The following is a 230,686-nucleotide window of genomic DNA, read 5'->3' as shown; positions in this document are numbered from 1 at the left end:
ACATCGTCTGAAACGATGGATTTCACAAAGAATAAATTGGTTTATTATGATATTTTTTACATATGTGTATAAATAAAAAGCAAAGTAAATCAGACCTTTGCTTTTTTTAGTTAGTCGCATGTTTAACTTTTCTCTATTCATTTACAATTATCTATATTTTCTAACAATTTATCCATAGGCTGATAGTTTCTTACTATTTTTGGAATTATGTAGACTGAACGCTCTAATAATATAGAAAATCTAGCAGTTAAGAAGTCGTTGGACTTACATGCACTTCTTAAAATTTCTACAAATATTCTTATTATTATATAAAAAGCAATTCTTTATGAAAATCAGCATATGTTTCCTAAAAACCAAAAATAAAACAGGACTTTTGATTCACCGTCCTGTTTGCAGCATGTTTTCGACTTTTTTAATATCCGCGTGAGTAGGATTGATTTCCCGGGCATAAGCGATTTGTTCTTTCGCTTTTTCCATTTCTTTTAATTGAATATAGGTTTTTGCGAGTTCGAGCGGCAGCATAACCCCTTCAAAACCAAGATCTTGGGCCCGCTGCAAGTAAGACAGCGATTTTTCGTAATTCCCTCCAAACATAAGCGGAGTTTCCCGGTATTTTATTCCTCGAACGAAATGCGCCAAGCTTGAAGATGGATTTAATGTTAATGCCTGATGAAGAGCTCTGTCCATTTCTAAATTTAATACCATTTTTTCAAAAATAATTGATTCTTCGATTTGCTTTGCTAAACAAACTGCTAAGTAACAGTACAAATCAGATGCTTGAGGTTTTTTCTTCATTTCTTGTTGAATTTCACGTTTGATCTCTTTCCACTTACCCTCTTCTAGCTGATTCATGACGTATTCTACATGTATTCCCACCACTTTGCCCTCCTTTTCCTCTTTATCATAAAGGATTTCTGCACAAATGAAAAAAGTAAGTGTTCTTCATTTTTCTCAAAAGATCGTTACCGTTAAAAAATAGGCAAATTTCTCAATCACTTAACCCAATTAGTACATAGGATATAGAGAATTTTATTAAAGGAGGTTACACATATGGGCGCAAAAGGCGGTTTTGGTTTTTCATTTATCGTTGTTTTATTTATTCTATTAGTAATCGTAGGATGTTCTTGCTACTACTAATTTTTAGAGGGGATGAACATCATTCATCCTCTTATTTCAAAAAAAACCATGCTTTCGCATGGCTACATACCGATTAGATGAATGAGTAGAGGAACTCATTGTTCGGCAATATTGAAGAAATTTTTGGTTTTTACTTCCGCCTAGTATGCCCTTTTTGACGGGGGTTATGCGCAAATAAAGTTAACGTTTAAAAGCGAAAGCCAGACGCACCTACAATAACAAGTAAAACAAATAACACAACGATTAACGCAAAATTTTGTTTTCCCACGTACCATCCCTCACTTCCTGTTATCTGCTTTTAGTGTATGCAACAGCTTGGCAAAATGTTTAGGACAGGGGTGCGGATTTTTTTAACGAGAAAAACCTTCAAATTTCGTCAAAAAAGTGAATCATATTTTTGTTTCTTTCGTTATATATAGTAAGAGATTTTTTTACTATAAAAAAGGGGGGCCTTTAATGCGCCGACATTCTAAATTGCCCATTGTTCTTGTCTTTGCCTTCTTTTTATTCATCGCAACTGTTTTGTGCGTAACCTCTTATATGTCTTGAACGTATAAATAATATAAAAAAATCGCCTCATCGAAGGCGATTTTTCTACCCCAGCATTATATCTTCATTTGGATAACGAACGGCTTCACGCTTTTGCTTAGATAATGAAAACGCAAGCGTTAATGGCCCCACTTTTCCTAAAAACATGATAAAGATAATAATCACGCGTCCAAAGTACGAAAGTTCAGGAGTTGCTCCCATCGATAAACCTACTGTTCCAAATGCAGAAACAACTTCAAACATAATTTTTACAAACGGCAGGTTTTCCGAAATATTTAACAGGAAAATGGCCCCAAATACAAACATAATTGAAATCATCGTGATGGCTAGTGCCTTAAACACGTGAAGAGGAAGAAGTCGTCTCTTTAATAGCACAATATCTTCCCGGCTTCGTAAAAATGCCCATACAGAAAAAATAATCACCACAAACGTCGTGAGTTTGATACCGCCTCCTGTTGAAGCACTTCCTGCACCAATAAACATTAACATAACCATTAAAAATATAGTGGAATCATGCAAACTTCCTATATCGATACTATTAAAACCTGCTGTACGTGTCGTTACAGCTTGAAAATAAGATGCCCACACTTTGTCTCCTAATGACAAACTTCCGAGCGTATGTGGATTGCTGTACTCCAAGAAAAAAATAAAAAGCATGGCAACCACGTTAATCGCAAACGTGCTGATGATCATAATTTTCGAATGCAGCGTTAGCTTTTTATAGGATTTTTTTACCCACATATCTGCAAGGACGGTAAACCCTAATCCACCGATAATGAACAAAAAAGAAATCGTTATGTTAATAATGGGATCTCCTACATACTGAACCAGGCTGTCAGATAATAGTCCGAACCCTGCGTTATTAAAAGCCGAAATCGAATGAAACAAGCTAAAGAACAGCCCCTTAGACCATCCGAACTCCGGAACCCAGCGTATCGCTAGAAAGATAAGTGCAACAAACTCAATTAAAAATGAAAAGATAAACAGTCTTTTAACTAGCAGGACAACTCCGCCGATGCTCGTTTGATTTAATGCCTGCTGAACGAGCATACGCTCTTTAAATCCAATTTTTTTACCTAGCATCATAAAAATCAACACGGCAAATGACATAATGCCAAGACCGCCTATTTGAATTAACAGCATAATAATCGTTTGACCAATGACGGTAAAACGCGTACCTGTATCTACGACAGCTAAGCCGGTTACTGTCATCGCGGAAGTAGACGTAAAAAGGGCGTCTACCCACCGGATGGGCTCAGTAGTAGAAACAGGCATCATCAATAGAAGAGCACCTATAATAATTCCTCCGCCAAAAATGGAGACAAGCAGCTGCGGAGGGGTGAGTTTAATGATTTGTTTTTTCATAAGTTAAACTCCTTCTTCTTCAAAACGGTTCAAATCGCGATTATGTCCGATAACAATTAGCATATCTCCTTGTTCAATTATTTCATGCGCGGTAGGCGAAATCACCATTTCCCCGTCTTTTCGCTGAAAGCCGATAATGTTGCAGCCGTACTTGGCACGAATGTTCAAATCAAACAGCGTTTTATTATGAAGTTTCTTAGAGGCCACAATTTCGACAATACTATAATCCTTTGACAGTTCAATGTAATCAATGATCTTTTCTGACACCACGTGATGAGCAATACGCTTAGCAATATCGCGCTCAGGATGAATGACTTTGTCCGCTCCTATTTTCTCCAGCACCTTTTGGTGATACATATTTACTGCTTTTACCCATACTTGCTTAACGCCCATATCTTTTAAAAGCATCGTTGCGAGCACGCTCGCTTCGATATCATCCCCAAACGAAATAAGAGCATGATCAACATTGCGAATACCTAGCCCCTTTAAGCTAGCTTCATCAATTGCATTCGCCTGCACAACATATGTAGCTGAGTTGCTAAATTTATTTACTACCTCCTGATTGCGGTCAATAGCGAGCACATCCACATCCAGATTAGCAAACTCTTCAACCAAACTGCCTCCAAAACGACCTAATCCCAATACAGCAAACTGTTTTTTCATAATGTATTTATTCCTTTCTTCAACTGCTGTGTGTTCTCTTAGCTTATACTTTTTCTAAAAAATTACATCTTTTTCTTAAAAAAAGCGCAAAAAAACACAGGAAGGCTCCTGTGTTTTTTCACACTCTTCCCCCTCAAAACGCTTGCGAAGTTAGCTGTCGGGTTCGGGTTTTAAGAGTAACCCTACCTTTTTAAGGATTCACCCCGGAGCACAATATGTGCGTAAATAATGGGTCCTCCGCTCCGTAATGGATTAAGCGATTTTTATTCAAATGTCTATGATCTATTTTTTAGAATAATCGATTCGATTCATGATACATTTCACTTCACGAAAGCTATCTTACTCCTGTGGATTTTGTCTGTCAAGATATTTTTAGGGAAGACCTCACTTGCCCTGCAAGCTGCAAAAATCGTATAAATCTAAACTGACAATCATTTTGTGAAATTGATCAAATAAATTAATAACAGCTAAAAGCTCTAACAGCTGCGTATCACTGTAAAATTTCTTTAATTGATTCATATCAGCATCCGTCAACTCCTTTGGACGCACCCGGTATACATCAATAAATCGAAACAGCAGGCGATCTTTTTCTTCCAGCTCTTTTTCTCTTAACACTTTTTGATTAAGCGTCTCATCGCCTACATATGACATGCTCATACACGTCTCACAGCCGTTAACACCTGCTAGATAAAGCCTTATTTTTTCCTTAGTCTCTTTTTCTACTATATCGCTGTTCCAAAGCGTGTCGTAAAGCTCATCATACAATCTTTTTACATGCGGAATTAAATTCAATGCTTTTTCAAAATTTGTTCCCTCTTCGTTTGCTAACAAAACTCTTGCCATTTTTCACTCACTCCTTTTTAATTATTATAGTAAGAAAAATGGAAATTTCAGATTACATATAAAACATCTTATCGACTATTACTAATCAAATGAAACGTTAATGAGAAAGAAGGTTTTCAATTGAAAATTGATGAAATTGATTTATCGATTTTGCAGGCGCTGCAGCAAAACAGCCGCCTTTCCTTACGAGAGCTAGGAAAACAAATTAATTTGTCTCCTCCTTCGGTGGCAGAGCGAGTAAGGCAGCTAGAGAGCTTTGGCGTTATAAAAGGGTATACGATTGATATTGATTATGAAAAGCTGCATTTGCCCGTGTCGTGTTTTATTGAAGTAACGATGAAAAACGGAGAGCACGAGCGTTTTAAACGATTTATTTCTCAGTATCCCTACGCTTTATTCTGTGAACGCATCGCCGGGCAAGCCTGCTTTATTACAAAGCTTCAGCTTCCTCACCTGCACATACTCGAACAATTTATTAACGAAATTACACCTTATGCCAAAACGATTTCACACATCGCCCTTTCTCACGTAGAGATGGCTCCTGCATTATTGAGTCATTTAAAAGATGAAAAGTGATTGAAACGTAACGAAAAAATCCGAACGAATCATCGTTCGGATCTTCTTTCCATTACACTACTTTTGTCCCAGCCTCTTTTATTCGTCCAACAGCATAAAAAATAACCCTCCAAAGCTGGAGGGTATAAATTTTCCGAATAATGAAAGTTTTACAACTTCATTTTATCAGGTGCCGGCATTTCTGTCTACTTAAAAATGTAAAAGAGCTCTCTATTAATAGAAAGCTCTTTTACCTGCTTGTTTTTTGAAAACAATCAATCTATATAAAAGGAAACTACCTAAGGCTGAACGTCACGTGAAACCTTGGCAGTTGATCCTGGATATACCGGTTGATATGATTCAAAACAAGTTCTTTCATCATTTCTTCTTTGACTTCTGATTCCGTTTTTTTATCTTTTTGTTTTAAAATAAGAATATAATAAACTTTACCCATTTTAATGGGCTCACTACTCTCTCCGATGTGCTGTTTTTTTAAAACATCTATAAAAGAAGGAGATAGACTTGAAAGCTTTAGATTATCAGCATTCTCTATTTTGCTCACTGTCTGGAATTCAGCATATTTTTTTTGAACGTCCTGAAGCGATGTTCCCTTTTGCAGTTCAGCCGCAGCGGCAGCGGCATCATGTAAAGTGGAAAAAGCCAGCTGCGTAAAAGATACGCGCGTTAGATCGTTTTCAATACGTTTATAGTAAGCAGTTAGTTCATCAGACGTAATTTGTTTGCGGAAATATTCTTCTAATTTAAACTGATTCGTTAGCTGGTTGGTTACATCACTGGAACGAATATTTAACACTTCATAACCTTGTTTTCTTGTATCCTCGTCATATGAGCGTTTAATTTGCTTCCACATATCCTCAACTTGTTTTTGTACTTTATCGCTTGTCTTTAGATGGGAAATTAAGATTTTTTGCATAACAAGCTGCCGCAATAACTCTTTGCGGTAGCTTGTATCATTTAGAGGAGCATCTGGATTTAAGAACCCTTCAACGGCTAAAAAACGGTTGAATTCAGCTCCTGTCACCTTGCCTCCCTCATACGCTTCCAGTTCTTTGGTAGAAGATAGCTGACTAATTTCTACAGAAGGAAACATCGTGTTTGAATGCTTCCCTCCGCAGCCGGTTAAAAATCCGAACGCTGTTAATACTGCTAGCAGCAGCTTTAACGGTGTTGAACTCATCCATTGTTATCCTGCTGTTCTGAAAGCTTCAGAGAAATAGTTTGTTTTTTTCCATTTCGATACACGTCTAATTTTACCGTGTCTCCTACTTTACGTTTTGTGTATAGATATTGACGTAAATCACTGGATGTTTTGACTTCGTTTCCATCGATGGCAACAATCACGTCTTTTGATTGTAAACCTGCATCAGAAGCAGAAGAGAATGGTTCAACCGTCGTTACGACAACTCCTTCAGACGTATCGCTTGTTAGGCCTAGCTGGTTTTGTTTTGTTGCAGCTGAAAGCTGACCTACATCTTGAAGACCTACCCCCATATATGGACGCGTTATTTTCCCATTTTTCATCAGCTGTTCAATCGTCGGCTGCACTTCATCACTTGGAAGAGCAAAGCCGATGCCTTCTACATTGTCTTCTGAAATTTTCATACTGTTGATGCCGACTACTTCACCGGAAGAATTGATAAGTGCACCGCCGCTGTTTCCTGGATTAATCGCCGCATCCGTTTGAATTGCATCTACGTTCCAATTTTCTGAAATAGGGACAGAGCGTTTTGCTGCGCTCACGATACCTTGTGTGACCGTACGAGAAAACTGTTCACCAAGAGGATTTCCGATTGCAAGCACCGTTTCACCCGCTACTAAATCCGATGATTTCCCGAACTTCGCCACTTGTTCAACATTTTTGTCAGACATCTCAAGCACCGCTAAATCCGTTAGCGCATCAGCTCCGACAATCTTAGCTTTTTCTTTTTGTCCGTTTGAAAGTGACACTTCTACTTCGCTTGCGCCGTCAATAACGTGGTTATTGGTCACAACGTATGCTTTTCCATTTTCTTTTTTGAAAATAACACCGGAACCCGTTCCTGCTTCTTGCGTTTGGGTATCTCCAGAAAATGGATTTGTTTGCTGTTGAATATTGTTCACGCCTACAACAGCAGCTGATACTTTATTTACAACTGAAACAAGATCTGACTGATTCACGGTTGTGCTTACTGTTCGAGGCGTTGTGCTCGTTGTTGTTGCCGTTTGAGTCTGCGTTGTTTGATTCGCTGTTTGCGTATCAGCTGAATCCATTAACCCCAGCTGCGGAGCACCGTATAGCACAATTCCTCCTCCAAGTACTGCTCCGGCGATAGAAGATGCAATCACTGGAAATAAGCGTCTTCTTGGAGGCTGTGATGATGACGCAGGCTGATACTGATCGTATCGCTGCTGGCGGTTTTCATATTCTTCTTTTCGTTCTTGCTCTCTTTCATAATCACGTGGATCCATGAAAAACACTCCTTTTAACGTAGCAAATTTTATGTTATCTATACTATAAAATAAAAGTTTGGGATAAGTATCAAAACAATGTGTGAAATTGTGAAAAATTTCTTTATAACAGTAAACACGTAGTATAATAGCGGGTACATAGACCTTTAAAGAAACGCGCACATATGGCGTAATATGCTTTATTTACCTTAATTTTCATATATTCAGAGGAAGGTGTCAAATTTGAGCTTTACACTATATTTAGTAGAGGATGAACAAAATTTAAACGAAGTTTTAACCCTTTACCTTCAAAAAGAAGGCTGGGACGTTCGCTCATTTTTTAACGGCACGGACGCCAAAGAAATGATTGCAACTCCTCCGCATCTGTGGATTTTAGATATTATGCTGCCTGACATTGACGGGTATCAGCTCATTCGCGAAATCAAGCAGCAAACGCCCCAAGTGCCTGTTATTTTCATTTCAGCCCGCGATGCCGATATTGACCGGGTTCTTGGGCTTGAGATGGGCAGCGACGACTATTTATCAAAGCCTTTTTTGCCTCGTGAACTAGTTATTCGAGCAAACAAACTGCTAGACCGCGTATATGGTTCCAATCAAAAGAAAACCGATACCATTACGCTGACTCCTTATGAAATCGATTTACATACCCGTACAGTCAGTGAAGATGGAAAGCCGATTGATTTAACGTCTAAAGAATTTGATTTTCTTGTCACTATCTCAAAAGACCTTGGACAGGCTTTTTCACGGGAGCAGCTGCTGAATCTCATTTGGGGAGAAGATTATTTTGGCACAGACCGAGTGGTGGATGATTTAGTAAGACGCGTGCGTAAAAAAATGCCGCAAGCACGAATTGAAACGATTTATGGATATGGATACCGGATGATGAAAGCATGAAAAACAAGTCGCTTGCATTTCAAATTTGGCTCGTCATCTCCGGTATTTTACTGCTTATTTCAATTTTGCTCGCTATTTTATTCCCAACGACGCTCAGGCAGTTCTTCACGAATGAAATTTATACCACTATTGAAAATGAACAGCATATTTTAAAAGAATACGGACTGCCAAGCCGCTCAGGTGAATACTACTTTAGCAACGAAGACAGTGAACCAACACTTGGAAATCGAACCGTGGATCATATTTTATTACCTGAACATGCGGATATCTCGTATTTTTCATCACGGGTGTTGCCTCAAGACTTTTTGAGAAAAGCACAGGAAGATGCAATCAGTCAGCGAAAAATCGTCGCTCGCTATGAAAAAGATCTTGGCAACCGGACGCTTTTTTATGTAATTCGAAAAGTAAGCGTAAACGGACAGCCTGCTTTTTTGCTTTCATTTTCGTGGGATACGTATCGCAACGCGCTCACTTCTACTCTGTTTAAACAGCTGCTTCTTGTAATTTCAATTGTATTTCTATTCAGCTGGCTTCCATCTATTTGGCTATCAAGATATTTAAGCAAGCCGCTTGTATCACTTGAAAAAGATGTAAAAAAAATTGCCGAACAAAATTGGCATGAGCCCGTTACAGTCAACCGTTCCGATGAAATTGGCAAGCTAGGCGCCTCCATCGAGCAAATGCGCAAAAGGCTCGTATCTAAAGATGAAGCACAGCAAACGCTGCTTCAAAATATTTCACACGATTTAAAAACACCGGTTATGGTGATTCAAAGCTACGCTCAGTCGATTCAAGACGGCATTTATCCAAAAGGTGATTTATCTCAAACGGTAAAAGTTATTGAAGATGAATCCAAAAATCTTGAGAAAAAAATCCGCGATTTGCTTTACTTAACCAAACTTGACTATATGTCCACTCATCAGCTTGCACAAGATGACTTTGATTTTACTGCACTTCTTCATGAAGTAGTGGATCGCTTGCGGTGGAGGCGCCCTGAAATACAGTGGGAATTTGACGACGCAAACGCAACGATTAAAGGAGATAAAGAACTGTGGACAAAAGTTCTTGAAAATGTACTCGACAATCAGCTGCGCTATGCCGAGACGAAGGTTTCACTTTCACTTGCTAAACACCAAACGAACGTTCAATGTACAATCAGCAACGATGGTCCGCCGATTGATCAAAGCGTGCTTCAACACTTGTTTGAACCGTTTAAAAAAGGAGCAAACGGTGAATTCGGTATCGGCTTAAGTATCGTAAAGCGTATTGTTACGATGCACGACGGAGCAATTACGGCTGAAAACACGAACACTGGAGTAACGTTTTCACTTACTATTCCTATATAAACTAAAAAAGCAAGGGATTCGAATCCCTTGCTTTTTTATGAAAAAATTGATGTATAGGCATAAAGAGCCGGTGAACCGCCTGAGTGGACAAACACCACATTTTCATCCTTATTAAAATAACCTTTTCGAATTAAATCAATTAGACCAGCCATCGCTTTTCCCGTATACACAGGATCCAATAAAATCCCTTCCGTACTGGCCACAAGTTTAACTGCTTCCACCATCTCTTCTGTCGGAACAGCATACCCTGGACCTACGTATTCATCCATACATACAATCTCTTCTTTTTTAAAAGGCGTTTTACTATGTAAATGATCATAAAGTTCACTCGTCAGTTTGGCAACTTTTACTTCTTGCTCTTCTTTAGCACGACTGACATTCATTCCAATAACAGATACGTCACTTTGAAGACCTTGAAATCCTGCCACTAATCCTGCATGCATGCCTCCGCTGCCGCTTGTGCAAACCACATGGCTAAGCTTTATTTGCTGCTCATAGCTTTGCATAAGCAGCTCTTGTGCACAGGCAGCGTATCCGGTTGCACCGATAACATTCGAACCTCCTACTGGAATTAAATACGGTTTATGACCTTTTTCAATTAGCTCTCGCTCTACTGTTTTCATTTCGGCTGTCAAATCAGAACCTTCAGCGACAAACCGCATGTCATGAGCGCCTAATAAATGATAAAGAAAATAGTTTCCTGTGGGCTGATCGCTTGCTTTATTTTCGCCTTCTTCCAATACGAGCACGCATTTCATTTGTTCTTTTACAGCCGCAGCGAGCGTCAAACGACAGTGATTGGATTGTATCGCACCGCACGTTACAAGCACGTCTGCTCCTTGCGCCTTTGCATCAGCTACTAAATATTCAAGCTTGCGTGTCTTATTTCCGCCACCTGTCAGTCCAAGCATATCATCTCGCTTCATATAAATTGAAGGTCCATTTAACTGCTGAGATAAAACCGATAGCTTTTCTAAAGGTGTAGGGGAATCTGTATATTTTCTTCTAGAAAATTGAGTTAAGTTCATGCTCTCATCCTCTCTTTCATATTTGTTCTATTTTACCATATAGAAGCTTTTGAAGAGCTTTTTACGAAAGGGCTCTCTATAACTTGTATACATAAGAACAAGTAGTCAACATACATTAAACCATATAAACAGTTTGAAGGAGTGTTTTCAATGAGTGAAAAAGCAGTACTTTGCAGCGTCTCACGAGTAGTCAAATCACAGCACATTTTTCCAAATGACCTAAACAATCACCACACCCTTTTTGGAGGAAAAATTGTCGCTGACATGGACATGACGGCTTCTCTTTCAGCAGCTAAACATTCACGAAAGACGTGTGTTACGGCTTCCATTGATCACGTTGATTTTATCGAACCCGTCACCGAAGAAGATTTTATTTCATATGAAGCATTCGTTGTTGTTACAGGAAAAAGCTCCATGATTATTTTTGTTAAAGTGATTGCCGAAAATTTATTAACGGGCATTAAGCGTATCGCAGCTACTTCTTTTCTCACCTTTGTTGCATTAGAAAACGGGAAACCTGCCTCCGTTCCTCAAGTTATTGCTCAAACTGAAGAAGAAAAAAGCCTTCAAAAAGTAGCTCTTGAACGAAAAGAATCCAAAAAAACGCAGGTTGAGCACAGCAAAGCGATTGCGAGCATTTTATCTAAATCTTTGCGCAGCAGTAATTAAGCTCTTCATCTAAAAAGCAGCTGTCTGCTTTTTAGACGAAGTTTTTTTAGTTTTCACATTGTTATTTAATGTAATATGCGATATATTGGTTTTATGAAAAATAACATTCAACCTCTCAAACGACTTTCTTTAAGGGAAGAAGTCTATCAAACACTTAAACACAATATTGTCATGCTTGAATTTCAGCCCGAACAAAAGCTTCAGGATAAAGAACTGGCTGAGCAGTTTGGAGTTAGCCGCACTCCTGTTCGAGAAGCATTAAAAAGGCTTGAAGATGAAGGCCTTGTCCAAACAACACCTGGCTCTTCTACAAAAGTGGCTCCATTAAACCTTGAGGAGGCAAAACAATCTTTTATTGTCGTCGCAGCTCTTCATGCACTTGCTGCTAAGCTGGCTTGTACTTCGTTACAAGAAGAAGATATGGGCGAACTAATCAAACACAATCAATCTCTAGAACATGCAATCAAAACAAGAAATGTCCTTAAAGCGATCGAAGCGGATGAAGCATTTCATTCCGTCTTTTTAAAACGGGCGAGCAATATAGAGCTAGAACGTGTTGTAAAACAAACAAGCGCCAAAATTCAGCGTCTGGAAATCGCTCGTTTTTCGTCTCTTGCTAGCCTTGCTTCGGTTGATCAGCACAAAGAAATCATAAACGCTTGCGGTCAAAAAGATGCCGCACTGACATCGCAGCTTGTCGAAACGAACTGGCTGACGCTAGGTGAAGCGCTGACAAGTGAGGAGGAATCCAAGTGAAGCCTCTTTTATTAGGCATTGCTGCCTCATTCTTTTTTGCTTTTACATTCGTTTTAAATCGAGCGATGGATTTATCAGGAGGCAGCTGGGCGTGGAGCGCGTCGCTGCGCTATTTTTTTATGGTACCTCTTTTACTTGTGCTCGTTTATTTTTGGGGTGGTATTAAACCTGTGGTGGCAGAAATAAAAGCCCAGCCTCAAAAATGGCTGCTTTGGAGCACGGTTGGATTTGGGTTATTTTACGCTCCTCTTTGTTTTGCTTCAGCCTACGGTCCCGGCTGGCTTATTGCAGGAACTTGGCAAATCACAATTTTATCGGGGTCTCTCCTAGCTCCTTTGTTTTACAAGGAAGGAAAGAAGCGAGGAGGCATTCCCTTCAAGCAGCTAGGTTTTTCGTTTATTATTTTAATAGGAGTTGTGCTCATGCAGCTTGAGCATGCGACTGAACTGTCAGCCGCTACTGCCTTGCTTTGTACCATTCCCATTTTAATTGCCTCTTTTGCGTACCCGCTTGGCAACCGTAAAATGATGGAAGTGTCGTCACTTAATACGTTTCAGCGCGTGCTTGGAATGACGCTTTCAAGCCTGCCGTTTTGGATTATTCTTTCTGTCTATGCCTGCGTGACCGATGGACTACCAAAAACAACTCAGATTTATCAAAGCAGTTTAGTTGCTTTACTTTCAGGAGTATGTGCAACAGTTTTATTTTTTGCAGCAACCGACCTTGTTAAAAAAGATTCTCAAAAGCTAGGTGCAGTTGAAGCTACACAATCGATGGAAGTTTTATTTGCCCTGCTAGGAGAGGTCTTCCTTCTATCAAGTCCTTTGCCATCGATTCTTTCTTGGGTTGGAATGGGAGTTATCATAGCAGGCATGGTCCTTCACAGCTACCAAACAAGTCATAAAAAAGCTATACCGCAAAAAGAATTGACCTACTAATTAATAACAAAAAAGAGCGTCTTAGTCGGCGCTCTTTTTGTTTATACAACAGATCTTCTTTCTAAATTGAAGACATTCACCTGCTCAGCATCAAAGCGGCTTAGCAACGAATCTACTCCGTACTCAAGTGCAAAAGCACGTTCATTTTCTGAAATCGGAACGGCCTGCAGGAACGTTACTTTTTTATCAGATAGTTCAATCGTTGAAAAATTATCCCATAAAAACGGCGGAATCAGCAAAATGTGCTGCATATGAAAGCTGTCATCAAGCACTGCAATAACGTCTTTATAAATAGCTCCTGGGAAGATGGACACATGAGATTTCATCATATGGAAAATACAGTTTGCTAAAATAGCAGAATAAATACCGAATTCCTCATGACAAGCCCCAACGATTTCAATTCGAAGCGGGATCCCTCCAACTGTATAGCCTGTCGGACATTGATGTCCACCGAGCGTTGCATACGCGGTTACGTCTTGACGCGGATGGTTTTCACACGCCACAACGTGAATACCATGCTTTTTTCTTTCATCTGAATAATCTTCAATTCGATCCTTTTGACCAAATACATCTATTGCTTTATGTATAATTAATTCTTCATCTTTTGTAAAATTACTCATAAAAAACCTCCTTGCTTGCGACCTTAAAAAGCTCCCTACTGTACAGCATATACTACTGCACTCGCTTACGATATAGTTTTTAGAAAATGTGATAGAAATGTTATCGTTTCGTAACATACTATGAAATTGTATCAAGAAGCAAACGAGAAACCTTAACCAATTTTTTCTTTTCCCATAAAAAATAGAGCCTGCACCATGGCAGCCTCTATTTTTCATGACATTATTATGAAATAATTTGTAATTCTTTTGGGTACTTCGTTAACGTTTCGTATCCATCTTTTGTAATGATTACATCATCTTCGATACGCACGCCTCCGAGTCCTGGAATATAGATACCCGGTTCAATTGTATATACCATGCCTTCTTGAAGCACATCGTCATTGTTGCGGCTCATTGAAGGAAACTCATGCACGCTGATGCCAAGACCATGACCAAGACGATGCAAGAAATACTCTCCATATCCTGCTTCTGTAATAATATTGCGTGCTACCATGTCCAAGTCGCCAATGCGAGTTCCGGGCTTGGAAGCTTCAAGTGCTGCCTGCTCAGCGCGCTGTACCGTTTCATAGATTTCTTTTTGCTTATCATTAATAGACTTGTAAGCGACTGTACGTGTAATATCTGAACAGTATCCGTCTAGCACTACACCTAAATCGAACAGAACCATATCTCCTGGCTTTAACGTGCGAAGACCTGGGTTCCCATGCGCTTCTCCCGTTTTTTCACCAAATAAAACCATCGTTGAAAACGACATCTCACGAATTCCTTTTCGCTTTAGCTCGTATTCAATTTTAGCCAGAACATCCATTTCCGTAACGCCTTCTTTTAAAGCAGCTACACCTACTTCTACACCAAAATCAGCTAAGGCAGCTGCCTTTTGAAGAATCTCAACTTCACGCTCATCTTTAATTAAACGCAGCTGATTTAACTTCTCTTCTGCTCCGACTAGCTCAGCGTTTGGATATAAGCTAAGCAGTTCTTCTGCTCTCGCATACAGCAGCTGCTCTTTCTCTACAGCAACCTTTTTCACATCTATTACGTTTCGTTTATGTAAAGCTTCTTTAATAAGTTTCCAAGGATTTTGATGATCTTCATATCCAATCACATCAAACTTCCAGCCCGCTTCTTTTGCTTGTCCCACTTCCATTGATGGGCAAACAAGCATCGGCTCCGCTTCGTTAAACACAAATAAGCCAAGCAAACGCTCATGCGGATCCGTGTGAAATCCAGTTAAATAAAATACGTTTTCGGTTGACGAAATAAAGGCTGCTTCTACATTCTTTTCATTTAGCCACGATACGACTTTTTGTAAACGTGCTTCCATTAAAAAAACCCCTTTCATTGTACAATATTACTATTATAACATAGTTATTTAGCAATATTGTACAATGAATAGAGGTTAAGACAAAGCCGCGTGAAGAGTAGTAAGCTGCTCTTTAATCGCTTTTCGCTGAATACTTACTTTCATCAGCCAGCCATTTTCTCCGTATCTATAAACAAATTCGTACGTACCTTTAGGAAAATATTCTTTCACCAGCATGTCCCGGTTTTCAACAAATCCCGGATCGCCAATAAAATAGGTACCTTCTTCAAGCGGAAGCTCATGAACTTTTTTTTCTAGCTGCTTCTCTTCGTCTTCGTCATCATCTATCACTATGTGCAGACCGCCTTCATCACGCACAACATCAAATTCACCGTTTTGTTCAAGCTCAAGCACTGGCACCACTTGTCCATTTACCGTTAGCAGCTGCTTCGTTCCTTCAAGGACCTGGGACCAGTGATCATCGTATAAAGTAGAAGAATAAAAAATATATCCCTGAGATTTATATAATAAAAGCAGCTGTTCAAAATGATTTTTCACTTGTTCTTTATCAAACAGAATAACAAAATGCTTTCGATAGAAAAAACTTGTAAAAGGCAGAATAGACGATTGATTAAGCTCTTTAATTATTTCAGCACTATCTTTACCTGAAATAATAGCTCCGGTCAATTCCCCCGCGCCATAAGGTTTCCAATGACTTAACGCCGCTTCTGGAATCAGCACAAGGTTCGAAGATGACACATATATACTCATTCGCTTCACTCCTTTTTTCTACATTTAGACCTATATTTGATTCTCCCCAAATAGAGACTTTCCTCTTATTCCATTCTTAAAAGACAGAACTTTTCCCCTAACTATGATAGATTATAACAAAGATCCTTGAAAAAAATAACCTTTATTTCCTCTTTCTTCTATTTGTACACTTCTCTTATTTTAGCTGTCTTCGCAGATTTACTAGTGAACGTACTTGCTAATCTAATTCCTTAGTGTTAATTTTATTATGTCGTTTTATAATTTTTTGCATAATTGGTTTCAAACAAAAAAGTATTAATATTTTTGAATGCGATGGTGAGACATTTGGAAGAACGTACAGAACGTAAACAACATAAAAGAAAAAAGCAAAGAAAAAAGAAACGCTTTAGAAAGCTACTTCTTTTCTTTCTCATTCTTGTAATCGCCGCTGGTGCGTATGTGTATTATCAATACCAACAAGGGTTAGCAGAAGCAGACGGAGCTTTTGGGAAAGATGGACAATTTGATTTTAATGGTGCAAGTGCCAATTTAGATAGCATGAATGTGCTGCTTCTTGGAATTGACTCTCGAGGTGAAGAACATTCGCGTGCCGATACAATCATGATTGCTCATTATGACAAAGACAGCAATCAGCCTAAAATTGTTTCTTTGATGCGTGATTCATATGTGGATATTCCTGGACATGGCAAAAACAAATTAAATTCAGCCTATGCATTTGGCGGGCCCGAATTAATGCGTAAGACAATTAAAGAAAATTTCGGCGTAGATGTAAACTATTATGCCGTTGTTGATTTTAAAGGTTTTTCTAAAGTTGCCGATACGATTGCCCCTGAGGGAATTACGGTTACCGTGCCGCACGAAATGTCATCAGGAATTGGCATGACGCTAAAACCTGGAAAGCAAACTCTTCACGGAGATAAATTACTAGGATACGTGCGATTCCGACATGATAGCCAAAGTGATTTCGGGCGCGTGAAGCGTCAACAAGAAGTGATCGGTAAATTAATGGATGAAGCTCTTCAAGTAAAGACGCTGGCAAAAGCTCCTAAGCTATGGGGCGTCATTGATCCATATGTGGATACAAATATTCCTCCAAAAACATTTATCGTGATAGGAAAAGATTTCTTAGTTGGGAATCAGCCAGATTTAAAATCTCTTCGTTTACCGGTCGAAGGTTCCTATTCAAATGAACGAGTATCCGGTATTGGTGCTGTTTTAAGCATCGACCTTGAAGAAAACAAACAAGCGTTACAGTCATTTTTAAATTAGGAAAAGGTGTCCATTAGCGGACACCTTTTTTTATACTATTCAAAAAAACTTCTGTTTTTCCTCCCTATCCTTCAAAAAAATTTGAGCTTCGACAAAAAATGAAGCTATTTTCCAGGAAACAGCTATTTCTTTGAAGTTCTATTTTTTCTACTACATGCGTATATGAAAGGAGAAGGACTTCTTTTTTATATTTTTGATTCAAGGAGATGAACGTATGAAATTATATGGTTTTCAATCTGAAGAAGAGCGTTCCTTTCTTCATTCTACCTATAAAGTGAATCCATTGCTTTCTCATACTGGAGATGTCAAAATTAGCTTTTTATCTTTTCAAGAAAATGATTATACTCCCCGTCAAGAAGCTACGATTCCACAGCTTCTATTAGTCGTTCACGGGGAAGGCTGGGTAGCTGGCGATAACGGACTGAAAATTTATATCAAACAAGGTGAATCCGCATTTTGGAGAGCCGGGGAATCATTTGAAGTCGGGAGTCTAACTGCTATGACAGGATTACTCATTGAAGGATTAGATATTGCTCCTCAAAAGCTGCTTACTTCTTTTTCACGAACAAATGTAAATTAAAAAGCCGCGTTAACGCAGCTTTTTTTTATTACCTTAGTAATTGAGCGTAGCTTTCAGCACTATCTTGAATGACTTTGTCGCTCAGCTCACCGCCTGCTCCTTGAAATAAAAATGGCGTTTGGAACTTCATGCCTGTTAAATTTGCCGTAGCTTGAAACGGAAGAAGCAGATGATTCATTGGATAACGGTTGTATCCCCCTTCTTGATAAGCTTCTGCAGGGCCTCCTGTTGAAGTAGCTACGACAAACTCTTTTCCCTGAAGTTTAGTACCTTTGCTTCCATAAGCCCATCCGTATGTTAAGACAACATCTTGCCACTCTTTTAAGAGTGCTGGTGAGCTGTACCAGTAAAATGGAAATTGAAAAACAATACGATCGAATTGAACAGCTAACTCCTGCTCTTTTTCTACATCAATTTTGAAATCGGGATAGTTTGCGTATAAATCATGAACGTACACATTCTCTTCTTTTTTTACTCGCTCTGCCCACGCTTTATTAATACGAGAAGATGCTAAGTTTGGGTGTGCTAAAATAACCAGTGTTTTCATTTTGATACTCTCCTTCTGATGTCTGTGCTTGCTTTTTTCTTTTCTATTTTTTACGCTTGCCTCTCACGGCTCGTTCAGTAATTCTTTCCTTTTCCTTCAAGAAATCCGAGTTAGTTTACACTTATAAACTACCAGTATTATCATTTTGCTTCAACAAAATTGACTTTGCTTTTATCACCTTTAATTTTTTTATGTACCCAAAACGGCAGATAAAGGACAAGAAAGCTAAGAATCATGATTCCTTCAATCCATACTAAATACCAAGGATGAGGTCCAAGAACATCCAGCAAGGAAGCGTGCTCTGGCTTTTTCATCATGTATAAATAATTCGCATGGAGTAAACGATTCATGACATAGATAACCCCCCCGTACAGATTAACAAATACTACGCTTACCCACAAAGAACGAAACGTCGGCTCATATCTGCAAACAGCAATTAGCATACAGCAAGCAAGTACCACACCGCCATGCGATACATAAAACTGCACATAGCGAAACTGGGCATACGCATAGCCGCCAAGGTCCGGGGTAATCATCGCTTGAACAGAGCTGCTGATTCCTGCGAAGTACACAAAATAAAAAAGAAACCTGTTTTTGGTTATCAGCATAACAGCAGCCAGCAGCACGACTATATCACTGAGCTGAAGAGGCAAGGAAGTTTCAGCAGACCACCGATGACATCCGATTTCCCAAGCCTGGTAGGCTGTTTCTGAAGCAATTAGAATGAGTGAAAGCAAAATGAACACAAACCTCTTTTTTCCCAGATGCTTTCGACACAAAAAAATAAATGCTCCTATGATCACGATAATAGCTAAAGTTACAAGATGTTCAACTGAAAAAAGCTGAAAGGAATGTTGTACAGGATGACACGTAAAAAATGAATTCATAAAAGCGCCTTCCTTCCATCAGAAAACAAATTTGGTACCTTTAGCTTGTTCATAAGACCTCATTTTCATTAATGCTTCTCTCGCATTAAAAAGAGATTGAGACATAACGAAATCACGCCAATCTAAAGATGGACGAATGGAGTAAATAATCGAGCATGAATCACTTCTTGCACCTCAGTTGATTTCCATGCAAGACTTCTCTTTCCGCGGGAGTCTTCGCGTTGCCCTCCAATCAACTGCTAGAAACAACTAAAATAAAAATATCCGAACGATTCATCATTCGGATCTTCTTTCAACTAACATACTGTTGTCCTAACTTTTTTCTTCGTTTTTACTCTTTAATTAATCCTTTTTTCACTAAGAATTGATGAGCAACTTCTTCAGCTGTTTTTCCTTTCGCATTTACTTGATAGTTCATTTCACGCATTTCGTCATCACTGATTTTACCGCCCAGTTGATTTAAGATTTTTTTCAGCTCAGGGTGCTCTTTTAGCGTATCTTCACGAAGCACAGGCGCTCCTTGATACGGAGGGAAGAACTGCTGATCGTCTTTTAAGACTTTTAAACCAAACTGTTTGATTTCAGGGTCCGTTGCGTAAGCATCAAGCATGTTAATATCGCCTTTTTCTACAGCGCGATAGCGAAGCTTCGGCTCCATCGTTTTAATATTCGGGAAGGTAAGACCATATTCTTTTTGAACGCCTACATAGCCGTCTTCACGATCTTTAAACTCAAGCGTAAACCCTGCTTTTACTTTATCTGTTGCATTTGCCAAATCTGAAATAGTTGTTAGATTATTTTCTTTGGCAAATTCCTTTGTTACGGTTAATGTGTACGTATTATTAAACTTCATTGGATCTAAATAGACAAGGCCGAATTTCTTTTGAAATCCTTCTTTTGCCTGCTTGTACACCTCTGTTTCATCTTTGCTGTCCGGCTGTTCCTTTAGATGCGTCACAATGGCTGTACCCGTATATTCAGGGTACAAATCAATTTCCTTGTTACGCAGAGCCTCAAATACAAATACCGTTTTCCCAAGCGACGAACGAAGATTTACTTTCATATCGGTTTGATCTTCAATTAATTCTTTGTACATATTAATTAAAATGTCTTGTTCTGCACCAATTTTCCCTCCGATAACAAGGTCTGGTTTTGTTGCGCTCATCGCTGCAAACGGAGAAACAAGAATAAGTATTAATACGATGATCATAATAAACGAGCGTTTTTTGGACCCTTTTTTAGCTGAGTGTTCAATCGTTCGCAGAATTCCATCAAAAATAAGCGCTAATAATGCTGCTGGAATGGCTCCTAATAAAATCAAACTATTATCGCTTCGGTCAATACCAAGCAAAATTAAGCTTCCGAGTCCGCCCGCTCCGATAAGAGCCACGATTGTCGCTGTGCCAATAATGAGTACCATCGCTGTGCGAATTCCGGCCATAATGACAGGAAGTGCTAGAGGAAGTTCTACTTTAATTAATCGTCTCCACGAGTTCATCCCCATGGCTTTGGATGCTTCAATTAAAGATGGGTCCACTTCTTTAATTCCGGTATATGTATTTCGTACAATAGGAAGAAGCGAATATAAAAACAGTGCAATAACCGCGGGAAAGGTTCCAATTCCGACAAGAGGAATCAGTAATCCTAATAAAGCGAGTGAAGGAATGGTTTGCAGTACGGCTGTTACGCCAATGATTGGTTCAGCAATACGGTCATGCCTCGTTAAGTACAGTCCGAGCGGCACTGAAATTAATACGGCGATAACAAGAGCCAGTACTGAAATTTGAATGTGTTCAAGAAGAGCTTGAAACAGTGCATCTCCTCGTTGATCTAATAATGTGCTTAGTGCATTCATTACAGCGTTCCTCCTTCTTTCGTTTTATCAGAAAGAAACGCTAATAGAGTTTTGCGCGTTACAACGCCAATACGTTTGCTCCCTTTTTTCACGGCTATTGCTTCATGGTCGTAAAGGGCGTCCATTGCCTGCTGAACAGTGGCGGTTGAAGCTAACTCTTCAGTAGGTTCTACGTCTGGCTGTTCACTTTCTTTGACAAACATATCCAATGTCTCAAATAAAGCATTGCCTTGATTTCCAATAAATGTTTTTACAAATTCATTTTTAGGCTTTTGGATGAATTCCTCCGGGGTTCCAACTTGAACAATTTCCCCATCTTTCATCAGGCAGATACGATCTCCAAGCGTCATCGCTTCGCTCATATCGTGCGTAACAAACACAAATGTTTTTTTGATTTTTTCTTTTAAGCTAATAACATCTTGCTGAAGCTGTTCGCGGCTTAACGGATCGAGGGCACTAAAGGGTTCGTCCATTAAAATAACGGGGGGATCAGCTGCGAGGGCACGTGCTACACCTACACGTTGCTGCTGGCCACCTGAGAGCTCAGACGGCTTTCGGTTTCGATACTGCTTTGGGTCTAGTCCTACCAAGGTAAGCAGTTCATCAATGCGCGTTTTGATTTTGTTTTTCTTCCAATGCTTCATCTCGGGTACAATGGCTATATTTTCAGCGATGGTCATATGAGGAAAAAGAGCAATCTGCTGCAGAACATAACCAATGTTCCAGCGTAGCTCATGGATGTTGTGGTCCGATACGAGCTTATCTTTTATGTATAGTTCTCCTTCGGTAATATCATGAAGACGGTTAATCATTTTTAAGGTGGTTGTTTTCCCACACCCACTCGGACCAATTAAAACGAAAAACTCTCCTTCTTTAATTTCTAGATTAATATTTTTCACGGCGGTCGTACCGTCTGGATATTGCTTTGACACATTCTTAAACGTAATCAAATTATCGTTCACACTCCCTGTTGAAATTTAACCCCTAGTTCCGTGTACCCAATATTTAGAGGCAATAAACATTCTTTTAAGAATATTTCTAAATATGATTCATAAGACACAGGGGAAAAGATACGCATATTTTCTCACAATCTCCTAATAAGGCTATCAAACTGTTAAAGTTTTCACAAGGAGGGAAAGAATAATTCGGAGAATAATTTTAAAGCCGACACAAATAAAAAAAACCTTCTTTCAACAAGAAAGAAGGTTTTTTAGTATGCTAGCGACAGGGATCGAACCTGCGACCTCTTGCTTACCATGCAAGTGCTCTACCTACTGAGCTACACCAGCGTCTTGGAAAATTATATCACGTTTAAATTTATTTAGGAAGCGCTTTTTTAAATTTTTTTATTGGTATATTCTCTAATTTACGTCTTCTGAAATTCGCACTTTCTACAAAGTTCCATATTTCATGTTAGAACTCCTTACATAAATTGTGTGAATTTTCTTTTTTTATATTACCCTTAGTAAAAGAGCTTACAAAAGAAGGGAAGAAAATAGATGGAACAACAACCAACCATGACCAAACCAAAAACAGCAACTCCCTACCCAAGAGACTGCACGTTCAGCCTGGAAGATTGGACGACGCTCGCTAAGTATTGGTACCCCGTCGCACGCTGCAGTGATGTAACAGAGAAACCAACGTCCGTAAAACTGCTAGATGTAAATCTAGTTCTATACCGTACCACACACAAAGTAGTGGCGGCTCGTGATTTATGCGTTCACCGAGGCACCCCTCTTAGCATGGGCTGGGTGGAAGATGATGAAATTGTCTGTCCTTACCACGGCTTCCGCTATGCAACGGACGGTGCATGCACGTCGATTCCAGCTCACCCTGATGCCAATATTTCTCCCCGCTTGTGTATGGCCGTCTATCCAGTTATTGAACGATTTGGATTAGTGTGGACTTCCCTGACAGGAGAACAAGATAACCTGCCTTACTTCGATGCGTGGGAGGACCCTGATTTTCAGCAAATTGTTTGTCCGAGCTTTGATATCATGGGTTCGGCCGGTCGTCAAATGGAAGGCTTTTTAGACGTAGCTCATTTTGCTTGGGTTCACACAGACACATTTGGTGATCGAAACAACGCCTTTGTGCCTAAATATAAAGTAAGCGATACAGAGTATGGGCTTCATGTAGAATATACGAGCACCGTGAGCAATTATTCCAAAGAACAGCAGCATTTAAATCCACCTGATTTTAAATGGCTTCGCGTCTTTGATGTTTATCCGCCGTTTACAGCTACGCTAAAAGTATACTTCCCAGAAGGCGCAGAACTGTGGATTATGAATGCAGTCTCTCCTATTTCAGCCCGCGAAACACGTTTATTCGCACCAATCGCTCGAAACTTTGACAAAGATTCTCCCGTTGAAGGTGTGTATGACTTTAACCTTCGCGTCTTTGACGAAGACCGTGAAATGGTTGAAAACCAAAAGCCTGAAGACTTGCCTTTAGACCTGCAGATGGAAGCGCATATTATGGCTGATCAAACGTCCATCGGCTACCGGAAATTATTAAAGAAAATGGGCTTAAGCTTTAGATATACAAGCTAAAGAAATCCCCGCTGTTTCAGCGGGGATTTCTTTTTTATTTAGCAAACTGCTCGCGTCCTGCTTTTTCCTTTATCACTTCATCTTCACTTGCCGGCGTGGCGCGTTTCATAAACAATGAAAGAATTAAAGCAACCACCACTAGTACTACTGAGACGGCAAACGCATCGTTAATTCCTTGTACCATTGCCTGCATCCCAATTTGTTCTTTCATTTGAGCTGCCCCGGCTGCCGTTGCATTCGCTGCTCCTGCTCCGCTCATTGCATCTTGAGCAAGCTCTTTTGCATGCGTAGCTGTACGATTTGACATCACCGTTACTAAAAGAGCCGAACCAATAGCTCCCGATACTTGTTGAAGCGTGTTATTCATCGCAGTACCATGCGGATTAAAGCGCTGCGGCAGCTGATTTAATCCGTTTGTCATAACCGGCATCATCACCATAGACATTCCGAACATGCGAAGCGTGTAAAGCGTAATGAGCGTTGTATATGTCGTATCAAGCTCTAAGTTACTGAAGAAATACGTCGTAACGGCTGTAATCGTTAGACCCGTTACAGCCAGTGCACGCGCTCCGAATTTATCAAATAATTTTCCGGTAATCGGAGACATCACACCCATGAGTAGCGCACCCGGAAGCATTAGTAATCCTGAGTGAAGCGGAGAAATGCCTCGTACCGTTTGAACATAAATTGGCATTAGCAGCATGGCTGAGAATAATGCCATTGTAATCACCATTGAAATCGTTGATGATAAAGCAAACATTGGATATTTAAAAATGCGGAATTCAAGCATAGGTGTTTTAAGCTTGAACTGACGCGTAATAAATAAAATCAGCGCAACGGCTCCTACGATAATGGTGCCGTATACTTCCACAGAATCCCAGCCTTTATCCCCTGCTGAGCTAAATCCGTATAGAAGTCCCCCAAATCCAATTGTAGATAACACAAGCGATAGGAAATCCAGATTGATTTCCACTTTTTCTTTTTTGTCTTTTAATAGGAAGAAAGCGCCTATTAATACAATTGCCGCGATTGGCGTAACAAGGTGGAACAGCATTCTCCACTCATAGTGTTCAATTAGCCATCCTGATAAGGTAGGGCCAATTGCCGGAGCAAAAATCATAACTAAACCGAAAATCCCCATCGCAGCTCCGCGTTTTTCTAATGGGAAACTTGTGAGCAATACGTTCATTAAAAGCGGCATCATAATGGCTGCGCCTGATGCTTGAATAATACGAGCGGTTAACAAGACCGAAAATACGGGCGAAGCACCCGCAAGTATTGTTCCCGCTGTAAATAAAGTCATAGCCGTTAAAAATAAGCCTCTGACAGAATAGCGCTGAATTAAAAAAGCGGTAGTTGGAATCATAATACCATTCACTAACATATAACCAGTAGAAAGCCACTGGACAGTTGACGTTGTCACATCTAAGTCTTTCATAATAGACGGAAGCGCCACATTTAATAACGTTTCATTCAACAATGAAATAAAAGCGCCAATTAACAAAATAGCAATTATGCCATAAGGGGGCTTTTCCATTTGATTTATCGATTGACTCATTATTGTACCTCCTTATACTTCAAGTTCATTTTTTTAGACACATGTTCTACATAGAGTATATTATACTGTGAGTTCAATTTATGCAAGTGAAAAATCTTGCGTTCATGTTCTTTATTTTACCGACTTTTTCAGTCCTATAATCCTTTTATATCAATACATTGTCGTGATATCGTCTATTTTTTTGAAAAGAACATTTGTGTAAACGCTTTAAATCATGTATCATAAAGTTGGACCATGAGTCTAATTTTATATTTAGGTGATAATAATGAATAACCGAAAACAGCAAGTTGTAAAAAATGCACACCATCTCTTCGTTGAAAAAGGATTTCAAGCTACATCTATTCAAGACATCATTGATTATAGCGGCATTTCAAAAGGAACATTCTACAACTATTTTTCTTCAAAAAATGAATTATTAATCGCTGTTTTTACCTGGCTTCATACAACAATTGAACAAGAGCGAAATCAGCTGCTGGTTGGTAAAAGCCTGACCGATGTAGATGTATTTGTTAAACAGATTGATGCACAGATGAAAAACCATCATAAACATAAATTTTTCACATTACTTGAAGAAGTATTTGTTTCCAATGATCCTGATTTAAAAGCATACATAAAAAAAACCCAGTTTGTTGAAGTAAACTGGGTTTACAAGCGGTTCATTGATTTATTTGGACAAGAAAAGAAACCGTACCTGCTAGATTGTGCAATTATGTTTCTTGGCATGCTTCATCGCAACTTTCACTATAATTTTATGGTTAACGGCACAAATACTGACCCCCATGAGATCATAAGCTACAGTGTCAAGCGCCTGCTTCCTCTTGTAGACGAAGTAGCAAATTCAGGAGACATTTTGCTCGATCCGCAAACGATTAAAGAATGGCTTCCATCTTGCCCAAATACTAAAAATCAAATAGAACAGGACATTTCTGCAGCACTTATCGATTTAAAAAAACAGGTTCATAAACAATTTACTGATGAATTCGAATGTCAAAAATGCACAGAGCTTATTAGTTTTATTGAAGAAGAGCTGTTTAAACAGTCCAATCCCCGGAAGTTTGTTGTAGATAGTGCCCTTCAATCGTTAAAGCAGCTGTCTGTTAACAACGGTAAAACGACCCTAGAGGAACTGCAAACGATGATTGATCAGTATGTGAGTGAACGTCATTAAAAAGAGAGTAAAACATAACTAAATCCATAAAATTCACAGACGAATAAATAGATGAAATCTACATTTACCCTGCCAATGAAAAAATCCGAATGCGTTTGATTCTCCCTCAAGAATCAAACGCATTCGGATTTTCCTTCAACTAAATAACTTTTGTCCCGACCTCTTTATTCACAAAGTGGAAATTGAAGTGAAAAACACGTTTCTTTTCCTTTTGTGCTAGACACACTCACTTTTCCCTTCATATAATGAATAATGCTGAAAGATACCATCGTTCCAAGCCCCGTACCTTTTTCTTTTGTTGTAAAATACGGTTCGCCTAACCGGTTGATTTGTTCTTGCGTCATACCGCAGCCTGTATCGATAATATCCACAATAACAACTTCGCCTTCTTTTGTTACTTTAACGGTTAACGTGCCTCCATTTTGCATGGCTTCAATACTATTTTTAAATAAATTGATTAGGCACTGCTGAAGCTTTCTTCTTTCTCCCATTACGCAGAACTTCACTTCTTCATCAAATGTAAAATCAATAGCGACTCCATTCATATTGGCAAGAGGCGTCATAATATGGGTGACATGATGAATCTCTTCTGAAATATTCATTTTTTCATTTCGTTCCGGAGCAGAATTGGCAAACAGCAAGTAATCATCAATGATTTCTTTTGCACGATCTAGTTCATTAATCGCAATGGAAATGTAGCGTTTTTTAGCAGGTTCTTTTTCATCTTCTTGCAGCATTTGCATAAATCCTCTGCTTGCCGTTAGAGGATTTCGCACCTCATGAGAGATGCTGGCAGCTAAATGACTGACAATTTCTAGTTTCTCTGCTTTCATCAGGCGCTGAAGCACTAGTAAATTTGCCCGTATCGCTTCCCACAGTATGGTAATTACAAACATGCCTGCTACATCTAAAATCGCGAATTGAACCCACACGCTAATAGGAATGCTTGTTACGTGCAAGACAAAAATAGATACAAGCATAGCTAATAAAGAACCGATCAGACTAAGACAGGTGCTCACGATAATTCTATTTTTTAATGAGAAATGCAAAAAGTATTTTGTTATGAAAAATAAAGGAATGGATAAAATCGGAAGAGAAATTAGTGTTGATAAAAAGCCTACATCGTACCCGCCAATTAGCAAGCGCAGCAGTAAAATAAAGACAAAAAGCAAGCTTCCTAGCGGCCAGCCTCCATATAACGTTCCTAAAATATAAGGAATTCTTCGTAGATCCATCCGATAGTCATCCGGGACATAAGCTCCGTTAACCGGAAACAAAAGGCAAAAGGTAATAGCTAAAATCGGAAATACCGCGATATAACGATCTTTCCACCAATGAATTTTTTTAGCATACTTGATTAAATAAAACATCTGCACTAAAAACAGCGCCAATAAAATAAATAAAAAATTAATTAACAAATCTTTCGTGACAAAACTCATGCATTCACCGGTCTTTCAAATGAGATAAAAATAAACTCTTTTATTGCATTTACATTTGTAACACAAATTAGAGCGTAATCATAGATAAATAAACGTATTCTATTTACTTTTTTATAACTTCCTATGACTTTATCGTCCGTTCCCTAAAATAGTGAAGGCTAAGAAAACCTTTTCAACTTCACTAAAAATATTCAGAATTTTATTTACATATGAGTTACAATGCTCTATAATCAGATCAATGTACTTGGTTTTGAGAGTAGGAGGACGAAATATGGAACTATCAATTACCTTAATGGGATTATTCGTTGGAACCCTTGTAGGCTTAACTGGGGTTGGAGGTGCCGCTTTATTAACACCTTTACTGATTGTACTCGGCATTAACCCTTCCATTGCCGTAGGAACAGATCTTGTCTACAATTCTATCACAAAATTATTCGGAGTCGCTCAGCACTACAAACAGCGAACCATTAACTTTAAATTAGCAAAATATTTAGCCTTCGGAAGTATTCCGAGCGCTGTGCTGGCTATTGTCACACTTCATGCATTTCCATCTTTTCACGAGCATCAAGAAACGATTATTAAGCACGCTCTTGGATATGTCATGACGCTGGTTGCCATTTCAATTATCTTTCGCGTCTTTTTTGATAAATTAATTCGTCCCAACCGATTTCAGGAAATGGACTTAAATCAGAAAAAAGGATTAACAATCGGAATTGGCGTAGTCTTTGGATTCATTGTCGGACTAACATCAATTGGCTCAGGCTCATTATTTGCGATTGCGATGCTGTACTTATTTAAGCTAAAAACATCTGAGCTGGTTGGAACTGATATTGCACATGCGTTTCTTCTCGTTACGGTGGCTGGTATTTTAAATGCAAGCTTTGGAAGCGTGGATTACATGTTGACTGCTAACCTATTAATTGGATCTATTCCAGGTGTGTTAATCGGAAGCCGTTTATCAACGAAAGTGCCTTCAAGACCGCTTCAAGCCATTATGGCAACCATCATTCTAATTAGCGGAATTAAATTAATTTAACAAATAAAAGCACATGCCTTTGCATGTGCTTTTTATTAGTTTTTTTAAAGATCTACATTAAAAATAATAATGTTTTAAACCACTTCCCTTCCCTTCTTATACACTTCAACTAATATTTTTATTGAATTTTAGTCAAAGAGACCAATGACACCTCAAACAACCTTACGTTAAAATGTAAAAAAACATAACATCTGTTGTGATATCCAGAAAATTGTACGACGAAGGGAGAACACATGACACAAACAGCAGCAAAAAGTAAGCAAAAACCTTTTTATAAAGGTCTTTTCTTTCAAATTATGATGGCAATTGTACTTGGCATAGCCGTAGGATATCTATGGCCAAGCTTTGGAAATGCTGTGAAACCGATTGGAGACGGTTTTATTAAGCTTATCAAAATGCTGATTGCTCCTCTTATTTTTGGAGTAGTCGTTGTTGGAATTGCCAAGGTCGGAAACATTAAAACAGTTGGGCGTATCGGCGGAAAAACCATTCTTTACTTCGAAATTGTCACAACATTCGCTCTATTAATCGGTCTATTAGTAGCAAACGTAATGAACCCCGGCACCGGTATAAATGTTGATCCTTCAAGCTTAAGCACAAGCGAAGTGGACGCGAAGACAAACGGCTCCGAACTTCCGAGTGAAGGTGATTTTTTTCTTAATATGATTCCAGACAGTGCAGTTGGTGCTTTTTCAAGCAACTCCATGCTTCAAGTGCTTTTAATTTCTTGTTTGTTTGGCATCGCGCTTGTTCATATAGGTGGAAAAACAGCAGAGACCCTTTTAAATGTATTGGAAAAAGTAAATGATGTGTTGTTTAAAATTATGGGATACATTATGAAATTAACGGCTCTTGCCACCTTTAGTGCCATGGCATTCGCAGTTAGTCAGTACGGCCTTGGAACACTTGCTGCATTCGGAAAGCTATTTATCGCTATGACAATTGCCTGTCTAGCATTTGTTCTTGTTTTAGCTGTTATTTTACGAATCTATTTAAAATTAAGTTTGTGGAAAGTCATTCTATATATACGAGAAGAAATTATGCTGGCATTTGCTACGGGTTCCACTGAAGCTGTTATGCCGCAGCTCATGGATAAATTCGAACAAGCAGGATGCAACAAAGCAGTCGTGGGCCTGGTTGTGCCTACGGGCTATTCGTTTAATCTAGACGGTGCTTCCATTTACTTGTCTCTTGCCCTCGTCTTTTTAGCACAAGCAACAGGCGTGGATTTGAGTCTCACTGATCAGCTTTTAATGCTTGGTGTTCTTCTTCTTACGTCTAAAGGAATGGCTGGTATTCCAGGATCAGCTTTTGTTGCTCTCTCTGCTACCGCAGCAGCAACCGGATCCATTCCAGTAGCAGCCGTTGCTCTGATGCTCGCTCCTGATCGCTTTATGGGTAATTACCGGACCACAGTTAATATTATTGGTTATGCGGTAGCTGCTTTTATTATCGCACGATGGGAAAATTTATTAGATTTACAAAAAGCAAATGATGTGCTGGACGGAAAAATTGCATATCAGCCCAAAAATGCTGAAATTTCTCTCCCAGACAGTATTCCAGCAGTCAATGAAAAAGCATTTTAACAAAAAAATTTCCTGGCCGAGACAAGTCTATTTTGCTTGTTTTTCGGGCAGGAATTTAATTGTTACATGAAAGGCCTTTTGCTGAAACTTATTTTCTTCGAGTATTTTATATACGATTTGTTTAATCGTTTCTTGTGTTTTGGCATCAGCTGAAACGGAAGGCTCCATATACACATCCATTTCTACTCTGTCTTTTGAGTAAAGGGAAGAATTCACGCCCTTTGATTCATAGCCCGCTTCAGTTAAACCGCTGCTGATTTTATGCCAAATATCCAGTTTGTCCATTTGTTTAATAACAGGCTTTGCTTCTTCGTACACTTGTGCTTGCTGAGTCTTGAAAACTTCTTCTTTTTTAGTAAAAACTGCATACCCTGAACCTACTACTAAAAACGTCATAATAGCAAATGCTCGCATCCTTTTCATTCTCTCACCTCATTTAGAGATATAGATTATAAATATGCGAATAATTGCTGCAGTATGACGGCTTGTATCTCTACTTCTTTTCCACTATACTCAGCAGTCGTTTAGAACCAGCTTCTGCTTCTTCTATCATACTGTCAAAAAGCTCTTGCACCGTTGGGATACTATCAATCAGTCCAACGACTTGGCCTGCCCATCCATAGCCTTCATCGATTTTATTTTCATAAATATACCGGCAGTTTGCCCCTCCGCTAATGACGTCTTTTAACTCTTCGTACCTCTCTCCTTGCTGCTCACGCTCGATAATGTCAAGAGTGTAGTGGGACTTCAATACGCGTCCAGGTGCTCCGAACGAACGTTTAATAACCACAGTATCGGTTTCTTTTGCTTCTACAATAGCTTGTTTATACGCATCGTGGGCATCTACACATTCTTTTGTCGCGATAAAACGTGTTCCCATTTCAATTCCTTCAGCGCCTAATGATAACGCCGCCAATAATCCTTGGCCGTTTCCAATCCCTCCGCTGGCCAGGACCGGAATTGACACAGCCGCAGCTACTCGAGGAATTAGTACCATTGTCCCGAGATCCTCACGTCCGATATGTCCTCCTGCTTCTTGCCCCACTGCCATGACAGCATCTGCTCCTAACTTCTCAGCTTTTTGAGCTTGACGCACGTTGGCTACCAGCACGAGCGTTTTAATTCCTGTTCCTTTTAATCTCTCAAAAATAGGTGCGGGATTTGCTCCTGTTATGGAAACAACCGGCACACCTTCTTCTACTGCTACGTCGAGAAGTTCTTTATAAGAACCTTCTGTTTGACCTCCAACAGCAAAATTAACGCCAAAAGGACGCTCAGTTAAAGAACGTACTTTCTTAATTTCAGCTCGAAGTTTCTCAGGTGTTCGGAGCGTCATAGCTGTAATTTGTCCAAGCCCTCCTGCATTTGAGACAGCAGCAGCAAGTTCTGCGTACGCTAAATAAGCCAGACCTCCTTGTACAATTGGATATTGAATTCCTAATAAATCTGTTACCCGTGTTTTCATCTATGTATCCCCTCTCCTTTTATTTTCTTATTTATGAATACTTATTCATAATCATAACAAGAAAATAACGGATTTCCTACGAAAAAATTCCAACATTTCTGTTTGCTTCAACTTTTGATAGGGTACACATTTTGTAATGATTATTAACTGAAGATCAAGGAGGAAGACAGGTATGACAAAAAAGCACTCTGTAAATGAAAAAAGCAAGCAAGAACAGCTCGAGCAGTTTAAAACAGATGATCGAAACCAAGCGCTCACAACCAATCAAGGGTTAAAGCTTTCCGAAGATGAATTTTCTTTAAAAGCAGGTGAACGTGGTCCAACTCTTATGGAAGACTTTCATTTCCGTGAAAAAATGACGCATTTTGACCACGAGCGCATTCCTGAACGCATCGTTCATGCACGAGGATTCGCTGCTCACGGAGAATTTGAACTGTATGACTCTCTCAGTGAATATACAAAAGCTAAATTTTTACAGAATCCATCTGTAAAAACACCTGTATTTGTCCGTTTTTCTACTGTAGCAGGTTCTAAAGGTTCAGCTGAAACGGTGCGCGACGCCCGTGGTTTTGCAACAAAATTTTATACAGAAGAAGGAAACTATGACTTAGTTGGAAATAACATTCCCGTGTTCTTTATCCAAGATGCGATTAAATTTCCGGATTTAATTCACGCTGTTAAGCCTGAGCCTCACAACGAAATGCCGCAGGCGGCTTCAGCACACGATACGTTTTGGGATTTTGTCGCCAATAACCAAGAGTCTGCTCACATGGTCATGTGGTCAATGTCAGACCGTGCAATTCCACGCAGTTTGCGTATGATGGAAGGCTTCGGCGTACATACTTTTCGCTTAGTTAATGCAGAAGGAAAAGCTCATTTTGTCAAATTTCACTGGAAGCCTGTGCTCGGAACGCATTCCCTTGTTTGGGACGAGGCTCAAACAATTTCTGGGAAAGACCCGGATTTTCATCGCCGCGATTTATGGGAATCGATTGAAAACGGAGACTATCCTGAATATGAGCTAGGTATTCAAATTATAGATGAGGAAGATGAATTTAAATTCGACTTTGACATTCTCGATCCAACTAAGCTTTGGCCTGAAGAAGACATTCCCGTCAAATTGGTTGGAAAAATGACCTTAAATCGAAATGTAGACAACGTATTTGCCGAAACGGAACAAGTCGCATTCCATCCGGGACATGTGGTACCGGGAATTGATTTTTCCAATGATCCTCTCTTACAAGGAAGATTGTTTTCATACACGGATACCCAGCTTATTCGTCTTGGCGGTCCGAATTTTCACGAACTTCCAATCAACCGTCCAGTATGCCCGTTTCATAACAATCAACGAGACGGTTACGGACGTCAAACGATTAACAAAGGGCCTGTCAGCTATCACAGAAACTCTCTTGCAGCCAATACCCCGGCTCCTGTACCAGAGTCAGAGGGCGGTTATGCTCACTATCAAGAAAAAGTGGAAGGAAGAAAAGTTCGAAGCCGAAGCGAAAGTTTTAAAGACCACTTTTCACAGGCAACGCTATTTTGGAATAGCATGAGCGACACTGAAAAAGAGCATATTATCAGTGCTTTCAGCTTTGAGCTTGGAAAAGTGAAAAGCAAGTCTGTTCAGCAGCAGGTCGTTGATATGTTTGCCAACGTCAGTACAGTGCTAGCTAGACAAGTAGCACAAGCGATTGGTGCAACGCCTCCATCAGGAGAAGACGCGCCAATGACCAAGTCATCTCCGGCTCTTAGTCAGGAACAGACGATTAAAAAGCCGAATACGCGTAAAGTAGCTGTCATTGCAGCTAATGACTTTAGCAGTGACCTACCACAGGTGTTAAACAATTTAAAACAACAGGGCATTCAGCCTGAAATTGTAAGCACAACCCTCAAAAACGTAAAAGGAACAGACGGGTCAGAACTTGAAGTACAGCACACGTTCTTAACAAGTGATTCTGTTTTATTCGATGCGGTTTATGTTGTCGGAAGCGCGTCGGCTGATGAGAAGTTTCGTAAAGAAGCACTGACATTTGCTCAAGAAGCATTCGAGCATTTTAAACCAATTGGCGCGACGGATGAAGGTGTTAAGTGGCTAAAAGCTGCTGGTTTAGATAGCAGTCCCGGTGTCGTAACTGGAGAAACTACACGCTTTACAGATGAATTTATTGAAGCTATTTCAGCTCACCGCCACTGGAATCGTCACGTTATATAACTTACAAAAAAGATAGGGACCTCCCCTATCTTTTTTGTATGAAATCACAGTAATTGAAGAAAAGTTTCTCTTTTGCTTATACTAGATAATGCACCTTAGATTTTCAGGAGGCAGAAAGAAGACATGCTCACAAATAAATCATCTTACTTTTTACAATTAACGAAACGATTCAAAAAAGCTGCAACGGCAAATTCAGTTATTCTTGGAATTTTGTTAGCTATTGTGGGAGGTTTTCTTGATGCTTATACGTATATAAGCAGAAACGGAGTATTCGCAAATGCACAAAGTGGAAATATCGTCTTATTAGGTGTAAAGGCAGCGCAAGGTCAATGGACAGAAGCTTTTCTTCATATCCCCCCTATTGTAGCCTTTATCCTAGGTGTTGCTGTAACCGAAACATTTAAGCAGCCGCGATTTGTATCTGTACTCCCTGATACTTCTCGTATCGTATTGCTTTTAGAAATTGTCGTACTCATTATCGTTGGTTTTTTACCGTCTAGTGTTCCTAATATGTTGGTTACAGTAACAATTTCATTTGTTGCTGCTCTTCAAGTTTCTTCATTTAGAACTTTGATAAAATGGTCATATAATACAACCATGACGACCGGAAACCTTCGTACTGCTTCTCAAGCAGCATACTATGCTATATTCAAACGCGATGAAAACGCTGCTTATCAGTGCCTTCGTTTTACCGCCATTATCCTCTCTTTTTTGAGCGGGGCATTGTTAGGTTCTATTTCTACTTTCACCCTGGGGACAAAAGCAGTTTGGCTAGCTTCTGCTATTCTTTTTCTCGCTTTTGTCATTTTAAATTCAGAATCTCAAAAAAGCCTTTGAAATCATTGATTTCAAAGGCTTTTTTATTAAACTGATTTTCTAAATGCCATAACATGCAAATCTTTTACCGGATAAAAATCGTTATCAGGAAAGCGAACGTAACCTCTTTTAGTGTACAGCTTAATGGCATGTTCCATTGAATGATCTGTATGTAAACCTAAATAAGAACACCCTAGCTCCCGAGATTTTTTTTCACACGCTTCAAGAAGCGCGTTGGCGACTCCTTTTCGGCGATGCGTCGGAGCAACTGCCAGCAGACGAATTTCGGCCCATGGAAATGGCTTTAACAACCCTCCGTATACATCCGTATTCGGCGGATAAAACAAAACGCTTCCTGCCATTTCTCCATCGATTTCAGCTACAATGCACTCAAATTTCTTTTCTTCACTCAGGGTATGTAAAATTCCCTTTCGATATCTTTTCCAGTGTGCTTCTGATTTTACAGCTGCATATTGCTCATAAGCAGCAAGCGTCACTGTTTCAATAGATGATGTTTCTTCTTCTCTAGCTTTTCGAACGATCAATTTTTTCTCCTCCATTTACCTTCTTCATTAGTTCTTATTGTCTATGGTGAAACATGTTTATGCAACACATTTGCATTTTAAAACAGCTTCCTTTGCATATATTTAATCCGTTCATTATGGTTTCTGAAGCGGTCTTTGTGCTGAAACTCTGCTTGTCTTCATATACATATAAAGAGATTCAAAGACAAGGATGAGACAGCATGTATAAAAAATTAATTGCAATTGGAATTGGCAGTGTGTTTGTTAGTATTGGAATTAACGTTTTTATTCTTCCGCTTCAGCTTGTAACAGGAGGCATTACGGGAATTAGCTTAATTCTTAATTATTTACTTGGCTATAAAGTAGGCGTGATGATTTTTTGCTTAAACTTCCCTATTTACCTTCTCGCTCTAGGTTTTAACCGCTCTTATTTTTTAAATGCTATCTATGGCATGGTTCTCTCAGCCGTGATGATTGATTTGCTGTTTCCGCTTCATGGGATTTTTCACCTTCCCATTATCTTAAGCGCTTGCCTTGGAGGTGTTTTTAACGGAATCGGAACCGGCATCATGCTCCGGCAGCACGCAAGTCAAGGCGGGGTCGACTTATTTTCTCTGATACTTGCGAAATGGTTATCTTTAAATCCTGGCATCATTATTTTAGTAATTGACGCATCTATTATTATTTCAGGTATTTTACTGCTTCAAAACGATACAGCTATTTATTCATTATTCATTGTTGTATGCTCCGGTATAGTGACCAGTTTAATTACATCTTTCAAACGCATCATCGTCTATGTATAGGGAAAAAGCCTCGAGACATTCATCTCGAGGCTTTTCTTTATTTGTCATTTAAAAATTCTTGCAGCGCTTCTTTATTTTTATCTAAATCAATAGCAAGCACCATACCAACACCGCTATACGTTTTGTTTTCAAACGATCCGTCTAACGGCAGTCGCAGGCTTTGAACATCTTTCATGTTTCCTGTTACCACATCTTTAGCGAGAAGCATCATACTTTTTGTATCTAAATTTGTATCGATATAAGGATCCATTACGCCGAGAAGCTTCGGTATTTTAAACACGCTGTTTAGGCTTGCTACTTCATCTTTAAGCTTTAAAACGACTTCTTGCTGGCGTTGAACGCGTCCAAAATCACTCATGTTATCATGACGAAAACGTACATAGCCAAGCAGTTGTTCACCGTGTAAAACTTGGGTACCTTTGTGAAGCGTCATACCAATTCCTGAAGACATGTCGTGAGGCACGGTTACTTTAATGCCATCAGGTGCAATCGTATCTACAATTTTTGAAAACCCTTCGAAGTCCACAACTGCATAATAGTTAATATCGATATCAAAATTTTGTTTGATCGTTTTACGCAGCAGCTCAGGACCTCCGAACGCGTAAGCAGCATTCAGCTTTTGCTTGCCGTGTCCTGGAATATCCACATACATATCCCTCATAAGGGAAACAATTTTCGGGTGTTTGCTTTTAGAATCGTAGTGAGCAATTAAAATAGAGTCTGTACGAGAATGCTTTTCCCCGCGCGAGTCACTTCCTAACAGCAGCATATTTACTTCTCCGTTATTTGGGAGACTGCCTTGAAACTGTTCAAATGTCGTGCCGTCATCCGCAAATTTACCATCGCTTGCCATCGATAGCCCTTGCTTATATTGGAAATAGCTGTATATGCCTCCAACGATAATAAAAAGAAACAACAAAGCAAAGAACACTCTGCCCCATCGAACTCTTCTTCTTCTTTTGCGTCTTGTTCGCTCCACGTTTCTGTCACCAGCTTTCTTTTTCAATGAAGTTCTCATAAAACAAGCAAGTAGCTAAGCTTTTAAAAAGCTCCTCTACTTGCTTGTTTGGATTGTATGGTGTGAAAGCTTACATTACTTTTCTGTTTCTTGGTCTTTTCCATACATGTATTTTGATGGATCGACCGGTTTAAAGTCATCTAATTTATTAAATCGTAATAAATCACCGTATAACACTTTATCAGAAAGTTCTAGCTCTCTTCCAACTTTCTTTTTATAAGCTTTCGCTTCGTCTGTTGCTGTGATTCTTTCTCCCGTGTTTGTATCGTAATACTTGCCGTCAATTGACGTGTATTTCGGAGAAACATAATCACCGTTTCTAAATGCTACTACCTGATCATGGTCTTTTGATAATAAATCTGTACCGAATTGAACATACTCTTTACTATCAATTCCCACTAAGTGAAGAAGCGTAGGTACTACGTCAATTTCACCGCCGTACGTATGGTTCACTCCACCTTTTACGCCTGGTACGTGAAGGAAGAACGGTACGCGTTGAAGCTGAGCGTTTTTATATGGCGTAATTTTCTCGCCAAGAACTTTTTCCATTGCTTTGTTATGATTTTCAGAAATACCGTAGTGGTCACCGTAAATCATAATAACTGAGTTGTCATATAAGCCTGAAGCTTTTAGCTCTGTAAAGAATTCTTGCAGTGATTCATCCAAATAACGAGCCGTTTGGAAATAACGGTCTACCGTTCCATCTCCTGTGTTTGCCGGCTCAATGCTAGCATCGCCTTTATCAAGGACAAATGGGAAATGGTTTGTTAATGTAATCATATGCGCATAGAAAGGCTGCTTCAATGACTGTAGCATTGGCATAGATTCTTTGAAGAATGGCTTATCTTTTAATCCATAGTTTACTTTGTTATCACCAGTCATATTGTAATAACTTGCGTCAAAGAATTTATCCACACCGAACTGTTTATAAATTTCATTACGGTTCCAGAACGTTTTATAGTCTCCGTGTAAAACGGCACTTGTATAGCCGCCCTTTTGATCTAAGATCGCTGGTGCTGCTTGGTACGTGTTGCGGCCTTTTAAGCTAAATGCTGATCCTTGAGGCAAGCCGTATAATGATGTATCCATCATAAGCTCTGCATCAGCTGTTTTACCTTGTCCTGTTTGATGGAAGAAGTTATCAAAATACATAAATTCATTTCCATTTGCTAATGAGTTTAAAAACGGCGTTACTTCTTGCCCGTTTAACTTGTAGTTAATCAGGAACGACTGAAATGATTCTAGATGAATTTTAATAATGTTTTTTCCTTTTGCTTTACCGGCATACTCAATATTTGGAGCTGCATAGTGACTTGTACTGAAGTTTTTCACTGTTGTTAAGTCATCACTGCTTGCGAATGCTCGCTGCTTTGAGTTTTTAAACGTTTGAACTGCATCATACACCGTGTAGTTGTATGCTCCTAAATATTTCACTAGGTAGTTGCGATCAAATGTTCTTGTTAGTAATTCAGGGCGATCTTTTTCAGCATAGTGCAAGTTAATTGCAAAAGCGATAGCTCCTGCCGCTAGTACCATGAACGTATAGCGGAATTTAAGGCGTGCTTTTGGCCATTCGATTTTTCTAACAAACAATAGCGCAATCAGTAAAACGATATCTACAAAGTAAAAAATATCGTGAGCTTTTACTAAATCAGCGATACTGCCTCCTAAATGACCCGCATTGCTTGTTTGCGTTAAAGTAGGCAATGTCACAAAGTCATTGAAGAATCGATAATATAAAATATTGCTGTACAAAATGACCGTCATGATTGTACTAAGGATAAGCGTCCAAACGATGGCTCTTTTCCCTTTTGCAAACAATGCTAACCCTAAAAAGATCAAAGTTGAACTAATTGGATTAATAAACAATAACGTTTTTTGCATTGAGTCACTTATATCTAAGTTGAACTCCACTTTGTAAGACATGTAAGACTTGATCCACATGAATAAAACCGCTATAAAAAAGTAAAACAACGGCTTTGAAAATAGTTTTTTCATTTTCAAATTCCTTTCACTAAAAAGTAGAGATTTCATGTTCAGCTAACCTCAGGAAAGTCCCCTACATTAAATCGTAACGGTTACGTCCTGCAAAAGATTACCTGAAAATGATTCAATTTGTCAAACAATATCATCTTCATCTCTTTTTTTAGTCATCTACAAAATTTACATTTCAACTTGTAATCTCTTATTTTTTATCGTGATGTTAATATTACACAATTGTTAATTTGTAAATTTTGTTCTCCCTATATTGCATACATATTAATTTACCACATTTCTGCTCTGCAATAAAAGTATTTTTATTTTATTAGGCATAATATTTCACATACTGAATGAAAAGGTACTATTGTACTGGACGTTATTCTTCGCTTGCTGTTAGGACTAGTAAAAATAGACTGATCTATGCTTAGTCTTTATCTTCATCAACAGCTATGCGGTCTCCGTGTGCAAAGGGCTGTGAAATAACTAGAAACTCAATCTCTTCGCTCGAACGATTCATCATTTGATGAAGAATGGACGGAAGCACTTCTATTCCTTCATGTGCTTTTACATCATAAATAATTCCGTCTACTTCTAGAGCAGCTGTTCCTTTTAGCACAAAGAAAAATTGCTGTGCTCTCGTGTGATAATGCCTTACCTCTTTCGTATGAGGAGGCATGCGCTCATGAATAATACTTACGTCTTTATTTTTCACCAGGTGCCACCCATCGCATTTTCCTCCCCACACGTAGTGTTCTGCGTTTTGCTTACTGACTTTCATGACTAGCTCCCCTTTTTCTAATAAATGAAGACCTGCAGATGAAATAGAAATTCTATGTGATCTTTTTAATCTTGCTATTGGAAATACTTTTTTTAGATGAAGGTTTTGGCTTCAAAGTAAAAAGCATTCCTAAAAAGATCAAAACAATGCCTGCCAGCTGAAAAAGCGTCGGGCGAAATCCCGTGAATGCTGTATCTAATAAAATAGCAACGGCTGGATCTAAAAACACTAGAACCGAAATCACCTGAGTTTTTAAGTAGCGCAGGCTGTCGAAAAACAAATAATACACTAAACCAGTATGTACAAAGCCCGTTACCAAAATAGCTGTCCAATTGGCCGCTGTTAAGAAATGAAAATCATTAAAATGAACAAACGGCAATAATAAAAAAATCCCTAAAAAAGTCTGAATAAATGTAACAGCGTAAGCACTCGTATGAATAATTCCTTTGCCAAGCAGCGTTGTGCATGCATAAAACAAAGCGGCTAAAAGCGCCCACAGTATTCCTGAAGACATGAAGCCAGCCATCGTAAGTTCCTTCACCCCAATAATCAGAAGTGTTCCCACAAAACAAGTGAAAATAGACATAACGCCAAGAACCGTTAATTTCTCCTTAAAGATAAAGCTTCCCAGAAGCAATACTAAGACGGGTGCAAGATGATAAATAGAAATAGCTACCGTAACGGACATCATTTCAAATGCTTTAAATAGAAACACCCAGTTAAACACAAGGAATATGCCGCACAGTAAAATCTGCTTTATTTCTTTGGCATTCCATTTCTCCCTTTTATATTCACCGGTTACAAACCAGCACATTCCGAGAAAAAGCGTTGCACAAATACAGCGAACAAATACTAAATCAAAAGAAGGCAGTCCAGTTTGCGTGGAGAAAAAGCCAATTGAACCAAAAATACTCATTGAAACCATCATTTTTACCATTGGGCCTGCTTTCATTTTTCCACCTCACTTTCAGAAAACTATTATTATTCAAACATAAAGAAGTCTATTTGTAAATTAATGGTTCATAAGCTCTGTTCCATGAAAAAGCAAAAAGCGCAAAGACACGGGGTCAGTCCCATCGTCTTTGCGCTTTTCTGTCTTTCTTTTAATCTTCAACCGGGAACCAGCCTGGTGTGTTAATAACGGCTTGCCACAGCGGGTCAGGAATCACAAGCTTTTCCTGATCTTTTTTGCTTAATGTTGTCACAATTTCATTTTCACGGCCTTCTTTGACTTTTTGAACCCAGTCTGGATCCATAATTAATTCACGGCCAATCGCAAGCAGTGGAATGCCGGTTTCAAGAGCTGCTGCTGCTTCGTCTGCTGTATGAATAGAACCTACGCCCATCACAGGTACGCGGCTTCCTACGCGCTCTTGAATAATCTCAATACGTGAACGAGTATCTTCCACGCCTCGGCGAGGTTTTGACCAGAATTCCATTAGCGATACGTGAAGGTAATCAAGGTCTTTTTCTGCTAGTGCATCAACTAACTTCAACGTATCAGCCATTGTAATTCCAGGCGTTTCAGGCTCTTCTGGCGAGAAGCGATAGCCTACTAAAAATGGCTCTTTTGCATGTTTAGAAACGGCTTGCTTTACTTCGTCTACAATTGCCAGCGGGAATGTTAAGCGTTTTTCTACGCTACCGCCCCATTTATCTTGGCGGCGATTAGAATGCGGAGAAAAGAACTGCTGAATTAAATAGTTATTTGCTCCGTGGATTTCAACTCCGTCAAATCCTGCTTCAATAGCACGGCGCGTCATCTCACCAAAATCATGAATAATGCCGTCGATTTCTTCATTTGTTAACTCTCGAGGCACCGGTGCTCCTTCTTGTTCTGCAGCAACAGCACTTGCGCTAACAACCTCTCCATTTGGAACAAGCTCAGGCGGACACATGCGGCCTCCGTGGAAAATTTGAAGAACTGCTTTTGCTCCTTGATCTTTAATGGACGTTGCTAAACGGCGCAGGCTAGGAATCATTTCATCGCTGTCTGCAGCAAACTCTCCGTGAAATCCTTTGCCGTTCGGCGTTCCGTATGTACATGCTGTAATGACCATGCTAACACCGTTTGAACGTCGTACATAGTAGTCTACTTCTGCATTTGATACTGTTCCATCTTCATTTGATGAAAAATTTGTCATAGGCGCAAGAATAACGCGGTTATCTAATTTGATGCCATTTGAAAAAGTAAACGGCTGTAAAAGCGGCTCATACTTTTTATTTGTCATTTTGTTTCCCTCCAAAAATGATACGGTCAAAAATATTGGCATATTATAGGTAGAAACTGTTTTTCCTTCCTATAATATGTGTCATTTAAAACTGTAACTTTAAAATATACTGTGATTTTAATCTGTACAGTTTCGCCTGTCAAAGAATAAGACTTTCTCATATAAAAAAGCACTCATATACTGAGTGCTTTTTTATCATTGCGAAAGAGGTCCCTGATTATACATGAATGCTTTTACTTTTACATATTGAGCTTCTAACTCTTGAAGTGTCAGTTCGTATAGGTGCCGATTTCCTTTTTTATAAATACCAAAATTCAATAGCGCATTAATAAACCAATTTCTCTTATGTTCCGTTTCAGGCTGTGTGTGTTGTTTCACCATTTCCACCACCTAAGTTTATCTCATTTTAATTTTGCAAAGCATTCGCTTTTACATAAAGGATTTTACTTCTGTACGATGAAAAAACAGTGAAATAGAGAGTTTTTTTATTTTAAATTTCCGCAGCCGGACCCGCCATTTTATTGCGTCTTTTTACTCCTGACAATATTTTTTCAATATAATAAATAACAATAATAAAAACCGACATAATAGCAAAATAAGTACCGATTACAACAAAAGGATTCGGACTTTCAAAACCGCCTTCTTTTCCTTTCATCCCTCTTTCCGGACCTCCGCCATCGTGATCAAAGTTCGGACGTTCGTGACCAGCAGATGCCGTCGCCGAAGATTTGTTCTCGCCAAATGAATGGCGATCAAAATCCGGCTTCCCACCGCCTTTTTGCGGCATATCTGAGGAACTTAAATTCAGTACTTTCGCTACTCCTCCAAGCTTTCCAAGAAAACTCGTCTCATTTATTTCGTATATACCAACGACTAACAATGCAACGGTTGCGATCTTAGCTGCTATGCTTAAACTTTTCTTTGACTTTTTGAATTTCGTCATGTTTTTACATACATTTATAACCCATTGCCAATGAAGACCTATGTGAGCGGCTACTAGAATTAACACTAAAAATGATACCGAAATATGCGAAACCTTAAACCATTGTTCATTGCCCACATTAATATTTGGAAATACTACTCTTGAAATAAAAATACCGCTAATCATAATAAATGACATCGTAATCAACAGCATGATATTTAAAAAGTAACCAAACTTTGTTCTGCGCGGCAGCTTGCGGTCAAATAATTTAACCGTAACTTTCTTTACCCACTGCCAGTTTAGCAGCACGTGGGTAAAAAAGGCGACGGCAATCGCTAGCCCCGCAATTTCATGAAACGTTAACCCTCCCAATACTTGTTTGTTAAAAAATAAAACAAACGTAACAGCCATTAAAAGATCCAGTCCAAATCGGACGTACATCATCTTTTTCACTCTATTCATTCTCCTCAGCTATGTATTTGTCAAAACAACCTCTTTTTCATATTTCTTAATGTAAGCAGAGTTGGTGAAAATTAGGTGAAACGACTGGTTTTTTTACCAAAATAACCAGTCCTGAGTTCTATAAAAAACAAAGTTCCATCATTTTATTTTTTAGAAAATAGCTGTTGACAAAGAAAAAAGAAGCACGTATAGTAATGGTTATTCATCAAGAACTTTCAGATTTTAATCAAAAACACAGCGATTGGGAGTAGTAGAAGCTTATTATTCGGTCAAGAGAGCTACGGGTTGGTGTAACGTAGTCCAATAATACTTTGAACTCGCCCAGGAGTGGTAATTCAGAAAGAATGCAGAAGTATTCTCTAAGTTTTAACGTCTAACCTTCGTTATCAGGTTTTAAGCAGGGTTCTTTAAGAGCCAACAAGAGTGGTACCGCGGTTAGCTAAAGCTTATCGTCTCTTCTCTCATTTGATAATGAGGTAGGAGACGATAAGCTTTTTTTATTTTATAAAAAAGTGGAGGGAAAAGTCATGAAGAAGGACAACCAAGGTTTGCAGCGAACAATGACTTCACGTCACATTATGATGATGGCGCTAGGTGGAGCAATTGGCGCTGGTTTATTTAAAGGAAGCAGCTCAGCTATTGATATGGCAGGACCATCAGTTATCATTGCTTATTTAATTGGCGGAATTATTTTACTATTCATTATGCAAGGTCTTGCTGAAATGGCGGTTCGAAACAGTGACGCACGAACGTTTCGTGATTTAGTTCAGTCGATTTTAGGAAGCTACCCCGCTTATTTTTTAGACTGGATTTACTGGAAAATGTGGGTGTTAAACATTGCAGCTGAAGCTGTTGTAGCAGCTATTTTTATTCAGTACTGGCTTCCTGATTATCCAATTTGGATGCTTGCTTTAGGCGTATCCGTTATTGTCACAGTTATTAACTTGCTTTCGGTCAAAGCATTTGCTGAAACGGAATACTGGTTAGCATTAATTAAAATTACGGTCATTGTAATCTTTATCATCGCTGGACTTCTGTTACTATTTGTATCATTTGGTCACCATACCGCAGCGGGCTTTTCGAACTTGAGCGATCACGGCGGTTTCTTTCCTAAAGGACCAACTGGGTTAATTACAGCGATGCTAGTTGTCATCTACTCTTACGGTGGAACTGAAATCATCGGGGTAACGCTAGCTGAAACAAAAAAACCTGAAAAAGTAGTACCAAAAGCCGTGCGCAGCACATTAACGCGCATCATTGCTTTTTATCTGTTCCCGTTTTTTATCATCGTGAGCTTGATTCCTTGGAATGAAGTGAACGGCGTTTCTCAAAGCCCTTTTGTAATGGTATTTAAAATGTTTGGAATTCCCGGAGCAGATCATATTATGAATGCCGTGATCTTGTTAGCCGTTATTTCTTCAATGAACTCAGGGCTTTACGGTTCATCACGTATTTTGTATACGCAAGCAGTAGACGGTCGAGTGCCGAAGATATTTTCGAAACTTTCTGTTAACAGAGTTCCTGTCTATGCAATCTTAATGTGTACATCATCTCTTTATGTGGGCGTGTTGATTTCCTTATTTGCAGGAAGTAAAACATTTGATTATTTGATGGGATCCTTAGGATATACCGTGTTGTTTATTTGGTTGATTATTGCGATCGCACACTTAAAGTCCCGCAAAGTTCAGCCAGAAGCATCGAGCAGCTACTCTGTTAAATGGTTTCCTTATACGACGTGGGCTGCCCTAATTGCACTAAGCGCTATTTTAATTGGTGTTATCTGCACAACCTCCGTTGTTATTACGGCTATTACACTAGCTATCTATTTATTTATTACAGCTACGTATATCTTTAAAGGCCGCTTTTATCGATCATCGGCAGTCAAGCACGCTAAATAAAAAAACGCCTCCTTTGAGTCATCAGAGGAGGCGTTTTTTTATTTAAAATGATAAGTACCAATAGCCAAGTGCAAAGCCGATATAGTTACCAATAATATAGCCAAGCGTTCCTACTACCAAGATAGGACCAACCAAACTTCCCCATCCTTTAGCAATTGCCATTGCACTTGCTGTCGTAGGTCCCCCTACCGTTGCATTGCTCGCCAGTAAAATATGTTCTAAATCAATTTTAAATACTTTTCCTAAAAGCAGCCCCACTATTAAATTACTTAGTCCCACAATGAGCACAAATAGAATCAAAAGAGGTGCTTTTTCAACAATTAACGGAATGGACGCCGGCACTCCAATGACAACAAAGAAAATATAAATGAAGTACGTGCCGATTTCTTGGCTTCCGCTAATGTTTTTAAAATAAGAAGGAAATAGATAAATGACAAGAAACGTAAGTGTGGAAAGCAATAAGTATTTTTCGCTCAAAATAGTATGTAATAATGTTTGAACTACCGAAACATTTGGACCGGTTGGAATGATTGTTCCAAACCATTCGGCTAATTTAAACGATGCAACCACTAGAAAAAATGATGTACCAATTGAAGCCGCCACGTCTTTTAACGAAATTTCTTTTTTTGCCCAATATTTTTCTGCAAGCGTATGGCGATCATTTTCTCCATATTGCCCAGCCTCTACTTCTTGAATATGAGGCGTCTTAAAATGTTTTCTAAAAAACTTCATAGAAGGAACAAACATATACACGGCAAACAGCAAAGCCATGACCATATTATCAGCAACCACCGTCGCGGAAACCATTTGACTTGATGGTTCAAATTTAGCCGTAACGGTAGCAAAATTAACCCCTCCGCCTACATAAGAAGCGCCGATAGCAGCTGCAATTTTTGCTAGTTCAGGAATATAATCTTTTAATAACAAGAAGCCTGCCGTGCTCCCTATAACCGTTCCTACTGCACAGATTAAGAAAATAAAAAGCAACTTCCGGCTTTCTTGAAATAATTCTTTCATGTTGACTTGAAATAACAATAATGGAATGGCAAGCGGTACTAGATACGCCCAAACCGCATCATAAACCGGAGACTCTGTTGGAATGATTTTTAAATTTGATAGGATAAGCGCTCCCGCTAGCGCAATAATAGCTCCTGACAGAAAAGAAGCCCACTTATACTTTTGTTCGAGAAAAATGCTAACAGAAGCCCAAATCGCTAGAATTCCCCATAGTGCCCACGTATCATCAGCTTGAATAATAGTAAAAATCACAAGCTACTCCTTTCTTTCTCTTTTTCAAGAAATAGAATTTTCAGAAAATACACTTTAAATTTTATCAATATATGCCAAATTCCGTCAATCTATAAAAAAGAGTCGAGGACAAAGTAGTCTAGTTAAAGTGAAACACGAACTATCTATCACAAAGGATGAATAGTTCGTGTTTTTTTATGATTATAGTGAACGTAGGTTTTATGTTGGTAGCTAATTCTAGCTGTTGATTGGAGGACAAGGCGAAGCCTTGCACGGAAATCAACTGCGGTGTCACAAGCAGTCCAGCTCATGTATTCCGATTGTTAGTCTTTAGATTAGATTCATTTCGTTATGTCCCAGCCTCACTTTTTATTTACGAACAAGAACTGGAATCTGCTGCTGAATCTGCTGTAAAGGAGCGCTTGTTTTCTCTGTTAACGAACGCAAGATCCCCCCTTCGATCATACAGTTAATCACAACTGCGAGCTCTCCTGCCTGCTTTTCTTGAAATCCGCTCTCTATCATTTTTTCTCTAAAAAGTTTTTCCCAATCTTGAAACGCTGCGTAGCAGACTTCGCGCAGCGGTTCATTAATAAGCGCTGTTTCTCCAGCCAGCAGTCCAACAGGCATACCAGCAATGCTTTCTTCGTGTTCAAACTGCTTGGACAATTCTTCAATAAAATACTGAATAGCCTGCGATGCGTCAGAAGATTTATTTAGACTTTCTTTAATTTGAACTTGGACGTATTTATTCGTATATTGAACAGCGTGAATCGCCAGTTCTTCTTTCCCTTTTGGAAAATAATAATAAAGAGACCCTTTTGGCGACCCGCTCTCTTTAATAATTTGATTTAATCCTGTTGCATGATAGCCTTGCAGCTGAAAAAGCCGCGATGCTGTTTCTAAAATCTTATCGCGTGCATTTGCTTTCTTCACAAAACGATGCCTCCCCTATATAATAAGTGGTTTCTATAACACTACTTATCATATAAGGAAATGAAATTTTTGTCAAAATAAAGTGAATATTTTACCATTCGTTTTTTCTTTCTTTCATTCCTTATGACCTAATAATTGTTTTTCTTACTTCTTCCGCTAACGGTTGAAGAGGCGTAATAATACGGTCGCTTACCTCCGCCGCCGCTTCTACCATCGAGAGCTGCGCCACTGAAACAACAGTGTTATGCTCTTTTATTAGCTCATGTAAGACATGTTTTACCTTCTGTTTATACTTCTCTAGGTTTCCAGTCATTACTAGTTCAAAAGCACCTTCTATCACAACAGGGCGAACCTTTATCTTTACATTTTGATAAAATGCAAATTCGTCTAGACGCTTCATTGTTCCTTCTATGGTCTCCGGATTTGTAAACACGATAAGCTGCGGTTCTTCTATTTCACATATTCGGCGAAAATAAGGCTCATCAATTTTAATAATTGGAATATCGCTTGTAAATGCTTCTGGTAAAAGAGCAATGTAGTTCGTGCACGTGAGTAAAATGGCATCCGCTGAACATTCTTTCATCCACTTTAACTGCTTTTCTACTTTTGCAGCTGCTGCCTCCGCTGCAAACTTAGGGTCGGTTGTTATCCGATGTACAAGGCCGGGGTCTACGAAATGCATACAGTTCGCAAACGGCAGCGTTTTTTCTATATAAGAGATGTTCGAATGATGAGCGTGCAGGCAAGCAATTTTCTTCATCGTTTTCCTCCTGTATGATGGTCTTTGAAATACTGAATTAAAAATTCCTGAAACTTTTTCGCAACAGGAGTTAAATATTTATCCTTGTTCCACGCAATCCCAATTACCCTTGAAGCTGAGTCTTCTTTGAGCTTTATTTTTTTAATGCCTCGCAAGTCCACTCCCTTTATTTCAGGAAGCAAGGCAACCCCTAAATGAGCCGCTACAAAACCAATCACCGTCAAAAATTCTTCTCCTTCAAACGTAATATTTGGGACAATCTCCGCTTCTTCAAACAGCTGATCAAAAATTGTTCGGCTTCCGTATCCTTTTTTTAACGCGATAAACGATTCATGAGCCAACTCTGAAATCGAAAGCACTTGTTTTGAGGCAAAAGAATGCGTATCAGGGACATACGCGTACAGCTCGTCTTTCCATAAATATTCCCACTGAATTCCTGCCCTGGATTCCGTTACGGAAGACATACAAAAATCAATTTCTCCTGTTTGAAGCTGATCGAGCATGATGTTCGTGGCGTTCTCAAAAATTTGAAATTGAACGTTCGGATACTCTTGTAAAAAAGCATGAACTAGTTTTGGGACGGATGAAGCGCCTAATGATTTTAAAAAAGCAAACGAAATACTGCCGCGGTGAGGATGAATCAAATCTGAAAGCTCACGTTTAGCTTCTTCCATTTCGTTTAATACTTTAGCCGTTCGTTCATAAAAAAGCCGTCCGTATCGATTTAAAATAACTTGCCTTCCTTTTCGTTCAAATAGCGGCACGCCAAGCTCTGATTCTAATTTAGAAATTGAGCGGCTGAGCGTAGGCTGGGCGATTGATAATTTTTCTGCGGCCTTTGTGAAATGTTCCGTTTGAGCTACAACATTAAAATATTCGAGCTGCTGCCATTCCATTTTTTCACATCCTTTACTTATTACATAATACTATCAATTTCATATAAATTATACATTGGACGTCATAAAAAATTCATGTTTAAATGAAGAACGTAGCACTTGCTAAAAATGTTATGTGTCTGCATAGAATAAGTGTTGAAAGAAGGAATTAGTTTATGGATGTTTCAATTGTTTTAACAATGTTAGCCGTCGGACTGATCTTAGGATTTGTCGGAGCAGGCGGATCAGGTTTTATTATTTCAATTTTAACGCTGCTGTACGGCGTATCTGTACACGTTGCTCTCGCAACGGCTCTTACCGCAATGATTTTCTCTTCTTTATCTGGCGCCGTCAGTCATTACCGCGAAGGTAACGTATCTTTAAAATCCGGTATCTCTGTTGGTATCCTCGGTGCATTAGGCGCTTGGATTGGGTCTAACCTTTCATCCTTTATCCCAGAAGGCGAGCTAAAGTGGCTAACAGCCGGTATGCTTTTATTATCTGGCGTTTTACTTTGGCTGCGTATGTTTTTATTTTCCCGTCAGCAAAAAGAACGTACGATTCCAACAGGAGCTAAATTTATCGTCTATTCTTTACTAATTGGCTTAATCACAGGCGCTCTGTCAGGAATGTTTGGAATTGGATCAACTCCATTTATCCAGCTTGGCCTTATGATGGTATTAGGCTTGTCTATTCGTCAGTCGGCCGGAACGACAATGCTCGTTATTATTCCGATTGCCATCGGCGGGGGAATGGGCTATTATCAGCAGGGCTTTTTAGATATTCCACTGTTGATCCAAGTAGTGGTCGGCACAATGGTCGGTTCCTATATTGGAGCAAAGTTTACAAATCGTGTACCTGCTCCCGTATTAAAAACGTCCCTTGTAGCGCTGCCTATTTTCTCTAGCTTCCTACTTGTTATATAAGAAAAAAGCTTGAACTCTTGTTCAAGCTTTTTTTATGTCCATCTGATAAACAAACTGCTTTCCTTGGTTTCCAAAAATATGCCGGTTTGTATCAACAAAGCCGCTTCGTTTATACAGATGCTGCGCCGCCGTGTTTTTATGGTTCACGCCTAGCACCACTTCATTTTTAGTCGGAAAGTGATGGTTGATAAAAGAAGGAAGAAGTTTCAATGACTTTTTGCCAACTCCCTTTCCTTGATAATCAGGATGAATGGAATACGACCGTATTAAAAGCGCGCCGGAGCTCTCGGTATATTCTTTAACAGCTTTCCCTGCGTCAAGCACGAAAAAGCCGGCTACTTTGTTTTCTGTCAAAATCAAAACGGGCGTTCTATCCTTTTCCTGCTTACACCTAGCTAAGGCTTCAGCGGGAAGTGCCGTATAAATGAGCTGCTCTTTAGGCAACGTATAGCTATGTATAGATGACTCGTAGGCTTCACTATAAAACGCTAGTGCTACATTTACTGTATTATCCATTCTATACCTTACCCCTTTTTCCATAGTATAACATGCACAAAAAAAGCCGCATAAAGCGGCTTTTCCTTTATCTAGCGTCGGATACAACGGTAAAGCGTTCGTTTATATGCTCTCCTCGCTCAATTTCATCAATGACTGCAATGGCGTAATCAGCATAGCTGACATGGCTGTTTCCTTCTGAGTTTAAAATAACATGATCTTTCCCTGTTTTATAAGCATCTGTTCGTTTTCCTGAAGTATTAAAAAATGCTGCTGGGCTAATAAACGTCCAATTAATATCGCTTGTACTTTCTAAGTCTTTTAAATTTTGAGCTTGATTGTCAGCTGTCGCTTTGTACTCTTTTGGAAAATCAGGCGTATCCGCTAGACGCGTCGTTTTCTCCTCATCAACAAACAAACTGCCTGCTCCTCCTACAACAAGAAGACGAACGTCCGGAGCTTGTTTAAATACATGGATTAACGATTGCCCCGCTTCTACATGCAGATGTTCTTTTCCTTCAGGAGCTCCAAACGCATTCACTACTGCGTCGAAACCTTCAATATCGTTTGCCGTAATATCAAAGATGTCCTTTTCCAATGTACGAACATCCCGTTCTTCTACTTTGCCCCCATCACGTACGATTGCCGTTACATCATGCCCGCGATTTAAAGCCTCTTTTACGATAAAACTTCCTGCTTTTCCTGTAGCACCTACGACTCCAATTTTCATTTTATAACCTCCAGTAAAATTCTCTATATTTAGGTAATAGCCTTTTTTTGCTATGCTAAAACACTGCGAAACGATTTAAGCAAGATAGAGAACGAATAAAGAGGCTGAAGCGAAAGTTTTTTAGTTGAAGGAAGATCCGAACGTAGGTTATATATATGTCGATACTTCTAGCGGTTGATTGAAGGGCAAGGCGAAGACTCCTGCGGGAAAAGCGGAGCAGGTGAGACCCCGCAGGAGCGCAAGCGACGAGGAGGCTCACCGGCCGCCCGCGGAAAGCGAAGCCTTGCACGGAAATCACCCGCGGTGTATAAACGATCCATACTGGTCCCTTTATCCGTTTGTTCGACTTTAGACTAATTTAGTTATGCCTTAATCTCTTTGACGAAAAATAAATAAGTGCTTATTCAATTTCAATAAATAACACGTGAGCCATAGAATGAATTGATTTAATCAATTCTACTTTATTCCCTTTCTTTTTTGCTTTTCCTTTTATTTCAACAAAATAAAACAGTTCACCTTGATGATGGTCTCGGTGAATTTCATAGGATGAAATCATAATATTTTCCCTTTCAATCTTATCAAGAAGCTCATAAATATCCTCTTGATTCGCTGCACGAAACTTAATTAAAAGGGAATGAGTAGAAAGAGATGTAAACATCACGTTCAATATTTCTAAGCCAATCAGCACCAATATAGTTGCACTAATGCCGACTGTATACATACCCGCCCCAATGGTTAAACCAATTCCCGACGTTGCCCATACGCCTGCGGCTGTTGTGAGCCCTCTAATATGCTGCTTCTGAATAATAATCATACCTGCTCCTAAAAAACCAATACCGCTTACTACTTGTGCTGCAACCCGGCTCGGATCAAGGGCCATATGATCTTGATGAAGCACATCTGAAAAGCCGTATTTCGAAATTAACATAATCAGCGTGCTACCGACAGCAACTAAAAAATGAGTGCGAAAGCCCGCTTCTTTTGCTCTAAATTCTCTTTCTAATCCAACCAAAGCTCCTAACAGACCGGATAGAGCTAGACGACTAATAAAAGCTGCGGTCATTTTCCCTCCCCCTTTCTCTTCCTCTTCATTTTTTCATAAACACACCTATTAACTATTTCTATTTTTGTTATAATTTACTATAACCATTTTTTGAAGTGGAGGCTAATCAAAGTGGGTAAAGTTATCGATTATTACAGCAGATTTGATGAGGGGGGAAGATTAGAACGCGAGCCTATTGAGTTTCAAGTAAAATTGCATTTTATAAACAGACGAAAACACTAATAATCACCTCTACCTATCATAGGATAAATAGAGGTGATTATTGATGAACCGTTTATTCACATGGAGTACGAGCACTTTGCTATGTTTGATGTACTTCTTTTTGATTCCCCTTCCCTCTTATGCAAGCGGTGACTCTTACTCTTCCTATGCGGAACTGCAGCAGCACGAGATTCTCCATCAAGACTATGATATTCGCTACGAACAGCGCTTTAGCTACCTATCCATTATGGCCATTCACGGCGGAGGAATTGAACCGGGCACATCAGAAGTTGCCAAAGAACTCGCCGATCGCTTTTCCGCTTCTTATTATTTATTCGAAGGCATCAAGTCCACTAACAACGGAGTTCTGCACATAACCTCAGAAAACTTTGACGAACCGATTGCTAGAGGAATGGCTCAGCAAAGTATGTCCGGCATGACGATTCACGGCTATAGCGGTAGTCAGCCTATCGTATATGTAGGCGGAAAAAATCTGCTTTATAAAGAGCTGGTAAAGCAATCGCTGCGCAAACACGGCTTTACAGTCCGTGACGCCCCTTCTGATATAACCGGAACAAGCGAGCAAAATATTGTGAACGATAATCTGTTAAAAGCTGGAGTACAGCTTGAACTGACGGCCGAACTAAGAAAATCATTTTTCGCAAACCACGACTGGTCGAGAAACAACCGCATGAATGTAACGCCGCTTTTCCATACATTTGTATCTTCCTTACAAGAAGCATCTTCTTCCTATCAAACTTTCCTTTACTTTCAAGTTCACTAACTTATCAACTCTTGCCTGTTCCTTGATTTCCAAACAAAAAAGCCAGCGCAGTCTGTATAATCAAACGCGCTGGTTCTTATCTATTTCTCTCGCTAAAATAGACCGTTTAAAGTCTTTTTGTTTAAAGAACTCTTTAATTTCACTTCTTATTGGACGAACCAAGCTTTAAACAGCGAATCTATGCCCGTTTTTATCTCTTCGTCAGATAGTCCGGCAAATCCAAGCAATACATAAGGCGTGTTGTTGTCACCGGCACTATGATAATAAATAGACGTTGGATAAATTGATACCCCTTGCTTGGCAGCTGCTTCAATTAGTTTCTGTTCATTCATTCCGTTTTTCACCTTAAGAAGAATATGCAACCCAGAATGTTCTCCAATAACATCTACACGTTCTCCCATAGTAGTAGTCAAGCAATCTAGCAGCAGGGCTTGTTTCTTGCGGTATGCTGTTCTCATTTTATTCAAGTGACGTTCCCAGTGCCCTTCTTTCATAAACAGAAAAAGCGTATGCTGATGAAGTCTTGAAACAGGCTGTTTAAAAAGTTCACAGTGCTTTACATAGCTTGGACGAAGCCGGTGTGGCAGCACGGCATAGCTTATTCGAAGAGAAGGCATCAAAGACTTTGAAAACGTTCCCGTATAAATAACGCGGTCGTCTTGATCTAATCCTTGAAGTGCGGGAATGGGTTTTCCTTTATAGCGAAATTCCCCGTCATAGTCATCTTCTATAATATAGCCATTCGTTTCTGCCGCCCACTCTAGTAGTTCAAGTCTTCTTGCTATCGGCATGACCATACCAATGGGAAATTGATGAGACGGCGTAATGTATACGGCATCCGCTCCGCTTTCTTTCAGTTCCTTCACTTTCAAGCCAGAATCATCAAGAGAAACAGGGATCACTGACATACCTTGCTTTTGAAAAACGTGCCTCGTCCGGTGAAAACCCGGATTTTCAAACCCAATTATTTTTTCTTTCCCCAACGTGACAGAAAGCAGCCACATAAGATACTGCGTACCTGCACCTATCACAATTTGCTCCGCTGTGCAGCGCACTCCTCTTGAGTGGTAAAGGTATGCTGCAATTTCTTGGCGAAGAAGCAGTTCTCCCTCTGGATGTCCGCTGTAAAAAAGCTGGCTTTCACCATGATAAATAGCTTGCACCGTTAGTTTTTTCCACGTATTATACGGAAATTTCTCCACATCTATCTTTCCGTGGCTAAAATCAATAGCAGTCGATTTCCGTTCTTCTTGCGGGAAAGAGACATAGGCGGGAGGCTGTTTTTGAAGCACGACTTCATTTTTTATCTCTTTTACAAATGCTCCTTTCCTGGCTAGTATCTCGATATAGCCTTCAGCTTCTAACTGTACATAAGCTGCTTCAACCGTATTTTGGCTAATGCTTAAATGAAGAGCTAGCTTTCGTTTGGAAGGCAGTTTTTCATGAGGCGGAATGGTACCTTTTTGAATTTGTTTTTTTATGTAGATATAAAGCTGCATGTACAAGGGATCTGTTTTTCTTTTATCAAGCAAAGGCATTAACTCTAACATGGTGTTCGTTCCTTTCTAACTGATACTATTAAAATTACCGTTTCTGACACTTACTCTCCATTCAGTTTCTTTATAAACTGGACTATATCTTATCCTTCAAGGAGATGACACAATGACCATTATTTATAAAACCAATGTCTCAATCCGTGCAGAACAAGCCGCTGAAGTGTTTGTACATTCAGGTATTAAACGTCCTGCACAAGACCTTGATCGAATTCAAAGAATGCTTGATCACGCTTCTCTTACTATTACCGCTTGGAACGGCAGCGAACTCATTGGCATAGCCAGAGCGTTAACAGATTTTAGCTACTGCTGCTATTTATCGGATTTAGCTGTTGTAAAAGACTATCAAAAGCAAGGAATCGGTACACAGCTCATCAAACACGTTCAATCAGAAATCGGCGAAGAAACCGCGCTGATTTTACTTTCCGCTCCTTCTGCTATGAACTACTATCCAAAAGCCGGCTTTCATCAAATTGATAATGGATTTAAAATTGATAGAATTCGGTAGACGCGAAGAAAGGAGCTTCTCCTTTCTTTTTATCCAAACGCCTGAGCTGCTATAGCAAAAAGATTGCCCTGTCTAGCAGGGAGAGGATTGACACCATACGCCATAACAGGAGGCTCATTTTGAAGCTGAAATCCGTGATTTTCCACAAGTTTCTTTAACGTTTCCTCATGAGAAGACAGGTCAATTCTCAGCTTTTCTTTGTAATTCTTCGCTAGTTCATCAATGACTAGCATCGCTGCTTCAGCGTTTGGAGCAACTACGGGACCAATCACGATATTGCTCGGCGTACGAACCGCTAAACCATAGCCCGTCATTTTATTTTGTTCGTTTTGTAAGACAACTGCTTTTTCAGCTTGCTGAATTCTACTTTTTAAAAATAGCTTTCTATTATCTCCAAATGCTGCTTCATCAAGCTTTACAATCCCTTTGAAGTCACTTCTCTTTAAGGGTCGTGTATAAAATCCTGAAACTTTAAATGCTCTTGGTGTGTATTCACTGATTATGTATTTACTTACATAGTCCACGGTTTTAAACCCTGTTGTTTGATATAAGTGCTCACCTTCTTTTGTCGCAATTAAGTAGGCATTCATCTCAGGGGAAAGAACTTGCAGACAGTGCTTCATGAGCTGCCCGGCTAACCCTTGTTTTCGGTAATCTTTTCTCACAATCACCATTCCTATAAAAGCTGACTGATTTTTGTACGAAATTACGGCCACACTTGATACGATGTCTCCGTTCTCATTTCTATGACCAAATACGTCTCCAGATGAAAAAATCGTATGTAAATCTGCTTCACTATAATCCCATTTTTCCAGCTGCGATAACAGCAGCAAACCTTTTATGTCTTTTTCACTAAATGTTTCAATCATTTCTGCATATGTCCTCCCAACTTTTCGATGCACTGTGTGGCGTTAAAAAGCATAAAACTAACATACTCATCCACTTTCAATTACCGTTTAATCATTAACGAATTCTCTAACTAAATAGTACAGAATAAATAGAATATTTTCTACATTATTTATCCGTACCAATGATCCCTTAAAATAAACTAATCATTCACACATAAACTAATGAAAAAAGACCTCTTTCCAAGAAAGAGGTCTTTTCTGTTATTTCACTAGCTTTTGCTCAGCTGCAGCTGAACTTTGACTTCGTTTATGAAATCCTTTTGCGTAGTACGCGATAATAAGACCGATAAACCATAATGGTCCGATGACAACTGCAATTCTTGTATCTGGATTATATGCCATGAGAACCACTACCAGCGCTAGGAACGCAAGTGACACATAAGATGTTAACGGAAATAAAGGCATTTTGTATTTCAGCTTTGCCTCTTCACCTGTTTTTAACGTTTTGCGATATTTAATTTGAGAAAGCAAAATAATTCCCCATGTCCAAATCGCACCGAATGTTGCAATACTTGTTACCCACGTAAATACTTTGGCAGGCACAATGTAGTTTAACGCTACTCCGACTAATAGCGCACCTGCTGATGCCAAAACAGCTTTTCCCGGTACGCCGCCCTTTGTAAGCTGACCGTATCCTTTTGGTGCTTCTCCGTGTTCTGCTAAGTTAAACAGCATACGGCCTGTACTAAAAATACCGCTGTTACAAGAAGAAAGAGCTGCTGTTAGTACAACAAAGTTAATGATACCAGCCGCCGCTGGAATGCCGATTTTTTCAAATGTTAATACAAACGGGCTTCCCTGTGAACCAATCTCTTGCCACGGATAAATCGACATAATGACAAATAACGCACCGACGTAGAAAATCAGAATACGCCAAAAGACAGAATCAATCGCTCTTGCTAGAGATTTTTCGGGATTTTTCACTTCTCCCGCGGTAACGCCGATCATTTCAATTCCTAAATACGCAAACATGACCATTTGCAGCGACAGCAAAATACCTTTGAATCCGTTCGGGAACAGTCCGCCGTTGTCCCACAAGTTTTTGATACCAGTCGCAACGCCGCCGTTGCCGATTCCGAACACGATCATTAATAATCCAACGGCAATCATTAATACAATCGCTAAAATTTTAATAAGTGCAAACCAAAATTCCAGTTCACCATATGCCTTAACAGCTAAGAAGTTAACCGTTGTCATGATGACAAGCGCCGATAACGCCCAAATCCAGTTTGGTACATCCGGATACCAATACCCCATATAAATACCAACGGCTGTAATTTCAGCCATACATGTTACAACCCATAAAAACCAGTAGTTCCAACCTGTTAAATAACCAGCAAGCGGCCCTAAGTAGTCGCGTGCGTACTTGCTGAATGAACCTGCAACAGGTTTTTGAATCGCCATTTCTCCAAGTGCTCTCATAATAAAAAACATAATCATTCCGCTAAATCCGTACGCCAATAATATTCCTGGCCCTGCTAATTTAATAGCAGATGCAGATCCAAGAAACAGTCCTACCCCTATGGCTGCTCCTAAGGACATCAGCGTCACATGTCTTTCTTCTAACCCGCGTTTCAATTCTTTCCCCTGAGTTTTCCCCTGCATAAACGTCTCCCCTTTTTCCAATCTGTCAAAACGAGATGAACACAGCCTTTTTTGTTAGCGCTTTCATATAAATTTGTGCTAAAAGACAGCTAGGCTGTATATTTGTATTCTATCACCTTTCCCTCACTTTTCTTTTGTCGAAAAACAAAAAAATTATCTTATCATTTTGTTTAAACGCACAATTAGACATAGGCACTACTTTTTTACTATGTATTTATTATTGCACTTAAGTAATAGTATTTTTTAAAAATAGAAAAACGCCGACTCAACTCCGTCAGCGCATCGTTCATTTTATGCTTTTTTATAAAAACTAGCATTTATCTCGCGGGTTCAAAAGTTTTACAGCCAGGTTCTTCCGTTTCAGAAACATGGTGACTACTTTCAGGACTCACAACGTAAATGGACTCTGCACTGCATTTATTTCCGGATTTCCAATACATGCACTCATTCACTTCACACAATACACCTTGAGCCACTGTTATCCCTCCTTTGCTTGTCTTATCTATTTACTACCCGAAATATAACGATTCTAACATTTTTACGCAAAAAAACCGCTTGTTTCTCAAGCGGATCTTTTTATTGCGTGTGTTCAACATACTGTTTTTTAGCTAAATATAACTCACGGCTCAGCGTGATCCGCCGTTCTCTCAAGTGCCTTAAGTTAGCCTGAAATTGTTCGTTAGTTGGCTCTTCTTGAATTAAGCGATACGTAAAAGAAATATCTTCATTTAACTGTTTAAAATCTTCCCATATCTCTTGAACTAGAGCGGATTGTTTTTCTTCAAATGAACGATTTTGATGCGTTTTTAGCGCCTCTAAAATTTCCTGCTGCCACGTTTCGTCTTTTATTTCTTTTGCTAATAAGTATAGATCTAAATAATCATTAATGCATAAATTCGTTTGTGTATTATTCAATGTCATCACCTTTTCTATACGAAATGTTTCTTCCTAAGAAGAGGATTTCATCATAGAAAAAGATTCCTCTTCTTATCTGTCAGAGCTAGGCTATGCTGGAATTAGCACCATTCAATAATTGTGGTTGCTGAGGTTTCAAAGGGCCAGTCCCTCCACCTCTCTAGATAAGAATATTTCGTTTTTAAATTATTTCTGACTATTCTAATATGTTTTATAGGTTACGTCAATAGCTTTTCAATAAAAAGAAAAAAGAAGTAAAATATGGTATGCTTTCATAAAGGATGGTGAGCACATGAAACGATATATGTTATCTGCTTTTTTGGGAAGCTTGCTGCTGCTTCTCAGCATTGCCTTTTCATCTACTTTCCATATTGCAATTGTCAAAACAACCGGAAGTATTGGAGGGATTATTTTAGCAGCAGCGGCTTTGATTATGAACGCGCTTGAAGCCCCCCCCTCCTCAGACAATACAGCTGGAGGAGCCGTTGAAGTACTAGATAAAGGCGCTGTTTGGGCTACTTATTTACTTTTACTTTCATTACCGAACCTCATCGCATGTATAACATCTTATGTTTTATGGACTCGCTGACATTCATCAACGTTACGGACGTTTTGCCACTTGGAAGCTCATTGATATTTGTTTATCTACAAAGCCAAGTTCACGATACACATGCTGTGCAAAATTCCCAGCATGAACGCTGAGTCTGATTTCAGGGTATCCTTTGATAGACAATTCATCAATTGCTTTTTGCATTAACGGCTTGGCTAAACCTTGCCCGCGGTATTCGGGTACAACATATAATTCGTAGATAAAGCCAATTTCTTCTTTTGAAAAGAAGTCGGTAGATGGGCCGATAAGAACCCAGCCTGCGAGTTTATTTTCTTGTCTTAAAACTAAATAATAACAGCCTTTTTCAAAGGCACTACCAACTAGTTCATTTACGCGTTCAGCTGACGGATGAAACTGCTTCATCGTTCCTTCAAACAGCGCATCAGCAGATTTCGTCCGAATTTCCTGTAATTCTTCTTCAGTAGCTTTTGCAATCATTATGGATCTCTCCTTTCGTGTTCGTTTTCCACATGCGAGGATAAATTCCTGCAAAAAAAGTCTTCGCCTAAGCGAAGACTTTTATTTAAATTCAAAATGTTCTTGATGATTGCCTCGTTCGTCCGTCCAGTTAATCATAATGTCTAAACTTGCCGCTTTTCCAGGAACAGCAAAATTCGCGTAGCGAAAACGCTGACCGCTTTTGCTTAAGTTAGACCTTTCAATAGGAGAAAACAAGCTGTATTTCGCCTTATTTTTTCCTTCGTGCCGAAAAGCTTGGACATGCACGCGCTCTACGTCTTTTCCAATGTTTTCAACGGTTAATCCATATGTATGATAGACGTTATTTTTCCACTTTAGCTGATTATCTCCCGTCATGCTCGCTTTTGTCAGTTCAACCGACCATTGTTCAGATGATTTCTTCATTGGAAGCTTCTCAATCGAAAGAGCGCTGACATGAATGGCTGCAAAAGCAAGCCAAACAAAACAAAAAGTGCTGACTGTATAAAATAGTCTTTTCATAGATTTTGATCTCCTTAGAAATTTTAGTAGTAGCATTTCCTGTTCACTCAAAAATTATGATAAACGCTTTAACAAAAAAAGCCTCTCCATTTAGGAGAAGCTTCTTAAATTAATGCATAAGCAAATCTTTTTGTTTGTCTAATGAGTGTTTTGTATATAAATCTCTTTCAATCGCATATTTAGGACGCTGTTTCACTTCGTTAAAAATCTTGCCAATGTATTCTCCGACAAGACCCATTCCCATTAGCTGCAAGCCGCCTACAAGCCAAATTGATAAAATAAGAGACGTCCAGCCGATTTGCGTATGATCTAAATATTTTTGAATCAGCGCATAAATACCAAACGCAATACTAAAGAGAAAAGAAGCTCCTCCAAGCAGCGTCAATAAGCGTATCGGCGCTACGCTAAAAGATGTAATTCCATCAAATGCAAAAGCAAGCATTTTCTTTAACGGATATTTTGATTCGCCCGCTGTCCGTTCTTTGCGGTCATATGTGACTTCCGTGGAGCGAAATCCTACTAATGGTACAAGGCCTCGTAAAAAGACGTTGCCTTCTTTATATTTCATAAGTTCACCAAGAGCACGTTTGCTCATGAGACGAAAATCGGCGTGATTTTGAACGAGCTGAATTCCTAGCTTATTCATAAAACGGTAAAACCCTACTGCCGTGGTTCGTTTAAAAAATGTATCAGTTTCTCTGCTGTCTCGAACACCATATACGACTTCATACCCGAGCCAATATTTCTCTATAAAAGTACGAATAACGCTGATATCATCTTGTAAATCTGCGTCAATGGAAATGACGCAGTCAGATTGCTTATGGGCTGCTTCTAGTCCTGCGAGCAAAGCATTTTGATGTCCTACATTCCGCGCTAGCTTCAACCCTTTTACAAACAAATTGCTGCAGCTTTCTTTTTCAATAAGCGACCACGTGCTGTCTTTGCTTCCATCGTCTACAAATAAAATGGTACTTTCACTTGATACAAGACGTTCATTTATCAGTTCTTTTACTACAGTAGTTAATTGAAAAGATGTTTCTGTGAATACTTCTTCTTCGTTGTAACATGGAACAACAATCGTTAAAATAGGTCTGTTCATGTTATTGCCCCCTTACTTTGCTTCATATACATACACTTTCCAAGCGGACTGTTTATCGTTAAACGCTTTTAAAAAGTGCAAACCGTCACTTTCAGCATTTTCGATTGGCACAGCTGAAAAGATATAGCGACCGCCCATTTTTTTAAATTGGCTGATATTAAGCTGCAAATGACGGATTTTTTTCGTTGAGTCTTTTCGGTAATCATATTTTTTCCCTAGCTCGCTAACAAACACATAGCAGCGGTTGCCCCAGTGATCATAGTAACTTTCTAACTTTTTATTTTTATCAAGCTCTTTGGCAATGATTTTGCGAAACTCATGTTTATACGTTAACGGATAGAAGTTGTTATACGTATCGAGCGTATAAAAGCCGTTATACTGAGCAATTGATGGATGAAGCCCAATGCTTGCTACCCGATAAGATGATTTAGGTTTCCCTATATATCTGCTGATTTCATCGAATTGATGGACAGCATAAAATTCTTTGACTGACGGCTCGTGATTGTAGCGATAATAAAGCTCAGGGTTCGCTATAAATAACACAAGCAGCTGTAAAATCAAACACACCCACACAAACTTTTTCCACGCCTTGCTCCGTTTCCATAAAACATAGCTGCCAACTGCAAACATCAAATAAATAATGAGCGGGCGTAAAAAATGAAATCTAGCAAAGTTAAACGTATTAAAAAGCTGATATTTTTCTTTTAACGGCTCCCATCCTTTATAAAACCAAAACGCATACCAAATCGACAGTAGTAGATTAAGGATAAATAACTGCAAAAACGTTTTTTCAAGCTTCCCCTTCTGATTCCGAGCAACGATCCAAAGTACGATAAAAGAAAGCGGTAAAATCACAAAGGTATGAAGCGTCATTACATGCGTATGCCCAAGCGTATAGTTCTTAAAAGCAAGGCGAACGGAATGTCCGAAACTTAGAGTAGAGCTTAAAAATTCATTTCGACTCGTCGGGGCCTCGGGAAATAAAAGAGAATCAACAAGACGGTATTCAATGAGCAGAAAGACAGCGGTCATCGCTGCAATACTGCTTAAAAAAGGAATATTCCAAACTCGTTTTTTAACTGCATCTCTTAGCCACAGCATTCCCATCGCCGTTAAAAAGAAGAAAAATCCTAGAACAAAGCTCGCGTAAAACGGAAGTAATAAAAGAGTAAGCCATTCCTTCCACGTTCCTTCGCGGTTTCGAATGGTTAAAAACGCCCACAGCGCCAGCGGCTGTCCTAATGTACTCAGCATGCCCGAAGGCCAAAATGGCGTAAGTGCAAAAGCAAGTGATACAAGCACTCGAATCGCATAAGCATCCTCACTTTTAATAAAATGCTTTTTTAATAATAAGTACATTCCAATTAAAGCAAATACGCGCGTGATCGTTTGGCTGAGACTGTACGCAAGCATGGTCGGAAATAAACCATACAGCCACTGAATACCGCTAAATTCTGTTCCAAACGTATTCCTCGGCAATCCATTAATAATTTGAGGTAATACGGCATGACTGGAGCCAAACAGCTCTCCGCTTCGATGCAGAACTTTATACCACGTAATATTTGAGTCTAAATTATCGTGCACGCGTATATGTGAATTTTCCCCGAGCAAAAACATAGGGGATACATACGCAAGCAGCAAAAGGAAAGCGATAATAAGCAATGTTTTTTCTTTATTCATAGCTGTTTCTTTCTTCATCTGTTAACACCTATTTCCATTTCATAATTGCTAGAAGCTAATCGTGTACGACGACTGCTTCTTTTTTTGTATTGAATACAAAGTATTTTTGACCCGTATAATTTAAAAGCGTATACAGACCTGTTCCGATTAATATACCGACGTCTTTTTTGAACGGACGCACAGCAGCAGGAAGTTGATGCAATAACCAGCTGGAGAACTGCAGTCCAATATAGTAAGACAAGCCGTAGCAAACGCCGATAACCAAAATAAAACGCAGTATGCTTGTAGATAAATGAACTCCGCTTTTAAACGTAAATATTCGATTTAACACGTAGCTGACGACTGCTCCTGCTGCGTTTCCGATAAACGTTGCTGCCCAGTAATGATGAAAAATATGAAGCAGCACATACATAATGGAAAGACCTACTGCTGTATTGACCAGTCCCACTACTAAAAAACGTACAAAAGATCCTTTCATACAAACTCCTTTTGATTTTTGATACTTTCATTAAAATTACATATTATGACTTTAAATACAGTTTCAGTGTAGCAACTCCACTTAAAAATCTAATGAAAATAACATTAAAAACAGATGAAAAAAAGCTAAAAGAATCAATAAAAATCAGGATTCTTTTAGCTATTTAGTAGAGCCTTCAATGATTAATTTTTGGTCGCTTTGATTGTCAAACGCATCCACTGCCGCTACTTCTATTTGATACGCAGTATGAGGCTGTAAACCTGATAACGGAAGACTTAGAACATCCGGAACGGGATCGCTGTAGTATTGAGAAAATGCATTATATGTTTTGACCACTTCTCCAGTTTGTTTATTTTTGACGGTAATGCGATAAGAATGAACCATCAGATTATCCACCGCTTGCGTAAACTGGATATACAGCTGATTCGATGAAGCTTTTTCTTGTATAACAGAAATAGTAGAGCTTGGGAGAAAAATCGGTTTTACTAAATCTCGTTCATTCGTGTAGTGAAACTTTTTTGCATCTGCAGGTATGTTAATTTCCCACGCTTCTCCTGTCCACTTATTTGCGTGAAAATCTCGCCTTTTAACGACTACTTTTCGATTATAAACCTCTACAAGAAGACCTTGACTCACATCTCGGTAGCCAGGAGGAAGTTCACCTTGTAAATATCCGGCACCAGGCCATATATACCGAACAGAAGACGTTGCAAGAGATGTAAAATCTCTTTGAAAAATAGTACGAGGATCGTCCAGCGGATGGTGGGTATGACCAGAAAATGTAATGACTTGCGGATAAGGTTTTAACGTATTGTAAAGAAGCTGTTCATTCACTTCTATCCCCCATCTGTTTTTCCCGTACAGTGTATTGTTAATAGGCTGATGAATAAAGACAAAAATCGGTTTTTTAGGATCGTCTCGCTTTGCTATCTTCAACTGTTCAGCAAGCCAGTTAATTTGTTTGACTGAATAATCACCCGCGGTCAGACGGCTTTCTGTTCCAAGCATGATAAAATGATATCCTTTTATCACTTGATGAAAATAAAGAGCTTTCATTTTAGTTTTAGATAAAAAACGCTGCTGCGCTTGCTGATTAGTTACGCTGTCCCTGTATTCATGATTACCAATCGTAAAAAGAGATACGGCCTGCGGCTGTTTATTTTGATTATAAATAGAAAAAAAGCGGTCGTATTCTTTTAACGCGCCGGTATCAGCCAAATCTCCTACTACTACAAATGCATCTTGTTTCGGTGCCTGTTCATTTAATTGCGTTAATGCATGTTGAAAAGTACGCAAATCAACCGTTCCTGTTTCCTTAATATGAACATCACTGATCACAGGAAAAACTAGCTTTGGTTCGATGTATCCGCTTCGTCCGCTCTTCTCTTCGGCTCGTACGTTTAAGGTAATACCGCATATAAGAACACTTATTAATACTAAAGCGAGCCAGTCTTTTTTCAGCGTTTCCATAAAACCGCCGAGCATGATGCTTCCTCCTTTCTTCACTGCTGCGTCTCAGTCATTTTCTCTACGTGTATGAGCTTTTATTTTATGTAATTTCAAAATATCTAATCGTATAGTTTCAATATTTCTTTTCGTGTTTGCACACACTATGTTCACAATCAATTCATTACACTTTTCCTAGTCATAGTGGTATGATTTTCGTATATTACAGACTAATTGTTGAAAATGTAGGAGTGAATATTTTGAAAACGGTCGCTGTTATTGGAGGAGGAATTACGGGCTTAACCACTCTGTACTATTTGCAGAAACTAAAACGAGAACGTAATCTCCCGGTTAAATTATTATTACTAGAGAAACATGCCCATTTAGGAGGGAAAATCAATACGCGTGAAGCTGGGGAATTTATCATGGAAACAGGGGCGGATTCTATTGTAGCTCGAAAAGAAAACGTTATGCCTCTGCTAGAAGAGCTGTACTTAACAAACGATTTAGTATATAACGAAACGGGCAAATCGTTTATTTACTCTGCTAATGAGCTGCTTCCAATTCCTGAAGATACCATGTTCGGTATTCCAACAAGCGTGGAATCTCTTTTTAAAAGCGAGCTGATTTCTTCAAAAGCTAAAATTACAGCTTTAAAAGACTTAATCACTAAAAATACAACGTTTACGAAAGACAGCTCAATCGGACTCTTTTTAAAACATTTTTTAGGAGAAGAGCTAGTAGAAAAGCAAATTGCACCTATTTTATCCGGCGTCTACTCTGGCGATTTAGACAAACTTACGATTTCTTCGACTCTCCCGTATCTGCTCGACTACAAAAACACGTACGGCAGCATCATCAAAGGAATGGGAGCCAATGAAAAAAAATTCAAAACGGCAGGAAATAAAAAATTCATTTCGTTTAAACAAGGTTTATCAACGATTATTCACCGCTTAGAGGAAGAGCTTTCTGATGTAACGATTTTAAAAGATACGCCAACTACCAGCATAAAACGGGACGGTGAACGCTACCAAATCAGTACGCCGGGGCAAGCCTATTCAGCAGATTATGTGGTGTTAGCTACACCGCACACGGCTGCTCAGCACCTGTTGAACGATCCCGAATTAAACGAAGACTTTGAGCAGTTAAAAGATTCTTCTCTCATTAGCGTATACATCGGCTATGACGTTCCAGACGAATACCTTCCCGCTGAAGGCACTGGATTTATTGCCTCTCAATCAAGCAACTTAATCGCCAATGCCTGCACGTGGACGAGCAAAAAATGGGCTCACACTTCTAAGCGAGGGAATTTGTTAGTTCGCCTGTTTTATAAAAGTACGAGTCACCACTTTGACAGCCTGCGGACGATGTCAAAAGAAGAGCTGCTAGCAGTGGCACAAAAGGACATTGAAAACAGCTTAGGAATCAAAGAGGAGCCTATTGAAAGCGACGTAACCAATTGGGATAAATTGATGCCTACCTATCACCTTAAACACGGTGAACTTGTACGCAGCTTGACTCAAAAATTCCATGACAAGCACCCCGCTATTACATTAGCTGGCTGTTCTTACTATGGAGTAGGCATTGCAGCGTGTATAACAAACGGCAAACAAACGGCTGAAGCTATCTCTCAACAGTTGACTTAAAAAAGGTTTGAAAACAATAAAAGGCCTGAAAATAAATATATTATTTTCAGGCCTTTTATTACCTTTTCGTTAGCATATAAAGCTACTTTCCTTACTATTAACAACTCTTTTATCGCTTTTCTTTTTGCAAAGCAGCAGTAGCAAACAATACAAGATAGCGCTCATCTGAAGTTAATCTAAGCCAATGTTTCACTTTATATCTCACAGGTTTCCGCTCCCTTCCTTCAAGGTTTTATATGAAAAGACTTTATATAAAAATTCAATAACGATAAGAAATGATGCTTGATATGTATTTTATTCCCACGCCCGCTTGTTTACAAACTTTTTTAAACGTAAGACTCTTCGTTTATTTCCCTGAAAATAACACCGTTTTCGCCATTATCATCTTACTATTTGAGAAAAAAGTGTACATTTCTTTCCTATTTTGACGAACATTGCGATAAATAAAAGCTGCCAATTGCGGCAGCTTTTATGTTAAAGGACTAATCTAATTATATTGCCTGATGGATCTTTTGTGATGAAATCTTGGTTTTCTTTAGACACAGCTGCTCCGATTTCACGAAGCTTATTTATTGCCTGCTCCCTTTCTTCTTCAGCTGAAAAAACAAGTGTAAATGAATCTAAACCAACGCTGCTTTCAAGAGGACTAGGCGCTCCAATTCCATTCCAAACGTTTAGTCCGATGTGATGATGATAGCGCCCAGTTGAAATAAACAATGCTTGATTATGGTAATTGCTCACAACCTCAAAACCTAATCCATTTCGATAAAAGTTTTCCGTTTGCTCTAATTCAGAAACGTGAAGATGAATATGTCCCATTAAGGTAGCAGAAGGTAATCCTGTCCATGGTTTACTGTTTCCTTCAGCTAATATCGCTTCTGCATCTAAAGGTTTTGTAGCCATTACTACTTCACTGTCATTCCATTCCCATGTACTTGACGGACGATCTCGATAAATCTCTATGCCGTTTCCATCTGGATCTGCCAAGTACAGCGCTTCGCTCACTAGATGATCAGACGCCCCTTGAAGCGGATAACCGCTATTTAACAAATGCTGCAGTATACTTCCTAAATCAGAACGAGTGGGCAACAATAGAGCAAAATGATATAAGCCTGTTGTACGAGGCTGTTTTGCTGTAACGTTTTCCGGCTGTTCAATCGATAACAGCGCCGTGCGTCCATCAGCTGTTAACAGAGCTTTGTTCTCTTTTCTCCCTAAAAGTTTAAACCCGATTATTTGCTGATAAAAAGCAAGTGAACGCTCTAAATTTTCTACTTTTAAATTTACTTTCCCAACAAATACATGAGGTGCACGGTGAAAGTTCATGATTATTTCTCCTTTTGAATATATCATTTTTTTATCAACTTACTTTATGTAACTTATTATATTTTTATAACTTTATTTCGTCAAGTTATTTATTTTACTATCATAACTTAAAACTTATATCACTGCACAACCAATTGAATAAGCCCGCCTGCTCATAACATAGTATGAACAGGCGGGCTTATTTATCATTAGGCATAAACTATCAAAACAGTTCTCTGCTTTTGCGTTTGACATTTCCATTAACAAAATACTGTATTCTCTCTTTTTGCTCATTTGTTGGTTTTTTATACGTTTCACATTCAAACTGAAAACATGCTTTTTCTAAATCGACTTCATTTCCTACAATTTCTCCAATCGCACTCAATTGGTTTAAATCTTGCCAAAGTTCCTCAGGAGTTTCAGGGTCAAAATGAGATGAGAGATAATACTGCGCATCATATTTTTTAAGCTCTCTCTGAATCCGCTCAAAGTCTTCTTTATCATAACTCCAGTCACCGCTATAAAAATCTGGACATAGACAATCACCTAAAAACAGGACTTTTTCTTGGGGTATGTAGACAATGGACGAGTCCTGCGCGTGTACTCCGCCAATATGCTGAATGCAACAAGTGATTCCACCTAGGTCAACTTCCATATGATGATGAAACGTTACGTCCGGCTCCTGTAAAATTAACGTCTCTCGACTCGGCATTTCTTTCTTGATCATATCCCGGCAAAACTCGATTTCCTCCCCCTCCTGGACGCGTTTATCCAAGGAATCATCGTCCCAGCGCAGTGTCTTTAAATAGGCCAGCTTTTTCTTTGTTAAATGATGGCTGATTGTATACTTATTCATTGCATGAATACCAAATGTATGATCCCAGTGCCAATGCGTAATAGCTACTCCTTTGATTGGAGGGACGCCCATTTTTTCCACTTCTTCTAAAAATGATGATGCATGCGCAGGAGAATTCCCGGCATCTACGATGAAACTATACTTCTCCCCGCAGATAAGCCCGAGCACCGGCCGATCCGTTTCTTCAGAATGAGGAAAGTAATAAACATGGTCCGTTAGTTTTTTCAGCATATTTACACCCGCTTTATGTAGTTTAATAAAAGCCTCTTTACCAAATGGTAAATAATGATAAATAAACTGTATCATACTCGGTGCTGCTTGCCTATCCAATTAGCTGATATTAGACTTTTCTTGAAGAGGCATGACTTTTTCCGGCTCTGCTGCTTTGTACTTTAAGAAGATCATCACACTAATCATCACAATCATTCCTCCCACTAGCTGAGAAACAGTTGTCATTTCTCCAAGCAAGAAATAAGCGAGAATGATGGCACCAATTGGCTCGCCTAAAATAGCCATTGAAATTGTTGTAGCACCTACGTACTTTAACAGCCAGTTAAATAAGGCATGACCAAAAATATTAGGAATAAGCGCTAAAAGCAAAAAGATCCACCAATCTTTTATGTCATATTGAGTCAGCGATACATTTGTACAAATATTGTAGACAAATAGAACCAGGCCACCGATAAAAAAAACGGCGAAGCTATAGATGATTGAAGGCATTTTCCTGCATAATTCTTGCCCCGCGAGCATATGAACAGAAACAGCTACTGTACCTAAAATAGAAAGTAAGTCTCCGTAAAGAGCCGTTTTGGTTACTCCGATATCTCCCGATGCAATAATTACCGAGCCGCTAACAGCAATTAAAATGCTGATGATTCCTACTTTGCTTGTTTTTTCTTTAAATAAAAAATAAGCTCCTATCACTACGAAGACCGGCTCAAGCGCAGTCAAAATCATAGCGCTAGCAACTGTTGTATGTGAAAAAGACTCCATCCAAAACAGAAAGTGAAGCCCTAAAAACACGCCTGATACAGCTAGCATTAGCCATTCTTTTACCGTGCTGTTTTTAAAAAGAATTTTCATTTGCCTCCATGGTAAAAACGGTAAAAATAAAAGGACCGTAAACAGCAGTCTATACATTCCTAAAATAGAAGCAGGCGCGTCCGACCATTTAATTAAAATAGAAGAAAAAGAAACGGCTAATACACCGATTAAAAGAAAGACAGGAGGCGGTAAAGGAAGAGTTGATTTATTCATGCCATTACTCCTTTTAGAATCTCTTTTTTCATATTTACTACGGGAATATCCACTCCGTCTCTATGTACGATTTCTTTTTGCTCTATGTAAAAGCCGATTGATTCATACAAAGCTATATTACGAAAAACACTCATTCTCACCTTGCATAATAAACTTTCCTTGCCACACTCTTTGGCGTATGTTTCTAACCATTGAATAAGCTGTTTAGCCATTCCTTTTCCTTGAAAAGCAGGAATAACAGACAGGCGATAAAAATATAAGCTTGTTTCTTCTAGCGTAAAACGCGCCATCGCTACCGGCTTATTTTCGACGTATAAAATGACAGCTTTTTTTCCGTGCTTTAACGATTGCATAATAGATTCTATTGTTTCATCAAGAGCACTGGATGGTGGGACAGAATCGCGATAGACGGAGAAGGCTTGCAGCATAAGATCATGAACTGTAGCAGCGTCCTCCGGCTGTGCTAAACAGTACTTCATAAATTTTCACCCTCTTTCTATAAAAATTAAGTATATCGAATTATTATACAACACCACCTATTTTTTTCCTACACTTTTATTGATTTTTATTAAGGAGAATAACCTCTTTTTACGCTTTTACACCTTCTTAACTTTACTCCATTAATCTATTAATTCATTAGCACACACTCTTGAGAACTTTTTGTCGAAATGGTTAAAATTCTGTTGGGAGGGAATCATCATGACATTTTCTTGGCTTATACCTTACATAGCCGTGTCACTTATCATTGTCTTAATACCAGGACAAGACATGATTTTCGTAATGACACAAAGTATTGCTTCAGGCGTCAAAGCAGGCATCAAAACCGTATTAGGATCTATTACGGGAACATTTGTACATACTCTTTTAGCCGCAGTGGGGCTATCTATTATCTTTCAAAAATCAATTATTGCCTTTACGATTCTAAAGGTTATAGGTGTTCTGTACCTGCTGTTTTTAGCCTACCAATCGTTTCGCGAGAAAAGCGGTCCGTTGGAATTAACAGAAAACGTTCAGCAGCACCATCACTTTAGAAAAGGATTTGTTAGCAACTTAACCAATCCAAAAGTAGCTATTTTCTTCATTACGTTCTTACCGCAGTTTGTTAATTCGTCTCTTGGACATGTAAGTTTGCAAATGATTTTGTTTGGTATCATCTTTATCGCCGAAACGCTCATCATCTTTTCACTTATTGCGCTATTTGCTTCTGGCCTTGGGAAAAAAGTCAAAAAAAGCCGTATCTTTCAGCACACATTAAAATATGTAAAAGGAACGGTTTTTGGCGTACTTGGCCTAAAACTTTTATTTTCTAGCAACAATTAAGTAAAACAAACTGAAATTTCTTTCACCCCTGCTGTTATCGCCTTTTCATACCCGCTTCATTTGTCATATCACCCTATTTTTCCATGTGAGGTTAGTTGACAAAAGACCAAAATTATTATTTTATATATATATAAGGTTCAGATTTAGCAACAAGATTCGACAAGGATAATGAAGAAAAACAGCGGGGAAATAGGGAGATCTATCTAAATAGAGGGAAAATTCTATAAATTCACGTTTTTTATTATTATTCTACTATAATTCATGAAGAGGTGAAACTATGCAAGAAGTAGTTCAAGGTTTTGTTAGTTCAATCAACGAATTTCTTTGGTCCTACTTACTGATTGCGATGCTGATTGCATTTGGTTTGTTTTTTACATTCAGGTCAAAGTTTTTACAAATTCGGTTATTAAAAGAAATGATTCGTGTATTAAAAGAAGGTGCGGATAGCTCTTCTAAAGACGGAATTTCGCCATTCCAAGCGTTTTGTATCAGTATGGCAGCCCGCGTTGGTACGGGGAACATTACAGGTATTGCGATTGCGATCGCTTTAGGGGGACCTGGTGCTGTATTTTGGATGTGGGTGCTTGCCGTTATTGGCTCAGCTTCAGCATTTATCGAAAGTACATTAGCACAAATATACAAAGTAAAAGACAAAGACGGCGGCTTCCGAGGCGGACCGGCTTACTATATGGAAAAAGGGTTAAAGAAGCGCTGGATGGGCGGACTGTTTGCTGTCTTAATCACTTTATCATTCGGCTTAATTTTTAATGCTGTACAATCGAACACGATTACTCTTGCGTTTGAAAATGCGTTCGGAACAAATCGTTTAGTGTTAGGAATTATTATGACAGTGGCTTTCGCTGCCATTATTTTTGGCGGAGTTAAGCGTATTGCAAAAATGTCAGAATACATTGTTGTGGTACTAGCTGTTGCCTATATTGCAGTAGCACTCTTCATTATTATTATGAACATTCAAGAGATGCCTTCTCTTATTGCGTTAATCGTTAAAAATGCATTTGGTTTCGATCAAATTGCCGGCGGTTCTCTTGGAGCAGCTCTTATGCAAGGAATTAAACGCGGATTATTCTCAAACGAAGCTGGTATGGGTAGTGCTCCAAATGCAGCCGCAGCTGCAACAACAAGCCACCCGGTAAAGCAAGGATTGATTCAAGCATTTGGTGTATTAACAGATACGCTTATTATTTGTAGTAGTACTGCCTTTATCATTTTGCTTTCAGGTACTTATACAAATAAAAATTTAAGCGGTATTGAGTTAACACAAGCTGCTTTAAGCACTCACATTGGCTCTTGGGCAACAGGTGCTCTTGCAATTATGATTTTCCTATTTGCTTTTAGTACATTAATCGGTAACTACTACTACGGAGAAACAAATATTGAGTTCTTGAACACAAATAAAGCTTGGCTAGTAACTTACCGTGTTGCTGTACTTGCAATGATTGTGTTCGGTTCTATTTCTCAAATTCAGCTTGTATGGGATTTAGCAGACCTGTTTATGGGCTTGATGGTAGTGGTCAACTTAATCGCGATTCTCTTGCTCTCGAAAATTTCTTTTGCAGCACTGAAAGATTATCTTGCTCAAAAGAAAGCTGGAAAAGACCCTGTCTTCTACCAAGACAGCATTTCTGGACTTGATAATATTGATGCATGGGATCATTCAAAAGATAAATCTAGCTCGAAAGAAGCGATCTAATAAAAAAAGCCGTGAATATTCACGGCTTTTTTTATTAGATCGCTTCTTTTTCTTTCTTCTAGTGAAGCAGTCTAAGACTAACCAAATACCTATAGTATAAATAAATCACGCCGTACGGAATCCAGTAGGAAAAAAATGTCCAGCCGAGATTCCATCCGTTTCCGTATGTAACTCTTTCCATATGCACATACGTTCCTTCTAAACATGTTGTAAACAGCGCAATAAGAAAAATAAAAAAATGAGGCTTTCCAATTCGCTGGATTAAAAAAATCATATAGCTAGCCAATACAGGATAGACGCCTAAATTAAAAGGCAGCGCTTCTAATGCTTCATTTTCTAAAGAAGTCCGGAGTTTCCAAAAACCATAATAGCTCCCTAATTCATTGATAACGATTGCTAAAATGCAAAAAGCAGTTCCTACTAAAGGCAGTAAACGACGATTTTTAGGATGTAAATAGAACGTGCCAAAAATCCAAGGTAAAACAAACGTCAGCGCTATATTGATAAGCAAAAATATCCGACCTTTTTCTTTCTAGTATGCCACACCGTTTCTTTTTCTAATCACCTCGTTATCTTGAACGCAGCAAGCGTAAAAGCACCTTATCCCTCGTCATTAAAACAGAGTGCTTACTTTATGATTACTATGGTTCCTCCCTTGCTTCTTCCATTTATTTTAATGAAACAAATTCAGCGTCTTTTTTCTCGTAATAGTTTTGAACTAAACGCCCTGATAAAGCAGCTAATACCTGCTGAAATAACATCCCCAGTACGACGGGTACAGCAACGGGAGCTGGAAAATAAGATACGGCTAACACGGCTCCGGCGCTAATATTTCTCATGCCTCCGCAAAACGTAAGCGTCACAACTTTTGCTCGGTCCCATCTTAGCCATTTGCCAATCATCCAGCTGAAGAAATAACCAGCTGAACTCATTAAAAAGACGATCACGATAATAAACAGCAGTTTTTTATCAATATGTTTTAAATAAGGTGCAATTACTCCCCCGTTTATCATAACCATCACACTTAGCCCTATTTTCGAAACAGGTGCCAACTTTGGTCCTAATGTCTGCTTAATTGTTCCTTTTGTATATTGATTTAAGCACATGCCTAACAAAGATGGAAGGACAATCATAAAACACAAATCTTTGACTAACTTTAGCGCTTCCAAATGCACGGTGTCTCCAACTACCAATAAAAGTGTATAAGGAACGATAAGCGGCGCCAAAAGAGTATCAATTAAAATAATGGATAGCGCAAGAGGAATGCTTCCTTTGTAAATCGAGACCCATATAAAACTAGTCACTCCTGTTGGAATGATCGCTGCTAGCAAAAGACCTGTGCTTGTAAATACATCATGTGGAAAAATCACTTGGCCAACGCTCCAAGCCCACGCTGGCATAAAAATATGTAAAACAAACAGGGCCATAATGATTGGAAATGGACGGTGTATCGTGGCATTTAACTGGTGAAAATTTGAATTCAAACTTCCGGCAAACGTCATTAATGCAAAAAGCCATGGAATTAAGAAGGCATACTGACTTAATGACGAACCGATAAGAACTCCTATGAGCAAGCTGACCGGCGTAATAAACGGCATCAATTTTTCTAGCATTCTATTCAATTGACTTAACAAAACTTCTCCCTCCAACGAACGTTTTCAATAAATAATAAGATACATTAACGTTTATAATATCACCTATTTATTATACAACTTATTTTCAGACTGTTGTCTGTCTCTTTTACTAAAAAGAGATATATTCATAATTATCACTTAAATAGATTTAAAGGTATTTTTGTGCTATTTTAATAGGGAAGAAGCTTTTAAAAAGCATGAATTTAGGGTAAAGAACACTCTACATAGAAATGCTTTCGATCGACGGATATAAATGGACTGTAGCACAGTTTTGGTAATTAGGAGGATTGTATGGATTTTTTGAAGTCTCTATCATCGTTAGATGATTGGAAAAAAATCGTGATTGCGATTGGGATCTTTTTGATCTTTTTAATTCTTCGCAAGCTTTTCACGACTTATTTGTTTAAGTTTATTATTGGTTTTGTCAAAAATAAAAAAATCAATTTAATTACGAGCGTTTTGGAAGCTTTTGAAAAGCCGCTGCGCTGGATTTTTGTAATTATTGGTTTCAAGCTTGCTCTTCCCTATCTTCCCTTTGATGTTTTAACAGCCGACACGGAAAGACATTTAGTTCGTTCAGCTTCTGTTGGCCTTGCAGGATGGGGCTTGTATAATTTAGCTGCTTCTACCAATTTATTTTTTGCAACGTTTGCCAAAAATTTCGATATCCAAGTGGATCGAATCATTATTCCTTTTATTGAAAAGTTCATCCGCATCGTTGTTGTTATGCTTTCTATCTCCATCATCGCAGAAGAGTGGGGTTTTAACGTAAACGGCTTTGTAGCGGGTCTTGGTTTAGGTGGTCTTGCTTTTGCCCTAGCCGCTAAAGACACCGTTAGTAATTTATTCGGCGGAATTGTGATTATTACCGAAAAGCCTTTTACCATTGGAGATTGGATTAAAACACCGAGTGTTGAAGGCGTTGTAGAAGATATTACGTTTCGAAGCACCAAAATTCGAACGTTCGCTCAAGCAGTCGTAACGGTTCCAAATGCTACTCTTTCTAATGAACCTATTATTAACTGGGCTAAGATGGGAAAACGTCAAATTGCCTTTCATTTAAACTTGAATTATAATACACCAAAAGAAAAGTTAGAAACCGTAGTGACAAGAATTAAAAAGATGCTGACGGAGCACGAAGAAATTCACAATGAAACGATTCTTGTAAATTTTGACGGCTTTTATGAATCCAGTCTAAATATCTATCTGTATTTCTTTACAAATACAACCGTTTTTGCTGATTATTTAGATGTAAAAGAAAATATAAACTTCGAAATTATGGACATTCTTGAAGAAGAAGGCGTAGAATTTGCTTTCCCTACGCGCACACTCATCGTTGAGCAGGACGGAAAGCTTTCTGGCAATCCAAAAGAATTTCTAGAAAGTGCTCGAAGCTAAAAAAAGCTGACTACTAAGTCAGCTTTTTTTCCTTTCTTTTTTAGTTTGAAATGAACATTTGAGTCCAGTAATGACCGTAGCTTCCACCTTTAGCGTAACCTACTCCAATTTCGGTAAATTGACTCGATAGTATGTTTTTACGGTGACCTTCGCTATTCATCCATGCGTTAACCACTTCTTTTGGAGTTGCTTGTCCAGCAGCGATATTTTCACCTGCTGTACTGTATGTAATACCAAAGTTTTTCATCATGTCGAACGGACTTCCATATGTAGGCGATGTATGACTGAAATAATTTTTATCAATCATATCCTGCGATTTATAGCGAGCAACGCGAGCTACTTCCCAATTAGACTTTAAAGGCTTAAGTCCTACTTTAGCACGTTCTTGATTCACTAGCTGAACTACTTGCTCTTCGTATGAACTTCCTGCTTTATCGGTTGGAATAGTAATTTTCTGTCCCGGATAGATCGAATTAGGATTTTTAATAGCAGAATTCGCTTCAATCAGCTCGGAAACGCCAACCTGATATTTTACTGCTATTTTCCACATCGTATCTCCCGATTGAACGGTATGTACGGTTGCTGCTTGCGCAGTGTTATTAAGACCAAAAGCTAGAGTGACAGACAACAGTGTTACTAATAAAAGTTTTGATAGAGTTTTCATACTTTTATTAAAGCAAATTGATTTTAAGATTCATAGCGGTAATATTATCCCTTAGTTCCATCATATTACTTTATCATCTTCCCAGCACGCTTTTTCCATAAGAAAGGCGCATTGCTCTTTTGCAATGCGCCTTTTTGTTACGAAGATAAAGCCTGTGACTGATTCATGTCTGAAACATTAACCGCTTCATCCGTGCTTTGATGCACCTGACGTTTTTTGATCACATCAATATATTGAATATGATGGCCTTCCATTTTCGTAACGGTAAAGTCATACTGATCAAAGCTAAGGCTTTCTCCTTGCTTGACGTCATATTTTTCCGTCAATACCCAGCCTCCAATTGTATCAACATCCGTATCATCAATTGTTGTGCCAAGCAACTCGTTAAGCTCACTTACTAATAATTTTCCATCTACAATATAATGATCGGGTTTGACTTTCTGAATTAATGGAAGTTCATCCGCATCAAATTCATCACGAATTTCACCGACAATTTCCTCTAAAATATCCTCTACTGTTACAATCCCTGCTGTTCCTCCGTATTCATCAATTAAAATAGCCATATGGATGCGTTCACGCTGCATCTTAAGCAATAAATCATGAATAGGAATCGATTCAATTACTTCAATAACAGGACGGATATACTGTTTTAAATTTATTTTTTCCTTGCTGTTGTTCATGACAATCTCGGTTAAAATCTCTTTCATATTGACCATTCCAATAATATGGTCTTTATCTCCATCGATGACCGGATAGCGGGTAAACCGCTCTTCTTGGACCATCTCAAGGATGTATTCGACCGTATCTTCCTGGTCAATCGAAACGACTTCCGTACGCGGCACCATAATCTCCTTGGCAACGCGATCATCAAAGTCAAAAATCTTACTTACATATTTAAACTCCGATTGATTGATTTCACCGCTTTTATAGCTTTCTGATAACAAGATGCGAAGCTCTTCTTCACTGTGTGCAAGCTCATTTTCTGAAGCAGGCTTTAGACCAAATAACCCTGTTATTAAACGAGAAGAACTGTTTAATAGCCAAATGAAAGGATAGGTTACTTTATAAAAGAGTATAAGCGGACGAACAAATAATAAAGTGACTTTCTCTGCTTTTTGAATTGCAAATGTTTTCGGAGCAAGCTCTCCGACCACAACGTTTATAAATGTAACAACCGCAAAAGAAATCGCAACAGATAGTACTTTTGTTAAAGCTCCGCTTATCCCTAGTTGATCAAGTAATGGGGACAGGAGATGCGAAAGTGTAGGCTCTCCTAACCAACCAATTCCCAGCGCAGTAATCGTAATACCAAGCTGACACGCAGATAAGTATTCATCTAAGTTTGAAATAACTTGCTTCGCAGCTTTTGCATTGCTGCTCCCTTCTGCTATAAGCTGATCCACTTTGGAACTCCTCACGCGAATAATCGCAAACTCGGTAGCAACGAAAAAAGCAGTTAATGCAATCAGTACCGCTAGTAAAATCAAGTTAAATATGTCCAATCAAGTTCCTTAGCTCGTTTAAAAACGAGTAAGGACTCACCTCCTAAAAAATAAAAAATTTGGATAAAGAACTCTATCCCTGTACTGATCACTTGGAAAAGTGCATATAAGGAGGAATCAAATGATAAATGTATAAACATTTTTATATGGAGCAAAACTGCCAGTCTTTCTTCCTTATCTCACGTTTCACTCGTTAATGTAGCAGGTCATTCTTTATTCAGCTGTTCTAGATGTGAAGCAATGGCTCACATCGCTTCATTTCATGATGTTGCTTCAGCGCTGATTCTCTCTTCCATTCATTTATAAAAAATTTAGTAGTTTACAATCTTTATAAAGTTAAAGTCTGTTAACGTCTTAAAAGAGCGATTATGTGATAAAGAGCGATATGCGTGAAGCAAATGTAGGTTTATATAATACTGTATTGTACGCTTTGACACTGGTGCATATAATGCTACTTCGCCAACGTGGTACACTGCCCCATCCAATCACCTCTATTTCCGTATATCTAAAAAGAATAAGGAATAATTATCCTATTTCTTTTTAAACTTATTGACTTTATTTTAAATGTTAAAAACTTTGCAGTCAAACGTTTTAGTTAGTCTCCTGCCCTTGCTATTTACTGGTACGGCGATTTTTAGCAGGTAAATAAAAGCTTGCTGCTACACAAAAAAAACCAAGGACAAAACAGATAATGGGGAGTTTCATACCTATTGCTTCAGCATAATAAGTGAGACTCCTTCCGTGAATAGGGACAAGATTCATTTCAAAAATCAAAGTCAAAACAGCTGTCACTTTGAGTGCAATACCAACAATGAAGAGACAAACTCTCAAGCCTCCACTCATATGCGCAAACATCCCTTCTATCCATTAGCGAATGGATGATGTACTACACCATATGATACATCCCTACACTTTATCACTAAATGCTAAAAAAGCGCTATGTCCATGCATAGACGCTTATAAATTTGCGACCACTTGTCCAATGGAATCATAGATAACCAAATCAAACAAATAATCGTAATGCGTAGGTTCTTTATTAATCATCACCATGTTTGTACGATTGTACCGGCTCACAAGCAGCGGAATCTGATTAATCGGTGCTACTTCAAGCGATGAACCAAGCACGATGAATAAATCAGATGACAGCGCTGCTGTAACTGCTTCATCGAACTGATGAATGGCATCTCCAAAAAGAACAACATTTGGCTTTAAAAGGCGCTCACACGCTGTACATTGTGGGAGAGCTGACTGATTTAAATACGCTAAGTCATACTCTTCTTTACAGCTTGGACAATGAGCTCTCTTAATGGACCCATGAATTTCAAAGACGTTCGTGCTTCCTGCATCTTGGTGCAAGCCATCAATATTTTGCGTAATTACATGCACGGTTTTGGCTTCTTCTAGTTCAGCAATAAAGCGATGGCCCGTATTTGCTTTATACTGATGCAGCATTTTAATATGAAAAATTTCTTTAAACAGCGGCCAAAATTCATGAGGATATTGCTCATAGAAGTCAGCAGCTACTATGTCCACAAAGCTTTTATTTTGGCGATATAAGCCATTTTGAGAGCGAAAGTCCGGTATGCCCGACTCTGTGCTCATTCCTGCTCCCGTAAAAAAACAAATGTGTTTAGCATCATCAATGAGCTGTTTTAATTCTTTGTACTGTTTTACCATTGCATTTCTCTCCTATTTAACAATTAGCACAGGAATCGTTACTTGCTGTGCAATCTTAGAACTCACGCTTCCAAGCAGCATGCCTTTTACAGGATTTAACCCTCTGCTTCCTATTACTACAAGGTCAAATGAATTTTGATTAGCAAATTGAATCACTGTTTTAGCCGCGTCTCCGTGCATAAACGTAATCTCATACTCCACGTTTCCTTGCTTTAAAATTTCATCTGTTGTATGTATCCGGCTTTCACGTTCCTCATCGCGGCTAAGTGATTTTAATCTTGAATCACCCTCTACTGCATAAATGACCTGAATAAAACTGTTTTCCGTCAGCTGAGCCAGCTGAACAGCTTTTTCTGTTGCTTTAGCTGCATGCTCTGAGCCATCTGAGGCAAGTAAAATTCGTTTAAACATCACGCTTCCTCTCCTCTTTTGTAAAATGGTCTTCTCTCTTTACTATATCACTCGCTGTTCAAATGTAATCATTTTTTTGATTATTTCTATAATTTTTAAAATTATTTGTCTACTTTTATGATAAACTGAAAGAAAACTTGTACAGAGGGGATGGAACGATGTTTGGTTTTGAATTAATTTGCACCTTTTGCAAAGGACTCGGAAAGCTAGCCGTTATTCCTGGTATCGGTTACATGAAAACATGCAAACACTGCGAAGGAACAGGGATGCAATCAAAAAAAGACGAAACTCCTTCCATATAAGAAGTTTCGCCTCAGCCATACTGTGATTAGATTGAAAGCTCTTTAGATAAACGGTACATATCAGCATTGATATGGTGAGGTTCACCTAAAATTTCCATAATATCATAATCTACAATTTCATTTTTACGGATACCGATTGCACGGCCGCCTTTACCTTCTAGCAGAAGCTCGACTGCACGACCGCCGAAACGGCTTCCTAGCACACGATCTTGAGCAGTTGGGGAACCACCGCGCTGAATGTGTCCTAATACTGTTACACGCGTTTCAATACCTGCAGCTTCATGCAGCTGCTTCGCTACTTCATTACCATTGGCTACGCCTTCAGCTACTACGATAATGCTGTGCTTTTTACCGCGCTCTTGTCCTTTTCTCAAACGGTCAACCATTTCTTGGAACTCATCTTTTGCTTCTGGAATAAGGATTGTTTCCGCACCGCCAGCAAGACCTGACCAAAGAGCAATGTCTCCTGCATTACGACCCATAACTTCAATAATAAACGTACGTTCATGAGAAGTCGCCGTATCACGGATTTTATCAATAGCATCGATAACCGTATGAAGAGCCGTATCAAACCCTAATGTAAAATCTGTTCCTGGAATGTCGTTATCAATTGTTCCTGGGATACCGATACAAGGGAAACCAAGCTCTGTTAGTTTTACAGCTCCCATATATGATCCGTCTCCACCAATAACTACTAAGCCTTCAATACCGTGCTTCTTAAGGTTTTCAATACCTTTTAAACGCCCTTCTTCTGTTTTGAATTCTGGGCATCTTGCAGAATAAAGCATAGTTCCGCCGCGTTGAATGATGTCACCGACATCTCCAACTTCTAGCTTTTTAATATTTCCTTCTATTAATCCTTGATACCCTTGATAGATACCGTAAACTTCCATACCTTCATGAATTGCTTTACGCACAACAGCACGAACCGCAGGATTCATACCTGGAGAATCTCCGCCGCTTGTTAATACACCTATTCTTTTCATTACTTTCACCTCATCAAAGTCACATACATGACTACTATATTATAGTTCTACATTTTACCCGAGTTCGAACTTTTTGTGTAGTAATTCACAACATATTTCTTTGTTAAATTTTAAATGTACATACTTTTTCATATCTTTTAGTTATTTACCGTCAAATATTCAAAGTTTTTCTAGCAATATTGCACATCTAAAGAACCCTTTTAGTTACAGCTTTTATAAGACTATATTCACCTTTATATTTCATTTTTTTCATATATGTAATGAAATTGTAACGTAGAACACTGTCGAAAGATGATATGATGAATTTACTCAAATCAGGAAAAATTTTCAGGGGGTACTAGTTTTATGAAAAAAGTAATAGCAGCTCTTACGCTTGCTGGCGTTATTGTTTCTACTAGCCCGATTGTCAGCCAAGCGGCTCTAGGCGACCAAACGCTTCGCCAAGGCATGAGTCACCAAGATGTTAAACAACTACAACAAACGTTGAAAAATAAAGGTTATTTTAAAGGGAATACGACTACATACTTTGGGACTGTTACAACTTCTGCTGTAAAATCATTTCAGCGCAAAAATGGACTAGCAGCAGATGGTATTGTCGGAAAGGGAACGTATGCTAAACTAGGCGTTTCAGCAAAGGGTAAATCGACTTCTAGCTCAGCGCGCTATAACCCTAACGCAGTGATTAACAAAGGAAAACAGTATATGGGCGTTCGATATCGCTGGGGCGGAACAACGCCAAGCGGCTTTGACTGCAGCGGTTTTATTGGCTATGCATTCAAACATGGAGGCGGGGTTCAGCTTCCTCGAACAGTAGCTCAAATTTATCAAAAAGGAACGCGCGTCTCAAGTCCAAAAGCTGGAGATATTGTGTTCTTCCAAACCTATACAAAAGGGCCTTCTCATGCAGGAATTTATTTAGGAAATAACCAGTTTCTTCACTGCTCTTCATCTAAAGGTGTGAGCATCTCTTCTCTAAAAGAGAGCTATTGGAGCAAACGCTATTTAGGTGCTAAAAGAATGTAGTTTCTATAAAAAGGGCAAGCTGTGCGATTTTGATGCGGCTTGCTCTTTTTCTGCATGTAAAAGATTTGGTATAGTAGAAGCAGCACATTACATTGCAAAACCAAGCGTGTAGATGAATACTGTAAAGGAAGTTGAATAAATGCACACCCTTTTAATTGACATGGATTCTGTCATTTGTGATCTTATGACGGATTGGCATAACCAATATAACAAAGATTATTGCGACAGCTTATCGGTTGAAAAGTTAAAATGCTGGGAATCAGAAAAGTATGTAAAGCCGGAATGCGGCACGAAAATTTATGACTACCTCGATCAGCCGGGGCTTTTTTTACATTTACAACCTCTCCCTCATGCTGTTGAGGTTCTTAAACGACTTTATGAAAGGTTTTCCATTTTAATTGTTACAAGCAGCCGTACCTATGCTTATACAGAAAAAGAGCAGTGGGTCGAGAAACACCTTCCGTTTATTGGAAAATACAATATCGTGTTTACACACCAAAAAGATAAAATATACGGAGACTTGCTATTTGATGATGCACCGCATAATTTGAAGGCTTTTCAAGCTACAGGTCGCCATGCTGTTGCCATGAGCTACCCGTATAACGAAGAAGTAAATGTCCCTCGCGTGGACGATTGGCTTCAGTTTGAACAGTACGTAAATACTTATTTTAACGAATGTTAAGCTAAAAAACACGTGGACTTTGTCATCAGAGAATGAATGCAGTGCGTTTGTTAGCACAGCTATAAGCATAAAAAAACCGCCTTTTGGGCGGTTTTTGACGGATAGCCCCTAAGGGTTATCCGCTTTTTATTAAAAAAAGATATCGTTTTTTAGTACTTATCAGCTGATGAGAAAAAGTCCATAATGGCATGGATAATTTCAACGGACTGAAAAGAAAACAATGATATGGCTGTTAATGAAAAGAAACCAATCATGGCCATACGTACAAGTAACATAGACTAATCGCCTCCCTGTTTTGAACTAAATGAACGCACCCAAAACAATTCGCTATCTGTCTTTGTTTGTACGACGTTTTCGCCAAGCAAAGGCAGCTCATTCACTGCGTGTAACAATGACAATGAATCTTCATCTTTCTCTTAAAGACTAAGCGTATAGTTAGTATATCAAATGAAACTTTTTCTTCAAGGCTATACTAGCGGTAAAAAAGGAAATAGTATGAAACGATGCGTTTTATCTTTATTTCATACAATTCAGTACCCTAATATTTATTATATTAAACCTTTTAGGAAAATTGCTACTATTATATCTTTTTTTATAAAAAAAGATATTAAGACATAACTAAATCAATCCAACCTAAAGACGAACAAGTGAGATAAATGATCTCGACTGCTTGTTGCATCGCTGTTGATTTCCGTGTAAGACTTCGTTTTCCGTCAGCGTCCGATGAGCCTCCCCGCCTACATATACGAAACCTACGTCCACCCTACCAATGAAAAAATCCGAACGCATTAAATTCTCAAGCAAGAATCAAACTCATTCGGATCTTCTTTCAATTAAAATAATTTTGTCTCTTCACTTTATTTATCGACACGTACTGTAATACTCATTGACAATGTCTAAAATGGTTGGGTATTCTTCCACCCATGTAAAATTTGTTTTTTCATTTTCTTTTTTTACTACTTCTTGTTCTGCACTTATCTTTTCCATTGTTCAATCTCTCCCTTTAACTGTTATATAACATTTATATTAAATTAACTTTGTTTTATAACAATTTTCAGAAAAAAGTTGGACAATGACGTATGAAAAAAAGTTATTGTGCCGATAAAATTTTTACATAATACGTACGAGTCCTTGGTCCATCAAACTCACAAAAATAAATTCCTTGCCACGTTCCTAGCAGCAGCTGCCCATCGTGAACGATTATATGCTGAGAGGAGCCGACCGTGCTCGCTTTGAGATGCGCCGCCGTATTTCCTTCCATATGAAGATCTAACTTATGTTCCCAAGGATATACTTCATCGAAGCGTCGGATCATATCGGTTTTTACATCCGGATCCGCATTTTCATTAATTGTTATACCAGCGGTTGTATGAGGACAGTAAACAACTACAGCCCCTTCTTTTAATCCTTCTGTTCTTATTAATGCTTGTACCTGACTCGTGACGTCAATCATTTCGTCACGCTTATTCGTTTTTAACGTAAATGAATGTAGCATACCATCACCTCTTTTCTTTACCATAACATATCTTTTCTATTCTTCCACATTTTTCGCATAACTCGTTTTTACATCGTAAACACTAAGCTCATTAACACAACAGGCGGTGAGTTTATTTATGCTCGATTCAAAATTTCAGCCCAATGCAGACTACACCGTTCAAACGTTTCTAGATTTGGTGGGTCAAAATACAGACGTTGGTTCCAAAAAATTATGGCTGTCTCCCACAAAATATATATGTATTATTTATCTCCAAGGATTAGTAGACGGAGAAAAACTTGATAATCTTACTCAGCATGTTGTTGAGACAAAAGCAAAAAGTGAAACGCAAACACTCGATGACATCGATTCGTTTATTTCTGTCATTAAAGACAAAGAAGTTTATACATACAAGCAAGCAATCTCGTGTTTTTTTAAAGGTCAGCCCTTGCTGTTCATTAGCGAAAGCACCACGGCATACTCGCTGAATATGTCTATGACCAAACAGCGCTCTTTAAGTGAACCTACAACAGAAAAAGTAGTGCGCGGCCCTAAAATTGCTCTTATCGAAAACTTAGATGAAAACCTTGGTCTTTTAAGGCAGCGTTCTACCGAAGAAGAAATGGTTATTGAAGACATTTATATTGGAAATACAAAGGAACATCGAACAAGTATCGTTTTTCATAATAAACACTGTCAAACTCACATCGTGAATCAAGTCCGAGAGAAATTATTAGACATTCCTTTAGATAACATTCAAGACTCAGGAATGATTGAAGAATTTTTAGAAGAGGCACCTTACTCACCGTTCCCTCAAGTACAAAATACAGAAAGACCGGATCGTGTTCTCGCTGCGGTGAATGAAGGGCGAGTAGCCATTTTAGTAGATGGCTCTCCTTTTGCTCTTTTAGTGCCTACAACTTTCGATATGATTATGAAATCACCCGACGATTATTACGAAAGATGGATAGCTGGTTCGTTGCTAAGATTACTAAGGTACTTGTCTATTTTTATTACCCTATTCTTTTCAGCTATTTATATTTCACTCGTTTCGTTTAACCAAGGTCTGCTTCCGACGGAGCTTGCTATTACTATTGCGGCCACACGAGAAAACGTTCCTTTTTCTCCTTTTATCGAAGCAGTGGTTATGGAAGTGACGCTTGAATTATTGCGCGAAGCCGGTCTGCGTCTCCCTACTCCTGTGGGACAAACAGTTGGACTTGTAGGCGGGGTTGTGATTGGTCAAGCAGCGGTGGAAGCCCATATCGTTAGCTCCGTTATGATTATTGTTGTATCTGTATCGGCAATTGCGTCCTTTACCGTTCCTCAGTACGGAATTGGCCTTTCGTTTCGAATTTTGCGTTTCGTATCTATGATGATTGCAGCAATATTTGGATTATACGGAGTTACCATGTTTTTTCTTGTTCTCGTCATTCATCTAACCAAGCTCGAAAGTTTTGGTATGGCTTACTTCAAACCGTTTTTTGCGTTAAATAAAAAAGCGTGGAAAGATTCTTATATTCGTCTGCCAAACAAAAGTCTAAAACAGTCTAAAAATAAAGCCAAATAAAACTGACAAAAGGAGGACCATATGGAACAATCACAGTCACAATCAAGCAAGCTTCTTTCAGACTTTTATGCCATTTCAATTATCTCTTCAACCATGCTGGGCGTCGGTTTATTAACACTGCCAAGCAGCATTACAAACCAGACAAACAACGCAGACGGATGGATTGTACTTATTATGGACGGCCTTTTGTTTATTGGAATTGTTCTTTTTTTAGTCTGGATGGTTAAATATTTTACGATTAGCTGTATGTTTGACTTCACGCAAGAAGTAACCGGCAAGTTGATTGGAAATATCTTCAACTTCGCTATAGTCGTTTATTTCACATCTGTAGCAAGTTTTGAAGTAAGAGCTATGGCAGAAATGATCCATTTCTATTTACTGGAAACGATGCCCATTGAATTAATTATCCTTTCGTTTATTTTGACAGGCGTCTATTTAATCACTGGGGGTATTAATTCTATTGGAAAAGTAATGGCCCTATGTTTTCCTGTAACGGTCATCATTCTTCTTATCTTATATCTTCTTAGTATCGGAATGGTCGATTTAAAAAACTTACAGCCCGTGTTAGCCGATGGATTCAGCCCGCTTCTTGCTGCTTTTACAACCGTCTCTGTTTCCTTTTTAGGGATTGAAACGATTGTATTTCTTCCAAAGCATATGAAAAACAAAAATCATTTACGAAAAGTTTCTATCATCGGATTTTCCATTCCTTTACTTTTATATATTATCACTTACGTATTAGTTGTCGGCGCGTTATCCGTTCCGGAGGTAAAAACGACCGTCTGGCCTACGATTGAATTTGTTCAGACGCATGAAGTAAAAGGAATTTTCTTTGAGAGGCTTGAATTATTTTTACTTATTGTCTGGCTTCTTCAGTTTTTTTTAACCTTTGTAATGTATTTCTTTTTAGCTGTTTCAGGATTTAAAAAAATTTTCAAAAACCGATCAACTACTAATATTATCTTTCTTGTACCCGCTTTATTTATGAGCTCTTTAGCCCCCAAAACAGCAAGCGACGTGTCGAATTATTCAACTGTTCTAGGCTGGGCATTTTTAGTGACATTTTTGGTTATCCCTCTTTTTTTCAGCATGTTAATGAAAATAAAAAAGGTTGTGTTCAAATGACGAAAAAATGTCTTCCTGTCATGATGACCATTTTTTTATTGTGCGGCTGTACAAATCATCGAAACATTGAACAACTTGCTCTTGTTATAGGCGTGGCAATGGATATCACATCGAAAATAGAACCAAAAACAGGAAAAAATCAGCTTGTGCTGACTCATCAAACGTTAACCGAGACAGAGTCCGGAAATATGTCTTCTTCCATTCCATACAAAAACATTACAACAGCTGGTCCTACAATTCATGAAATCACGCGAAATATTTCGCTGAAATCTGATCCTATATACAGCCAGCATCAGCGAGCACTTTTAATAGGAGAAAAAGCAAGCAAGACCATCCCTCTTGATGCGCTTATCAATCAGTTTGTACGTGATAATGAAATACGCCGCAGCAGCCTTGCGTTTGTTACAAAAGGCGATGCTAAAAACGTTTTAACGATTCAAGGAATGTCTGTACCGCCTGTAAACTTAATTTACGAGCTTGTTTATAATAAATTCAAAACGAACAAAATTCTAAATCCCCTAACCATGGGAGAGCTATCAGCTAAGTTAAAAACAGATCAAAGCTTTTTAATACAGCGGCTTTCTAAAATAAAAAATAGCGTTGAAATAGACGGCGCGGCAATCATAAAAGATAAAAAAGCAAAATTCACCTTAACTCAGCACCAAGTGGAGGCATTAACGTGGTTAACGGGGAATATTAAAGGCGGAATTATTTACGGCAAACACGGTCCATACCCCTTTTCCTATGAAATTGGAGATGTTCAGCAAGATGTGAAGGCCCGCATTGATTCAAATCACTCCGTTCATTTTGACATCAACGTTCAAACAAGCGGCAGGCTATCAGAAGATTGGGAGACTTCAAAACAGGCTCTTGCCGCCTCTAATGTAAAGAACACCGAAAAAAAAATAGAAAAAATCATTCGAAAAGATGCAGAAAAAACACTTCGCTTATTACAAAATAATTACAAAGCTGATGTGATTGACCTGCATGATTACGTACGAATTCATCATCCTCATTTTTGGAAAAAACATCAGCATGAATGGGATGAAATATTTAGCCAGTCGACCATCGACTATCATATTCATGTTCAAATTAAAGATTTTGGAACACAGGGCAGAGATTAGCTCTTATTACTCAACGCCAGCTTCAGTCAGCTCTTTTTTCTTTAGTTCCATAATCGTGAACTTATCGGTATAGTTTTTGCTGACGAACAGCTGGCGTTCATTGTCGTTATTAAAATAAAATTTTTTATCATCTTGATATTGAAAATTCACTTTTTTCTTTTTCATTTGTTTTATAAACGTTAAGTAGTCATTTGAATGAATGAGATACCTTTTAGGCTTATCGGATATTTGAACAACATCTTCACCCGAAGATTTTAATTTTACAATACTCCATGCAATAGGAAGAGGATTACCTTCTTGAAAGATCGTTTTGTGAAAAATGAGCACAAAGAAAGCAGCTGTAATAATTGAAATAAGAACAAGCTGTTTTTTCACCGTATATCATCCTTTCTTCACGTCGTTACTACGTTAAGTAATACGACAGGCGTATGAAAAAACCTGTTCATCCGCAAAGGTTGTGTAAAGAAATAATGCAAAATCAACAAAATATAACAGTTTGGTTACCTTTTGATTAAATAACATTACTTCTTTACAAATTTAGCTAATCACGTGATAGACTAAACTCAACATATTAAGTCAGGACTAAACTAAATGAGGTGTTGCGTATGACTACAATGCGGCTTCAATCATACTTAACAACAATGTTTCCAAATGTTCAAATGAAAAGACCTCTTTTTTATAACGCGCCCGCAGGTATCCGTTTTACGCTTACCAATCAAAAAGGCGTATGGGAACGAGAATACATGAAAAATGTGTACGCACGCGCTTACGAAATTTTTGAGACACTCCATGAAAAAAATGATGAGCTGTTACTTGTTTTCAAAGCGAATGCTGCACAGGATGATTTACTTTTAAAAAAGAAAAAAGAAACAGCTATTAAAAAATTCATTCGCTCTCGCCTGAAGAAACAAGAAGTTCAATCCGTAGCATTATTAAATAACGCTGAGTATATTATTGCCTGTAAAACAAATGATGTGAAAGAAAAGCTTCTTTTGCAATCAATTGCCAACCGCGATCTTCATATTCATCCGGCTATTGAAGAAGAGTGTTACATTGTGAATTTGAATAAAGAAACCATCTTCCACCTATACGACGAGCGCGGACTGGACATTGTATCGAACAATCAGTCTTCTCTTCAACTTCTTCAGCAAAAGTTTCACGACTGGATTCTAGATATTGATGCAGCTTGCTCTAAAAAAGTACAATAAAAAAAGCAATCATTCAGTAAAGGAATGATTGCTTTTTTTATTAGGCTTGATGGACAGGAGACGCTTTTTTTAAAAACAGCCAGTTGATAAGAAAGAATAAGAAGCTTACGATAACCATTGTTCCGAATGTAAGTAACAACGACCCGTTCGAAAAGCTTTTTATAAAATGAATAACCGGTTCTTTTGTCACTGGAATCGTAAACAGTAAAATTAAAACAGCACCGGTGATCATCCCTCCTGTTTGCCCGAATTTGTAAACGATGCTGCCGAGCAAACACGATGCTGCTGTAACAAAAAAAATAAATACAGCGTCCGTTAAAAAGTGAACAGTGACAGTAGGGTCATGAAAGATAAAATCGCTCGCATAATAAAGCTGAACATTCATTAAATTCAAACTATTAATCACCTTTATGGAAATGCTCATGATGACAACATTGATAAGGGACATTACAATTGCAAATAAAGCAAAAACACAGGTCATCGTTAAAAGATATGCTTTACGAGTAGCTCCTAACTTTAAGCAAAAGGAAAAACTTTTTCGAATGATAATAAAACTTACAATACCTGAAAAGATGTACTGCGGCATACTTGTTACTAATAGAAGATGCTCATTCACCTGACTGAAAACTAAAATATCTACTACAACAAAAGCTAACAGAATCGTCCAAAAGCGAATCATTAAATACTTTAGTTCAACGTAGAGCGAATAACTAATGGCGGCAAACTGTCCTTTCATTACGCTACACCTCCACGATTTGCTGTAAGATAAATCATAATATCCTGTATATGAACAGCTTCTATATGAAATGAACTGTCGACAAGCTCCTCAGCATAAATATCTTCATTAAAGAGGACTATTTTTTTCTCTCCTCCGAATACTTGTTCATGGATTACTTGCTTTCCTTTTTCATATTCTTCAATTTGACTTTTAGGTCCTTTCACACTTACACAGCGCTGCTGCAAATTTTCTGCCGTATCCTGAAGAATCAGCTTTCCTTTTTGCATAATGAGTACTTCTTCAAATAAATTACTTACCTCATCAATTAAATGTGTGGAAATAATGAACGTGCGTGGATATTCTTCATATTCATCCAATAGGAGCTCATAAAAACGCGCTCGCATCGCAGCATCAAGTCCAATATAAGGTTCATCAAAGATTGTGATGCTCGTTCGGGAAGATAGCCCAACAATAATTCCTAATGCTGATTCCATACCTTTAGATAATGCTTTCACTTTCATATTACAATCTAAATGGAACTCTTCCATAAGCCTCTCAGCAGCTTCTTCGCTCCAGTAAGGATAAAAAAGTGACGCAATTTTTAAGACGTCTTTGACTTTTAATGTTTTTTTGAAATTTCCGCTTTCGTTAATTAAGCAGATGTTTTGCAAGACAGAGCGGTTTTCAAATGGAGATTGATTGCCCACTTTTACCTCTCCTGTCGTAACTGGAATATGCCCGGCTACAATTTGCATCAGAGTCGTTTTGCCCGCTCCATTTCTACCTAGTAACCCGTATATTTTATTTTTTGCTAGCGTAAGTGAAATGTCTTTTAACACTTGTTTAGATCCATAGCATTTATTTAACAGCTGCGCTTCTATATTCATTTTATTTCCCCCTTGTCTAACAGCTCTTTTAACTCGTTTACCGTAATCCCCAAATGCTGTGCTTCTTTTTTCAGGGGAACAATAAAACGGTTATAAAATTCTTCTTTTCTTTGTGTAAGCAATACTTCTTTGGCGCCCGCACATACAAACATCCCTATCCCTCTCTTTTTATACAATATTCCGTGGTCAACTAGCTGATTAATTCCTTTAGCTGCTGTGGCAGGGTTAATGCGATACATTTTGGCAAATTCATTCGTAGACGGTACTCTTTCTTCTTCTGGAAAAGCATCATTCAAAATATTCTCTTCGATGGTTTCTTTAATTTGTTGAAAAATTGGTCGCTGATGATCTAATGATTGTTTCATTTTGACTACCTCACTTAAATGGTTCACTACTCATGTAACTAACTATATAACTAACTGGTTATTTTTTCAAGTGTTATTTCCAAAAAAAGAAAAAAAGTCCGTCAGTTAGTTACTGACGGACTTTTTTATTTGACTGTTTAACCACTTGACCGTTCTTTTTACCAGCTCATCCTGCTGCTCTTTAGGGGAAATACTGGCTTTGTTATCGCCTTTTTGTTTCCCGTACATTCCAAACTGTGCGTGATTAGCTCCTTTTACTTGGACCAGCTCCGTATTTTTTGAAAGTAAATGCTTGGTTTCTTTAATTTTTTCAGGCGTCGACAAACCATCTTTCTCACCGGTTAAAGACAAAATAGGATAAGTGGAAGTTGAAAAATTATTTTTATTCATCGGATACGATGCTAAAAGAACTAAGCCTTTTATTGAGTTTTGATGATCATACGCATAAGAGGCTGCACTCACTCCTCCAAGGGAATGCCCTCCGATAAACCATGCGGAAATCTTCGGATAGCTTTTCACAATATCCGTCGCTTTATTTTGACTAAAAAAACTCATATTAAACGGAGAATCTACAACAGCAACAAGATATCCTTCATTTGCAATTTGCTGAGCATAATAGCCATATGCTAACGGCTCTACTTTAGCACCTTGATAAATAATATAGCCGGCTTTTATCTCTTTGTTCGTTTGAGGCTTAAATACGTAATAATCGTCTTTCTTCACTACTTTTTTCTCATCTACTAGTGAGTGAAGCTCCTTTGAAGGTTCATAATCAAAACCTGACCATATGACAAAAAAAGCCACGGTCACTGCAACAAGAACCGCAAGACCGACTCCTACTATTTTTAACGTTTTTTTCATGTCACTCCCTCTTTCTGTTTTTTACTATGTACTCTTTTTATATCTTTTAGATATTTTACATGTTCGTTTTAAAGATATACAAGAAAAAAGAGAAGTTCGATATGCCCAAAGCAGGACGCAGCAGAAGCGACATAAACCATTCCACATACTCGAAACAAAGAGAGAAAATTAAAAAGGCTGCTGCATGTAATAACGGGACAGCCTCATTAGCAGACAACTTTCACTAATGAATATCTCGTTTCTTAAACCTCCCTCCTCTAACTTCAGCAATAGCTGCTACAGCAAAAAAAGCAGATGGATCTATCTCATCGATAATCGCTTTTAGCTTTGCTTCTTCAAGCCTGGTAATCACACAAAAAATGACTTTTTTATCATCTCCCGTATACGCCCCTTCCCCATTTAAATACGTGACGCCTCTCCCTAAACGAGCAAGAATTGCTTCGCCAATTTGTTCATATTGTTCGCTGATAATCCAAGCTGACTTAGACTCATCTAACCCTTGAATCACAATATCAATCGTTTTAAAAGCAATGAAGTAAGCCATTAAAGAATACATAGCGCGATCCCAGCCAAATACAAAACCGGCACTTCCCAAAATAAATAAATTAAAAAACATAATCGTCTCACCTACGGAGAAAGGCGTACGCTTATTAAATAAAATAGCTAATATCTCGGTGCCGTCTAGCGAACCTCCGTACCGAATAACAATTCCTACTCCCACACCGAGAACAATTCCGCCAAACACAGTGGCTAAAAGAGGGTCACCTGTTAAGACCGGCAAGTCGTGAAAAATAGAGGTAGCAATGGATAGAATGATAACACCTAAAAGCGTAGATAGCGCAAATGTTTTTCCAATTTGCTTATAGCCAATGAAAAAGAATGGAAGATTTAATACGAAGATATAAAAGCCGATTTGAACATCCGTTAAGTGGGATAAAATAATAGATATACCTACAATTCCACCGTCAATAACCTCATTAGGGACAAGAAAAAATTCTAGCCCGACGGCCATTAAAAGGGCTCCCACTAAAATAAACAGCATGCGCTTTACAATCATTTTAGCTGATAGCGAACGATGAACAACCTTTTTTATTTCATGATTCGTTTGCAGCACATAACTTCCCCTCCTTTTATGATAGAGACATCAGCTACTAACCAAACCCTTATTTTAATATTATCACAAAATTCAAACTATTTACCTGCTCTTTTACAAAAATTTCATCTAATGAAATAAATTATGCATATATTGGATAAAATTGTAGATGATAACAAGTGAATAAATGCCCGAGTACGTTCAAAAGTGAATGCATGCCCACCACTTTTCATACGGGACTAACAGGACAAACTTAGATTAAAAGGAGAGTAAAACGTTATGAACCGTGTAAAGATTATTGCTGCTTCTTTACTCGCAGTTTTATTGCTAGCTTTTTCAGATAATTTCACTTCTGCAGCTGTGCAGGAGGCAATGATACGAGTTGTGCATGCGTCACCTGATGCACCTGAAGTAGATATATATGTGGACAATCAAAGCATCGTAGTCGGCGCATCGTTTAAAGATGTGACAGATTATCTTAAGGTACCTGCGGGTTCTCATAAAGTAGAGGTATATGCCATAGGTACAAAAGGAAAAGAAAAACCTGTCATTTCCACTAATGTAACCGTAGAAGCAAACAAAGCCTATACCCTTGCTGCTATTAACCAAGTTGCACACTTGGAATTAAAAGTAGCTCAAGATGATATGAACGTAGCTAAAGGAAAGAGTAAAATCCGAATTGCTCACTTTTCTCCAGACGCTCCTGCTGTTGATGTAGGTATTAATCACGGCCCTACTTTGTTTAAAGACACTGCTTTTAAACAAATGACAAACTATTCTGAAGTAGATGCCGGAACCTATGATTTGACCATTACAACTAGTCAAGACAATAAAAAAGTACTGGACATCCCAAACCTTAATTTAGAAGCCAACACGGTTTACACAGTGCTCGCTATTAACAAAGCCGACAGTCTTGAAACGCTTTTATTAAAAGATAATACGGCTATGCCTTCCGAAATGCCAAAAACAGGTATGGGCGGTGCTTCACAGGATAATTATAATTCAATTGTGCCAGTTCTTACTTTATTAGGAATTGGAGCGGTCGCTATATTTGTTGTTCGTCGTCACAGAGGATACGAAAGCGAATGAAATGGATAGGAGGGGTTTTCACCTTTTCTTTTATACTATTCATGAGCAGCTGGTTTGCCCAATCAGCAATTGCAAACAGCTCGACGGATTTTGTTGTGAAGATGGCTGAAACAAAATCAGCTCAATCCTTGAAATCTTCAGGAAATGCTTCTACGCCTCTTCCATCTCAGCTTATTATTCCGAAACTTCATATCAAGGCTTTTATAAAAGGAATGGGCCTTACTAACCAAGGTGAAATGAGCGTTCCTGATAATGGTCATGATGTAGCTTGGTTTAAGCTCGGAGCAAGACCTGGAGAGGAAGGAAATGCGGTCATTGCAGGACATGTTGATGATCAAAAAGGACCCGCTATCTTCTATCATCTCGACAAGCTCACAAAAGGAGATGAAATTTTTGTAACCGATCAGCAAGGGGATCAGCTGACCTTTGTTGTTACCAATAAAGCTTCTTATCCCCGAGATTCCGCTCCTATCAGAGAGATTTTCGGTCCAACTTTTCAACACCAGCTTAATTTAATCACCTGTACGGGAACGTTTGATCATAAACAGAAAACTCATGAGCGCAGGCTCGTTATTTATACAAGCCTTCGCCCGGAAAAAACAGCCGATGTTTCTCACTAAACATCGGCGTTTATTACTTTTAATTACATACTCGTTCGTTTTATTTAAATATTTACACAGCCTTAATATGAACACAACATCTCACTAGTAAACTAATGCACGACCCCTCAATAAAAAGGAGTTTTGATATGAGACGAAAATGGTGGTTTGTAAGCTCACTCACTCTTTGTTTATGCGGTATTTTTATGTTTATACATACGCAGGCAGCTTCTACTCAAGCAGAAAAAGTAGCCATTATTGCTCATCGAGGCGCATCAGGTTATGAGCCAGAGCATACGATGCAATCTTATCTCGCAGCCGTTCAGCAAAAAGCGGATTACATTGAACTTGATCTTCATATGTCTAAAGATCAGCAGCTGGTAGCAATTCATGACTACAAAGTTGACCGAACGACAAATGGAACAGGATATGTAAAACAGTATACAGTGAAGCAGCTTCAGCGTTTGAACGCAGGAAAAGGTAATAAAAAAGCCGTCATTCCAACTTTAGAAGAAATATTCCGTACGTTTGGCAATCGAACAAACTATTATATTGAAACAAAATCTCCTCATGAATATCCAGGTATGGAAAAGGAATTGCTGACGCTGATGGCTAAGTACAACATTCATACCAATCACGTCATTGTACAATCATTTAGTCCTGAAAGCTTAAAAACCGTCCATCGATACCGACCTACTATGAAACTAATTCAACTGATTCGTTCTAAGCAAACCAATATGTTAACAGATCAGCAGTTCAGACAAATCAAAACGTACGCGGACGGCATCGGTCCGAACGCAAACACGCTGACAAAACCATATGTACAAAAAGCTCGCTCATATGATTTAGACGTTCATCCTTATACCGTAAATGATGAAAAGCAAATGAGAATGCTTATCGAGTGGGGCGTAACCGGCATGTTTACTAATTACCCGGATCGCCTTTATAACGTGCTTCATAAAGAATAAACACTTGCCGCGGCAAGTGTTTATTCTTTATACATCTCTTCTATTCGCTCTCCACAAGTACAGGCTAATTAATGCTATGGCATAAAGCAAAGCCCAGCCAAACACCAAAAATTTATTTAATCCTTCGTTAATAAATTGAATGATTGCAGATACGGGCGGCAAAACATACAGCAGCAGTCCCCCTCCTTGATACGGAAATGAAACGCCTGCCGCTGCAAGCGTAACGATTAAAATAAATAGAGGTCCAAACCACGATAAGCTGCCTTCTCTTACAACATCTCTTGTGAAAACAAGGCCTATGCTCATGCCAAGCAAACTAAACGTCCAGTGAATAATAAACCCAAACACCATTTGCTTAGTGGATATGTCCACTTCAAACATATCAAGGAGCACAGGATAAGCAATGGAAACCGCTGATAAAAATGTAAACAGCAGCATACAGCTAATAAGCTTGCTCATAAAGTACTTGTTCTTTTTCCCTACGTGAAGTTTTGTAATAACTTCTTGACTGGAATCTTCCGCGTGAAACAGCGACATCGTAAACCAAGTGGTTAGAAAAAAGAGGAAAAGTGCCGTATTAAAAAAGCTATCAAGCACCGGGTTCGGTCTATATGTATAGTTCATACACAACGAAATAATATAAAGTGCAAGCGGCGGAATATATCGATACGATTTAATGTATGTAATAAAATGATAGCGAATCAATGCACCCATCTTAAATTTCTTCCCTTTCCATATGATATAGCTTTACAACTTCAGCTTGAACAGCAAGCAATTCTGCAAGAAACTCGTTTACATATTTTTTATCTATATAAAAAATCCAGTAGTTTCCATGCTGTTCAATTTTCGTGCACTTTTCTTTTAATAAGCGAAGCGGCTTATTGAGAATGACATTTGCCTCAATAACCGTTAAATGCTCAATGAGTTGAACGCGCTCATTTTTTAAAATGCGCTGTGAGCCAATGGTGATAACACGATCAGCTACAGCATGAATGAGCCTTTCTTCATGACACGTAAATACAATGGTCATCCCTCGTTCTTTGAGCTTTGTAAAAATTCGTTCTACTTCTAGCTGAGCACGAGCATCTAATCCTGATAGAGGTTCATCAAGCAATAGCAGCTTAGAAGAACTCAGCAGCGCTTGCATCATGTTGACTTTTTGCTTCATTCCTTTTGAAAAAGAAATGATTTCTTCATGTCTAAACTCTACCATTTCGAAAGTTTCGAGCAGCTCTTCAATTCTAGAGCTGCGCTTTTTCTTAGACAATCCTTGAATTCGTCCCATGTGCTGCAAATAACCTGCTAGCGTAAAACGCAGCTCCTGAGGAAATTGTTCCACCACAAATCCAGGCGTACCGGTTTCTTTATGAAGGTGAACTGTCCCTTTAGTCGGTTTAGATAAGCCGCCAATTAGCTTTAAAAACGTACTTTTTCCCGCACCGTTTTTTCCAACAATCGCCACAGTCTCTCCTTTATAAAGGGTCGTGTGAATGTTTTCTAATACGGTATGTTTTTTGTATACTTTTGCAACATTTTTTAATTCAATCAGTTTTTCCATCTGCTGCCTCGCCTCTCCATAATCCTATATGTTAAATCATAGCATATTTATGGGGAATGTGCTTCCATCTCTATACGCTTCAGCTAAATTTTTCCGCACAAAAAAGCCTTTGATATGATCAAAGGCTTTTTATAGACAATACCATATGCTCTTCATCGATAAATTCACCATCTACTTGAAGAGCTCTTTTTTCATACGCATAAGAAGTAAAACCGAGGCTTTTGTATAGGGCTTTTGCTCCTTCATTTTTAGCAGCGACGGCCAGGTAGATTTGCAAAACATTTGTTTTTGAAAAAGCTTGTTCAACAGCGGTTTTTAACAGCTTCTTTCCAAGACCCTTCCCCCTTGCTTCAGGGGCTACGTACATCCCCCAAATATCTCCCTTATGCTGAACTTTTAAAGGCTTTTGCTGCTGAAACCCTACGATCCCCACAAGCTGTTTTTCCATAAAAGCTCCTACTACAAATTCTGATTGGCTGCTTGGAAAATAATTTCGGATGTCAGCAATTTCTTTTTCATATTCTTCTTCATAACTTAAAATAAAACTTTCGGGATGATCTTTTAAAGCACGAAGACGGAGTTCAAAGTACATGTCAGCGTCTTCTTTTACCAACAATCGTATATTCATTTTTTCACCTTAGTTTCTTATGTTTTAATTAGCTATTAAGGGTTGTACACGCTAAATACTTCATTCCACCGATACAGCTCATAATAATTTCCCGGCAGGTCTAAGCCTGAAATAAGTATCTTATCATTTTTCGTATCTTTTACGCGTGTTAAAAGATTTGCTTGTTTTCGATTTGTACGAATCCACATCGTTTGATTCGCTGCTTTATGATAAACAGGCGCATAATCTCCTAAGCCTTTTTGTGGAAATGTGAACTGACTTTGCTTATTGGTCTTTACGTCCATGCTATACAAAAAAGGCAGTGGCCTCTTTTTTTCATCATTCGACCACCCTGCTTCGGGCACACGTGAAATGATAATGTTATCTTTTTCTGTCCAAGTAAAATCCCAATCTGCGAAGCCTTTTGGAGTAAACACATGTTCTTTAAAAACCGGCATCTCTTTTAAAGTGAACTTTTTATTTTCAGTGGCAAACCTTCCTTCCCCATTAATAAATGCCAGTACTTGTTCTTCATTACTCCACTTAAACCAATTAGGTACATTAAGCATATCTCCCACTACTTGAAAAGCTTTCCCTTCTTTTGTAATGATGCACAGCTTATTTGCATCTGCAGACATCGAAGCCGTTGGAATAGCGATAAAACTAATCCATTGACCGTTAGGAGACCATTTGAAGCTGCTTGTTGTATACGCAAAAAACGAATCATTTTCTGCCGGGAGCGTCGTAAAAGCCTCCACTTTTTTTACATCTAACCCTGCATATTTGCTCACTGTATATAGCTTTACCGGCCCCCATCCCGTCGGCGCCAGCGCAGCAGCTGACGTAATTAAAAATCGATCTCCTTCTGGAAACCATGAAAACTGATCAACCCCTACGGCTACACGCTTCTTTTCATGCGTTTTAACGTTGTAATATACTAAGATTCCATTCGAAATATACGCAAGTTCCTCAGCAACCGGTGACCATTGATAATGAGTCACATCATGTTCAACAAGTAGCGGTTTTCCTTTTAACGGTGCAATCATTAAAGAATCATTTTCTGCATAAGCAACCATATCTCCATGTGATGACCATTGAGGCATAGAGGCATGACGGGCATAGGATAACTGCCTTTCGGTACCGTTATCATATACCCATAGGTTTCCTTGCCGTATAAAACTGACTTTCACTGTATTGGCAGCATTTATTTGCATAGGGAACAACATAAGAAAAAGCAGACATAACGCTATTTTTTTCACCATGTTCACTCCTGTCTTTTTTTATAGCGTTACACAAATCTCCTCATCTCATCACATTTTTGAAAAAATAAAAAAGCGCAGCGAATAGCTGCGCTTTTTGTATATTATGATTTTGACTTAGATTTTGGTGATGGTTTTGTTTTAGCTTGTGCTGTATTATTACCCGCATCTTTTTCTTTTAATAAGCTCATACGTTTTTTCAAGTAGTAACCTTGTCCAATTCCGAATAAGTTACCAATTACCCAATATAATGCAAGAGCAGATGGAAGTGAAATTCCCGCTACTAAGATGAAGATTGGCATAATGTTCATCATCATTTTCATTGGAGGTTGAATTTCATCCGTCATACTTACACGAATTTGTAAGAATGTCGTAATCGCTGCAACTACCGGTAAAATGAAGTAAGGATCTGGCTTTCCTAAACTTACCCATAAGAATGAATGCTGTGCAATTTCATGCGTTCGTGCAATGGCATTATAAAATGCGATAATAATAGGCATTTGAATAAAGATTGGCAAACATCCGCCAACCGGATTAATTTTATGCGTTTGGTAAAGCTGCATCATTTCTTTTTGCTGCTTTTGCTGTGTTTCAGGATCTTTTTTACCAGCATATTTCTTTTGAATCTTTTCCATCTCTGGACGAAGTGCTTGCATAGCCATCGTGCTCTTTTGCTGTTTTAAAATAAGCGGTAATAGAACTAAACGAATAATAAACGTCGCAATAATAATAGACAGACCATAGCTTCCGCCTGCCCACTCAGCAATTTTCGTTAATGCCATAGATAAAGGGTAAACAAAATAATGATCCCAGAATCCGCCGCTTGTAGCCGTGACCGGTGTTTTTGTACTGCTACAGCCGGCTAGAGCTAAAAGAAGCGCTCCCATTAAACCAAGCAATAATAATTTTTTATTTCTTTTCATATTCTTTCCTCCTAATAATGACTAAATGTATGAAGTGTTTTTCAGAAGGAAAGGATCTTCTTCATCATTATTCTTCTCTTTAACTGGTGTTTTTCTATACACATGTATAAATACATTTCGTCTTTTCCATATTGTTAATACTGAAGGATCAATCCCTGCATTCACATGGTCGGTGACAGGTTCCGCATGAAAAGCCGTAAACCTAGCTTCACGAAGCATATAATAACAAAGGATGTATAAAACGAAAGCAGATAAATACGGCGCATATAGAAAAAGATCGTGATAAAATTCCATGTGCCAGCTCTCTTTCTGACTATAATAGTACAATCCAATATATGTAGTGTAGCATTTACGTTCCTGTTACACAACATCAACTTATCTCTTTGACTGTTCTACGTATTACTTTTTAAAAAGTTTCATATTTACGACACAAAATTTGCTCACCATAAAATATGATGAGCAAATCTAATACCATTATTTATTCTCGTATGCTTACTGCTGCTTCTCAGTCTTCTTTTAGTTTCATGAACCAAGTAACGCCGAATGCTACACCTACAGAAATAATCATACCGATTATATAGTGAATTAAATTGCTCATACCAAGCGGCGCAGCAATGGCCATCATTGGAATACCTGTAAGTCCGTAGGCATTGGCTACTACGTGCATAAGTACCACGTAGCCGCCCCCGGCTGCTCCGCCTATAGCCGCAGCAATAAACGGCTTGCGAAGTCTTAAGTTGACGCCGAAAATAATCGGTTCTGTAATTCCTAAGAAGGAAGAAATAGCCGCTGGAATCGCAATTTTTTTCGTTTTGGCATTTTTCGTCTTAAAGTAAACAGCCAGCCCTGCTCCTCCTTGCGCCACATTCGCGCAGGCCCAAATAGGAAGTAAGAAGTTAACGCCAATCTTCGGATTAGCAAGCAGTCCTGCTTCAATAGCATGAAAACTATGCTGCAAACCTGTTAATACAATAGTTGAGTACAAGCCACCAAACAAAATTCCTGCAAACACTCCGGCTACATCGTATAGAGACTGAAGGCTGATCGAAATTAAATCTCCAATATAGCGACCGAAAGGGCCAATAAACACAAGTGACACAAAGCCTGTGATAATAACCGTTAAAAAAGGCGTAACAAGTAAATCAACCGAATTCGGCACAATTTTCCGGAGTCCCTTTTCAATTTTGCTCATGACGTAGATAGCCAATAAAATCGGAACGACCGTACCTTGATAGCCAATCAGCGGAATACTTAAGCCAAACAAATCCATATATTCTGGCTTAGCATCTGCTAATGTCCACGGATTTAATAACATCGGATGCGTTAAGATCCCCCCGATAACCGCTCCTAGATAAGGATTTGAACCAAATTCTTTTGCAGCTGAAAACCCGATTAAAATCGGTAAAATGATAAATGCTGCGCCTGAGAACATATCCAATAACACAAATAACGCGCTATCTTCTGAGACCCAGTGGAACGCTTTCATCATCCCGAGCAGCCCCATTAGTAAACCACTGGCTACAATGGCTGGAATAATCGGAACAAAAATATTGGAAAGCATGCGGGCAAAACGGGCAAATGGGTTCATTTTCTTTTTCATTTCTTCTTGATGATCCGCTGGGGCAGCAGCCTCGTCAGCACCTAATTCTTTCACAAAAGCAGCGTGGATTTTATTAACGAGACCGGTTCCAAAAATGATTTGAAACTGTCCTGAATTTGAAAAAGCCCCTTTTACATCTTCTATTTCATCTAAACCTTTTTGATCGATTTTGCTTTCATCTCGAATAACGAGGCGCAAACGCGTAGCACAGTGCTGCGCACTAGCAATATTTTCTTTTCCTCCTAAAAGCGGAACAAGCTTTTTAGCAATTTCTTTTACGTCCATCTTACTTCCTCCTTGTTGTATGTCATAAAAAAAGCAAGACCTAAAATACGCTTATAAAAGACATACTTGTCCTTCATGCGCATTCTAGGTCTTGCCTGCTTTACCAGTCACAATCCCGATTATTCAATTAATACGCTTTCATTGTACTCAAAGCAACAATATTCGTCAATGTTTTTTTCTATATTCTTTGCTCTATTCGGCAAATGTGAAGCGTGATATATCCTAGCTCCGCTTCTGGAAAATTAATTTCGTACTCATCTTTGACAAATCGCTTGATCGTTTCAGCACACTGATACGATTTTTTATATTTGACTTTTAATACGTCAAGCATCTCTTCATCCATCTCATGAAAAGGTTCATTTTGCGCTAAACGGTTTAACGCAAAGCGCAAGTGAGTCAGCAGCCGCTGATAGGACATGCTGTTTTCATCAATCTCCATATTCAGCTCTTTTTTTATAATCGTAACCATTTCATTAATAATCGTTGTATTCATCATGAGCTGCTGCATGCCCGGTGAATTCAGTTTCGCCGTATGAATATGAAGCGCAATATATCCCGCTTCGTCAATCGGCATCGTGATATCTAGTCTCTTTTTGATATGCTGAAGAGCCCATACTCCTATTGCATACTCAGGCTGATAGAGAGATTTAATTTCATTAAGCAATTTATTTTGTATGGAAATTCCGCGGGCTATCCTTTCGACAGCAAAGGATAAATGATCGCTCAAAGCAATATGCACATGATGACTTAATGTAGCAGAAAGCTGCTGCTCAGCATAAGAAATGATTTCTTCCGCCACTTGAATATGCTCTTCAGGAAGGTTTTTTAATAGTTCTTGAAACTTCTCCTGCTCTTCTTTCATGACAAAGACTTTCTCCACTTTTGCAGCATTAATAAGATCATTTTTACCTTTTTGAAAAGCAATACCGGGACCCATCGCAATTTTTTCAACTCCGCCTTCTTTAAAGACAACGGCGTTGTTATTTAACACTTTTAAAATCTTCAAATGCGCTCTCCTTTCTTAAAGGAAAAGGCTTTGCTAATTACTTCATCGTTACTTTTGCACAAGCCGTTTCGCCTTTTTGAACCGTCCCTTGAGCCAAAATTTCGAAACTTTCACTTGCATCACTGTTTGTAATAACGATTGGTGTGATAATGCTTTTCGCTTTTTCTTGAATAAGCGCTAAATCAAATGTGATAAGAGGTGTTCCTACACTTACTTTGTCACCTTGTGCCACGTGAGCTTCGAATCCTTCGCCTTCCATTGCCACTGTTTCAAGGCCGATATGTATTAATACTTCCGTACCGGCTTCTGTTTTTAAGCCTACCGCGTGTTTTGTATGGAAAAGCTGAACGACTTCCCCAGCAACAGGTGAAACAACTTGTCCTTCTGAAGGTTCGATTGCAAAACCGTCTCCCATCATCTTCTGTGCGAACACTGGATCTGGCACTTCGCTGATTGGCAGGATATTACCTGAAAGCGGAGCTAGAACGGTTGTTTCTTTTGATTTTGTCTTATTACCAAATAATTTTTTAAACATCTCAATCACCCTTTTTTAGATTGTACTTGTAGCATACCCCAATGATTCTGCAGAAAAACTTCCCCTATCCCGATGTTACGTTAACATGGTCATTATTTAACCATGCTTTTTTTGTCTTGTAAATAAAAATGTATAAGCGTTTTTATAAGAAGTGCGTTCTCTACGCTGCATTTTATGTAACCCTTTGCATATTTTCCGAAGGAGGGGTATTGAATTTTAAACCTAAAAAAAAGCCCTTTTAAAGGGCTTTTGACATTAGAACGTTGATGCAACTTCTTTTGCTCTTTCAGATGCTTTTGCTAGAATATTGTCTGCTTCTGCTGGTGTGTAAGCCATGCCTTCTGCAACAACCAGTTGGAAATCTTGAACCCCAATGAAGCCCATCACTGTACGTAAATAGCTTTGAGTAAATTCTAGCTCTGCCGCAGGGCCTTCTGAATACACGCCTCCGCGAGCTTCTAGTAATACTACTTTTTTATCTGAAGCTAATCCTACTGGACCATTTTCAGTATATTTAAACGTTTTTCCTGCAATTAAAATGTTATCAATATATGCTTTCATTAGTGGAGGGAAGCTTAAGTTCCACATTGGAGCTGAGAAAATAACTTTGTCAGCTTGTAAAAACTGCTCTACTAATTCACCCATACGCGTTACTTTTTCTAATTCAACAGCTGATAATTCTTCACCAGCTCCAGCTTTTCCCCATGCCGCTAAAACATCTCCATCAATGAATGGAACTGTTTCTTTATACAAATCAAGCGTTGTCACTGTATCAGTCGGGTTTGCTGTTTTATACTCATCTAAGAAAACCTGTGCTAAACGAGTTGAAAATGATGCTTCATCAACCTGCGGATTTACTTTTACATATAATACATTTGCCATAAATGTCATCTCCTAAAAAGTGTCTATTATCATTAATTCAAGATATTACTAAACAAATTATCTTTAATTCGAGATTTATTATATAACGCCATTTTTTATGCGTCAACCTTTTCGCACAAAAAAAACTCCACAAGCGGAGTTTTATACACATTGAAATTCTCGAATTTGATTTACATCTACCCCAGCATACACCCAGAAAGATCCTGTCCAGCGATATCCTGCAACTGAGCGTCTGCCTACAAAGGTTGGATAAAACCAGTAAGGTCGACCATTTCTCGGCCATATATAGGTGTATCGGTATAAGCACCCTGAAATAGCGCCTGGATCAACAGCATAAAGTGATGGACCTCCTGAACCTAGCTTTGGTGCAGGTGTAAAAGCTGGCGGCGGACTTGAAGGCGGCTGCGCTCCTCCCTGCGGCGGAAACCCTTGGCCCCCTCCTCCAGGTGGCTGTGGTGGAAATCCTTGACCTCCTCCTCCAGGTGGCTGTGGTGGAAACCCTTGGCCTCCTCCTCCAGGTGGCTGTGGTGGAAACCCTTGGCCTCCTCCTCCAGGTGGAAACGATGGAAACCCTTGACCTCCTCCAGGTGGAAACAAATTTTGAAAACGTGGATCGTATTGATATGGATACATACGCACTCCCCCTTTATAATGCTTGCTACGTTACAATATGCATCATAATGAAGATAGGTGAATGTCTACTTTTACCTTCTATAAACTAATTGAACGATGTTAAACTTGGTAAACTTAAAGGGGAGTCTTATCAGAGGAAATAATAAATCCAACACGGAAACTACTTGCGTGTTGGATCTGCTTGCGGAAAATATTTTTCAATAAAATTATACAGCCAAAATACGGTAATCAAAATAGGAGCTATCAGAAAAGGATGTTGAATCCACATTTTTACCAGTACCTTTTCAAATGACGGAATCGATTTTAACACTTGAAATAACGAGCTTCCGCCAAAAATAACGCTCGTTCCTATCAATAAAAAAGATAGCCAGTTAAATTGATCCATCCACATGCTCATAGAGATATAAAAACTAACACCGGTTCCTATCCCCCCCATTATTCCACTTAAAATACTTTTCACCGAAAAAGGAATCCCTACAAACCATCCGGCTCCTAGTCCTGCACACCCTGCTAAAATGCTAGAAAAAAGCAGCGGCTGCTCAAGCCAGAGACATGCATTCACTCCAACCACTAAGGTGACATGTATTCCTACGTGAAGGGAAATTCTTTTGCCAACAGGCTCTGAAACATAATGATAGTAGCGCCCGCTATAAAAAATTGTCCACCATAATAATAAAAATGCTGTCACACTTGCCCCTATAATCATAAACACACCTCTCTACATTATGATTCTATTAATCTCTATCTATTATTTTCCTCATATCCTATGTGTCTGATTCGGTAATCTATCCATATACCTTCCATACGTTCGTTCATCAGCAAGAAAGTCGAATATAACTATATTCTTGTCTCAACTGTTTACTTGTGGGAGTGCTAAGAAGTTGAATGTCTGCATGTAGAAAAAGATAGTGTAGAACACTTTCTCTTATCTTTACTATTATTCATATGTATAGCTTACTAGATTTAGTCCTCGCAGTTTAGAATTTTTCAGTTGTTCATATGAAACTATTTGCCCTTTCTTTCGTTATATATATACACGTTTCTTTATCTTTTCACGTGCAAAAAAAGATAAATTCCTATAATATGTTTTCATATTAACCTTTAAGGAGATAAAGAAGATGAATTGAATAAATCCCTACAAATAGAGTTTTTAGAAAAAAGAAATTGTTATCATTTCTCCTATTTATGTTATAGAATAATTCATGTATAATAAAAGGCTGTATGGTAACGCAGCTTGCGACATATCTTTTCTTACTTTTAGCAAGTCTATATTCAAAGCAAAAACTGCAAAGTGGGGTTAGTGCGACTCTTCATTAATCGACTTTGCATTAAAAACCAGCATTTTTCTTTTATCATAAAGAAAGAATGAGATTTAATAGTGACAGGTGAATAATATGGGTGAAAATCAAAGAAATGTTAGTAGATTTGACTGGAACTTGGCTTTCCTAATCTTCCTATTGTTTTGCGTAAGCGTTGTGGCAATCCATAGTGCTGAAAAAATTGGGCAGTATGATAAGAACTTCGTAGCGCAACAAGTTGTTTTTTATATAATCGGAATGGTGATTATAGGGTTTGTCATGCGTTTTGACTCCGATCAGCTTCAAAAGCTAACGTGGGTTTTTTATGGATTTGGGAACTTTTTATTGCTTCTTTTACTAGTGGCTCCGTCAAGCATTGCCAGAGAAATTAACGGGGCAAAAAGTTGGTTCACACTTCCCGGCTTTTCGTTACAGCCATCAGAGTTTATGAAAGTGTTTTTGATTATCACACTGAGTACGGTCATTGTGAAACACAATGAAAAATATCGTATTCGGACAGTAAGAGAAGACTTTTTACTGCTTGGTAAACTGGGTGCTGTACTTGCTTTACCTTTATTATTAATCATGCAGCAGCCTGACTTAGGTACCGCCCTTGTGTTCTTAGCAATCACGGTTGGACTTGTATTTGTTTCAGGCGTAAGCTGGAAAATCATCGCGCCTGCATTTTTAGGTATTACAGCGGTTGGTTCTGTCATTTTGGGACTTGTTGTTTATGCACCTAACCTATTAGAAAAGTATCTAGGGGTTAAGCAATACCAATTTGGACGTATCTATTCTTGGCTTGATCCTGAGTCATATAGTTCGGGAGAGGGCTATCATTTAAAGAAATCGTTAGATGCAATTGGATCAGGAATGGTAAACGGTAAAGGAATCGGAAATGGAGTTGTCTATTTGCCAGAGGGACAGACCGACTTTATTTTTGCAGTTATTGGAGAAGAGTTTGGCTTTATCGGCGCCAGCATTGTTATTAGTCTTTTCTTCGTACTCGTTTATTACTTGATCAAGCTAGGCCTTGAAACAAAAAATGAATTCAATTCTTACTTATGTGTAGGCGTTATTTCAATGCTTACGTTCCACGTATTTCAAAATATCGGTATGACCATTCAAGTCTTGCCTATTACCGGAATTCCACTTCCTTTTATTTCATATGGAGGTAGTTCACTGATGGGGAACATGTTTGCAATGGGTCTGATGTTTGGAATCTCATGGCATCACAAACGCTATATGTTTGGAAATGATTAAAGAGAGACGATGGTCTCTCTTTTTTCTTTTATCTCCCTATTAAGCATGCTACAATAAAGAAAACGCTTCCAAATCCTGTTTTAAAAGGAGTAGATATGCATGCTTGATTACCAATATCGGCGCAAAGCCTATGCTATTTTGTTAAAACAGACATCCGTACCTCCATCTACAACTTCTTTTTCCACCTGGCTCATACAGCTACTAAAACGAAACAAATAAAAGGTGTGCTACTGCACACCTTTTATTTGTTCGACAGCGACGTTATGCCAATTTGCCTTACGATTTTTTTACTATCTTCATTTAGTCCTTTTACAATAACCTTTTTATTCAATCGCTCGTACTTATCGATAATTTTTGAGATGCCGATCACGGCCGATTGATCCCATATATGAGAAGAACTAAAATCAATAATGATGGTATCCGGGTCTGTTTCATACTGAAATTCATCCATGAAGAAGCTGATCGTGGCAAAAAATAATTGCCCTGAAACCCTGTATTGCTTCATATTGCCTTCTGTTTGTGAAGTTGTTTTGATTTTAGCCATCTTCCAGCCAAATACAATGGTGCTTAAAACAATACCTACCATTACTCCTAATGCTAAGTTATGTGTAAACAATACGATAACCACCGTAACAACCATTACAATAGCATCCGATAGCGGATATTTCGTTAAGTCTTTAAGGGACTGCCAATCAAATGTACCAGCAGCTACCATAAACATAACGCCTACAAGAGCAGCCATTGGAATTTGTTTAACAACATCGCCAAGCACCATAATTAAGAACAATAAAAAGACTCCGGCGACTAAGGTAGATAACCTTCCACGTCCCCCTGATTTTACATTAATCATAGATTGTCCAATCATGGCACAGCCAGCCATTCCTCCGAAGAAACCTGTTACAATATTAGCGATGCCTTGACCGCGCGCTTCCTTATTTTTATTCGAAGGCGTATCTGTAATTTCGTCCAGTACCGTTGCCGTTAGCATAGATTCAAGTAGGCCTACAATCGCTAAAGGAAGCGAATAAGGTAAAATGATAAGCAGTGTCTCCACTGATAAATCAACCTTTGGAAAGTGAAGAACCGGCAGCGAACGCGTAATATTCCCCATATCTCCTACCGTTTTTAAATCTAAATGAAAGACAATCGCTACAATCGTCATCAAGACAATGGCAACAAGCGGAGATGGTATTGCTTTGGTCATGAGCGGAAACAAATAGACGATGAGCAGCGTTCCGGCTACCATTGCGTACATCATCCAATTTGCTCCTTGAAAATGCGGAAGCTGTGCTGTGAAAATTAAAATACCTAGCGCATTTACAAATCCAATCATAACTGTTTGAGGAAGAAATGATAAAAACCTTCCTACTTTCAAAACACCAAGTAAAATTTGAATAATTCCGGTTAAAACAGTAGCTGCAAATAAATACTCAATGCCGTGATCTTTGACTAAATTAATCATTAATAAAGACATTGCTCCTGTTGCAGCTGAAATCATAGCTGGTCTTCCGCCTGTAAAAGCAATCACAATTGCCATACAAAAAGATGCATACAGGCCAACCATGGGATCGACACCGGCGATAATGGAAAAAGCAAGGGCCTCTGGAATAAGCGCAAGAGCAACTGTCATCCCAGACAAAATATCTGCTCGAACGTTTGAAAACCACTGCTGTTTAATACTTGCCATCATGATGGTTTATCACCTCTTATGAATTTTTTATACGATTTTCGACTTCCACGAAAATCAAAGCCGTTTTTAACGTATCAAATCGTACCATACAATTTCCCGTTTGGAAACAATTAATTTTCACAAATAAAAAGACGAGAAGCCTGATTGCTTCTCGTCTTTTTATTTGTTACGCCGCAGCTTTTCGCTGCCATTCAGCAAATAAACGACTTTATGTTCATTCATTAATTGCTGCTTCAAGCGCAACAACAATCATATCGTTAAACGTCGTTTGACGCTCTTCTGACGTCGTTTCTTCACCAGTGAAAATGTGATCACTTACTGTTAAAACCGATAAAGCATTACGGCCGTATTTAGCAGCTAGCGTATACAAAGCCGTTGTTTCCATTTCAACTGCCAATACGCCGTGAGCTGCCAATTTTTCTAGCTGGCCGTCTTCATTGTAAAATTGATCAGATGTAAATACACTTCCTACTTTTAACTGAAGGCCTTTTTCAACACCTGCATCGTAAGCGCGCTTTAATAAATCAAAGTTAGCTGTCGGTGCATAGTCGATAGGACCAAATTTAACGCGGTTCATTTGTGAATCACTTGACGAAGACATGGCTAAAATAACGTCCCGTACTTTTACATCTTTTTGAATTGCTCCGCATGTACCAACCCGAATTAGGTTTTGAACACCATATTCATTCATTAGTTCATTTACATAAATAGCAATTGATGGTACACCCATTCCTGTTCCTTGAACAGAAACGCGCTTTCCTTTATATGTTCCTGTGAATCCAAGCATACCGCGCACTTCGTTATAGCAAGTTACATCTTCTAAAAACGTTTCTGCAATGTATTTTGCACGAAGTGGATCACCTGGAAGTAAAATCGTTTCTGCAATATCACCTTGTTTTGCCCCAATATGTACGCTCATTTCGTACCTCCTATATGTAAAAAATCTTACGCTTTCACTATACCATATTGTATCCCTTGCTTGTCTATTTACTTCTAACATTATGCGTCAAAAATAAAAAGACATACGGCCCAAAAAATGGCGTAGTATGTCTTTTTATATAAGGGTACGCTAATAGCGCAAGGGATTTACTAACGTTAGCTGAGGTGATATGTATGGGAAAAAAACATCGCAATCGAATTAATTCGCCTAAAAAGAATAATCATATTCCAAAAGAAGCAATTATAGCAGAACATGAAGCCCATGGAGATGAATATTCAGCAACAAACCGAAAAAATGGCCCTGGCCATCATACTCGTGATTACTAAGGGTCAACATATAAATAAAAAGCGGCCAGATAGGTCGCTTTCACCTTATGTTTAGCGTACGTGCAGGCGGTTCACTTTTTGCCAGCCGTCTGTCCATAGCTTGTAGTAATACTTTCCTCGAGTACCTTCATCAATTAACAAAATATCGCCTGTGCTGATAAACCTCGCATCACAATCTTTTGGCAAATTATCAGCAATATTAAACATCTGAAATACTTGTGTTGCTGCGTCTTGATGATCGAATGCTGTAATCGTTAGACGATGGACAGGCTTATATCCGCGCTTTTCGCCTTTTTCTTCTGTTTGCATAATGGTTACATCATATTCTGTGCTAATATTAAATTGTTTTTTTATTGTGGTCCACACACTCAACATTCTTCCCTCCACCCAAAAGCAAGTATTTACTCTTTTACGTCATGTATTCTTATATAATTAGTGATAAAATCCGAAAATCCTTTATCGAATCAAAACGTTTTTTGTCGAAATTACTAGTTTTTTCTTATTAAACATGTACATAAAATATTTGTTTCCCATTTTATCATTAGTTGTTTTTGAATGGATGAATCAATAGGCCTACTTAAACAAAATGAAATATTAACGAAAAAAATGTAACCATTGCTCCTATTTTTGGTTATATAGGCGCTTAGAAAGGAGGTAGACCCCTAAGGACCAAGCAAGTCCTAAACAATATCCTGCTAGTATATCCGTTAAAAAGTGTACGCCTAAATACAAACGGCTAAATCCAATTAATAAAATAACAATAGCAATTACGCATGCAGCTGCCGTTTTGATAGCCCTGCTTCTTGTATACATCCATATTAACAAAAGTACTCCGCTGTAAAACGCCATTGAGTTCATGGCATGTCCGCTCGGAAAACTATAGTGAGAGGCGGGAACGACTTGACTCCAATCAGGTCTTGGTCTTGCAAAAATCTCCTTCAATCCCCAATTTAAAGCGCGAACTCCCCAAAAAACGAGCGTGATATATAAAACGAGCAACCCTTTTCGTTTATAAAGAAGAAATACTATAATTGCAAACCATATTGGCGCAGTAACATACCAAGATCCTACGGTTGTTATAAATATGATGATGGGTGTTAACGTGTCCGTCCTCCATCCTTCAATGGTATGAAGCACATTAAAGTCAAGCTGTTTCACCCAAGGTGTATTAAATGTAAATAAAATCAGTAAAAAGAAAGCTAAAAGCGATACAATAAATAGAGAATATTTTGTAGTGCGGTTTACCATTTTTTATTTCCTCCAACCTATTAAAAGAAAAAGCATGTAGTGTTCTACATGCTTTACTTATTCATACGTTTTGGCTGAATATAGTCTTCTGGCTTAGGAGCTTGATGAACGACAAATTCAGCCGAAAACTCCTCTTTTGCATTTATTTTTTTCGTTTGCTTTGATTGCGGCATATACCTCTCTCCTTTCTTTTTACTGTCTTTAATATACGAAAAATAAAGGAGAGCTATGCACGTTAGCTATAGCGTGAAATAATACTGGTTAATATATTTTTTAACTGAGGAATTTCTTTTTCAGAAACATGAACATGAACGAGCGACTCATCTGCATCCAGCATTTCAGATAGAAAGCCGCCAAACCCTCTGGCACGTCGATCTACTTCTATAAATAAATCGTAGTCATGTAAGCCGCTCGGCTGTACGATGATTTCAATTTCATCTACTTTCCCAGCGTACACTCCACCACTTGGAACAAATTCAAATTCTTGAACAAAAGGAAGTCTTTTTCTCATCCGGCGAGGGGCTTCTTCGCACTCGACTTGGCGCAAGCGAAAGCCAAGCTGTTCCATAGCTTCAATTGTGCTTGTTACCATAAGGTTAGGAAGCACTTTTACATGATCAATATCTGACGGATCAACGGCGTCTTTAATATCAAGACTCGTCGCCACCCAAACCCGGGTTCTCCCTAATGTAACAGGCGTATCATCAGGCAGCTGAAAGGTAAAAGGAATAGACTTCGTTTCAGATGGTTGAATCGTGAACGGGTCGTTAATCTTAAACGTATTAAGCTCAATATCCTGCTTGTATTTTTTATCGTCTCTTTCTTTTACATAAGTTGTGAATAGACGCAGATAGATGCTGTCAATTTTCTGCTCAACATTGCCTCCGTACACTTCAACAATTCCTTCAATCTTTTCACCAGCACGAAATTCATCATTGACAAGCTTAGCGTCCACTCGCGCTGCACCAATTCCAATGCGGGCTAACGCTTTATTAAATAGCGCCATACTTTCCCCTCCCTGAGTTCTTACTATTTATATAGTCATAAATATCTTTTTGTAAACTTTTAATGCTTTCATACGATTCATCTGCTCTCAGCATTTTTTGAATGATTGTCTTAATAGGCGCCGATAAATGTAACTCTTGTTCCCAGCTTCTTTCTTGTTTTTCCGTCGGCTCATAACCAGAGTATAATAAAAATAAAAGAAAATGACCAAGTGCATAGATATCGCTTGCAGCAGATGTTTGTCTCATAAACTGCTGTTCTTCTATAAGGGTGCTTGTTTCTTCATGGTCTCCTAAAAATCTAGCAAGACCAAAGTCAATAACATAGATGGTTCCGTTAACATCAATAATATTTGGAATACGAAGATCACGGTGAACGATTCCTTGCTCATGAATAGCAGAAACTACGTCTAGAATATTAAGTAAAATGTTAAGCGCTTGTTCTTCCGTATACACGCACTTCTCTTCAAAAATTAAATCTTCAAACGTTTTCCCTTGAATCAACTCCATCACTAAGAAATAGCCTTCAGCTGTTTCGATAGCTTCATACAGTGAAGGAATTTGAGGGTGATTTAATTGAGACAGCAATTTTGCTTCATAATGATAAGACTTCAGCCCCTGGGACGTGCACTGCTTCGTTTTACGGAGCTGCTTTACGACTACCTTTTTTTGTTGCACAATGTCGTTAGCAACATATGTTATACCATAGCTTCCCATTCCCAGTACATCTATGATTTCATAGCGCCCGCAAATGACTTTTCCTTTTTTAAAAGGGAGGTCAACTAGCCAGCGATGAAGATATTTGAACATTCGATTTTTCATCATAAATCAACTTGAGAAAAAGCTTGAGAAGAAACTTCCGCTTTTACGCTTACGCTTATAGTGGTGGTGTCCATATTTTGAATGACTGTGGCTGTCATAATATTTGCTTCGCTTATAATCGCTACTGCTGCTATGGTGACGAGGACGTCTGTAATGATGATCACTGCTGCTGTAGTGACGAGGACGTCGATAGTGTCGATCGCTGCTGCTGTAGCGTCGATGTTTAGATCCAGTTAATGATTCAAAAATTTTTCTGAACATAAAGAAAACCTCTTTTCTTAACATTTGTTACCCTTTATACGTACGAAATGTTATAAAGGTTTCAAAAAGTCCCTTACCCTTTTTTTATATAGTTAAACGTTTCAAAGGAGGCTTAACATGACTTCTACTAACACAAATCCCCTCATTAGATTGGAGGATGTTCTTCGCCTGCAGCAGATGATGCAGCTCAAACCTCCTGCTACCCTCCCGCTGTCTTTTATCGGAGAAGACGTAAAATTGATTAAAGAGATTCGAAAAAAAGTAAAAAAAGCTAATCAAAACAATGTTACACGTACCCAAGCTTATTTAGACTATTATCAAAAACATCCCGAAATTCACTGGGCTTTTTTAGCACACTTGGTTTCACGGAACGGCGGCTATTACATGACAGATCTCTCCACTACCTTAATAAAATCCCTGCTTTCTCCAGAAAAACAGCACGCGTACTTCTTGTTTTTAGAACATTCCAATTCCGCCATTTTTCATGATGCTTACGCTCAGCTGTTACTCTATGAAAAAAGCAAAGAACAAAACAGCAATCTGTTTCATTTACTCTCCGCTTTTCACATATCTTCTTTTATGAAAACTGTTTGGAATGACTTTTGGCAACATAGAAACAAAACACTCTTATCAATAGCTCTGATTGTGAACGAACAGTATCATATCGAAAAAAATGTTTTCTTTAAAAAAGAGTTTCAGCGGGATGTTCTTCACTCTTGGCAGTTTCACACTCAAAACTTTCTCGGTATGACTCAAATCGTCTTTCCCTATTATTCAGGTAATAACATTGATTTAAGTGGCACAAAAGTGTATCATTTCGAGTCTGTCTTAAAACGGATTGAAGTGGGAAAAACTTTATACGTTCTTCTTTTTTATTCAAACTTGCATGATTCTATCTATACATTTAGCCTTAAACACCCCCACACAGGGTCTCGAAGCGATTATAATTCAGATATATTTACAAAAAATCGAACTCATTCCAAAAAGCTGTATAGCCCGACGTTAAATATGAGCTGGGGAGACCGCGTACACCTTTTTTTAAGAAAAGATGAGTGGTTTGAAGAAGAAAGCATATTTTCTCTCCTTGAGTCTATTCCCGCTTCTTCCGTTAAAAAAATTCCTCTTCAACATCATATAAAAGTGCAATCTGCTATTAAAGCTGCTAACCCTTTTTCATAGCCGCTGTCTCATAAACAAAACGACGAGTTTCCCCGTCGTTACAGATGTATCTATCTTTTTATTCTTCATCTTGCTCATCAATAATGCATTTATCAATGAGATAATCAAAAGTTATATCCGCTAATTCGCCTAGCTCTTCTTCAGCGGGAACATAGCCTCGCTTGACTAGTTCATTGTAAAAGAACTCCGCAATTTCTTCCGTATCAATGACCACTTCGATTTCTTTCACAATATCACTCCTTATCCCGTTTGAACGGATTAGCGTACCTTATTTTTCTTAAAAATAGGTTCACTCCATCTTCTGCTTGAAGTTTTACCTTATACACATTTATGAACAATTCGGCAATAGTATGTCTAAAATTTCAGCAGTTTAAATAGAAAGGTAATTATACCCATTCTTTTTTCATTACCATCGCCGTATACACAATAAAAGATAGCTAAGAGAGATGTAATGATCTATCTCGGCTATCTTTTATTTATTAGGCATCTACCTGCTATTTTCCTTGTTCGGATTTTGCTATCTTTTTTAAATGTTTCAGCACTAAGTTCATGACTTCAGCGTATTCTTCATCTTCAAAAAGCTCATACAAAAATTTATAATCATTGTACACATCTAAAAGACCGTTTATAATCTCATGCTTTTCTTTAGTTAACCTCACTTCTTCTTTTTCAGAACCGTTTTGTTTTTTCATCTTTGGTAGCAACTCCGTCTTTTTAATTTCTTTACCTAAATACAACATATCAACACTTTGAGCGTAATTTTCTGTTTCCTCATGAGGAGTTACGAGAATGAGTTCTTCTTCACTAGCCTCAAGCCATTCTCCATCTGTTACACGTGACAATTCATAGACAATATCTTCCCATGAATCCTCTTTATAACGCCATATTTCTGTTCGAATACCAATGATTTTAAATAACTCTTTTCCATAATTAAAAACCTGGACGATATCGCCGAAGAAAAATTTATATTCAAGCTCTACTCTTTCCTGTACTAATATTTGACCTTCATATTCTTCTAGAAGCTCAATTGTATCTTCTAAAAAAAGACCTTCACTATGGTTGATTTCGTATACAAAAATCCCATCCATCACTTTTATATCGGTAATAGTGCCAACGGTCCCGTATATTGTTACAACGACTGTTTCACCAATTCCGTATTTAGGTTTTTTCTTCCCTGCCATCGTCGCACCTCCTTAGTAAACATACACCTACTGAAAAGTTACAATATTATATGCAGTAACTAAAAAAGGGGAAGTATAACATCTTTAGAACCAAGCCTTTATTATCTATTGCCCTCTATCATTTTTACCCCTGCTTATTGCATGAACTAAAGAAAATAAAAAAGCAGGCTGATGGATATCCATCAGCCTGCTTTTTTATTCCTCACGCATTATTTTGATAAAGCTCCCATGCTTCATCAAATACGGTCATACTTGATAAATAATGTCCGTTGAGCTCTAAATAAGAACTCAGTTCGTCATAATCTGTTGAAGATTTCGGGAAGCTGTGATCATCATAAGCACTTCGCGCAAACTCTCCCATTCGATCATGTTTTTTATTTGATCGGAATTTCATTATATAGTGATAAAAGGATTTCATCGTACTCCCCCTCCAGCGGTATGTGTATCTTTTCTATCATTTTTTCAAGAAATCTACAACTTTCTTCTGTGATATGTAGATGTCGAACACTGCAATATAAGTGGTTTACTGGACAAAAAATATTAAATTCATGTTACAGTTGCAAAACAAATTTCACTATTAGCGTAACGAATAAATATTGTTATATCAATATTTTTCTTTTTTCAAAAAGACATTTGTAACAAAAACACATCGTTTTTATAACAAAAGCATTGATTCGACAGGTTTCTCAAACCTTTATGTAATTGCAAAAAAGAAGAATTCATGTTTTAATTCCGTAGTGAAAGGTTATTCTAACAATAATCGCCATTTAAATAAATCTTGTTGGTGGGAGGTTTACATCAGCATATGTTGAGGAAAAATAATACTATGAATACTCGAAATGCTTACTTTGATAATGCTAAATTTGTATTAATTTTTTTGGTTGTATTTGGACACATGATTTCTCCGTACCGAACAGATAGCAGCGGAATGCTGTCCATTTATCACTTTATCTTTATTTTCCATATGCCTGTCTTTATTTTACTAGCAGGTTATTTCTCAAAAAATTTTCATAAAAAAGGCTATTACAAAAAAATATTTACAAAGGTGGCTCTTCCTTACTTAGCTTTCCAAACTATCTATACCCTATATTATAGTGTGCTTTACACAGATGAAACGTACACGCTTCAATATTTGGTTCCTAGATGGGCAATGTGGTTTCTACTGAGCTTAATTTTTTGGAAATTAATGCTTCCTTTCTTTGCGAAATTCCCGATGTGGATTAGCTTAACTGTCTCTATTTCGCTTGGACTTGCAATGGGCTTCATTGATATTGACGGATTTGATAAAATTCTAAGCATTAGCCGAATGTTTGTCTTCTTCCCGTTTTTCCTTTTAGGCTACTATTTGTCACAGCGACAAGAGCCTTTTACAAATCTTTTGACAGCGCGAAATCGAATCATTGCATCCATCGTATTACTAGTGACATTAATCGGAAGCTATTCTTTCTTAGACGACACGGCTTACACAGATATGCTGTATGGAACGAACACGTACGACAATGTGGCCGAATTTTTAATGCGCGTTTCTCACTATGGAATTGCTTTTCTTGTATCTTTTGCCTTTATGGCTTTAATTCCAACGCGCGGTTTTGCTTTAACAAGCATTGGACAGCGATCCCTATACGTGTATTTATTGCACGGCTTCATTTTAAAATGGTTCTTTACAACTGACTTCTCAAAAAGTCTAGAGCCAACGTCATGGGGGATTATCGTCTTAATTGCCCTGTCCATTTTAGTAACGATGCTTCTCGGCAGCCGTATTGTCGATTGGTTCATCACAGGTACTAAGCTCATCGTTCAGTTTGTTACACCTAAAAAAGCCATTCAGAAATTTTCACTAGCATTCAAACGTACGTTTTCATAAAAGTCATACTCCTAAAGGAGTATGACTTTTTTCATTTTCTTCGAAGAAACCAAGTAAATAATTTCATTTTGCTGAATTTTATGTTAACGTTTTAATATCTGAAGGAAGGGAGTTTTTCAAGATGGAATTAGCATATTATGCTGGAGAGTTTAGAGATATTAATGAGGCTGTTATTCCAATTGATGAACGCGGTCACCAATTTGGAGACGGTGTTTATGAATTTATTCGCGTATACAAAGGAGTTCCGTTTTCAATTGAACGTCACTTAGACCGCTTAGAAAGAAGTGCAAAGGCAATCTTTATCGAGCTGCCGGTTTCAAGACAAGAGCTAAAGGACATCATTCATCAAGCAATGGAAAAATCAACGTTAAAAGACGCTGATATTTATATTCAAGTTACGCGCGGGATTGCTCCTCGAAATCATTTATTTCCCGATGTAGCTGCACAATTAGCACTCACAATACGTCACCCTCGCCAAACACCTGAAGAAGCCTATGAAAAAGGCATTTCCACGCTTCTTTTGGAAGACGAACGATGGGCTAATTGCTATATCAAATCATTGAACCTACTTCCTAACCTTCTGGCCAAACAAGCTGCGGCTTCTAAAGGATGTAAAGAAGCTATTTTAGTAAAAGACGGATACATAACCGAAGGGTCGAGCAGCAATGTATTTGCGATAAAAGACAACGTCTTGTTCACGACTCCTGCCACAAGAAAAATTCTATCTGGTATTACGCGCGCTAACGTGCTGGAATGTGCGCAGGAACAAGCCATTCAAATCCGCGAACAAAATATGACTCCTTCCTTTTTAAAAGACGCTGATGAAGTTTTTATTACGAGCACGTCTGTTGGCCTCTTGCCCGTTTCGAAAATAGACGAAGTCGAACTTCCAACTTTCCGTCCTGTTACAGTGGCTTTAAAACACGCCTACAGCCTGCGCACTGCTGGAACAAAGGCTTATCAATAAGCAAAGCCGCCCCTTACAAAATAAGGGGCGGCTTTTTAGAATTTAAAGTAGTTGCGCTTTAATAATCTTGGCACTTTTAATAGCTCATCATACCGAATGGATTCATCAAGTTTTTTTGTATCGACAAGAAGCAGCTGTGTTTCCACTTCTTCTATGATCTCTTCTTCTTGATATGACATCCCGCAACCTGAACAGCTGATACATGGCATATGAGTAATTTCAATACTTCTCGTTCCATCTGGCAATTCCCAGTATGCGGTATTGGTTGTTTCTACCGCTTTTTCTTCTTCGCACCATGCGCATTGAACAGTCATATTACAGGACCTCCTTAAGATGATGGAGCATCGTCGCTTTTAACGTCTTTTTTCAATTGAGCTTTAAACTTTTTATCTTTTAATTCATCTCTTTTTTCACGTTTATCTTTTAGACTTTCGTGAGCACTGTCACTTTCATATGTTTTACGTCTTTTTACTCTCCCTAACCCTTCCGGTACAAGGTTGAATTGAGCATCATTCATAAGACCCGAGATGCCGATGGAAGAATCTTTAGCATCCGATGCTGGATAAACAGCTCGAAAATAATCATCTGCACGCCCAGGCACATAGCTTTCTGGCTCCGGATACGTCGTAATCACTCCTTCAAAGTTTCGCAGAACAACTTTACTTGCGCTTTGACTAATAATATAGTTTGGCTGAACTGCAATCTTTCCTCCTCCTCCTGGCGCATCAATAACAAACGTTGGAACAGCATAGCCAGACGTATGACCTCGCAGCCCTTCCATAATTTCAAGCCCTTTGGAAACAGGTGCGCGGAAATGTCCAATTCCTTCTGACAAATCACATTGATAAATATAGTAAGGACGAACGCGTATTTTCACTAAATCGTGCATAAGCTTTTTCATGATAGCTACGCTGTCATTAATCCCAGCTAAAATAACCGCTTGATTGCCAACTGGAACGCCTGCATCGACAAGCATTTCACATGCTTTTTTTGTCTCTTCCGTAATTTCAATGGATGTATTAAAGTGAGTATTTAACCATACTGGATGATATTTCCTTAAAATGGTACATAAATTTTCTGTTATTCGCTGTGGAAACACAACGGGTGCTCTTGTTCCAATCCGAATAATTTCCACATGGGGAATAGCTCGTAAATTCTTCAAAATATATTCTAAAATGTTGTCATTAATCAGCAAGCCATCACCGCCTGAAATGAGTACATCTCGTACTTCAGGTGTTTTGGCGATATAAGCAATCGCAGCATCTAACTGCTTTTTTGGAACGCCCATTCCGATTTGTCCTGAAAACCTTCTTCGAGTACAGTACCTGCAGTACATGGAACATTGATTGGTGACTAAGAACAAAACGCGATCAGGATAGCGATGAGTCAACCCTGGCACTGGAGAATCTTCGTCTTCATCTAGGGGATCTTCTAGATCATATTTTGTTTTATGAAGTTCTTTGCCAACCGGAACAGACTGCATACGGACGGGGCAGCGAGGATCATCTGGATTCATCAAAGATGCATAGTAAGGCGTAATATTGAGCGGAATGGTTTTGGTTGAAATGCGTACTCCTTCTTCTTCTTCAGGAGTTAAGTTAATAACCTTTTTTAAATCATCTAACGTTCGAATTGTGTTTGTTAATTGCCAAATCCAGTCATTCCATTTTTCTTCAGGAACATCTTTCCATAACTCAATATCTTTCCAGTGTCGGGACGGCTTATATAAATCATATAACATACAATCGCTCCTTTATGAAGATTTACTATTGTTATATGTTACAGCCCATAAATTGGTTAATTATTTCTCACCCTTTACTTTTTGACAGATCCTTCACCCATACGTTCATATCTTCTAACGATTTATAAATGTAACAATTATTCGTTAACCTTCCCGTATAGGTATAGCCAAGCTGCTGAAAGGCGGCGTTCATCCCGAATGAAAGCGCTCTCGCTATTGTGTATGCACAAAAAATATGCCGCTGTTTTAGCTCCGCCTCTAGTGCGTTTAATAAATGCTTCATGAATCCATACTTTCGGTAAGCAGGGAGAGTCGCACAATCCGTTAGTTCAGCATTGTGATAGACATAGTCAATTTCAGCAGAAGCAGCGCTAACGATATCGTTCTTGTCAACTATGATATAAAACAAGCTATCTTCTTGAAGCAAATTAGAGAGATACTCTTCTTCGTAGAGGGGAGTAGGATACACTGTGAAGATTTGACGGTAGAGCTGAGAAAGTTGTTTAGCGTCAGATGAAATGGCTTGGCGCATGATCAGTTGATTCGATAAAGAAGAATAATCAGATGTCGGCAAATTCAACACATCTTGAAGCAGCTCTGTTTCTTTTAACGTCTCCCCGCTGTCTCGGCGGGATTGAGACGTATAGTAGCATAAAAGATACGCGTCGCTTCCGTTAAAATAGTAGGGAACAGTTGCTTCTAAAGAAAATCCCAAGCTTATCCAGACCAACAGATGTTCAGCACGTGCTTTTATAATCCACTTTTCGTACGTTTTCTTATCAATTTCTTTATATATATAGCTGTAAATATCGTTCACATTTCCCCGGTAATCATCTATTCTCAGACGCTTGTTATATTCATCTAAAAAAAGAGTCATAGCAAAGGTTGGCTGACAAATATTTTCTTGTTTCCCCATTTGTTTGTATCCTCTCCCTTTTTAGCTTAGTCTGCAATACTGCACCAGTCTGCTACAGTGAGAGCAATAATTTCCGCTGCGTCAAGCATCGTTTGAATACAAATATACTCATTCGGAAAGTGGGCCACTTCTGTTACTCCCGGTCCAAAAACAACTGTTGGAATATCCCCTACTTGTGACAGTATCCCTCCGTCCGTTCCCCAAGGAGATGCTTCAATGATCGGCTGATTCTGTTTCACTTGATAAAAAGAGGACGAAAGAGAAGTCATAAGCGGATGCTCCAATTCAATTTCACCGGGAAGCCAGTGGGCGCCAAACCATTCCAAGTCGACAGGGTGCTCAGCAAACCACTCATCACGCTGAGCCAAAAGTTCAAGCCAGGATTTCATTTCTGCTCTGACATTTTTCATTTTTTCATGCGGAGCAACTCCTATCCTGCCTTCTAATATTACTTGATCAGCGACTGAAGAAGGCCACGTTCCGCCTTGTATATTTCCGATATTAATCGGCACGGGAATGGGAATTTTATTATAGAGCGGATCGGTAATTCGGCTGTTTCTCTCTTTTTCAAGACCCTCAATATGTTTAAGCACCACAGCTGCTTTTTCAATCGCACTCACGCCTTCATACCGAGTCCCTCCATGTGCTGCTACTCCATGCACAGTGACTCGAAACCACATGGAGCCTTGCTGTTTAGGGAAGATCTTCATGTTGGTTGGTTCTGGAATGATGGCACCATCTGCTTTATACCCTCTAAGTACACAGGAAAGTGTTCCTGCCCCTCCGCTTTCCTCTTCTACTACGCTTTGAAAAACAACATCTCCTTTTAGTGAAATATCTAGCTCTTTCAACGCTTGAATAGCTAAGAGTAACGACACATTTCCTCCTTTCATATCCGTTGCTCCGCGTCCATATAAGTTTCCATCTTTTACAACAGCCGTATAAGGGTCTTCCGTCCACTGTGAAAGATCTCCGGGTGGCACTACATCAATGTGCCCATTCAAAATAATGGATTTCCCTCCGCCTTTCCCTTTTAACACGCCTACCACATTCGGACTGTCTCGAAAAGTAGAACGGTTGGAGGCAAAAGCTTCATGGCTGCGAAGTATTTTTTCGTCCGGTTCCCATATATCAATATCTAACTGCAGCTGTCGAAGGCGTTCAATAACAATTGCCTGCGCATGCTTTTCAGAACCTTGTACGCTTGCTTCTTCTACGAAACGCTTGAGTAAACGCACTGCACTTTGACGATGCTCTGTCATCCAGTTATGAATAGATTGCTGTATGTTCATGTAAGGGTCCTCCTTATGGTATCGTAATCAATTGATCACTCAGGCGAACTGTCGCTTCTGTTGAACTCAAAATATCCTCTACAGTATAAGGAGACATTAACTCTGTTAGAAGAAGCGCATCTTTTTCTACTTTAAAAACCGCCCGATCTGTAATAACTAATCCCACGCAGCCCGAAGCAGTCAGAGGTAAAGAGCACGTCTTAACCAGCTTCGGTTCTCCTGTCTTGCTCGTATGATTCATTAGCACAATGACTTTTTTCGCTTTTTGAGCTAATTCCATCGCTCCTCCCATCCCAGGAACTCGCTTACCTGGCACAATCCAATTAGCTAAATCCCCTTTTTCACTCACTTCCAACGCACCAAGAATGGTCATATCGACGTATCCTTTTCGAATCATCGCGAAGGCTGTAGCACTGTCACAGTATGAAGCCCCTTGAACGGTAGTTGTTGGATAGCCTGCTGCATTGCAAACATTCTCATCTTCTTCACCTAAAGGAGGGGAAGATCCTAACCCTAAAATTCCATTTTCAGCATGAAACATCACATGAACAGCGCTTGGCACATAATTAGGAATAAGAGAAGGAATGCCAATCCCTAAATTAACAATCATGCCGTTTTGAATTTCAGCCGCAGCACGTTTTGCAATACGATGACGAATATCTATTCCCAAACCCATTTCCAATTCACTCCTTTCGAAGGAACAATATAATCCACAAATACACCTGACGTCATCACGTTCTCTGGGTCAATGTCCCCAAGAGGAACAATTTCATCCACTTCAGCGATAGTTATACGACCTGCCATTGCCATTAACGGATTAGTGTTTCGAGCGCTTTTATCATAAAGCAAGTTGCCGAATGGATCTGCTTTTTTTGCATACACAAAAGCAACGTCGGCTGTGAGCGGCTTTTCCACTAAAAATGTCTTGCCGTCTACTTCCACTTTTTCTTTTCCAAATTGAATAATGTCATTTTCTATTCCTACATCAATCAGTACTCCTCCGAGTCCAACTCCTCCCGCTCGAATCCGTTCAGCAAGCGTTCCTTGAGGAGAAAACTCAACTTCCAGCTTTTCTTCTGTCATCAGCGTTCCAGCCACTGGGTTCGACCCAATATGAGAAGCAATCAGCTTTTGAATTCTTCCTTGGCTTACCAATTTTCCCGCACCAATATGAGGAAAGCCTGAATCATTACATATCAATGTAAAATTTGATTTTCCGCTTTCAATCAGACCATCAATGAGAGAAGGCGGGCTGCCTACTCCTCCAAATCCTCCTATCATCAACGTAGCCGCATGATCCACGTATTCAATCGCTTGTTCCACAGTTGTGATCTTTTGAAATGAGTTTTCGACCTTTGTCACTCATTTCACCTCATTTCTCTGTTTTTCATTTTGCACTTCATGCAATGTTTTCGAAAGCAGATCGACCGCTTCATCAAGCTGACGATGAGTAATCGTAAATGGTGGCGCAATAATAATACCGTCTCCTTCTACTCCGTCTGTTCCTGCTTGTGAAGGATAAAGGAGAAGACCATTTTTTTGGGCTTTACTTATTACGCGTGCCGTCATATTTTCCGAAGATGAAAAAGGCTCCTTCGTCTTTGGATTTTGCACAAGCTCAAGACCAACTAGTAAGCCTTTGCCACGTATATCACCAATGATAGGGTAAAGAAGTTGAAGCTTCTTCAATTCCCCTACTAAATAGTCTCCTTTCAGCGCTGCTTCTTGAACAAGATCATGCTTTTCAATATAGGTTAAAACAGCTATCCCTACAGCGGATGACAGCGGATTAGCGCTTAGCGTATGTCCGCTCATAATTAATTTGGATCCGTTCATGATAGGTTCAATCGTTTTGCTGCTAGCTAACGTAACGGCTATTGGTGTATATCCTGCTCCCACTCCTTTTCCAAGCGTCATGATGTCTGGTTTAACTCCCCAGTGCTCATACGCAAACATCACGCCTGTACGCCCAACTCCAGTCATGACTTCATCCGCAATCCATAACACATCATATTTATCGCAAATTTCTCTTATCACTTCATAATAACCGGGAGGAGGTGTAAGCGCTGCTCCGGCTGCTCCTACAATGGGCTCTGTAATAAAAGCAGCAATATGTTCAGGGCCGGTTCGTTTGATAACTGTTTCCAATTCGCGTGCACAAGCAAGATTACAAGATGGATAGGTTTGATGAAATGGACACCGATAGCAATAAGGAGGCGAAACCGAAGGATAATCTTCAAGCAAAGACGAGAAGCGTTTTCGTCTTCCAACGTGCCCTGACATAGACAGAGCTCCTATTGTAATACCGTGATAGCTCATCCAGCGTGACAAAACCTTTGTTTTGGTTGGCTTTCCTTGCTCTTGAAAATGCTGAATTGCCGTTTTCATAGCCGTTTCAGTCGCTTCTGTCCCGCTGTTAACAAAAAAGCTCCACTGGAAATGATTGCTGCTTAATTCACATAGTTTCTTAGCTAAGGCTTCTGTTGGATCACTTGTAAACTGCGACCGATATACAAACGCAACTTTCTGTGCCTGATCGGTCATCGCATCAATAATTTCTTTTACGCCGTGTCCAATACTTGCTGTAACTGCCCCCGACGAAGCATCTATGTACCTTTTTCCATCTTGGTCGTACAAATAAATTCCTTTTCCATATGAAATAACTGGGTAGTCGTCGTCGAGCAGCGGCTTTATTACATGAGTTTTATTCATTTCCGCACTCTCCTTTCAAACATACACTCTTATTAAACTGTATGCTGAAACGAAGAGTTTCTTGCCAATAAAAAAAGCCCTAGCATATAGCTAGAGCTTTTACGCTTATTAAGCTGATTGCGTTACAGATTTATCGATACGCTTTGCTTCTGACTCAGCCACAATAACGGCACACGCAGCGTCTCCCGTAATATTTACAGATGTACGAAGCATGTCAAGCAAGCGATCAATTCCAATAATCAATCCGATACCTGCTACAGGCAGACCAACCGAACTCAATACCATTGCTAGCATAATGAGACCAACTCCAGGCACACCTGCTGTACCAATACTAGCAAGCACCGCTGTCAATACAACCGTCACAAGAGCACCCAGCGACAGGTCAACGCCGTATACTTGTGCAATAAAAATAGTCGCTACACCTTGCATAATTGCCGTTCCATCCATGTTAATGGTAGCACCTAACGGCTGAACAAAACTGCTGATGGACTCCGGGACACGAAGATTTTTTTGAGCCACATTCATTGAAATCGGAAGCGTTGCATTACTGCTTGATGTACTGAATCCAACTGTCATCGCAGGAGCAAAACCTTTAAAGAATTCAATTGGGTTACGTCTGGCCATAAGAGCGACTGATCCCCCATATGTTACGATTGAATGGATAAACAGTGCGAGCACGACTACAATCATGTACAGCCCCATCGCTTTAATTGCCTGCCAGCCTTGACTTCCGACCGCTGTTGCAAGAAGCCCAAATGTTCCGTAAGGAGCAAACTTCATCACTAGATTCACAAGGTACATCATCAATTCATTGCCTTGCTCAAGTAAATTGTAAAGCCCTTTTGTTTTACTTCCAAGCATCGTTATACCAAAACCGATAAAGATAGAGAAAACGATAAGTTGAAGCATATTCCCTTCAGCCATCGCTTGAATTGGATTGACTGGAATCATATTTAAGAATGTTTCTCCAACCGGCGGTGCTTTTTCGGCTTCAAAAGAAGCGTTTTTTGTATCAAAAGATCCAAATGTTCCTGGTTTAATAACAAATGCTAATAATAAACCAATTACAATAGCAACGGTTGTTGTCACTAGGAAGTACGAAACTGTTTTAGCCCCGATTCTTCCTAGTTTTTTAGGATCTCCTAAACCTGCTACACCTAACGTGATAGAGAAAAACACAATTGGTACAACAAGCATTTTAATTAAGCTTAAGAAAATTTGGCCAAGCGGTGTAAACAAGTACTTGTCCAGCGGAGCAAAAGCACTTGGAGCAAAAGCGTTAATTAACACTCCTACAACAGCACCAGCAATTAGCGCGATAATGATCTTTGTCGATAGCTTCATAGATTTACCTCCCGTAAATAAATTATATTAGAATGATTCTAACTACTATACTTATTTTACCATGCATTGAGAACGATAACACTCAAAATATACAATATATTAAAAATTTTCAGATTAATAGTTTAGGAATATTTTTAGCTATACAAAAAACCATGAGAATATCATGGTGTCATAGACCTGTTATTCCCTCACTGAATGCTTACGGAGTTAGCTGTCGGATTCGGGTACGTGAGTTACCCTACTTGATTCATTCAAGATTCACCCCAAGTACATTACGCACAAATATGGGTCCCCCGTTCTCTTATAAAACAAAAGAGATTAAGCAAATAATTTTCTTTAATATTTTTGCATGATAATAATTGTTACTTTAATTAAAATTCATTTTATATGTTTCTGTCAAGTTTTTATTCAAGAATAATGCATGATTTTATCATAAAAAGTTGATAATTGTTATATTTTAAAATTTTTACATTATATTTCAATAAACCACAAATACTTATTTAACAAGACTTACAATCTAATGGATAAAAAATTAATTCAAAAAATAGTTTGCAAAGTGAACTTTCTTCTCATTAACTCCCATTCATAAATTTGCATAATTATTCTAATATCCGTGTACTTTATTGCTTTCATAAATATTTTACTCATCAAAAAATAACTCTTTTCAACTGTTGATTTTATCCTTGTATTGCTTGATATACCCTCCCTAAAATTTCACTGAATTTATTGATGCAAAGAAATGGACATTATCAATTCGCCTTATTGTATTTAATTCTGTTCACGATAGAAGGATGGATTCTGTCATACTTTTAAAAAAAGAGCGGGTAATTATCATATAAAACTATCGGAGTTGGAGCGGTACAAGTTCTTTACTTTTTACTTAGTCGCTCTCGTTATTTAACACATAAAAAAAAGAGGCCGTGACGGCCTCTTTTTTTATACAGTAACAGGTTCAGAACTTGCTTTGCGATTCTTTAATTTTTCAACAATGTCACGCGCTACCCACACACCGCACGCACTTGCCTGCGCGAGCCCTCGCGTAATACCAGCTCCGTCTCCTCCCACGTATAAACCAGAAATTTCAGTTTCAAACTTATCGTTTAACTTCGGACGGGCGGAGTAAAATTTCGCTTCCACACCGTAAAATAGCGTATGTTCAGATGCTAACCCAGGCGTTACATGATCCAGTGCTTCTGTCATTTCAATTAAGCTTTTCATCGTATTATAAGGAAGCACTAAGCCCAAGTCACCAGGTACAGCTTCTTTTAACGTTGGTTCTAAAAAGCCTTCTTTAATTCGAGTCGCTGTTGAACGACGGCCCTTTAAAATATCTCCATACTTTTGAACAACTAAGCCCCCGTTTGACAGCATATTAGCTAATCTTGATACTTCGTGCGCATATTCGTTCGGCTGATCAAATGGATCCGAAAATTTATGAGAAACAAGCAGCGCAAAGTTCGTATTTTGACTTCCAAGCTTCGGATCTTTGTATGCGTGTCCATTTGCTAACATAATACCTGAATGATTCTCTACTACCACATGTCCTGAAGGATTGCTGCAGAACGTTCTGACTCTTGTACCTACAGACGTATTGTAAATGAATTTCCCTTCGTACAAGTGCTTGTTGATTTCTTCCATAACAACGTTGGATGTTTCGACTCGAACGCCGATGTCCACTTGATTGTTAATCATTTTCAAACGACGTTTTTTTAGTAAGTCGCTCATCCACTTCGAGCCGTCTCGACCTGGTGAAACAACCACTTTATCAGCCGTAATTCTTTCACCATTCTTCAATTCGATACCGCGCACGATATGCTGACCGTCTTCTTTTTCTGTTATTAAATCGGCTACTTCCGTTTTATACTGCATATCAATTTTTTCTTTTAAGTATTCATAAATGCTTTTTAAAATTTCCAAATTTTGCTCTGTTCCTAAATGACGCACCTGGGCACGCAATAGCTTTAATCCTGCTGCGTATCCGCGTTTTTCAATTTCACGAACTTTATCAGTTAACGGATCCGTAATCGTATCGGTTGCTCCGTGTTTTAAATTAATTTCATCCACATATTTAATTAAATCTACCACCTGTGATTCAGATAGATAATCCGTCATCCAACCTCCAAATTCACTGGTGATATTAAATTTCCCGTCTGAATATGCGCCGGCTCCACCAAAACCATTTGTAATAGAACAAGCCGGCAAACAGCCAGCAAACTCTTTTTTGCCAACCGCAGGCGGACATTTTTCAATTTTTTTCTGAAGAATCGGACAATTACGTCGATAGATATCGTGTCCTTTATCGATTAATAAAATAGTTGCTTCCGGTAATTTTAACGTTAACTCATAGCAAGTAAAAATCCCAGCGGGTCCTGCCCCTACCACAATAACATCATAATTTGAGTTCATTGTACATTCTCCCATCATCTTTTTTCTTTGGGTAAAAGATAAAAGTTATTGACCGAATTTTCTTTTTTTATTATCATTCGGTTATTTTCTAGCCATTTGATAATATATCAAAAAAAAATCCTTTAGTCAACAATATACACGAACATTAAAATAAAATATTTAAAAAACATTCGCTTTTATTCCGAACAAATAAAAACCAGTGAACGAATAGCAAGCGCTATGAAATGTTCACTGGTTCTTTAATGTACGGAAGAGCAATTTCTACTTTTGTTCCTACTCCTACTTTACTCGCAAATGAAATATGCCCTTGATGCTGTTCGATTATTCGGTAGCTAATCATTAACCCTAGCCCCGTTCCTGTTTGTTTAGTGGAATAAAATGGCTCACCTAGCCGAGCTAAAGATTGCTCATCAATTCCACAGCCTTCATCCTCGATAATGACCATGCCGTATTCATTTCTTTTCTCAACGGTGACTTTAACTGTACCTTTGCTCATTGACTCAAGCGCATTTTGAATTAAATTAATAAAAACTTGTTTAAGCGCATTTTCTTCACAAAAGATTGTAATCTCATCACTAATCTCATTAATAATACGACAGTTTTTATAATTGGCGTGTGTATCTAATAGTAATGTCACATGACGTATGATTTGATTGAGACTTTTGGGGTGGTATGAATTTTCAATTTTAGGCTTGGCCAGCGTTAAAAATTCTTGAATAATGGATTCGACGCGATTCAATTCTTCAAGCATAATATCATTGTATTCTTCGTTGTACTGTTTCGATGCTTTTAACAGCTGAATAAACCCTTTAATCGCCGTCATTGGATTACGAATTTCATGTGCTACTCCTGCCGCTAACTTGCTCACCATTGTAAGCTTTTCAGATTTGCTTGCCATTTCATCATATTTTTTTCGATCCGTTACGTCGCGAATAATATACTGAATGGCATCCTGTCCTTCAAACTTAATTTTGGTTGCCGAAGATTCAATAATGACAACTCCTTTTTTAGTCAATAGTTTCACATCAACACGCGGCCTCACGGACATTCCATTCATCAGCTGAACCATTCGTTCTTTTACGATTTCTAAATGTTCGGGGTGAATAAAATGAAGCCAAGGACGCCCGATATACTCTTCTTTTTTCTCGCCGCCAAGAAGTTTAACACCAGCAGGATTCAAATATTGAATTCTGCCTTCTCTTGTTACAATAAATGCATCTTGACTTTGCTGGACAAACTGCTTATATTGCTTCATTTTTCGAATGACTTCCTCTTGTTTTTCAATACTTGAGGAAAACTCTTTCCACTGAACAACTAAGAGCGGAATATCCCCTTCCGTGCGCTGAATATGGATGTGCATCGGAAACTGCTGATCTACTTTTTTCTTAAGTAAAACAACTTCTTCCTCTTGCTTTCTTAACGGTTCCACTTCATGCTTTTCAATAAAAAAGCGATTTGGCTCTTCAAATACATTACAGGAAAGAAGTCGTTCTTCCGTCGTTTTAAAAAGGTGGCAGCACGCTTCATTTAAAATTTGAATATCTCCATCCATATTCATTACGAGCATTGGTGTAAATGACATTGAAAATAGCTGTTGAAATACTTTTTCCTTTTCCATATATTCACCTTCGCTTATTGAGTTACTAGCTATAGTATAATATGGTAAATGTTGATTTGGCAAAATTTTTTTATTATTTAAACAATTTATATGCAAGTTTGTCCTTTTCTATCTGTTATAAAAAGCTCGCACATGCGAGCAAATGAGGCCTAATCAGCAAAAACAGGTGCAGCCAATGATGATTAATAAAATAAATAGCACAACAATTAATGCAAATGACTGACCCGTTCCGCAATGATGATAACCGCCAATTGGATAGCTAATTGGATAGTGGCAAGTATCATATAGGTGGTGATAGCCTCCGTGATGGCATGGGTCGTAACAATCGTAGTTATACATAGCAATCTCTCCTCTTGTTTTTTTTATTCATTTCGTACACTGTACTTTATATGCATTAGTTGATTGTCCTGTATGTGCATTCGCCCATTTTTTACTTTCTCTTACGCCATATTCGCCTTTTGGGCTGCAGCGTATACGAAAACAACAAAAGTAAAATACTTCCCATTACCAGTAACGTAGTAAACTCTTTCATAAATCCAATAATGCCCCCTATATACGGGAGATGGTATGCGTAGCTTCCAATCACTTTAAAAGAAGCAGGCAAAGAATCTCTTTGAGCTGTAACCAGTACATCAAGCTCTTGATTATGGGCCAGTACAAGTTCATTCTTTGAAGAAGATGATTCGTCTCTAAAGACAACTATATCTCCGCGATGCAGATGGTGATAATCCGTTTCTTGAACGGTCACGGTGAAACCAAATAGACTTGGAAATGTACTAACAAATAAAAATGTAAAGCAGATAGCATAAAGAACAAGTACATATCGAAACGCAGAAAACATACATTTATTGATCATAGGTAATCAGCTCAATTCGCTCGGTTACTTTATTTAGCGCGGGGGTAATGTGAATAAATGAAGTAGAGCGCTCTGTAAATTGAATTAAAAGTAGCAGCAGTAAAAAACTTAACATAATTAACCGTAGCATCCGAGCATAAAAATCGCGCATGCTCTCACTCCTTTTTTCTATACTAATTTCGGTCGTACAATAAGCCTTCAGTCAATAATTTGATTCAGTATATGCACATAGAGGGCATTTGGCTCATTGTTTCTTCTTGGAGGTCTCGGGAGTGATCAGTGATCGGCATAAATTATGAGTTTTAGCATATGTTTGGTTACGTATGGAAATGTTTTTATACTCCGACAATAAGGGAGCTGAACATATGGCTAATTATTCCTTTGATCAATATATTAAAAAAGCAATGAAATACGATTTTCTAGCTAACTACTATAAGTATAGTGATCCATCTAAGCATATTCATTATTATCAAAAGCATTTGTACTATATCCAGCAGGCCATCTTAACTTCTTCTGAAAATACGAATCTGCGCGTAAATCCGCCGCAAATTCGTATACTTCACGCTTCTCCAGATTCTCCATCTGTAGATATTTATATTAACAACAAACGAGTGATTCGCAACTTAACTTATAAACAAGAAACAGATTATATTGAATTACAAGAACCTGGAAGATATACAATTTCTATTTATCCCGCTGGAGAAACGGGAAGACCTGTTTTAACGGAATCATTTACATTTGAAGGAAACCAAAATTACACGGTAGCGGCGGTAGATGAGCTAAACAAGCTTGATTTATTGTTTATCTATGACAATACGGATGTACCAAGTGGAGAAACAAAGCTTCGGTTTGTGCACCTTTCTCCGGATGCTCCTGCTGTGGATATTGCGGCTAGAGGCGGAGACGTCATTTTTTCTGGAGTGCAGTTTAAAGAAGTCACAAAATATTTGCCTTTATCCCCCATGCATGTTCAACTTAGTGTGCGCATAGCAGGAACCAAAAATGTAGTACTCGAAATCCCGGCACTGAACCTTCGCCCGAATCGAACATATACAGTATATGCCGTCGGATTTGCTAAGAACCGTCCTGTATTAGAAGCGCTGATTTCCCAAGATCGTTAACAAAAAAACCTTCCAAATTGGAAGGTTTTTTATTCACTGCGCGAAATTAAACGTACGCGAATATCATCATTTTTCAAATCAAACTTTTGTACTTTTACAGCAAAATCACTCTCTAACTTCATCTGCTGTAACGCTACGTATACTGATTCATTCTTTGGATCAATCGTTACCCATTCTGGTAGCGCAAAGTTATTATTTACGTATCGAAGCACTGTGCGGACAGGAAGCTGCAGCTTTCCAACAGAAAGTGACTGCTGTTCAAGCACAATATCTCCATTTTTTTGTACGATTGGATCAAATGTCATTCGAATATTAATGTCATCGCCGAATACTTGAATCGTACCGTCTACTCTTACTACATCGGTGAGAGTAATTTTGTAGTTAAGCGGCTGATTCTTAAATTCTTTCTTTAAATATTTATCAATCAGTACATTTAAGTCCGCTTTTTTAGCCAAAATAGTTAGTTCTGCGTCTCCTTCTACTTTTTCAGAGGGAGTTGGATTGGCCTTGTCAACCGGTTGAAAAATAAACGCAATAATAAGGATAGCCCCTAGAACATTAATCCCTAATAACGCGATAAATAGGGTTTTCCACTTCTTCATATAACAATCTCCTTACTCGTTCCCACTCTCTTTCGTGTTTTTCTCTTTTTCATCAGATGTAACTTCTTTTGCTGTTTCCTTTTTCTGATCTCCAACGAGAGGATCTTCTTCCTCCATTGATTTACTAATGCGTTCAGCCATTAGTTTGTACCCTTTTTTATTAGGGTGAAACTCGTCTTTCCCTAATAAATTTACGTCTGAATCATAAAAAATATCATCAATTTTTACATAACTTACATTATCATATTGAGAAGCAATTTTCTCGCTTGCCGCATTCCATTCATTAATAACGACATTAATTTCTTTCACATCACTTAACGATTTAAAGAATGGATTATAAAAACCAATTAAATAAATATGAGCATTAGGATTAAGCTTACGTATACGTGAAAACACGTCATTTAGACGTTTTTCATATTTTGACTGCTGTGATTCAAACGTCTTAATTGAGATATTGTAAAAGTAATCTCTTACCACTTTCATCACGTCATTGCCGCCAATCGTCAAGAAAACGATGTCTGCTCTTGATACTTCAGCTGCTACTCCCGGCTGATTTAACCTCGCTAATAGCTGATCCGTCCGGTTTCCTCTTTTGCCTAGATTCTCTGTTCGTACATTTTGCACTTCATTTTGTTTAGAAAGGTATTTAGTTAAGTATGGTACATAACCGCCTTTTTTAGACTCATCTCCTACTCCTTCTGTTAATGAGTCACCAATGGCTACAATATCTAAATCTACAGGAAAAAAGCCTTTCGGAATATGCTTTTTAGGTGTTAAATCCACTTCTTTCTGAACGGCTTCTTCTTTATTGTCCGTTGGCAAAAAAGTCGTCGTCGAACAGCTCGCTAACACCACCGCACTCATACTGCTTATCACTATACTTTTCCATTTTCTCATCATAACACCTACTAACTATGCTGTATTCTCGCTGTCACAAGCAATACTGCTTACCGCTCTGAATAACTATATCTTTATATCTTATCATACTATGTCAAGTTGATATTTTACTACGTTTCTTATATATAGTATATGTAAAAAAAAGGATAAGCATGTTTCTTTCATAAAAATATCCGCTAACACATCACTATAAAGATAGCTGTGTTTGGCGGATAGATTTGACGGATTTATAGCTCTTACTGAAGGGTTTTGATATCTTTTATCATATCTTCATAAGGAGGATCAGTCACTCCCTGATAAGATTTTTGAACGACTCCATCTTTGTCAATTAGAAAAAAATCCGTACCGTGAATAACCTGCGGATTTTCTTGCGGCTTTTTCACAATCGTTTTAAATTGGTCCAGCGCAAACTTTTCAATTTCCGCTTGTTTATAACCCGTTAAGAAATCCCAATTCGAAAAATCAGCGCCAAATTTAGTCGCATAGTCCTTCATTTTCGGTGGAGTGTCCACTTCAGGGTCTACGCTAAATGAAACAAAGCGAACGTCCAGCCCTTCATCCTTGGCCATTTTTTGTAATTTAGCCATATGAGCCGTCATTGGGGGACATACGGTTTCGCAGCTTGTGAAGATAAAGTTAGCTACCCAAACGTTCCCTTTCAGCTGACTTAGCCCTACTTTCTTTTGATCTTGGTTAACATAAGAAAAAGAGTCCATCTTCCAATTGAGAGGATTTTCTATTTTGGAACCACAGGCTGTTAACATCATACAACTAATGAGCAGTAAAAAAGACAATTTATAAGACCAGCTTTTCATATGTTCCTCCTGCACGGTTAAAGTTTAGTCATAGCTAGGGAAAATCAAGGTAAACGTTGAACCTTTTCCTGGTATGCTTTCCACTTCAATTCTTCCATTCATTTGTTCGACCAGTTGATAAGACACCATCAGACCAATCCCTGTTCCTTTTTCTTTTAAAGAATAAAATGCTGTTCCCAGCCGGTTCACTTGTTCACTGGTCATGCCTATACCAGTATCTTCAATTTGAATATGTACTTGCCCTTCTCGCTTGTAAAGCCCTACTCGAAGCGTTCCTCCAGCTCTCATGGCTTCAATTCCATTTTTCATAATATTAAGCAGAACTTGATTCAATTCGTTTCGGCTGCCGCGAACATACATCTCTTCTTTTGCGTCTAATTCTATGAGTATATTATTTGTTAACAAAGCATAAGAAGATAATAAGTCTACTAAGCTTGTAATACACTCCAAGCAGTTAATAAAACGATGCTGATGAACATCCGGCTTGGCTAAAGATAAATAGTCATGAATAATCGCTTCCGCTCTGTCCATTTCGTTAATCATAAGATGAATGTAACTTAATTCAGTGTTTGAAAGCTTTGTGTTATCTTGAAAAAGCTGTAAAAACCCTTTTACCACCGTCATAGGATTTCGAATTTCATGGGCTACAGAAGCAGCTAATTGACCAATTGCATTCATTTTCTCTGCTCGCTGCAATTCCTTTTGCATCCTCGTTTTTTCCATAATAACTTCTAATTCATCAATCGCTTTAGCAATTCCATCTTTTGAATGACTGAAATTCGTTTCTACGTTCAGCTGTTCTTTTGTTGCTGACACTTGTTGAAAAAGCTGCTGAAGCCGCTCTGCCATTTCATTAAATCTTGTGTGTACATTCCCTAACTCAGAATCATTTTCATGTGTCAGTTTCACATCAAACTTCCCTTGACTTACTGCTTGAATTCCTTCTACTAATTCTCCTAGGGGCGACATTAATCGCCTTAGTCCCCAGTCTTGAATAACAATAATGAAGGTAAACAAAATCGTAAATGCAACGATCAAAGCCACAATTAAACGTTTTTGATAGATATAGATAGCGCTTGCATCTATATCTACACCAAGAATAGCCACGACTTTTCCGGAGCTGTTTGTAATAGGCGATAAAACGGTTATCCACGTCCCGAATTCGTCTTTGTATGTAGATGTTACGATATTCTTCTTTTCTTGTTCTGCTTGCTTAAATGATTTGTAAAATTCTTCTCCTCCATAATAAATCATGGATGGCTCTAGTGATTGCTTAATTTTCTTATTCGCTGTTACGATAATCTTATTTCCATGCGACTTGAATTTTTCGGTCGTCATAATATATCCCTGCAAGTACGACGGATGCAATTGGTAAATCTTTCTGAACTGCTTTTCTAGCTCGTCTTTTTCAGGAATCGTCCCGTTCCTTGAATCCACTGCTGCTATTACGTCTTGTATAGATAAAGACTCCCTCCATAAATCGGCCATAATTAACGCGTGCTGCGTTAGTGTCTCTTTTGCCATCTTTTTTTGAACTTGATAGCTAATGGCTAAAGAAATGACTCCAAGGGCAACTACAATTAAAGTAGAAAATAAAACCGTTTTGTTAAACACACTCAAATTTCGAATATATTTTTTCATCGGTATACTCCGGATTCAAAAGAATAGTAACCAGCACAGCATTCGCTGGTAGAAAGTTGATTCTATTATATCACACGTTTGTCCACTTCTCTTTCCTCTTTTTCCAAAAAAGAGAAAGCCAAAAAAGTGACTTGCAAAAAGCAACCCACTTTATTCAGCAAAATACATAAAACCAATTGCACCGATACCTGTATGCGTTGAAATAATAGGCGTCGTATCTTCAATCGAAAATTGCGTATAGCCCCTTGCCTTCACAATTGATTCTTTTAACTTAGAGGCGAGTCCAAATCCATCTGCATGTACAAGCCCTACTCCTTTAATACTTTTTCCTTCTGTATGCTCTTCGAACTGTTTCGTTAAAAACTTAACAATTTGAGAATGGCTGCGCACTTTAGCAACAGGAGTATATACTCCGTCAGCTAGAGAAGCAATTGGCTTAATATTTAAAAGAGAACCGATCAATCCTTTTCCTCGTCCAATACGTCCACCTTTAACCAAATTTTCAAGCGTATCAACTACGACAAAAAGATTCGTATTTTGACGTACCTCTTCCAAGCGCGTGATAATTTCTTCTACTGTATGCCCATCTTCAATCATTTTCACCGCTTCAAAGACTTGAAACGAAAGAGCTTTTGTAATGTACATAGAATCAACAACGGTGATGTTTCCTTCTACCATTTGAGCCGCGCTTTCAGCTGCTCGAACAGTTCCGCTCATTCCCCCAGTCATATGAATCGAAATGACGTCATACCCTTCACTAACTAATCGTTCATATACTTCAACAAAAGAACCAATAGCTGGCTGAGAGCTTTTTGGTAATTCTTTTGAATTTTTCATTTTTTCAATAAAATCTGTCGGCGTTAATTCCACGCGATCTAAATACGTTTCATTATCAATGTTAATACATAAAGGTATCATCTCAATACCGTATTTTTCAGCTTCTTCCAACGTTAAATCAATTGTTGAATCCGTTACCACTTTAATTTTCGCCATGTGTTCACCCCTATAAGATGCATTGCAGACTAGTATAACATGAACACTTACAACAATATAGTTATAATAGAATGCAAGTTTTGCTAATTCGTAAAACGCATGTTCAACCTTTTATATCAACAAAAAAAAGTTGACTCTGCTGAAATATTCAGAAAAGTCAACTTTTACGTTTATGCATTATGTTTTAATACATGAGACTTAAAGAGCTGTTCGTAATCTTTCCATTTCAACACGCGTTTTAAATATTCTTGAAACGAGTAGGTTTGCTTCGGAACTGATTCGTTCGTGATTTGTCTAATAAATAAATCAAGTTTTGCAGATAACATGAACCGAAACGTGCTATTTTCCTCTAAAACTGGAATTTCAGTAATTTTTACTTTTTGACCACTGACATGTTTAAATTCAAGGCTTTTTAATAGCAAGGCGATCAACCCTCTTTTTACCCGTTTATTTTATTATAATGCTTCAGGCACTTTCTGTCTTGATAAAATAAAAAGAAAACACAAATATTTTTTAAAATAAAAATGCTTCATCAACTTATTCGACAGTTGATGAAGCATTCCTTTTTAAAATGAGCTTCTATTTAAATAAATAAGTGAAACAAGTTGCTTTCTTTATTAATTTCTGTGTAAGGGAATCCTTTTTTATCCATACGATTAATCAGTGGATAATAATCTTCTTTATGCTTGAGCTCAATTCCCACAAGTGCTGGTCCGCTGTCTTTGTTATTCTTTTTCGTATACTCAAAGCGCGAAATATCGTCTGTCGGTCCAAGCACTTCGTCTAGAAACTCACGAAGAGCTCCTGCGCGTTGAGGAAAATTAACGATAAAATAATGCTGTAATCCTTCATAAATCATTGAACGTTCTTTGATTTCTTGCATACGTCCAATGTCATTGTTTCCTCCGCTGATGACGCAAACAACCGTTTTTCCTTTAATTTGCTCACGGTATGAGTCAAGAGCAGCAATCGAAAGAGCTCCTGCTGGTTCTGCTACAATCGCATTTTCATTGTATAGAGATAAAATGGTTGTACAAACCTTGCCTTCAGGAACAACTACAATATCGTCCACAAGCTCTTTACTGATGTCGTATGGAAGCGTTCCAACTGTTTTAACAGCTGCTCCGTCTACAAATGGATCGATTGCCGGTAGCGTCACTACATTTCCATTTGCTAAAGATGTCTGCATGCCAGGCGCGCCTGCTGGTTCTACCCCAATCACAGCTGTTTGAGGCGAGATGCTTTTTACGTATGTGCCGACACCGGAAATTAATCCGCCCCCGCCGATACCCGCAAATACGTAGTCAATTTCATCTTCACAGTCGTTGAACATTTCAACGGCTACTGTACCCTGTCCTGCAATAACGTCTACATCATTAAATGGGTGGATAAATGTTCGATGTTCCTCTTCACTGCATGCAATAGCTTGTTCATAAGAATCATCAAACGTATCTCCGATTAGTACGACCTTTACGTTATCTTTGCCTAAAAATTTCACTTGATTAATTTTTTGGCGCGGCGTTGTGCTCGGCATAAAGATTTTACCATCGATATTTAAATGACGGCACGCATATGCTACACCTTGTGCGTGGTTTCCTGCACTTGCACAGGCAATTCCATTTTCTAATTCTTCTGGGGATAACTTTTTGATTCGATTGTACGCACCGCGAATTTTAAATGAGCGCACCACCTGTAAATCCTCACGTTTTAAATAGATATTACATTCATATCGTTCAGACAAAACGTCATTACGCTGTAGTGGTGTATGCACAACAACATCTTTAATCAATTGATTTGCAATCATGATGTCCTCTAAATGTACGTGTTTTGTTCGATTATCTACTTGTTGTTTCATAACCAACTTCCTTCCTCTTCTACCATTATTAATTTGTACATTATATCACAAAAAATTTAGAAAAATCATTATTTTTCATTAATAATAACTAAAAAAACTTTTCCAACTATTTTACTGTCCACATACTTTACATATGTTTAGCAAACGCTATATAGACTTACAAAATTGCCCATACTTTCTACATGCAGCTGATGCGATAACAGGTATAAATTAAGAAAGGTTGTGGAATAAATGGAGTTTTCGCTTCAAAGTCATGAAAGTGCCGTTCCGTGCGAAATAGTTGCAGATGAAGAAAACGGTAGATACATGCTTCGCAAAGCAGATACGAGCGGAGAAGTTTTTAATACACCAAGCGAGCTGATTCAATGGATTGAAGCTAACTGGAGCCCTGAACAGTTTGTGAGCCCAGCGGCTTTTCACGAAATGATAAAGCAATTAAAATCAATATAAAAAGAGATTGAAACATAACGAAATCAATCTAAAGACGAATAAATGGAGTATAGAAGCTAGCTAATAGGAGGTGCTTGTTACACCGCATTTGATTTCCATGCGAGACTTCGCTTTCCGCGGGCGGTGAGCCTCCAATCAACTGCTAAAAGCACCTACATACATGAAATCTACCTTCACCCTCATAATGAAAAGATCCGAACGATTCAACGTTCGGATCTTTCTTCGACTAACATACTTTGTACCAGACTCGCGTTTTTTATAAACAAAAGAGCTCAGCTTCGCTCGTATAAGGTAAAATAATACGTGTAGGGATTTTTTTCATCTTTAATTCCTTGCTGCTTCGAAATAACTTTCCATTCGCTCAAATCAATCGAAGGAAAATGTGTATCTCCTTCAAAGGATTCTTCAATATGCGTAATATAAAGTCGATTTGCAACGTCTAATGTTTGCTCATACAGAGTAGCTCCGCCAATCACGAAGAGCTCGTCTTCTTTTTCAGCATCTAATGCTTCTAGTTCCTCAACTGAATGAATAACGGTTGCTCCTTCTTGCTGATAATCTTTTTGACGCGTAAGAACCACATTTTCGCGATTAGGAAGCGGTCGTCCAATTGATTCAAATGTTTTTCTTCCCATTACAATCGTATGACTCGTTGTGATGCGCTTGAAATACTTCAAATCTTCCGGAAGGCGCCATGGCAAATCATTCTCTTTACCGATCAGCCTGTTTTGATCCATTGCGACAATGAGGGAAATCATACGCTCACAGCTCCTTTGATGTGAGGATGCGCATTATAGTCTACTAACTCAAAGTCTTCAAATTTAAAGTCAAAAATTGATTTTACGTCTGGATTGATTTTCATTTTTGGCAAAGCATGAGGCTCACGCGTTAACTGCAGGTTTACTTGTTCAATGTGATTGCTGTAAATATGCGCATCGCCAAACGTATGAACAAAATCACCTGGCTCTAAATCACACACTTGTGCCACCATCATTGTAAGCAGCGCATATGAAGCAATATTAAACGGTACGCCTAGGAAAATATCAGCTGAGCGCTGATACAATTGACAAGACAATTTGCCGTCCGCTACGTAAAACTGAAATAAGCAGTGACACGGCGGTAAAGCCATATTGTCTACATCAGACACATTCCAGGCGCTTACCATTAAGCGGCGAGAATCAGGGTTGTTTTTAATTTGATTGATAACATTGGTAATTTGATCAATTTTTTCTCCGTCCGGCGTTGGCCATGAACGCCACTGATGCCCATACACAGGGCCAAGCTCGCCGTTTTCATCCGCCCATTCATTCCAAATGCGCACGCCGTTATCTTGTAAATACTTAACGTTTGTATCTCCTTGTAAAAACCAAAGCAATTCATGAATAATTGATTTTAAATGAAGTTTTTTTGTCGTTAATACCGGGAAACCTTCTTGTAAATTAAAACGCATTTGATAGCCAAATGTGCTAATTGTACCTGTTCCTGTCCGATCTTCTTTTTTTGTTCCATTTGCTAACACATGCTCGCAAAGTTCAAGATATTGTTTCACTTCCGACACTTCCTTTATTAAAAAGTCCTTTTCTATTGTATAAGTGTTCACGAGCTAAGTAAACAACTAAATCTCAGCTCATGCAGAAAAGTTTTTTATCATTTAGATACACAATTCCCCTAGAAAAAACAAGAATGAGACCTAACAAAATCAATTAAATAATCGCGTATGAATCGCTTATGACACCGCGGTTGATCTCCGTGCAAGACTTGGCCGATGAGCCTCCTCGTCGCTTACACTTGCGGGGTCTCATCTGTTCCGCTTTTCCCGGAGGAGTCTTCGCCTTGCCTCCAATCAACCGCTAGAAGCAACTAAACAGATGAAATCTACGTTTACCATGACCATAAAAAAAATCCGAACGAATTTCATTCTCTTTCAAGAATCTCGATTCATCGTTCGGATCTTCCTTCGGCTAAACTACTTTTTCAACAGCTTAGTCTTTGTTAATTGAATACAATTGTGCGGTTTTCATGCACTAAAATGCGGTCTTCTAAGTGCCATTTCACAGCACGTGCGAGCACCGTACGTTCAATTAAGCGGCCTTTTTTCTTTAAGTCATCCGCATCATCACGGTGGTTCACGCGTTCAATATCTTGTTCAATAATTGGTCCTTCATCCAAGTCGTCTGTTACATAGTGAGACGTAGCACCAATTAATTTTACACCTCGTTGATATGCGCGTTCATATGGACGTGCTCCAATGAATGCCGGTAAGAATGAATGGTGAATATTAATGATACGATACGGATTTTCCGCCACAAAAGTCGGCGTTAAAATTTGCATATAACGCGCCAAAATAATCACGTCAATATTATAATCTTTTAATACCTGCAGTTGTTTGGCTTCTGCTTCTTGGCGAATGTCTTTTGTCGCCGGTATATGCTTAAACGGTATACCGAATGATTCAACCACTTCGCGCGCATCTTCGTGATTGCTCACAACGACAGCGATGTCTGTCATCAAATCTCCGCTTTCCCATGCCCACAGCAGCTCTAGTAGACAATGAGGCTCTTTTGACACAAAAATAGCTGTTTTTTTCAAATTATGAGCATATGTAAACTGCCAGTTCATTGAAAACGTATCGGCAATTTTTTTGAAGCTTTCTTCTAGTTTTGCTTCTTTAGCTAATAAATCCTCACATTCAAATTCGAAACGGATAAAAAACATACCCCCTTCATGGTTCGTTGAATGTTGACTTGATTCTACAATATTTGCACCGTGCTCATGTAAAAACGTAGACACAGCGGCTACAATACCCGGTTTGTCCGGACAGCTAATTAGCAGCCGACCGCGATTTTTATATTTCTCTTTATATGAAGTTAAATGTTTTTGAATATGCGATTTCATGTAATTCCCTCTCTTTTTTTAAATATACAGACAATTGTACCATTATCCTTGTAGCGATGCGACATTGAAATAAGACTTTGACAAAAGAAAGCCGAAACGTTTGCTTCAGCTGGTGTACTTGTTGTTCTAACATCTACTCCATCAAATCGTTCATTCACTCACCTTTACGTTCTACACATACCTAAAATGAGTGTTTCCTAAAGTGCTGCAGCTCATCCCCTTCGCTTCCTGCTTTTGAATTAACCATAAAAAAGCCGCTACACAACACCAGCGGCTTTTCCTTATTATTGAACAGCTTTTTCACTCACTTCATGCAAGGCATTCCGTACCTTTCCATATTCGCTTGCGTGAGGACGATCTCCGTCATCTTCGTATCCGTAATCAAACATTCGATTTCGATTTAACGTTAATTTCGTAATGGTTGGACGTAATAAATCAAACAATTCAAATCGTTTTTTCAAATGTGGAAATGATGCTTGATAATGTAAAATTTCTGCTCGTACACTTTTCCAAAAGTCCGCTTCTTCTACGCCTTCATGCTCTTCTAAAATAGTCGCTAAATAGCGGAAGTGACAAACAAATAACCCTGTTAAAATAAACTGCGTCAGTCCTTCCGGCTCTTCGCTGCGCAGCACTTCTTTTAATTCAAAAGATAGCTGCTGCAGTTCTTCAAACGGCTGATCGCTAATATTCACGTCATCTACAAAATCTTTCATAATAATTCGAACGGGCTTGTTGTTTTTAAGCACCAATACCGTATTTTGACCGTGCGGAGAAAATACAGTACCGTATTGATACAAATAATGAAGAAGCGGCGGCAACACAGCTCTGGTTAACGCATCAATCCACTCAGCAGGAGTTAAGCCCGACTTTTCTATATACGACGAAACTAAAGCTTTCCCTTTACTGTCAACATGTAAAAGCGCAGCTAGCGTAATCGCATGCTCTCCTTCTTCTAACTCTTGATAGATGCTTTCACGCCAAACGACTCCCAGCATTTCTAAATACTGATAAGGCGCGTTTTTAATAGAAGCAAACGTTGGCTGAGTTACGTTTAACGTAGCCACTTCACCTAAAAGTCCTACTTTACACGTATCTTTTAAAAACGCATCGCGATCTCGTATGCCTTTTATGTGCTGAGTTACTTGAGGAGCAATTACGGTCCGCTCACTTGGAAGGCCTCTGTACACAAGCGTATTTAATATACTCATGGGAAGCTTTACATGATATTTATCTCGATTTGTTGTATTCACAAATGTACGAATCGACTGCTGAGGCAAGTATTGATCTTCACCTTCTCCTAATGGAACAATTAAATCATTTGCAATGTATTCAGCGAATAAAGGAACAATCACGTTCATCCACTGCCATTCATGGACGGGAATATAGTAATAGTCCGCTGCTAAAAGGTCTTGGCTTGTTAATTCTTTTTCAAATTCAGCTAGCGTCTCACCGCTTAGCTCCTGTTTCATAACATCATCAAAGCCGAGGGTATCTAATGAATGAAAAGAAGCAATTTGCTTCGCTACAGCAATCCATGAAAGTTGAATTTTTTGTTTTTGCTCAGGTGCAAACCGCAGATAATCATCATAGCCAAATCCGATGCGGCCTTTGTTGTATGTAATCCAAGGGTGTCCCGTCATTTCACCTTCTAGCTCCGCATAATCCATATCTGCTAATTCATCAGCTGATTTTCGATTTTGCAAATGCATGTCTGCTATTAATGTATGAAAATATTCTTTTGCTAAGTGACCTGCGGTTGAGCTAGACATTCCTTTGTCTTCAGATAAGCTAACTAACAGCTGCAAGGCCTTCGAAAATGTAGGGATTGACGCTTTAGATGTCAGCTTAATACTTTCTGGCAGTACAGAAAAACTGTCAAACAATCGCTGTTTCGCTTGATATGTATACGTAACGCCTCGGTGGTCTTCCCATCGATACGTGGCAAGCGCCCCCTGCTTTTGCAACTGTTTTGGCTCAATAATATTTTCATACATGAATTCCTGCAGCATTTTAGCTAAAAGCTGGCGATTTGCTTTTTCCCATGATTGCTTATTAAATACGAAAAGATTCGTTTCTTTGATTTTCATCCTTCATTCTCCTTTACTTGTCTTAGAATAGGGATTGTTTTATTGCGCAGCGGCATTACAGCGCTAGCAGCTAGCAAAGCAGCGGCACCAACTGCTAAAGGAAGCGCTAAATTTACTTTGCTGATTTCTAGTGCTAAAAGCGGTGCAATCAGCAGGGCAATATTTTGAACAGCAATAAGCCAGCTGTAATAGTAAGCAGCTCCTTCTTTGCTTTTTTGAAATAAATAGATATCAAGTATAACCATGCTGAGATAAAACCCGGCTCCATATAAAATTCTACTTATAATAAACATGCTGAGATGATCGGCATATGCTTGCAAACATAGCAGTAAAGCACTAGCGCCCGTTACGCTATAAAAAAGCGGTATAACTTTTCCATTAAATAGCTTTGTAGGTATCGCAAGCTTTAAGACGATCGCCATAATGCTCGGCATCACATATAACAAAGCGCTGCCTTGACTGCTCATGCCATATGTGTCGCTTGTAAACAATGTAAAATAAGGGCGAATGACATTGTGTCCAAGGTGAAAAAAGAAAATAGCCAGCAAATAGAAAAAAATAGGCTCGTTTATACTTTGAGTGTACGCTGGTGTTTGTTCTTTTTTTAAAGATGAAGCTTTTCTTGTTACGAGCCATACGGCCAGTACCATATCAGCTAAAGCAAAGTATTGATATACTTTAAGCGGCATTTCCCATGCAATAATCGCACTTCCAAACAAGCTAGCGACAATAATAGCCGTATGAACAATAAATACATAGGTTGTTGCAGCACCTGCCTTTTTCTGTCCATTTTTCATGCCGCCTACTAAATATGGGTATAAAAGATATAAACTGCTTTGAAACACAAGTAATACTAACGAAGTGGCTAAAAACCCATAAAAAGTAGAAACTTCACTCAGAATGACTTTAACTAAGGCTGTCATTAGAAGTGACGCTACGATTATATGTTTTACTTTCCACTTCTTAAGCAGCATTCCCCATAAAGGAGTCATAACAATGACCACGATCCGGCAGCAAATAATAAAAAAAGACGTCATTGCAACTCCATCTACATGGAAAGCACTTGTAAAATACTGCGGATAAAATGGTGATAATAACACTTCCGACGTCATGGTCATAAATAAACAGATAAAAACAAAGCGCGGAGAAATCATCTCTTAAAACCCAAACTTTTGGAAAACAGTATTTTTATATATTTTATACACGTTTTTACCTGCAATTTGATTAATCAAGACAGCATTGCGATAAGCCCCTAAACCTAAGTCTGGTGCTCCAACCCCGTGTGTATGAAGTTCTCCGTTTTGAACAAATAGCGGGGCGCCTTTTTTCTTCATCTCAACTTGATAGAGTTCATTAATTTTCAGCTGTCCTTTTTCATCAAACAGCAAATGTTCTTTTAAACCTTCCATAAAAGAAGGCTCTTTTGCATGATAGCCCGTGGCCATAATGACAATTTCACTTTCTTCTTTTTCAAACGAGGCCTGCTCGTATTGGTGAAGAGTAAGAAGATGTGTATCGTTTGTCTTTTCAACGCCTGCAAGTTCCGTAAGCGCGCGCATCATTAGCGGCACTTCTTTTCCTCCAATTGTTCGTTCGTAAATCAAATCATAAATATCACCGATCGTTTCAAAGCTTATTCCTTTGTATAAAAGAGCTTGATTTCGTAAAACGCTCTCTTTTTTCTCTTGGGGCAATCTGTAAAAATAGCGGGTATAATCAGGCGAAAAATGTTCAAGGCCAAGCTTTGAATATTCCATCGGATAAAATCCCTTTGAGCGCGTATACCAATTCAGCTTATAGTCAAACTGAGGCTGCTGTTGAAGTAAATCATAGACAATTTCAGCTGCGCTTTGACCAGAGCCAATTACGGTAATACTTTTAGCCTTCAGCGTTTGTTCACGATTCATTTTGTACTGAGCGGAGTGATAGAACGTATCGCTGGCTACTGATTGAAAGTCTCTTGGCACTACGGGCTGTGTACCTACTCCGGTTACAAGATGATAGCTGTAAAAGGTATGAAGTCTCCCTTCTTTTTCAACTATTACTTCGTAGTAAGGTTTAGCATCTTCATGCATTTTCACTTCTTTTACTGTGCTGTTAAATTCAAGCCCGCTCAGCTGGCTTGCTACCCAGCGGCAATAATGATTGTATTCGTTTCTTGGGATATGAAACTTCTCAAAGAAATAAAACTGATACAAGCGCTCATGCTCATGCAAATAATTTAAGAACGTGTATGGACTCTTCGGATCCACCATCGTGACCACGTCTGCCATAAACGGAACTTGAAGAGTTGTCCCTTCTAAAAGCATTCCTGGATGCCAATTAAACTCCTTTTTTTGTTCAAAACATTTATATGTACAATCTGTTTTATCAATTAAAGCTGCTAATCCTAAATTAAATGGACCAACTCCTACTCCAATTACGTCTAAAATGTTCCGTTGTTCCATTCGCTCCACCTTCTTTCAAATACTGTTCTTTCACATTTCAGCAGTACGCCTGTTTTATCAGGCAGCGACACTTCTTTCATAAATTGAAACCCGCATTTTTTAAATACTGCAATCATCTTTTCATTTCGTATATCTGGTTCCGCTATTACTTTAGCAGTATCTGCTACCTCGAACTTGTGCTTTAGTAAACTAAGAAGGAGCGGATAAATATAGCCTTTTCCTAAAAAAGCAGGTTCTCCAATTAATAAATGAATCCCTTGATCTCCTTTTTCATAAGGGTAATAGTTACTGATAATATCGCCGTCGACCGTATAAGATTCCCAATAGCTCATAGGTACACCGTCAATTTCTCCAATTAGCAGTTTTTGATGGGAATCAGCGAGAAATGTTTTTAAATGCTGCTCATACGCCTGTTTTGAAATATTTAAATTCCAATACGGAATAACATGCGGTTCATGCATCCACTTGTACAGCCGTTCGAAATCTTTTGCAAAAGAAACAGAGCGAAAGGTGATGCTCTGCTCCTTTTGCTGCATCATAAATGGATACTGCGTTTGTAATGCTGATTTCATACCCGTACACCTGCAGATTCGTACAGAGGATTTTCAACATTTACATAAACAGACTGCGTTTCAAGAGAGCCTACCAGCTCATCCATATCATGAACGCGCGTTAAGAAATTGGCTTTGCAAGGAAGCACTTTCTCTTCTAACATCGATGAAACAAGCCCCGTATGATCTTTTTCTTTGTACCTCTCTATTTCTTGTCGCAGAATCAATAGCAGATCTGACTCTTGAACGAGGCCAGCTGCACCAAAAGCATTAACTAATCCTAAAATATGATTAAAAAATACGTAATAACGAAATCTTTCTTCTGCTACAGCATCATCACATACCGTATCGCTTTCTCCGTTTAAGGAAGGAAGCAGCTTGCGAAGCTCTTGTTCCTTTGATTTCATAAAGTAATAGCCTTGGTTGTCACGGTAGTAAAACATCGATGGATATCCGTTTTCATCAAGTTTAATAACGGAATTTTGCTGATGAGCTTCCAGCGCAATTCCTTTTTGAGTGTAAAGCCACATCATAGGATGAAAAGAGACATCTAAATAGCGTTTAAACCAGTGCTTGCTTATGTCTTCATTCGTGCTATTTTCACTTGAAACAATATGATTAATAATATTTTCAATTTGAGAAGCTTTCCCGAATACATGATCTTGACACAAACTTGCTAGGAGTGTTGTACGGTTCCCTTGCTCGCCTTGAAAAGGGTTGCTTCGAATCATGACTTCAAACCCAAGCTCCTTTTTTCCAAGCGTGATGTAAGCAGGATCTTCAATCACTTGAAAAGCCGGATGATTTTCTTGAAGCTCCGCCTGTAATCCTTCTTGCAATAAACGGCTTACTTCTACACCTCTGCTTAATTCTTTGCGTTTATTCACTCTCAGTGAATTCGTAATCTTCACCGGAATAGAAAATTTGTACATCACATCTGCATCTTCACTGTATACGGTTCGAACAGACGAAGTCGGATAAAACGGCTGACCGTGTGGCCCTAGATAAGCAAGCCGGCCTTTTTGAATCCATTCACACACTTCTTCTTTTCCTAAAAGATAACGAGCTTGCAGCGGATGCATAGGTATAAGTGAATAATCGTCCGCTTGGCAATACACCTGTATGAATTCTTCAGAAACCTTCTTATCTTTTTTCAGCTGCTCTTTAATAAGCTGTGAAGCGGTTTGACTCTCGGCGGACTGTTCTGTAACAAGCGATTTATGTGCTCTAAAATAATGAAGATGAAATTTGCCGTTCACTTCAGGCCCAAACACCTTTTCTTCTTCAGGTAATATCCCTTGACGGCTTTTAGGTGTCGGATGCAGCTGGTGGCCAATAAGCAATGACTGCTCAGATTCTAAGAACGTTTTGTCCCATTTATAGCACGTTTCTAACTCTTTCTGTCTTTTTCCAATGAACAATTTCATATTTTCGTAGCTTAATAGCACACGTACAATTAGCTCATTCACCTGTAGTAAATGATCTGTTACTTCTTTTAAAAGAAAGGCTAAAAGAGTGACGACATCTAACTCCTTGAGCTCCTCTTTCTGAATGCGATAATAAAAGATCGGAAAGAACAAGTGACGTCCGGTAGCTGAACGGTACTTTACTGGAAAGTAAAGAGTTACCGGCTGTTTTTCTAGCCTAAGAACGAGCGTTTCTTCGCTTTTCATTTCTGAAATGGACTGCCATACTCCCTTACCTGTTTCTCGAATATAGCAATTAATAATATTTTGCATTGTAATAAAATTAGCCGATAACTGAGCGTTCACGTAATCGCTCCTCCTTTTTCTCCAACTCTTTTCCTAAAGCCACGACTTCCTCTAACTGAGTGGCAACAGAATCAACTGTAATCATAGGATTTAACATCGTTAGCTTTAAATAAGCTTGCTCTTTATGCTTTGTTTTTGCCATGATAAAAGTGCCTTTTTCATATAAATGCTGCTGAATACGCTGATTTAACTTATTTTCATAATGCTGCTGTTTTTGACAATCACTATATAAAGTATCTGGCACATAGCGAAATACAACCGCGTTCATATAAGGATCATTTAACACCGTAATATTCCTTTGCTTTCGTAAATGTTCAGCTGTCTGCTTAGCCGTTTCAATCGTATGATCAACCATTTTCCCATACTCATTTGTACCTACTGCACGGAAAGTCAGCCATAGCTTCAAGGCGTCAAATCGTTTGGTCGTTTGAATACTGCGATCTACCAAATGTACATGCTCATCTTCTTCAGGATTTAAATAATCTGCATGAAGCTGAATGTGTTTGAACATAGCTGAATTCTTCACTAGAAATGCGCCGCAGCTTACCGGCTGATAAAACCACTTATGAAAATCCATCGTAATAGAATCTGCCCGTTCAAGAGCTTTTAAGCGTTCACGATATTTATGTGAAAATAGCAGCGCTCCTCCATAAGCGGCGTCAGCATGAAGCCAAAGCCCTTCTTTTTTAGCTAGCTTACTCATTTCAAAAAGAGGATCTACGCTTCCAAAATCCGTCGTGCCTGCCGTTGCTACAACAGCAAAAGGAAGGTTTCCCTGGGCTTTGACTTCCCGTATTGCTTCTTCTAAATTTTCTATATCCATCTCGTGCCTTTCATTGCACTTTACACTCACCACTGCATTCATGCCCAGTCCAAGCTGAGCTGCAGATTGCTGCACCGTAAAGTGGGCTTTTTCGGAGCAGAAAATCCGCAGTTTTTTAGCTTGGAGCGGTAAACCTTCTTCACTAACATCAATGGAAAATGCAGCATGACAATATTCATTACGAGCAAGCAGAAGGCCCATATAATTCGACTGAGTCCCTCCGCTTGTAAAAACGCCGGAAGAAGAGCTTGGATAACCAATTTGTTGTGTTAACTCATCAATCACTTGATCTTCTATATACGTAGCTGCCGGACTTTGATCCCACGAGTCCATAGATTGATTCAAAGCAGAAATCATCACTTCCGCAGCAAGGGCCGGTATAATCGGAGGACAATGCAAGTGCGCCATTGCCCCGGGATGCGAAATATGAAGCGAATGATCCAGCACTACGGCTTGTACGTCATCAAACAGATCTTCTAGCAGCTGTTCGTGTTCGCTAAAATAGACCGAACGATTGACTAAGTTCGATAGTTCGTCAACGTCTATGTGAGTATAAGGGGATTTTAGTTCCTGGTAGTGACGTTTAATCATCTCAGTCATTCCGCCTATCATCGCTTCATAATTCTCGAGGCTTTCTTTGGATGATGATAAAAACCACTTTTCAAACGGCGCCATTTTATTTATTCACCCACTTCTCTTCTGCTGCTTTTATCGCTTCTTCAAATCTTGTTAACACTTCATCGGTTTGTTGTTTCGTTAAAATTAATGGAGGAAGCAGACGAATAACAGCACCATGTCTTCCACCCACTTCTAAAATGACGCCTCTGTCGAAACATTCTTTTTGGATCAGCTTAGCTAACTCACCGTTTGCAGGATGACTGCCGATTTTATTAGCCGGCTTTGTTGCGTCTATGATTTCAATGCCCAGCATCAAACCTCTTCCGCGTACATCACCAATTGAGAATACTTGCTTTTGAATATGCTTTAGCTGACTCTGAATATAAGCTCCTAATTCATGAGCATGTGCAGGTAAGTTTTCTTGTTTTATAAATTGCAGAGTGGCTTGTCCTGTAGCCATCGCAAGCTGATTTCCTCTAAAGGTGCCGATATGTGCACCCGCTTCCCATTGATCCAGCTTTTTATCATATAGAACGACTGATAAAGGAAGGCTGCCTCCAATTGCTTTAGATAGCACTAATACATCCGGTTGAATATCAGCGTGCTCAAATGCATACAGCTTTCCTGTTCGTCCAATTCCAGTTTGAACTTCATCGACAATAAGCGGAATGTTTCGTTCTTTTGTGATTCTGCGAAGCTCTTTTAACCATGGAATCGGCGCCGGAACAGAGCCTCCTTCTCCTTGTACAATTTCTACTACAACACCCGCCGGAGTAACAATTCCGCTTTCAGGGTCATCCAGCATATTTTCAATGTACGTACTAATGTACGTGTGACCTTCAGCACCTACGCCAAACGGGCAGCGATATTCATATGGATAAGGTAGAAAATGGGTATCGGGCACTAGCGCATGAATATGCTTTTTGGGACTCGTTGTACCGCTGATGCTTAACGTTCCGTGCGTGGAGCCGTGATATCCCCCTTGAAAAGATAAAATCGTTCGGTTACCTGTTGCTGTTTTTACAAGCTTCAAAGCCGCTTCAATTGCGTCTCCTCCAGTTGGACCGCAAAACTGTATTTTCGCTTTGTTTGCAAATTGTTCTGGCAAACTAGCAAATACTTCATCGATAAAAGCTTCTTTCACAGGCGTTGTTAAATCTAATGTATGTAAAGGAATAGATTTTGCTAAAACGTCTTGTATTGCTTCATGGACTACGTAATGGTTATGACCCAGAGCAAGCGTGCCGGCTCCTGCTAAACAATCAATATATTCTTTTCCATCCATATCCGTGATTACGGCGCCTTTTGCTTGTTTAATTGCAATAGGAAGGCGTCTAGGATAAGACCTTGCATTGGATTCACGTTCATTTTGCATAGCAAGCAGCATTTCGTTTGATGTAAGTTGTTTCGTTGACGTTGACATATCATATCCTCCTGTTTATTCAATTGATAATGATTTTCATTAACAATTACAACAATAAATGATAATGATTATCACTGTCAATGATTATTCTGAAAATATGAAATTATTCCTATTTCACTCTAAAGTCGAAAAAACACAGCATTTCTCTTATGTATCAAGGATTCACAGGGTTTTATGATGTTTTCCATTTTGGGAAAACTATGTAATAAGTCCCTTTCTATTTCCAAATAAAAAAGTGCTACAATTTCTTGTAGCACTTCTGTTACTTTTGTTTATTCATCGTTTCTTTTGCAGCTTTTACACTCCTTGGGTCAAGCGGTTTCGTATATTGACAATTCACTCGAACCCCTGAACCAATACGAATTTCTTTCACGGGAGTAACGGATAAGAACGCTTGAAGATTTTCAGGTTTCAGCCCTTTTGTCCCGATTAAAATAATATCTTTATCTTTCATTCTTCTTAACAGTTTTTTAATATGAGGAATACCGTTTAGCGCACTTTTATCCGCTCCCGAAGTCATGACACGCTGAATTTGCTTATAGCTTAAAAGCGTTTCAAGCGCCTTTTCTTGATCACTGATTTCATCAAATGCTAAGTGGAACGTTACATTCATTTCTCCTGCCGCATCGAGCAGTCGCTTTAAAGCTTGCTCATCAATAATTTTGTCTTCTGTTAAACAGCCTATTTCAATTCCATCAATGCCAATTTCTCTTGCATATTTAATATCTTCAATCATTGTTTGCAAATCGTCTTCATCATATTGAAAAGATTGATTATGTGGACGAATCATCACAAATATTGGGATATGTATCGTTTCTTTCACTTTTTTCATCAAACCGTAGCTTGGGGTTAAGCCGCCTTCACCGATTCCAGTTACAAGGCTTATACGATCGGCACCATGTTCCTGGGCAACTTTAGCATCATGTAAGGTTGCAGCTGTGACTTCTAATATCATTCTAAAAACACCCTTTCCCCTTTAATATAGAGCTTTTGCCTTCTTTTCCCTGTATTTATACTTAAAAAACTCTACCAAACTCTCTTATGTAAGAAAACACCCAAAAGATGTGATTAATATTTTCAAAAAATTGAATGTCATGGAAAAAGAGTAAGAACTATTCTTTTTCTCATGACGTTTCAATTAATAAAATTCTATATTTATACTAAAGATTCAAAAATACATCCCTTTTATCTAGGGTAAAGGGTTTATTAAAAAGAACGTGGATTTGTTTGTTGCATGAACATCCAATCATTTAAAGAATGAGGCTGCTGATGCCCAACGGGTGCTGAGAAATCGCGGCATCCGCAATCGTGCATCGGCATTTGGCCCATTCCTCCGTGCATTGGCGGCATTCCACCTTGCATCGGCATTTGACCCATTCCTCCGTGCATTGGCGCCATTCCACCTTGCATCGGCATTTGACCCATTCCTCCGTGCATTGGCGGCATTCCACCTTGCATCGGCATTTGACCCATTCCTTGCATCGGCGCCATTCCACCTTGCATCGGCATTTGACCCATTCCTTGCATTGGCGGCATTCCACCTTGCATCGGCATTTGGCACATTCCTCCGTGCATTGGCGGCATCCCTCCTTGCATCGGCATTTGACCCATTCCTCCGTGCATCGGCATTCCGTCTTGCATCGGCATTTGACCCATTCCTTCATGCATTGGCGGTAGCTCTCCGTACATTGGCATTTGATTCATTTCTTTTTGCATCGGCGGCATTCCGCCTTGCATTGGCATTTGATTCATTCCTCCATGCATCGACGACATTGAATCTTTCATCTGCGGCATTTCTCCGTGGATTGGCATTTGATTTGCGCCTTCTTGAATCGGCATTGCCTGCATTTCTTTTGCAGAAGGCATAGGCGGCATTTTAGCAGGTTTAGGTGCTGCTTGCATATATGGATTGGATATCGGTTGTCCGGTTTGTTTCATTCCATACGAATTTCTCATTTTTAAGGGCTCCTTCCCATTCTCTTACTCTGTTTACGTTATTCTTTTTACCATCAATCTGAAATTCGTCCATAAGAAAATAGGCCTTCTACACATTCAAAATTGTAGAACGTATAAGAAAAAAGCTATAATCGAGGCAAAATGCAGATAGAAAGGTGGCACATGATGAATAAAACCATTATCGTATGGATTCGAAAAGATTTTCGGCTGGTTGATAACCCAGCTCTATTTCACGCAGCTAAAGAAGGAATGGTTGTACCTGTTTATATCCATGACGACTATGAAGAAAGCTCAATGGGAAGTGCAAGTAAATGGTGGCTTCACCATGCGCTGAATGACTTTAAAACCTCAATCGAAAAAATAAAAGGAACGCTGATTGTACAAAAAGGAAACCCTAAAGATGTGTTGCAAAAATTACTCCATGAAACGAATGCACAAGATATTTATTGGAATAGACGCTATGAACCACATGCGTTAAAAAGAGATAAAGAGCTTCAAGCTTTTTTTTCAAAGCAACAAATAAATATTCGCACATTTGAGGGGTTTCTCCTTCATGAACCTTGGAAAATCACAAAAGAAAATGGAGATCCTTATAAAGTGTTTACAGCTTACTATAAAGCTTCTCAAAAACATTCAGTATCTTCTGCTGTAAAAAAAGTTACTTCCATACAGGCCTTCTCTAAACCGGTTGAATCTCTTTCAGTCTCAGATCTTGATTTACTTCCAAGCATACCGTGGGATGAAACGATTAAGTCGACGTGGGAAGCTACGGAAAAAGGCGCTATTAATGTGCTCAAAACGTTTTCAAAGAATAAGCTGCTTCATTATGAAAAAGGACGAGATTTTCCTTCTGAAGCATTAAATTCATTTCTATCTCCTTATTTGGCTACAGGACAGCTCTCGGCTCGAGTTCTTTATCATTATTTGAGAACTAAAGCTGAAAAAGTAGGTTCTGATGCTTTTGAACAGCAAGCTGAAATGTTTATTCGTCAACTTATATGGAGAGATTTTGCTTATCAGCTGCTTTATCATTTCCCGCACACTACAACTGAACCGCTTAATGAAAAATTCAAGCAATTTCAGTGGGCTGACGGCAATGAAGAGCTTCAAGCTTGGAAAAATGGAAAAACCGGCTATCCCCTTGTCGATGCCGGAATGCGGGAGCTGTGGGAAACAGGTTTTATGCACAATCGAGTTCGAATGGTAGCTGCTTCCTTTTTAGTAAAGCACCTTTTAATTCATTGGAAACACGGAGCAAATTGGTTTTTTGATACCTTAGTAGACGCAGATTTAGCTAATAACACAATGGGCTGGCAGTGGGTTGCAGGCTCGGGTGCAGACGCCGCGCCATATTTTCGTATTTTTAATCCAATTACTCAATCAGAAAAATTTGATAAAGAAGGAGAATATATTAAAAAGTGGCTTCCAGAACTTAAAGATATTCCATCTTCTTATATTCATAAACCTTGGGAGGCCCCAGCAGACGTATTAGAAAAAGCAAACGTTACACTTAATAAAACATACCCGGCTCCAATTGTCGATCATAAAGCAGCTAGAGAGCGAGCTCTAGAGCATTATCAGCATATCAAATAAGAGGGGTGATTTACCTCTTATTTGATATGCTGAATTTTTTAAACGTGTAAAAAATTCCCTTTCTTATCTATTTGCAACTAAAAACATGTATTTGAAATCTTTTTATAGGGTTTTCAAGCCCAATTCTCCTCTCTATAGCACATTTGATTTTTCATATTTTTTCCTATAATTTGAATATATAATAATGATTATATATGCTGGGGAACTCTCTCATTGCATAGATCTGATTGGAGTGATTCGATGCCCGTTTGTCCTTCTTGTAACTATAAGGAAGATTATAATTTTTGCAGAATGTGCGGTACTCAAGTTCGGCACACCTTCATCAATCAAGAAGATCAGCTTTTTTATCCATTAAAAGATCGAATCATTACGGATAATAATGAACCAAAGCATCAAGCTATTTTATCTCATACCCATGATTTAGTATGTGCTCTTACTGAAGATGGCATTTATGAATACGCTTCTCCTTCTTACGCTAAAACGTTAGGCGTTTATCCTGATGAACTTATTGGACAACATGTGCTTATCAATGCGTATCCCGAAGACAAACACATAATCTCGACTATTTTAGCTAACATGAGCAAAACAAAAGACGCCTCTACATTTGAATACCGAAAGTTTCATGTGAACGGCACCATCGTTTTATTAGAATGTAAAGGCGCTCCAATTATCACATCCACTGGAGAAATCGAAGGGTTCGTATTTGTCTCACGAGACGTAACAGAAAAAAGACAAGCAGAGAAAAAGATCCGAAATTCAGAAAAACTTTCTGTCATTGGTCACCTTGCTGCAAGTATCGCACACGAGGTTAGAAATCCTTTGACAACCATTAAAGGATTTATACAACTGTTCAGTGAGACACAGCAGCCGAAGAAAACAATGATTTATCGAGATCTCATTCAGCATGAACTTTCACAAATTGAACATATCATCACAGAGTTTATGAGTTTAGCTAAACAAGAATACGTATATACAGACAACCTTGTTATTACCGACTTGTTAGATGAGGTATTAAAGCAATTTGAACCGGCTACTGTAGTTAAAAACATCCACATCTTCCGTCATTATCCAAAAGAACATCCTCTGCTCGTTAGTGGGCAAAAAACACAGCTAACCCAAGTATTTATTCATATTATACAAAATGCCATTGATTCGATGGAAAGCGGCGGCAAGCTGGCGGTATCGATTGAAAAATCAGCTAGAGAAACGCTGTGCATTGTGATAAAAGACAATGGATGTGGAATTGATTCAAAGCGTATTCCTCATATAGGAGAGCCTTTTTATACAACAAAAGAACGAGGAATAGGTCTGGGACTAACAATTTGCAACAAAATTATTAACGAACATAATGGTTTTTTTCATGTATCCAGTGAAAAAAATGATGGCACAAGTATTACCATTACCCTTCCTATGAAAACGACTGAACTTTACGTAGTGGAAGCCTAAAAGAGAGGCTGAGACATAACTAAATCACTTCCATTTAAAGACGAACGAATTAGATAAATGCTCTAGTATAAATGGCCTTTTACACCGCTGCTGATATCCGTACAAGGTTTCGCTTTCCGCGGGGCCTAGACAAGCCCCCTCGTCGCTAGACTCCTGCGGGGTCTCATCTAGGCCGCTTTTCCCGCAGGAGTCTTCGCCTTGCCCTCCAATCAACTGCTAGAAGCAACTAAACAGATAAGACCTACGTTCACCATTCCAATAAAAAACGAACCACCAATCAAATATTTTGATCAATAGTTCGTCATTTATCTTGGCTAACATACTTTTATCCCAGCCTCTTTTTCCTTTAAAACAGCTGGCTGTACAGCTGATACTTATAAAGCATATAGAAACTTCCTATCACTGCCAGGTAAAAGATAAGAGTCTCTGCTCCGCTGCCTGTTTCATATGTTAAAGGAGGCTTAAACTTCTTCTTGCTAAGAGGTGAGAAAAAAGGTACCCCTCGTTTAGAAAAGAAATCTCCAAGAATATGAAAAGCGTATCCATAGGCTATTCCTAATGTAAAGTCGTTGTCATACATCGTATGTAAATAAAAAATAAGTCCGCTTGCAAGAATAGAATGCGTAATACCTCGGTGTCCAAAAATAGATTTAATTATTTTTGCGAGACCAAGAGATCTTCTACCAATATATGAATTTGGTTCATCAATATCAGGAAGCAGTGCTCCAATCGCGATGCCTACAACATAAGGAAATGTAAACGAAGCGTCTCCTGTTATAGCCACGCCGGCACCGGCAGCAATCGATGTTGCAATATGTGTGTGATATCTCAAATATGCCACCTTCTTTCTTTTTCAACTTAAGGCAAGCACTGTGATCAAAATCACACATACGTTCGCCCAACGTTAACTATAAGTGAAGGTGGTAAAAATGTCAAAATAATCTATGATTACGTAAGCTGCAGACCGACTAACCCGATAAGCATCACAAGAAAACTAATAAGAGTACCCTTTCCATTTTTCTTTGCTCTTCCATCTTTTTTGACGATAGAATAAATCCACGTACTCGAATACACAGCGAATCCAAGAAAACCAAATAACGTGATATATGTAAACATACCGAAACTCCTTTGCTTGTCATTACTATTAACTATACGAGATTTTATAAAAAAAACAAAGTAGTATGACGGCTTGTTTAATATCTCTTTCTTTTTCTTATACTAGGAAGAGGAGGGATGGCTATGCAACAGAAGCAGCTGGAAGATATATTCGACTTCTATGGGTTAAGTGAGGTTTATCACGGCAATTTCGAGGATGTTGAACATCACTGGTTATTTAAAGACGTGGAGGCAGCTATACTTGAAGATTTTTTTAACTCTCACGATTGCGAAGATCTCGAATGCTGTACTCTAGAAGAATTTTGTTTTTTATTTATGAATTTCCAATCCATACATGCACAAATTCCCCACGTGTACTATTACTAAAAAAGTGATTTCGCAGGAAAGCGAAATCACTTTTTGTTAAAAGCCTAAAGAAATATATTTTACTTCTAAATATTCTTCAATTCCGTAATGTCCGCCTTCACGTCCAAGTCCACTTTCTTTAAAGCCGCCAAACGGCGCTTGTGGTGTAGAAGGTAGTCCATCATTTAGCCCTACAATACCATATTCTAAAGCTTCAGCAATACGAATAGCTTCTGAAATATTTTCAGTGAACACATAGGCTGCTAATCCGTAAGGCGAGTTATTTGCACGGCGAATAACTTCTTCTTCTGTTTGATACGTCGCAATTGGAGCAATTGGCCCGAATGTTTCCTCGTACATACAAAGCATATCGTCCGTTGCGCCATCTACAACCGTAGGTTCAACAAACAGTCCGCTTCCCTCTTCGCGTACAGCCCCTCCAGTTAAGACGTTTCCGCCTTTTGCTACAACATCATCTAAGTGGCGCTTTACTTTTGCTAACGCTTTTTCATCGATTAAAGGTCCGATATCCGTACCTTCTTCTAAGCCGTTTCCGACTTTCAGCTGACTAACAGCCGCTGCAAACTGCTCTGCGAACGGTTTAGCAACAGATTCGTGCACGTAGATGCGGTTTGTACATACGCATGTTTGACCAGCGTTGCGGAATTTAGAAGCAATTGCATTTGTTACTGCTTTATCTAAATCAGCATTTGCTGTTACGATAAACGGAGCGTGTCCGCCTAACTCTAAAGACACTTTTTTAACCGTATCAGCTGCTCCGCGCATTAACAGTTTACCTACTTCTGTAGAGCCCGTAAACGATAGTTTACGTACACGTCCATCTTGAAGCCACGCTTCTCCAATCGCTTTTGCATCTCCCGTAACTACATTAATTACGCCTTTTGGAATACCCGCTTCTTGTGCAAGCTCTGCTAGTCGAAGAGCCGTTAGTGGCGTTTGTTCTGCGGGTTTAATAACCGCTGTACATCCAGCTGCTAAAGCTGGCGCTACTTTACGCGTAATCATAGCTGCCGGGAAGTTCCAAGGCGTAATAGCTGCCATGACTCCCACAGGCTGCTTATGAGCAAATAATCGTTTATTAGGAGAAGAAGCTGGAATTGTTTCTCCGTAAATGCGCTTGCCTTCTTCTGCGTACCATGAAACAAATCCGTTGGCATAGCCAATTTCACCTTTTGCTTCTTTAAGAGGCTTACCTTGCTCAACTGTCATTATTTCAGCAAGTTCATCCGTGTGTTCTTCGATCAGCTGATGCCATTTAAATAATAATTTACCGCGCTCTTCTGCTGTTTTTTTAGACCATGTTTGAAACGCTTCATAGGCAGCATCTGCTGCTAGCTTCGCTTCTTTTTCTCCACCTTTTGCAACAGCAGCCACTACTTCATTTGTTGCTGGATTTACCACTTCATATGTATCATTTGCTGAAACAAATTCTCCGTTAATATATAAGTTTGCTTGCTTCATATTTCTTCACTCCCTGCTTAAATTTATCTACTCAATATTCTGTGCTGTCCGAAACGTACTTTCGAATTTTACGACTGGCTTGCGATTGGCTAATACCAAGCTGTTCTGCTACTTTGTAAGACGACCTATGCTGTTCAAACGCCTTTATGACCATCTCTTTTTCCACATGTTCAATCATTTCAGGAAGCGTATGCACAGGTGGATCGATAGCAAACTCTTTTGCAAAAGGCAAATCTTTAAGCGTAATCATTTCTTCCCCTGTAACAACCAGACGCTCAATGATATTTTCCACTTCACGAACGTTTCCTTTCCATTCTTGTCCTAAAAACGCATCTAACGCCTTTGGTGATAAACGTACATTACGTTCGTATACCGTATTAAAATGGTGAAGAAACTGATAGACAAGCGGCAGAATATCTTCTTTTCGCTCTCGTAAAGGAGGAATGGTAATCGGCACTACATTAAGTCGATAGTACAAATCACGTCTAAACTTTCCTTCTTCCACCATTTGTTCTAGATTTTGATTCGTAGCAGCAATAATTCGTACGTCTATTGATACTGCTCTTGTTGAGCCCACGGGACGAATTGTACGGTCTTGCAGCACGTGGAGCAACTTACTTTGTGCTGAAAGAGAAAGTTCACCAATCTCATCTAGAAAAAGCGTGCCTTCGTTTGAAAGCTCAATGATCCCTTTTTTCCCTTCTCGAAATGCTCCAGTGAACGTACCGCCTTCATAGCCAAATAGCTCTGATTCAATAAGCTGTTCAGGAAGCGCTGCACAATTCAGCTCATGATACGGCTGCTGTTTTCTTGTACTAAGCTGGTGAAGCAGTTTTGCCACTCTGCTTTTTCCTACCCCTGTTTCTCCAAGTAAAAGAACGGTTGTATTTACAGAAGCAACTCGTTGAATGGTTGAAAAAACTTTTTTCATCGCTTCACTTTTTGTCACGATGCCTTCTAAATCCACGGCTTCGTTTAACTCTTTTTTATAGTTTTCAAGCTGTTCTTCCATCTCTTCTACTTTTCGTTTTAATTCCATTAAGTCTGTGAGATCCCGAGAATAGCTAATAACGCTTTTTAAATGCCCGTCGTTTGTAAATACCGGCCTTGTCCGCACGTGAAGATACCGGCCGGAGTTTGTTTTTTGAACCAATTCAATTGCTTGATTAGATTCAATCACTTTTAGCGTGGCCGAAGGATAAAAAATACCCATTTCCTGCAGTTCTTTTACGTGCTTTCCAATAAAATCTTCCACTTTCAAAGCATAGTTTTTTTCACACTCTGAATTTACAACTAACACATATCCATTTGCATCAGTTACGAAGATTTCATCAAATGATGACTCAAATATATCGTAAAGTTCGTCGTTAATTTGCTGAATATGCTTTTTATGAATGGTCATTTGAATCACCTTTTCGTCAAAAAATAATTATTATTTTATTTTATCAGAAAATGAAAAATCTATAAATAGAGTGTCCAAACATACCCATTCTTTGTGATTCATGAAGAATGAGTGAAGAGTTCTCTCTTCACTCATGCCTCAATTCCACTTACACTTCAACCGTTTGCTGTACGCTTGCTTCTAGTGCTGCTTCAAAAATAGCTAAGCCTTCTTCCAGCTGCTCATCTGTAATAACAATCGGCATTAAGATACGAAGAACGTTTCCAAATACTCCTGCGCTAAGCAGTAATAATCCACGGTTGTTTGCTTCTTTCACGATGCGCTGTGTAAGCTCTTTGTCTGCTTCTTTTGTTTCACGGTCTTTCACAAGCTCAATCGCAGACATCGCTCCTAATCCGCGAATATCACCGATACAGTCATATTTTTCTGCTAGTTGTTCAAATCGTGATGTTACCACTTTTCCAAGGTACTCACCGCGTTCATTTAGCTTTTCTTCTTCAATGATATCAAGTACAGCTAAAGCTGCTTCACATCCAAGAGGACTTCCGCAATAAGTTCCGCCAAGCTCACCAGGATTAGATTCATCCATGATTTCAGCACGGCCAATGACACCGCTGATTGGTACGCCAGCTCCTAGTGATTTTGATACCGTAATTAAATCAGGCTCAACGTCAAAATGTTCAATACCGAAGTAGCGGCCTGTACGTGCAAATCCTGCTTGAATTTCATCTGATACAAATAAAATTCCGTGCTCTTTACATAATTGATACACTTCTTGCACAAAACGTTTACCTGGAACAATGAAACCACCTTCACCTTGAATCGGCTCCATTACAACAGCTGCAATCGTTTCCGGTGCTACTTCTGTATTTAAGAAGTTTTTGAATTCTGTAATCATAAAATCTTCGTATGCTTCAACTGATAACCCTTGTGGACGGCGATACTCATAAGGATATGGAGCTTTGTATACTTCAGGAGCAAACGGTCCAAATTCATATTTATATGGTTTTACTTTACTTGTCATTGTCATTGTCATTAATGTACGACCATGGAAACCGCGGTTAAAGGAAATAATTCCTTGGCGCTTTGTATATTTACGAGCAATTTTCACTGCGTTTTCTACAGCTTCTGCTCCGCTATTTAAAAGTAATACTTTCTTGTCAAATTCACCCGGTGCAATTGCTGCTAATCTTTCTGCAAGCTCTACGTATGACTCATACATCATTACGTTAAATCCCGTGTGAATAAAACGGTCTACTTGTTTGTGAAGCGCTTCTTTTACTTTTGGATGACTGTGTCCTACATTGATTGTGCCAATTGCGCCTACGAAATCAATAAACGTATTGCCATCGACATCTTTAACGATCGCCCCTTCAGCCGTATCAGCAAATGTCGGAATGCCATAACTTACACCTTTCGGAATGGCACGGTGTCTTCTATCTAATAATTGCTTTGCATTTTCTCCCGGTAAATTTGTTGCTACTTTGCTAAAAGTTTGACTCATTTTTTATCTTCCTCTCATATTAAATAATTCTTCAATTAGTTTATATGCAAAAAACGTGCCAACTTTTAAAAAGCTGAAAAATAAGCATTTTTAGATAATTCTAACGATATTTGACTCATCAATAAGTCTATATAAACTTATTGATGAGTCAAAAAAGACTTTCCTCTCGCATAAAGTACAGGAATTTTATATTGCCATAAAAGGAACAAGGCTTTTATAATAAATGTATAAATATAGTAATGTTAGGATTGACCTCTTTATAAAGGAGTGAAAAATATGCTAGAGGGCTGGTTTTTATGGGTTATTTTATTTTGGGTGGTCTTTTTAATGAGCATGTTTGCTATCGGCGGATTTTTTATGTTCAGGAAATTTTTAAAGCGCTTACCAAAAGAAGACGGCATGTCTGAGCTTGATTGGCAAGATCACTATCTTTCCAAAACCGTCCACCTTTGGTCAGCGGATCAAAAGCAGCTATTAAACGTTCTTGTTGAACCAGTACCTGAACTATTTCGCGATGTAGCCAAACAAAAAATCGCGGGAAAAATTGGGGAACTCGCAATTGAGGAACAAGCAGCCTCTATAACGGAAGACTTAATCGTACGCGGATACATTTTAGCTACGCCTAAACGTGATCATAAATTTTTATTAAAAACATTAAAAAAGCAAAAAATAGATGCCGTCCCTTATCAGCATTTATTTTAAACTAAAAAAGGTGGCTGCGCAGCCACCTTTTTTAGTTTAATATCGTTGTATTAGCAAGACGATCATTATGCAGCTTTCGTTCGAGCTTTTTGTACGATGTGTACATAGCAATGCGCCACGGTACAATCATACCAAATGCTAAAATCCAGAACATACCGCCAAGCTGGCCAACATCAATTGAAGAACTTAAATATATTTTCATTGCAATTCGAATAATAAGCAAACCAATAATAATGAATGCAAAAGCTTTTGAACGCTTCAAGTAAATATGATCGTCACGAATTTCAAATTTAGACGTTTTAATTAACAGGATTGAGAAAATCATGCCTGCTATTAACGCCTCAAGCAGTTCTGCACCCGTTACTCGAAACATTGGAAAGATAAACATTAACGCTCCCGTACTCATAAAAAAAGGCGGGAGTATAATTTTTTTTGCATTCGTTGGTTTATCAGCAGCTTTCATTCGAACAACTAATATGAAAGAAGCCATAAAAATTGCGACAAGTGTTGAAGCAATAACCAATGAAATCCTTCCTTTACTATAGTTTAGTGTTTACTTATATTATAATCCAAAAAACATCAGAAGTAAAAGTGCAACAAAAAAACAGAAGAGGATCTCTTCTGTTTTTATTTAGTAGAGGTGATATCTGCTTTTGCTTTTTGCTTTTGTTTTTGCTTTTTCATTGCTTTTAGTAAGAACCCGCCTTTAAATTTACGCGGCTCGTATGAAATAATGAAAGCACGAGGCTCATATTCTTCAATGAATGCTAATAGCTCTTCTTCTCTACTTCTTTTTGTTAAAATGTCTAATCTATAGCGTGCACTGTCTCTTCCTTCTCCTTGATAAACAGTAACACCAAAACCTTCTTGTCGAAGGCGGTTAATCAACTCTTCATTTTTGGTCATAAGGTTAACTAAGAATGTTGTATATCCGATAGCAAGTCTAGATTCGATATAACTTCCAAGAATAATTCCCACTCCAAACCCAACTGCATATACAACCATAGCAAGCGTGCTTTGATCTCCTGAAAATACAAGAGATAAGCCGAATACATAAATTAACGCTTCAACAAATCCAAAAACCGAGGCATACATACTCATACCTTTGACTAAAAAAATTGTGCGCAGCGTCAAGATCGGTACATAGATCAGTTGCAAAAGCAAGATTAACAAAATATCTTTCAATTTATACACCTCTTTTTAACAATTAAAAATATGACGATTTCATTGTATCACTCCGTATTTATAGAAGATATAGTAAAAATAAATTTTTTCTATATATTTTTTACATCATATTCTTGTATATTTCCTAAGAGCAAAAGTAACTATTTTATCTTTTGAAAAATAAAAAGAATCTGCCAATTATCAGATTCTTTTTTTATCATTTTCCCTTTTTAAAAGCCCGTAAACCCTCCAAATACGCTCGTTGTATAAATAATAATTTTTGTCATCCAGTCAAAATACAAAATAAATCCCATACCAATCATTGCATATCCGCCAACTTTCATCATGGAATTCATATGTTTTTTTAACCAGTTCATTTTCCCGATAAAAAACGTCATAATAAAAAATGGAATAGAAAACCCAAGTGAATAAGCTATCATATACAAAAGACCGGAGCCTGGGTTTGTCGCTGCAAGGGCCATAACCGATACTAAAATAGGGCCCGTACACGGAGTCCAGCCCGCAGCAAAAGCCATACCAATAAAAGAAGAACCTAAGAGTCCAGCCGGCTTATTTGCGAATTTAAGCTTGTGTTCCTGCATAAGAATTCGAGGCTTAAAAATTCCTAGTACAACTAGACCAAAGAAAATAATAAGAATAGCGCCAATCTGTCGAATTAAATCCTTATAGTTAAAAAACCACTGACCAATAAAAGAAGTAGCAAAGCCAATCATAATGAAAATAACAGAAAACCCCAATAGAAAAAATGCTGTGTGAATAAAAGCTTTGCGCTGATGTGACTTAGCGCCTTCCTTTAGCTCGCTAACTGACACTCCCGTTATGTACGATAAAAAAGCTGGGTACAAAGGCAAACAGCAGGGTGAAATAAACGATAAAAACCCCGCGCCGAATGCCAAAAACAAATTTAAATCTCCCACATTTCCCACTTCCCTTTTTTGTTCTTTTTCGTTACCATTTTGTAACCAAATTGTCTTATCTCACTTCTTTCAAATAGTACCATTATCTTGTATAATTAGGTAAACGACTTGTTAGAAGGGATACATAGCATTGGCCAAAAAAGATATTCTATTAGCGATTGAAAAGAAACGAGAAGAACTCATCCGCATAGTCCGAGTAAGTGGATTAAACTCTCCACCTGCTATTAAACATAGTCAAGAATTAGATCATTTATTAAACGTTTACAATGAATTCCCTGCTCAAACAACAGAAACAACCTCTTCATGAAGGTTGTTTCTGTTTTTACCTTCACTCTATCAATTCTGTATAAATCTCTTTTACTCCTGTTTCTTTGCTGAAATTCTCTTCTTTTTCACTGTGCTGAAGCTGATACATATTATAGTACAAACCGCCTTTGTTTAGCAGTTCAGTATGTGTGCCTTTTTCGACGATTTTTCCTTTATGCAGTACTAAAATACAGTCGGCGTGTTGAATAGTGGATAAACGATGGGCAATCGCAATTGTTGTACGGCCTTTTCCCATATCTCTTAACACTTCTTGAATCGCTTCTTCTGTTTCTGTATCAATGTGTGCTGTTGCTTCATCAAGAATAAGGATTTTAGGATTCCGGATGACCGTTCTTGCAAATGCTAAGAGCTGACGCTGGCCGCTTGATAAAGTGGAACCTCTTTCGACTAGCACTTCATTATACTTATTAGGAAGGGCTTCGATAAATGCATGAGCTTGCACAAATTCCGCCGCTGCTTTTACTTGTTCATCAGAAAAATGGTCTTCGTGCAGCGTAATATTTCGTTTTACCGTATCTGCAAATAAAAAGGCATCTTGAAGCACTAGCCCTACCTCATCTCGAAGCTGTTTATTTGAAAAAGACGATAGCGGTTTATTATCGATCAAAATGTCTCCTTTTTGCTGCTCATAAAAACGCATTAATAAATTAATGATGGAGCTTTTTCCGCTTCCCGTATGGCCTACTAAAGCCACTGTTTCTCCTTCGTTTACCGTAAACGATATATCAGAAAGTACATCTCGAACACCGTCATAGGAAAACGTTACGTTTCTGAATTCTACCGTTCCTTTTTGTACCCCCTGCTTTTGTTCTCCTGTCATGACTGGATTTTTTTCTTTTTCATCCATCAAGTTAAACACCCGAGAGGCTGATACCATCGCTTGCTGATACATAGAGAGACGCTGCATCATTTCATTAACAGGCTCAAAAAAACGATCCAAGTAGTTGATAAACGCGTAAAGAACACCAATTTTAACAGGACTGTCAGCTACGGAAACACCAAAATAACTGAGCACAAGAATAACGGCTAACATGTAAAGAATTTCGACTGCCGGTCTTAGCAGCAAACCATCTAACTTAATATTGCGCATCCCCGCTTTGTAATGCTCATCATTGATTTCTTCAAATTCCGAGCGCAGCCGCTTTTCTTGACGAAATAACTGAATAATAGACATGCCTTGCAAAGACTCATGAAGCTTGGCATTTAACTGGCTTAGCTTTTCTCGAAGCTGTCCGTAGTAAATAGCGCTGTAATGCTGATAAAGCTTCATAAGTCCCCAAATGAACGGGAGAAGAACTAAACAATAAAAAGCCAGCTTCACATCTAGCATAAACATGGCTATAAAAATACCGACCAAAAATACCCCATTTTGAATAAAAACCGCGATGACTTCCACAAACATTTCTTTCATGGCTTCCGTGTCATTTGTAATTCGAGATACCAGGCTTCCTGTTGGCGTGTTGTCAAAAAAGCGAAGAGCCAGGCGATGAACATGAGAAAAAACGTCAATTCGAATCTGCTGAATAATTTGAAGCGCAATTTTTTGGAACTGCAGAAGCTGAAAGTATTGAACGAAAATTTTTAAAAGCTGTAAAAGCAAATAACTGCTTGCAAGCCACACAAGAGGCTGAAGAGGCAAATACTTAGGAGTTAAATAATCGTCAATGAAAATTTTAATCAAAATGGGCCCTAATAAATCCGCAGCCGTAGCAATTAATAATAATGTGAACGCTAAAAAAAATGATTTTTTATGCGGAATTGTATAGCGAAACAGACGTTTATGTACCGAAGAATGCTCAATTTTCATTTTTCGTCTCTCCTTCTTCTACCGCACGTTCAAGCTGCTGTCTATCGTACATATCCTGGTACCAGCCGCTCACGCTAAGCAGTTCCTCATGAGTTCCTCGCTGAATAATTTTCCCTTTATCAAGTACAAGAATCAGGTCTGCATGAGTAACCGAGCTCAGCCGATGCGCTGTAATAATCGTTGTTCGATTTTGACGTTTCTGCTTCAGCGCTTGTAAAATACCCGCTTCCGTTTTTCCATCTACCGCTGATAGCGAGTCGTCTAAAATTAAAAGCTCAGGATCTAATAGAAGAGCTCTTGCAATCGAGATACGCTGTTTTTGTCCACCCGATAACGAAACGCCTTTTTCACCTACTATTGTTTGATAGCCATCCGTAAAATCGAGGATGTCTCTATGTACATTGGCAACTTTAGCCGCTTCTTTAACTTCTTGATTGCTTGCTTCTTTTTTTCCAAACGCGATATTATCAGCAACTGTTGTTGAAAACAAAAAGTGATCTTGAGGAACATACCCAATGCTTTGGTACAATGAATCAAAAGCATAGTCTTTAATGTCTTTTCCTCCCCATAAAACAGCTCCGTCGCTTACATCAAATTCACGAAGCAGCAGCTTTAAAAGCGTGGTTTTCCCAGCTCCCGTCTTTCCGACAATACCTAACGTTTGACCGCGAGAAAGTGTAAAATAAATTTCGTTTAACGTATATCCGTTTTCTTTACCATACGAAAACCTCTGAATAACAGCTTCAATATTTCCTGTTGGCATTTCAACACTGGGATGCGCTGCTTCTTCAATCGAATTTTCTTCTTTTAATAAAGAAAATACCCTGTCATATGATGCTCTTCCTCGTTCCACAATGTTAAATAGCCAGCCAAACGCGAGCATCGGCCAAATAAGAAGGCCCAAATAAGTTGTAAAGGTAACAAGCTGCCCCAGTGTCAACTCTTCACTAATAACCATCTTGCTGCCAAAAATAAGAGCAAGTAAAAAAGAAAGTGCTACAATAATCGAAATGGTCGGATCAAACAATGCATCTACTCGGGCTACTTTCATGTTCTTTTGCACAACATCTGCAGACTTGATGCGAAATTCTTCGACATCAGCTGCTTCTTCCCCAAACGTCTTAATGACTTTAATTCCGCTAATGCTTTCTTGAACCTTATCATTTAAAGTAGAAAATGCTGCTTGTGCGTGATGAAACCGCGCATGAAGCAATGTACCATAGTAACTCGTTAAAACGGCCATAAGCGGCATAGGAATAAGGCAAATAAGCGTTAATTTCCAGCTGATTGTGAGGGCCATTGTGCATAGAACAAGCCCTCCTGTGACAATGGAATCCACGAGTGTCAAAACGCCCGAACCTGCAGTTTGTTGAATAGCTTGAATATCGTTTGTTGCATGGGCCATCAAATCCCCAATTCGCCGCCGTTGATAAAAGGCCTGATTCATCTTGGTAAAATGAGTGTAGAGGGTATTTCTCAGCTGCTTGGCTAGTTTAACAGATGAACCAAATATCATAATACGCCATATGTATCTTGTGAAATAGGCCACAACAGCAGCTCCTAGCAAAATTCCAACCATCTGCATTAAGCGCTTTCCATTCAGCGTCCCTTCTTTAATGCCATCTACCGTTAAACCAATAATTTTAGGCGGGAGAAGTTCTAATGCTGCCACAATAATGAGCAACGCTATCCCCGTTATGTAAGACTTTTTTTCCTGTTTGAAAAACCACCATAACTCTCGAAAAATTTTCATCGTATCCCCCTAACCCCACAACCATTTTCTTATCTCTATCATAAAACAAAAGACACCCTTCTGAATAGAGAGTGTCTGTCCAATTAACCATTATTTAATTTGGCCGTTCATTGCTTTCATCATTTGGTTAATTTTTTTCTGCGATGGTTTCATGCCCATTTGCATCATCATCATTTTTAACATTTGTTCATTAATTGGTGGATTTTTCTTCAGATAGCTCATCATATACTTACGAGCAATGAAAAATCCTAGCGCTATCCCAACAATTAATGCTAGAACACCAACTAGAATATACATTCCCATGGTATTACTTCCTCCTTCGTGTTGTCTAACTTACAGTGTACTAGACCATACGCTATTATACAATATTTCCGTTCCAATTTCCTTAAATAATTACACAAATTTTCTTGTTTTCACAGGCCTCAGCCAGCCGTATTCATCCGTTCCATAATTCACTGCTAAAAAACAAGGATCTAGCTTGCGTAATACTTCAAAAAAAGCTGTCTCAGCATCAACATTGCCATCTCCTTCAATTGTTATACAGCGATTCGTTAATTTTATAGATGCTCGACTTTTTTTATGAGGATATTCCAGCACAAACGTCTCTTGATGAGTAAAAAAATGAGGATAATGAGAAAACGCCTGAAGCAATTCTCGTTGAATAAATGAAATGGGCAGTTGGCGAGTAATGTAATGAACTTGTTTTTGTAAGTGCGTTTCCTGCAAGTGACGTTTCATTCTATATTCAATCAGCAGCTGATAAATGAGCTTTTCTCTTCGAAAATAGGATGATGCAACTTCTTCCTCCATTAAATATACTTCATACGTTCTCACGATTCATCCTCCCTTTCGGCTCGTTCTTTTTTGTACCATTATACCGAATGGTGTACGCAATGCTTGTCTATCGATGAAAAAATTCCTTTGTTTTTTTGTCGAAAAAAAGAGCAGACCACAGGAGTCTGCTCTTTCTTATGAAAAAGAATTATGCATTAAGCAAGCTTTTCACTTTTGCTACTACATTTTCAACTGTAAAACCAAATTCTTTCATGATTGTTTCACCAGGAGCAGATGCACCGAAGTGATTAATACCAAGAACTTGTCCTTCGTCTCCAACATAGCGTTCCCAGCCAAGTGTAGAAGCCATTTCAATACCTAAACGCTTTTTCACTGATTTAGGGATAACACTTTCTTTGTACTCAGCAGATTGCTCTTCGAAACGATCCCACGCAGGCATACTTACTACAGATACATCAATGCCTTCTGCAGCTAATGCTTTTTGTGCTTCTACTGCTAGGCTTACTTCAGAGCCTGTTGCAAGTATTAACGCATCCGCTTGGTCTTTACCAGCTTTAGATACAACATATGCACCTTTAGACACGCCTTCGTATGCATTTTCTTTTGTACCTTCAAGCGTTGGCAAGTTTTGACGAGTCAATACAAGCGCCGTTGGGCGGTCAGTTGACTCTAATGCTAAGCGCCATGCAGCAGCTGTTTCATTTGCATCTGCAGGACGAACCACTGAAAGACCTGGCATTGCACGAAGTGATGGCAATTGTTCAATTGGCTCATGTGTTGGGCCGTCTTCTCCAACTGCGATACTGTCATGTGTGAATACATATGTTACAGGAAGCTTCATTAAAGCTGCTAAGCGAATTGCTGGGCGAAGATAATCAGAGAATACAAAGAATGTTCCTCCGAATACTTTTACACCGCCGTGTAGAGCCATACCGTTTAATGCAGCTCCCATTGCAAATTCACGTACACCGAACCAGATATTACGTCCGCTGTAATCAGCTGCAGTGAAGTCTTCTGAACCTTTAATCATTGTTTTATTTGAGCCAGCTAAGTCAGCTGAACCGCCGAAGAATTGAGGTACAGCTTGTGCTACTGCGTTTAATACTTCTCCAGAAGAAGCACGGCTAGCTAGGCTTGAACCCGTTTCGTATGCTGGAAGCGTTTCTTCCCAGCCTTCCGGTAACTTTCCTTCTACTGCCAGTTCAAATTGACGACCTAGTTCAGGGTATTTTTCTTTATACTGTGCAAATACATCGTTCCATTCGTTTTCTTTCTTTTGGCCATCTTCAGCAATTGTAGCTTTGAAGTGAGCATACACTTCTTCTGGCACATAGAAATCTTCTTCAAATGTCCATGCATAAGCTTCTTTTGTTAATTTTGTTTCATCGGAACCTAATGGAGAACCGTGCACGCCAGAAGTACCCGCGTGGTTTGGAGAACCAAATCCGATTGTTGTTTTTACTTCAATTAGCGTCGGGCGTGTTAAATCGCCTTTTGCTTCTTCAATTGCGTTTGCAATCGCTGTCAAGTCATTGCCGTCTTCAACGCGGATTACTTGCCATCCGTAAGCTTTGAAACGATCTTCTACGTTCTCAGAGAACGAGCGATCTAAATCTCCGTCTAAAGAAATATCATTTGAATCGTATAAAACAACTAAACGTCCTAATTTTAAGTGTGCTGCTAATGAAGCTGCTTCAGCAGATACACCTTCCATTAAGTCTCCGTCACCACAAATACCATACGTAAAGTGGTCTACAATTTCTAAACCTTCTTTGTTGTATGTTTCAGCTAAATGACGTTCTGCCATTGCTTTACCAACAGCCATTGCAATACCTTGTCCTAGTGGACCAGTTGTTGCATCAACACCTGCTGTATGACCGAACTCTGGATGACCTGGTGTTTTACTTCCCCATTGACGGAAGTTTTTAAGGTCTTCAATTGATAAGTCATATCCAGCTAAATGAAGCAAGCTGTATAATAGTGCCGATCCGTGTCCTGCTGATAATACAAAGCGGTCACGGTTGAACCAGTTTGGATTCTTTGGATTGATGTTCATAAATTTTGTCCACAATGTATATGCCATTGGAGCAGCTCCCATTGGCATACCTGGGTGACCTGAATTTGCTTTTTCAATCGCATCGATTGATAAAGTACGAATTGTTGCAATCGAAAGATCTTCAATACGTTGTGTCATACTCTTCATTCCTTTCAAAACTATGTACATATGTTATCATACTAATGATTTGCTTATTTGTACAATACTTGAACCAAAAAATTTTCCACTTTTACAGTTTTTGTGTGCCTTATTAAAAATATACAAAAAACTAGAAGGAACACTCCCTCTAGTTTTACTAGAACGTCTTAGTGAAGACGCTTCTTTTTACTCTCTTTTAACTTCTTAGGCGTAACATCTTTACCTTCTTCGTCCACAACTTTAATCGTATGAAGGTGATTTGTCATAGATTGTCGGAAAACTTTTAAATATTCCTGACGTAGCTCTTGCTGTTCTTTCGCTTCAGATTCTGTCAGACCTTCAGCCTTTGCCTTTTTTGAAAGAGCATTAATACGAGCAAGTTTATCTTTTGATAGCATATAAAACCTATCTCCTTATAATCAATAATTAAAATTACCGAACCGTTCCGGCAACATGTAGTCATCTTACTAAATCTCTTTCGTTTTATCAAGAGATTGAGCATTCTCTTGGTATTCTTGATAGCGGCGATGTACCGTCGCTTTTGAAATATTATAGCCAAAACCTTTTAGCGTAACTGAAATTTCAGCAAAGGTTAAGCCGTTATGACGAAGACGGACAATTTCTTCAATTGGCGCTTCTTTTTTTTCTCTTCCCGAGTTAACTCCTTGATTTTTTAAATTTTGCTGCGGACGATAACCGTTTTCTACAGCTCTTTTCATTCCTCTTTTAATTTTAGCATTATGTAATTTCCGCTGATGCTCTTCCACTAAGCTAATAATATCTAACACCATTGAATCAGATTCTGAAAGCTGAAGCTGGCCTTGATGACTAATCGTATAGATGGTAGCATTTTCTTTATGAAAAGCATGAAGCAGCGCAATTCGAGCATTTCCTCTGCCTAATCGTGTTTCATCTTGAATAAGCAACACAGATATTTTTTCTTCTTTCATTGTATGAAGAACATCCAAAATACCCTCTCTGTCTACTTCATATCCGCTTGCTTTTTCCATTACGACTTTTTTTACGTCTAGATGGTGAAGAGCAGCAAGCTTTTTTAATTCTTCTTGCTGGCGCTGTAAAGATGTTTCTTGGGTTTTTTTATCCGTACTGACACGGCAATAAATAATGGCATCCACTTTTATCACGACCTTTTCGGCTTCTAACAATATTCAGGAACGGCCGTTACACACTACTGTTCAATTGCCACTTGATTATGTAACTCTTTTTTTAAAACAGGAATATATAATTTATCTCCAGGAGATAAAGACTGGGCAGTGTCTGAGTTTAAATCATTGACGTCTTCAACCCATTTGACAAATTCATTGGTGGTCAAATGATGGTGATTATGATACTTGTTGGACAATTCCCAAAGCGTATCTCCTTTTGTAATAGTAACCGTTGAATATTTGTCTAAATCTACTTTATCCGCTCCTAAAACCAGCGTCAATACATATGTAAGTGCAGCGATAACTGCAAAAAAAATAGCGTAATGTTTCATAGAATGTAAGAATTGTTGCATATTATGATCCCCCTGTCAGAATATATGTTCTTATTTTATTGAGAACATTTGTTTCTGTCAATGGAATTCTTCGAACTTATGTTTGTATATTGACACATCACGTGGTATAATTCACCTAAAGAATAGCTAAAATCGAGGTGAAAAATATGAAGCTATCAAAACGTCAACAAGACATACTAGATTTTATTAAGCATGAAGTAAAATTAAAAGGTTATCCGCCTTCTGTTCGTGAGATTGGGGAAGCGGTAGGATTAGCCTCTAGCTCCACTGTACACGGGCATTTAGCTCGTTTAGAAAGCAAAGGGTTAATTCGCAGAGATCCGACAAAACCAAGAGCAATCGAAGTTCTTCAACTAGACGAAGTAAACATCCCTAAAAGCAATGTCATTAATGTTCCTGTTATCGGTAAAGTAACAGCGGGTCTGCCTATAACAGCCGTTGAAAATGTGGAAGAATATTTCCCTCTTCCAGATAAATTCGTTTCTCCAGATGATCATGTATTTATGCTTGAAATTATGGGAGAAAGTATGATTGAAGCAGGTATTCTAGATGGCGATATGGTAATCGTACGTCAGCAGCAAACAGCTAATAATGGAGATATTGTGGTCGCTATGACCGAAGACAACGAAGCAACGGTAAAACGTTTCTTTAAAGAAGAAAATTTCGTTCGTTTACAGCCTGAAAATTCAACGATGGCGCCTATTATTCTTCGCCACGTAACGATTTTAGGAAAAGTAACTGGTGTATATCGCACGATTCACTAATCAGACACTGTATATAAAACCAACTAATGATGATGTTAGTTGGTTTTTTTACGTTTGTTTTCTAAAAAAATTGGCATATTATAAATGATATGTTGAATCATTGCAGGCAGGTAGAACGGTTTTTATAAAGCTTGTTTTACCTTTTACTTTCTACCTGCATTTCCTCGACTCTTACAAGGAAATACAACCGACCATAAGAAGGATGTAGTTTATGACCAATACACCAAGGAAAACAGAACCATTTCAAACCATTGTACCTACCAAAGCAATGAACATGTTTCTATTTCCTTTTTCCTTTGACCGAAAAAATAAAGAGCAGCTTGTTCATGCGCTGAAAGCAAATTTGTTCGAGTTTTTCTCCATTCAAAACAAACATTTAGAAAAAGAATACTACGGAGAACAATATTACGTATCTCATGATAGCCTGGATCAATATTTTCTTCCTTACATTGAATGCATTCTATTCCCTGACTCGTGCGAAAAAGAAGGGTTGCTTCGATTTTCAAAAAAAATAGACCATGCCATTACGTTACACACTTCCTCCACCACCGTGTCTAGCAACGTGCTGTCTGTGGATGTTTTTTTATGTCCTTTTGAAATTGGCGTCATGACCATTCGTACTGAGATGAGCCATAATCATTACACCTATGATGATATTTTAGAGTTCATGAATCATTTTCGTGTATTAGAACCGAAGCTTGCTGAAGAGCATGGATCCACCATTACCTATGAACACCATCGCTATAGCAAAGTACAAGATTATATTTTTTCACAGCTCGCGCCATTTTTGAACGAACACATCAAGAAAGAAGCCACACGTGAACAGCATGTGGGGAGCCTTCCTTATTTTATCGATGAACGGATGTTTGTGTTAAGTTATGTAACGGTAAATCAAGAGCAAGAGATTAATTCCACAACTTTATTTCGTACTGGACAGCTAAATAGCTATATGCCTGACGGGAAAGCGTTTATTTCTGCACACAATCATGAGTATATTAAAACGTATAATACTAAACACGTGTATTCCAGATGGGCTCCTGAAACCTATTACGTCATAACAGACCATGTGTTTTCATGTATTTCTAAATCGACAGACTCTAAAACGGATCAGCTTTTGATGAATCATCTATTTGGCCAGCATTACTATAATTTATTTTTACATTTTTTCTATAAAATCGTGTTGTTAAAACTATCTTATGAGTATTCTCAGCTCACGTTTCATAAAAATTCAGAGGGCATTGAACGACTAATCCGCTCTATTACCGTGTTCTCAGGTAAATATTTATTTTTAGAAATTAGCTCTCGCACAGAAGGTCAAGAGTTTTCTGAGCTCTTTAAAAAAATCTTCCATATCAATTCTCTTTATCAAGAAGTCAAAGAAACTCTTGGTACTTTGTACCAAAATCAAGAGAAAATCGCAGCTAAGCGTCACAATTACTTATTATTAATTTTAACGATTTACACGGTTCTTTCCGGTATTTACGGAATGAATTTAGTTATTAGCAAACTAAAGGGAAATATCAATTGGGATAGTATGAAGCAGTTTTCTATCTTTGAATATATCGCTTTAATAGTAGCTCTATCAGGAATTCTGATCAGCATTAGTCTCGGAGTGAGTTCCCTATGGAATTTATTAAAAGATCGGTTTAAAACATAAAAGCTGTTCGCATCAGAAAACACATGATAAAAAAGAAGAGATTGAGACATAACTAAATCAAGCGAATCTATAGGGGAACAAATGGAATAAATAAGCTAGTAGGGATTGCTTGTTACACCGCAGTTGATTTCCGTGCAAGACTTCGCTTTCCGCGGGCGGCCGATGAGCCTCCTCGTCGCTTACGCTCCTGCGGGGTCTCACCTGTTCCGCTTTTCCCACAGGAGTCTTCGTCTTGCCCTCCAATCAACTGCTGGAAGGAAATAAACCAATGAAACCTACGTTCACCATAAAAAAACGAACCACTAATCAAACATGATGATCAATGGTTCGTTTTTCACTTCGACTAAAATCCTTTTTTCCCAACCTCTTTTATCTATTACTAAATCACTGCCTACTCCGCTTACCCTTTTATCAAATGTTATGCTGCTGTTGTAATTTCAGAACAATCTAATATTATACTCTATAAGAAAAATATATACAAAATAATAAAATATGGTATCATAGGGTAGGAATTTTGTACCTTATCTTTGAAATAATTTGCAGGAGGTAATATGCTTAACTCATTTTTATCCAAAAGCCTGATCTTTTTATGTGTCATTATTCTCACATGGTCTCTATGGGGCAGTTACAGTGCGATGACAAATTCATTGGAATTAAAAGGCTTGGCTTTAAGTAATTCATTTATTATTGAAGGAATATTTTTCACTTTCCTTGTCATTTTTCTAATAGCAATTGCAAGTAGATACATGAACAAAACTGTTTTTTTTATTTCACTGATTGTTTTGACGTTAGGTATTCGACTAGCATGGATGCTTTCTGTTCAAACGCCTGTAAAATCTGACTTTCTTGTCATGTTAGATGCCGCGCGTAATATTGCAAAAGGAAATTACGAATTTAACCAAAGCGTTTATTTTACTACATGGGTATATCAGCTAGGCTTTTCATTCTATGAATCTGTTATTATTCGCTGTTTTGGAGATAATATTTTTATATTAAAATTGTTAAATATTTTTTATTCCACTGGAACCGTTATTTTTATTTATTTAATTGGCGCAAAAGTATTTAACGAACTTGCTGGGAGAATGGCAGCTTTTCTATATGCGTTCTACATTCCGAACATTCTCTATAGCTCAGTGTTAACTAACCAGCATTTAGCTACTTTTTTATTTTATGCAGCTTTTTATCTTATTATAAAAAGATTTGCTCATAACAAGTTTAGCTGGCTTTATATTGGCCTTCTATTGTCGTTAGGAAATTTAATGCGCCCTCTAGGACCTATTATTATCGTTGCTGTTTTCATTTATTTCATCTTGCAAATTCTTCAACCTTACATTAAAACGAAGGATGCTGCTGAATTAAAAGCTCGTCGAAAGAAAATAGGAAAAAACCTCGTAGGCATACTGGCTACTTTTTTTATTGCAAATGCGCTAATCAACTATTCTTTTGTAGCCAGCGGTATTTCTAAATATCCTTTAAGTAACAGAGATCCTTTATGGAAATTCGTCATTGGCTTTAATTACGAAACAAGCGGTTCTTATTCTTCAGAGGATGCTAGTCGTTTTATGGGTATGCCAATTGGAGAAAAACGAGCTGAAGCAGAAAAAGAGGTAATTAAAGAGCGGGTAGCAGATAAAGAGCAGCTTTTAGATCTCTTTCACATTAAATTCCTAAATATGTGGGGAGGAACGGATGCATCTACATTTTGGAGCATTTCATTAACTCCTCAAGAAGATGTACCTTTTAATAAAGAGAAATTAATTAGTGCTGCTCAAAGTTATGAAAGAATTATTTATGTTTCAACTACTATTCTTTCCATTATTGGACTTATATGTTTATTCCTGAAGAAGCAGGATAAATATCCGTATACACTGTTTTTATTACTAATCATAGGATACGTTCTTATTCACTTGCTTATTGAAATTCAAACTCGCTATCGATTCTTTATTTTTCCAAGCTTTATGCTGCTCGAAGGGTTTGGTATTTCAGTGATTCTATCCTATTTAATAGTACGATTTACTAAAAATGAGCCCAAGACAAAATGTAAAGAGATAAATTAAATGGAAGGGATTATGCAACCGTGATAAAATTCCTGAAATTCGGATTTGTAGGTATAATGAATACCCTGCTCACTATTATCAGTTATTTAGCACTCATTCATTTTGATATGAATTATATATTGGCTAACGTACTATCTTATTTTATTGGCGTCATAAACAGCTACTATTGGAACAAATCGTGGGTGTTTCAAGCAACCGTACACAAATGGATGTTAGCTCAATTTTTTATCGTAAACCTTATTACTTTAGCAATTAATACAAGCTGCTTATTCCTTCTTGTACACTATACACCTGCTAATCCAATAATCGGACAACTGTTGTCTACTTGTATAGGAATGTTTATCAATTTTTTCCTTAATAAATTATGGACGTTTAAGCACACAAACAATCACTCGATAGGAGGTAAAGCATGAGAGAACTAATTTCAATCGTGGTACCTATGTATTTTGAAGAAGAAGTAGCTAATGAATGCTACAATCGCTTGCTTTCCGTCATGCATAAAAACCACATTAACTATGAATTCATTTTCGTCAATGACGGCAGCACCGACCGAACAATTGAAATCTTGAAAAACGTAGCGGCTATGGATTCTAACGTAAAAGTTATTGATTTCGCTCGTAATTTCGGGCACCAAACTGCCGTAACAGCAGGCATTGATTATGCTCAAGGTGATGCCATCGTTATTATTGATGCGGACTTACAAGATCCGCCAGAAATGATTCCCGAATTAATTGCTAAATGGCAGCAAGGCTATGAAATTGTATATGCAAAGCGCAAGAAACGAAGCGGAGAGACCTTTTTTAAATTAGCCACGGCTAAGTATTTTTATCGCTTTTTAAATTATATGTCCGATATCGAAATCCCTAAAGACACGGGAGATTTTCGTATTATCGACCGAAAAGTAGCGGATGTATTCAAAAAAATGACTGAACGTAATCGTTTTGTACGAGGAATGATGTCTTGGATTGGCTTCAGGCAAACATATGTAGAATATGAGCGCGATGAACGTTTTGCTGGTGAAACAAAATATCCTTTAAAAAAGATGATCAAGTTTGCTTCAGATGGAATTATTGGGTTTTCAACGAAGCCTTTGCGTTTAGTAATGGTTATTGGCTTATTATCGGTTTTTGTATCACTTTTAGTTTTAAGTTATTCGATTGTTGTTTGGCTAATAGGTAAAAACATTCAGCCTGGCTGGACTTCTATTATGGTAGCTATCACCTTCTTTAGCGGTATTCAGCTACTTGGTTTAGGTCTAGTCGGACAATACATCGCAAGAATTTACGATGAAAGTAAAAATAGACCTATTTACGTTGTACGTGAAACCATTAACTTCTCGAAAGCTTCAACAGATTCTCCAAACGTACGTGAAAAAGTATATAGCTAAAAAAACAAGGAAGAAAACAGTTGTTTTCTTCCTTGTTCTTATTCTTTTTGAAGCTGTAAATCACTTGGCGCCCAGTCCGGAATTCCATCATCTTCATCAAATTCAATAATGACATCCGTTACTCCTTTTTCCTGTAAAATACGATTTTCCAGACGATCTTTAATATCATCAGCTTCGGCCACTGTTAAAGAAGGATCAATTTCTACTTTTAATTCAACGTGAAGCTCTTCTCCTTCTTTCATCACCATTAATGTTCGAATATCACGCACTTGTACATCTTGCATGACAATCGCGCCAATTTTTATTTCCATTTCTTTATCTGCTTCACCAAGGGCTCCCGCAGCGTTGTCTAAAAATACTCGTCCTACTACAAAAAACATCATAAGCCCAATTAAAATAGAAGCAATTCCTTCAGCTTGGTGAAAGGGTGTAAACCGTGAAATGAAAACAGCTATTAATGCCAATACGCCTCCTCCAGTAGCTACAAGATCTTCCATAAAGACCAGCTTGGTTGCTGGCTTTGCTTTCTTTAAATGAACAAAGCTTTGCGTAAAAACATTGACCTCTGCGGTATTCATTCCGACATCGTGCAAAATTTCTTTCATTGCCTTAAATAAGACAAACATCTCAAGCAATACCGAGATGCCAAGTACTGCAATATTTAAAATAAAGCCTGAAGACTTCGTCGGATGAAGAATGTGGTGATATCCTTCTTTAATCGTTTCAAACGCCATAATCCCTACTACAAGAACCGCTCCTAATAGAACGAGATTAACCAATCGGCCGAAACCGTTTGGAAATCGTTTGGTCGGGGCTTTTTTACTTAATGCCGAACCTATAAAGACAAAAAACTGATTAGCTGCATCTCCTAAGCTGTGCATCGTTTCAGCAAACATCGCTACATTCCCTGTTAAAGCGAAAGCAATCCCTTTAATAATGGAAATAATGGTATTCACTATAGCGGCCATCATGGCCGATTTATTTCCCTTTCGCAACAATTTAATTAATTCACTCATACAATCCCTCCGTTTGCGCCTTTGATGAGATTCGATTACGGTTAGTGTATGTGAATTTAAAAATTAAAAACCTCCAACATACAAGTTGGAGGTTTTTAGTCATGTTTCATTATTTTTTAAAACGGTACGGTACAGTTGTAACAATTACATTTTTACGGTAAAGCAAATGTGCTTTTAACAGCAGACTGGACTGATTGTGAAGAATATTTTGCCAGCTTTTTTTCGTAATGAATTGCGGAATAACGACCGTAATGGCCATGTTATTTTCCCGGGCTTTTTCCTCAGCCATATCGATGAATCGAAACAGCGGCCGCACTAAGCTGCGGTATTGAGAATGAAACGTAACAATACGAATATCAGGCTGCCACTTCTCCCACTTCTCTTCCATTCTCTTTTCGCTTTCTCTATCAAAGGCCACATGCACTGCAATAACGGTATCGCCAATCGTTCTTGCATAATTTAATGAATTTTCTACTACCTTTGTCATTCCTGCTACAGGAACAATGACCACACTTCCTTCAAGCTTTCCAATCTTTTCTCCTTGCTTAATGCGAAGCTGCTCTCCTACCGCTTCATAATGCGTATGAATGCGATGAAAAATATAGACAATAACCGGTAAGAAAATGAGCACGGACCATACTTGTGAAAACTTCGTTGTAAACAAAATAATTAGCACAGTTAAGGTAATGAGGGCACCAATTAAGTTAATGGTTAGCTTCCCTTGCCAGCCGGCCGGCTTTTCTCTAAGCCATTTGACAATCATGCCTGTTTGAGAAAGCGTAAATGGAATAAACACCCCGACTGCATAAAGAGGAATTAATTGTTCAGTCGCTCCTTTAAAAGCTACAATTAAGACAATAGAAGCAATTCCAAGGGTCACAATTCCATTTGAATAGCCTAGTCGATCGCCACGAATTTGAAACATTCTTGGCATGTATTTATCAGACGATAAGTTGACAGCCAGCAAAGGGAAAGCTGAAAAGCCCGTATTCGCCGCTAGCACTAGAATTAGAGCTGTTGTGCCTTGAATAAAATAATAAAATCCATTTCGTCCAAACACACTCGATGCAATTTGTGATACAACCGTTTCATCTGCTTTTGGAGAAATGCCAAGCCAATAAGCTAAAAACGTGATGCCAGAAAATAAAACGGCTAAAATACCGCCCATCAGCATTAATGTATGAACAGCATTTTTTGCACCTGGCTCTTTAAAGTTAGGCACTGCATTTGAAATAGCTTCTACACCTGTTAATGCTGAACAGCCTGACGAAAAAGCTTTTAATAATAAAAACAAACTAATACCTGGCACTACTGTACCGAGAGAGGGATGCAGCTCAGGTGAAACTTGACCTGTCGCTATTTTAAACAAGCCTACCGCTATTAACAAAATAAGAGCAATAACAAATAAATAAACCGGATAAGCTAATACGGAAGCGGATTCTGTTACACCACGTAAATTTAAGACGGTAATAAAAATCACCAGCAAACACGCAATTACTACATTGTAATGATGCAGCGTTGGAAAAGCCGAAGTTAAGGCATCCGTTCCTGCTGAAACACTCACAGCAACTGTTAAAATATAATCCACCAACAGTGATCCTCCAGCGATAAGTCCAGGATTTTCTCCTAAATTGGTTTTCGAAACAATATAAGCTCCTCCGCCTTGCGGATACGCATAAATAATTTGGCGATATGAAAGAATTAAAGCCGTGAGCAGAACCAATACCCCAAGCGCAATTGGAATCGAATACCAATAGGCAAGGACGCCGACTGTTGCAAGTACAATCAAAATTTGTTCTGTTCCATAAGCCACTGAAGATAAGGCATCTGATGATAAAATAGCCAGCGCTTTAAGCTTACTAAGCTTTTGATCGCCTAACTCTTTTGTTTTAAGCGGCTTTCCAATCAATAATCGTTTGAGAACTGAATAGTTCACGTAATTTCCCTCCGATGATTGCTTAGCTACTATTTACTGTCGTTGCTAAGCTCCGTTACAAGTTCACGAATAAGTGATATTATCCCTTAAAAATACCTTTTTATGTTAAAAAAGCGCACAAAAAAAACACTAAGGGTTCTCAGCGTTTTTACACAGCTTAAACCTCCTCTCCAAAACGCTTATGGGGTTAGCTGTCGGATTCGGGCTATGAGAGTAGCCCTACCTTTAAAAAAGGATTCACCCCAAGTGACAATGCACAAATTTGGGTCCCCCACTTCTGACGAATTAAGCGATAACAGGTCAATATAATTTTCGGTTAAAGGGTATGATCGATAACATGTTTCTTTCATAACTATCCTTTGTTCTTAGATAATATACTCCCGTACAAATGGTTTGTAAAGCATTATTTTACGCAAACCATAAAATAGTGCTTAAGGCGCTTTTAACAGAAAAACAAAAGGTCTTCTGCCCGCTTACAGAAGACCTTTTTGCTTTAACTTTTTGCTTTTAAAACGGCTGCTAGCTTGTTTTTCGTTTGAGGACCATAAATGCCATCCACATCATAAGGAAGATACACAAGCTGAAAACGTCTGACTGCATCTTTCGTTTGAACTCCATATATTCCGTCTACTGAACCTACTTTAAAATTCACCGCGTTTAATGCTTTTTGAAGCTGCTTCACGGCTTCTCCAGAATCACCTTGTTTTAAAATTCCATTTGGAAGTGGATATTGTTCCGAAGGTGGAGTTGGGGACGGTGTTGGAGATGGGTTTGGTGAAGTCCCTGAAGGAATAACAATTGTTTTTCCAACCTGTAGTGTTAAAGGATCAGAAAGCCCTGTATTCGCTTCTTGAAGCGCTTGTACTGTTATGTTGTACTTCTGTGCAATACTGTAAAGCGTATCTCCTTGCTTGATCGTATACGTTTTTGTACCTGGTTCAGAAGGTGATGGATTCGGAGTTGGTGTTGGATTGGGGTTTGGAACTGCACGACGAGGTAAATTTAAATATACGGCAATTCCTTTTGCATACGATTCACCCATGCTTTTTAAAAAAGCTTCGTTTTGGAGAAGTGCTGCATCGGTGCGGTTATCAATAAAGGCTATTTCAGTTAGTACTGCGGGCATATTTGTTAAGCGAAGCACCGCATAATTGGCTGATTTTCGACCGCGATTCGGATGATTATACGACAGCAGCGTTGGCTGTACTTGGCCGTGGACAATTGATTGAAACGTTTTACTGGCATTGCTAGCGCTTCTATAAACATAATCTTCATATCCTGTTCCTCCACCGGCATTTACGTGAATAGACATAAATACATCTGCTCCCCACGAATTAGCTTGAGAAGCGCGCTGAGATAACGATAAAAAAGTATCTGTGGTACGAGTGGTTTTAATCGTAAAGTCACTGTAGGTGCTATTTAAATAGCTTATTAAATATTGTTGAATTTTTAAAACTAAGTTTTTTTCATACAGTCCGTTCGCTCCAACTGCTCCTGCATCTGCCCCACCATGTCCTGCATCTAGATAGATTTTTTTCATATTACTTGTCCCTCCTTATTGTTAACATATGTATAGGGGCAAAAAGTGCTACGTATACTAGCCTACTAAGTAGAAATTTACTAAAAAAAGAACCGCTACTCAAAGGCAGCGGTTTATTCTGCGTTGTAGACAGAATATTAAATAGGGATAGCTCTCAAGGAGTGACAGCTATATGCAGAGTGTTGATTCGTTGATTAAATGATAATAATTATCATTTTCATTTGAAGTATACACTAAAAGGAAAGTTTTGTCTATTCTATTATGAGAACGGGCCTATTTAAAAAGCAGAACGCCTATAACAATGAGAATAATCCAAATTGGAATGCTGATTAATATGCCTATTACTAAACCTTTAAAAAAATTTCCTTCTTGCATTTTCATTCCATTCCTCTCCAACAGTATTTTCTAATGATACTACGACTGGCTGAAAATTCTTTGAAGTTATACTGAAGTGCAGAGTGAACACATAAACAATCTCTCTATCTGTTATACACTACTTTTACATATAGATTCAATGAGACAAAAAGCTTATCCTTTTTAATTCTTATAACCAAATTCTTTCCTGTATCTAACAAAACCATAAAAAAGCCTCCTGTAAATTGTACGACAGGCAGCTATACTTGTTTTATGAACAGCTTAGTTCGATATTTAATATGCGCAATGTTATTCATTTTGAAAAACAAAAAAAGTCCGAGAGAACGTATAAACGATCTCTCGGACTTTTAGGAATTAATATTGGCTCATGTATTGGTCACGTTCCCAAGGATGAACTTGTGTACGGAACATATCCCATTCGATTTCTTTCGCTTCAACGAAGTGCTCTGCTAAGTGTTCACCTAATGCAGAAACCATAACTTCGTTTGATTGGAAGCTATCTAAAGCTTGAGCTAATGTTGCAGGTAAATCTACGATACCTTCTTCAATACGCTCTTCTTTTGTCATTACATAGATATTACGATCGATAGGTTTTGGAGCTTCAAGGTTGTTCTTGATTCCATCTAAACCAGCTTTTAATAGAACAGCCATTGCTAAATATGGGTTAGCAGCTGGGTCTACGCTACGTACCTCAACACGAGTTCCTACGCCGCGAGAAGCTGGGATACGGATTAATGGGCTACGGTTGCGAGCAGACCATGCAACGTAACAAGGAGCCTCATATCCAGGCACTAGACGCTTATAAGAGTTTACAGTAGGATTTGTTACTGCTGTAAAGCTGTGTGCGTGCTTGATGATACCTGCGATAAATTGACGAGCAGTATCACTTAGCTCTAGATTACCGTTTTCATCATAAAATGCGTTTTGACCATCTTTAAATAATGAAACGTTACAGTGCATACCTGAACCATTCACACCAAATAATGGTTTTGGCATAAATGTAGCATGTAAGCCATGTTTACGTGCAATTGTTTTTACAACAAGTTTGAACGTTTGGATATCATCACAAGCTTTTAATGCAGCAGCATATTTGAAGTCAATCTCGTGTTGTCCAGGAGCTACCTCATGGTGAGATGCTTCAATTTCAAAGCCCATTTCTTCAAGCTCTAATACGATGTCACGACGGCAGTTTTCACCAAGGTCAGTTGGCGCTAAGTCGAAGTAGCCACCTTTATCATTTAATTCTAATGTAGGTTCGCCTTTTTCGTCTAATTTGAATAAGAAGAACTCTGGCTCAGGTCCAAGGTTAAAATCAGTAAATCCTAACTCTTCCATCTCTTTTAACACACGTTTTAAGTTATTACGTGGATCGCCATCAAACGGAGTTCTATCTGCATTGTAGATGTCACAAATAAAACGTGCTACTTTACCTTTTTCAGATGTCCAAGGGAAAATAACAAATGTATCAATATCCGGGAATAGGTACATATCTGATTCTTCAATACGTACAAACCCTTCAATAGAAGAACCGTCAAACATCATTTTGTTGTCTAACGCTTTTTCTAATTGACTTACTGGAATTTCAACGTTTTTAATTGTTCCTAAAATGTCAGTGAACTGAAGACGAATATACTTTACATTCTCTTCTTGAACTTTGCGGAAAATATCTTCTTTTGTGTACTTTGCCATCGTGTGATCCTCCCCTAAATCTCTATATAATATTTATAATCTATACCCCTCATATACGAACGGCATAAATATTGATAACTTTATTAATGAAAGAACCTGGACATATCTCCTTGATTTAAAGTTGCTCGATTAAAACGGCCTGCTTGCATAAGTTCTGCACGAAGCATTTTTCGCAATTCATCGTCCGTTAATTCTGGCTTTGCTGTTGCTGCCACAACTTTTTCTTCTTGCTTATGCCCTTTTTGCTCCTTTTGAAGATGAAACAGCTGCTTTACACCTGCTAAGTTTACACCTTGTTCAATAAGATCACGGATTTCAAGCAGCTTATCAACATCGTTAAATGAGAATAATCGTCGATTTCCCTCTGTTCTTACTGGTGCAACTAATTCATGTTCTTCATAGTAGCGAATTTGGCGAGCCGACAACTCAGTTAACTGCATCACAATTCCAATTGGGAAAAGTGGCGTATTTCTTCGAATGTTGTCACTCATTTCAGTTCCTCCTTTGGATTAACTATTTACATTGTATGCTATGTTAGTTCACCTGTCAACTGAATGTTAGTAATTCTAACATAAATTTTTCTGAACATTTCTTCTATACAAATAAATAGCACTTCGTTTATTTTTATAAGCCTATCTTTTCTTTCTTAGCGGGGAGAAAATAGTCTTTCTATCTTATATTTTATAAAAGTTCTTTCGTCAGCATTTGATCTACTGCCATGCATATTGCTACTTTTACGTGAGCATACGTTAACCCGCCTTGCACGTAAGCGACATAAGGAGGCCTGATAGGTCCATCTGCCGTCAGCTCAAGGCTTGCTCCTTGTATAAACGTTCCAGCTGCCATAATCACATCATCTTCATACCCTGGCATATAAGCAGGATAGGCCGTTACGTGTGAATTAATTGGCGAAGCAAATTGAATAGCCTGACAAAAAGAAACCATTTTATCGCGGTCATCGAACTGCACGGATTGAATTAAATCCGTTCGTTCACTGTTCCACTTCGGTTCACTTTGCATCCCTAGCTCTTCGAACATAGCGGATGAGAAAACCGCTCCTTTTAATGCTTGACCGACTACGTGCGGAGCCAAAAAGAAACCTTGATACATTTCTTGCAAGCTATACAGCGTCGCTCCAGCTTCTGCACCGATTCCAGGAGTTGTCATTCGATATGAACAAGCTTCCACTAGGTCTTTTCGTCCTGCAATATAGCCGCCGATTTTAGCAAGACCTCCACCAGGGTTCTTAATGAGCGACCCCGCCATCAAATCTGCTCCTACATGCGTTGGCTCGATTGTTTCTACAAATTCACCGTAGCAGTTATCGACAAATACTATAACATCAGGCTTAATACTCTTTACAAAAGAAATCATTTCTTTTATTTGCGCGACTGTAAAAGAAGGGCGAATGCCGTAACCTTTTGAGCGCTGAATGCCTATCATCTTTGTGTGCTCATGAATAGACGCTTTCACTTCTTCAAAATCCACTTGACCTTGCGCTGTTAAATCTACTGATTTATAGCTAATATTATATTCTTTTAAAGAGCCTACGCCGCTTCCTCGTATACCAACAATTTCTTCAAGGGTGTCATAAGGCTTTCCAGTTATATATAATAGTTCATCTCCAGGACGCAGTACACCAAACAGCGATATGCCAATTGCGTGCGTACCTGAAATAATTTGCGGACGCACCAGACAAGCTTCTGTTCCAAAAACGTCCGCGTATACTTTCTCCAACGTATCGCGGCCTAGATCGTCATATCCATACCCCGTTGTCGGATTAAAATGTGAATCACTCACTCGATTTTGCTGAAAGCTTTGCAGCACCCGAAATTGATTTGCTTCAATACGCTCGTCAATTTTCTCATGTACAGGCTTAATTTGTTTTTCTACTTTTGCAGCAAGTTCCCGAATGCGTGCCCCGTTTTTTAACTGATCAAACATCATTTCTTTGTTCCTCAACTTTCTTCAAGCGTTTGTAGCTTTTTGTACAGGGGATGCTCTTTTGCAATATACCCTTTGCACTGATACTTCTCAGTTTCTTCATTGAATTTTAACGACTCAAGAATAGAGACCGTTTTGAGTTCAGCGAGCATTTTTCCTTCATAAGCCGGCAGCAGCACATGAAAAAACGCCATTTCTTTTTTCATTTCTTCTTGAATTCTTTCTCCAAGCTTCACTAAATCAGTAGCTTTAAAAGCGCTCATTGATAAAGATGTCGAAGCGGATGGGACAAATAGTTCATGCTGCATATCTTCTTTATTGTAAACTGTCAGCATCGGAATGTCCGTTACGTTCAGCTCTTCTAGTAAGCGATGCACTGTTTTTTCGTGGTTGTTGTAATCTGGATTAGATGAATCTACCACGTGCAGAACAAGGTCAGCTTCGGTTACTTCTTCAAGTGTTGAACGAAACGCGGCTACTAACGTTGTTGGAAGATCTTGAATAAATCCAACCGTATCCGTTAACAGAGCCGTTAGTCCTGACGGAAGCGTATACTGTCTTGTCGTTGGATCAAGAGTTGCAAACAGCTGATTTTCTTCAAAAATACCCGCCTCTGTTAAACGGTTAAAGATCGTCGATTTACCAGCGTTCGTATAGCCCACAATTGCAATTTGATAGACATGATTACGCTTACGTCTTTCTCGATAACGTTCGCGGTGACTTACCACTGTCTTTAACTGACGCTTAATTTCATCAATTTTACGGCGAATATGTCTGCGGTCACTTTCAAGTTTCGTTTCACCAGGACCTCTTGTTCCAATTCCGCCTCCAAGACGCGACAAAGCGGTACCTTGTCCTACTAACCTAGGTAGCAGATAATTTAATTGAGCAAGTTCCACCTGCATTTTTCCTTCTCGCGTTTGAGCACGCTGTGCGAAGATATCCAAAATCAGCTGCGTACGGTCAATAACACGCGCAGATAACCCTGCTGACAAATTGCGGATTTGACTCGGTGACAATTCATCATTAAATACAATTAAATCAGGCTCTAACTCTTCTTCAAGAGCCACAAGTTCTTCTACTTTCCCTTTTCCAATATAAGTAGCTGGATGAATGCGATCGCGCTTTTGCGTTAACCTTACCAGCACTTCGCCTTTTGCAGTCTCAGTTAAAGATGCTAGCTCATCCATTGAATATTCAAAACGTTCGTCATCGTCATGAAGCTGACATCCGACTAAAATTACGCGTTCAAGTTCAGTATTCATTTCTGCTGTCAAAGATTTTTCCTTCCCTTACTATTAAATTGACAAATCATTCATATCATATCAAAAAAATGTCCATTTCTCCATCTTTGCAAAAGAGACAGAATACATTGTCTTTTACTAGTTTAACACCCTTTTTAAAATCTATAAAACGATGATTAAAAAAACATTGAAATATCACGAAATTCTGTATACAATTTGAGTTGGTTTACTTATCGAAATTTGAATCAGGCTGCCTGATTTTAAAATAATAGTCGCTACTTGGTGAAAACAGAATAAAGGGGATAGCATCATGACTTGGGACGTACTTAGCATTATTGGAACGATTGCCTTTGCAATCAGCGGAGCTTTCATTGCCATGGAAGAGGAGTATGATATTTTAGGCGTTTACATACTGGGAATCGTAACGGCTTTTGGCGGAGGAGCCATTCGAAACCTGCTTATCGGTGTACCGGTGTCTGCCCTTTGGGAACAAGGACTCTTTTTTCAGATTGCTTTATTATCTATCACTGCCACTTTTTTATTTCCAAACAATATCTTAAAACATTGGAAGCGATGGGGAAACTTTTCGGACGCCATTGGCCTTGCAGCATTCGCGATTCAAGGAGCGCTTTATGCCACTCATATGAACCATCCGCTTAGCGCGGTTATTGTAGCTGCGGTCTTAACAGGAAGCGGCGGGGGAATTATCCGAGATTTATTAGCACGCCGAAAGCCTACTGTTCTTAAAGATGAAATTTATGCGGTATGGGCGATTATCGCAGGATTTAGCGTAGGGCTGCATATTACAAATACGCCTATAGAACTTTATACGTTATTTATCTTACTTGTAGGTCTTCGGATGTGTTCATATATTTACAAATGGCGCCTGCCGATCAAAACGATTCGACAACCAAACATGTAGAAAAAAAGCCTTTCGTAACGAAAGGCTTTTTTTTACAGCTGAATATCGCTTGACGTTAAAGTTAGAAGCTCGTTGCGCTCAAAGCTTTCTTCTTCTAAAAGCCTCATGGATTGAGTACGTATGGAACGTTCGATAATGTTTCGCACATATCGACCGTTACTAAAATCCCTAGGCGTCTGATTGTACTTCACGTCCATAAAATGATCTTTTAGCTTTTTATAGGCCTCTGTACTAAACTGATACTGCCTGTCATTCATCATGTGACCGGCAATGTCCATCAGTTCATTTACATCATAATCTGGAAAATCAAAAATAAACGGAAACCTAGAGCGTAGCCCTGGATTAAGACTTAAGAAATTTTCCATTTCTCTTGGATAACCAGCTAAAATCAATACAAACTTATCATTTGAATCTTCCATATGTTTGACCAATGTATCAATTGCTTCTTTTCCAAAATCTTTTTCTCCCCCTCTTGCAAGAGAATAAGCCTCATCAATAAATAAAATACCTCCAAGCGCTTTTTTTACAAGATCTCTCGTTTTCTGAGCGGTATGACCAATGTATTCTCCAACTAAATCTGCCCGCTCTGCTTCAATTAAATGTCCTTTAGACAAGATGTTCATATTCAAAAATAATTTACCTAGCAGGCGGGCTACCGTCGTTTTCCCTGTTCCTGGATTTCCTTTAAACATCATATGCAGCGCCTGCTTTCCCGCTTTTAAGCCCTGTTCCTCTCTTTTTTTGTTAATATATAACCACGCATATATTTCTTTTATCATTTTTTTCAATTCTTCCATTCCAACCAGTCCGCTCATTTCTCGTTCAATTTCCCGAAGCGGCTCATGATTTATGACAGCTTTTTTGGCAGGACGCGGAATTGATGTCGTATACGATTTTTCCTTTTTTGTTTCATTATTTAAAATGATATTAATTTGCCCATTATTTTTAAGAGTTATCGGCTGCTCCACCATGTTCACCTCTCGTTTCATCCCACTTCTCTGTATCGCATAGCTGAATGCGATGAACGATACGAAGACAATGATCTCTTATTACCGAAGAAATAATCGTCTATTATAAGGTTTATGTTCGATGAGTAAAAACAATGTTAAGAAACTTTTTTAAGCCTTCATTTGCATAAAAAAAGCATCCGAATATGCGGATGCTTCTCTTTAGTCTCTATTCAAGTTCTACTGTAATATTTTTATTTGGTACAAATGTCGAAATCGCATGTTTATAAATCAGCTGCTGTTTTCCTTCAGATTCAATTAACACAGTAAAGTTATCAAATCCTTTAATTAGTCCTCTTAATTGAAAACCATTTAAAAGAAATACCGTCACATAGATATTTTCTTTACGTAATTGATTTAAAAATTGGTCTTGAATATTAACTGATTGTTTCATTATTCGGCCTCCTCGTTTCTCTATCTGTTTACTTAATTCGCTTCTTTCTTCAGCTTTCCTGCAATATATGTAAAAATTTCAGCAAACTTTTCGGGAAATTTGTCAACTTCCATCTCTATCCATTTTACAGGCATTTTATTCCGAAACCACGTTAACTGACGCTTTGCATATCTGCGTGAATTTTGTTTCAACTGTTCAACGGCTTCTTCGAGCGTGCAGCGTCCTTCAAAATAAGCATAAAGCTCTTTGTAGCCGATAGCTTGAATTGATTGTACATCATGCAGACCACTTTCGTACAATGATTTGACTTCATCAAGCAGTCCAGCCTGCATCATCATATCGACTCGTTGATTAATTCTCTCATATAATACGTCTCTATCCATTGTAAGCCCAATAATGCTTACGTCATATAATAACTCTTGCGACTGTTCTTTTGTATAGTCACTGAATTTTTTGCCGGTTACTTCATAAACTTCAAGCGCTCTGATTACACGGCGATGGTTGTTTTTATGGATAGCAGCTGCACTGTCTGGATCAATCTCTTTTAGCTTTTCATACAGGGGATCAATGCCATGAGCTTTAATAAATACTTCCATTCGTTCACGAACTCTTTCATCACTAGGAGTTTCTGTGAACTGATAATCATAAATAACGGATTGAATATAAAGACCCGTCCCTCCAACAATCATCGGCATTTTTCCTCTAGCGTGAATATCATCGATTTGTTTTCTTACAATCTCTTGAAATTCTGCCACAGAAAACGATTCATCTGGCTCCTTAATATCGATCAGGTAATGGGGAATACCCTGCATCTCTTCTTCTGACACTTTGGCAGTTCCGATATCCATCCCTTTATAAATTTGCATGGAATCACCTGAAATAATCTCTCCGTCTAACTGTTTGGCAAGTTCAATGCTCAATTTTGTTTTACCAACCGCAGTTGGTCCAATAATGACAATAAGTTTTGGTTTCTCTCCCGTCATAACAACACTACTTTCATCTATAGGCATTCACATCATTCCATTTTATCCAAATGGCCATGATTTATTCAACAAAACGGCTAGCTGCAGCTAGCCGCATTGCCTACATCACTCGCTTAAACATTTTTTCCATTTCATACGTCGAATGATGAATAATAATTGGTCGTCCGTGCGGACACGTAAATGGATCCGTAGTTTTTCTCAACGTTTCAAGTAAAGCAAAAATCTCATCGTTTCGCAAATGATGATTCGCTTTAATCGATCCTTTGCAGCTCATCATAATAGCCGCTTCTTCTCGTAACTTTTCGATATTGACTCGTTTCATCGTAAAGATTTGCTGAATCATTTCTTCAATGGTTTCCTGTTCCTCTCCTTTTGGAAACCACTGCGGATGCGAACGAACTATATAGGAGTTTTGTCCAAACGATTCTAAGAAGACTCCCACTTCAGCAAGCATGTCTTTGTATTCTTCTAAAATCAAGGCTTCATTTCCCGAGAACTCTAGCGTAAGCGGCATAAGCAGTTCTTGAACTTCTGAATCTACTTCTCCAAGCTTTCGCTTAAAATATTCGTACTTAATTCTCTCCTGCGCCGCGTGCTGGTCAATAATAAATAATCCTTTTTCATTTTGTGCCAAAATATACGTTCCGTGCATTTGACCAATTGGGTACATCGCAGGAACACGCGGTTCTGGCTGCTCTTTGGCTGAATGGTTCGGTTCTGGAATTGGAGCGTTTTCTTCCACCGATTCTTCATAGCGTTCTATTTCTCGAAACGTTGGTTCAAGTTCTTCATCTTGACGTATGACCTCTGTTTTAACAGGCGGCATAATCTCGTCTACACGAGCAGGAGCCTCCTTAAAACTAGGCTCGCGAACCGTATTAGAGGGCTGATAGCCAGACGTTTTAGACTGATGATCAAATGTAAAGGTCTGCTGCTCAGTTGGCTGAACAGCAGATTTTGACTTAGTTGGTACTACAGCATCCGGAATTAACTGCTGCTTTTTAAAAGCAGCTTTCACTCCTTGTTCAATAAGCTCAAACAGCTCCGCTTCTTTACTTAAGCGCACTTCTAGTTTCGCTGGATGAACATTCACGTCCACTAACAAAGGGTCCATTGTAATGGTTAAAAACACGATTGGAAAACGGCCGATAGGTAAAAGGGTATGATAGCCCTGCTGTACCGCTTTTAACAGCCCGTAGTTTTTAACAAACCGACCGTTAATAATGGTGGACATATAGTTGCGAGAAGCTCTTGTAATTTCAGGAAGAGCGACGTAACCATTCACTTCATAATCAAGTGACTGAACGTTAATCGGAATCATCTTTTTGGCTACCGCCATTCCATAAATAGCGGCAAGCACTTGGCGCACATCTCCGCTTCCGTTCGTATACAGAAGCTGTCTTCCTTGATGCATCAGCCGAATTGAAACTTCAGGATGAGACATCGCAAGGCGATTGACGACATCCGTTACGTTACCAAGCTCCGTGTTTACCGTCTTCATATATTTCAAACGTGCAGGTGTGTTGAAAAATAAGTTTTCAATAACAAGTTCGGTACCTTTTCGGCTTGACGTTAATTCGTGATGAACGATTTCTCCGCCTCTAAGTTTAAGATGAGTGCCGGCTTCTTCTCCCGTACTCGTTTTGAGTTCAAGCATTGAAACTGAAGCAATACTTGGCAAAGCTTCACCACGAAATCCTAACGTTCGAATTCGAAATAAATCTTGTTCTGTTTTGATTTTACTTGTCGCATGTCTTTTAAAAGCGGTCAAGCAGTCTTCAGAAGCAATGCCGTCTCCATTATCCAATATACGAATTTTTGAAAGCCCAGCTTCTTCTAGCTCAATTTCAATAACTGTACTGTTTGCATCAATAGCATTTTCGACTAGTTCTTTCACCACCGAAGCAGGTCGTTCAACAACCTCTCCGGCAGCAATTTTATTTGAAAGTTCGTCTGAAAGCTGCACAATTTTACCCACAGACTCACTCCTCTCACTCTATTTCTTCTTTAATGATTTTTGCAGTTCATACATCGCATTCATTGCGTCTAAAGGCGTCATTTCTAAAATATCCAGCTCTTTTAAACGATCTATAATTGCTTTTTCCCGTTTCGAAAGCGCAGGCTTTTCTTTTTTTTCTTCTATTTCAAAGAACGAAAGCTGGTTGGCTTCATCTGCTTTTTTACTATCTGCACGTTCTTCTTGAACCAAAGAAGCACCTTCTTGTGGAACTTGTTGTGTCATCTCTTCTCTTTTTAGAGCCTGACGTACAGGCTCACGCTCAGAAGATTGTTCTAAATCTTGTAAGATGACGCGAGCTCGCTCTAGAAGCGGATCTGGAAGTTCTGCTAGTTCCGCTACGTGAATACCATAACTTTTGTCTGCAGCACCATCTTTGATTTTGTGTAAAAAGACCACCTTCCCATTTTTTTCAACCGCGCTTACATGAACATTTTTAAGCGCAGGAAGCGACTCATCGAGTACGGTTAATTCATGATAATGAGTAGAAAATAGGGTCTTACAGCCAATATGTTCATGAACGTATTCAATAATTGCTTGAGCAAGAGCCATTCCGTCATACGTAGACGTGCCGCGTCCAATTTCATCTAATAGAATTAGACTCGACTGAGTGGCATTTGTCACTGCATTTTTCGTTTCTAGCATCTCGACCATAAACGTACTTTGACCTGAAATTAAGTCATCGGCTGCTCCGATACGTGTAAATACTTGATCAAAAATCGGCAGAACCGCTTCGTCTGCTGGCACAAAACAGCCAATTTGAGCTAGTATCGCCGTTAAAGCGACCTGGCGCATGTACGTACTTTTACCAGACATATTGGGTCCTGTAATCAGTAAAATTGAACTATCATCCGTCATTTGACAGTCGTTTGGCACGTATTCCTGCGAATTCATTACTTTTTCTACCACTGGATGGCGTCCATTTTGAATCGAAATATCTTCACTTGAAAAAATAGGCTTCGTGTAATGGCGTTCTTCACTGATTTTTGCAAAGCACTGCAGTACGTCAAGCTCACTTACTTTTTTAGCGAGTTCTTGCAGCCTTGGAATATATGCTTTTACTTCTTCACGGATTTGTAAAAACAATTCATATTCCAGCTCTACAATTTTCTCTTCCGCTTCTAAGATCAGCGCTTCTTTTTCTTTCAGCTCAGGCGTAATAAAACGTTCTGCATTGGTTAACGTCTGTTTTCGTTCATACATTCCTTCAGGCAAAAGATGCAAATTTGCCCGAGTTACTTCTATATAATAGCCGAACACGCGATTATAACCAATTTTCAGTGAGCGAATCCCTGTTTTCTCACGCTCTTGCTGTTCAAGTGACGCAATCCACGTTTTTCCGTTTCGGCTTGCATCTCGGTATTGATCAAGCTGTGCATGATAGCCGTCATTAATAATGTCTCCTTCTTTAATTGACAAAGGAGGGTGCTCTTTTAATCCTCTTTCAAGAAGATTAGCTAATCGCTCACAAGGATCAATGTCTTCAACAAGCTTTGTCGCATAAGGATGATTCAAACGATTCACAACCTCTTGGATATGAGGCACATTTTGCAATGATTTTTTTAATTGAATTAAATCACGAGCATTTACATTACCAAAAGCGACTCGACCAGCTAAGCGTTCTAAATCATATACGTCTTTTAGCAACTCACGCAGTTCTTCTCGTTCAAAAAACTGTTTCATTAAGACATCTACCATATTCAAACGATTATCAATATCCGTTTGTTTTAAAAGCGGACGGTCAATCCAATTTTTTAATAAACGGCCGCCCATTGCCGTAACGGTCTGGTCTAATAACCATAGAAGCGAGCCTTTCTTTCCTTTTGAACGAATCGTTTCGGTTAACTCTAAGTTTCGCTTAGAGAACAAATCAATTTTCATATATTCATTGATTTGATAAAACTGCACGGGCTGTAAGTGTTCAAGCGAACGCTTCTGCGTGCGAGTTAAATACTGAAGAATACGCGCAAATGTTGTAATAAGCTTTTGCTGCTGAAGCGACTCGACTAAATAATCTAGTCCTTCTACTTGCTCTGTACTATTCTCATAAGAAATGGTAATCGTCATGCGCTCTTTTAGTGTTTGTAATAAGTCAGCAGGAAACTCAGAGCTTACAACGACTTCTTTTGCTTCTTTTGCATAAATCTCTGAGACTATATCGTGAAACGAACTAACAAGCGTTACGCTGTTTTCTCCTGTAGACAAATCAGAAAGAGCAAGACCAAACGTTTGATCCTCGAACGCAGTAACAGAACAAATATAGTTATTTTCCTTTTCATGCAGTCCGCGTTCGTTCATCAGTGTTCCGGGTGAAATCACCTGCACCACTTCCCGCTTTACAACACCTTTTGCATGCTTAGGGTCTTCTACTTGCTCACAAATAGCTACTTTAAATCCCTTTTCAATTAAACGCTCGATATACGTAGGAGCAGAGTGATACGGAACCCCGCACATCGGAATTCTCTCTTGTCCTCCTCCGTCTCGGCTTGTTAATGTTATTTCAAGTTCTTGAGAAGCTGTCGTAGCATCTTCAAAGAACATTTCATAAAAATCACCTAATCTAAAAAATAAAAAGGCATCTTGATACTCTGCCTTAATTCTCAAATATTGCTGTATCATTGGCGTATACGCTGCCATACTATTCCTCCATACCACATCTAGTTGTGCGTTTTTGCTACACGTATTATAACATAAGTCTTTCTTAAACTTAATTTATTCAAATAGAACAATCTTCAATTTCTTTTTATAAAACAAATAAAAAAGCTTCGGACGAAGGAAGAAGCTTGTCCGAAGCTTTTCATTATTTACTGCTGTTCAAATGACTATGCTTACGTCCGTATAAGAAGTAAACCACTAGCCCTAGTACAAGCCAAATTACGAAACTAATCCATGTTAACTTTGGAAGCTGAAGTGCTAAGTATAAACAGAATACAAAAGCTAAAATTGGAATCACCGGCACGAACGGTACGCGGAAACCAGTCGATTCTGAAGTTTGTTTTGATTTACGCAAATATAAAATTCCAATTGATACGGTCATGAAAGCAAAAAGAGTACCGATGTTTGTTAATTCTGCTAATCTTCCTAATGGTACTAAACCAGAGAAGATGGATACTAGTAAACATGTAATCCACGTATTTACTACCGGCGTTTGTTTTTTCTCACTGATTTTTGAAAAAGGCTTTGGCAATAGACCATCTCGACTGATCGCATAAAATAAACGAGTTTGTCCATACATCATAACGAGTAGTACCGTTGTAATACCAACAATTGCGCCTAATGAAATAAATCCTGCTACCCAGTCTTGGTTAATGTAGCTTAAAGCAAATGCTACAGGGTTTTTAACATTTAATTCTGTATAAGGTACGATTCCTGTTAAGATAAGCGATACGACGATATAAAGGACTGTACAAATCGCAAGAGATGCGATAATTCCAATTGGCATATCCCGCTGAGGCTTGCGTACTTCCTCGGCCGCTGTTGCTACAGCATCAAACCCAATGTAGGCGAAGAATACAGTTGCTGCTCCTGTCGCTACTCCCGAGAAACCAAACGGCATAAACGGCGTCCAGTTTTCTGGTTTAACATAGCTAACTCCTACCCCGATAAACAGAAGTACAACAGCCAGTTTAATAATAACCATGATAGCATTAAAACGTGAAGATTTTTTTACTCCTTGCGTTAAAAGTAATGTGATTAAAAATACGATCATAATTGCTGGAATATCAATATATGTGCCGTTTGCAGGATTATATGCACTCGTTAAAGCTTTTGGAAAATGTATGCCAAACCCTGCTAATAATCCTTGGAAATACCCGGACCATCCGCTGGCTACAGCAGAAGAAGCAAGACCGTATTCCAAGATAAGATCCCACCCTAAAATCCAAGCGATTAATTCACCAAATGTTGCATAACTGTAAGTGTATGCACTTCCTGAAACGGGAACTGTTGAGGCAAACTCTGCATAACAAAGAGCTGCAAACACACACGCAAGTCCTGACATAATGAAAGATATAACTAAAGCTGGACCGGCATGTTCAGCGGCGGCTACGCCCGTTAATACAAAAATTCCGGTTCCGATAATAGCTCCAATTCCTAACATTGTTAAATCGAAAGCGCCTAAATCCTTTTTTAATTTAACACCTTTAGAGTTGGTTTCACTAATTAACGTTTGAATTGATTTTTTACGAAATAAGCTCATAGTAAACCCCCAAGAAATACTTATCTGATATAACTAAATTTTCTGAAAATTAATGCATTATTTTCTTTAGATTTACTATACACTGCGGATTCGACAAAAAGCAATATATTTTTTTATTTTTATAAGAATTTTCTTAAAATAGTAAAAATAAAAAAACTAGGAAGAACTTCTTCCTAGTTACTCATCGTCCCCTAATATAAAATCAGGATCCAAATCTTCAAATTCATCGTCATCTACGTCTAAATCAAATTCGTCTTCATCATCGCAGCCTTTCGGATTTACTGCAACACAAACCTTGGTTTCGCCAATCACTTCCGCCAACAATTCTCTCTCTACTTGAACAATCGTTTTATTGCCATTTGGTGAAATTGTGCACTCTAGGCAATTTGGCTGCTGGAGCACGCGAACAATTACTTCGTAATCGTCTCCAATCGAATCTTCGTCTTTATAGCGCAGCTTAATATTATCTTTGTATGATACGGTTTCCGTCCAAACTTCGGTTTTTGTATTATTATTGTACGAATACCAGATGTTAATATCATATCTGCCGTCAACTTCTACATTGCTGCCGCTTTTCTTTGCTTTGTACTCATGGTTAATCACCCAGCACCCTAAGATGCTTGTTGGTCGATTTTTCGGTGCAAGCGTATGAGACGATTGTGTAAACTTGCGACCTTTACCTACGACTGCTTTTGTAATAATTTCTCTATAGTGTTGTGACATGTGAGCATACCCTCCTCAAACTATCTTCATTTCATCCTATGCAGGCTCATTCACTTGTTTGCACATTATTTTTAAGAAACTAGGTTTAAGGCATAAAAAACCTATGTTCCATTGTATGCAAGGATATAGAAAAACGTGACAATTATTAGAGAGAAAATCTGCCCAATTTTCATGCCACGGGATGCACAAAAAAATGCCTCAGCAAATTGCTGAGGCATTTTTTTTATGAGCAGCTAGATCCAGGGCTGTTTCGCACCTGTGAACCTGTTTCACCGCGCAGTAAATCACCATCTGTTGACACAATAATTTCGTCCGTTACTGTGTTTGAAATAGTGTTAGCAACAAGTTGAAGCAAATCATTCACGTTTATTTGAGACTCTTGAAACTGCTGAATAATCGGCAGTTCATCCAGCTCTTCCTGTAAACGATCGATTTTTGCCTCCACTTGTTTTAACGCTTCTGTTTTACCATAATGTTGGAAATTAACAGCTTGTTTTTGCAAACTTTTAATACTTGCAATGGTTTCACGCACTTTTTGATTTTCGTTAAGCTGAGCTTCGGCACGCTTGAAGAAATCTACTTCTTCTGTTTCAGCAATCATTTTTGCCAGCTCTTGAGCACGTTTAATTACGTCACTCTTGTTATACTGCGCCATATTACTTCACCTCTGCTGTTTCTTCTACCATTTCCCCGTTTAATGTCCATGTTTTGGCTTTTGTAACTTTTACTTTTACAAGTTGCCCAATTACTGACTTAGGTGCTTTGAAGTTTACAAGCTTACTTTTTTCCGTGTAGCCTGCTAATACTTCCGGATTATTTTTACTTTCACCTTCTACTAATACTTCGACAACTTTACCTTCATATTCCTTCAATTTCTTTGCAGAAATTTCATTTACAAGAGCATTTAAGCGTTGAAGACGCTCTTTTTTCACTTCCATTGGTACGTTGTCTTGCATCTTAGCAGCTGGCGTACCTTCACGAGGTGAATAAATAAATGTATAAGCACTATCGAATTCAACCTCACGGTATAGCGACATTGTTTCTTCAAACTGCTCATCCGTTTCATTTGGGAAACCAACAATAATATCAGTTGTTAATGATGCTGTTGGAATGGCTTCTTTAATTTTACGAACAAGCTCTAAATAATGTTCACGAGAATATTTTCGTGCCATAATTTTTAAGATATCACTGCTTCCTGATTGAACAGGCAAATGAATGTGGTCGACAAGATTTCCGCCTTTAGCAAGAACTTCAATTAAACGGTCATCAAAGTCGCGAGGATGACTTGTTGTAAAACGGATACGAGCAACGTCAATTTTACGGATTTCGTCCATTAAGTCGCCTAGGCCGTACGTTATGTCTTCAAAATCTTTTCCATATGCATTAACATTTTGACCTAAAAGCGTAATTTCTTTGTAGCCTTGAGCAGCTAAGTGACGTACTTCTTGGATAATGTCTTCTGGACGGCGGCTTCGTTCTTTTCCTCGCGTATACGGAACGATACAGTACGTACAGAACTTGTCACAGCCGTACATGATGTTAACCCATGCTTTGACGCTGCCTTTACGTGCTCTTGGAAGGTTTTCAATAACGTCCCCTTCTTTAGACCATACTTCAATCACCATTTCTTTTGCTAAGTATGCTTCGTTTAAAATGTGAGGCAAACGGTGAATGTTGTGTGTACCAAAAATCATATCCACGTGCTGATGTTTTTGTAAAATTTTATTTACAACTGACTCTTCTTGAGACATACATCCGCAGACGCCGATTAATAGCTCAGGGCGCTCGCGCTTTAAGGCCTTCAAGTGTCCTAATTCACCAAACACTTTATTTTCCGCATTTTCACGGATCGCACACGTATTCAATAAAATAACATGAGCATCTTCAACAGAGTCAGTTGGCTCGTAGCCAAGGCCTAGAAAAATACCAGCCATTACTTCTGTATCGTGCTCATTCATTTGACAGCCGTACGTACGGATATAAAATTTACGTCCCTGTCCCATTCCATGAAACTGTTCATCGATTGCAAAATCATTGTGATAGGAAACTTCTTCTTTTCCTCGTTTTTTCGCATCTTTTAAAGAAGGTGGCATGTATACTGTTTGAAAATATTTACTGTAATCCTTTTCGGATTTTTTGTCCGCTGGATTAACTTGGTTGCTTTCTAAACGTTGTTTTTCGTTCATAAAAAAATCTCCTTTCGCCATGACAATTGTCACGTTGCACCTGTAAATCGCAAAAAAATGTGACAGCCTTATGCTTATGCATAAAACTCATCACATTAACATAGTATATAACTTTCAAGTAGCGAACACAATCATATACCTATTTTCTATACCTGTTTCGTTAAAATTTCTTTCGGATTTCGAAACATTTATTAAATAACAAAAAGAGATTGATACATAACTAAATTAATCTATTTTAGAGACGAACAAATGGGATAAAAGAGCTCATAGAAACTCGCTTATTACACCGCTGTTGATTTCTGTGCAAAACTTCGCTTTCGGCGAGCGGCCGATGAGCCTTCTCCTAGCTCTCCAATTAACAGCTAGAAGCCACTCCCTACATGAAACCTACGTTCGCTATCACTATGAAAAAATCCGAACGAGTTGGATTCTCCATCAAGAATCTCAGTTCACCGTTCGGATTTCCCCTCTACTAAACTGCTTTTATTGCAGCCTCTTTTACATAAATTCAGCTACTAGCTCATCAAATTTTTCCTCAGTCATACCTAAGTCTGCTTTTGACAGCGGCTCTTCACTATAACCATGAACAAGCTGCTGATACGACGGCTGATGCGCATTTTGATAAATAAGCCCTGTTACTAAGCCGTTATGCTCCATTAACGTCTGCATAGCTTGCATACGATTGTTTGCATCATAACCTTCAATTGTGCTAAGACTAGTTAGGTTTTCTTTAAACCAATCATACGTGTTCACTTTGTTATACGTTACGCACGGGCTAAATACGTTAATTAAGGAAAAACCTTTATGCTGGATGCCTTGTTCAATTAAGCCTGTTAACTCTTTTAAATTCGTTGAAAAGCTTTGCGCCAAAAACGTTGCTCCAGAAGTTAACGCAAGCTCCATGACAGATAAAGACGACTCGATTGATCCTTCAGGCGTACTTTTTGTCTTGAATCCTACTTCACTGCGAGGAGATGTTTGTCCTTTTGTTAAACCATAGATTTGGTTATCCATTACGATATACGTTACATCGATGTTTCGGCGAATCGCATGTACCGTGTGTCCCATACCTATAGCAAACCCATCTCCATCACCGCCAGATGCGATAACGGTTAAGTCACGATTAGCCATTTTTACACCTTGAGCGATTGGAAGCGCACGTCCGTGAATACCATGAAAACCATATGAATTAATATAACCAGAGATACGTCCAGAACATCCAATACCTGAAATAACAGCAAGCTCATGAGGTTCTAAACCTACGTTAGCAGATGCGCGTTGAATGGCTGCCTGTACGGAGAAATCTCCACACCCCGGACACCAGTTAGGTTTTACACTGTTACGAAAATCTTTAAACGTTGCCATTTAACACAAACATCTCCTTACTTTTTGCGTATACTTCTTGCGGAAGAAATGGATTTCCATCATACTTCAATACACTTTGAATTTTATCATGACTTGCAATATTCATTTTTAAAATATTAGCAAGCTGTCCAGTAGCATTGTTTTCAACGACGACTACTTTTTTAGCTCCTTGCACGTAAGGAAGCAGTTCGTCAGCTGGGAACGGATGAATCAAACGAATGTGAGCATGATTTACTTTTATACCGTCCTGTTCCAAACGTCCCATTGCCTCTTCAATAACTCCACGCGTCGAATTAAATCCAACAAATAAAATATCAGACTCTTTTTCATGAGAGTGAACATGAATTGGCGTATTAAAACGAATTCCTTTTGTTTTACGAAGACGCTTATTCATTTGATCATCGCGGTTCACCGGAGATTCAGATGGCTTTCCTGTCTCATCATGTTCTACTCCCGTCACGTGATGAATGCCATGCTTCATTCCTGGAATGACGCGTGGTGATACGCCGTCTTCTGTTACGCGGTAGCGCTTGTAGTATTGTTTTTCTTCCAGCTCTTCTAGCTCTCCTTGCTGAAGCTTACCGCGGCGGATTTCAACGCGATTATAGTCAAGCGGTTCTACTGATTGCTTCCCAAGTGAAAGCTGTAAATCCGTTAGCATAATAACTGGGCACTGATATTCTTCTGCTAAGTTAAACGCTTCAATCGTATCGTAGAATGCTTCTTCAACCGTACTTGGCGCCATGACGATCTTCGGAATTTCACCGTGCGTACCGTAAATCATGGCCATTAAATCAGACTGTTCTTGCTTAGTTGGAAGACCTGTACTTGGCCCGCCGCGCTGAGTATCTATAATCACAACAGGCTGCTCAGTGATTCCTGCTAATCCAATCGACTCCATCATTAAGGATAAACCTGGTCCAGCTGATGCTGTCAGCGCACGTACGCCTGCATAGTTAGCTCCGATAGCCATCGTACATGCTGCGATTTCATCTTCTGTTTGAATAACGGTTCCACCAAATTGAGGAAGCTTTTTAATTAAGTATTCCATGATTTCTGAAGCAGGGGTAATTGGATATGCTGGCATAAAACGAGCCCCACCGGCTAAAGCACCCAGCGCAATCGCATCGTTTCCAATCATAAACATACGTTTTTTACCATCCGCTGGATCTAGTTTCATTGTTTCTAATTGTTCGCCTAGCTGTTCACGAATGTAATCTGCACCTTTTTTAATAGCTTCCATGTTTTTTTGTACAACTTTTTGGCCCTTTTTACCGAAGATTTCAAGTACTACTTCTTCAAATACTTCTGTGTCAATATGAAGCACAGCACTTGAAGCGCCTACAGCAACCATGTTCTTCATTAGCGACGTTCCTAATTCCGTTGCAATTTCCGTAAACGGAACAGCATATAGCGTAGCAGTTGTACATGTTTCGGGCAGACTTGGGTTGAATTTCGCATCTGCAATTACAACGCCTCCTGCGCGCAGCTCATGGACGTTTACATCGATTGTTTCCTGATCGAACGCGACTAAAATATCCAAATCATCTGACACAGATCGAACTTGAGTTGTACTCACTCGAATCTTATTATTTGTATGTCCACCTTTGATACGAGAAGAAAAATGACGATAGCCGTATAAGTAATAACCTAATCGATTTAAAGCGGTTGAAAAAATTTCTCCCGTACTTTCGATTCCCTCACCCTGCTGTCCGCCAACTTTCCATGAAAGTTGCTGTACCATAAATCAACGCCACTCCTTTAATTGCTTATAATATAGAAATCTATTTTATTGATAAAAACTGAAAAAAGTAAATTAGCAAACGATTTCATTTGCTTCTGCATTTCACCAACCAAAATCATCTGCAAAACTCCCACAGCACCTTGTGGCTGTGCAGGATACGTTTCTGCTTGAGCAGCTCCATAATCCGTTTTCAATTTTATTCCGATTGCCAGAAAAATGCAACCCTTTCCATTGAATTCTCAATCGTTTTAATTATATTTATATTTAATGAATAAGATGAAGTTTTTTAATGATCTTTTCTGTCTTTACATGAGGCATTAGTATATAAATAACTTCTATAAAAAAGAGCTTTTCCAAGAAGAAAAAGCTCTTTTTTTATTAGCTGCATACACGATCAGCAAAGTTTTGAAACAGAAAACGTTTTACCTGCTCCTCAGTGTAATGCTTAAGGAGTTCTTCGATTAAATTTGTATACTGTTCATATCTTCCGAGACGATGAACCGTTTTGTCAATGCCGTCAAAGTCAGAGCCAAAACCAACGGAGTATTCGCCTCCTCTTTCACACATGTAATCAAGATGACGGATCACATCCGCTATTTGCGCTTTGGCAGAACTCGTTAAAAATTCAGGCACAAACGTAATGCCAATCACGCCGTTTCGCTTTATTAAAGCATGAATTTGATCGTCTCTTAAATTCCGCGGATGAGAACACAATACGTGTGAATTAGAATGAGTAGCCACTACATATTGTGCTAGCTCAATCACATCCCAAAAACCTCTTACCGATAAATGAGATACATCCGTCCACACTTTATGTTCATTATTCAATTCAACAACTTTTCTTCCAAAAGAAGATAACCCCGCGCCTCGAGGTTCTAAAATACCGTCACACACGGCATTGCTATAATTCCATGTCAAACCTACTGAGCGTACACCCAGTGAAAACAGTGTCTTTAAGCGAACTAAACTGGTATCAATGGCATCGCAGCCTTCAAGCGTCAGCATTGCTCCTATTTCACCTTTTTTCAAGCTATCTATATCGCGTTTTGAACGAATCCATTTCACACCGGGAAGCGATAAAATATGACTTTGAAACAGCTGGATCATTTCTAACGCAACATCAAAGCGCTGAGCTGCCGGAACCGCTTCTGGAATATAAATAGCGAATAGCTGAACTTTCCCGTTTGCTTTTTTTATTCCTTCTAACGTCACATGCAACGCTGAATCATATGTAAAAGATAAACGTTTATTTAACCAGAGCTTCATCAATACATCACAATGAGCATCAAATATCACAACCCACACCCCTTTAATTCTATACAAAAAGGACCTGTTTGGCTTCTATGCTTTACAGGTCCGTGGTTTTTATAATTATCGCGGCTCTACAATTAATTTAATTGCTGTTCGCTCTTCTCCATCAATTTGAATATCTGTAAAAGCTGGGATGCAGATTAAATCAACCCCACTTGGTGCAACGAACCCTCTTGCGATTGCTACAGCTTTTACTGCTTGATTAAGCGCCCCGGCCCCAATGGCTTGAATTTCTGCTGCGCCGCGTTCGCGCAGCACGCCTGCTAAGGCACCAGCAACTGAATTTGGATTAGACTTTGCTGAAACTTTTAATATTTCCATATCTAGCTCCTCCTTATTCTTTACAATGTATGATGAGAGATCATTAGACCAATGACTTAATTGATTTCAATGTTACTATATTCACGATATGTCAAACGTATTCCTGCTTGTTTTTCCTAAATATTCAAAAACTTATATTTCTACACCTTTCTTTTTTCTTTTTACGTTTTTGACAAAATAAAAAAGCCAACGTATCGTCTTTCGACACATTGACTTTTTCCCTTTATTCAAAAAACGGATGGTCTTCGTTAATTAAAATTCGCTCTGTTTTTGTTGCTTTCCCCGTCTTTTGATCAATATCAATAACGATTCCACTAAGCTGCGTTCTTCCTTCTTTTGGCACTTCAAATCGAACAGGAAGAGACGTTAAAAAACGCTTAATAACAGCTTCGCGCTCCATCCCTAAAATGCCGTCATATGGTCCCGTCATTCCTACGTCAGAGATGTAGGCTGTTCCTTTTGGCAATATACGATTGTCAGCTGTTTGAACATGCGTATGAGTGCCGACAACAGCGCTGACACGACCGTCCACATACCAGCTAATCGCTTGCTTTTCACTTGTTGTTTCAGCATGAAAATCAATAAAAATGAGCGGAGTGCGCTGACGTGCTTCTTCAATCAGGTCATCTGCTTTTTGAAATGGACAATCAAGCGGAGCCATAAACGTGCGCCCTTGTAAATTAATCACGGCTACCTCAAGCTGATTGTACGTAAAATACGTAATTCCCTTGCCAGGTGTACCTTCAGGAAAATTAGCTGGACGAACAAGATTTTTTGCATCGTCAATAAAATCAAAAATTTCACGTTTGTCCCACGCGTGGTTACCAAGGGTAATAATATTAGCCCCTGCTTGCAAGAACTGACGATAAATCTTTTCAGTAATCCCTTTTCCTGAAGCTGCATTTTCTCCATTCACAATTGTAAGTCCCGGAGAGTATTTTCTTTTTAATCTTGGTAAATATTCTTCAACCATTTCACGGCCTGGAGAACCAACTACGTCTCCAATAAATAAAATTCTCATGTAAAAGCTCCTATACTTCATTCTTAATCTGCATCTTCATCTCTACGAAAAAAAATAAAGTGGCGAAACGCCACTTCATTTTTATTTTGCATACTCTACTGCTCTTGTTTCACGAATAACGGTTACTTTGATGTGGCCAGGATAATCCAGCTCATCTTCAATTCGTTTTCGGATATCTCGAGCAAGTCGATGCGCTTCTAGATCACCAATCGTATCTGGTTTCACCATAATACGAACTTCACGCCCTGCTTGAATCGCAAATGATTTTTCAACGCCTTCATAAGACTCTGAAATTTCTTCTAACTTTTCAAGACGACGAATATAGTTTTCTAACGTCTCACTGCGAGCACCTGGTCTTGCAGCAGATAATGCATCCGCTGCTGCAACTAGTACAGCAATGATTGATGTTGGTTCTGTATCTCCATGGTGAGAAGCAATCGCGTTAATAACAACCGGATGTTCTTTATACTTTGTAGCTAATTCAACACCGATTTCTACGTGACTTCCTTCTACCTCATGGTCAATTGCTTTACCAATATCATGTAACAATCCTGCTCGTTTGGCTAACGTTTCATCTTCACCTAATTCAGCAGCCATAAGTCCTGATAAATACGCTACTTCCATTGAATGTTTCAGCACATTTTGACCATAGCTTGTTCTGAATTTTAAGCGACCAAGAATTTTCATCAAGTCTGGGTGCAACCCGTGAACACCGACTTCAAACGTCGTTTGTTCACCAACTTCACGAATATATTCGTCCACTTCACGGCGAGATTTTTCAACCATTTCTTCAATACGCGCGGGATGGATACGACCATCTTGAACGAGTTTATCAAGTGCAATTCTTGCTGTCTCACGACGAATTGGGTCAAATCCTGATAAAATAACTGCTTCTGGCGTATCATCAATAATAAGATCAATTCCTGTCAAAGTTTCAAGCGTACGGATGTTTCGACCTTCTCGACCGATAATTCGGCCTTTCATTTCGTCATTTGGCAAGTTAACAACTGAGACAGTCGTTTCAGCAACATGATCTGCTGCGCAACGCTGAATAGCAAGTGAAAGAATTTCTTTCGCCTTTTTATCGGCGTCTTCTTTTGCACGGTTTTCTGTTTCTTTTACCATTATTGCAATATCGTGGGAAAGTTCATTTTCAACACGATCTAAAATAATCGCTCTTGCATCTTCTCTTGTTAAGCTTGAAATGCGCTCTAGCTCTGTTTGCTGTGCACGTACTACTTCTTCAACTTTGCTTTCCATCTCTTCAATATGCTGTTGTTTAACAGTAAGAGAATCATCTTTCTTTTCAAGTAACGCTTCACGTTTATCAAGTGATTCGTCTTTACGATCAAGATTTTCCTCTTTTTGCATTAATCGATTTTCTTGTTTTTGAAGTTCTGCTCGACGATCACGAATATCTTGTTCTGCCTCTGTACGAAGCTGATGGATTTCATCCTTCGCTTCTAGTAAAGCTTCTTTTTTCAAAGCTTCCGCCTCGCGGGTTCCTTCATCGATAATTTGTTCTGCACTAGACTTTGCTCCCGCAATTTTAGCTTCAGCAATCGATTTACAAACAAAAAAGCCAACAACTGCACCGACGATTAGGCCAAGCAAAGCGAAGATGATTGTATTAGTATCCATCATTTCACCTCCCCTTGCTATAAACTTGTAAGTTTTAAATTTCATGTCGGCATGTACATCGTATTCACCTTTCAATATACACACAAAGGCTTTTAAACGCTAAAATGTTTTAAAAAGGGAAAATATACATCTTAATTGTAAATCTGTGCATTTTTATTGTCAAGCCTGCCTCTACAGTATATATTGAAATTTCGTATGTTACTTTTCTATCATTAACAATTTTTACAAAAAAAAGACCCCTTCTTTGAAATAGAGGAGTCTTTTTTTATCTCGCAGCAAATTAAATATTTAAATCGCCTTGATCGTCATCCTCAGGAGCTGGCTCTCCATCTTGGTCTAAACCATGATGTTCACGCACTTGTCCCGCAATTTCCTGACGAATATCAGTATTTTCTTTTAAGAATTGTTTTGCATTTTCACGACCTTGACCTAGACGCTCGTCATTATATGAATACCAAGATCCACTTTTTTGAACAATATCTAGTTCAGAAGCGATATCCAAAATTTCACCCTCTTTTGAAATACCTTCTCCGTACATAATATCTACTTCAGCAGCACGGAAAGGCGGAGCTACTTTGTTTTTCACAACTTTAATTCTTGTTTTGTTACCTACAATATCGTTTCCTTGCTTTAACTGCTCTGCACGACGCACTTCTAGACGCACTGAAGAATAGAATTTAAGCGCACGTCCACCAGGAGTTGTTTCAGGATTACCAAACATAACGCCGACTTTTTCACGAATTTGGTTAATAAAGATAGCGATTGTTTTAGACTTGTTGATAGCTCCAGATAGTTTACGCAATGCTTGAGACATTAAACGAGCTTGTAGACCCACGTGAGAGTCTCCCATTTCTCCTTCAATTTCCGCTTTTGGCACTAATGCTGCTACTGAGTCAACAACGATAATATCTACTGCACCGCTTCGAACTAAAGCTTCAGCGATTTCTAAAGCTTGTTCTCCCGTATCAGGCTGAGATAATAATAGCTCATCAATATTCACACCTAATTTTTGAGCATATACAGGATCTAACGCGTGCTCCGCATCGATAAATGCAGCCTGTCCGCCCTGCTGTTGAACTTCTGCAATCGCATGAAGAGCAACTGTTGTTTTACCTGAGCTTTCTGGACCATATACTTCAACTACACGTCCACGTGGATATCCACCTACACCTAAAGCTATATCTAACGCTAATGAACCACTTGGAATTGTAGAAATTCTTTTTTCCGTTTGTTCACCTAATTTCATAATTGAACCTTTACCAAATTGCTTTTCAATTTGTTTTAAAGCCATATCAAGGGCTGCTTGACGATCGTTCACTCAATTTCCTCCTCTATCTCTTTGAAATCATCTATAAACTGCAAACTTACTACGATGTAGTAGCAATGTCGAATTAACAACTTTCTATAACTTACTATACTAGTTTTTGAGTCGTTTGACAAGCAAAAAGCGAATAAATGTTCGTTTATTATTTTATAAAAAAAAGGCTGTTTTGGAAAAACCAAACAGCCTTTTTTCTTTATTTCTTTATCATCTTTAATACGTAATGACAGCCATAATTAACCGTTCGTGAACGAATCCCCTGGCGGCTTCCAGATAGCTGCAGGCTGTAAACTTGAGGAGCTTGATCTTTATAGGCTACCCCTATATATACTGTTCCTACAGGATGTCCTTCTTGTTTGGAAGGTCCAGCTACACCTGTAAATCCGATGCCAATATCCGTTTTGCATAACTGTTGAATACGCTGAGCCATTTCAGCCGCGCACTGCTCGCTAACGGCTCCGTACTGATTCAGCGTGTGTTCGCTCACTCCGAGGATATTTTGCTTGATTTCATAATGATAGGCGACCAGGCTGCCTTTTACAGCTTCTCCAGCACCTGAAACAGTTGTTAAACGTTCGCTGAATAAACCGCCGGTTAAACTTTCGGCTGAAGCAATCGTCAAGCCTTGCGCCGTTAATTCTTTTACCAATTCATTATGTAAAGAAGTTGCTTCGTATCCATATAAATACTCGCCTACGCGCTCTGAAATGGTTTTTTCCACTTCGTCTAACATGCGCTGTGCTTCAGCGGCATCAGCGTGCTTAGCAGTTAAGCGAAGCGTCACTTCTCCATCTCCTGCTAGCGGCGCAATCGTCGGGTTGGTTTGCGCATCAAGCAAATCTTCAATTTCCGTCTCAAGCTGTGATTCTCCTATTCCGAAAAAGCGAAGAACGCGTGATTCAATACTTTCTTTTAATTCAAGCTTTTGAGCTAAAAATTCTTGACCATACGATTCATACATTGGATAAAGCTCTTTTGGAGGCCCGGGGAATAGCATATAGTGTTTTCCCTCTACCGTAAGCCCCATACCTGGAGCCATTCCGTAATCGTTAGGAAGCACTGCCGAACCTTCTAGCACAATTGCCTGTTTTTTATTGTTAGGTGTCATGATACGATTTGACTGTTTGAAATAGGCTTCAATGCTTTCAAGTGCTTCTGCATTTGTTGTCAGCTCTACTCCTAGCACACTCGCAATTGTTTCTTTTGTTAAATCATCTTTTGTAGGACCAAGCCCGCCTGTGAAAATAATTAACTCCGCACGCGTTTGAGCTGTAGCAATCACTTCTTTTAAGCGCTGTGCATTATCTCCTACTACCGTATGATAGTAAACATTAATTCCAAGTTCGGCTAATTTTTTCGATAAATACTGAGCGTTTGTATTGGCAATTTGTCCAAGCAGCAGCTCAGAGCCGACTCCAATAATTTCAGCGTTCATCATATCATCTCCATCTTACTTATTTTGAGTTAACAAAAGCCTGTTTGTTTTTAGCAAAGTAGTCCCAGCCTGAAATAACTGTAAAAATCACTGAGATCCAAAGCATTACGCTAGCAAATGGAATGGAAACCCATTCAAAAGGCAAGTTATACAACAGAATAGCTGAAATAGCTAAAATTTGAGTCCATGTTTTAATTTTACCTAACATATTTGCTGCTACAACTTCCCCTTCCCCTGCTAGTACAAGTCTTAAACCAGTGATAGCAAATTCCCGGCTAATAATGATGATAGCAGCCCATCCTGCACCTGCAATTAAATCTAAGTCAACAATAGCTACAAGCGCAGCTGAAACCAATAGCTTGTCTGCTAGTGGATCTAAAAATTTGCCCAAGTTCGTGACTAAATCGTACTTTCGAGCATAGTATCCGTCTATCCAGTCTGTTGTAGATGCAATAATAAATAATGCTGCCCCTAATAGGTGAGCGATCGGAATCTCTTTTCCTGCCGCCTCTACTGTGCCAAATGGTAGCGGCACCATCATAAAAATGAGGAATACGGGAATTAGAAAAATCCGCGAAATGGTAATCTTGTTTGGTAAATTCATTTCTTCTGCCTCCAATTACTGTTACAAAATGAAAGCGTGCAAACGAAGTTGTTTGCACGGCTTTGGTTTTATTATAGCGTGAATGAGTGATTAATTCACATATTATCTTTATTTACACCCTGATCACTTTTTAAAACAGGGTGTTTACTGTGCTTCTGCCGGCTGATATTGAATCGTTACAACTTGTCGAACTTGCTTGGATGAATCAAACGGCAAGTCAACCGCTTTTCCATTTACTTTTAACTCTACCCCAGGTGAATAACCGATGTTGACGCGAGCTTCAGTTTCTTTCGTCAAATCAAATTCTTTTGTTTCACCTTTTTTTAGAATGGAGCTAAAGAAAGCATTTCCTTTTCCATTTTTCACATCTAACCAAGTATCTGCTTGAGTGGATGTTACTTCTAGATTAAATGCATCTGCACCGGAAAGAGCATACGTAGCACTTCTGCCTGTTTTTTGAACTTCCTTGTATTCTTGTTTACCGCTGTCTTTCTTTTCTTTTTCAGCTTTTTCTTTCTCAGCTTTTTCTTTTGCGGCTTTTTCTTTTTCAGCTTTTTCTTTTTCTTGTTCTTTCTTATCAGCAGCACTTTGTTCATCTTCTGAGTTGCTATTGTCATTTTTTGCAGTAGTTTCATTCGTTTCTTCCTGCGTGTTAGACTGCTGAACTTCGCTGTTTGGAGCTTCTTGGTTAGCCTGCTCCTTGTTTTTATCCGAGACGATATTTTGAGCGATTACCCAAATAATAATCCCAACAACTACAACTCCCGCCACCACTAGAACAGTTGGAAGGTAGTCATATGCTTTTGAAACTCCTTTTGTATGCTGAGGAATTTCTTTGCGGCTGCGAACGCGCGAAAGCTGCTGCGGCATGTCTTCTGTTTGAGTTGAAGGAATGTCTGATTTGTATTCTTCAAAAATAGCATCTGTGTCCAACCCAATTGCTTCGCAGTATTGCTTAATAAACGCTCGTACGTAAAATTTCCCAGGCATAACCTCATAATTGCCTTCTTCAATGCCAAGTAAATAGCGTTTTTGAATTTTCGTTAGTTTTTGTAAATCTTCTAACGACAATCCTTTGCTTTCTCGTTCTTGTCTTAACCTTTGTCCTAACTCTGTCAATGCTAACACCTACCAATTATGCTAAAAATCAAACATCGATAATCCACCGTCTTGAAACATTTGAGGACCTTCCATTATTTCATATGTAATTTTCTCATTGGGGTCGTTTCTTATTTCAATAATGTAGGCAAAATCATCTAACGAATACTCGGTATTTTGTACAAATACATCCGGATGCTCCACAATTTTTGTCGCGGGTACATTCATTACTTCTCGTACAAGCTGCCAGTGCTTTTCATTCGCTCGTTTTGTCGATACAATCCCGTCAATAATAAAAATATTATCGGCGTTGTATTCGTCAGCAATAAGCTGACTGCGAATCGTTTGTTTTAAGAGTGTAGAAGACACAAAAAGCCACCTTTTGTTCGCACATACGCTAGCTGCTACAATGGATTCGGTTTTGCCTACTCGCGGCATACCTCGAATGCCGATAAGCTTATGACCGTCTTGTTTAAACAGTTCCGCCATAAAATCTACGAGCAAACCTAATTCATCTCTTACGAAACGGAACGTCTTTTTATCATCTGCGTCCCGCTGAATATAGCGGCCGTGACGCACTGCTAACTTATCACGCAATTTAGGCGGTCTCATTTTTGTCACAATGATATTATCCATTGTTTTCAAAATAGATTCAAGCCTGTCTATTTGCTCATGTGAATCACAGCGCAGCAATAATCCGCGGCGAATATCATCCACTCCATTAATTGTGACAATATTAATTGACAACATTCCAAGAAGCGATGAAATATCACCTAAAAGACCCGGACGATTTTTTTGTATTTGATATTCTAAATACCACTCAATTTTCTCCATCAAACCCCTCCCATTTCTTGGCTGGCCTTCGAGAGGTGCCCCCTTTTTTTCACCTAGTTTAACTATAAATGATTTCCATTATATTATAAACCCTAAAGACAAGTAGTTCTACATTTGTTATGTATGTAAGCGCTTGTTTATTTGTACTATTTATTTCTAAGAAAAAAGGAGCTCTCACACGCGGTGAATTAGCTCCTTTTTAGAAACGATAACTTATTTTACTGATCCGTTATTTTGAACTAATTTCACCATGCTGCTCGCAATCGCATGCTGCTCTTCTTTAGAAGCAACGCTCCAAAGGTCTGCTAAAATTCGCTCTTGATCATTTTTTGCATCAACTTGGTTTGCTAAATATCCACCAATTTGATAAGCAAGATCATGAATAACTTCTTCTTGCATTCCTTCGTTTTGCGCATGATGTAAACGGTCGCCTAAAAAATCTTTCCAGCTATCCCAGTTTTCTAATACTGACATGAGTAGCCCTCCTTAAGGTTTATTCATATCATAGTTTGTACCTTGTTTTTGATTTTATGCACACTTTATATGTACCAGCCGCCATTAACCGATAATATTTGTCCCGTTATGTAGGAAGCTCGTGAAGATATTAAATATGAAACCGCCTCTGCCACTTCTTTTGGATATCCTATTCTTCCTAAAGGGATCTCTTCAGCCAGCTCTTTGACCTCTTCTTTTGAATAGCTGGCCATCATATCCGTTTCAATCGCTCCGGGCGCAACTCCATTTACTCGAACCCCACTTAGTGCAACCTCTTTCGCCAAAGCTTTTACAAATGTATTTTGTGCACCTTTTACCATTGAATAAAGGACTTCAAATGAAGCTCCTGTAAGTCCCCAAATGGAAGAAATCATGATGATTTGTCCGCTTTTAGCACTAATCATTTTAGGTAATAAAGCTTTGGTAATAACAAAGGGAGCCGTGATGTGAAGATAGATCATTTCTTCAGTTTCTTTTGCCGGAGTATCTGTCATTAACCCGCTAACGCTTCGTCCGCTGTTATGAATAATAACTTCTACCGGAACAATAATTTCCTCTAAAAACTTCTCCACTCCCTCTTTACATGATAAATCCGCTTGTACCGTAAACACGGTTTTTACCTTTTCAGCAAGCTCATGTGCAAGCGCCTCTATTCTGTCTCTTCGTTGATGGTAATGCAAAATAAGGGAATATCCATCCTCAGCCAATTGCTTAGCAATCGCTGTGCCAATTCCTCCGCTTGCACCTGTCACAAGGGCAAATTTCTCCATAACCTTCTCTCCTTTACATGCAAAAAAGCTGATGAACATCAGCTTTTTTGGCAACAATCATCTTTATTTAGGTACTACTTCACAAACCGTAAAGTTCTTTTCATCAATAATCTCGTTTAGCACATCTTTTATTTCGTTCACCTTCAGTTTTTCCAGCGTTTCAACAATATCAAATAAATTCATATCATTAAATGCATAGCGTGTAAACTGATTAGCGATAAACTCAGGTGAGTTTAATGAACGTAAAAATCCGCCGATTTTCTTTTTACGGATACGCTCAAGCTCCTCTTCTGTTAGTGATTTTGTTTTCATTTCAAGTAAAATTTGTTTAACTCGATCATACAGCTGCTCCGGTTGGTCCGTATCTCCTCCGATAAGAGCAAAACCAAATCCTCTTTCCTCCGTATAATCATAAGCAAATGTTTCATCAATGAGCCCGTCTGCATATAATTCCTCATAGTACGAAGAGCTTTTTCCAAATGCGTAATCTAAAATAATATTCATTGCTAACTCATATTTAAGCATTTCTCCACCTGAACGCTGCGGATTTTTCGCTTTTAGACCCACCATACATTTAGAAGACTGCACCGGCATTTTTAGTACTTGTTTTTCTTGATCCACCGTTTCAGGCTCTTCGTCAAAATGACGCTGTATGTCAGAGATTTCTTTATAATCTTTTTTCTGCTGATTGTCTCGGACTTGCTTCATTACTTTTTCCGCATCAACAGGACCTACAATGAACAACAGCATGTTGCTTGGATGGTAGAACGTTTCATAGCATGTATACAGCAAATCTTTATTAATATGTGAAATCGATTCGATCGTGCCGGCAATATCAATTTTAACAGGGTGGTTTTTGTACATATTTTGAATGGTGCCAAAATACAAGCGCCAGTCCGGATTGTCGTCATACATTGTAATTTCTTGACCGATAATGCCTTTTTCTTTTTCGACCGTTTTTTCTGAGAAGTACGGCTCTTGTACAAAGTCCACTAATGTTTCAAGGTTTTCTTCAAAATTTGACGTACAGCTGAATAAGTAAGCTGTGCGGGTAAAAGAAGTAAATGCATTGGCCGAAGCGCCTTGTTTACTAAACTGCTGAAAGACATCCCCGTCTTCTTTTTCAAATAATTTATGCTCTAAAAAGTGTGCGATTCCGTCCGGAACTTTTGTCATTTCATTTTCATTTAGCGGTACGAATTGATTGTCAATCGATCCGTAGTTCGTTGTAAAGGTAGCAAACGTTTTGTTAAACTCCGGCTTTGGCAAAATATATACCTGTAGCCCGTTATCCATTTTTTCATGATACAGCTGTTCCTGAAGCTGCGAAAATTCAATTTTCTCCATTTTCTTCACCGCCCGTTCCTGTTAAGAAATAAATTGTATCCATTTCAATTTTCTCAGCCACTTTAATAATTTCCTGCTTAGATACCGCATCAATATGCTTTAAGTATTCGTCAATTGAAATGTCTTTGCCTGTTAATTCATTATGATACATAACCTCTACTAGTCCTCGTGGAGTATCCACCGTTTCAAGCAGCTGATTGTGAATGACGGCTTTTGTTTGAGCGATTTCGCCGTCTGTGAACGACCCTTGCTTCATCTCCTGCATTTGTTCTTTAATAATGGTCACGGCTTGGTCGTAATTTTTAGCATCAATACCCGACATGACCATCAGTAACCCCTTATGACTTTCTACCCTTGAAGCGGCATAATAGGCTAAGCTTGCTTTTTCACGCACATTGATAAATAGCTTAGAATGTGAGAAACCTCCGAATATACCGTTAAATACTTGCAGAGCAAAATACTGTCTATCTCCGTATACAACATTTGTGCGGTAGCCAATATTTAATTTCCCTTGTTTTACTTCTTGTTTTTCCACTACTTCATTTACTTTTGAGATATCTTTAGACGTAATAGAATCTTCAATGTCTTTTTGCTCGCGCTTTGGTAACGTAAATGTTTCTTTTACTGTTTGTAAAACCTCTTCGACTTGCAAATCTCCAATAGCATAAAGGTGAATGGCATCTTCTTTTAACACCTGCTGATAATAGGCGTACAAACTTTCACCTGTAATTTCTTCCACGTCGTCAATTTGACCGTTTACATGTAAAGAGTAAGGTTCTTCTTTACACATTTCTTCGACTAGTCTTAAATTAGCATAGCGCATTTTATCATCAAATACGGCTTGAATTCTCTGACGAAGCGAACGCTTTTCTTTTGTCATAATATCCTTTAAAAAAGAGTCCCCTTCAACTGCTGGCTTTAATAAAATATCGCCAAGAAGCGCTAACGCTTTTTGCAAAAGCGGAGTTGAATCTTTCAAATATTTTTCATTCGCTATATCAATGCGAATCGTAATATCGTGGTTATCACCTTTTTTTGTTAAGTCTACTTGTAAAGTAGCACCATAAAGCTCATCTAAATATGTACGAAGCTTTGTCGTAGACGGCAGCGACTCGGTAGCGCTTTGAAGCACATAAGGTAAAAGGGCACGCATTGTCACCGTTTTCTTATCTAAAGGGGCATTTAGTTTTAAAATGAACGTGTTTGTTTTGTACTTAGCTGTTTGAATGGTATGAACAGTCAATCCTTCTAGTTCATGTTTTTGTTCAGTCAATAATTTCATATATAAACCTCCTTTTAAATTTTGATGTATTAACTAGACAATACTTCTATTTTGAATCTTTAACGCTAATTTTAGTCTTATAACCACTATATCGAATTCAAGGAAACATTTTCAAGTAACTTGCCGCGCGCTTCCTCATTTCTTTTCATATTCTTTCTCTCAATGAAAAAAAGGCGGAGAAAAGAATATGATTTCTTTGTCTCCACCTTCTATATTTATCCAACTTTAGTCATTGTTAGACCTCGTATAGAGGATTTATTAGCGGCGGCCTTTTTCATAAGGAACGCCTAGCGCTTTAGGAGCCTCAGCACGTCCTACAAAACCAGTGAGTGCTAAAATTGTTAATACGTACGGTGCAATGGTTAAAAGGACGGATGGAATATCTTGAATAACCGGAATCTGAGCTCCCGTGATACTCAAGGACTGTGCTAATCCGAAAAACATGGCTGCACCTAAAGCACCAATAGGATGCCATTTTCCAAAAATCATAGCTGCAATAGCAAGGAACCCTTGTCCAGCAATCGTTCCCGCTGCAAAGTTTGTAGCGATAGACGTAGCATACACCGCTCCGCCGATTCCAGCGAACATGCCGGAAATCATAACGCCAACGTAACGCATTCTCACAACTTTGATCCCCATCGTGTCTGCTGCCATTGGATGTTCACCAACTGAACGAAGACGAAGACCAAACGGCGTTTTATAAATGATGTACCATACAGCAAAAGCTAGCGCAATTGCAATATAAGACGTAATAGGAACATTCGAAAACAGAATTTTGCCGATTACTGGAATGTCTGATAGACCTGGAATACTTACTTTATCGATACGGAATTGGATAAAATCTGTTTGTCCTTTTCCAAAAATCTTTTTGATTAAAAAGATTGAAAGACCCGCAGCTAGAAAATTCAGCGCTACCCCACTTACAGTTTGATCTGCTTTTAATGTAATACTTGCAACAGCATGAATCAGCGAAAACACAGCGCAAACAACAGCCGCAATTACTATCGCTACCCACGGGGCCCAAGCACCTAATGAATCCTGAAGTAAAAGGGTTGAAACAATACCTGTGAACGCGCCAAACATCATCAGCCCTTCTAACCCGATGTTCACGACCCCGGAACGTTCACTAAATATCCCTCCGAGCGCAGTAAAGATAAGCGGTGCAGCTGAATAAAGCGCCGCTGGAATAATAATGGCTAACACCTCTAAGAAGTTCATTTTGCTCCCCCCTTGCCTGCACGGCCAAGCACCCAGCGAATTAAATAACTAGATGCAACAAAAAAGATAATAAGCGCAATGACAATTTGAATTAATTCAGACGGTACCCCTGTCATAAAGTTCATTTGAGGAGCCGCCGTTTGCAATCCTCCGAAAAAGAATGAAGCTAATAAAATTCCAATTGCGCTGTTAGCTCCTAACAGGGCTACGGCGATACCGTCAAACCCCGTACCCGTAAATGCAGTGAATGTGCCCATATACTGAAATGTTCCAAGCCCTTCCATTGCCCCGGCAAGCCCGGCAAAAGCCCCTGAAATCGCCATGGATAACACAATGTTTCGGCCTACATTCATTCCTGCATACTGTGAAGCATGTTGATTAAAACCAACAGCTCTTAGCTCGAAGCCCTTAGCTGTTTTATTCAAAATAAACCACATTACGACGGCTGCAGCGATGGTAATAAGAATGCCGTAATGAAGGCGGGAGTTATTGGTTAACTGCGCTAAAAAGCTTGATGCTAAAGATGCCGATTCTTTAATATCATACGATTTTTCATTACCCGCATATAAATACGTACGGATTAAGCTGCTCGTTGTATAAAGGGCAATATAATTCATCATTATAGAAACAATTACTTCATGAACATGAAATTTCGCCTTTAAAAATCCTGGAATAAACGCCCAAACTGCTCCAGCTGCAGCTGCTGCTAATACAGCTAAAGGAATATGAATAACCGCTGGTAAATCAAACGCATACCCAACCCATACTGAAGCCAACCAGCCAACTAAAAGCTGTCCTTCTACTCCAATGTTAAAGAGACCGGTTTTATAAGCAAACGCAACCGCGATACCAGCCAGAGCAAGAGGAGTCATGGCACGAATCGTTTCTCCAATGGCTTTTGGCGTTCCAAACATCCCGTCAAAAAGAGATTGATAGCCAAGCATTGGATCATAGCCGCCTAGCAACATAATAACCGCTCCGGCAATGAGTCCTAATATGGCCGATACAACAGGGATCAAAATCATCATTACACGTTCATTTTTCACAAGTTTATTCATGCTGTTCCACCCGCTTTCTCACGCGTACCGCCTGCCATTAATAAGCCTAACTCTTGTTCATTCGTTTCTTTTGGATCTACAATGTCGACTATTTTCCCTTCATAAATAACCGCAATGCGATCACTTAAATTTATTACTTCATCGAGTTCTAGCGAAACGAGCAACACTGCTCGTCCTTTATCTCGTTCTTCAATCAGCTTTTTATGAATAAATTCAATGGCTCCTACGTCGAGCCCCCTCGTTGGCTGAGCTGCAATTAATAGTTCCGGACTGCGGTCTACTTCACGGGCAATAATGGCTTTTTGCTGATTCCCCCCCGATAGCGATCGCGCTTGTGTATATTCACTAGGCGTTCGCACATCATATTCTGCAATTAGTTCTTTTGCCTTTTTATACATCTCTTTATAATTTAAAATACCTGATTTAGACATCGGCTTTTGATAATACGTTTGAAGACCAATATTTTCACCTATTGTATAATCTAATACCAGTCCGTGCTTATGACGATCCTGCGGAATATGTCCTATTCCTGACTCCGTAATTTTACGAGTGGATAATGTAGACAATTCTTGATTTTTTAATGTGATCGAGCCCGACTTTATTTTTCTCAGACCCGTAATTGCCTCAATCAGCTCTGTTTGACCATTACCATCTACACCCGCGATGCCTACAATTTCGCCTGCCCGAACGCTTAGATTAAGTGAACTTACAGCCTCTACTCCTCGGCTGTCTTCTACTACTAATTCTTTTATTGTTAACACAGCTTCTTTTGGAGTCGCTGTTTTCTTTTCAGTTTTAAAATGCACTTCTCTTCCTACCATTAAAGCAGCAAGTTCATCAGGGTTGGTCTCTTGCACATTTACCGTGCCAACCCCGACGCCTTTTCGAATAATTGTACAGCGGTCACACACTGACATAATTTCTTTTAATTTATGCGTAATTAAAATAATCGACTTTCCTTCTTGAATTAACTTTTTCATAATTTGAATTAATTCCGTAATTTCCTGAGGTGTTAAGGCGGCAGTAGGTTCATCAAAAATAAGAATGTCAGCTCCTCTGTAAAGCGTCTTTAAAATTTCCACTCGCTGCTGCATGCCAACTGAGATATCTTGAATCTTCGCATATGGATCTACCGATAATCCATATTGATTTGAAAGCTCTTGAATATCTTGAGCTGCTTTTTTAATATTAATTTTGCCCGTTCGCGTCGGTTCGTTTCCAAGAATAATATTTTCTGTTACTGTAAAGTTTTGAACGAGCATAAAATGCTGATGAACCATCCCAATTCCTAAGTCATTCGCTACGTTAGGATCCGTGATTTTGACTTCTTGGCCGTTTACACGAATCTGCCCTTTTTCAGGCTGATAAAGTCCAAATAAAACGTTCATCAGCGTTGACTTACCCGCACCATTTTCTCCTAACAGAGCATGAATTTCTCCCTTTTTCACTTGGAGTGTAATATTGTCATTAGCGACAATACCAGGAAACTCTTTGCGAATATCTAGCATTTCAATAACATATTCCACTGCTTTCACTCCCTATTCCTGCCTGCTACAGGATTCTGTCTTCCGTTTTTTGGCTATAAAAAAGGCTAGTTTTCACTAGCCTTTTATACTCATATAATCATTGCTTAACAGACGTCAGCTTATTTTTTAAGCGTTTTTTCAAACTCTTTAAATTCTTTATCCGTTTGAGGCACTGTAATGTCACCGTCTAGAATTTTTTGCTTATACTCATCAACTGCTTTTAACGCATCTTTGCTTACATTATCTTGTGATGGAGCGATTCCTACTCCGTCTTCTTTTAAGCCAAACACAACTTCTTTACCACCTGGGAATTTGTCGTCCATTGCTTTTTTAGCAACATCTTCTACAGCCAAGTCAACGCGTTTAACCATCGAAGTTAACGTTACGTTTTCAGGCATACCTTCTTCATGCTGATCGCGGTCAACTCCAATTACCCAAACTTTTTTGTCTTTCCCGCCTTTTGAACGGTTTTTAGCTTCTGTAAATACGCCGTTTCCAGTACCGCCAGCCGCTTGATAAATAATATCAGCGCCTTTGCTGTAAATCGTAGAAGCAATAGCCGAACCTTTTTCTGGAGAGTTAAAACTTTCTGCGTATTGAGAGATAACTTCAGCATCTGGGTTTACAGATTTAACACCTGCTTTAAATCCGTTTTCAAACTTCTTGATTAATGGAGATTCAACGCCTCCGATAAAGCCGATTTTGTTCGTTTTTGTTTGTTTAGCCGCCACTACCCCTACTAAGAAGGAGCCTTGCTCTTCTTTAAATAGAATGCTTGCCACGTTATCTAAGTTCTCTGACTTTAGCGTATCGTCTACTAATGCAAAGTTAGCATCAGGATACTGCTTTGCTGCTTTTTTAATATCTTCTTTTAATAAAAAGCCAATTCCATACGTCAAGTTATAGCCACTCTCAGCAAATTTAGAAAGATTGCTCTCGTATTCAGATGCTTTTGTAGACTGCAAATACTTATATCCAGTTCCTTCATCAAGTCCGTTATCTTTCCCGAACTTTGTCAGACCTTCCCAAGCAGATTGGTTAAACGATTTATCATCTACCCCGCCCGTATCTGTTACCATTCCCACTTTAAAATCCGCCGCTTTTTTATCTCCACCGCTTTTACCTGCGTCGTCTGAGCCACACGCGCTTAAAAGTGTTCCTGCCGCTAATACTAGTGATAATGCAAGTCCCGTTTTACGTTTTAACATGTTTTAACCCCCTGAATAGTTTTAAAAGTATAAAGCCAATTTTCTATTTCGTCCTTGTGACCTACATTTGACACCTCCTTAAAAGGACAATGTTAAACAGTTGTAAATTTTCTGACATTTAAACACAAAAAAAACTAGACGCGTTTACGCAGTACTTGGAAACTGAATTGATCTGCTTTGAAATAATTGATGGAATATAAAATGGGTTCATCATACTGGTCATAATGCATTTGTTTCAGTACAAGCAAAGCGGTTTCTGGTTCGCATTGTAAAATAGGAGAAACTTTTTCATGATAGCCTAGAGGCTCAATGTTTGCCACGGCATACGAAATATGCTTTCCTGCTTGTTTTTCAAGAATTTCTAGCAAAGACTCTTGTCTATATTCAAAATTTTCAGGCAATATTTTTTGAGGAACCTTGTCCATGCAATATACCACCGGCTCTCCGTTTGCCGTTCTCACCCGTTCAACAAATAAAATCTGTTCGTCTTCCCCGCAAGCAAAACGTGTTAAATCATTTTCAGACAACTCTTGTATTTGAGAAGATAAGAAGATTGTTCCAGCCTTCATACCGGCTTGTTCAATCATATGTGTTATACTATTTAATTGCTCAATCCCTGACAAAAAAGTAGGCTTCGTGTTGACAAATGTTCCCACACCGTGTCTGCGAACAATAATATTCTCTTCTTCCAATATGCGAAGTGCCTCACGTAGCGTTGCGCGGCTAACCCCTAGCTGCTTTGATAAATCAAACTCTGAAGGGAGTCTTTCCTTTTCTTTAAAAATTCCTTTTTCTATATTTTGTTTAATTTTATCAATCACTTGTAAATACAAGTGCCGATTATCCGCACGTATAGACATCACTCTTCCTCCATATTAAAAAGTCATCAGACCTCTGATGTTCGACTACTTAATCGAAAATAATATATCATTTTTCGACAGATAAATAAATAGGTTATATTAATTTTTTATTAAAATTTTTATTGTTTTAAAAAAAAATGAATTTTTGTTATTTTTTAATGTCAGCATACCTAACAACCTGCTTTTCTTCTAATATTAGATAAAAACCAAACATTTTAGTCATTAAATTTTTAAATATTCGTTTTTATTTCATTTATTTAGCATGACATATTTTTGTATGATACTATTCTTCCTCTCTTTCGTTTCATAAAAAAGATGACTTGCACATATGCAAGTCATCTTTTTTATGAAACTTATTAAGATCCAACATCCTCATTTTGCTGAGAAATCAGCACGGAACGCGGCTTACTTCCTTCATAAGGCCCCACCACTCCACGCTCTTCCATTGCATCGATCAAGCGTGCAGCCCGGTTATAGCCAATTCGAAAGCGTCGCTGCAGCATAGAAACAGAAGCTGTTTGCATTTCTGCTACAAGCTGTACCGCTTCATCATATAACTCATCTGCAAAATCATCAACTTGTTCAGGAGCATCGGTTGGAATCATTTCTTCTTGATACTGCGCTTTTTGCTGTGCAATTACAAAATCAACAATTTCTTCTACTTCTTCATCTGATAAAAAGGCACCTTGCACACGCACAGGTTTTGAAGCTCCAACAGGCATGAACAGCATATCTCCTCTTCCTAGAAGCTTTTCAGCTCCTCCCATATCTAAGATCGTACGAGAGTCAGTTTGTGAAGATACACTAAAAGCGATTCGGGAAGGAATGTTAGCTTTAATAACTCCCGTAATAACATCTACTGATGGTCGCTGTGTAGCAATAATTAAATGAATGCCGGCAGCACGAGCCATTTGAGCAAGACGTGTGATCGAATCTTCGACGTCAGACGAAGCAACCATCATCAAGTCAGCCAACTCATCGACAATCACCACAATATAAGGAAGAGTCGGCTGTTTTGCATCGGCGTCTCCATCATCATTCATACGTTTTACTAAATCGTTATATCCTTCAATGTTTCTCGTTCCGCTGTGTGAAAACAGCTCATAACGTCGCTCCATTTCATTTACAACTTTCTTTAAGGCTTGAGAAGCTTTTTTCGGATCCGTTACAACAGGAGCCAATAAATGTGGAATACCATTGTACATATTGAGCTCAACCATTTTAGGGTCAATCATCATTAATTTTACTTCATGAGGCTTTGTCCTCATTAAAATACTAATAATAATACCGTTGATACACACACTTTTTCCGCTTCCTGTTGCCCCTGCTACAAGCATATGAGGCATTTTATTAAGCTCTGCTAGCACAGCTTCGCCTGAAATATCTCTTCCTAAACCAACTAATAGCTTTTTATCCGGTCGGTTATTTTCAGTTGCTTCAAGTACTTCTCTAAGTGAAACCATCGCTACTTCTTCGTTCGGCACTTCAATTCCTACCGCTGATTTCCCGGGAATTGGAGCTTCAATCCGAATATCTTTGGCAGCTAATGCAAGTGCTAGATCATCACTTAAATTGACAATCTTACTTACTTTTACTCCTACATCAGGATATACTTCATATTTTGTAACAGCTGGTCCAAGGTGAACTTTTGCCACTTTTGCTTTTACGCCGAAACTTTGAAACGTTTTTTCAAGTTTTTCGGCATTTTTATAAATGTTTTTATGCTCTTTTGCCTGGTTGCTTTTCTTTGGCATCGTTAATAGCTTGATAGGAGGAAGCTCATACTCTTTATTTTCCGTTTCAGTAAATGTAATCATAGGAGCTTTTTCTTCTTCCTTTTCCTTTTGTGGCCTTGGCTGTTGCGGTGCAGCAGCTACAGGCTTCGATTCCATAACCGGCGGCACCGGAGCTATAGGAGCAGCAGGAGGTTGACTAGACTCTTCCTCTCCGTAGTCAAAGTGTTCAATAATTGGAGGCGAAGGTGCTTCTACTTCTATGTCCATGCTTTCTTCAGGTTCTTGAACAGCTTTTTCTTGGCGTCTCTTTTTTGTTGTTTTAGGGGCTTTTTTCTTTTTATGTTTCCACGTCTGAATATCTTGCCAGCCTTCTTTTAACTCCGTTGTTAAAAAATTCACTAGAGGTGACAAAAGTTTTAATACCGTTTCGTGAAGCGAACGTCCGGTAATAAGCAGTACCCCAATCACAATAAGCAAGGCAGCGATAAGTTCTGTTCCTAAGCTATCAAATAGATAGTAGAACATGGCAAACATAATAGCTCCTATCATCCCTCCGCCTAAATCGCTGTGATTTGATTGACCCGTTGCTTCGAGCATATACAAATCCCACGTGTTCATAATGACAGACGGATCTGTAAACGTTCCATTTTTTGATAAATTTTCAAATAACGTAACATGACTAAACAGTAAAATAGATAAAATAATGAGATATGTACCGATAAGCTGCCGCGTCACTAAAGGAGGCATTTCCCTTTTCCAAATAATATAAACAGATAGAATAGCCATTCCGATTAAACACAGCATATACCATTCGCCAATAAATAAGCGGACCACTAGTACAAGGGCCTGTCCTACAGCACCAAGTCCTGCCATGGCAATTAACGTTAATGCTAATAAAAGTAAGCCAATAAGCTCAAAGCGCAATATGCGTTTCCATTCATCCTTTTTTATTTGACCTCTTCGTTTTTTCTTTGCCATTTTTCCACTCCAATCAACGTCCAACACTCTATGTTGATTTTGTTTCTTTTATCAGTTGAATAAAAAAGCAGCCAATACAGCGGCTGCCTTCTTCGTCATATTCATTATACCATATTCACCATAATTATACTGAAATCCTTACGACAAAATTTGACCAGGATAATAATTTTCATTCAAATAATCTTGAGGATTCGTGCTTAAAACCCTCACAATTTGCTGTTGCTTTTGTTCATTTTCTTCAACAATAACCGGGATTCCATTATGGTTAATAAGCTTTGGCTGAGATTGTTCTTGTTGATAAGACTGCTGAAAGATTAGTTCTTGCGGCATCATTGTATACAAAATCATTGCAGCAGCTGCTCCTCATTCTGACGTCCTTGCTCAATCAGTTCATTCAACTTTTTGATCGCTTGAGCAACTCCGCCTACTTCGTTAATTAACCCGTATGAAACAGCATCTCCACCAACTACATTTGTCCCGATATCACGCGTTAAATTCCCTTTTGAAAACATAAGTTCTTTAAACTTTTCTTCTGAAATATGAGAGTGTTCTCTCACAAAGTTAATCACGCGCTCTTGCATTTTATCTAAGTATTCAAATGTTTGCGGTACACCAATAACAAGACCTGTTAAGCGAATAGGGTGAATGGTCATGGTCGCTGTACCGGCAATATACGAATAATCAGTTGAAACCGCAATTGGAACACCGATTGAATGTCCGCCTCCTAACACAATCGACACAGAAGGCTTGGATAACGAAGCAATCATTTCAGCAATTGCAAGACCCGCTTCTACATCTCCACCTACAGTATTCAAAATAATAAGCAATCCTTCAATTTTTGGATTTTGTTCGATCGCCACAATTTGCGGGATGACATGCTCATATTTTGTCGTTTTGTTTTGAGGAGGCAGCTGCATGTGCCCTTCGATTTGTCCTACAATCGTTAAACAGTGAATATTAGAATCCTGAGGAAGCTGAGCCACGTTGGTCTGTCCTAGTTGTTGAATTTTATCTAATATTCCGCCCTTGCTTTCTTCATTTTTATTAGGCTGCTGAGGCGCTTCATCAGAATGTAATCTTTCGTTATTTTCAAACATATTCTAGCTCCTTTCACTTATTGATAGTAGTAGTATGAACTTCTCATAGTTATTACATCCGCATCAGCTGCAAATAAAAAGCCTTCCCAGCAGGAAGGCTTCACATTAGATTTCCATGATAATCGGTAAAATCATCGGTTTACGACGGGTTTTTTCATATAAAAATTGATTTAAACTTTCTCTCATTTTTAATTTTAATGAAGACCACTCGATCACTTTGTCTTCCATACACTTTTCTAAAATTTGCTGAACAATCTTCGTTGCTTCTTCTAAAAGCTTTTCTGATTCTCTTACATAGACGAATCCGCGCGAGATGATTTCTGGCCCCGCTACTACCGTTTTTTGGCGTTTATTAATCGTAACTACTACCGTTAAGATTCCGTCCTGTGACAGCA

General features: G+C 38.7%; 231 protein-coding genes, 1 tRNA gene, 1 pseudogene, 4 riboswitches and 1 other annotated feature. Of the genes and pseudogenes, 54 read left to right on the top strand and 179 right to left on the bottom strand.

Annotation, left to right across the window (positions count from 1 at the left end; translation table 11 throughout):
* Positions 1–378 precede the first annotated feature (378 nt).
* Positions 379–876: a tetratricopeptide repeat protein gene (locus ACFX4R_RS01165; RefSeq protein WP_230184466.1), complete on the bottom strand. Its 498-nt coding sequence runs from the start codon at positions 874–876 to the stop codon at positions 379–381.
* A 174-nt stretch (positions 877–1,050) separates the two neighbouring features.
* Here ACFX4R_RS01165 and ACFX4R_RS01160 point away from each other — a divergent pair, with 174 nt between their 5' ends.
* The gene (locus tag ACFX4R_RS01160) at positions 1,051–1,137 is read left to right on the top strand and encodes a YjcZ family sporulation protein (protein ID WP_016765201.1); all 87 of its coding nucleotides are present in this window, start codon (positions 1,051–1,053) and stop codon (positions 1,135–1,137) included.
* A 187-nt stretch (positions 1,138–1,324) separates the two neighbouring features.
* Here the strand turns inward: ACFX4R_RS01160 and ACFX4R_RS01155 are convergent, their stop codons facing one another.
* The 4 genes from ACFX4R_RS01155 to ACFX4R_RS01140 form a co-directional block, all read right to left on the bottom strand.
* Positions 1,325–1,405: a YjcZ family sporulation protein gene (locus tag ACFX4R_RS01155; protein WP_016765202.1), complete on the bottom strand. Its 81-nt coding sequence runs from the start codon at positions 1,403–1,405 to the stop codon at positions 1,325–1,327.
* A gap of 326 nt (positions 1,406–1,731) precedes the next feature.
* The gene (locus tag ACFX4R_RS01150; RefSeq protein ID WP_043978418.1) at positions 1,732–3,051 is read right to left on the bottom strand and encodes a TrkH family potassium uptake protein; all 1,320 of its coding nucleotides are present in this window, start codon (positions 3,049–3,051) and stop codon (positions 1,732–1,734) included.
* Positions 3,052–3,054: 3 nt separating this feature from the next.
* On the bottom strand, positions 3,055–3,714 hold the full coding sequence (locus ACFX4R_RS01145; protein ID WP_013058591.1) for a potassium channel family protein: 660 nt from the start codon (positions 3,712–3,714) through the stop codon (positions 3,055–3,057).
* Between the two features lie 124 nt (positions 3,715–3,838).
* Positions 3,839–3,983: riboswitch (cyclic di-AMP (ydaO/yuaA leader) on the bottom strand.
* Between the two features lie 115 nt (positions 3,984–4,098).
* Positions 4,099–4,557: a carboxymuconolactone decarboxylase family protein gene (locus ACFX4R_RS01140; RefSeq protein WP_043978417.1), complete on the bottom strand. Its 459-nt coding sequence runs from the start codon at positions 4,555–4,557 to the stop codon at positions 4,099–4,101.
* A 120-nt stretch (positions 4,558–4,677) separates the two neighbouring features.
* Between ACFX4R_RS01140 and ACFX4R_RS01135 the strand changes: the two genes are divergently transcribed.
* Complete coding sequence (locus ACFX4R_RS01135) at positions 4,678–5,133, top strand: Lrp/AsnC family transcriptional regulator (RefSeq protein ID WP_043978416.1); 456 nt, start codon at positions 4,678–4,680, stop codon at positions 5,131–5,133.
* A 274-nt stretch (positions 5,134–5,407) separates the two neighbouring features.
* Here ACFX4R_RS01135 and ACFX4R_RS01130 read toward each other — a convergent pair whose 3' ends face one another.
* Positions 5,408–6,310 carry a peptidyl-prolyl cis-trans isomerase gene (locus ACFX4R_RS01130; protein ID WP_377568353.1) on the bottom strand — a complete coding sequence of 301 codons (903 nt, stop codon included), beginning with the start codon at positions 6,308–6,310 and terminating at the stop codon, positions 5,408–5,410.
* Positions 6,307–7,581 carry a S1C family serine protease gene (locus ACFX4R_RS01125; protein WP_013084577.1) on the bottom strand — a complete coding sequence of 425 codons (1,275 nt, stop codon included), beginning with the start codon at positions 7,579–7,581 and terminating at the stop codon, positions 6,307–6,309. Before ACFX4R_RS01125 ends, ACFX4R_RS01130 begins: the two co-directional genes overlap by 4 nt.
* 222 nt (positions 7,582–7,803) lie before the next feature.
* Here ACFX4R_RS01125 and ACFX4R_RS01120 point away from each other — a divergent pair, with 222 nt between their 5' ends.
* Positions 7,804–8,475 carry a response regulator transcription factor gene (locus ACFX4R_RS01120; protein WP_043978411.1) on the top strand — a complete coding sequence of 224 codons (672 nt, stop codon included), beginning with the start codon at positions 7,804–7,806 and terminating at the stop codon, positions 8,473–8,475.
* Positions 8,472–9,821, top strand: coding sequence for a sensor histidine kinase (locus ACFX4R_RS01115; RefSeq protein WP_043978408.1), 1,350 nt, complete (start codon positions 8,472–8,474; stop codon positions 9,819–9,821). Before ACFX4R_RS01120 ends, ACFX4R_RS01115 begins: the two co-directional genes overlap by 4 nt.
* Positions 9,822–9,856: 35 nt before the next feature.
* On the opposite strand, the gene cuyA is transcribed toward ACFX4R_RS01115, so the two are convergent.
* A complete protein-coding gene (gene cuyA / locus ACFX4R_RS01110) occupies positions 9,857–10,849 on the bottom strand; it encodes a D-cysteate sulfo-lyase (protein ID WP_097824394.1) in 993 nt (330 codons plus the stop codon).
* Between the two features lie 150 nt (positions 10,850–10,999).
* Between cuyA and ACFX4R_RS01105 the strand changes: the two genes are divergently transcribed.
* From ACFX4R_RS01105 to ACFX4R_RS01095, 3 genes are all read left to right on the top strand, one after another.
* Positions 11,000–11,518 (top strand): acyl-CoA thioesterase, encoded by a 519-nt coding sequence (locus ACFX4R_RS01105; protein ID WP_034649541.1) that lies wholly within the window; start codon positions 11,000–11,002, stop codon positions 11,516–11,518.
* 75 nt (positions 11,519–11,593) lie between these two features.
* Positions 11,594–12,274: a GntR family transcriptional regulator gene (locus ACFX4R_RS01100; RefSeq protein ID WP_377568348.1), complete on the top strand. Its 681-nt coding sequence runs from the start codon at positions 11,594–11,596 to the stop codon at positions 12,272–12,274.
* Positions 12,271–13,212: a DMT family transporter gene (locus ACFX4R_RS01095; protein WP_013084583.1), complete on the top strand. Its 942-nt coding sequence runs from the start codon at positions 12,271–12,273 to the stop codon at positions 13,210–13,212. Before ACFX4R_RS01100 ends, ACFX4R_RS01095 begins: the two co-directional genes overlap by 4 nt.
* Positions 13,213–13,253: 41 nt before the next feature.
* Here the strand turns inward: ACFX4R_RS01095 and ACFX4R_RS01090 are convergent, their stop codons facing one another.
* From ACFX4R_RS01090 to ACFX4R_RS01080, 3 genes are all read right to left on the bottom strand, one after another.
* Entirely contained in the window at positions 13,254–13,832 is a 579-nt protein-coding gene (locus tag ACFX4R_RS01090; protein ID WP_013084584.1) for a suppressor of fused domain protein, read from the bottom strand.
* Between the two features lie 223 nt (positions 13,833–14,055).
* Complete coding sequence (locus ACFX4R_RS01085; RefSeq protein WP_377568345.1) at positions 14,056–15,156, bottom strand: M24 family metallopeptidase; 1,101 nt, start codon at positions 15,154–15,156, stop codon at positions 14,056–14,058.
* A 75-nt stretch (positions 15,157–15,231) separates the two neighbouring features.
* A complete protein-coding gene (locus tag ACFX4R_RS01080; RefSeq protein WP_162214849.1) occupies positions 15,232–15,906 on the bottom strand; it encodes a hypothetical protein in 675 nt (224 codons plus the stop codon).
* A gap of 312 nt (positions 15,907–16,218) precedes the next feature.
* Between ACFX4R_RS01080 and ACFX4R_RS01075 the strand changes: the two genes are divergently transcribed.
* Positions 16,219–17,175 carry an LCP family protein gene (locus ACFX4R_RS01075; RefSeq protein ID WP_372482311.1) on the top strand — a complete coding sequence of 319 codons (957 nt, stop codon included), beginning with the start codon at positions 16,219–16,221 and terminating at the stop codon, positions 17,173–17,175.
* 214 nt (positions 17,176–17,389) lie between these two features.
* Complete coding sequence (locus ACFX4R_RS01070) at positions 17,390–17,755, top strand: hypothetical protein (RefSeq protein ID WP_014458652.1); 366 nt, start codon at positions 17,390–17,392, stop codon at positions 17,753–17,755.
* Positions 17,756–17,783: 28 nt separating this feature from the next.
* Here the strand turns inward: ACFX4R_RS01070 and ACFX4R_RS01065 are convergent, their stop codons facing one another.
* The 5 genes from ACFX4R_RS01065 to ACFX4R_RS01045 all read right to left on the bottom strand — a co-directional run bounded on the left by ACFX4R_RS01065 (position 17,784) and on the right by ACFX4R_RS01045 (position 22,333).
* Positions 17,784–18,302 (bottom strand): NAD(P)H-dependent oxidoreductase, encoded by a 519-nt coding sequence (locus ACFX4R_RS01065; RefSeq protein WP_028410982.1) that lies wholly within the window; start codon positions 18,300–18,302, stop codon positions 17,784–17,786.
* A gap of 140 nt (positions 18,303–18,442) precedes the next feature.
* Entirely contained in the window at positions 18,443–19,189 is a 747-nt protein-coding gene (locus ACFX4R_RS01060) for a YwaF family protein (protein ID WP_162214851.1), read from the bottom strand.
* A gap of 331 nt (positions 19,190–19,520) precedes the next feature.
* On the bottom strand, positions 19,521–21,044 hold the full coding sequence (locus ACFX4R_RS01055) for an ABC transporter permease/substrate-binding protein (protein WP_043978380.1): 1,524 nt from the start codon (positions 21,042–21,044) through the stop codon (positions 19,521–19,523).
* A complete protein-coding gene (locus tag ACFX4R_RS01050) occupies positions 21,044–21,994 on the bottom strand; it encodes an ABC transporter ATP-binding protein (RefSeq protein WP_014458647.1) in 951 nt (316 codons plus the stop codon). Before ACFX4R_RS01050 ends, ACFX4R_RS01055 begins: the two co-directional genes overlap by 1 nt.
* A 266-nt stretch (positions 21,995–22,260) precedes the next feature.
* Positions 22,261–22,333, bottom strand: a tRNA-Thr gene (locus ACFX4R_RS01045).
* A gap of 210 nt (positions 22,334–22,543) precedes the next feature.
* Between ACFX4R_RS01045 and ACFX4R_RS01040 the strand changes: the two genes are divergently transcribed.
* A complete protein-coding gene (locus ACFX4R_RS01040) occupies positions 22,544–23,596 on the top strand; it encodes an aromatic ring-hydroxylating oxygenase subunit alpha (protein WP_043978378.1) in 1,053 nt (350 codons plus the stop codon).
* 34 nt (positions 23,597–23,630) lie between these two features.
* On the opposite strand, the gene ACFX4R_RS01035 is transcribed toward ACFX4R_RS01040, so the two are convergent.
* Positions 23,631–25,154 (bottom strand): DHA2 family efflux MFS transporter permease subunit, encoded by a 1,524-nt coding sequence (locus tag ACFX4R_RS01035; protein ID WP_153255271.1) that lies wholly within the window; start codon positions 25,152–25,154, stop codon positions 23,631–23,633.
* 265 nt (positions 25,155–25,419) lie between these two features.
* On the opposite strand from ACFX4R_RS01035, the gene ACFX4R_RS01030 reads away from it, so the two are divergent.
* Complete coding sequence (locus ACFX4R_RS01030; protein ID WP_377568341.1) at positions 25,420–26,322, top strand: TetR/AcrR family transcriptional regulator; 903 nt, start codon at positions 25,420–25,422, stop codon at positions 26,320–26,322.
* 164 nt (positions 26,323–26,486) lie between these two features.
* Here ACFX4R_RS01030 and ACFX4R_RS01025 read toward each other — a convergent pair whose 3' ends face one another.
* Positions 26,487–27,761 carry an ATP-binding protein gene (locus ACFX4R_RS01025; RefSeq protein ID WP_377568339.1) on the bottom strand — a complete coding sequence of 425 codons (1,275 nt, stop codon included), beginning with the start codon at positions 27,759–27,761 and terminating at the stop codon, positions 26,487–26,489.
* A 271-nt stretch (positions 27,762–28,032) separates the two neighbouring features.
* Here ACFX4R_RS01025 and ACFX4R_RS01020 point away from each other — a divergent pair, with 271 nt between their 5' ends.
* Both ACFX4R_RS01020 and ACFX4R_RS01015 read left to right on the top strand, forming a co-directional pair.
* Positions 28,033–28,797 (top strand): sulfite exporter TauE/SafE family protein, encoded by a 765-nt coding sequence (locus tag ACFX4R_RS01020; protein ID WP_043978369.1) that lies wholly within the window; start codon positions 28,033–28,035, stop codon positions 28,795–28,797.
* A gap of 233 nt (positions 28,798–29,030) precedes the next feature.
* Positions 29,031–30,383, top strand: coding sequence for a cation:dicarboxylate symporter family transporter (locus ACFX4R_RS01015; protein ID WP_237074192.1), 1,353 nt, complete (start codon positions 29,031–29,033; stop codon positions 30,381–30,383).
* Between the two features lie 27 nt (positions 30,384–30,410).
* On the opposite strand, the gene ACFX4R_RS01010 is transcribed toward ACFX4R_RS01015, so the two are convergent.
* Both ACFX4R_RS01010 and ACFX4R_RS01005 read right to left on the bottom strand, forming a co-directional pair.
* On the bottom strand, positions 30,411–30,806 hold the full coding sequence (locus tag ACFX4R_RS01010) for a hypothetical protein (RefSeq protein ID WP_043978365.1): 396 nt from the start codon (positions 30,804–30,806) through the stop codon (positions 30,411–30,413).
* Between the two features lie 70 nt (positions 30,807–30,876).
* Positions 30,877–31,848, bottom strand: a complete 972-nt coding sequence (locus ACFX4R_RS01005) for an NAD(P)H-dependent flavin oxidoreductase (protein WP_043978362.1) — start codon at positions 31,846–31,848, stop codon at positions 30,877–30,879.
* A 172-nt stretch (positions 31,849–32,020) separates the two neighbouring features.
* On the opposite strand from ACFX4R_RS01005, the gene ACFX4R_RS01000 reads away from it, so the two are divergent.
* Complete coding sequence (locus tag ACFX4R_RS01000; protein ID WP_043978360.1) at positions 32,021–34,063, top strand: catalase; 2,043 nt, start codon at positions 32,021–32,023, stop codon at positions 34,061–34,063.
* Positions 34,064–34,186: 123 nt separating this feature from the next.
* A complete protein-coding gene (locus ACFX4R_RS00995; protein ID WP_013058628.1) occupies positions 34,187–34,900 on the top strand; it encodes a YoaK family protein in 714 nt (237 codons plus the stop codon).
* A gap of 26 nt (positions 34,901–34,926) precedes the next feature.
* Here the strand turns inward: ACFX4R_RS00995 and ACFX4R_RS00990 are convergent, their stop codons facing one another.
* Complete coding sequence (locus tag ACFX4R_RS00990; RefSeq protein ID WP_043978356.1) at positions 34,927–35,424, bottom strand: GNAT family N-acetyltransferase; 498 nt, start codon at positions 35,422–35,424, stop codon at positions 34,927–34,929.
* A gap of 200 nt (positions 35,425–35,624) precedes the next feature.
* Here ACFX4R_RS00990 and ACFX4R_RS00985 point away from each other — a divergent pair, with 200 nt between their 5' ends.
* Entirely contained in the window at positions 35,625–36,206 is a 582-nt protein-coding gene (locus tag ACFX4R_RS00985; RefSeq protein ID WP_043978354.1) for a YitT family protein, read from the top strand.
* A gap of 37 nt (positions 36,207–36,243) precedes the next feature.
* Here the strand turns inward: ACFX4R_RS00985 and ACFX4R_RS00980 are convergent, their stop codons facing one another.
* The 7 genes from ACFX4R_RS00980 to ACFX4R_RS00950 form a co-directional block, all read right to left on the bottom strand.
* Positions 36,244–36,975 (bottom strand): LCP family protein, encoded by a 732-nt coding sequence (locus ACFX4R_RS00980; RefSeq protein WP_425262922.1) that lies wholly within the window; start codon positions 36,973–36,975, stop codon positions 36,244–36,246.
* Between the two features lie 324 nt (positions 36,976–37,299).
* On the bottom strand, positions 37,300–39,222 hold the full coding sequence (gene ltaS / locus ACFX4R_RS00975) for a lipoteichoic acid synthase (RefSeq protein ID WP_043978351.1): 1,923 nt from the start codon (positions 39,220–39,222) through the stop codon (positions 37,300–37,302).
* Positions 39,223–39,628: 406 nt separating this feature from the next.
* Positions 39,629–39,982 carry a cupin domain-containing protein gene (locus ACFX4R_RS00970; RefSeq protein ID WP_028410967.1) on the bottom strand — a complete coding sequence of 118 codons (354 nt, stop codon included), beginning with the start codon at positions 39,980–39,982 and terminating at the stop codon, positions 39,629–39,631.
* A 52-nt stretch (positions 39,983–40,034) separates the two neighbouring features.
* Positions 40,035–40,934 carry a DMT family transporter gene (locus ACFX4R_RS00965; protein WP_377568335.1) on the bottom strand — a complete coding sequence of 300 codons (900 nt, stop codon included), beginning with the start codon at positions 40,932–40,934 and terminating at the stop codon, positions 40,035–40,037.
* 151 nt (positions 40,935–41,085) lie between these two features.
* Positions 41,086–42,213 carry an NADH-dependent flavin oxidoreductase gene (locus ACFX4R_RS00960; protein ID WP_323617859.1) on the bottom strand — a complete coding sequence of 376 codons (1,128 nt, stop codon included), beginning with the start codon at positions 42,211–42,213 and terminating at the stop codon, positions 41,086–41,088.
* A gap of 195 nt (positions 42,214–42,408) precedes the next feature.
* A complete protein-coding gene (locus tag ACFX4R_RS00955) occupies positions 42,409–42,594 on the bottom strand; it encodes a Fur-regulated basic protein FbpA (protein WP_034649488.1) in 186 nt (61 codons plus the stop codon).
* Between the two features lie 109 nt (positions 42,595–42,703).
* Positions 42,704–43,588 (bottom strand): DUF4405 domain-containing protein, encoded by an 885-nt coding sequence (locus ACFX4R_RS00950; protein ID WP_377568331.1) that lies wholly within the window; start codon positions 43,586–43,588, stop codon positions 42,704–42,706.
* A gap of 237 nt (positions 43,589–43,825) precedes the next feature.
* Positions 43,826–44,057 (top strand) — a binding site (T-box leader).
* A gap of 67 nt (positions 44,058–44,124) precedes the next feature.
* On the opposite strand from ACFX4R_RS00950, the gene ACFX4R_RS00945 reads away from it, so the two are divergent.
* Entirely contained in the window at positions 44,125–45,495 is a 1,371-nt protein-coding gene (locus ACFX4R_RS00945) for an amino acid permease (protein WP_377568328.1), read from the top strand.
* 42 nt (positions 45,496–45,537) lie between these two features.
* On the opposite strand, the gene ACFX4R_RS00940 is transcribed toward ACFX4R_RS00945, so the two are convergent.
* The 4 genes from ACFX4R_RS00940 to ACFX4R_RS00925 form a co-directional block, all read right to left on the bottom strand.
* Positions 45,538–46,764 carry a DUF819 family protein gene (locus tag ACFX4R_RS00940; RefSeq protein WP_043978340.1) on the bottom strand — a complete coding sequence of 409 codons (1,227 nt, stop codon included), beginning with the start codon at positions 46,762–46,764 and terminating at the stop codon, positions 45,538–45,540.
* Positions 46,765–47,112: 348 nt separating this feature from the next.
* Positions 47,113–47,679: a TetR/AcrR family transcriptional regulator gene (locus ACFX4R_RS00935; protein WP_043978336.1), complete on the bottom strand. Its 567-nt coding sequence runs from the start codon at positions 47,677–47,679 to the stop codon at positions 47,113–47,115.
* Between the two features lie 121 nt (positions 47,680–47,800).
* Positions 47,801–48,439 (bottom strand): hypothetical protein, encoded by a 639-nt coding sequence (locus ACFX4R_RS00930; protein WP_162214859.1) that lies wholly within the window; start codon positions 48,437–48,439, stop codon positions 47,801–47,803.
* A complete protein-coding gene (locus ACFX4R_RS00925; protein WP_043978330.1) occupies positions 48,436–49,335 on the bottom strand; it encodes a LysR family transcriptional regulator in 900 nt (299 codons plus the stop codon). Before ACFX4R_RS00925 ends, ACFX4R_RS00930 begins: the two co-directional genes overlap by 4 nt.
* Before the next feature lie 155 nt (positions 49,336–49,490).
* Between ACFX4R_RS00925 and ACFX4R_RS00920 the strand changes: the two genes are divergently transcribed.
* Positions 49,491–50,240: a sulfite exporter TauE/SafE family protein gene (locus ACFX4R_RS00920; RefSeq protein WP_043978328.1), complete on the top strand. Its 750-nt coding sequence runs from the start codon at positions 49,491–49,493 to the stop codon at positions 50,238–50,240.
* Between the two features lie 21 nt (positions 50,241–50,261).
* Here ACFX4R_RS00920 and ACFX4R_RS00915 read toward each other — a convergent pair whose 3' ends face one another.
* Both ACFX4R_RS00915 and ACFX4R_RS00910 read right to left on the bottom strand, forming a co-directional pair.
* A complete protein-coding gene (locus ACFX4R_RS00915) occupies positions 50,262–50,756 on the bottom strand; it encodes a GNAT family N-acetyltransferase (protein ID WP_043978326.1) in 495 nt (164 codons plus the stop codon).
* Between the two features lie 67 nt (positions 50,757–50,823).
* Positions 50,824–51,465 (bottom strand): NAD(P)-dependent oxidoreductase, encoded by a 642-nt coding sequence (locus ACFX4R_RS00910; RefSeq protein WP_377568325.1) that lies wholly within the window; start codon positions 51,463–51,465, stop codon positions 50,824–50,826.
* A 174-nt stretch (positions 51,466–51,639) separates the two neighbouring features.
* On the opposite strand from ACFX4R_RS00910, the gene ACFX4R_RS00905 reads away from it, so the two are divergent.
* Positions 51,640–51,822 carry a hypothetical protein gene (locus tag ACFX4R_RS00905; RefSeq protein WP_340446821.1) on the top strand — a complete coding sequence of 61 codons (183 nt, stop codon included), beginning with the start codon at positions 51,640–51,642 and terminating at the stop codon, positions 51,820–51,822.
* Positions 51,823–51,865: 43 nt separating this feature from the next.
* Here the strand turns inward: ACFX4R_RS00905 and ACFX4R_RS00900 are convergent, their stop codons facing one another.
* Entirely contained in the window at positions 51,866–52,528 is a 663-nt protein-coding gene (locus ACFX4R_RS00900) for an MgtC/SapB family protein (protein ID WP_162214861.1), read from the bottom strand.
* 265 nt (positions 52,529–52,793) lie between these two features.
* Here ACFX4R_RS00900 and ACFX4R_RS00895 point away from each other — a divergent pair, with 265 nt between their 5' ends.
* Positions 52,794–53,513, top strand: a complete 720-nt coding sequence (locus ACFX4R_RS00895; RefSeq protein WP_162214862.1) for a poly-gamma-glutamate hydrolase family protein — start codon at positions 52,794–52,796, stop codon at positions 53,511–53,513.
* Positions 53,514–53,659: 146 nt separating this feature from the next.
* Here ACFX4R_RS00895 and pdxR read toward each other — a convergent pair whose 3' ends face one another.
* Positions 53,660–55,063, bottom strand: a complete 1,404-nt coding sequence (gene pdxR / locus ACFX4R_RS00890) for a MocR-like pyridoxine biosynthesis transcription factor PdxR (protein WP_043978318.1) — start codon at positions 55,061–55,063, stop codon at positions 53,660–53,662.
* 112 nt (positions 55,064–55,175) lie between these two features.
* Here pdxR and ACFX4R_RS00885 point away from each other — a divergent pair, with 112 nt between their 5' ends.
* Entirely contained in the window at positions 55,176–55,574 is a 399-nt protein-coding gene (locus ACFX4R_RS00885) for a GNAT family N-acetyltransferase (protein ID WP_043978316.1), read from the top strand.
* A 29-nt stretch (positions 55,575–55,603) separates the two neighbouring features.
* Here the strand turns inward: ACFX4R_RS00885 and ACFX4R_RS00880 are convergent, their stop codons facing one another.
* The 4 genes from ACFX4R_RS00880 to ACFX4R_RS00865 all read right to left on the bottom strand — a co-directional run bounded on the left by ACFX4R_RS00880 (position 55,604) and on the right by ACFX4R_RS00865 (position 59,008).
* Positions 55,604–56,443, bottom strand: coding sequence for a GNAT family N-acetyltransferase (locus ACFX4R_RS00880; protein ID WP_043978314.1), 840 nt, complete (start codon positions 56,441–56,443; stop codon positions 55,604–55,606).
* 240 nt (positions 56,444–56,683) lie between these two features.
* Positions 56,684–58,087, bottom strand: a complete 1,404-nt coding sequence (gene alaP, locus ACFX4R_RS00875) for an alanine permease AlaP (RefSeq protein WP_028410948.1) — start codon at positions 58,085–58,087, stop codon at positions 56,684–56,686.
* 317 nt (positions 58,088–58,404) lie between these two features.
* Entirely contained in the window at positions 58,405–58,563 is a 159-nt protein-coding gene (locus ACFX4R_RS00870) for a DUF1540 domain-containing protein (protein ID WP_016765258.1), read from the bottom strand.
* A 100-nt stretch (positions 58,564–58,663) separates the two neighbouring features.
* Positions 58,664–59,008 (bottom strand): hypothetical protein, encoded by a 345-nt coding sequence (locus tag ACFX4R_RS00865; protein WP_377568320.1) that lies wholly within the window; start codon positions 59,006–59,008, stop codon positions 58,664–58,666.
* Positions 59,009–59,071: 63 nt separating this feature from the next.
* Positions 59,072–59,173: riboswitch (SAM riboswitch) on the bottom strand.
* 121 nt (positions 59,174–59,294) lie between these two features.
* Here ACFX4R_RS00865 and ACFX4R_RS00860 point away from each other — a divergent pair.
* Positions 59,295–59,591 carry a hypothetical protein gene (locus ACFX4R_RS00860; protein WP_043978310.1) on the top strand — a complete coding sequence of 99 codons (297 nt, stop codon included), beginning with the start codon at positions 59,295–59,297 and terminating at the stop codon, positions 59,589–59,591.
* Between the two features lie 12 nt (positions 59,592–59,603).
* Here ACFX4R_RS00860 and ACFX4R_RS00855 read toward each other — a convergent pair whose 3' ends face one another.
* The 6 genes from ACFX4R_RS00855 to ACFX4R_RS00830 all read right to left on the bottom strand — a co-directional run bounded on the left by ACFX4R_RS00855 (position 59,604) and on the right by ACFX4R_RS00830 (position 65,314).
* Positions 59,604–60,050 carry a GNAT family N-acetyltransferase gene (locus ACFX4R_RS00855; protein ID WP_043978308.1) on the bottom strand — a complete coding sequence of 149 codons (447 nt, stop codon included), beginning with the start codon at positions 60,048–60,050 and terminating at the stop codon, positions 59,604–59,606.
* An 81-nt stretch (positions 60,051–60,131) separates the two neighbouring features.
* Positions 60,132–60,572 (bottom strand): hypothetical protein, encoded by a 441-nt coding sequence (locus ACFX4R_RS00850; protein ID WP_043978306.1) that lies wholly within the window; start codon positions 60,570–60,572, stop codon positions 60,132–60,134.
* A gap of 109 nt (positions 60,573–60,681) precedes the next feature.
* Complete coding sequence (locus ACFX4R_RS00845) at positions 60,682–61,671, bottom strand: glycosyltransferase family 2 protein (protein WP_043978303.1); 990 nt, start codon at positions 61,669–61,671, stop codon at positions 60,682–60,684.
* A gap of 12 nt (positions 61,672–61,683) precedes the next feature.
* Complete coding sequence (locus ACFX4R_RS00840) at positions 61,684–63,369, bottom strand: DUF6044 family protein (protein WP_097824431.1); 1,686 nt, start codon at positions 63,367–63,369, stop codon at positions 61,684–61,686.
* A 37-nt stretch (positions 63,370–63,406) separates the two neighbouring features.
* A complete protein-coding gene (locus ACFX4R_RS00835; RefSeq protein WP_013084632.1) occupies positions 63,407–63,829 on the bottom strand; it encodes a GtrA family protein in 423 nt (140 codons plus the stop codon).
* Between the two features lie 159 nt (positions 63,830–63,988).
* The gene (locus ACFX4R_RS00830) at positions 63,989–65,314 is read right to left on the bottom strand and encodes a metallophosphoesterase (RefSeq protein WP_377568317.1); all 1,326 of its coding nucleotides are present in this window, start codon (positions 65,312–65,314) and stop codon (positions 63,989–63,991) included.
* Positions 65,315–65,535: 221 nt separating this feature from the next.
* Between ACFX4R_RS00830 and ACFX4R_RS00825 the strand changes: the two genes are divergently transcribed.
* The gene (locus ACFX4R_RS00825; protein WP_162214867.1) at positions 65,536–66,921 is read left to right on the top strand and encodes a protoporphyrinogen oxidase; all 1,386 of its coding nucleotides are present in this window, start codon (positions 65,536–65,538) and stop codon (positions 66,919–66,921) included.
* 474 nt (positions 66,922–67,395) lie between these two features.
* Here ACFX4R_RS00825 and ACFX4R_RS00820 read toward each other — a convergent pair whose 3' ends face one another.
* The 4 genes from ACFX4R_RS00820 to ACFX4R_RS00805 all read right to left on the bottom strand — a co-directional run bounded on the left by ACFX4R_RS00820 (position 67,396) and on the right by ACFX4R_RS00805 (position 70,818).
* A complete protein-coding gene (locus ACFX4R_RS00820) occupies positions 67,396–68,247 on the bottom strand; it encodes a VOC family protein (protein WP_377568313.1) in 852 nt (283 codons plus the stop codon).
* Between the two features lie 202 nt (positions 68,248–68,449).
* A complete protein-coding gene (locus ACFX4R_RS00815; RefSeq protein ID WP_043978291.1) occupies positions 68,450–69,388 on the bottom strand; it encodes an MBL fold metallo-hydrolase in 939 nt (312 codons plus the stop codon).
* 24 nt (positions 69,389–69,412) lie between these two features.
* Positions 69,413–70,339, bottom strand: coding sequence for a DMT family transporter (locus ACFX4R_RS00810; protein ID WP_043978289.1), 927 nt, complete (start codon positions 70,337–70,339; stop codon positions 69,413–69,415).
* Complete coding sequence (locus ACFX4R_RS00805; protein WP_097824436.1) at positions 70,336–70,818, bottom strand: GNAT family N-acetyltransferase; 483 nt, start codon at positions 70,816–70,818, stop codon at positions 70,336–70,338. The genes ACFX4R_RS00810 and ACFX4R_RS00805 overlap by 4 nt, the downstream gene beginning before the upstream one ends.
* Before the next feature lie 220 nt (positions 70,819–71,038).
* Between ACFX4R_RS00805 and ACFX4R_RS00800 the strand changes: the two genes are divergently transcribed.
* Positions 71,039–71,659, top strand: coding sequence for a LysE family translocator (locus tag ACFX4R_RS00800; protein WP_043978286.1), 621 nt, complete (start codon positions 71,039–71,041; stop codon positions 71,657–71,659).
* A gap of 277 nt (positions 71,660–71,936) precedes the next feature.
* The gene (locus ACFX4R_RS00795) at positions 71,937–73,370 is read left to right on the top strand and encodes an alanine/glycine:cation symporter family protein (RefSeq protein WP_043978284.1); all 1,434 of its coding nucleotides are present in this window, start codon (positions 71,937–71,939) and stop codon (positions 73,368–73,370) included.
* Between the two features lie 58 nt (positions 73,371–73,428).
* On the opposite strand, the gene ACFX4R_RS00790 is transcribed toward ACFX4R_RS00795, so the two are convergent.
* Positions 73,429–73,881, bottom strand: coding sequence for a CBO0543 family protein (locus tag ACFX4R_RS00790; RefSeq protein WP_043978282.1), 453 nt, complete (start codon positions 73,879–73,881; stop codon positions 73,429–73,431).
* A gap of 157 nt (positions 73,882–74,038) precedes the next feature.
* Entirely contained in the window at positions 74,039–75,004 is a 966-nt protein-coding gene (locus tag ACFX4R_RS00785) for a bile acid:sodium symporter family protein (protein ID WP_043978279.1), read from the bottom strand.
* 291 nt (positions 75,005–75,295) lie between these two features.
* On the opposite strand from ACFX4R_RS00785, the gene ACFX4R_RS00780 reads away from it, so the two are divergent.
* A complete protein-coding gene (locus ACFX4R_RS00780; protein ID WP_043976672.1) occupies positions 75,296–76,402 on the top strand; it encodes a mechanosensitive ion channel family protein in 1,107 nt (368 codons plus the stop codon).
* 40 nt (positions 76,403–76,442) lie between these two features.
* On the opposite strand, the gene safA is transcribed toward ACFX4R_RS00780, so the two are convergent.
* The 5 genes from safA to ACFX4R_RS00755 all read right to left on the bottom strand — a co-directional run bounded on the left by safA (position 76,443) and on the right by ACFX4R_RS00755 (position 80,656).
* Positions 76,443–77,066 carry a SafA/ExsA family spore coat assembly protein gene (safA, locus tag ACFX4R_RS00775; RefSeq protein ID WP_078082276.1) on the bottom strand — a complete coding sequence of 208 codons (624 nt, stop codon included), beginning with the start codon at positions 77,064–77,066 and terminating at the stop codon, positions 76,443–76,445.
* Between the two features lie 137 nt (positions 77,067–77,203).
* Positions 77,204–78,568, bottom strand: a complete 1,365-nt coding sequence (locus ACFX4R_RS00770) for a hemolysin family protein (RefSeq protein ID WP_025750170.1) — start codon at positions 78,566–78,568, stop codon at positions 77,204–77,206.
* Between the two features lie 612 nt (positions 78,569–79,180).
* Positions 79,181–79,411 carry a YuzI family membrane protein gene (locus ACFX4R_RS00765; RefSeq protein WP_016765278.1) on the bottom strand — a complete coding sequence of 77 codons (231 nt, stop codon included), beginning with the start codon at positions 79,409–79,411 and terminating at the stop codon, positions 79,181–79,183.
* 114 nt (positions 79,412–79,525) lie between these two features.
* On the bottom strand, positions 79,526–80,245 hold the full coding sequence (locus ACFX4R_RS00760; protein WP_025750171.1) for an NAD-dependent protein deacylase: 720 nt from the start codon (positions 80,243–80,245) through the stop codon (positions 79,526–79,528).
* Positions 80,246–80,257: 12 nt separating this feature from the next.
* Entirely contained in the window at positions 80,258–80,656 is a 399-nt protein-coding gene (locus tag ACFX4R_RS00755; RefSeq protein WP_013058676.1) for a universal stress protein, read from the bottom strand.
* Positions 80,657–80,814: 158 nt separating this feature from the next.
* Here ACFX4R_RS00755 and ACFX4R_RS00750 point away from each other — a divergent pair, with 158 nt between their 5' ends.
* Positions 80,815–80,958, top strand: a complete 144-nt coding sequence (locus ACFX4R_RS00750) for a hypothetical protein (protein WP_013058677.1) — start codon at positions 80,815–80,817, stop codon at positions 80,956–80,958.
* 26 nt (positions 80,959–80,984) lie between these two features.
* On the opposite strand, the gene pfkA is transcribed toward ACFX4R_RS00750, so the two are convergent.
* Positions 80,985–81,944 carry a 6-phosphofructokinase gene (gene pfkA / locus ACFX4R_RS00745; RefSeq protein ID WP_013058678.1) on the bottom strand — a complete coding sequence of 320 codons (960 nt, stop codon included), beginning with the start codon at positions 81,942–81,944 and terminating at the stop codon, positions 80,985–80,987.
* Between the two features lie 345 nt (positions 81,945–82,289).
* Between pfkA and ACFX4R_RS00740 the strand changes: the two genes are divergently transcribed.
* Together ACFX4R_RS00740 and ACFX4R_RS00735 are read left to right on the top strand one after the other, a co-directional pair.
* On the top strand, positions 82,290–82,967 hold the full coding sequence (locus tag ACFX4R_RS00740; RefSeq protein WP_377568310.1) for a C40 family peptidase: 678 nt from the start codon (positions 82,290–82,292) through the stop codon (positions 82,965–82,967).
* A gap of 139 nt (positions 82,968–83,106) precedes the next feature.
* Complete coding sequence (locus tag ACFX4R_RS00735) at positions 83,107–83,649, top strand: 5' nucleotidase, NT5C type (RefSeq protein ID WP_028415087.1); 543 nt, start codon at positions 83,107–83,109, stop codon at positions 83,647–83,649.
* 149 nt (positions 83,650–83,798) lie between these two features.
* On the opposite strand, the gene ACFX4R_RS00730 is transcribed toward ACFX4R_RS00735, so the two are convergent.
* From ACFX4R_RS00730 to ACFX4R_RS00720, 3 genes are all read right to left on the bottom strand, one after another.
* Positions 83,799–83,924: a hypothetical protein gene (locus ACFX4R_RS00730; protein WP_013058681.1), complete on the bottom strand. Its 126-nt coding sequence runs from the start codon at positions 83,922–83,924 to the stop codon at positions 83,799–83,801.
* 586 nt (positions 83,925–84,510) lie between these two features.
* Positions 84,511–84,636, bottom strand: coding sequence for a hypothetical protein (locus tag ACFX4R_RS00725; protein ID WP_322552374.1), 126 nt, complete (start codon positions 84,634–84,636; stop codon positions 84,511–84,513).
* A 103-nt stretch (positions 84,637–84,739) separates the two neighbouring features.
* Positions 84,740–85,144: a secondary thiamine-phosphate synthase enzyme YjbQ gene (locus tag ACFX4R_RS00720; protein ID WP_043976663.1), complete on the bottom strand. Its 405-nt coding sequence runs from the start codon at positions 85,142–85,144 to the stop codon at positions 84,740–84,742.
* Positions 85,145–85,262: 118 nt separating this feature from the next.
* Between ACFX4R_RS00720 and ACFX4R_RS00715 the strand changes: the two genes are divergently transcribed.
* From ACFX4R_RS00715 to ACFX4R_RS00705, 3 genes are read left to right on the top strand one after another with little or no spacing between them, the layout of a single operon-like run.
* Positions 85,263–86,693, top strand: coding sequence for a spore germination protein (locus ACFX4R_RS00715; RefSeq protein WP_016765285.1), 1,431 nt, complete (start codon positions 85,263–85,265; stop codon positions 86,691–86,693).
* A 21-nt stretch (positions 86,694–86,714) separates the two neighbouring features.
* Positions 86,715–87,818, top strand: coding sequence for a GerAB/ArcD/ProY family transporter (locus ACFX4R_RS00710; RefSeq protein ID WP_162214869.1), 1,104 nt, complete (start codon positions 86,715–86,717; stop codon positions 87,816–87,818).
* On the top strand, positions 87,815–88,942 hold the full coding sequence (locus ACFX4R_RS00705) for a Ger(x)C family spore germination protein (protein ID WP_043976661.1): 1,128 nt from the start codon (positions 87,815–87,817) through the stop codon (positions 88,940–88,942). The genes ACFX4R_RS00710 and ACFX4R_RS00705 overlap by 4 nt, the downstream gene beginning before the upstream one ends.
* 6 nt (positions 88,943–88,948) lie before the next feature.
* On the opposite strand, the gene ACFX4R_RS00700 is transcribed toward ACFX4R_RS00705, so the two are convergent.
* Entirely contained in the window at positions 88,949–89,317 is a 369-nt protein-coding gene (locus ACFX4R_RS00700) for a hypothetical protein (RefSeq protein WP_028410925.1), read from the bottom strand.
* Positions 89,318–89,547: 230 nt separating this feature from the next.
* On the opposite strand from ACFX4R_RS00700, the gene ACFX4R_RS00695 reads away from it, so the two are divergent.
* A complete protein-coding gene (locus ACFX4R_RS00695; protein ID WP_013058688.1) occupies positions 89,548–90,150 on the top strand; it encodes a DUF3885 domain-containing protein in 603 nt (200 codons plus the stop codon).
* Between the two features lie 40 nt (positions 90,151–90,190).
* Here ACFX4R_RS00695 and ACFX4R_RS00690 read toward each other — a convergent pair whose 3' ends face one another.
* The 5 genes from ACFX4R_RS00690 to ACFX4R_RS00670 all read right to left on the bottom strand — a co-directional run bounded on the left by ACFX4R_RS00690 (position 90,191) and on the right by ACFX4R_RS00670 (position 94,095).
* Positions 90,191–90,886, bottom strand: a complete 696-nt coding sequence (locus ACFX4R_RS00690) for a hypothetical protein (protein ID WP_043976658.1) — start codon at positions 90,884–90,886, stop codon at positions 90,191–90,193.
* Positions 90,886–91,755, bottom strand: coding sequence for an ABC transporter ATP-binding protein (locus ACFX4R_RS00685; RefSeq protein WP_377568305.1), 870 nt, complete (start codon positions 91,753–91,755; stop codon positions 90,886–90,888). Before ACFX4R_RS00685 ends, ACFX4R_RS00690 begins: the two co-directional genes overlap by 1 nt.
* Entirely contained in the window at positions 91,752–92,120 is a 369-nt protein-coding gene (locus tag ACFX4R_RS00680) for a GntR family transcriptional regulator (protein ID WP_013058691.1), read from the bottom strand. Before ACFX4R_RS00680 ends, ACFX4R_RS00685 begins: the two co-directional genes overlap by 4 nt.
* 105 nt (positions 92,121–92,225) lie before the next feature.
* Positions 92,226–92,981 carry an alpha/beta family hydrolase gene (locus ACFX4R_RS00675; RefSeq protein ID WP_322552377.1) on the bottom strand — a complete coding sequence of 252 codons (756 nt, stop codon included), beginning with the start codon at positions 92,979–92,981 and terminating at the stop codon, positions 92,226–92,228.
* A 223-nt stretch (positions 92,982–93,204) separates the two neighbouring features.
* Positions 93,205–94,095: a YitT family protein gene (locus tag ACFX4R_RS00670; protein WP_013058693.1), complete on the bottom strand. Its 891-nt coding sequence runs from the start codon at positions 94,093–94,095 to the stop codon at positions 93,205–93,207.
* Between the two features lie 258 nt (positions 94,096–94,353).
* Here ACFX4R_RS00670 and ACFX4R_RS00665 point away from each other — a divergent pair, with 258 nt between their 5' ends.
* The 3 genes from ACFX4R_RS00665 to ACFX4R_RS00655 all read left to right on the top strand — a co-directional run bounded on the left by ACFX4R_RS00665 (position 94,354) and on the right by ACFX4R_RS00655 (position 96,730).
* Entirely contained in the window at positions 94,354–95,163 is an 810-nt protein-coding gene (locus ACFX4R_RS00665) for a DUF4397 domain-containing protein (RefSeq protein ID WP_043976651.1), read from the top strand.
* On the top strand, positions 95,160–95,783 hold the full coding sequence (locus ACFX4R_RS00660; protein WP_162214872.1) for a class F sortase: 624 nt from the start codon (positions 95,160–95,162) through the stop codon (positions 95,781–95,783). The genes ACFX4R_RS00665 and ACFX4R_RS00660 overlap by 4 nt, the downstream gene beginning before the upstream one ends.
* Positions 95,784–95,911: 128 nt before the next feature.
* Positions 95,912–96,730, top strand: coding sequence for a glycerophosphodiester phosphodiesterase family protein (locus ACFX4R_RS00655; protein WP_162214873.1), 819 nt, complete (start codon positions 95,912–95,914; stop codon positions 96,728–96,730).
* A gap of 27 nt (positions 96,731–96,757) precedes the next feature.
* Here the strand turns inward: ACFX4R_RS00655 and ACFX4R_RS00650 are convergent, their stop codons facing one another.
* The 11 genes from ACFX4R_RS00650 to ACFX4R_RS00600 form a co-directional block, all read right to left on the bottom strand.
* The gene (locus ACFX4R_RS00650; protein ID WP_043976646.1) at positions 96,758–97,444 is read right to left on the bottom strand and encodes a hypothetical protein; all 687 of its coding nucleotides are present in this window, start codon (positions 97,442–97,444) and stop codon (positions 96,758–96,760) included.
* Between the two features lies 1 nt (position 97,445).
* Positions 97,446–98,288: an ATP-binding cassette domain-containing protein gene (locus ACFX4R_RS00645; protein ID WP_043976644.1), complete on the bottom strand. Its 843-nt coding sequence runs from the start codon at positions 98,286–98,288 to the stop codon at positions 97,446–97,448.
* A gap of 118 nt (positions 98,289–98,406) precedes the next feature.
* Positions 98,407–98,916: a GNAT family N-acetyltransferase gene (locus ACFX4R_RS00640; RefSeq protein ID WP_016765298.1), complete on the bottom strand. Its 510-nt coding sequence runs from the start codon at positions 98,914–98,916 to the stop codon at positions 98,407–98,409.
* Positions 98,917–98,951: 35 nt separating this feature from the next.
* Positions 98,952–100,157, bottom strand: coding sequence for a TolB family protein (locus tag ACFX4R_RS00635; RefSeq protein WP_043976642.1), 1,206 nt, complete (start codon positions 100,155–100,157; stop codon positions 98,952–98,954).
* 101 nt (positions 100,158–100,258) lie between these two features.
* On the bottom strand, positions 100,259–101,077 hold the full coding sequence (yidC, locus tag ACFX4R_RS00630; protein ID WP_043976640.1) for a membrane protein insertase YidC: 819 nt from the start codon (positions 101,075–101,077) through the stop codon (positions 100,259–100,261).
* Between the two features lie 505 nt (positions 101,078–101,582).
* Positions 101,583–102,962, bottom strand: coding sequence for a sucrose-specific PTS transporter subunit IIBC (locus ACFX4R_RS00625; RefSeq protein WP_116514644.1), 1,380 nt, complete (start codon positions 102,960–102,962; stop codon positions 101,583–101,585).
* A gap of 178 nt (positions 102,963–103,140) precedes the next feature.
* The gene (locus ACFX4R_RS00620) at positions 103,141–103,968 is read right to left on the bottom strand and encodes a PRD domain-containing protein (RefSeq protein ID WP_043976636.1); all 828 of its coding nucleotides are present in this window, start codon (positions 103,966–103,968) and stop codon (positions 103,141–103,143) included.
* 37 nt (positions 103,969–104,005) lie between these two features.
* Positions 104,006–104,503 carry a PTS sugar transporter subunit IIA gene (locus ACFX4R_RS00615; protein ID WP_013084668.1) on the bottom strand — a complete coding sequence of 166 codons (498 nt, stop codon included), beginning with the start codon at positions 104,501–104,503 and terminating at the stop codon, positions 104,006–104,008.
* 255 nt (positions 104,504–104,758) lie between these two features.
* Complete coding sequence (locus ACFX4R_RS00610) at positions 104,759–105,385, bottom strand: FMN-dependent NADH-azoreductase (RefSeq protein WP_043976635.1); 627 nt, start codon at positions 105,383–105,385, stop codon at positions 104,759–104,761.
* A 141-nt stretch (positions 105,386–105,526) separates the two neighbouring features.
* Complete coding sequence (locus ACFX4R_RS00605; protein ID WP_162214876.1) at positions 105,527–106,018, bottom strand: transporter; 492 nt, start codon at positions 106,016–106,018, stop codon at positions 105,527–105,529.
* Positions 106,019–106,178: 160 nt separating this feature from the next.
* Positions 106,179–106,724, bottom strand: a complete 546-nt coding sequence (locus ACFX4R_RS00600; RefSeq protein WP_230184519.1) for a hypothetical protein — start codon at positions 106,722–106,724, stop codon at positions 106,179–106,181.
* 688 nt (positions 106,725–107,412) lie between these two features.
* Between ACFX4R_RS00600 and ACFX4R_RS00595 the strand changes: the two genes are divergently transcribed.
* Entirely contained in the window at positions 107,413–108,579 is a 1,167-nt protein-coding gene (locus ACFX4R_RS00595; RefSeq protein WP_014458560.1) for an FtsW/RodA/SpoVE family cell cycle protein, read from the top strand.
* 241 nt (positions 108,580–108,820) lie between these two features.
* Here the strand turns inward: ACFX4R_RS00595 and ACFX4R_RS00590 are convergent, their stop codons facing one another.
* Both ACFX4R_RS00590 and deoD read right to left on the bottom strand, forming a co-directional pair.
* Positions 108,821–110,269, bottom strand: a complete 1,449-nt coding sequence (locus tag ACFX4R_RS00590; RefSeq protein ID WP_028410908.1) for a SulP family inorganic anion transporter — start codon at positions 110,267–110,269, stop codon at positions 108,821–108,823.
* Between the two features lie 214 nt (positions 110,270–110,483).
* A complete protein-coding gene (deoD, locus tag ACFX4R_RS00585; protein ID WP_013058711.1) occupies positions 110,484–111,188 on the bottom strand; it encodes a purine-nucleoside phosphorylase in 705 nt (234 codons plus the stop codon).
* Between the two features lie 194 nt (positions 111,189–111,382).
* Between deoD and ACFX4R_RS00580 the strand changes: the two genes are divergently transcribed.
* Positions 111,383–111,535 carry a hypothetical protein gene (locus ACFX4R_RS00580; protein WP_013058712.1) on the top strand — a complete coding sequence of 51 codons (153 nt, stop codon included), beginning with the start codon at positions 111,383–111,385 and terminating at the stop codon, positions 111,533–111,535.
* A gap of 51 nt (positions 111,536–111,586) precedes the next feature.
* Here ACFX4R_RS00580 and ACFX4R_RS00575 read toward each other — a convergent pair whose 3' ends face one another.
* From ACFX4R_RS00575 to ACFX4R_RS00555, 5 genes are all read right to left on the bottom strand, one after another.
* A complete protein-coding gene (locus ACFX4R_RS00575; protein ID WP_013058713.1) occupies positions 111,587–111,910 on the bottom strand; it encodes a hypothetical protein in 324 nt (107 codons plus the stop codon).
* A 246-nt stretch (positions 111,911–112,156) separates the two neighbouring features.
* Positions 112,157–112,783, bottom strand: a complete 627-nt coding sequence (locus tag ACFX4R_RS00570; RefSeq protein ID WP_025750197.1) for a phosphatase PAP2 family protein — start codon at positions 112,781–112,783, stop codon at positions 112,157–112,159.
* 235 nt (positions 112,784–113,018) lie between these two features.
* Positions 113,019–113,789 (bottom strand): sporulation protein, encoded by a 771-nt coding sequence (locus ACFX4R_RS00565; protein WP_043976625.1) that lies wholly within the window; start codon positions 113,787–113,789, stop codon positions 113,019–113,021.
* Positions 113,776–114,612: a serine/threonine protein kinase gene (locus ACFX4R_RS00560; RefSeq protein WP_043976623.1), complete on the bottom strand. Its 837-nt coding sequence runs from the start codon at positions 114,610–114,612 to the stop codon at positions 113,776–113,778. The genes ACFX4R_RS00565 and ACFX4R_RS00560 overlap by 14 nt, the downstream gene beginning before the upstream one ends.
* 3 nt (positions 114,613–114,615) lie before the next feature.
* Complete coding sequence (locus ACFX4R_RS00555) at positions 114,616–114,870, bottom strand: hypothetical protein (RefSeq protein ID WP_114324454.1); 255 nt, start codon at positions 114,868–114,870, stop codon at positions 114,616–114,618.
* Between the two features lie 117 nt (positions 114,871–114,987).
* On the opposite strand from ACFX4R_RS00555, the gene ACFX4R_RS00550 reads away from it, so the two are divergent.
* Positions 114,988–116,049 (top strand): DUF2515 family protein, encoded by a 1,062-nt coding sequence (locus tag ACFX4R_RS00550; protein WP_043976621.1) that lies wholly within the window; start codon positions 114,988–114,990, stop codon positions 116,047–116,049.
* A gap of 58 nt (positions 116,050–116,107) precedes the next feature.
* On the opposite strand, the gene ACFX4R_RS00545 is transcribed toward ACFX4R_RS00550, so the two are convergent.
* The 3 genes from ACFX4R_RS00545 to ACFX4R_RS00535 form a co-directional block, all read right to left on the bottom strand.
* Positions 116,108–116,278: a YozD family protein gene (locus ACFX4R_RS00545; RefSeq protein WP_013058720.1), complete on the bottom strand. Its 171-nt coding sequence runs from the start codon at positions 116,276–116,278 to the stop codon at positions 116,108–116,110.
* 265 nt (positions 116,279–116,543) lie between these two features.
* Positions 116,544–117,230 (bottom strand): hypothetical protein, encoded by a 687-nt coding sequence (locus tag ACFX4R_RS00540; protein WP_013058721.1) that lies wholly within the window; start codon positions 117,228–117,230, stop codon positions 116,544–116,546.
* Positions 117,231–117,432: 202 nt separating this feature from the next.
* Positions 117,433–117,648, bottom strand: coding sequence for a YozE family protein (locus ACFX4R_RS00535; RefSeq protein WP_013058722.1), 216 nt, complete (start codon positions 117,646–117,648; stop codon positions 117,433–117,435).
* A 408-nt stretch (positions 117,649–118,056) separates the two neighbouring features.
* On the opposite strand from ACFX4R_RS00535, the gene ACFX4R_RS00530 reads away from it, so the two are divergent.
* The gene (locus ACFX4R_RS00530) at positions 118,057–119,094 is read left to right on the top strand and encodes an acyltransferase family protein (protein ID WP_013058723.1); all 1,038 of its coding nucleotides are present in this window, start codon (positions 118,057–118,059) and stop codon (positions 119,092–119,094) included.
* A 121-nt stretch (positions 119,095–119,215) separates the two neighbouring features.
* The gene (dat, locus tag ACFX4R_RS00525; RefSeq protein ID WP_165575861.1) at positions 119,216–120,061 is read left to right on the top strand and encodes a D-amino-acid transaminase; all 846 of its coding nucleotides are present in this window, start codon (positions 119,216–119,218) and stop codon (positions 120,059–120,061) included.
* A 35-nt stretch (positions 120,062–120,096) separates the two neighbouring features.
* Here dat and ACFX4R_RS00520 read toward each other — a convergent pair whose 3' ends face one another.
* The 13 genes from ACFX4R_RS00520 to ACFX4R_RS00460 form a co-directional block, all read right to left on the bottom strand.
* Positions 120,097–120,375 carry a YokU family protein gene (locus ACFX4R_RS00520; RefSeq protein WP_013058725.1) on the bottom strand — a complete coding sequence of 93 codons (279 nt, stop codon included), beginning with the start codon at positions 120,373–120,375 and terminating at the stop codon, positions 120,097–120,099.
* Between the two features lie 14 nt (positions 120,376–120,389).
* Positions 120,390–121,802, bottom strand: coding sequence for a lysine 2,3-aminomutase (gene kamA, locus ACFX4R_RS00515; protein ID WP_028410902.1), 1,413 nt, complete (start codon positions 121,800–121,802; stop codon positions 120,390–120,392).
* 67 nt (positions 121,803–121,869) lie between these two features.
* Positions 121,870–122,718: a putative beta-lysine N-acetyltransferase gene (ablB, locus tag ACFX4R_RS00510; RefSeq protein ID WP_280560130.1), complete on the bottom strand. Its 849-nt coding sequence runs from the start codon at positions 122,716–122,718 to the stop codon at positions 121,870–121,872.
* A gap of 26 nt (positions 122,719–122,744) precedes the next feature.
* Entirely contained in the window at positions 122,745–124,010 is a 1,266-nt protein-coding gene (locus ACFX4R_RS00505) for a peptidase (protein ID WP_340446868.1), read from the bottom strand.
* Positions 124,011–124,023: 13 nt separating this feature from the next.
* Positions 124,024–124,686 carry a 3-oxoacid CoA-transferase subunit B gene (locus ACFX4R_RS00500; RefSeq protein ID WP_043976615.1) on the bottom strand — a complete coding sequence of 221 codons (663 nt, stop codon included), beginning with the start codon at positions 124,684–124,686 and terminating at the stop codon, positions 124,024–124,026.
* On the bottom strand, positions 124,671–125,372 hold the full coding sequence (locus ACFX4R_RS00495; protein ID WP_043976614.1) for a CoA transferase subunit A: 702 nt from the start codon (positions 125,370–125,372) through the stop codon (positions 124,671–124,673). Before ACFX4R_RS00495 ends, ACFX4R_RS00500 begins: the two co-directional genes overlap by 16 nt.
* Positions 125,373–126,722 (bottom strand): aspartate aminotransferase family protein, encoded by a 1,350-nt coding sequence (locus ACFX4R_RS00490; RefSeq protein ID WP_043976613.1) that lies wholly within the window; start codon positions 126,720–126,722, stop codon positions 125,373–125,375.
* A gap of 108 nt (positions 126,723–126,830) precedes the next feature.
* The gene (locus ACFX4R_RS00485; protein ID WP_043976612.1) at positions 126,831–128,066 is read right to left on the bottom strand and encodes a dicarboxylate/amino acid:cation symporter; all 1,236 of its coding nucleotides are present in this window, start codon (positions 128,064–128,066) and stop codon (positions 126,831–126,833) included.
* A gap of 180 nt (positions 128,067–128,246) precedes the next feature.
* A riboswitch (cyclic di-AMP (ydaO/yuaA leader) is annotated at positions 128,247–128,401 on the bottom strand.
* A 601-nt stretch (positions 128,402–129,002) separates the two neighbouring features.
* The gene (locus ACFX4R_RS00480; protein ID WP_013084690.1) at positions 129,003–130,472 is read right to left on the bottom strand and encodes an NAD(P)/FAD-dependent oxidoreductase; all 1,470 of its coding nucleotides are present in this window, start codon (positions 130,470–130,472) and stop codon (positions 129,003–129,005) included.
* 217 nt (positions 130,473–130,689) lie between these two features.
* Positions 130,690–132,090: an ATP-binding protein gene (locus ACFX4R_RS00475; protein ID WP_013058734.1), complete on the bottom strand. Its 1,401-nt coding sequence runs from the start codon at positions 132,088–132,090 to the stop codon at positions 130,690–130,692.
* Between the two features lie 153 nt (positions 132,091–132,243).
* Positions 132,244–132,429, bottom strand: a complete 186-nt coding sequence (locus tag ACFX4R_RS00470) for a YjcZ family sporulation protein (RefSeq protein ID WP_075419415.1) — start codon at positions 132,427–132,429, stop codon at positions 132,244–132,246.
* Positions 132,430–132,520: 91 nt separating this feature from the next.
* The gene (locus ACFX4R_RS00465) at positions 132,521–132,946 is read right to left on the bottom strand and encodes a hypothetical protein (RefSeq protein ID WP_230183214.1); all 426 of its coding nucleotides are present in this window, start codon (positions 132,944–132,946) and stop codon (positions 132,521–132,523) included.
* A complete protein-coding gene (locus tag ACFX4R_RS00460) occupies positions 132,936–133,097 on the bottom strand; it encodes a hypothetical protein (RefSeq protein WP_164796341.1) in 162 nt (53 codons plus the stop codon). The genes ACFX4R_RS00465 and ACFX4R_RS00460 overlap by 11 nt, the downstream gene beginning before the upstream one ends.
* A 214-nt stretch (positions 133,098–133,311) precedes the next feature.
* Between ACFX4R_RS00460 and ACFX4R_RS00455 the strand changes: the two genes are divergently transcribed.
* The gene (locus tag ACFX4R_RS00455) at positions 133,312–134,067 is read left to right on the top strand and encodes a DUF4397 domain-containing protein (protein WP_013084693.1); all 756 of its coding nucleotides are present in this window, start codon (positions 133,312–133,314) and stop codon (positions 134,065–134,067) included.
* Positions 134,068–134,096: 29 nt separating this feature from the next.
* On the opposite strand, the gene ACFX4R_RS00450 is transcribed toward ACFX4R_RS00455, so the two are convergent.
* The 7 genes from ACFX4R_RS00450 to ilvA all read right to left on the bottom strand — a co-directional run bounded on the left by ACFX4R_RS00450 (position 134,097) and on the right by ilvA (position 140,870).
* Complete coding sequence (locus ACFX4R_RS00450; RefSeq protein WP_013058738.1) at positions 134,097–134,669, bottom strand: YpmS family protein; 573 nt, start codon at positions 134,667–134,669, stop codon at positions 134,097–134,099.
* A 12-nt stretch (positions 134,670–134,681) separates the two neighbouring features.
* A complete protein-coding gene (locus tag ACFX4R_RS00445) occupies positions 134,682–135,566 on the bottom strand; it encodes an SGNH/GDSL hydrolase family protein (RefSeq protein WP_043976611.1) in 885 nt (294 codons plus the stop codon).
* Between the two features lie 236 nt (positions 135,567–135,802).
* Entirely contained in the window at positions 135,803–136,381 is a 579-nt protein-coding gene (locus tag ACFX4R_RS00440; RefSeq protein WP_043976610.1) for an SCO family protein, read from the bottom strand.
* A 24-nt stretch (positions 136,382–136,405) separates the two neighbouring features.
* On the bottom strand, positions 136,406–138,022 hold the full coding sequence (locus ACFX4R_RS00435) for an ATP-binding protein (protein WP_323617813.1): 1,617 nt from the start codon (positions 138,020–138,022) through the stop codon (positions 136,406–136,408).
* 150 nt (positions 138,023–138,172) lie between these two features.
* Positions 138,173–139,015 carry a DegV family protein gene (locus tag ACFX4R_RS00430; RefSeq protein WP_013058742.1) on the bottom strand — a complete coding sequence of 281 codons (843 nt, stop codon included), beginning with the start codon at positions 139,013–139,015 and terminating at the stop codon, positions 138,173–138,175.
* 170 nt (positions 139,016–139,185) lie between these two features.
* A complete protein-coding gene (locus tag ACFX4R_RS00425) occupies positions 139,186–139,437 on the bottom strand; it encodes a YpmP family protein (RefSeq protein ID WP_013058743.1) in 252 nt (83 codons plus the stop codon).
* Between the two features lie 161 nt (positions 139,438–139,598).
* Complete coding sequence (gene ilvA, locus ACFX4R_RS00420) at positions 139,599–140,870, bottom strand: threonine ammonia-lyase IlvA (RefSeq protein ID WP_013084697.1); 1,272 nt, start codon at positions 140,868–140,870, stop codon at positions 139,599–139,601.
* A gap of 231 nt (positions 140,871–141,101) precedes the next feature.
* Here ilvA and ACFX4R_RS00415 point away from each other — a divergent pair, with 231 nt between their 5' ends.
* Positions 141,102–141,320 (top strand): hypothetical protein, encoded by a 219-nt coding sequence (locus ACFX4R_RS00415; protein WP_043976608.1) that lies wholly within the window; start codon positions 141,102–141,104, stop codon positions 141,318–141,320.
* A 272-nt stretch (positions 141,321–141,592) separates the two neighbouring features.
* Here ACFX4R_RS00415 and ACFX4R_RS00410 read toward each other — a convergent pair whose 3' ends face one another.
* From ACFX4R_RS00410 to ACFX4R_RS00355, 12 genes are all read right to left on the bottom strand, one after another.
* Positions 141,593–142,078 (bottom strand): dihydrofolate reductase, encoded by a 486-nt coding sequence (locus ACFX4R_RS00410; RefSeq protein ID WP_043976607.1) that lies wholly within the window; start codon positions 142,076–142,078, stop codon positions 141,593–141,595.
* Entirely contained in the window at positions 142,075–142,869 is a 795-nt protein-coding gene (locus ACFX4R_RS00405; protein ID WP_013058746.1) for a thymidylate synthase, read from the bottom strand. Before ACFX4R_RS00405 ends, ACFX4R_RS00410 begins: the two co-directional genes overlap by 4 nt.
* Before the next feature lie 443 nt (positions 142,870–143,312).
* Complete coding sequence (gene purU, locus ACFX4R_RS00400; protein WP_042991947.1) at positions 143,313–144,215, bottom strand: formyltetrahydrofolate deformylase; 903 nt, start codon at positions 144,213–144,215, stop codon at positions 143,313–143,315.
* A gap of 284 nt (positions 144,216–144,499) precedes the next feature.
* Positions 144,500–146,305, bottom strand: coding sequence for an IucA/IucC family protein (locus ACFX4R_RS00395; RefSeq protein ID WP_377568295.1), 1,806 nt, complete (start codon positions 146,303–146,305; stop codon positions 144,500–144,502).
* The gene (locus ACFX4R_RS00390; protein WP_043976602.1) at positions 146,302–147,459 is read right to left on the bottom strand and encodes an MFS transporter; all 1,158 of its coding nucleotides are present in this window, start codon (positions 147,457–147,459) and stop codon (positions 146,302–146,304) included. The genes ACFX4R_RS00395 and ACFX4R_RS00390 overlap by 4 nt, the downstream gene beginning before the upstream one ends.
* Positions 147,460–147,462: 3 nt before the next feature.
* Positions 147,463–148,752 (bottom strand): lysine N(6)-hydroxylase/L-ornithine N(5)-oxygenase family protein, encoded by a 1,290-nt coding sequence (locus ACFX4R_RS00385; protein ID WP_377568292.1) that lies wholly within the window; start codon positions 148,750–148,752, stop codon positions 147,463–147,465.
* A complete protein-coding gene (locus ACFX4R_RS00380; protein WP_043976599.1) occupies positions 148,731–149,324 on the bottom strand; it encodes a GNAT family N-acetyltransferase in 594 nt (197 codons plus the stop codon). Before ACFX4R_RS00380 ends, ACFX4R_RS00385 begins: the two co-directional genes overlap by 22 nt.
* Positions 149,321–151,075, bottom strand: a complete 1,755-nt coding sequence (locus ACFX4R_RS00375; RefSeq protein WP_052500273.1) for an IucA/IucC family protein — start codon at positions 151,073–151,075, stop codon at positions 149,321–149,323. Before ACFX4R_RS00375 ends, ACFX4R_RS00380 begins: the two co-directional genes overlap by 4 nt.
* Positions 151,053–152,573 (bottom strand): pyridoxal phosphate-dependent decarboxylase family protein, encoded by a 1,521-nt coding sequence (locus ACFX4R_RS00370; protein ID WP_043976596.1) that lies wholly within the window; start codon positions 152,571–152,573, stop codon positions 151,053–151,055. Before ACFX4R_RS00370 ends, ACFX4R_RS00375 begins: the two co-directional genes overlap by 23 nt.
* A gap of 1 nt (position 152,574) precedes the next feature.
* Positions 152,575–153,939 carry an aspartate aminotransferase family protein gene (locus ACFX4R_RS00365; RefSeq protein ID WP_016765332.1) on the bottom strand — a complete coding sequence of 455 codons (1,365 nt, stop codon included), beginning with the start codon at positions 153,937–153,939 and terminating at the stop codon, positions 152,575–152,577.
* A 262-nt stretch (positions 153,940–154,201) separates the two neighbouring features.
* Positions 154,202–154,894, bottom strand: coding sequence for a copper homeostasis protein CutC (locus ACFX4R_RS00360; RefSeq protein WP_043976593.1), 693 nt, complete (start codon positions 154,892–154,894; stop codon positions 154,202–154,204).
* 251 nt (positions 154,895–155,145) lie between these two features.
* Positions 155,146–155,895 (bottom strand): hypothetical protein, encoded by a 750-nt coding sequence (locus ACFX4R_RS00355; RefSeq protein WP_377568288.1) that lies wholly within the window; start codon positions 155,893–155,895, stop codon positions 155,146–155,148.
* A gap of 165 nt (positions 155,896–156,060) precedes the next feature.
* On the opposite strand from ACFX4R_RS00355, the gene ACFX4R_RS00350 reads away from it, so the two are divergent.
* Together ACFX4R_RS00350 and ACFX4R_RS00345 are read left to right on the top strand one after the other, a co-directional pair.
* Positions 156,061–157,488 (top strand): cryptochrome/photolyase family protein, encoded by a 1,428-nt coding sequence (locus tag ACFX4R_RS00350; protein ID WP_080781560.1) that lies wholly within the window; start codon positions 156,061–156,063, stop codon positions 157,486–157,488.
* A gap of 213 nt (positions 157,489–157,701) precedes the next feature.
* The gene (locus tag ACFX4R_RS00345; RefSeq protein WP_377568285.1) at positions 157,702–158,934 is read left to right on the top strand and encodes an ATP-binding protein; all 1,233 of its coding nucleotides are present in this window, start codon (positions 157,702–157,704) and stop codon (positions 158,932–158,934) included.
* 24 nt (positions 158,935–158,958) lie between these two features.
* Here the strand turns inward: ACFX4R_RS00345 and ACFX4R_RS00340 are convergent, their stop codons facing one another.
* The 3 genes from ACFX4R_RS00340 to ACFX4R_RS00330 form a co-directional block, all read right to left on the bottom strand.
* Positions 158,959–159,147, bottom strand: coding sequence for a hypothetical protein (locus ACFX4R_RS00340; RefSeq protein WP_237074175.1), 189 nt, complete (start codon positions 159,145–159,147; stop codon positions 158,959–158,961).
* A 133-nt stretch (positions 159,148–159,280) separates the two neighbouring features.
* Positions 159,281–159,775: a metal-dependent hydrolase gene (locus tag ACFX4R_RS00335; protein WP_230183202.1), complete on the bottom strand. Its 495-nt coding sequence runs from the start codon at positions 159,773–159,775 to the stop codon at positions 159,281–159,283.
* A gap of 107 nt (positions 159,776–159,882) precedes the next feature.
* Positions 159,883–160,050, bottom strand: coding sequence for a hypothetical protein (locus tag ACFX4R_RS00330; RefSeq protein ID WP_014458527.1), 168 nt, complete (start codon positions 160,048–160,050; stop codon positions 159,883–159,885).
* 123 nt (positions 160,051–160,173) lie between these two features.
* Between ACFX4R_RS00330 and ACFX4R_RS00325 the strand changes: the two genes are divergently transcribed.
* Positions 160,174–160,416: a hypothetical protein gene (locus ACFX4R_RS00325; RefSeq protein WP_043976583.1), complete on the top strand. Its 243-nt coding sequence runs from the start codon at positions 160,174–160,176 to the stop codon at positions 160,414–160,416.
* Between the two features lie 36 nt (positions 160,417–160,452).
* Here the strand turns inward: ACFX4R_RS00325 and ACFX4R_RS00320 are convergent, their stop codons facing one another.
* From ACFX4R_RS00320 to gabT, 3 genes are all read right to left on the bottom strand, one after another.
* Entirely contained in the window at positions 160,453–161,877 is a 1,425-nt protein-coding gene (locus ACFX4R_RS00320) for an NAD-dependent succinate-semialdehyde dehydrogenase (RefSeq protein ID WP_043976581.1), read from the bottom strand.
* Between the two features lie 31 nt (positions 161,878–161,908).
* Positions 161,909–163,279 (bottom strand): sigma-54 interaction domain-containing protein, encoded by a 1,371-nt coding sequence (locus ACFX4R_RS00315; protein ID WP_034649314.1) that lies wholly within the window; start codon positions 163,277–163,279, stop codon positions 161,909–161,911.
* A gap of 148 nt (positions 163,280–163,427) precedes the next feature.
* Positions 163,428–164,783, bottom strand: a complete 1,356-nt coding sequence (gene gabT / locus ACFX4R_RS00310; RefSeq protein WP_377568280.1) for a 4-aminobutyrate--2-oxoglutarate transaminase — start codon at positions 164,781–164,783, stop codon at positions 163,428–163,430.
* A 276-nt stretch (positions 164,784–165,059) separates the two neighbouring features.
* Between gabT and ACFX4R_RS00305 the strand changes: the two genes are divergently transcribed.
* Positions 165,060–165,485: a DUF2621 domain-containing protein gene (locus ACFX4R_RS00305; protein ID WP_013058765.1), complete on the top strand. Its 426-nt coding sequence runs from the start codon at positions 165,060–165,062 to the stop codon at positions 165,483–165,485.
* Positions 165,486–165,516: 31 nt separating this feature from the next.
* On the opposite strand, the gene ACFX4R_RS00300 is transcribed toward ACFX4R_RS00305, so the two are convergent.
* The 3 genes from ACFX4R_RS00300 to ACFX4R_RS00290 form a co-directional block, all read right to left on the bottom strand.
* A complete protein-coding gene (locus tag ACFX4R_RS00300; RefSeq protein WP_013058766.1) occupies positions 165,517–166,008 on the bottom strand; it encodes a CcdC family protein in 492 nt (163 codons plus the stop codon).
* A gap of 104 nt (positions 166,009–166,112) precedes the next feature.
* Complete coding sequence (locus ACFX4R_RS00295; RefSeq protein ID WP_013058767.1) at positions 166,113–166,670, bottom strand: DUF2179 domain-containing protein; 558 nt, start codon at positions 166,668–166,670, stop codon at positions 166,113–166,115.
* Between the two features lie 209 nt (positions 166,671–166,879).
* A complete protein-coding gene (locus ACFX4R_RS00290) occupies positions 166,880–167,587 on the bottom strand; it encodes a cytochrome c biogenesis CcdA family protein (protein WP_034649306.1) in 708 nt (235 codons plus the stop codon).
* A 130-nt stretch (positions 167,588–167,717) separates the two neighbouring features.
* Between ACFX4R_RS00290 and ACFX4R_RS00285 the strand changes: the two genes are divergently transcribed.
* A complete protein-coding gene (locus ACFX4R_RS00285; RefSeq protein ID WP_013084718.1) occupies positions 167,718–167,894 on the top strand; it encodes an aspartyl-phosphate phosphatase Spo0E family protein in 177 nt (58 codons plus the stop codon).
* Between the two features lie 21 nt (positions 167,895–167,915).
* On the opposite strand, the gene ACFX4R_RS00280 is transcribed toward ACFX4R_RS00285, so the two are convergent.
* The 8 genes from ACFX4R_RS00280 to yneA all read right to left on the bottom strand — a co-directional run bounded on the left by ACFX4R_RS00280 (position 167,916) and on the right by yneA (position 175,982).
* Positions 167,916–169,721, bottom strand: coding sequence for an ABC transporter ATP-binding protein (locus ACFX4R_RS00280; RefSeq protein WP_322552385.1), 1,806 nt, complete (start codon positions 169,719–169,721; stop codon positions 167,916–167,918).
* The gene (locus ACFX4R_RS00275; RefSeq protein ID WP_377568276.1) at positions 169,711–171,474 is read right to left on the bottom strand and encodes an ABC transporter transmembrane domain-containing protein; all 1,764 of its coding nucleotides are present in this window, start codon (positions 171,472–171,474) and stop codon (positions 169,711–169,713) included. Before ACFX4R_RS00275 ends, ACFX4R_RS00280 begins: the two co-directional genes overlap by 11 nt.
* A gap of 90 nt (positions 171,475–171,564) precedes the next feature.
* Positions 171,565–171,777 (bottom strand): YneF family protein, encoded by a 213-nt coding sequence (locus tag ACFX4R_RS00270; protein WP_013058772.1) that lies wholly within the window; start codon positions 171,775–171,777, stop codon positions 171,565–171,567.
* A 90-nt stretch (positions 171,778–171,867) separates the two neighbouring features.
* Positions 171,868–172,308 (bottom strand): sporulation inhibitor of replication protein SirA, encoded by a 441-nt coding sequence (gene sirA, locus ACFX4R_RS00265; protein ID WP_013084721.1) that lies wholly within the window; start codon positions 172,306–172,308, stop codon positions 171,868–171,870.
* 148 nt (positions 172,309–172,456) lie between these two features.
* Positions 172,457–174,463: a transketolase gene (gene tkt / locus ACFX4R_RS00260; RefSeq protein WP_013058774.1), complete on the bottom strand. Its 2,007-nt coding sequence runs from the start codon at positions 174,461–174,463 to the stop codon at positions 172,457–172,459.
* A 167-nt stretch (positions 174,464–174,630) separates the two neighbouring features.
* Positions 174,631–174,861 carry a DUF896 domain-containing protein gene (locus tag ACFX4R_RS00255; protein WP_013058775.1) on the bottom strand — a complete coding sequence of 77 codons (231 nt, stop codon included), beginning with the start codon at positions 174,859–174,861 and terminating at the stop codon, positions 174,631–174,633.
* 69 nt (positions 174,862–174,930) lie between these two features.
* Positions 174,931–175,599 (bottom strand): YneB family resolvase-like protein, encoded by a 669-nt coding sequence (locus ACFX4R_RS00250; protein WP_043976570.1) that lies wholly within the window; start codon positions 175,597–175,599, stop codon positions 174,931–174,933.
* 53 nt (positions 175,600–175,652) lie between these two features.
* A complete protein-coding gene (gene yneA / locus ACFX4R_RS00245; protein WP_013084723.1) occupies positions 175,653–175,982 on the bottom strand; it encodes a cell division suppressor protein YneA in 330 nt (109 codons plus the stop codon).
* Between the two features lie 146 nt (positions 175,983–176,128).
* On the opposite strand from yneA, the gene lexA reads away from it, so the two are divergent.
* Positions 176,129–176,746 carry a transcriptional repressor LexA gene (lexA, locus tag ACFX4R_RS00240; RefSeq protein WP_013058778.1) on the top strand — a complete coding sequence of 206 codons (618 nt, stop codon included), beginning with the start codon at positions 176,129–176,131 and terminating at the stop codon, positions 176,744–176,746.
* A gap of 211 nt (positions 176,747–176,957) precedes the next feature.
* A complete protein-coding gene (locus ACFX4R_RS00235) occupies positions 176,958–178,403 on the top strand; it encodes a magnesium transporter CorA family protein (protein ID WP_097824479.1) in 1,446 nt (481 codons plus the stop codon).
* 112 nt (positions 178,404–178,515) lie between these two features.
* Here ACFX4R_RS00235 and ACFX4R_RS00230 read toward each other — a convergent pair whose 3' ends face one another.
* Complete coding sequence (locus ACFX4R_RS00230) at positions 178,516–178,713, bottom strand: hypothetical protein (RefSeq protein WP_377568273.1); 198 nt, start codon at positions 178,711–178,713, stop codon at positions 178,516–178,518.
* Between the two features lie 241 nt (positions 178,714–178,954).
* Between ACFX4R_RS00230 and ACFX4R_RS00225 the strand changes: the two genes are divergently transcribed.
* Genes ACFX4R_RS00225 through ACFX4R_RS00215 form a run of 3 tightly spaced genes read left to right on the top strand, consistent with a single transcriptional unit; the run spans position 178,955 to position 181,847 of the window.
* Positions 178,955–180,460: a glycosyltransferase family 39 protein gene (locus ACFX4R_RS00225; RefSeq protein WP_340446904.1), complete on the top strand. Its 1,506-nt coding sequence runs from the start codon at positions 178,955–178,957 to the stop codon at positions 180,458–180,460.
* Positions 180,461–180,480: 20 nt separating this feature from the next.
* Positions 180,481–180,873, top strand: a complete 393-nt coding sequence (locus tag ACFX4R_RS00220; protein ID WP_097824481.1) for a GtrA family protein — start codon at positions 180,481–180,483, stop codon at positions 180,871–180,873.
* Positions 180,870–181,847, top strand: a complete 978-nt coding sequence (locus ACFX4R_RS00215; protein WP_377568269.1) for a glycosyltransferase family 2 protein — start codon at positions 180,870–180,872, stop codon at positions 181,845–181,847. Before ACFX4R_RS00220 ends, ACFX4R_RS00215 begins: the two co-directional genes overlap by 4 nt.
* 38 nt (positions 181,848–181,885) lie before the next feature.
* Here the strand turns inward: ACFX4R_RS00215 and ACFX4R_RS00210 are convergent, their stop codons facing one another.
* The 7 genes from ACFX4R_RS00210 to hflX all read right to left on the bottom strand — a co-directional run bounded on the left by ACFX4R_RS00210 (position 181,886) and on the right by hflX (position 191,624).
* Positions 181,886–182,863, bottom strand: coding sequence for a cation diffusion facilitator family transporter (locus tag ACFX4R_RS00210; RefSeq protein ID WP_116514688.1), 978 nt, complete (start codon positions 182,861–182,863; stop codon positions 181,886–181,888).
* 109 nt (positions 182,864–182,972) lie between these two features.
* On the bottom strand, positions 182,973–184,799 hold the full coding sequence (locus ACFX4R_RS00205; RefSeq protein WP_013084729.1) for an APC family permease: 1,827 nt from the start codon (positions 184,797–184,799) through the stop codon (positions 182,973–182,975).
* 161 nt (positions 184,800–184,960) lie between these two features.
* Positions 184,961–185,101, bottom strand: a riboswitch (cyclic di-AMP (ydaO/yuaA leader).
* A gap of 191 nt (positions 185,102–185,292) precedes the next feature.
* A complete protein-coding gene (locus ACFX4R_RS00200) occupies positions 185,293–186,339 on the bottom strand; it encodes an N-acetylmuramoyl-L-alanine amidase (protein WP_043976565.1) in 1,047 nt (348 codons plus the stop codon).
* 729 nt (positions 186,340–187,068) lie between these two features.
* On the bottom strand, positions 187,069–188,403 hold the full coding sequence (glnA, locus tag ACFX4R_RS00195) for a type I glutamate--ammonia ligase (protein WP_013058785.1): 1,335 nt from the start codon (positions 188,401–188,403) through the stop codon (positions 187,069–187,071).
* Between the two features lie 83 nt (positions 188,404–188,486).
* Entirely contained in the window at positions 188,487–188,894 is a 408-nt protein-coding gene (locus ACFX4R_RS00190) for a MerR family transcriptional regulator (protein ID WP_013058786.1), read from the bottom strand.
* 190 nt (positions 188,895–189,084) lie between these two features.
* Positions 189,085–190,347: a methionine gamma-lyase family protein gene (locus tag ACFX4R_RS00185; RefSeq protein WP_025750257.1), complete on the bottom strand. Its 1,263-nt coding sequence runs from the start codon at positions 190,345–190,347 to the stop codon at positions 189,085–189,087.
* A 14-nt stretch (positions 190,348–190,361) separates the two neighbouring features.
* The gene (gene hflX, locus ACFX4R_RS00180) at positions 190,362–191,624 is read right to left on the bottom strand and encodes a GTPase HflX (protein ID WP_016765352.1); all 1,263 of its coding nucleotides are present in this window, start codon (positions 191,622–191,624) and stop codon (positions 190,362–190,364) included.
* Positions 191,625–191,901: 277 nt separating this feature from the next.
* Between hflX and ACFX4R_RS00175 the strand changes: the two genes are divergently transcribed.
* Positions 191,902–192,513, top strand: coding sequence for a trimeric intracellular cation channel family protein (locus ACFX4R_RS00175; protein WP_013084735.1), 612 nt, complete (start codon positions 191,902–191,904; stop codon positions 192,511–192,513).
* Between the two features lie 32 nt (positions 192,514–192,545).
* Here ACFX4R_RS00175 and spoVK read toward each other — a convergent pair whose 3' ends face one another.
* From spoVK to ACFX4R_RS00005, 34 genes and pseudogenes are all read right to left on the bottom strand, one after another.
* A complete protein-coding gene (spoVK, locus tag ACFX4R_RS00170) occupies positions 192,546–193,502 on the bottom strand; it encodes a stage V sporulation protein K (protein ID WP_016765353.1) in 957 nt (318 codons plus the stop codon).
* Positions 193,503–193,689: 187 nt separating this feature from the next.
* On the bottom strand, positions 193,690–193,914 hold the full coding sequence (gene hfq / locus ACFX4R_RS00165; protein WP_013058791.1) for an RNA chaperone Hfq: 225 nt from the start codon (positions 193,912–193,914) through the stop codon (positions 193,690–193,692).
* A 32-nt stretch (positions 193,915–193,946) separates the two neighbouring features.
* Positions 193,947–194,897, bottom strand: a complete 951-nt coding sequence (miaA, locus tag ACFX4R_RS00160) for a tRNA (adenosine(37)-N6)-dimethylallyltransferase MiaA (RefSeq protein WP_043976720.1) — start codon at positions 194,895–194,897, stop codon at positions 193,947–193,949.
* 100 nt (positions 194,898–194,997) lie between these two features.
* Positions 194,998–196,875, bottom strand: a complete 1,878-nt coding sequence (mutL, locus tag ACFX4R_RS00155) for a DNA mismatch repair endonuclease MutL (RefSeq protein WP_165575849.1) — start codon at positions 196,873–196,875, stop codon at positions 194,998–195,000.
* A gap of 18 nt (positions 196,876–196,893) precedes the next feature.
* Positions 196,894–199,551, bottom strand: a complete 2,658-nt coding sequence (mutS, locus tag ACFX4R_RS00150; RefSeq protein WP_162214891.1) for a DNA mismatch repair protein MutS — start codon at positions 199,549–199,551, stop codon at positions 196,894–196,896.
* Positions 199,552–199,714: 163 nt separating this feature from the next.
* Positions 199,715–201,112, bottom strand: a complete 1,398-nt coding sequence (gene bcaP, locus ACFX4R_RS00145) for a branched-chain amino acid transporter BcaP (protein ID WP_013084740.1) — start codon at positions 201,110–201,112, stop codon at positions 199,715–199,717.
* Between the two features lie 177 nt (positions 201,113–201,289).
* Positions 201,290–201,835: an outer spore coat protein CotE gene (locus ACFX4R_RS00140; RefSeq protein ID WP_013058796.1), complete on the bottom strand. Its 546-nt coding sequence runs from the start codon at positions 201,833–201,835 to the stop codon at positions 201,290–201,292.
* A 223-nt stretch (positions 201,836–202,058) separates the two neighbouring features.
* Positions 202,059–202,490, bottom strand: a complete 432-nt coding sequence (locus tag ACFX4R_RS00135) for a YlbF/YmcA family competence regulator (RefSeq protein WP_013058797.1) — start codon at positions 202,488–202,490, stop codon at positions 202,059–202,061.
* A gap of 1 nt (position 202,491) precedes the next feature.
* Positions 202,492–204,021, bottom strand: a complete 1,530-nt coding sequence (gene miaB, locus ACFX4R_RS00130) for a tRNA (N6-isopentenyl adenosine(37)-C2)-methylthiotransferase MiaB (protein ID WP_013084741.1) — start codon at positions 204,019–204,021, stop codon at positions 202,492–202,494.
* Between the two features lie 498 nt (positions 204,022–204,519).
* Positions 204,520–205,386 carry a 2-oxoacid:ferredoxin oxidoreductase subunit beta gene (locus ACFX4R_RS00125; RefSeq protein WP_165575848.1) on the bottom strand — a complete coding sequence of 289 codons (867 nt, stop codon included), beginning with the start codon at positions 205,384–205,386 and terminating at the stop codon, positions 204,520–204,522.
* On the bottom strand, positions 205,373–207,130 hold the full coding sequence (locus ACFX4R_RS00120; RefSeq protein WP_097824485.1) for a 2-oxoacid:acceptor oxidoreductase subunit alpha: 1,758 nt from the start codon (positions 207,128–207,130) through the stop codon (positions 205,373–205,375). The genes ACFX4R_RS00125 and ACFX4R_RS00120 overlap by 14 nt, the downstream gene beginning before the upstream one ends.
* A gap of 17 nt (positions 207,131–207,147) precedes the next feature.
* Positions 207,148–207,324, bottom strand: a complete 177-nt coding sequence (locus ACFX4R_RS00115) for a hypothetical protein (protein ID WP_157842229.1) — start codon at positions 207,322–207,324, stop codon at positions 207,148–207,150.
* Positions 207,325–207,508: 184 nt separating this feature from the next.
* Positions 207,509–208,426 (bottom strand): dipeptidase, encoded by a 918-nt coding sequence (locus ACFX4R_RS00110; RefSeq protein ID WP_165575847.1) that lies wholly within the window; start codon positions 208,424–208,426, stop codon positions 207,509–207,511.
* Positions 208,427–208,501: 75 nt separating this feature from the next.
* A complete protein-coding gene (gene spoVS, locus ACFX4R_RS00105) occupies positions 208,502–208,762 on the bottom strand; it encodes a stage V sporulation protein SpoVS (protein WP_003181955.1) in 261 nt (86 codons plus the stop codon).
* A 223-nt stretch (positions 208,763–208,985) separates the two neighbouring features.
* Complete coding sequence (locus ACFX4R_RS00100) at positions 208,986–209,783, bottom strand: TIGR00282 family metallophosphoesterase (protein ID WP_043976551.1); 798 nt, start codon at positions 209,781–209,783, stop codon at positions 208,986–208,988.
* An 81-nt stretch (positions 209,784–209,864) separates the two neighbouring features.
* On the bottom strand, positions 209,865–211,424 hold the full coding sequence (gene rny / locus ACFX4R_RS00095) for a ribonuclease Y (RefSeq protein ID WP_043976549.1): 1,560 nt from the start codon (positions 211,422–211,424) through the stop codon (positions 209,865–209,867).
* A gap of 280 nt (positions 211,425–211,704) precedes the next feature.
* Complete coding sequence (gene recA / locus ACFX4R_RS00090; RefSeq protein ID WP_013058804.1) at positions 211,705–212,742, bottom strand: recombinase RecA; 1,038 nt, start codon at positions 212,740–212,742, stop codon at positions 211,705–211,707.
* Positions 212,743–212,941: 199 nt separating this feature from the next.
* Complete coding sequence (locus ACFX4R_RS00085; RefSeq protein WP_322552392.1) at positions 212,942–214,183, bottom strand: competence/damage-inducible protein A; 1,242 nt, start codon at positions 214,181–214,183, stop codon at positions 212,942–212,944.
* A 16-nt stretch (positions 214,184–214,199) separates the two neighbouring features.
* Positions 214,200–214,784, bottom strand: coding sequence for a CDP-diacylglycerol--glycerol-3-phosphate 3-phosphatidyltransferase (gene pgsA, locus ACFX4R_RS00080; RefSeq protein ID WP_013058806.1), 585 nt, complete (start codon positions 214,782–214,784; stop codon positions 214,200–214,202).
* Between the two features lie 144 nt (positions 214,785–214,928).
* Positions 214,929–215,912, bottom strand: coding sequence for a helix-turn-helix domain-containing protein (locus ACFX4R_RS00075; protein ID WP_230183194.1), 984 nt, complete (start codon positions 215,910–215,912; stop codon positions 214,929–214,931).
* A 12-nt stretch (positions 215,913–215,924) separates the two neighbouring features.
* Positions 215,925–216,716, bottom strand: a complete 792-nt coding sequence (locus tag ACFX4R_RS00070; protein ID WP_013058808.1) for a DUF3388 domain-containing protein — start codon at positions 216,714–216,716, stop codon at positions 215,925–215,927.
* A 213-nt stretch (positions 216,717–216,929) separates the two neighbouring features.
* Positions 216,930–217,190, bottom strand: coding sequence for a DUF3243 domain-containing protein (locus ACFX4R_RS00065; RefSeq protein ID WP_013058809.1), 261 nt, complete (start codon positions 217,188–217,190; stop codon positions 216,930–216,932).
* 65 nt (positions 217,191–217,255) lie between these two features.
* Entirely contained in the window at positions 217,256–217,981 is a 726-nt protein-coding gene (ymfI, locus tag ACFX4R_RS00060) for an elongation factor P 5-aminopentanone reductase (protein WP_013084748.1), read from the bottom strand.
* A gap of 63 nt (positions 217,982–218,044) precedes the next feature.
* A complete protein-coding gene (gene yfmH / locus ACFX4R_RS00055; RefSeq protein WP_025750276.1) occupies positions 218,045–219,328 on the bottom strand; it encodes an EF-P 5-aminopentanol modification-associated protein YfmH in 1,284 nt (427 codons plus the stop codon).
* The gene (yfmF, locus tag ACFX4R_RS00050) at positions 219,315–220,610 is read right to left on the bottom strand and encodes an EF-P 5-aminopentanol modification-associated protein YfmF (protein ID WP_013058812.1); all 1,296 of its coding nucleotides are present in this window, start codon (positions 220,608–220,610) and stop codon (positions 219,315–219,317) included. The genes yfmH and yfmF overlap by 14 nt, the downstream gene beginning before the upstream one ends.
* Before the next feature lie 258 nt (positions 220,611–220,868).
* On the bottom strand, positions 220,869–221,828 hold the full coding sequence (locus ACFX4R_RS00045) for an ABC transporter permease (protein WP_013084750.1): 960 nt from the start codon (positions 221,826–221,828) through the stop codon (positions 220,869–220,871).
* The gene (locus tag ACFX4R_RS00040; protein ID WP_014458483.1) at positions 221,825–222,886 is read right to left on the bottom strand and encodes an ABC transporter permease; all 1,062 of its coding nucleotides are present in this window, start codon (positions 222,884–222,886) and stop codon (positions 221,825–221,827) included. Before ACFX4R_RS00040 ends, ACFX4R_RS00045 begins: the two co-directional genes overlap by 4 nt.
* Positions 222,883–224,412 (bottom strand): ABC transporter ATP-binding protein, encoded by a 1,530-nt coding sequence (locus ACFX4R_RS00035; protein WP_043976534.1) that lies wholly within the window; start codon positions 224,410–224,412, stop codon positions 222,883–222,885. Before ACFX4R_RS00035 ends, ACFX4R_RS00040 begins: the two co-directional genes overlap by 4 nt.
* A gap of 119 nt (positions 224,413–224,531) precedes the next feature.
* Positions 224,532–225,620 carry a BMP family lipoprotein gene (locus tag ACFX4R_RS00030; RefSeq protein ID WP_013058816.1) on the bottom strand — a complete coding sequence of 363 codons (1,089 nt, stop codon included), beginning with the start codon at positions 225,618–225,620 and terminating at the stop codon, positions 224,532–224,534.
* 134 nt (positions 225,621–225,754) lie between these two features.
* A complete protein-coding gene (locus ACFX4R_RS00025; RefSeq protein ID WP_162214896.1) occupies positions 225,755–226,480 on the bottom strand; it encodes a GntR family transcriptional regulator in 726 nt (241 codons plus the stop codon).
* A 356-nt stretch (positions 226,481–226,836) separates the two neighbouring features.
* On the bottom strand, positions 226,837–229,194 hold the full coding sequence (locus ACFX4R_RS00020) for an FtsK/SpoIIIE family DNA translocase (RefSeq protein ID WP_043976532.1): 2,358 nt from the start codon (positions 229,192–229,194) through the stop codon (positions 226,837–226,839).
* 138 nt (positions 229,195–229,332) lie between these two features.
* The gene (locus ACFX4R_RS00015) at positions 229,333–229,542 is read right to left on the bottom strand and encodes a YlzJ-like family protein (RefSeq protein WP_377568259.1); all 210 of its coding nucleotides are present in this window, start codon (positions 229,540–229,542) and stop codon (positions 229,333–229,335) included.
* A complete protein-coding gene (locus ACFX4R_RS00010) occupies positions 229,539–230,291 on the bottom strand; it encodes a ClpP family protease (protein ID WP_013058820.1) in 753 nt (250 codons plus the stop codon). Before ACFX4R_RS00010 ends, ACFX4R_RS00015 begins: the two co-directional genes overlap by 4 nt.
* 105 nt (positions 230,292–230,396) lie before the next feature.
* Positions 230,397–230,686 (bottom strand): annotated as a pseudogene (locus tag ACFX4R_RS00005) (Zn-dependent hydrolase); the annotation flags it as partial.

This window comes from Priestia sp. YIM B13490 (genome assembly GCF_042787735.1).
In the GTDB taxonomy this organism is placed as follows: domain Bacteria; phylum Bacillota; class Bacilli; order Bacillales; family Bacillaceae_H; genus Priestia; species Priestia megaterium.
Note: the sequence above shows the minus strand (reverse complement) of the source record. Positions and strands in the feature narration are given on the sequence as shown.

Excerpts from the sequence above, each read along its gene's own strand:
- miaB (WP_013084741.1), bottom strand. The coding sequence starts at position 204,021 with ATGAACGAAAAACAACGTTTAGAAAGCAACCAAGTTAATCCAGCGGAC.
- ACFX4R_RS00865 (WP_377568320.1), bottom strand. The coding sequence starts at position 59,008 with ATGACATTGAATAATACACAAACGAATTTATGCATTAATGATTATTTA.
- ACFX4R_RS00820 (WP_377568313.1), bottom strand. The coding sequence starts at position 68,247 with ATGAACTTTCACCGTGCACCTCATGTATTTGTTGGGAAAGTAAATTTA.
- ACFX4R_RS00120 (WP_097824485.1), bottom strand. The coding sequence starts at position 207,130 with ATGGTACAGCAACTTTCATGGAAAGTTGGCGGACAGCAGGGTGAGGGA.
- ACFX4R_RS01070 (WP_014458652.1), top strand. The coding sequence starts at position 17,390 with ATGAAATTATATGGTTTTCAATCTGAAGAAGAGCGTTCCTTTCTTCAT.
- ACFX4R_RS00965 (WP_377568335.1), bottom strand. The coding sequence starts at position 40,934 with ATGAAAGCAGGCCCAATGGTAAAAATGATGGTTTCAATGAGTATTTTT.
- ACFX4R_RS00040 (WP_014458483.1), bottom strand. The coding sequence starts at position 222,886 with ATGAATAAACTTGTGAAAAATGAACGTGTAATGATGATTTTGATCCCT.
- ACFX4R_RS00125 (WP_165575848.1), bottom strand. The coding sequence starts at position 205,386 with ATGGCAACGTTTAAAGATTTTCGTAACAGTGTAAAACCTAACTGGTGT.
- ACFX4R_RS00380 (WP_043976599.1), bottom strand. The coding sequence starts at position 149,324 with ATGAAATCAGCATTACAAACGCAGTATCCATTTATGATGCAGCAAAAG.
- pdxR (WP_043978318.1), bottom strand. The coding sequence starts at position 55,063 with ATGTTAGAGTTAATGCCTTTGCTTGATAAAAGAAAAACAGATCCCTTG.
- ACFX4R_RS00980 (WP_425262922.1), bottom strand. The coding sequence starts at position 36,975 with ATGCTGCTGTTAGGAAGTGACTCGCGCGGGGAAAAGCATTCTCGTACA.
- ACFX4R_RS01000 (WP_043978360.1), top strand. The coding sequence starts at position 32,021 with ATGACAAAAAAGCACTCTGTAAATGAAAAAAGCAAGCAAGAACAGCTC.
- ACFX4R_RS00555 (WP_114324454.1), bottom strand. The coding sequence starts at position 114,870 with ATGTTCAGAAAAATTTTTGAATCATTAACTGGATCTAAACATCGACGC.
- cuyA (WP_097824394.1), bottom strand. The coding sequence starts at position 10,849 with ATGAACTTAACTCAATTTTCTAGAAGAAAATATACAGATTCCCCTACA.
- ACFX4R_RS00320 (WP_043976581.1), bottom strand. The coding sequence starts at position 161,877 with ATGAAGCAAGCAAACTTATATATTAACGGAGAATTTGTTTCAGCAAAT.
- ACFX4R_RS00015 (WP_377568259.1), bottom strand. The coding sequence starts at position 229,542 with ATGATTTTGTATACAATGATGCCGCAAGAACTAATCTTTCAGCAGTCT.
- ACFX4R_RS00070 (WP_013058808.1), bottom strand. The coding sequence starts at position 216,716 with ATGGAGAAAATTGAGTGGTATTTAGAATATCAAATACAAAAAAATCGT.
- ACFX4R_RS00760 (WP_025750171.1), bottom strand. The coding sequence starts at position 80,245 with ATGGTAAAACAGTACAAAGAATTAAAACAGCTCATTGATGATGCTAAA.
- ACFX4R_RS00880 (WP_043978314.1), bottom strand. The coding sequence starts at position 56,443 with ATGATTGAAACATTTAGTGAAAAAGACATAAAAGGTTTGCTGCTGTTA.
- ACFX4R_RS00430 (WP_013058742.1), bottom strand. The coding sequence starts at position 139,015 with ATGGCGAAAATTAAAGTGGTAACGGATTCAACAATTGATTTAACGTTG.
- ACFX4R_RS00030 (WP_013058816.1), bottom strand. The coding sequence starts at position 225,620 with ATGTTAAAACGTAAAACGGGACTTGCATTATCACTAGTATTAGCGGCA.
- yneA (WP_013084723.1), bottom strand. The coding sequence starts at position 175,982 with ATGCAACAATTCTTACATTCTATGAAACATTACGCTATTTTTTTTGCA.
- ACFX4R_RS00970 (WP_028410967.1), bottom strand. The coding sequence starts at position 39,982 with ATGAAAGTCAGTAAGCAAAACGCAGAACACTACGTGTGGGGAGGAAAA.
- ACFX4R_RS00595 (WP_014458560.1), top strand. The coding sequence starts at position 107,413 with ATGGGTGAAAATCAAAGAAATGTTAGTAGATTTGACTGGAACTTGGCT.
- ACFX4R_RS01160 (WP_016765201.1), top strand. The coding sequence starts at position 1,051 with ATGGGCGCAAAAGGCGGTTTTGGTTTTTCATTTATCGTTGTTTTATTT.
- ACFX4R_RS00010 (WP_013058820.1), bottom strand. The coding sequence starts at position 230,291 with ATGTTTGAAAATAACGAAAGATTACATTCTGATGAAGCGCCTCAGCAG.
- ACFX4R_RS00505 (WP_340446868.1), bottom strand. The coding sequence starts at position 124,010 with ATGAACATACAGCAATCTATTCATAACTGGATGACAGAGCATCGTCAA.
- ACFX4R_RS00900 (WP_162214861.1), bottom strand. The coding sequence starts at position 52,528 with ATGACCGCAGCTTTTATTAGTCGTCTAGCTCTATCCGGTCTGTTAGGA.
- ACFX4R_RS01060 (WP_162214851.1), bottom strand. The coding sequence starts at position 19,189 with ATGAATTCATTTTTTACGTGTCATCCTGTACAACATTCCTTTCAGCTT.
- ACFX4R_RS00175 (WP_013084735.1), top strand. The coding sequence starts at position 191,902 with ATGACTTGGGACGTACTTAGCATTATTGGAACGATTGCCTTTGCAATC.
- ACFX4R_RS00215 (WP_377568269.1), top strand. The coding sequence starts at position 180,870 with ATGAGAGAACTAATTTCAATCGTGGTACCTATGTATTTTGAAGAAGAA.
- ACFX4R_RS00235 (WP_097824479.1), top strand. The coding sequence starts at position 176,958 with ATGACCAATACACCAAGGAAAACAGAACCATTTCAAACCATTGTACCT.
- ymfI (WP_013084748.1), bottom strand. The coding sequence starts at position 217,981 with ATGGAGAAATTTGCCCTTGTGACAGGTGCAAGCGGAGGAATTGGCACA.
- ACFX4R_RS00885 (WP_043978316.1), top strand. The coding sequence starts at position 55,176 with ATGACCATTATTTATAAAACCAATGTCTCAATCCGTGCAGAACAAGCC.
- ACFX4R_RS00985 (WP_043978354.1), top strand. The coding sequence starts at position 35,625 with ATGTATAAAAAATTAATTGCAATTGGAATTGGCAGTGTGTTTGTTAGT.
- ilvA (WP_013084697.1), bottom strand. The coding sequence starts at position 140,870 with ATGAAACAACAAGTAGATAATCGAACAAAACACGTACATTTAGAGGAC.
- ACFX4R_RS00780 (WP_043976672.1), top strand. The coding sequence starts at position 75,296 with ATGGATTTTTTGAAGTCTCTATCATCGTTAGATGATTGGAAAAAAATC.
- ACFX4R_RS00065 (WP_013058809.1), bottom strand. The coding sequence starts at position 217,190 with ATGTCAGTATTAGAAAACTGGGATAGCTGGAAAGATTTTTTAGGCGAC.
- ACFX4R_RS00955 (WP_034649488.1), bottom strand. The coding sequence starts at position 42,594 with ATGGTGAAACAACACACACAGCCTGAAACGGAACATAAGAGAAATTGG.
- ACFX4R_RS00715 (WP_016765285.1), top strand. The coding sequence starts at position 85,263 with ATGCTCGATTCAAAATTTCAGCCCAATGCAGACTACACCGTTCAAACG.
- ACFX4R_RS00020 (WP_043976532.1), bottom strand. The coding sequence starts at position 229,194 with ATGGCAAAGAAAAAACGAAGAGGTCAAATAAAAAAGGATGAATGGAAA.
- safA (WP_078082276.1), bottom strand. The coding sequence starts at position 77,066 with ATGAAAACTCTATCAAAACTTTTATTAGTAACACTGTTGTCTGTCACT.
- ACFX4R_RS00565 (WP_043976625.1), bottom strand. The coding sequence starts at position 113,789 with ATGGCGCTATTTAATAAAGCGTTAGCCCGCATTGGAATTGGTGCAGCG.
- ACFX4R_RS00470 (WP_075419415.1), bottom strand. The coding sequence starts at position 132,429 with ATGTATAACTACGATTGTTACGACCCATGCCATCACGGAGGCTATCAC.
- ACFX4R_RS00440 (WP_043976610.1), bottom strand. The coding sequence starts at position 136,381 with ATGAAAAGCTGGTCTTATAAATTGTCTTTTTTACTGCTCATTAGTTGT.
- kamA (WP_028410902.1), bottom strand. The coding sequence starts at position 121,802 with ATGTTATATGATTTATATAAGCCGTCCCGACACTGGAAAGATATTGAG.
- ACFX4R_RS00435 (WP_323617813.1), bottom strand. The coding sequence starts at position 138,022 with ATGAAAAAATATATTCGAAATTTGAGTGTGTTTAACAAAACGGTTTTA.
- yidC (WP_043976640.1), bottom strand. The coding sequence starts at position 101,077 with ATGAAAAGAAATAAAAAATTATTATTGCTTGGTTTAATGGGAGCGCTT.
- ACFX4R_RS00480 (WP_013084690.1), bottom strand. The coding sequence starts at position 130,472 with ATGAACTCAAATTATGATGTTATTGTGGTAGGGGCAGGACCCGCTGGG.
- ACFX4R_RS00560 (WP_043976623.1), bottom strand. The coding sequence starts at position 114,612 with ATGATGAAAAATCGAATGTTCAAATATCTTCATCGCTGGCTAGTTGAC.
- ACFX4R_RS00800 (WP_043978286.1), top strand. The coding sequence starts at position 71,039 with ATGACATTTTCTTGGCTTATACCTTACATAGCCGTGTCACTTATCATT.
- ACFX4R_RS00725 (WP_322552374.1), bottom strand. The coding sequence starts at position 84,636 with ATGGAAAAGATAAGTGCAGAACAAGAAGTAGTAAAAAAAGAAAATGAA.
- ACFX4R_RS01065 (WP_028410982.1), bottom strand. The coding sequence starts at position 18,302 with ATGAAAACACTGGTTATTTTAGCACACCCAAACTTAGCATCTTCTCGT.
- ACFX4R_RS00325 (WP_043976583.1), top strand. The coding sequence starts at position 160,174 with ATGCAACAGAAGCAGCTGGAAGATATATTCGACTTCTATGGGTTAAGT.
- ACFX4R_RS01125 (WP_013084577.1), bottom strand. The coding sequence starts at position 7,581 with ATGGATCCACGTGATTATGAAAGAGAGCAAGAACGAAAAGAAGAATAT.
- ACFX4R_RS00855 (WP_043978308.1), bottom strand. The coding sequence starts at position 60,050 with ATGATTGCAAAAGCTACTGAAGAAGAATTACAGGAAATTCGGACGAAA.
- spoVS (WP_003181955.1), bottom strand. The coding sequence starts at position 208,762 with ATGGAAATATTAAAAGTTTCAGCAAAGTCTAATCCAAATTCAGTTGCT.
- ACFX4R_RS00395 (WP_377568295.1), bottom strand. The coding sequence starts at position 146,305 with ATGAAAATCAAAGAAACGAATCTTTTCGTATTTAATAAGCAATCATGG.
- deoD (WP_013058711.1), bottom strand. The coding sequence starts at position 111,188 with ATGAGCGTACATATTGGGGCAAAACAAGGTGATATTGCAGAAACGATT.
- ACFX4R_RS00330 (WP_014458527.1), bottom strand. The coding sequence starts at position 160,050 with ATGTTTACATATATCACGTTATTTGGTTTTCTTGGATTCGCTGTGTAT.
- ACFX4R_RS01010 (WP_043978365.1), bottom strand. The coding sequence starts at position 30,806 with ATGAAAAGGATGCGAGCATTTGCTATTATGACGTTTTTAGTAGTAGGT.
- ACFX4R_RS00815 (WP_043978291.1), bottom strand. The coding sequence starts at position 69,388 with ATGATACAGTTTATTTATCATTATTTACCATTTGGTAAAGAGGCTTTT.
- ACFX4R_RS01150 (WP_043978418.1), bottom strand. The coding sequence starts at position 3,051 with ATGAAAAAACAAATCATTAAACTCACCCCTCCGCAGCTGCTTGTCTCC.
- lexA (WP_013058778.1), top strand. The coding sequence starts at position 176,129 with ATGAAGCTATCAAAACGTCAACAAGACATACTAGATTTTATTAAGCAT.
- ACFX4R_RS00705 (WP_043976661.1), top strand. The coding sequence starts at position 87,815 with ATGACGAAAAAATGTCTTCCTGTCATGATGACCATTTTTTTATTGTGC.
- ACFX4R_RS00570 (WP_025750197.1), bottom strand. The coding sequence starts at position 112,783 with ATGGTAAACCGCACTACAAAATATTCTCTATTTATTGTATCGCTTTTA.
- ACFX4R_RS00930 (WP_162214859.1), bottom strand. The coding sequence starts at position 48,439 with ATGAAGAAAATTGCTTGCCTGCACGCTCATCATTCGAACATCTCTTAT.
- ACFX4R_RS00685 (WP_377568305.1), bottom strand. The coding sequence starts at position 91,755 with ATGAATATAGAAGCGCAGCTGTTAAATAAATGCTATGGATCTAAACAA.
- ACFX4R_RS00835 (WP_013084632.1), bottom strand. The coding sequence starts at position 63,829 with ATGAAAGGATCTTTTGTACGTTTTTTAGTAGTGGGACTGGTCAATACA.
- ACFX4R_RS00660 (WP_162214872.1), top strand. The coding sequence starts at position 95,160 with ATGAAATGGATAGGAGGGGTTTTCACCTTTTCTTTTATACTATTCATG.
- ACFX4R_RS00840 (WP_097824431.1), bottom strand. The coding sequence starts at position 63,369 with ATGAAGAAAGAAACAGCTATGAATAAAGAAAAAACATTGCTTATTATC.
- ACFX4R_RS00100 (WP_043976551.1), bottom strand. The coding sequence starts at position 209,783 with ATGAGAATTTTATTTATTGGAGACGTAGTTGGTTCTCCAGGCCGTGAA.
- ACFX4R_RS00675 (WP_322552377.1), bottom strand. The coding sequence starts at position 92,981 with ATGAAAAAAACGTTAAAAATAGTAGGAGTCGGTCTTGCGGTTCTTGTT.
- ACFX4R_RS00690 (WP_043976658.1), bottom strand. The coding sequence starts at position 90,886 with ATGAAAGGACAGTTTGCCGCCATTAGTTATTCGCTCTACGTTGAACTA.
- ACFX4R_RS00455 (WP_013084693.1), top strand. The coding sequence starts at position 133,312 with ATGGCTAATTATTCCTTTGATCAATATATTAAAAAAGCAATGAAATAC.
- rny (WP_043976549.1), bottom strand. The coding sequence starts at position 211,424 with ATGGATACTAATACAATCATCTTCGCTTTGCTTGGCCTAATCGTCGGT.
- ACFX4R_RS00270 (WP_013058772.1), bottom strand. The coding sequence starts at position 171,777 with ATGGGAATGTATATTCTAGTTGGTGTTCTAGCATTAATTGTTGGGATA.
- ACFX4R_RS00445 (WP_043976611.1), bottom strand. The coding sequence starts at position 135,566 with ATGAGAAAATGGAAAAGTATAGTGATAAGCAGTATGAGTGCGGTGGTG.
- ACFX4R_RS00925 (WP_043978330.1), bottom strand. The coding sequence starts at position 49,335 with ATGGAATGGCAGCAGCTCGAATATTTTAATGTTGTAGCTCAAACGGAA.
- ACFX4R_RS00960 (WP_323617859.1), bottom strand. The coding sequence starts at position 42,213 with ATGACAAATAAAAAGTATGAGCCGCTTTTACAGCCGTTTACTTTTTCA.
- ACFX4R_RS00460 (WP_164796341.1), bottom strand. The coding sequence starts at position 133,097 with ATGCGCGATTTTTATGCTCGGATGCTACGGTTAATTATGTTAAGTTTT.
- ACFX4R_RS01105 (WP_034649541.1), top strand. The coding sequence starts at position 11,000 with ATGAGTGAAAAAGCAGTACTTTGCAGCGTCTCACGAGTAGTCAAATCA.
- ACFX4R_RS00360 (WP_043976593.1), bottom strand. The coding sequence starts at position 154,894 with ATGATATTAGAAGTCACAGCTGCAACCTTACATGATGCTAAAGTTGCC.
- dat (WP_165575861.1), top strand. The coding sequence starts at position 119,216 with ATGGAATTAGCATATTATGCTGGAGAGTTTAGAGATATTAATGAGGCT.
- purU (WP_042991947.1), bottom strand. The coding sequence starts at position 144,215 with ATGAAATCGCATATTCAAAAACATTTAACTTCATATAAAGAGAAATAT.
- ACFX4R_RS00795 (WP_043978284.1), top strand. The coding sequence starts at position 71,937 with ATGCAAGAAGTAGTTCAAGGTTTTGTTAGTTCAATCAACGAATTTCTT.
- ACFX4R_RS00830 (WP_377568317.1), bottom strand. The coding sequence starts at position 65,314 with ATGCTCGGCGGTTTTATGGAAACGCTGAAAAAAGACTGGCTCGCTTTA.
- ACFX4R_RS00280 (WP_322552385.1), bottom strand. The coding sequence starts at position 169,721 with ATGAAAATTGAGCATTCTTCGGTACATAAACGTCTGTTTCGCTATACA.
- ACFX4R_RS00275 (WP_377568276.1), bottom strand. The coding sequence starts at position 171,474 with ATGAAAATTTTTCGAGAGTTATGGTGGTTTTTCAAACAGGAAAAAAAG.
- ACFX4R_RS00490 (WP_043976613.1), bottom strand. The coding sequence starts at position 126,722 with ATGAATAAAACTCATGTAATAAAGCCGCTGCTCGACGACGACTACCCA.
- ACFX4R_RS00730 (WP_013058681.1), bottom strand. The coding sequence starts at position 83,924 with ATGTTACTTGTACGTATGGCCATGATTGGTTTCTTTTCATTAACAGCC.
- bcaP (WP_013084740.1), bottom strand. The coding sequence starts at position 201,112 with ATGAGCTTATTTCGTAAAAAATCAATTCAAACGTTAATTAGTGAAACC.
- ACFX4R_RS01030 (WP_377568341.1), top strand. The coding sequence starts at position 25,420 with ATGAATAACCGAAAACAGCAAGTTGTAAAAAATGCACACCATCTCTTC.
- pgsA (WP_013058806.1), bottom strand. The coding sequence starts at position 214,784 with ATGAATTTACCAAACAAGATTACCATTTCGCGGATTTTTCTAATTCCC.
- ACFX4R_RS00645 (WP_043976644.1), bottom strand. The coding sequence starts at position 98,288 with ATGGAAAAACTGATTGAATTAAAAAATGTTGCAAAAGTATACAAAAAA.
- ACFX4R_RS00210 (WP_116514688.1), bottom strand. The coding sequence starts at position 182,863 with ATGAGTGAATTAATTAAATTGTTGCGAAAGGGAAATAAATCGGCCATG.
- ACFX4R_RS00590 (WP_028410908.1), bottom strand. The coding sequence starts at position 110,269 with ATGATGGCAAGTATTAAACAGCAGTGGTTTTCAAACGTTCGAGCAGAT.
- ACFX4R_RS00945 (WP_377568328.1), top strand. The coding sequence starts at position 44,125 with ATGAAGAAGGACAACCAAGGTTTGCAGCGAACAATGACTTCACGTCAC.
- pfkA (WP_013058678.1), bottom strand. The coding sequence starts at position 81,944 with ATGAAAAGAATAGGTGTATTAACAAGCGGCGGAGATTCTCCAGGTATG.
- ACFX4R_RS00350 (WP_080781560.1), top strand. The coding sequence starts at position 156,061 with ATGAATAAAACCATTATCGTATGGATTCGAAAAGATTTTCGGCTGGTT.
- ACFX4R_RS00385 (WP_377568292.1), bottom strand. The coding sequence starts at position 148,752 with ATGGAACAACGGAACATTTTAGACGTAATTGGAGTAGGAGTTGGTCCA.
- ACFX4R_RS00740 (WP_377568310.1), top strand. The coding sequence starts at position 82,290 with ATGAAAAAAGTAATAGCAGCTCTTACGCTTGCTGGCGTTATTGTTTCT.
- glnA (WP_013058785.1), bottom strand. The coding sequence starts at position 188,403 with ATGGCAAAGTACACAAAAGAAGATATTTTCCGCAAAGTTCAAGAAGAG.
- ACFX4R_RS00640 (WP_016765298.1), bottom strand. The coding sequence starts at position 98,916 with ATGAATATACGATTGTTGGTAAAAGAAGACGCTGACATGTACTTTGAA.
- ACFX4R_RS00085 (WP_322552392.1), bottom strand. The coding sequence starts at position 214,183 with ATGATGAACGCTGAAATTATTGGAGTCGGCTCTGAGCTGCTGCTTGGA.
- ACFX4R_RS00845 (WP_043978303.1), bottom strand. The coding sequence starts at position 61,671 with ATGAACAGACCTATTTTAACGATTGTTGTTCCATGTTACAACGAAGAA.
- hfq (WP_013058791.1), bottom strand. The coding sequence starts at position 193,914 with ATGAAACAATCAGTTAATATTCAAGACCAATTTTTAAATCAATTACGT.
- ACFX4R_RS00255 (WP_013058775.1), bottom strand. The coding sequence starts at position 174,861 with ATGCTATCAAAAGATAAACTTGCTCGTATTAATGCTCTTTCAAAAAAG.
- ACFX4R_RS00805 (WP_097824436.1), bottom strand. The coding sequence starts at position 70,818 with ATGAAGTACTGTTTAGCACAGCCGGAGGACGCTGCTACAGTTCATGAT.
- ACFX4R_RS00225 (WP_340446904.1), top strand. The coding sequence starts at position 178,955 with ATGCTTAACTCATTTTTATCCAAAAGCCTGATCTTTTTATGTGTCATT.
- ACFX4R_RS01020 (WP_043978369.1), top strand. The coding sequence starts at position 28,033 with ATGGAACTATCAATTACCTTAATGGGATTATTCGTTGGAACCCTTGTA.
- ACFX4R_RS01075 (WP_372482311.1), top strand. The coding sequence starts at position 16,219 with ATGGTGAGACATTTGGAAGAACGTACAGAACGTAAACAACATAAAAGA.
- ACFX4R_RS00750 (WP_013058677.1), top strand. The coding sequence starts at position 80,815 with ATGTTTGGTTTTGAATTAATTTGCACCTTTTGCAAAGGACTCGGAAAG.
- yfmF (WP_013058812.1), bottom strand. The coding sequence starts at position 220,610 with ATGAAATTATTGACTGAACAAAAACATGAACTAGAAGGATTGACTGTT.
- ACFX4R_RS01025 (WP_377568339.1), bottom strand. The coding sequence starts at position 27,761 with ATGAGTTTTGTCACGAAAGATTTGTTAATTAATTTTTTATTTATTTTA.
- ACFX4R_RS00415 (WP_043976608.1), top strand. The coding sequence starts at position 141,102 with ATGGAGTTTTCGCTTCAAAGTCATGAAAGTGCCGTTCCGTGCGAAATA.
- ACFX4R_RS00135 (WP_013058797.1), bottom strand. The coding sequence starts at position 202,490 with ATGGCGCAGTATAACAAGAGTGACGTAATTAAACGTGCTCAAGAGCTG.
- mutS (WP_162214891.1), bottom strand. The coding sequence starts at position 199,551 with ATGGCAGCGTATACGCCAATGATACAGCAATATTTGAGAATTAAGGCA.
- ACFX4R_RS00810 (WP_043978289.1), bottom strand. The coding sequence starts at position 70,339 with ATGAATAAATCAACTCTTCCTTTACCGCCTCCTGTCTTTCTTTTAATC.
- ACFX4R_RS00475 (WP_013058734.1), bottom strand. The coding sequence starts at position 132,090 with ATGGAAAAGGAAAAAGTATTTCAACAGCTATTTTCAATGTCATTTACA.
- ACFX4R_RS01085 (WP_377568345.1), bottom strand. The coding sequence starts at position 15,156 with ATGGAAGCACGTTTACAAAAAGTCGTATCGTGGCTAAATGAAAAGAAT.
- ACFX4R_RS00605 (WP_162214876.1), bottom strand. The coding sequence starts at position 106,018 with ATGTATCCATATCAATACGATCCACGTTTTCAAAATTTGTTTCCACCT.
- ACFX4R_RS00465 (WP_230183214.1), bottom strand. The coding sequence starts at position 132,946 with ATGATCAATAAATGTATGTTTTCTGCGTTTCGATATGTACTTGTTCTT.
- ACFX4R_RS00625 (WP_116514644.1), bottom strand. The coding sequence starts at position 102,962 with ATGGACGTAAAAGAAATTGCTAAAAAGCTTGTTCCGCTTTTAGGAGGA.
- gabT (WP_377568280.1), bottom strand. The coding sequence starts at position 164,783 with ATGAGTCAAACTTTTAGCAAAGTAGCAACAAATTTACCGGGAGAAAAT.
- ACFX4R_RS00680 (WP_013058691.1), bottom strand. The coding sequence starts at position 92,120 with ATGAAACAATCATTAGATCATCAGCGACCAATTTTTCAACAAATTAAA.
- ACFX4R_RS00485 (WP_043976612.1), bottom strand. The coding sequence starts at position 128,066 with ATGAAGCTATCGACAAAGATCATTATCGCGCTAATTGCTGGTGCTGTT.
- ACFX4R_RS00860 (WP_043978310.1), top strand. The coding sequence starts at position 59,295 with ATGAAACGATATATGTTATCTGCTTTTTTGGGAAGCTTGCTGCTGCTT.
- ACFX4R_RS00540 (WP_013058721.1), bottom strand. The coding sequence starts at position 117,230 with ATGGCAGGGAAGAAAAAACCTAAATACGGAATTGGTGAAACAGTCGTT.
- ACFX4R_RS01040 (WP_043978378.1), top strand. The coding sequence starts at position 22,544 with ATGGAACAACAACCAACCATGACCAAACCAAAAACAGCAACTCCCTAC.
- ACFX4R_RS01080 (WP_162214849.1), bottom strand. The coding sequence starts at position 15,906 with ATGAGTATATATGTGTCATCTTCGAACCTTGTGCTGATTCCAGAAGCG.
- ACFX4R_RS00575 (WP_013058713.1), bottom strand. The coding sequence starts at position 111,910 with ATGTTGAGTGTGTGGACCACAATAAAAAAACAATTTAATATTAGCACA.
- ACFX4R_RS01015 (WP_237074192.1), top strand. The coding sequence starts at position 29,031 with ATGACACAAACAGCAGCAAAAAGTAAGCAAAAACCTTTTTATAAAGGT.
- ACFX4R_RS00895 (WP_162214862.1), top strand. The coding sequence starts at position 52,794 with ATGAACCGTTTATTCACATGGAGTACGAGCACTTTGCTATGTTTGATG.
- ACFX4R_RS00530 (WP_013058723.1), top strand. The coding sequence starts at position 118,057 with ATGAATACTCGAAATGCTTACTTTGATAATGCTAAATTTGTATTAATT.
- ACFX4R_RS01005 (WP_043978362.1), bottom strand. The coding sequence starts at position 31,848 with ATGAAAACACGGGTAACAGATTTATTAGGAATTCAATATCCAATTGTA.
- ACFX4R_RS00920 (WP_043978328.1), top strand. The coding sequence starts at position 49,491 with ATGGATGTTTCAATTGTTTTAACAATGTTAGCCGTCGGACTGATCTTA.
- ACFX4R_RS00710 (WP_162214869.1), top strand. The coding sequence starts at position 86,715 with ATGGAACAATCACAGTCACAATCAAGCAAGCTTCTTTCAGACTTTTAT.
- ACFX4R_RS01115 (WP_043978408.1), top strand. The coding sequence starts at position 8,472 with ATGAAAAACAAGTCGCTTGCATTTCAAATTTGGCTCGTCATCTCCGGT.
- ACFX4R_RS00695 (WP_013058688.1), top strand. The coding sequence starts at position 89,548 with ATGACTACAATGCGGCTTCAATCATACTTAACAACAATGTTTCCAAAT.
- ACFX4R_RS00500 (WP_043976615.1), bottom strand. The coding sequence starts at position 124,686 with ATGGGTTTGGGAATAGATATTCGTCATCGTATTGCAAAACGTGCTGCG.
- yfmH (WP_025750276.1), bottom strand. The coding sequence starts at position 219,328 with ATGGAGAAAATTGAATTTTCGCAGCTTCAGGAACAGCTGTATCATGAA.
- ACFX4R_RS00365 (WP_016765332.1), bottom strand. The coding sequence starts at position 153,939 with ATGTCAACGTCAACGAAACAACTTACATCAAACGAAATGCTGCTTGCT.
- ACFX4R_RS00665 (WP_043976651.1), top strand. The coding sequence starts at position 94,354 with ATGAACCGTGTAAAGATTATTGCTGCTTCTTTACTCGCAGTTTTATTG.
- ACFX4R_RS00450 (WP_013058738.1), bottom strand. The coding sequence starts at position 134,669 with ATGAAGAAGTGGAAAACCCTATTTATCGCGTTATTAGGGATTAATGTT.
- ACFX4R_RS00045 (WP_013084750.1), bottom strand. The coding sequence starts at position 221,828 with ATGAACTTCTTAGAGGTGTTAGCCATTATTATTCCAGCGGCGCTTTAT.
- ACFX4R_RS00200 (WP_043976565.1), bottom strand. The coding sequence starts at position 186,339 with ATGAAAAAAATCTATCTAGATGCAGGACATGGTGGGGCAGATGCAGGA.
- ACFX4R_RS01140 (WP_043978417.1), bottom strand. The coding sequence starts at position 4,557 with ATGGCAAGAGTTTTGTTAGCAAACGAAGAGGGAACAAATTTTGAAAAA.
- ACFX4R_RS00520 (WP_013058725.1), bottom strand. The coding sequence starts at position 120,375 with ATGACTGTTCAATGCGCATGGTGCGAAGAAGAAAAAGCGGTAGAAACA.
- alaP (WP_028410948.1), bottom strand. The coding sequence starts at position 58,087 with ATGCAGGGGAAAACTCAGGGGAAAGAATTGAAACGCGGGTTAGAAGAA.
- ACFX4R_RS00755 (WP_013058676.1), bottom strand. The coding sequence starts at position 80,656 with ATGTTTAAACGAATTTTACTTGCCTCAGATGGCTCAGAGCATGCAGCT.
- ACFX4R_RS00615 (WP_013084668.1), bottom strand. The coding sequence starts at position 104,503 with ATGTTTAAAAAATTATTTGGTAATAAGACAAAATCAAAAGAAACAACC.
- ACFX4R_RS00655 (WP_162214873.1), top strand. The coding sequence starts at position 95,912 with ATGAGACGAAAATGGTGGTTTGTAAGCTCACTCACTCTTTGTTTATGC.
- ablB (WP_280560130.1), bottom strand. The coding sequence starts at position 122,718 with ATGGGGAAACAAGAAAATATTTGTCAGCCAACCTTTGCTATGACTCTT.
- ACFX4R_RS00765 (WP_016765278.1), bottom strand. The coding sequence starts at position 79,411 with ATGAGTGGAGGCTTGAGAGTTTGTCTCTTCATTGTTGGTATTGCACTC.
- spoVK (WP_016765353.1), bottom strand. The coding sequence starts at position 193,502 with ATGAAACGAGAGGTGAACATGGTGGAGCAGCCGATAACTCTTAAAAAT.
- ACFX4R_RS01130 (WP_377568353.1), bottom strand. The coding sequence starts at position 6,310 with ATGAGTTCAACACCGTTAAAGCTGCTGCTAGCAGTATTAACAGCGTTC.
- ACFX4R_RS00185 (WP_025750257.1), bottom strand. The coding sequence starts at position 190,347 with ATGTTTGATCAGTTAAAAAACGGGGCACGCATTCGGGAACTTGCTGCA.
- ACFX4R_RS01145 (WP_013058591.1), bottom strand. The coding sequence starts at position 3,714 with ATGAAAAAACAGTTTGCTGTATTGGGATTAGGTCGTTTTGGAGGCAGT.
- ACFX4R_RS00580 (WP_013058712.1), top strand. The coding sequence starts at position 111,383 with ATGGGAAAAAAACATCGCAATCGAATTAATTCGCCTAAAAAGAATAAT.
- ACFX4R_RS00370 (WP_043976596.1), bottom strand. The coding sequence starts at position 152,573 with ATGGCGCCGTTTGAAAAGTGGTTTTTATCATCATCCAAAGAAAGCCTC.
- ACFX4R_RS00535 (WP_013058722.1), bottom strand. The coding sequence starts at position 117,648 with ATGAAATCCTTTTATCACTATATAATGAAATTCCGATCAAATAAAAAA.
- ACFX4R_RS00550 (WP_043976621.1), top strand. The coding sequence starts at position 114,988 with ATGACTTCTACTAACACAAATCCCCTCATTAGATTGGAGGATGTTCTT.
- ACFX4R_RS01090 (WP_013084584.1), bottom strand. The coding sequence starts at position 13,832 with ATGAGTAATTTTACAAAAGATGAAGAATTAATTATACATAAAGCAATA.
- tkt (WP_013058774.1), bottom strand. The coding sequence starts at position 174,463 with ATGACACAACGTATTGAAGATCTTTCGATTGCAACAATTCGTACTTTA.
- ACFX4R_RS00390 (WP_043976602.1), bottom strand. The coding sequence starts at position 147,459 with ATGATTTCTCCGCGCTTTGTTTTTATCTGTTTATTTATGACCATGACG.
- ACFX4R_RS01055 (WP_043978380.1), bottom strand. The coding sequence starts at position 21,044 with ATGAATGCACTAAGCACATTATTAGATCAACGAGGAGATGCACTGTTT.
- ACFX4R_RS00355 (WP_377568288.1), bottom strand. The coding sequence starts at position 155,895 with ATGAGAAATTCGTATGGAATGAAACAAACCGGACAACCGATATCCAAT.
- ACFX4R_RS00995 (WP_013058628.1), top strand. The coding sequence starts at position 34,187 with ATGCTCACAAATAAATCATCTTACTTTTTACAATTAACGAAACGATTC.
- ACFX4R_RS00735 (WP_028415087.1), top strand. The coding sequence starts at position 83,107 with ATGCACACCCTTTTAATTGACATGGATTCTGTCATTTGTGATCTTATG.
- ACFX4R_RS01035 (WP_153255271.1), bottom strand. The coding sequence starts at position 25,154 with ATGAGTCAATCGATAAATCAAATGGAAAAGCCCCCTTATGGCATAATT.
- ACFX4R_RS00410 (WP_043976607.1), bottom strand. The coding sequence starts at position 142,078 with ATGATTTCCCTCATTGTCGCAATGGATCAAAACAGGCTGATCGGTAAA.
- ACFX4R_RS01100 (WP_377568348.1), top strand. The coding sequence starts at position 11,594 with ATGCGATATATTGGTTTTATGAAAAATAACATTCAACCTCTCAAACGA.
- ltaS (WP_043978351.1), bottom strand. The coding sequence starts at position 39,222 with ATGAAAAAACTATTTTCAAAGCCGTTGTTTTACTTTTTTATAGCGGTT.
- ACFX4R_RS00315 (WP_034649314.1), bottom strand. The coding sequence starts at position 163,279 with ATGACCATTCATAAAAAGCATATTCAGCAAATTAACGACGAACTTTAC.
- ACFX4R_RS00720 (WP_043976663.1), bottom strand. The coding sequence starts at position 85,144 with ATGCTACATTCATTTACGTTAAAAACGAATAAGCGTGACGAAATGATT.
- ACFX4R_RS00650 (WP_043976646.1), bottom strand. The coding sequence starts at position 97,444 with ATGGGTGCATTGATTCGCTATCATTTTATTACATACATTAAATCGTAT.
- ACFX4R_RS00305 (WP_013058765.1), top strand. The coding sequence starts at position 165,060 with ATGCTAGAGGGCTGGTTTTTATGGGTTATTTTATTTTGGGTGGTCTTT.
- miaA (WP_043976720.1), bottom strand. The coding sequence starts at position 194,897 with ATGACGGGAGAGAAACCAAAACTTATTGTCATTATTGGACCAACTGCG.
- ACFX4R_RS00140 (WP_013058796.1), bottom strand. The coding sequence starts at position 201,835 with ATGTCACAACACTATAGAGAAATTATTACAAAAGCAGTCGTAGGTAAA.
- ACFX4R_RS00600 (WP_230184519.1), bottom strand. The coding sequence starts at position 106,724 with ATGATTATAGGGGCAAGTGTGACAGCATTTTTATTATTATGGTGGACA.
- ACFX4R_RS00025 (WP_162214896.1), bottom strand. The coding sequence starts at position 226,480 with ATGTCTATACGTGCGGATAATCGGCACTTGTATTTACAAGTGATTGAT.
- ACFX4R_RS00190 (WP_013058786.1), bottom strand. The coding sequence starts at position 188,894 with ATGAGTGACAACATTCGAAGAAATACGCCACTTTTCCCAATTGGAATT.
- ACFX4R_RS00610 (WP_043976635.1), bottom strand. The coding sequence starts at position 105,385 with ATGGCAAATGTATTATATGTAAAAGTAAATCCGCAGGTTGATGAAGCA.
- ACFX4R_RS00635 (WP_043976642.1), bottom strand. The coding sequence starts at position 100,157 with ATGGTGAAAAAAATAGCGTTATGTCTGCTTTTTCTTATGTTGTTCCCT.
- ACFX4R_RS00910 (WP_377568325.1), bottom strand. The coding sequence starts at position 51,465 with ATGAAAATTGGAGTCGTAGGTGCTACAGGAAAAGCAGGAAGTTTTATC.
- ACFX4R_RS00850 (WP_043978306.1), bottom strand. The coding sequence starts at position 60,572 with ATGAAAAGACTATTTTATACAGTCAGCACTTTTTGTTTTGTTTGGCTT.
- ACFX4R_RS00915 (WP_043978326.1), bottom strand. The coding sequence starts at position 50,756 with ATGGATAATACAGTAAATGTAGCACTAGCGTTTTATAGTGAAGCCTAC.